Genomic DNA, 220,098 nt, shown 5'->3' with positions numbered 1-220,098 from the left:
CCTATGAAGACATCGCCAAATTCTTCAGTGAAGACATCAAGGAAATTGACGGCAAGCGCGTCTACGGTCACATGGACTACGGCAAGAAAGATCCGTCCCTGGGCTGGCGCTTCACCGATGCCTGGTTCTCGATGGCCGGCGCTGGCGACAAAGGCATTCCCAATGGCTTGCCGGTGGACGAGTGGGGCATCCGCGTCGAGGACTGCCATCCGGTGGGCTCCAGCGTGACCCGTGGCGGCGACACCAACGGCCCGGCGGCGGTCTATGCCACCACCAAATACGTCGACTGGCTGAAGAAATACGCGCCACCGGAAGCGGCGGGCATGACCTTCTCGGAATCCGGTCCGGTGCCGTCCCAGGGCAACATCGCGCAGCAGATCTTCTGGTACACCGCGTTTACCGCCGACATGACCAAACCGGGCTTGCCGGTGATGAACGCCGACGGCACGCCGAAATGGCGGATGGCACCGTCGCCGAAAGGTCCGTATTGGGAAGAGGGCATGAAACTCGGTTATCAGGACGCCGGTTCCTGGACCTTCCTCAAGTCCACGCCTGAGAAACAAAAACTCGCAGCCTGGCTGTACGCGCAGTTCGTGACCTCGAAAACTGTCTCCCTGAAGAAAACCATCGTCGGCCTGACACCAATCCGCGAGTCGGACATCAACTCGCAAGCCATGACCGACCTGGCGCCGAAACTCGGTGGTCTGGTCGAGTTCTATCGCAGCCCGGCCCGTGTGCAATGGACCCCGACCGGGACCAACGTGCCGGACTATCCGCGTTTGGCACAACTGTGGTGGAGCCACATCGCCGAAGCGGCCAGCGGCGAGAAAACCCCGCAACAGGCGCTGGATGGTCTGGCCAAGGATCAGGACGCGATCTTGACCCGTCTGGAACGCTCGAAGGCGCAAGCCACCTGCGCACCGAAAATGAACCCCGAACGTGACGCGCAGTACTGGTTGGACCAACCGGGTGCACCGAAGCCGAAACTGGCGAACGAGAAGCCTAAAGGTGAAACCGTGAGCTATGCCGAACTGCTGAAATCGTGGGAGGCGGCGCGTAAGTAAGCGTCTGTAATGTGAAACGCAAACGGCACCGTGAGGTGCCGTTTTCTTTGGCGCCTGATCCATTGCAATCGCGAGCAGGCTCACTCCTACAATGATCTGCGGTGTTCACAGCATTTGTGACCGGCACAACGCCTGTAGGAGTGAGCCTGCTCGCGATAGCAGTGTGTCAGGCAACAAAGGTGTTGACTGACCGGGCGCCTTCGCAGGCAAGCCCGTTCCCGCAGGTTTCAGTGATGTCTACAGATTCTGTGGCCACCCCCGATCACTGTGGGAGCCGGGCTTGCCCGCGAAGTGGCCGGCCCGGATATTGGAAGTCGGGAGCCGGACACCTCAGCGCGCCACCCGCTCAACCGCAGGAAATCCCAACCGAAACACCGTCATCGCCCCCGGCAAGCTCTTCACCTCGGCCACACCCTGATGCAGGCTCATGATCGACCGCACAATCGCCAACCCCAACCCGGTGCTGCCCTGTGAACGCGAGCGGCTGCTGTCGACCCGGTAGAACCGATCAAACAGGTGCGGCAGATGCTGCGCCTCAATCCCAGCGCCCGGGTTGCTGACCAGCAACGAAACCTGGGTCGCGCCGCGCTCAATCAGCAGCGTTACGGTTTTCCCGGGCGGGCAGTGGCGTAGTGCGTTGGACAGCAAATTCGAGATCGCCCGTTGAATCATCAACCGGTCACCCATCACCTGCGCACTGCCGACCACGTTCAGATGGACCTGCTTGTCCTGCGCCGACAGGGAAAACATTTCGGCGACTTTCCAGGCTTCTTCTTCCAGGGCAACCGACTCGAACGGCGCGAGCGCCGACGGGTGACTGACCTGTGCCAGAAACAGCATGTCCGAGACAATCCGCGCCACGCGCTCCAGCTCTTCAGTGCAGCAAACAAGCACATCCTTGTACTCATTCACGCTGCGTTCGCGGGACAACGTCACCTGCGCCTTGCCCATCAAATTGTTGATCGGCGTACGCAGCTCATGCGCCAAATCATCAGAGAACTGCGACAGCTGCTGCACACCGGCGTCGAGACGATGCAGCATGAAGTTGATGCCCTGCGCCAGTTCGCTCAGCTCCTGGGGCATGTTCACCACCGACAGCCGATGATCCAGATCCTGGGTCGAGACCATCGCCGCCACTTTGCGAAATTCACGCATCGGCGCCAGACCGCGCTGCACCGCGCCCCAGGCACTCAGTCCGATAAAGATCAGCAGCAACGGCAAGGCAATCAGGGTCGAGCGCAGGTAGGCGCTGAGCAAGGCCTCATCGTGGGCGTTGTCCATCGATAACAGCACCGGGACGCGGGTGCCGTCCTTGAGGCTGATCAGCCTGGACGCTGTGAGGAATTTCGCCCCCTTGGCGTCGGTGTTGGTGGTGTAGGCCAACTCGTCGCTGACGGCCCGCACCGCCTTCAATTCAAGTCGCGGATCGGCCATGCCGGTGCCGGATTTGAGCAGTTGCGTGCGCAGGTTGTTGCGGTCGTAAATGGTTAGCGTGAGGTTGTCATGGCCCATGACCTGATCAAGCAGGATGTGCGGTTTCGCCCTGATTTCGCCGGGGTCGGTGTACAGCGACAGGCTGTGTTCAACCTGCTCCATCTTCTTCTCCAGACTGTCCCTGGATAACCCGTTCAGCTCATGGGTCAGGGCGAAATACGCCAGGATCGCCAGGAACACCACGAGCAGCGCGCCGAGAATACTGACCGTCAGCCCCAGCCGCATCGACAGGCTGGCCGGCTTCATTCCCGCGACTCCAGCACGTAGCCGACACCGCGCAGGGTGTGGATCAACTTGTTGTCGAACGGGTCATCGATCTTCGCCCGCAACCGCCTGATCGACACTTCGACCACGTTGGTGTCGCAGTCGAAGTTCATGTCCCACACCAGCGAAATGATCTGGGTGCGGGTCAGCACTTCGCCGGACTGGCGCATCAACAGATGCAGCAGGGCGAACTCCTTGGTGGTCAGGTCGATACGCTGTTCGCCACGAAACGCACGATGACGGCCAGGGTCGAGTTCCAGGTCGGCGACTTTCAGTACCTGCGGCACCGGGATGTTCTCGCTGCGACGCATCAGAGAGCGCACCCGTGCCAGCAATTCCGGAAACTCGAACGGCTTGAGCAGATAATCGTCGGCGCCCAGATCGAGGCCACGAATCTTGTCAGCCAGGCGACCGCGCGCGGTGAGCATCATCACCCGCGTGGAGTGAGTGCGACGCAGTTGTTCCAGCACGCCCCAGCCGTCCAGTTCCGGCAGATTCACATCCAGAATGATCAGGTCATAAACCTGTTGTTGCGCCAGATGCAATCCATCGGCGCCATTGGCGGCGTGGTCAACGATATAACCACTTTCCGTCAGTCCCTGATGTAAGTATTCGGCAGCTTTAAGCTCGTCCTCGACGACAAGGATTCGCATGATCAATCACCACTTTCATTGAATGGATATTTAATTAAGGTGGCCGGGAAAGTTGTTGTTTTTGTAAGGGCTTCCGGACGGGTTTGAATAACGACTCACTATTTTCCTACAGCACTTTCTCCGTTTGCAGGCGTGCAAGGTAAAGGCTGTAGTGACTACAGAGTCAACCGATTACTCGGTGTTGAGGCTTTAAAACCACAGTCTGCGACAGCCTGTCGCAGCAGGCGGGAACAAAAATCCATCTGCCTCATGAGAGCTGAATTGAGACAAGTACTGTTCGACGGATGACGGCACATCATTTGTTTCTATGTATTGCTAGTTAAGTATTTGCGCTTTGCATGCTAGAGCAAAACAACTTGGCGCAACCGTGGATAACGGATTTGTAATGTTTCAGTCACCTTGTCGATAAGTTCAAAACCCTACCGTGGCGGCATCGAAGATTCTTGATTAAAGGAAGTATTCCATTGCCCGGTTTAAGAGAACTGACGGCGCGGTCACGCCTGAAAAAAACGGCGTGGGTGGTCATGGTCAGCGGCGGTTTGTTGCTGGCCGGCGCGCCTTTTGCCAATGCATCGACCCTGACCCTCGATCAGGCCCTGCAAACCGCATTCGCCGGCAACCCGGATCTGGCAGCGGCGCAATGGGAAATCGGCATCGCCGAGGGTGACCGCCAGCAGGCCGGTCTGATCCCCAACCCCGAAGTGTCGTGGGAAGCCGAGGACACCCGCCGCGATTCGCGCACCACCACAGTGATGCTCAGCCAGCCGATTGAACTGGGCGGCAAGCGCGGCGCGCGGATCGATGTCGCCAGCCGCGCCCAGGACGCCGCCGGGATCGAACTGCAGCGCAAGCGCAATGTCTTGCGCGCCGATGTGGTTCAGGCGTTCACCAGCGCCCAGACTGCGCAGCAACGCGTGCAGTTGTCTCGCCAGTCGCTGCAACTGGCCGAGCACGGATTGCGCGTGGCGCTGGGGCGGATCGAGGCGGGCAAGTCGTCGCCAGTCGAAGGCACACGGGCGCAAGTGCAACGCTCCGAAGTGCGACTGGAACTGAGCCGCGCCGAACGGGATCAGGCCAACGCCTATCAGCAACTGGCGCAGGTCATGGGCGCACCGTTGCCGACTTCGACCACCGTGCAGACGGCCACGCAAAGCATGCCCGCCGTGCCGCCGCCGACCCGCTTGCTGGAGCGCCTGAACGAGACCGCCGAGCTGCAGCTGGCCACGTTGCAGATCGATCAGCGCGAGGCATCGTTGGGACTGGAGAAGGCGCAACGGATTCCCGACCTGACCGTGAGCATCGGCAGTCAGTACAGCGAACAGGAGCGCGAGCGGGTCAACGTGGTCGGGCTGTCGATGCCGATTCCGCTGTTCAACCGCAATCAGGGCAACGTGCTGGCGGCAGCGCGCCGTACCGATCAGGCGCGGGATCTGCGCAACGCCACCGAGCTGCGCTTGCGCACCGAAATCCAGACCACCCTTGAGCAATGGCAGACCGCCAACGGCGAAGTCCAGGCGTTCAACCAGACCATCCTGCCCGCCGCACAACGTGCAGTGGACAGCGCCACGCGCGGCTTCGAAATGGGCAAGTTCGGTTTCCTCGACGTGCTCGACGCCCAGCGCACCCTGATCAGCGCCCGCACCCAATACATCCAGGCCGTTGCCGAGGCGACGGACGCGCGGGTGCGCATCGAACGCATTTTCGGCGACCTCGGCGCACTCGCCGTCAGCCCTTGAATTTCACCTTTCAGATCACTGCGCGATGGCATGGCGCAGAGGAGTTTCCATGGATAAAAAACTGATCGTTGTCGCGGTGGCAACGTTGGCGCTGGGCATTGGTATTGGCTCGATGTGGGCGGGCAACGGGTCCATCGAGGCCCACGCCGATGAAGCGGCGGAGCATGCGGACCACGACGAAAAAGGCGTTGCAGCCGAAGGTGAAGAGGGGCATCTGACGTTGAGTGCCGAGCAGATCGCGGCGGCGGGCATTCAACTGACCGAAGCGCGGGCGCAAAGCATCAGCCTCGGTTTGTCGTTCCCCGGCGAAGTGCGCCTGGACGAAGACCGCACCGCCCACGTCGTACCGCGGGTGCCAGGGGTAGTCGAGTCGGTGTCGGTCAATCTCGGGCAGTGGGTGAAGAAGGGCCAGCTGCTGGCGGTGATCGCCAGTCAGCAGATCTCCGATCAGCGTAGCGAACAGGCTGCGGCGCAACGGCGCTTGGCCTTGGCGCGCACCACCTACGAGCGCGAGAAGCAGTTGTGGCAGGACAAGATTTCCGCCGAGCAGGATTTGCTGCAGGCGCGCCAGGCGCTGGAAGAAGCCGAAATCGCCGTGAACAACGCCCGGCAAAAGATCAGCGTACTCAGTGGCAGCGTGGTTGCCACCGGCGGCAATCGTTATGAACTGCGCGCGCCGTTCGACGGGGTGGTAGTGGAAAAGCATCTGACGTCAGGGGAGGTGGTCGACGAAACCACGGCGGCGTTCACGCTCTCGGACCTGTCGCGAGTGTGGGTGACCTTCGGCGTTTCGTCCAAGGATCTGAACAAGGTGCAGGTGGGCAAAGCGGTCACTGTCAGCGCCCCGGAACTCAATGCGCAAGTCGCCGGCACGGTGGCTTACGTCGGCAGTTTACTCGGCGAACAGACCCGTACCGCCACCGTTCGCGTCACCTTGGAAAACCCTCAAGGTTCGTGGCGTCCCGGATTGTTTGTCACCGCACTGGTCGCTACCGACAGCCGTCAGGCCAACGTGGCGGTGCCGGAAGCTGCGATCCAGACCGTCGAGGACAAACCCACGGTGTTCGTGCGCACCGACGACGGCTTCGAGGCGCGGGCCGTGGAGCTGGGCAGTCGTGCAGCGGGGCAGGTGGAAGTTACGCAGGGGCTGGAGGCCGGTGCGCAAGTCGCTGCGGCCGGCAGCTTCGTTCTCAAATCGGAACTGGGCAAGGCCTCGGCCGAGCACTCTCATTGAAGAAGCTCATTGAAGACTCCCCCTAAAGACGCCCATCGATTCGCCCCCTCGACGAGAAGGTTCTCATGTTCGAACGCCTGATCCAGTTTGCCATCGAGCAGCGCATCATCGTGCTGCTTGCCGTTCTGCTCATGGCCGGCCTCGGGATCGCCAGTTATCAAAAACTGCCGATCGACGCCGTGCCCGACATCACCAACGTCCAGGTGCAAATCAACACCGGCGCCGCCGGGTTCTCGCCGCTGGAAACCGAGCAGCGCATCACCTTCCCGATTGAAACCGCCATGGCCGGTCTGCCGGCGCTGGAGCAGACCCGTTCGCTGTCGCGTTCGGGGCTGTCGCAGGTCACGGTGATTTTCAAGGACGGCACCGACCTGTTCTTCGCCCGGCAATTGGTCAACGAGCGGTTACAGATCGCCAAGGAGCAATTGCCCGAGGGCACCAACGCGGTGATGGGGCCGATTTCCACTGGCCTCGGCGAGATATTCCTGTGGACCGTGGAAGCCAGGGAAGGTGCGCTCAAGGACGATGCAAGTGCCTACACGCCGACGGATTTGCGGGTGATTCAGGACTGGATCATCAAGCCGCAACTGCGCAACGTCCCTGGTGTGGCCGAGATCAACACCATCGGTGGCTTTGCCAAGGAATACCAGATCGCCCCCGATCCGAAACGGCTGGCAGCCTACAAGTTGACCCTCACCGACCTGATCACGGCGCTTGAGCGCAACAACGCCAACGTCGGCGCCGGGTACATCGAGCGCAGTGGCGAGCAGTTGCTGATTCGGGCGCCGGGACAAGTGGCGAGCATCGAGGACATCGCCAATATCGTCATGGCCAACGTCGATGGCACGCCGATCCGGGTGAAGAACGTCGCCACCGTGGACATCGGCCGCGAACTGCGCAGCGGTGCGGCCACGGAAAACGGCCGTGAAGTGGTGCTCGGCACCGTGTTCATGCTGATCGGCGAAAACAGCCGAACCGTGTCCCAGGCCGTCGCCAGCAAGCTGGAGCAGATCAACCGTTCGCTGCCCAAAGGCGTGATCGCGGTGCCGGTGTACGACCGCACGCACCTGGTGGACAAGGCCATTGCCACGGTGAAAAAGAACCTGATCGAAGGCGCGATTCTGGTGATCGCGATTCTGTTCCTGTTCCTCGGCAACATCCGCGCGGCACTGATTACCGCGATGGTGATTCCGCTGTCGATGCTGTTCACCTTCACCGGCATGTACAGCAACAGGGTCAGCGCCAACCTGATGAGCCTGGGCGCCCTCGACTTCGGCATCATCGTCGACGGCGCGGTGGTGATCGTCGAAAACACCCTGCGACGGCTGGCCCATGCACAGCAGCATCACGGGCGTTTGCTGAGCCGCTCCGAGCGTTTGCGTGAAGTGTTTGCGGCGGCCAAAGAGGCTCGGCGACCGCTGATTTTCGGCCAGTTGATCATCATGGTCGTGTACCTGCCGATCTTTGCCCTGAGCGGCGTCGAAGGGAAAATGTTCCACCCGATGGCGTTCACCGTGGTCATCGCCTTGCTCGGCGCCATGCTGCTGTCGGTGACCTTTGTGCCGGCCGCGATTGCGCTGTTCGTCACCGGCAAGGTCAAGGAAGAAGAGGGCATGGTGATGCGCGGTGCGCGCCGGGTGTATGCGCCGGCGCTGGCGTGGGTGATGAACCATCGCGCCGTGGCGGTGGGCGCGGCGTTGGGCGTGATTGTGCTCAGCGGCGTGCTGACCAGCCGCATGGGCAGCGAGTTCGTGCCGAGCCTCAGCGAGGGCGATTTTGCCCTGCAAGCCTTGCGCGTGCCGGGCACCAGCCTCACGCAATCGGTGGACATGCAGCAGCGTCTGGAAACCCTGATCCTGGGCAAAGTACCGGAAGTCGAGCGCGTGTTCGCCCGCACAGGCACTGCGGAAATCGCCTCCGACCCGATGCCGCCGAACATCTCCGACAGCTACGTGATGCTCAAGCCAAAAGAGCAATGGCCGGACCCGGACAAGTCTCGCGAAACCCTGATGGCGGAACTGCAACAGGCCGCCGCGACGTTGCCGGGCAGTAACTACGAACTGTCGCAGCCGATTCAGTTGCGCTTCAACGAACTGATCTCCGGCGTGCGCAGCGACGTCGCGGTCAAGGTGTTCGGCGATGACATGGACGTGCTCAACGCCACCGCGGCGAAGATTGCCGCCGCCATGCAGAAGGTCAATGGCGCCTCTGAAGTCAAAGTCGAACAAACCACCGGCCTTCCGGTGCTGACCATCAACATCGACCGCGACAAGGCGGCGCGTTACGGGCTCAACGTCGGCGATGTGCAGGACACCATTGCCGTCGCGGTGGGTGGGCGTCAGGCCGGCACGTTGTATGAAGGCGACCGACGTTTCGACATGGTGGTGCGGTTGTCCGATGCCATGCGCAAGGACATCGAAGGTCTGTCGGCGCTGTTGATTCCGGTGCCGGCACCGCTCAATGGCGCGGCTGATCAGATTGGTTTTATTGCCTTGAAAGAAGTCGCCAGCCTTGATGTGGTGCTGGGGCCGAATCAGGTCAGCCGCGAAAATGGCAAGCGCCTGGTGATCGTCAGCGCCAACGTGCGCGGGCGCGATATCGGTTCGTTCGTCGAAGAGGCGGGCGAGGTGATCGAGCGAGATGTGCAGGTGCCTGCGGGTTACTGGACCCATTGGGGCGGGCAGTTCGAGCAACTGCAATCGGCGGCCAAGCGCCTGCAGATCGTGGTGCCGGTGGCGTTGCTGCTGGTGTTCGGGTTGTTGTTCATGATGTTCAACAACCTCAAGGATGGCTTGCTGGTGTTCACCGGGATTCCGTTTGCGTTGACCGGCGGGGTCATGGCGCTGTGGTTGCGGGACATTCCGCTGTCAATCTCGGCAGGCGTGGGCTTCATCGCGCTGTCGGGGGTAGCGGTGCTCAACGGGCTGGTGATGATTGCGTTCATCCGCAACCTGCGGGAGGAGGGGCGTTCGCTGTCTGATGCGATCAACGTAGGCGCGCTGACACGTCTGCGCCCGGTGTTGATGACGGCGCTGGTGGCGTCACTGGGCTTTATTCCGATGGCGCTGGCGACCGGTACTGGCGCGGAAGTGCAGCGACCATTGGCGACGGTGGTGATTGGCGGGATCCTGTCCTCGACCCTCCTGACGCTGCTGATCTTGCCGGCGCTGTATCAGCTCGCCCATCGCCGAGAAGAAGACACAGCTCCAACAGAGTAGGTGATCTACCTGTGGGAGCTAGCCTGCTAGCGATAGCAAATCTGTCAGTCGACACTGATGTTGATTGATCCATCGCTTTCGCGAGCAGGCTCGCTCCCACAGTTTTTTTGGCACATGACGGATATGTAATTTGTGCGCCACCGTTATGAAAGGTTCGGATTGTTACCTTGATCCCGTCAGCTACTAAACGAGGAATCAAACATGAAATTCGCACAAATCAGTGCCTTTACAGCAGCGTTGGCGATGTCTTCTCTGGTCTTGGCCGAAGGCGGCGGTGATCGGACCTTCGCAAAAATGATGACCGCCAATGACCGCTCTGTAGAGCTGTTCGTCGCCAAGGAACAAGCTCGCGACCCCGTCGTCGTCAATGAAAAGAAAGACGGCAACACCAAAGACTTGTAAGCGCATCGCACTTGAACAAGCCCGTCATCGAGTCTCGATGCCGGGTTTTTTTATGAGCCAGGATTGGAAGGAAATGGATATGAAAGTGCTTAAGTCAATGACGTTCGCCAGCGTGCTGACGATGTCCCTGAATGTGTTCGCCGAGGGTGGTGGTGACCGGACGTTCGAGCGGGCGCTGAGTGCCAATACCAAAGCCATGCAGCAGTACGCGGCCAACCAGGGCAAACCGGCGCCGGTGGTCAAGGACTACGAATACGGAATGAAGCTGGACGTGGTGAAAGTGGTGAGCGTTGTGCGCCCGCCAGCTGCCTGCGCCGTAGTCCCCACCGCCATGACCTACGAAGACTCCAAGGGCCAACTCAACACCATCAAATACACCGTGGCGGGGGATTGCCGCAATCGCGGCGGCTGACACCGCCTTGATGGCCAGGACCGGATTCTCCGAAGGCGCTGCCGAATCTTCGGCAGCTCCTTCGGGTTTTATTCAGGCGCACATAAAAAAGGCGCCCCGAAGGACGCCAAAGATTCACCTCTTACCAAAGGAGCAAGGAGCTTCTAAAGGTGAATGTGTATCAACCGCTCAATCAGAGAATCGCCAACGGGTACTCGACAATCACCCGCACTTCATCCAGATCCGATTCAAACGCCGTGGCGCGAGTCGTGGCCTGGCGCAAACGCAGCGACAGGTCTTTCATCGAACCGCTCTGCACCACGTATTTGACTTCGACATCGCGCTCCCAGCGCTTCTGGTCGGTCAGTGGATTGCCGTCAGCATCGCGGCGCATGTACACGGCGTTGGCGTTGGAGTAATCGGCGTCGGTGCCTCGGGCGTAACGAGTCATGAACGATAGCCCCGGCACACCGTAAGTGGTCATGTCGAGGTCGTAGCGCACCATCCACGAACGTTCCTTGGGCGAGTTGAAGTCGCTGTACTGGATGGAGTTGTCGAGGAAGATCGAGTCGGATTGACGCAGGTAATCGAAGTCGTCATTGCCGTTGTTGCGCTGGTGCGAAAGCGCAACGGAGTGCGCGCCGAGTTTCACGCCGACCCGGCCGCTCCAGATGTTGTTATCGAACTTGCCGAGCAATTGTTTGCCTTCGTCGACAGCCTTGTAATAGTTCAGGCCGCCAAACAGCGACAGGTCATCCGATAGCGGATAGGTCCAGGCAGTGCCGGCGTAGTACTGATTCCAGGCATCCTTGAGGCGGCTGGAGTACAGGCTGAAACTGAGGTTCTTGTTCAGTACATAGTCGCCGCCGCCGTAAGCGATCCACGGCGAATTGACCGGGCCGGCATAAAACGTGGCGAAGTTCTCGCGCATGTCGCTGGACACGGGTTGGCTCATCGCATGCAACCGACCGCCCTGAATCGACAGGCCTTCGATGCTGGTGTTGGTCGCCGTCACGCCGCGAAAGCTTTCCGGCAGCAAGCGCGAGTCACCGGCCGCCACCACCGGGTTGCCCGGGAACACGTCACCGACCTTGACCACCGTATCGAAGGCTCGCACTTTGGCGGCGCCACCCATCTTCGTGTACTCATTGCGCGCCTCGCCATCATTGTTGACTGGCAGCACATCAAACGAACTACGGCCACCGTTGCGCCCGTCACCGGTGTCGAGCCTCAAACCGATCATTGCAAACGCATCGACACCGACGCCGACGGTGCCTTGGGTAAACCCGGATTCGAACTTGCTGATCACCGCTTGGGCCCAGGCTTCGGAATAACCATTGCCGGTGGGGCTGGACTGGCCGTTGCGGTGATCACGGTTGAAGTAGAAGTTACGGTTGAGCACCGTCAGGCTGCTGCCCTCGATAAACCCTTCGGCTTTATCATCCGCCATCACCATGGACGGTCCGGAGCCGACCACCACCGCTAAAGCGGCCATCGACATTTTTGTATTGTTAACCATCAATCACTCCTTGGGTTCGGCAGAACGGGAACGTGCTTCGGCGTGGGTTTTTATTGTTCGGCGGAGAAGGCCCGCCGGCATGGTCGCCGGGTGACATCGTTGCAAGCTGCGGATAACGCCAAGGTGATGCGGGAATTACAATTTCGTTATGTGGGTGGAGTAAAAGCCCTAAGCATTCAGGTCAGGGTTGCGAGCTGATCGATCTCTGCGGAAGCAGTGATCAGCATCAGCTTTTGGTAGTTGAACCTTGCAATCAGTTAAGGAACAACACAATCCGAAGGCCCCGTTTTTTATTGCGTTGCCTAGGGACCAGCAGCCTCAAATCAAAATGGCCAACGATGTGTACTTGGCTACCATTGGATCCGCAGTAAGAAGTTTCATCGGTTCTGTCATTGCAGTGGCCACGATGAGGCGGTCGAACGGATCACGATGGTGAGGTTCCAGATCTTTCACCGCAATGGCGTGTTCGGATGAAACAGGTAGTTCAATAAATCCGCTTTGGATGCAGTATTGGCGGATTTCCTCCAGATCAACGCTTAGCTTTCCTAGACCGACCTTGATAGCCATTTCCCAGAAGGTCGCGGCGCTGACATAAACTTCAGTGGCGTTATTAATGAGTTGTCGGGCTTTGCCAGATAATTTCTGATCGTCGGCGAGTGTCCAGAGCAGTACATGGGTATCGAGCAACACCCTCATGGTTGCTGCCCTTCAAATGCATCCAGCAGGTCGTCTGGCAAAGCGGCGTCGAAGCCGTCGGTAAGGATGAGTTTGCCTTTCATCGCTCCAATTCGCTGTCCGCGCGGTCTTTCCACTGGAACCAGGCGGGCAAGGGGACGGCCGTGTTTGGCGATCGTGATGACTTGTCCGGCGGCTGCGTCATCGACGAGTTTGGATAAATTGTTTTTTGCTTCTGCTAACGGAACAATGATCATGATTCGCCCCTCCCTATATTCTGGACAAATATAGCCAGAATTTTGTGGAGCTGCAAAATTGCGCAAGACCTCAGCACAGACGAATGGCAAAAGGGTCGGTTTGATGTCGTAGCGCTCAGGTGAAGCTTCGTTCCGACGTCCAGTGGCCAAAGCGTCAGATCCGTCTACCAGTTCATAAAAGATGTCGCGTTTCATTGCTCGTCCTCGCTTCGGTTTGTCTGTCCGGCAGGCACTCAAGATAGAGGCACTACCCCAATTCTGGCTGTAGGACGAACCTGACGATTCCGCGAGAGCTTTCTGGGATTAGAGAAGGAGGGCAGGGCAGCAGTAACAAATCCCACAAACGCAAAAACGGCACCCGAAGGTGCCGTTTCTGTTTTCTACCAAGTGTCGCTTAAGCGATCAACCCGCCAGCCCCGCCTGCTGAACCAGCACCAGCAACGGTTGCGGATACAGACCGAGGAAGAACGCCAGTGCGGCGATCGCCAGCAGCATCACGCCGCCTGCACGTTGTTCCCAGTGCAGTTGTGCATCGTGGCGACGCAGGTTCGGTTCGATCAGGTACAGGGTGACCATCACGCGCAGGTAGTAGAAGACGCCGATGGCGCTGCCCAGAACCAGGGAACCGACCAGCCACCATTGGTGCGACTCGACACCGGTAGCGATGATGTAGAACTTGCCGATGAAGCCCGCGGTCAGCGGGATACCGGCCAGGGACAGCATCATCACGGTCAGTACGGCGGTCAGGTACGGACGGCGCCAGAACAGGCCGCGGTATTCGTACAGCGCATCCGCGTCACGGCCGTTGTACGGCGAGGACATCAGGGTGATCACGCCGAACGCGCCGAGGCTGGTGATCACGTAGGTGACCAGGTACACGCCGATGGCTTCCACGGCCAGGCCTTTGCTCGCCACCAGGGCGATCAGCAGGTAACCGAAGTGAGCGATGGACGAGTAACCCAGAAGACGCTTGAGGTTGCTCTGGGTCAGTGCCAGCAGGTTACCGAACAGGATCGACGCGATGGCGATGATGGTCAGCACGTCGCTCAGGACACCGCTGCTTGCAGCCGGCGAGATCTGGAACAGACGCACCATCACTGCGAACACAGCGACTTTGGACGCGGTGGCCAGGAACGCGGCCACCGGTGCCGGAGCACCTTCGTAAACGTCCGGGGTCCAGAGGTGGAACGGTACCAGCGACAGCTTGAACGCCAGACCGATCAGCATCATGCCCAGGCCCAGTTGCGCCAGCGAGCTTGGCAGGCCGGTGGCTGCGAGGGCCTGGCCGATGCCGACGAAGCTCAGGCTGCCGGAGTCGGCATACAGCAGGGCCATGCCGAACAACAGGAACGCGGAACCGGCGGCCGACAGCACCATGTACTTGATACCGGCTTCCAGCGAACGCTTGTTGAAGAAGGCATACGCCACCAGACCGTAGACCGGTACCGAGAGCAGTTCCAGACCGATGAACAACCCGGCCAGGTGCTGCGCGCTGACCAGCACCAGGCCACCGGCGGCGGCCATCAGGATCAGCAGGTAAAGTTCTTCACGGTTGCCCGGGTAACCCGAACCGCCATCGCCGAGGTAGGCGTGGGCGAGGGTCACACAAGCGAGGGTGGCGACCAGGATCAGCGCCATGTACAGACAAGCGAAGGTGTCGATCTGCAGCAATGGCGTCACGGCCAGGGGCGCGACTTTCAGGGCTGGCAGGATCGACAGCAATGCCAGGTTCAGGCCCGCCACGGAAATCAGGAAGGTCTGCGAGTGGTTGCGGCGCCAGGCGATCGCCAGCATCACCACGATGATCGTGGCGCTGGTGATCAACAACGGCGCAAGCGCGATAAAGTGTTGAGTCGTGAATTCCATAGCGCTCTTACCGGGCCGAAGCGAGTTGAGTGAAGGCGGTACCGAGCCATTGCTGCACGCCATGCATCGTCGCAGCAGAGGTATCGAGGAACGGTTGCGGGTACACGCCGATGTAAATCAGCAGCGCCGCAAGCCCAACCACCATGATCAGTTCGCGAGCATCCATGCCATGCAGCACCGCATCCGACTTGGACGGGCCGAAGTAGGCACGGTGGATCATGATCAGCGAGTAGACCGAACCGAACACCAGGCCGGACGTCGCGATGATCGTGATCCATGGGGCGGCCGGGAACGTGCCGATCAGGATCAGGAACTCACCCACAAAGTTACCGGTACCCGGCAAGCCCAGCGACGCGGCTGCGAAGAACAGGCTGATGGCTGGCAGGTAAGCGATCTTCGACCACAGGCCGCCCATCTCACGCATGTCGCGGGTATGAGTGCGCTCGTACAGTTGACCACTGAGGATAAAGAGTGCCGCCGCCGACAGACCGTGCGCCAGCATCTGCATCACCGCGCCCTGCAGGGCCAGTTGGCTGCCGGAGTAGATGCCGATCAACACGAAACCCATGTGGGAAACGGAGGAGTAGGCGATCAGGCGCTTGATGTCGGTTTGGGCGAAGGCCAGGAACGCACCGTAGAAGATCCCGATCAGACCCAGGGTCATGGCGATCGGCGCAAACTCGGCCGAGGCATTCGGGAACAGCGGCAGGGCGAAACGCAGCAGACCGTAAGCAGCGGTTTTCAGCAAGATACCGGCCAGGTCGACCGAACCCGCTGTTGGCGCCTGGGCGTGAGCGTCAGGCAACCAGGAGTGGAGCGGCACCACTGGCAGCTTCACCGCGAAGGCGATGAAGAAGCCGAGCATCAGGATGTACTCGGTGGTCAACGACATCTTGGTTTTCAACAGGTCGGCGTAGTTGAAGGTAATCACGCCGGTTTCGTCGAAGTTGACCAGGACCAGGCCCAGGATCGCCACCAACATGATCAGGCCGGAAGCCTGGGTGAAGATGAAGAACTTGGTCGCCGCGTAGATCCGGGTTTTCTTGCCGTCCGAAGAACTGTGACCCCAGAGCGCGATGAGGAAGTACATCGGCACCAGCATCATTTCCCAGAAGAAGAAGAACATGAACAGGTCGAGGGCGAGGAACACGCCGACGACACCGCCCAGGATCCACATCAGGTTCAAGTGGAAGAAACCAACGTGACGCTGGATCTCTTTCCACGAGCAAAGTACCGAGAGGATACCCAGCAGGCCGGTCAGCAGGATCATCAACAGCGACAGGCCGTCGAGGGCCAGGTGCACGCTGATGCCGAAGCGCTCGATCCAGATGTGCTTGAACTCGAGCACCCAGGTCGGATCGGCGCCAGGCGCCGGAGCAAATGAATAATCACCGTGGGCCCACAGCCAGAGGCCGAGTGCGAGTTCCAGGGTCATGGTCAACAGCGCAATCCAGCGGGGGAGGGTAGCGCCGAAGCGCTCACCCATCCAGCACAGCAGGCCGCCGATGAAGGGGATCAGGATTAGCCAAGGCAGAATCATGACGGGCTCAATTCCTTTCGCAAGTTCGCAAGGTTCATATTCAGACCGCTACCAGCACGATGGCGCCGATGACCAGCACGGAGCCGGCTGCCATCGATGCCGCGTACCAACGCAGTTGACCGGTTTCGGTACGACTCAGGGCGGTGTGACCGCCTTTGGCCATACGCGGGATCAGACCGATGGTCTGGTCGAGCGGGTCTCTGCGCAGTGCGTGGCTGAGCGCAAGGTATGGCTTGACGAACAGTTTGTCGTAGATCCAGTCGAAGCCCCAGGCAGCGAACCACCAGGCCGAAAGGAAGCGGCCGATGCCGCTGTTGGCGATTGCAGTGACGAAACGACGCTTGCCGAGGAACAGCAAGGCGGCCAGCAGGATCCCGGCCAGGGCGATAGCGCCCGAGGCGATTTCCAGGCTGTGCTTGGCGTCGCCGCCGGCATGGCCGACGCTTTCTGGCAGCACACCGTGCAGCGGCGGAACGATCATCGCGCCAATGGCGGTCGACAATACGATCAGCACCGACAGCGGCAGCCAGTGAGCGATGCCGTGACCGGCGTGCGCTTCGGTCTTCAATTCACCGTGGAACGCGATGAAGATCAGGCGGAAGGTGTACAGCGAGGTCATGAACGCGCCGACCAGACCTGCGTAGAGCAGACCGTTGTTGCCGCTGGCAAACGCTTCCCAGAGGATTTCGTCCTTGGAGTAGAAGCCCGCGGTCACCAGTGGCAACGCCGCCAGAGCCGCGCCGCCGACGATGAAGCTGGCGTAGGCCAGTGGCAGTTTCTTCCACAGGCCGCCCATCTTGAAGATGTTCTGCTCGTGGTGGCAGGCAACGATCACCGCACCGGACGCAAGGAACAGCAGCGCCTTGAAGAAGGCGTGGGTCATCAGGTGGAAGATCGCGCCATCCCAGGCACCAACGCCCAATGCCAGGAACATGTAGCCGATCTGGCTCATGGTCGAGTAGGCGAGGATACGTTTGATGTCGGTCTGGACCAGTGCGGCAAAACCGGCGAGTACCAGGGTCACACCGCCGACAACGCCGACCAGGTGCAGGATCTCCGGCGCTAGGGTGAACAGGCCGTGAGTACGAGCGATCAGGTAGACACCGGCAGTTACCATGGTCGCGGCGTGGATCAGTGCCGAAACCGGAGTAGGACCGGCCATCGCATCCGCCAGCCAGGTTTGCAGCGGCAGTTGCGCCGATTTACCGACAGCGCCGCCCAGCAGCATCAGGGTCGCCATGACCATCCAGAAGTCGCCGGCCTGGAATTTCTGCGGTGCCAGCACCAGCAGTTCCTGGATGTTCAGTGTGCCCAGTTGCGCGAACAGGATGAACAGGCCGATGGCCATGAACACGTCGCCGATCCGGGTCACGATGAAGGCTTTGAGCGCCGCGTTACCGTTGTTGCGGTTGCTGTAGTAGAAACCGATCAACAGGTACGAGCACAGGCCCACACCTTCCCAGCCGAAGTACAGGAACAACAGGTTATCGCCCAGGACCAGGAACAGCATGCTGGCGATAAACAGGTTGGTGTAGGCGAAGAAGCGCGAGTAACCGGCTTCACCGCGCATGTACCAGGACGCGAACAGGTGGATCAGGAAGCCGACGCCGACCACCACACCCAGCATGGTCAGGGACAGACCATCCAGGTACAGCGCGAAGTTAGGCGTAAAGCCTTCCACCGCCATCCACTGCCACAACACCATGGTGTAGTGACCGCCTTCAGGTGGCGCGACGTTGAATTGCCAGATCACATAAGCCGTGACGATGGCCGACAAGCCGATGGAACCGACGCCGATCAGCGCCGACAGGTTTTCCGAAAAACGGCCGCGTGAGAACGCCAGCAGCAGGAAACCTATGAGAGGGAATACGAAAGTCAGATAGAGAAGATTCATCCGCGCATCTCGCTGGCAGCGTCGATATCGAGAGTGTGGAAGCGGCGATACAGCTGCAACAGAATCGCCAGGCCAATACTGGCCTCGGCGGCTGCCAGGCTGATCACCAGGATGAACATGATCTGTCCATCCGGCTGCGCCCAGCGGCTACCGGCAACGATGAAGGCCAGTGCGGAGGCATTCATCATGACCTCCAGGCTCATCAGCACGAAAAGAATGTTGCGCCGGACCATCAGGCCGACCAGACCGAGGCAGAACAGGATGCCGGCGACCGCCAGACCATGCTCCATAGGGATAGCAGGCATCGTCATTGCTCCTTGGCTTCGTTGCGGCCCAAGTGGAACGCCGTGACGGCTGCGGCGAGCAGCAGCATCGAGGCGAGTTCGACCACCAGCAGATAAGGACCGAACAGGCTGATGCCCACGGCCTTGGCGTCTACGGTGGTGTGGCCGATGGCCTGGCCGCTGGCGTCGCTGAACAGCACGTACAGCAGTTCAACCAGCAGCAGGGTGCCGAGCGCGACCGGGCCGAGCCAGATGCCGGGCTTGAGCCAGACGCGCTCTTGCTGAACCGAGGCCGGGCCCAGGTTCAGCATCATCACCACGAACACGAACAGCACCATGATGGCGCCAGCGTAGGCGATCACTTCGAGCACACCGGCAAACGGTGCGCCGAGGGCGAAAAACGTCATCGCCACGGCAATCAGCGAAATGATCAGGTAGAGCAGGGCGTGCACGGGGTTGGTGTTGGTGATCACGCGAAGCGTGGACACAACAGCGATACCCGATGCGAAATAGAAAGCGAATTCCATCTTTCTTCCTTAAGGCAGCAAGCTCTTCACGTTGATCGGTTCGGCTTCATTTTGCGCGGAGCCTTTTGGCTTACCGGCAATCGCCATACCTGCAACACGATAGAAGTTGTAATCAGGGTTTTTGCCGGGGCCGGAGATCAGCAGATCTTCTTTCTCGTACACCAGGTCCTGACGTTTGAACTCGGCCATCTCGAAATCCGGTGTCAGCTGGATCGCGGTGGTCGGGCAGGCTTCCTCGCAGAGGCCGCAGAAAATGCAGCGCGAGAAGTTGATACGGAAAAATTCCGGGTACCAGCGACCGTCATCGGTTTCAGCTTTCTGCAGCGAGATGCAGCCGACCGGGCACGCCACGGCGCACAGGTTGCAGGCTACACAGCGCTCTTCGCCGTCGGGGTCGCGGGTCAGCACGATGCGGCCACGGAAGCGCGGCGGCAGGTAAACCGCCTCTTCCGGGTATTGCAGCGTGTCGCGCTTGCGGAAGGCGTGGCCGAAGATCATCACCAGGCTGCGAAGCTGGGTGAAGAAGCCATGCACGATGTCAAATATGTACTTCATGATTCTCTATCCTCACTGAGCCGCGACAGCGGGCGTGTTGAGCAACACGATCGCAGCGGTCACCAGCATGTTGACGAGGGTCAGCGGCAGGCAGAACTTCCAGCTGAAATCCATCACTTGGTCATACCGTGGGCGCGGAATCGAAGCGCGCAGCAGGATGAAGAACATGATGAAGAACGCGGTTTTCAGTGCGAACCAGATGAACGGGATCTGCGGCAGAATGCCGAACGGACCGTGCCAGCCACCGAAGAACAGGGTCACCAGCAGCGCCGAAATCAACACGATGCCGATGTACTCACCGACGAAGAACATGCCCCATTTCATGCCGGCGTATTCAATGTGGTAACCGTCGGCCAGTTCCTGCTCCGCTTCCGGCTGGTCGAACGGGTGACGGTGAGTCACGGCGACGCCGGCAATGAAGAAGGTCAGGAAACCGAAGATCTGCGGAATGATGAACCACATGTTCTGCGCCTGGTATTCAACGATGTCGCGCATGTTGAACGAGCCGACCTGAATCACGATGCCCATCAGCGACAGGCCCATGAACACTTCGTACGACACGGTTTGTGCCGAGGCCCGCAAGCTGCCCAACAGGGCGAACTTGTTGTTGCTCGACCAGCCGGCGAACAGCACCGCGTAGACCGACAGACCAGCCATGGCGAAGAAGAACAGGATGCCGATGTTGATGTCCGCCACACCCCAGGTCGGGGTGATCGGGATGATCGCGAAGGCAATCAGCAAGGCGCTCATGGCCACGACCGGCGCCAAGGTGAAGATCACCTTGTCGGCGAACGGCGGGGTCCAGTCTTCCTTGAAGAACATCTTGATCATGTCGGCCGCAATCTGGAACGCGCCGAACGGGCCGACGCGGTTCGGACCGTAACGGTCCTGCCAGAGGGCGAGCAGACGACGCTCGACCCAGCTCAGCAGCGCGCCGCACACCACCACGGCGAGCAGAATCACGATGGCCTTGAGGACCGCGATGATCACGTCAATCACTTCAGGCGTGAACCAGGTCATTGAGCTGCCTCCTGCAGACCGTCAACGGATTTGCCAAAGATCGCTGGCGGAATGCCGGCGATACCGGCCGGCAATGCGACCAGGCCGGCACCCAGCTCTTCGTTGATGCGCAGTGGCAGACGCAGGGTCTGGCCAGCAACGCTCAAGCTCAGCAAGGCACCGTCATTGACACCCAGGCGGTCGGCTTCGGATTTGGCCAGCGACACGTAAGCGGCCGGGATGCGTTCCTGAACCGGCGCGGCTTTGGAAGAGTTCTCTTCGCTGCCGAACAGGTGGAAGAACGGCACGACCTGCCAGGTGCCCGGCGCCGGGTTGAACGCGCGAGGAACACTGGCGAACCAGTTCAGCGAATCACCGGTGCTTTCGATCAGGCGGGTGCCCGGGTCGCCAGCGCGGATATGACCACCGACTTCGTCCTGGAACTTGTTCCAGGCTTGCGGCGAGTTCCAGCCCGGAGACCAGGCGAATGGCACTTGCTGACGCGGTTCGGCCGAGCCCGAGTAACCTTCCATGGAGAACGAGAACGCGGTGTCGTTATCTTGGGAAGTGCGCGGTTCGTGCACGCTGATGTCGGCGCGCATGGCAGTACGACCGGAGTAACGCAGCGGTTCGCGAGCCAGTTTCAGGCCTTTGATACGGAACGCGGCGGACGGTGCGGCGCTGACGATGCCGGCCAGTTGCGGAGTGCTTGCGGCACAGGCAGCGGTGACGTGGTCCAGTTGGGTCCAGTCGATCGGCTGGCTCAACAGGGTAGCGCGCAGGGCATGCAGCCAGCGCCAGCCTTCGTGAACCATGATGCTTGCGTCGAGGTAAGTCGGGTCGAAGACCTGGAAGAAGCGCTGGGCGCGGCCTTCCTGGCTGACCAGCGTACCGTCGCCTTCAGCGAAGCTGGCAGCTGGCAGAACCAGGTGCGCACGATCGCTGGTAGCGGTCTTCTGATGGTCCGCCACGATTACCACTTTCGCGGCGTTCAGGGCAGCATCGACACGGGCTTTGTCGGTACGGGTGTACAGATCGTTTTCCAGCACGACGATGGCGTCGGCCTTGCCGTCGATCACCGCTTGCAGCGCGGCATCGACCGAGTCGCCACCGAGCATGGCCAGGCCGAGGCTGTTGGCCTCCGGCACGATCAGGCTGATGGAACCGTTCTTCTCGCGCAGCTTCAGGGCCTTGGCGATGTTCGCCGCGGCTTCGATCAGCGCCTTGGAACCCAACGAGGTGCCGGCAATGATCAGCGGACGCTTGGCGGCGAGCAGGGCGTCGGCAATGCGCTTGGCCAACTCGAGAGCTTCAGCGTCCAGGCCTTCTACGGCAGGCGCGCTGGCATCGAGGGCGTGAGCCACGGCGAAACCGATGCGGGCCAGGTCGTCTGGCGCAGCGTGAACGCATTCTTCAGCGATGTCGTCGAGCTTGGTTTCAGCCAGGCTGGCGATGAACAGCGGGTTCAGCGCGTTCTGACCGATGTTCTTCACGGCAGCGTCGAGCCAAGGCTGAACGCGCATGGCGTCGGCCATGTCTTCGGCTTTGCCTTTGACCGATTGACGCAGGGACAGGGCCATGCGCGCAGCGGTCTGGGTCAGGTCTTCGCCGAGGACGAAGATCGCGTCGTGGTCTTCGATGTCGCGCATGTTCGGGATCGGCAGCGGGCTGTCTTTGAGCACCTGCATGACCAGACGAATGCGTTCCAGCTCGCCGGCTTCGATACCGGAGTAGAAGTGCTCGGCGCCGACCAGTTCGCGCAACGCGTAGTTGCTTTCGAGGCTGGCACGCGGCGAACCGATACCGACGATGTTGCGACCGCGCAGCAGATCGGCGGCTTTATCCAGCGCTTCATCGAGGGTCAGTTTGGCGCCGTTGGCCAGCTTTGGCTGACGCGGGCGGTCTTCGCGGTTGACGTAGCCGTAGCCGAAACGGCCACGGTCGCACAGGAAGTACTGGTTTACCGAACCGTTGAAACGGTTTTCGATACGACGCAGTTCACCGTAGCGCTCGCCCGGGGAAATGTTGCAACCGCTGGAGCAGCCATGACAGATGCTCGGCGAGAACTGCATGTCCCACTTGCGGTTGTAGCGTTCGGAGTGAGTCTTGTCGGTGAACACACCGGTCGGGCAGACCTCGGTGAGGTTGCCGGAGAACTCGCTTTCGAGGGTGCCGTCTTCAACGCGACCGAAGTACACGTTGTCGTGGGCGCCGAATACGCCGAGGTCGGTGCCGCCAGCGTAGTCTTTATAGAAGCGCACGCAGCGGTAGCAAGCGATGCAGCGGTTCATTTCGTGGGAAATGAACGGGCCCAGTTGCTGGTTCTGGTGAGTACGCTTGGTGAAGCGATAACGGCGCTCGTTGTGGCCGGTCATCACTGTCATGTCTTGCAGATGGCAGTGACCGCCTTCCTCACAGACCGGGCAGTCGTGAGGGTGGTTGGTCATCAGCCATTCAACGACGCTGGCGCGAAACACTTTCGCTTCTTCGTCATCGATGGAGATCCAGCTGCCGTCGGTGGCGGGGGTCATGCACGACATGACGATCCGACCACGCTTGTCGTTTTCGTCGGTGTACTGCTTGACCGCGCACTGGCGGCAAGCGCCAACGCTGCCAAGGGCTGGGTGCCAGCAGAAATAAGGGATATCGAGGCCTAGCGACAGACATGCCTGTAACAGGTTGTCTGCCCCATCGACTTCGAGCTCTTTGCCGTCTACGTGGATAGTGGCCATGGTTCAAAGTTCTTCGTTGGCCCGGTGTCAGCGGGCGTGGCTAATGGAATCTTGTTGTTCGCGTGAATCAACACAGCCGTTCAAGGCGTCATCACACGACAAAGCGAAGGGCACGGACCCTTCGCTTCTTTAAGCGTTTACGCGCCGACTACGATCGGCCTTGCCAGAGGCGGGACGACGGCGCTGGTAGGCGCGATGCCGGCTTCGAACTCATGGCGGAAGTATTTGATTGCGCTGCCCAACGGCTCCACGGCGCCCGGTGCGTGAGCACAGAAGGTCTTGCCTGGGCCGAGGAAACCGACCAGACCCAGCAGGGTCTCGATATCGCCGGCTTGCCCTTCACCGTTCTCGATCGCGCGCAGCAGCTTGACGCTCCACGGCAAACCGTCACGGCACGGGGTGCAGAAACCGCAGGATTCGCGGGAGAAGAACTCTTCCATGTTGCGCAGCAGGGAAACCATGTTGACGCTGTCGTCCACCGCCATGGCCAGGCCGGTACCCATACGGGTGCCCACTTTGGCGATGCCGCCGGCGTACATTTGCGCGTCCAGGTGTTCCGGCAACAGGAAACCGGTACCGGCGCCACCAGGCTGCCAGCACTTGAGCTTGTAACCGTCGCGCATGCCGCCGGCGTAGTCTTCGAACAACTCGCGACCGGTGACGCCGAACGGCAATTCCCACAGGCCCGGGTTCTTGACCTTGCCGGAGAAGCCCATGAGCTTGGTGCCCATGTCTTCGCTGCCTTCGCGGGCCAACGATTTGTACCAGTCCACGCCGTCGGCAATGATCGCCGGCACGTTGCACAGGGTTTCAACGTTGTTCACGCAAGTCGGCTTGCCCCACACGCCCACGGCGGCAGGGAAGGGCGGCTTGGAGCGCGGGTTGGCGCGGCGGCCTTCGAGGGAGTTGATCAGTGCGGTTTCTTCACCGCAGATATAACGCCCGGCGCCGGTGTGGACGAACAGCTCGAAATCGAAGCCGCTGCCCAGGATGTTCTTGCCCAGCAGGCCCGCAGCCTTGGCTTCTTCCACGGCACGGTTCAGGTGCTTGGCGGCGGTGGTGTATTCGCCACGCAGGAAGATGTAGCCACGGTAGGTTTTCAGCGCGCGAGCACTGATCAGCATGCCTTCGATCAGCAGATGGGGCAGTTGCTCCATCAGCATGCGGTCTTTCCAGGTGTTCGGTTCCATCTCGTCCGCGTTGCACAGCAGGTAGCGGATGTTGATGGATTCGTCCTTGGGCATCAGGCCCCACTTCACGCCTGTGGGGAAGCCTGCACCGCCGCGACCTTTAAGACCGGAGTCCTTCACGGTCTGGACGATGTCGTCCTGAGCCATGTCGGCGAAGGCCTTGCGCGCAGCCGCGTAACCGTTCTTGGCCTGGTACTCGTCGAGCCAAACGGCTTCGCCGTCGTCACGCAGACGCCAGGTGAGCGGGTGAGTCTCGGCCGACCGCTTGATGCGGTTGGCTGGACCGAAGGAAGTCAGGGTCATACGTAGCCCTCGAGCAATTTGGCAACGCCGGCAGGCTGCACATCACCGAATGTGTCGTCGTCGATCATCAACGCCGGCGCCTTGTCGCAGTTGCCGAGGCAGCAGACCGGCAGCAGGGTGAAACGACCGTCGGCGGTGGTCTGACCCAAGCCGATGCCCAGATTGCTCTGGATTTCGCTGACTACCGATTCATGGCCGCCGATGTAGCAGACCATGCTGTCGCAGACGCGAATGATGTGACGGCCGACCGGCTGACGGAAGATCTGGCTATAGAACGTCGCCACGCCTTCAACGTCGCTGGCCGGGATGCCGAGGATTTCGCCGATGGCGTAGAGCGCGCCATCAGGCACCCAGCCACGTTCCTTCTGGACGATCTTCAGGGCTTCGATAGACGCCGCGCGCGGGTCTTCGTAATGATGCAGCTCGTGCTCGATGGCCGAGCGCTCGGTTTCGCTCAGGGCGAAACGGTCTGTCTGGATAAGCGTGCTGTTCATGCTTAGCGGTCCACGTCGGCCATAACGAAATCGATACTACCCAGGTACGCGATCAAGTCCGCGACCATGCTGCCTTTGATCACCGAAGGGATCTGCTGCAGGTGCGGGAAGCTTGGGGTGCGAATCCGGGTGCGGTAGCTCATGGTGCCGCCATCGCTCGTCAGGTAATAACTGTTGATGCCCTTGGTCGCTTCAATCATCTGGAAGGATTCGTTGGCCGGCATGACCGGGCCCCACGAAACTTGCAGGAAGTGCGTGATCAGGGTCTCGATGTGCTGCAGGGTGCGCTCTTTCGGTGGCGGCGTGGTCAGCGGGTGATCCGCCTTGTACGGGCCTTCCGGCATGTTGCGCATGCACTGCTCGATGATCTTCAGGCTCTGGCGCATTTCTTCGACACGCACGATGCAACGGTCGTAGGCATCGCCATTGGCCGCCAGCGGTACTTCGAATTCGAAGTTCTCGTAACCGGAGTACGGGCGAGCCTTACGCAGGTCGAAATCGCAACCGGTCGAACGCAGGCCGGAACCGGTGACGCCCCATTCCAGGGCTTCTTTGGTGTTGTAGGCGGCGACGCCGATGGTCCGGCCACGCAGGATGCTGTTGTCCAGTGCGGCTTTCTGGTATTCGTCCAGACGCTTTGGCATCCAGTCGATGAAGTCTTTCACCAGTTTTTCCCAGCCACGCGGCAGGTCGTGAGCGACGCCACCGATGCGGTACCAGGCCGGGTGCAGACGGAAACCGGTAATGGCTTCGATCACCGTGTACGCCTTCTGACGGTCGGTGAACGTGAAGAACACCGGGGTCATGGCGCCGACGTCCTGGATGTAAGTCCCCAGGAACAGCAGGTGGCTGGTGATCCGGAAGAACTCGGCCATCATGATGCGGATGACGTCGACCTTCTCAGGCACCTTGATGCCGGCCAGCTTCTCGACCGAGAGCACGTACGGCAGGTTGTTCATCACGCCGCCGAGGTAGTCGATACGGTCGGTGTACGGAATGAAGCTGTGCCAGGACTGACGCTCGGCCATCTTCTCGGCACCACGGTGGTGGTAACCGACGTCCGGCACGCAGTCGACGATCTCTTCACCGTCCAGCTGCAGAATGATGCGGAACGCACCGTGCGCGGAAGGGTGGTTAGGACCGAGGTTGAGGAACATGTAGTCCTCGTTCGCACCGGAACGCTTCATGCCCCAGTCTTCAGGCTTGAAGCGCGCGGCCTCTTCCTCAAGCTGTTGCTTGGCCAGGGTCAGGCTGAACGGGTCGAACTCGGTGGCACGGGCCGGGAAGTCCTTGCGCAACGGGTGACCTTCCCAGGTCGGCGGCATCATGATGCGGGTCAGGTGCGGGTGACCGGCAAAGTTGATGCCGTACATGTCCCACACTTCACGCTCGTACCAGTTTGCGTTCGGCCAGATGCCGGTCACAGTCGGCACGCTGAGGTCGCTCTCGGACAAGGCGACCTTGATCATTACGTCACTATTACGTTCGATCGACATCAAGTGATAGAACACAGTGAAGTCGGCGCCGCTTGGCAGCCCTTGACGCTTGGTGCGCAGACGCTCGTCCACGCCGTGCAGGTCATAAAGCATGACGTACGGCTTGGGCAGGTTGCGCAGGAAGGTCAGGACTTCGACGAGTTTGGCGCGGGCAACCCAAAGCACCGGCATGCCGGTGCGAGTAGGCTGGGCGGTGAACGCCTCGGGGCCAAAACGGTTGTTCAGTTCGACGACCACATCCTGGTCGTCTGCCTTATAAGGCGGGATGTACAGAGCACTGCCTGTAGTCATGGTTATTTATCGCTTTCGGTCAACGTAAAGAATGAAGCCAGGTTCTCGTTCTATAAAAGAAGCAGGTCTGGATCAGACTTCGTCGGGGCTGCGCAGGTTGGTGACTGCGATTCGCTGTTCGCGGCGCTGTTCCTTTTGCGAAGGCATCTCGGCGCGGTACACGCCTTGATCGCCGACGACCCAGGAAAGCGGACGACGCTCCTGTCCAATCGACTCCTGCAAGAGCATCAAGCCTTGCAAAAAAGCTTCTGGGCGGGGCGGGCAGCCAGGCACGTAGACGTCCACGGGCAGGAACTTGTCCACCCCTTGAACGACGGAGTAGATGTCGTACATGCCACCGGAGTTGGCGCACGAACCCATGGAGATAACCCATTTAGGTTCGAGCATTTGCTCGTAGAGACGCTGGATGATCGGCGCCATCTTGATGAAGCAGGTACCGGCGATAACCATGAAATCCGCCTGACGCGGCGATGCCCGGATAACCTCGGCGCCAAAGCGCGCGATGTCGTGGGGCGCCGTGAAGGCGGTGGTCATTTCCACGTAGCAGCACGAAAGACCGAAGTTGTACGGCCACAGGGAGTTCTTGCGCCCCCAGTTGATCGTGCCGTTAAGCACGTCTTCGAGCTTGCCCATGAAAATGTTTTTGTGGACTTGATCTTCTAACGGATCGGAAACGGTTTCCCGTTCGCCAATCGGATACTGCTCGTTAGGAGCATCGGGGTCGATCCTGGTGAGATTGTATTGCATTGCCAAAGCCTCATTGTTTCAGCTTCGCTTGCCGCTTAAGACGAGCTGCCGGAGCCCAGTCAAGGGCGCCCACTCGAAATAGGTAGACAAGACCTGCCAACAGAATTGCTATGAAAACGAGAGCTTCGACGAATCCGGTCCAGCCGCTTTCGCGGACGGACACAGACCAGGCAAAGAGAAAAAGGGCTTCGATATCGAAGATCACGAAGAGCATCGCGACCAGATAGAATTTTGCAGAGAGCCGCAGACGGGCGCCACCTGTAGGCAGCATGCCGGATTCGAACGGTTCGTTTTTGCTGCGGCCCCAGGCTTTTGACCCGAGGAGGCTGGAAACGCCGAGCATGAAGGCACAAAGGCCGACAACGCCCAGAAGGAAAATGGCAAAGCCCCAGTTGTGGGCCATGAGTCCTGTCGCTTCGGGCATGCTGGTAATCCTTAACAGAGAGCAAAGGTCTCTGAGCTTGAAAAGAAATAAAGCAGTGACGATATGTCGCAGCAATCAATCCCGCTGATTTTATGGCACAACACCGTGCAAGTAAAATTCAGATAGCGAAATTATTTACAGGAATAAGGACATAGCGTACCTCCAAAGCTCCGCAGCCCATGCGGTTCGGGCATTAGCCGGAATTTCATCAATATTGTTTTGTTGGGAATGTAACGAATATAGCGACAGCTAAATGATAATCAATACTGTTTGTGCCGGTTTTCAAACTGTCTAATGGGGTGAGGGTCGGAAAGTTGTCTTATATGCGCGTTACTACAAGTAGTGGCCGGGGTCGTTTTACCTTCTTTTCCTGATCGAGAAAATGCTCCGGATCAAGGTTTTCCGCACCGTTTGCGGCTTCTCGCATTCCCTGTGGCAGCCAGCGGTGCGGCGATCAGCGTGCCCCGCGACTTTCCGGGTTCTTTATGTGCAGCTGTGTCCCCCATCGATTACCAGATCCGCACCGGTCATCCAAGATGACTCATCAGATGCCAGCAGGATGGCAGCGCCTGCCATATCTGCAGGCATTCCAGCACGCTGCATGGGAATCTCCTTTTTCCTGTTTTGCCAAATCTCTGGGGAGTCCCGCCACTGATTGGCGTTACCACTGGTCGCGGTCAGCCCCGGTGAAATCGTGTTGACTCTGATGCCATAGGGTGCCAGTTCTACCGCGCAGCTTCGAGTAAGCATCGACAGTGCTGCTTTGCTTGCCTGATAAGCTGACATTCGACTGACCGCCTTGAAGGCACTGACCGATGAAATGTTAATGATGCTGCCGCCCTGTTTGCGAGCGATGCAGTCTTTTGCAAAGCGTTGAGCCATAAAAAATGGAAAGCGGAGGTTGACCGCAAGGGTGCGTTCGTACTCGTCTTCGCTCAGCTCAAGAAACGGAGTACGGGTTATGAATGCCGGATTGTTGACGAGTATATCCAAGGGACCAACGGCTGCTTGCGCTTCTTCAAAGAGTGCATCAATGCTGGTGCTTGCGGCATCCATAAGGGTGAAGCCGGCCTGCTGGCCAACTTGTTCAGCTAATGCAATTACTGCACGAGCCCCAGCCTCGTCAGTGCGGGCGGTAATGAAAACATCGGCGCCCTGGGCAATGTAGGTTTCGGCTATAGCTCTTCCAATGCCTGCCGATGCACCTGTTATAAGCGCTCGCTTGCCTCTTAGTCTTCCATTCATGATGAGTTAATACTCCGCAGAGAGTTTGCTGGTCGTGTGCATAACATATGAATATGGCGTGATACTTGAATGTAGACGGTGCGTCGCTTTTTGCTAGCGTGAATTCTAATAGTAGTGCCTTCGTTTGTTGCCTCGTGTTGCGGTTCTGGGTTGGGGTTTTTATTCCAAGTTTGTGGGGCTCGGACGCGGTTATCTGTTGTGTTTTGAATATGAGCGGAAATTCTCAGAAAATTCCTACGGATCATTCACTTTTCAATGAGCGAACTTTCCTAAGTATTGGTGGAATTTGATTTTATGAGGTTGATAGTGCGCTGCCATTAGGTAAATTAGATGGCTAGATAGATGGCATTGAAATCAGTATTGGTCTGACTCTTAAGTCCATAGAGAGAGGTCATGTATGTCTGAGCAAATAAATAAGTTTATAAACACCGCCAGGTCGGTAGAGATCGGTAATCCCTCTTGGGCGCTTGCGCAAAATTCGGGGCTGACCGATTTGAGTATCAAGCATGCTCAGCAGGGACGTATGCAGGACCAGAATGGTCATTTATTCATGAATATGTGCTCGTGTTCATATTTGGGTCTTGAAGTCGATGAGCGTCTGGCTCGACGTGCCGCAGATTATGTGTTGAGTTGCGGTACTGTGAATTTGCCCACCTCACGTATCAGAATAAGGCTGAAAGAACTCGATGAACTTGAAGAAGCCTTATCGGCACATTTTGCTTGTCGAGCGTTCACCGCGACTTCCTGCAGCGCGGGCATTGTCGCGTCTTTACCCTTACTGGCAGCCGGGATGTTTACTGATGGCCAGCGCCCTGTTTTGATTTTTGATAAGCATGCCCACTTTGCTCTGAATCAGGTCAAGGCCATCTGTGGTGATGAAACGCAAGTTTTCACTTGCAATCATAATGATGTCGACTTTATTGAGGATATGTGTAAGCGCCATCCTTTGGTCGCGTATGTTGCTGACGGTGCTTACAGTATGGGGGGAAGTGCGCCTGTTGAGCGACTGTTGGCTTTGCAGGACAAATATGGGCTATTTCTATACTTCGATGATTCTCATTCATTAAGTGCCTATGGCGAGAAGGGAGAGGGCTATATTCGTACTTTCATGCCTGAGCTTAATCCGCGAACCATACTGGTTTATTCATTGGCCAAGGCGTTTGGTGCCAATGGTGGCGGTATATATATGTCGGAAAAGTCCAATTATCACGAGGTTTTCCGCCGTTTTGGCGGGCCGATGTCCTATTCGCAATATGTAAACCCCGCCACTGTTGGCGCGGCCATGGCTTCCCTGGATATTCACAAGACCAGTGAACTGGCCGTTTTGCAGGAGAAACTCAATTCCAATATCCGCCTGTTCGACAGCTTGTTTGTGACGGAACACGCGGGATCGGGTTTGCCTATTCGGGTTATTCCCTTGGACAGTCCGGATATGGCGATCGGCGTTTCCGAGGGGGTATTCAAACGCGGGTATTACACCTCCGCAGTCTTCTTCCCGATTGTGGCCAGGAATAAATCCGGTTTGCGCGTGATGATGCGTGCAGACATGTCCCAAGGCGATGTTCTGGGATTCTGCTCCGCAGTTAAGGCGGAGATCGAAAGGGTTCGTCTGAGCTTGAAACCAGCCCAGTATTGAGAGGACATGATGATCAATCCCACACCAAGAAGCTTACTGTACTGCTCTGCTTTGTACCCCGGGCAATACGCTAAGAATAATCTGACTGATGTAATGGTGATTGACCTGGAGGATGGCGTGCCACTCCCACAGAAGGTTCAAGCACGGTTGTGTGTCGAGCAGTTCTACCGTGGCCATGTCTCGCAGCGCACGGCGCTGCGAATTAACCCTCTGCGCGATAATCATGGATTGCTTGATCTGCTGCTGGTGCAATCGCTTGATCAGCGACCCGAGTTCATCGTCATGGCGATGACCGAGGCGGCTGCTGAAATAGATATTGTACGAGCCAATTTGAGCCGCGACGGAGAGAGCCCAAAGATTCTGGTTACGGTTGAGACGCCAGCCTGTCTACGTGATATTCACACCATCGCGTCCAGTGCTGATGGACTGATCTTCGGCTCCGCCGACTATGCGGCCAGCCTGGGTGTCACTATCGGAGGTTGGGCCAATATGCTGCATGCTCGCGCGAGCATCGTCTCGGCTGGCAGTGCGGCGAGGATCCCTGTGTTCGACACCGCCTACTTCAAACTCGATGATGAGATGGGACTTCTGCAAGAGTGCCGTGACGTCCGGGAGTTGGGTTTCAGTGGCAAGACGGCCATTCATCCAAAGCAAATATCCACTATCAATGAAGTCTTCACTCCGTCCGTTGCTGAATATGAGCATGCATTGGCAATTGTGCAGGCTTCGGAAAACAGCGGCGAAAAAATTACGAAATTGAAGAACCTGATGGTGGGCCCTCCGTTTGTAAAACAAGCAAGAAAATTGATCCAGCGCGCTCAAGAGTTGGGTCGGTGAGGAAAAGGCAATGGAACCGATGATTCTGGCCCACGAGCGGATCGGTGAAAATCGATATCGCGAGTCCTATGGCCTGCATTACGAACAGTTTGTGGTGGGTGATATTTTCGAGCACCGGCCCGGCCGTACCGTAACGGAGTTGGATAATATCTGGCAGTCATTAATCAATATGAATAACCATCCTGCGCATATCGATCTTGCGTATGCACAGCAAACCGAATTCAAGAAGTTGTTGGTCAACAGTTCGGTGACACTGTCCATTGTCAGCGGAATGACAGTGGCAACCATGAGTGCGCGTGCGATCGCAAATCTGGGCTGGGACGAGATTCGATTGCCGAACCCGGTCTATGTTGGTGACACCTTGTACGCTGAGAGTGAGGTGGTTTCCAAGCGCGAATCCCGGTCGCGTCCAGGGCAAGGCATCGTCACCATCAAGGTCATTGGACGCAAGCAGGGTGGAACACCGGTGATCACTTACTTGCGTACATTTCTAGTTCCCCGGAACGGTATGTCGCAGGACTACCCCGTCGGATAAGGCAGCGCCATTCCGAGATTCTGGTCGCAGACCTGGCTGGCGGTGATCAACCGCAGCTCCAGGAATGACAGGCCCTTTCGAACAGCATCAATGGAACAAGGAATTGCCATGCTGCTTCTGAACAGTGAAGACATTGAGCGCTGTATCAATTTTCCAAGGCTTGTCCAGGCACTGGAGGAGGCTCATAGAGGGTTTGCGTTGGCGTCCCCGGTGGTCCCACAACGTTTGATCATTACACATGAGCGACAAAGAGCTTTCTCACTGTTCATGCCGGCATTTATACCCCAGAGCCAGACACTGGGGATTAAGGTGTCGTCATTTCATCCTGGCAACTCAGAGCGGGGGTTGTCGCCAGTCAATGGCGCGGTTTTGTTGATGGATATCGAAACCGGGCAGTTACTGGCGATACTCGACGGGGCGACCCTTACTGCCCTCCGTACCAGTGCCATGAGTGCCTTGGCGACGGACAAGCTTTGCCCGCATGAGCGGCTTAATTTGGCCGTCATCGGTGCCGGTACCCAAGCTGCGGCGCATATAAGAGCGATGACCACCATCCGGGAGTTGGGGTGGATCAAGGTGTTTTCGCGTCGATTTAATCAAAGTGTCGCTTTGGCCGAACGTCTTTCCAATGAACTGTCGCTGCCGATCACTGCGGTGCGAAGTATGGATGAGGCGCTGGCCGATGCTGACATCGTCTGCACGACAACGTCCCATGATCGTGCGCAACCGCTGATTATGGCGCACCAACTGAAACCATCCGCCCATGTAAACGCCATTGGCGGCAGTTCGCTGCTGGCGTGTGAGATCGACCCTGCAATGTTGGCTGATGCTCAGGTTCATGTTGACCATCTGGGTTGCGCTCGATGTGAGTCGGGAGAAATTTCTCAGGCTTTAGCGTTATCGATAATCGGCGAAAAGGACATCCGTGAGATGAGTGCATTGGTTGCCGATCATTCTCCGCCGGCAATGCTGAAGCGTGGTCTGAGTTACTTCCGCAGCGTCGGGCATGCCAGTCAAGATATGGTGACTGCTACCTGCATCTATGCCTTGGCCAAGGAAAAGCACATCGGCATGAACTGCAACTATCTAAGTACTTGAGGGTAGTTAACCGGGACGTTTGAAACAGCAATCAATGTTGCCGACAGGGAAAGAGGAGCATTCATGAATATTCTGATGATCGATTCGTTGCGAGTGAATTATGTCGAGCCGGGGGAGTACTGCTGTGGGCCAGAGCAGCAGCCGTATGCAGTTGAGGTGACGTCCAATCCATCGGATGAGCAACTCGCCCGGGCCGACGGCATTATTGCCTTTCATTCGGTCGTCATCGATGAGCCGTTAGTTGCCAAAATGCATCGTTGCCGGGCGTTGGTGAAGGCGACCATCGGTCTTGATGATGTCGATGTCGAGGCCTTGAGCACGAAGGGCATTCTGCTCTCCAATATTGGTTCGGTGGGGGTAGAGGAAGTCGCGGAGCACGCCATGGCGCTCATATTGTCCGCCCAGCGAAAGCTCCTCGATTACGCCGCGCATACCAGGCGAGGCGGTTGGAGTTGGAGAGCGCATTCCGGTGAAGTTAAAGCGTGCCGCGACACGGTTCTAGGTCTGATCGGCTATGGGGCAACGGGGCAGGCATTGGCGCGCAGGGCGGCTGCCATGGGTTATCAGATCTGCTATTACGATCCTTGCGTTGAGAAATGTGTTGAAGGCATTGCAGAGGGAGGGTCACTGGAGTCTTTGCTCGCCAGGGCAGATGTCATATCGCTGCATCTGCCCCTCACCCCCGATACGCGACACCTGCTGAATGACCGGTGTTTTTCACGCATGAAGCGGGGTGCAACTCTGGTCAATACTGCGCGGGGCGCAATTGTCGATACCGACGCGTTGCAGCGGGCCTTGCAGTCCGGGCTTGTGTCCATGGCATTCCTGGACGTGCTGCAGGAAGAGCCGACCCCCCCACAGGCATTAATCGATCATGAACGTGTATTGCTGACACCCCATGCCGCGTTTTACAGCGAGCGATCGCTGGGTCAGTTGAAGGCCCGTGCTTTGGGAGCGATGCTGAGTTTGCTGCGAGGGGAAAGGGTGGATACCGTCGTCAATCCTGATTGCGCACGGATGGAGGCGAAGGGATATGCCTGAGTTGAAACTTGCAGGTCCTGAGACTTCGAAGCCTGGATTGCCGGCCTGGTTCGACCTGGCGATCGGCAACAGTATTCTTCAATACGGTCAGCGGTTGGCGGCGCGGCAATTACTGGTCAATACCTTGGGTAATATTGCGATACGCAACCATTGCCCGTACTGGCGGCGAGAAGTGATCTACACCAAGCACCGAGGCGTGTCGCTGGAAGAGTGCGGTCTTGAGCATCTGGCGGTGCTGGATATGCAATCCAATGAGCTGCTGCATGGTCGTTTTCGCCCTAGTGCAGGACATCAAATGCACCGGGAAATCATGCGGTGTCGCTCTGACGTTAATGCCACCGTGCATCTTCATCCCAATGAAGTCATTTCTTTTTTTGCTGTCATGCAGTGGCGTGAGATGGCGTATGTGTCCAATGACACCGCGCTGGTGATGGGCAAGCCACCGTGCATTCTTCGCGAAGGTGTGAACATCGAACTGGACGTCAGCGCCATTGGACAATGCGCGCATGACACCAACTGTATTGTCATGCCCGGTCATGGCATCACCAGTTTCGGCCGTGACCTGTCTGAGGCGTTTCATCGTGCTGTGGCATTCACTGCGGAAATCAGTCGGCTGATCACCAGCCAGTGTTTGTCGGCAGCCACTGGCAAGTCGGTCGTGTACGCGAGCGATGAACAGGTGCAGCACATGTACGAATCGGGTGAGCAGGTGATCTACGGGGGTATGCACAGATGAAGGTTCATGAGCATATCAAGCGTTCCGGGTTATGGAAGGTACCTGAACGCGACCTCTCGTCGGTGTTGCTGGATTTGAACGAAAATCAGTTTTTAAACGATTTTCTGCTGAGATTCATTGCCACCGAGTTACAGGCCCGGGATCTGTTTACCTACCCTAACTATCAGCCGCTGCTGGCCGAGCTGGCAAACTACTGCAAGGTTTCGACCGACAGCCTGCTGCTGACCAATGGTGCGGATCAGGCAATCGACTTGGTAGTGCGCTTGCTGTTTTCACCAGGGGATCGGGTGGTCATTCCGTCTCCGGTATTTTCCTTCTATTACCAGATGCTCAGTGTGAATGGTGTAGAACCGGTGATTGTGGGATTCGAGAAGCAAACACAGCATTTCACTCTCCCGACCAAAGCCATACTCGAAGCCTTGCAGGCGAGCCACGGGCTGATTCTGTGCAATCCCAATAATCCGTTGGGCGCGCGAATCGACGCTGAACAATTGAAGGTTCTGGTCGAGGCTTGTGTGAGACTGAACAAGCCAGTAATTGTTGATGAGAGCTACTTTGAATATTTGCAGCAGACCTGCCTGGACGCGTTCAGCTCAGTCAGGCAATTGTTCGTCATTCGCTCATTCTCCAAGTATTTCGGCCTTGCCGGGTTGCGTTTGGGGTATGTCGTCACGCATCCGGAATCAATTCGCGAGTTGTTGAAGGTGCGAGGGCCTTGGGATGTCAACCACGTAGCGGTGAAAGCTGCCCTGTTCTGTTTGAATAACCGTAAAGCACTAGAGCAAGCCCACCATGAACTGGCGCAGGTCAAAAACGAGATAATCGAGTTTTGCCGGGTTTACGGAATCGTCGTTTTCGATAGCGAAACGAACTTTCTACTATTGGAAGACCATAGCGACGGCCGTTTGGCCAAGGCGTTCGCACGGGCAAACATTCGCGTAAGCGACTGTTCCCAATATCCTCACAGTTTCGGGTTACTTGAAAACATTCTGCGTGTAGTCGTGCCGGCGTCTTCGGATCTGAAAACATTCCTGATGGCGGTAATGCAGGGAAGCGGCAATGAGGGCAGCAAGAGCGATGTGAAGGAAGCAGTTCAGTAGTGAAGCCATTGCTGATAATGAGCGGTTTGGGCACTGGGATGCGCAATATCGTGCTGCTCCGATTGCTGTTCGTCATGACGAATGCCTTGGGTCCCTTCGCCGCTTTGTTTTTCCAGCGTCATTACCGGCTCGATAGTGCCGGGGTGGCATTGGTGATTACGCTGATGTCGGCGTTTTTTCTCGTGGGTAACGTGTTGGGAGGAGCGTTGGTCGGACGCTATACGTTCAGGACACTGTTGGTCTGCTCTTCTGTATGTTCATTTGTATGCTTGTTGTGCGGGATTTTGTTCAGTGCGCCGGTCGCATCCATTGCCATGGTTTTGCTGTTCATGTTCTGCGCGGGGCTGGTCACACCTGTGTTCAGTATCTTGACGTCCTTGACGGCTAACGATAGTAACCGCGTCGCCTTTTTTGGCTATTTGCATCTGGCCAGCAATCTGGGAGCGGCTCTGTTGTTTGTCATTGGCGGATATTTACTGGCCCTCGATAGCGTCTACCTAATGTTTTTTGCGCTAGTCACCAGTGTGTTGTGCCTGTTCTCAAGTGCCTGTCTGTCTCTGCCGGAAAGCCACGGCAGCAAACCTGCAACAAGGGAAACTTCAATTGGCATGATGGCTGGCATACCGCATGTCGTGATTGCTGCGGGCGTCATGTTCTTTGCGTTGGCGGTGCTGGATGCACAGCGTGAGTACCATCTGCCGTTGTGGCTTGATGTGGTAACGGCAGGGAAGGCTGCCAGCCTGTTCGGTGCAGTAGGAATCGTCAATGCGCTGCTGGTGATACTGTTGACGCAGTCGCTGATTGCATTGACGTCGCGTTTCGAGCCGCTCACCAATTTGGCTTTTGCCGCGATTTTCTACAGTGTTGGATTCGGCGCCTATGCCTTTTTCGAACATACGGCGCTGATTCTGTTTTTTGTTTTTTTCTGGACGCTAGGTGAGATTCTCAGCGTTACCTACGTCACCGCGCTCATCTCGCAAAAAGCTCCATTGCAAACGCAACCTACGCTCTTTTCTCTTGTTCCTGTCGTACTGGCGGGGGCGAGGATGGTGTCCGTGGGGCTGGGAGCCTGGCTGATCGCTGGCGTTGGTTTCCCGTTGAGTTGGAGCCTCTATGGGGTTCTGGGCATCGCATTTGGAGGCATCTGTTTTTTTGTCGGACACAGGGCAGTTGTATTACCCCGCACCACATCGCTCGACTAAGGGCTGCATCCGAAACACCGATCGAGAACTAACAAAGGAATTGTGGGTTGATCGAGTCTTGTCGCTCAGCTCCAGCACAGGTGAGGAACACTCTATGCGAGCACAGTACGACGCGGCCTCTGTTGAAAGTACGGCTCAGGCCCAATGGCTTGAAAATGATGTATTCAGGGCGATTGAAGATACTTGCCGGCCTAAATTCTATGCCTGCTCGATGCTTCCTTATCCATCGGGAAAGTTGCACATGGGGCATGTACGCAACTATACGATCAACGACATGTTGGCTCGCCACATGCGCATGAAAGGATTCAATGTCCTGATGCCTATGGGATGGGATGCCTTTGGCTTGCCTGCAGAAAACGCAGCTATGAAATCGGGTGTTTCGCCAGCGCAGTGGACGCTATTGAATATCGCGGACATGAAATCGCAAATGCAGCCTTTGGGGCTTGCCTTCGATTGGTCCCGGGAGATTGCCACTTGCGACCCTGAATACTACAAGTGGAGTCAGTGGTTTTTCCTCAAATTGCTGGAAAAGGGCGTGGTCTACAAGAAAACCCAGGTAGTCAATTGGGACCCTGTCGATCAAACGGTGCTGGCCAATGAGCAAGTGATCGACGGTCGAGGTTGGCGTTCGGGGGCTCTCGTCGAAAGGCGGCAGATACCGGGTTACTACCTGCGTATAACCCAGTATGCCGAGGAATTGCTCTCGGCAATCGACACTCTGGATGGTTGGCCGGATAGGGTCCGCACCATGCAGCGCAACTGGATAGGGAAGGTCGCAGGAGTGCGTTTGGCATTTGCCCACCGAATTCAGGACGCTGCTGGACAAGTGATCGACGAAGGCAAACTCTGGGTATTTACCACCCGTATCGATACGCTCATGGGCGTCACCTTCTGTGCCATATCCCCTGAACATACACTGGCCAAGTATGCCCTGGAGCTCAACCCTGGGTTGGAGCCACAGGTGCAAACCTGTCGACAAACGGCGGATTCCGGCCCGTCCGGCAGTCAGAGCAAGTTTGGCGTCCACTGTGGCTTGCATGTGGAGCATCCGTTGACCGGTGAGCCTGTTGAACTGTGGATAACCAATTATGTGCTCGGCGAGTATGGTGACGGAGCCCTGATGGGGGTGCCTGCGCACGATGAGCGCGACTTTGAATTTGCCAATCAATATGGCTTGGCCGTCCGCCCAGTCATTGCCTGGGACGATCACGTATTCGACCCGAAGTTCTGGTCCGACAACTGCACTCGTCGAGAGGGGCACCTCATCAACTCAGGTGTCTACGATGGCCTCTCTGTTGCAGAGGCGGCCCAAGCGATAACCGCTGCGCTGATTGATCGCCGAATGGGAGAGAAGACTACGACTTGGCGCCTGCGCGACTGGGGGATCTCACGGCAACGTTACTGGGGGACGCCGATTCCTGTCATCCAGTGTGAGCAATGTGGTGACGTGCCGGTGCCTTATTCGGACTTGCCGGTCGTATTGCCTACTGATTGCGTGCCGGATGGAAGCGGCAACCCGTTGCTGGCGCATAAGTCGTTTCTTCATGTAGATTGCCCACGCTGCGGAGCGGCAGCGCAGAGAGAAACAGACACCATGGATACCTTCGTCGATTCGAGCTGGTATTTCATGCGTTATTGCGATCCTGATAGCGATACCTCGATGGTTGGCTCCGGCAGTCGTTACTGGATGCCAATCGATCAATACATCGGTGGTATCGAGCATGCGGTGTTGCATTTGCTCTATGCGAGGTTCTGGGCACGAGCCATGCGTGACGAAGGGCTGGTGGATTTCAGCGAGCCGTTCAAGAACCTGTTTACCCAAGGCATGCTCTTGCGTGAAAGCTATTTCCGAAAAGCCGACGACGGTAGCCTGCAGTGGTTTTACCCCGCGCAGGTGGTGGTCGAATATGACGAAAAAAACCGTCCTTTGAGGGCTACGGCGCTTGAGGACGGTTTGCCCGTCATCATCGGTGGCGTGGAAAAAATGTCCAAATCGAAGAATAACGTCGTCGAGCCGAAAGACATCATTAACAAGTTCGGCGCTGACACCGCCCGACTTTTCACGATCTTTGCAGGGCCTCCTGATCAGGACACGATCTGGAGCGATAGCGGCGTTGAAGGAGCCTATCGCTTTCTGCGCCGGCTCTGGAGTTTCTTCCACGACGAGCAGTCTCGGTGCTGGGCAGATGATCGGGTTGAAGACACGGCTGAATCGAAACGCGTGCGCTTTGAGACGCATCGTTTGCTGCAGCAGATCAACAACGATTACGAACGATTGCAATACAACACCGTCGTTTCGGGCGCAATGAAAATGCTCAAGGTGCTGGAGGGGGACAGGGGGGCCAGTCAGCCGATTCGCCGCGAGGCCATGGTCTTCCTGTTACAGGTTTTGCACCCAGTGACGCCGCACATCACTCAGGTCCTTTGGACGGAGGTTGGGTTCGAGGGGGATATTTACGACAGTCCGTGGCCCATGCCGGACAGCGAAGCCTTGAAACAGGACGAAGTAAAAATGATGGTGCAGATAAATGGCAAGTTGCGCGGGCACATTATGATCGAGGCTGATGCCGAGCATGACGCCATTCGGTGCAGGGCGTCATCCGACGCAGGGTTGCGCAACCACCTGAAAGGGGCTGGCAGGATGATTGTGGTGCCCAACCGGCTGGTGAACTTCATCGTCTGAACTATTGAACTGGCGAACCGGAAACAAAGCGCGGTTACCGAGGAGGTGACGGTCGACAGCTTTCACGAGCGAGTCCGCTCGCTAGATCCGAGGCAAAAAAACGCCCCGAACCAGTCGGGGCGTCAGATGTGCGACGTTGCAGTTAGCTTTCTATTCGGTCTGCAACGGCCGTTTGCTCAGGTGAAGCAGATCAGTGGAACTGTTCTTCTTCAGTCGAACCGGTCAGCGCGGTTACCGAAGACGAGCCACCTTGAATCACAGTGGTCATGTCGTCGAAGTAGCCGGTGCCCACTTCCTGCTGGTGAGCCACGAAGGTGTAACCCTTGGCAGCGTCAGCGAACTCTTGCTCTTGCAGCTTCACGTAGGCAGTCATGTCGTTACGGGCGTAGTCGTGCGCCAGGTTGAACATGCTGTGCCACATGTTGTGAATGCCGGCCAGGGTGATGAACTGATGCTTGTAACCCATGGCAGACAGTTCGCGCTGGAACTTGGCGATGGTCGCGTCGTCCAGGTTTTTCTTCCAGTTGAAGGAAGGCGAGCAGTTGTACGACAGCAGTTGGTCCGGGTATTCCTTTTTGATCGCTTCGGCAAAGCGACGAGCTTCGTCCAGATCCGGCTTGGCGGTTTCGCACCAGATCAGGTCGGCGTACGGAGCGTAAGCCAGGCCGCGAGCGATGGCCTGGTCGAGACCGGCGCGCACTTTGTAGAAGCCTTCCTGGGTACGTTCGCCAGTTACGAACGGCTGGTCGTACGGATCGCAGTCGGAAGTCAGCAGGTCAGCCGCGTTAGCGTCGGTACGAGCCAGGATGATGGTCGGAGTACCAGCAACGTCAGCCGCCAGACGGGCAGCGGTCAGCTTCTGTACAGCTTCCTGGGTAGGAACCAGTACCTTGCCGCCCATGTGGCCGCATTTTTTCACGGAAGCCAGTTGGTCTTCGAAGTGAACGCCAGCGGCGCCTGCTTCGATCATGCTCTTCATCAGCTCGTAAGCGTTCAGAACGCCGCCGAAACCGGCTTCAGCGTCCGCCACGATTGGAGCGAAGTAGTCGATGTAGCCTTCGTCGCCCGGGCCTTTGCCGGCTTTCCACTGGATCTGGTCAGCACGACGGAACGAGTTGTTGATGCGCTTGACCACGGTTGGAACCGAATCCACCGGGTACAGCGACTGATCCGGGTACATCGATTCGGCGGAGTTGTTGTCCGCAGCGACTTGCCAGCCCGACAGGTAGATCGCCTGGATACCGGCTTTAACTTGTTGTACAGCCTGGCCGCCGGTCAGGGCGCCCATGCAGTTGACGAAATCTTTCTCAGGGCGGAAGGACGGCTTGGCGCCCTGGGTTACCAGGTTCCAAAGCTTCTCGGCGCCCAATTTTGCAAAGGTGTGCTCAGGTTGAACCGAGCCACGCAGGCGGACGACGTCAGCAGCGGAGTAAGCGCGTGTCACGCCTTTCCAGCGTGGGTTTTCAGCCCAATCTTTTTCGAGGGCTGCAATTTGCTGTTCGCGTGTCAGTGCCATGGAGATAAACCTCGTCGCATAGGTCTGGGTGGAAAATTCCTGCTCCTGCCAAGTACGCAATTAGAGGGGCGTAAAAGGCTGCTCGCTGACCAGAAGCTTAGGTATTCAAGTCGGATTCGGCGGGGATGGCGACGGGATGAACGATGGGCTCGAGGGGAAGTGAGCAGGTAAGGGCGAACTGGCGAGCGCATTCGGGCGTCGTGGGCCTTGGTGCGAACTTCAGTGTGGAGCCGGGTTACCTAATTACGCTTCCGTCCCTCGGGACAACTTCGTTCCAGTCGGCAACCTCGTCAAACACACCTTGTGGGCGGTACAGACACGAAGCGGCTCGCGGGGTAGGTGCGAACGGCGCCTCGAAGGCCCTTGCCAGGGCCCCTGATTAGCGGGAGCGAGGCCATCATGCCTTTGCTTTTTTGTATCGTCAAACGTTTTGTAGTGCTTTTTTTATGGCACTACATCTTTGGTCTAATACGACTAATCAGTCAGTTTTCGGTGAATTAGTCCAAAGTATCGACTTTCACCCGCAGGGTCATGTCATCCCGGCCCTGAGTCGAGTAGCTGCGGGTCTGACCCTGTTTGTCGGCCTGAGTCTGGCGATTCACACCGGCCAGGGTGATCCATTCACCTAGTCGTCCCGTGACAGTGGTGTCGGTACTTTGCACATTCACTACATCGGGACGTTCCTGGCTCATTCGGTCACGATTGGTGCTGATCGCCAGGTGAACGATGTCGCCGGTGACGCTGGCAGTGACATAGAAACCTTGAGTGACGTTGCGGTATTCGGTCTGGCTTCGCAGATCGCCGTAGGAATCGGTCTGTGTGCTGGTGAGCGGAACGCTCTGGCCGACCTGGATCAGTGCCGGCGCCCCTTCGCTGGCCTGGATCTGCTGGATCCCGCCGTCACGGCTGTCGGTACTGTGATTGATGATGCGAGTCTGGCTCGGTTTGGCGCCATTGATCGAGTAACCCTGATCGCCCTGGAAGTTGTTTTCGTTGGTGTCGACGGTGATCAGCAGGCGCTTGGGTTGGGTGTCGAGTTGCGCGATAAGGGCCTTAAGTTCGTCGATCTTGCGCTGATCGGCATTGACGATCAGTTGGTTGCCGTAGGCGCTGACCTGGCCATCCTTGCCAATGAAATCCTGGGCCATCGGCAGCATGTCGGCACTGGTGCGGTAGTTCAGTGGCACGATCTCGGTGGCCGCCATGGCCGAAAAACTGCAGGCCATCAGCAGCGTGGTGAGCAGGGTGCGTAGGGACATATCCGTTATCTCCGACATCTTGAAGTGGTGATATTGCCAGTTTGTCGGCCTGGAGTGGGGCAAGTTGAATCGTAGACAGCAAAACGCCCCGGCATCGGTTGATGGCGGGGCGTTTTGAGGTGTCCTTGTGGCGAGGGAGCTTGCTTCCGCTGGGGCGCGAAGCGGCCCCAAAATCGTGGGTCTGTTGCGCAGCCCAACGGGAGCAAGCTCCCTCACCACAGGGTCTCAGACCGAGTGACGCACCATGTCCACATGCGGAATCCCGGCTTCCAGGAATTCCTCACTGACTAGGCTGAAGCCCAGGCGCTCATAGAACGCCGTGGCCTGTACCTGTGCGCTCAGCATTTGCCGCTTCAGTCCGCGCTTGTCGGCTTCACCGATCACCGCTTGCATCAGCGCATCGCCGACTTTCAAGCCGCGCCAGTCCTTCAGCACTGACACCCGACCGATGTGACCATCGGGCAGCAGTCGAGCGGTGCCAATCGGGAAATCGCCTTCAAATGCCAGAAAATGCACCGCTGTTGCGTCATCAGCATCCCATTCCAGCTCGGGTGGAACGGATTGCTCGGCGATGAACACCGTCTCACGAATGCGCCGGATCTCGGCGTTGTCCTTTTGCCAGTCTGCGACACGTACGTGAATTTTATTCATCAGCAAACCCCAGGCTGCCTTGCTTGACCAGTTCGCACAGCAGGCCGCGGCCGTCTTCGTCGCTCAGCCAGTCACCGAGGTTATCGGTGTGCAGGGCGTCGGCAGCGCAGATCAACTTCAGCAGCTCGCGCAGTTTGCCCGGCAGGTAACGGCTCTGGCCGCTGGCGAACAGCAGCAGGTCGTCATCGACTTCGGACCAGGCCATGCGCGCGCTCGGGTTGCGGATCAGCACAGCGCCTTGTTCCAGGCTGGCGAGAAAGTCTTCTTCTTCGACTTCTTCCGGGCCGACGATCAGTTCCGGGTAACGCGGCTCGGTCATGTACTGGCCGAACCAGGTCAGCAGCAGGCGCTCGTCGCTCATGTGCTCGGCCAGCAAAGCTTTCAGGCGATCAAGGGCGTCGTGCTGAATCTGGTGTGGATCGACCGCCGGCAGGGCGTCGGCATCGGTGTAGCGCTCTTCATCGGTCAGGAACTGGCTGAGGAAGTCGGTGAAGTGAGTCAGGACTTCAGAGGCGCTCGGGGCGCGGAAGCCGACCGAGTAAGTCATGCAGTCATCCACCGCAACGCCGCAATGGGCCAGGCGCGGCGGCAGGTAGAGCATGTCGCCCGGTTCCAGAACCCACTCATCGGTGGCTTCGAAGTCGGCGAGGATGCGTAGGTCTGCGTGTGGCAGCAGCTTGCTCTCGGAGTCGCACATCTGGCCGATCTTCCAGTTGCGCTTGCCGTGACCTTGCAGCAGGAACACATCGTAGTTATCGAAATGCGGACCGACGCTGCCACCCGGGGCGGCGAAGCTGATCATCACGTCGTCGACGCGCCAGCTCGGCAGGAAGCGAAAGTTTTCCAGCAGCTCGCTGACTTCTGGTACGAATTGGTCGACCGCTTGCACCAGCAGGGTCCATTCGGTTTCCGGCAACTTGCTGAATTCGTCTTCGGCAAACGGGCCACGACGCATTTCCCAAGGGCGCTCGCCGTGCTCGATCACCAGGCGCGATTCAACTTCTTCTTCCAGCGCCAGGCCGGCCAGTTCGTCTGGGTCGATCGGGCTTTCGAAGTCAGGAATCGCCTGGCGGATCAGCAGGGGTTTTTTCTGCCAGTAGTCACGCAGGAATTCACGCGCCGTGATGCCGCCCAGAAGTTGAAGAGGAATATCAGGATTCATGTGTAACCTATTGAAAAAAAGCACTTTTCAGACGGGAATAAAAACGCCCGGCGCTGCCGGGCGTCTCAAAAGGGTCAAGCGGTCGATCAGATGCGTTTGGCTTGCTCTACAGCGTTACCGATGTAGTTCGCCGGGGTGAGCAATTTCAGCTCAGCCTTGGCGGCGGCTGGCATGTCCAGGCCGTCGATGAAAGTTTGCAGTGCTTCAGGGCTGATGCCCTTGCCACGGGTCAACTCTTTCAGTTTTTCGTACGGGTTTTCGATGTTGTAGCGACGCATCACGGTCTGGATCGGCTCGGCCAATACTTCCCAGCACGCGTCCAGGTCGGCAGCAATCTTCTGAGCGTTGAGCTCGAGCTTGCTGATGCCCTTGAGGCTGGCTTCGTACGCGATCACGCTGTGGGCGAAGCCGACACCGAGGTTGCGCAGTACGGTGGAGTCGGTCAGGTCGCGCTGCCAGCGGGAGATCGGCAGCTTGCTCGCCAGGTGCTGGAACAGTGCGTTGGCGATGCCCAGGTTGCCTTCGGAGTTTTCGAAGTCGATCGGGTTGACCTTGTGCGGCATGGTCGACGAACCGATTTCGCCAGCGATGGTGCGCTGCTTGAAATACCCCAGGGAGATGTAGCCCCAGATGTCGCGGTCGAAGTCGATCAGGATGGTGTTGAAGCGCGCGATCGCGTCGAACAGCTCGGCAATGTAGTCGTGCGGTTCGATCTGCGTGGTGTACGGGTTGAAGTCCAGGCCCAGCTCGTCTTCGATGAAGGCGCGGGCGTTCTCTTCCCAGTCGATCTCAGGGTAGGCCGACAGGTGAGCGTTGTAGTTGCCGACAGCACCGTTGATCTTGCCCAGCAGCGGAACGGCCGCGACTTGAGCGATTTGACGCTCCAGGCGGTAAACCACGTTCGCCAGCTCTTTGCCCAGGGTGGTCGGCGAGGCCGGTTGACCGTGGGTGCGCGACAGCATTGGCACGTCAGCAAAACGGATCGCCAGTTCGCGGATGGCTTCGGCAGTCTGGCGCATCAGCGGCAGCATCACGTCATCACGGCCTTCGCGCAGCATCAGGGCGTGGGACAGGTTGTTGATGTCCTCGCTGGTGCAGGCGAAGTGGATGAATTCGCTGACAGCAGCCAGTTCCGGCAGCTTGGCCGCTTGCTCTTTGAGCAGGTACTCAATGGCTTTGACGTCGTGGTTGGTGGTGCGCTCGATCTCTTTGACACGCTCGGCGTGCTCCAGAGCGAAGTTTTCCGCCAAGGTGTTCAGCACAGCGTTGGCTTCGGCGGAGAACGCCGGCACTTCGCTGATGCCTGGGTGAGCGGCCAGGCGCTGGAGCCAGCGCACTTCAACCAGAACGCGAGCACGGATCAGGCCGTATTCGCTGAAAATTGGGCGCAGGGCCTGGGTTTTGCCGGCGTAGCGGCCGTCAACAGGGGAAACCGCAGTGAGCGAAGAAAGCTGCATGGGGTGTTCTCGGACAGTCGGGCAACGAAATGGGGCGCGTATCATACATGAAAAAATCCGCCGGTCCGTTGCCAACTGACCAGCGTCTTACGCGTTACAAATTACAAAAGGTCTTGCGGGCGCGGTTCAGCTGTTGCGCATCAGCGGGTAAAGCTCTTTCAGCAACTTGCGACGGCTGATCACCAACTGCCAGCGATGACCGCCCAACTGCCGCCACAGGCGCGCCGATCGAATCCCGGCCAGCAACAGGGCGCGGATTTTCGAAGCGTTGCTCGGTTGCTGCAGGTTACGCATGTCGCCGTGGACCTGAATGCGTTGGCGCAAGGTGCTCAGGGTGTCCTGATACAGGGCGCCGCACGCTGCGATGACGTTTTCGTGAGCCGGGCCGAAATGCTCGACCTGGGATTGAATCTGCGGCAGACGCTTGCCGATCTCGTCCAGCATGTCGTTGCGCTTGGCCAGCTGACGCTCCAGGCCGAGCATCGCCAGCGCATAGCGCAGCGGTTCGCGCTGAAGGGTGCTCGGGTCGCGTTCCAGGGCACCAATCAATGCGCGGTAACCTTCACGCAGATTGAGGTCGTCGCCGCCATAGACTTCCAGGGTGTCCTTGGGGTCGCGAATCAGCAGGCTGCCGAGCATGCACGTCAGGCCGGCTTCGCTGGTCTGGCCGCTCTTGGCGATTTTATCGACCAACACGGCAGCGAGAAACACGCCGCCGAGCGCAGTCAGTTGCTCCTGAGTCGGGCTCATTGTTGCTCGCCTTGAGGAGTGTCTTTGCTGGTCCACGGCTCCGCGATTTCGATCACGCCGCCGCCGAGGCAGATTTCACCGTCGTAGAACACCACGGACTGGCCTGGGGTGACCGCGCGTTGCGGGTCATCGAAGGTCGCGCGGTAGCCGGTGGCGGTTTTTTCCAGCGTGCACGGCTGGTCGCTTTGGCGATAGCGGACTTTAGCGGTCAGCCGGCGCGGTTCGCTCAGGTCGATCGGGTTGACCCAATAGATGTCCGAGGCGAGCAGGGCGCGGGAGAACAAGTAGGGGTGATCATTGCCTTGGCCGACGATCAGCTCGTTGTGCTCCAGGTCTTTGATCAGCACGTACCACGGCTCGTCACTGGCGTCTTTCAGGCCGCCAATGCCCAGGCCCTGACGCTGGCCTATGGTGTGGTACATCAAGCCGTGGTGACGGCCGATGACTTCACCTTCGGTGGTCTTGATCTCGCCTGGCTGGGCCGGCAGGTATTGCTTGAGGAAATCGCTGAAGCGACGTTCGCCGATAAAGCAGATTCCGGTGGAATCCTTTTTCTTCGCGGTGGCGAGTTCATGCTTCTCGGCAATTGCGCGCACTTCGGGTTTTTCCAGCTCGCCGACCGGGAACAGGGTCTTGGCGATCTGTTCGCCGCCCACGGCGTGCAGGAAGTAGCTCTGGTCCTTGTTCGGGTCCAGGCCCTTGAGCAGCTCGGTACGGCCATCGATATCGCGGCGTCGCACGTAGTGGCCAGTGGCAATCAGGTCGGCACCAAGCATCATGGCGTAGTCGAGGAACGCCTTGAACTTGATCTCGCGGTTGCACAGGATGTCCGGGTTCGGCGTGCGGCCGGCCTTGTATTCGGCCAGGAAGTGCTCGAACACGTTGTCCCAGTACTCGGCGGCGAAGTTGGCGGTGTGCAGCTTGATGCCAATCTTGTCGCACACGGCCTGAGCGTCCGCCAGGTCATCCATGGCGGTGCAGTATTCCGTTCCATCGTCTTCTTCCCAGTTCTTCATGAACAGGCCTTCCACCTCATAACCCTGCTCGATCAGCAGGAGAGCGGAAACGGAAGAGTCCACGCCGCCGGACATGCCGACAATGACGCGCTTCTTTTGTGTGTCAGAAGGGGCTGGATCACGCATAGGGATTCAATGAGTGTCTTGAAAAAGGACGCGATTCTAACAGGCCGAAGCCCGCAAGGCTAAAGAGAAGGGCGGATCAGTTCGAGACCGAAGTGTTGGCCGTCCAGATAATCATCGATACAGCGGATGATCAGCTCACTGCGCCAGTTTGCGCGCTGTGCCAGCAGTTCGTCACGCGTCAGCCATTTTGCACCGACGATTCCGTCGTCCAGCTGATAGTCGGGGTGATGTTTGAGCGGTTTTGCGGTGAAGCAGACCCGCTGATAAGTCACGCCGTTGCTCGGAGCGGTGTAGAGGTAAATGCCCACTACGCCAGTCGGCTCGACGTCCCAGCCGGTTTCCTCGAGGGTTTCGCGCACGGCAGCTTCGATCAGGGTTTCGTCCGGGTCGAGGTGGCCGGCGGGCTGGTTGAGCACCGTTCGTCCGTGCTTGGATTCTTCGACCATCAGGAAGCGGCCGTTGTCTTCGACGATGGTCGCTACGGTGATGTGGGGTAGCCAGTCCATTAACCTTCCTCAATTTCCAAGGTGTAAATACGATCAAATGTAGGAGTGAGCTTGCTCGCGATGACGGTGGGTCAGTCGACATCAATGTTGAATGATATACCGACATCGCCGGCAGCCGGTCTCGCTCCCACAGGGCTTCGGGTTATGACCTGCGAGCGCCACAAACAGAAACCCCGGCACTGGGCCGGGGCTTCCTTGCATCCTTACAACCTTAAACCAGCGCAGCGATCGCGGCGTTGAAAGTGTTGCTCGGACGCATGGCCTTGCTGATCAGCTCGGCATTGGCGTGGTAGTAACCGCCGATGTCCACTGGCTTGCCCTGGACGGCGTTGAGCTCGGCAACGATGGTTGCTTCGTTCTCGGCCAGGGTCTTGGCCAGTTCGCCAAACTGCGCTTGCAGGGCAGTGTCTTCGGTTTGGGCGGCCAGGGCTTGTGCCCAGTACAGCGCCAGGTAGAAGTGGCTGCCGCGGTTGTCGATGTTGCCGACTTTGCGCGATGGCGACTTGTTGTTGTCCAGGAACTGGCCGGTGGCCTGGTCCAGGGTCTTGGCCAGCACCAGCGCTTTAGGGTTGTTGTAGGTAACACCCAGGTGCTCAAGGGAAGCGGCCAGGGCCAGGAACTCACCCAGGGAATCCCAGCGCAGGAAGTTCTCTTCCAGCAGCTGCTGAACGTGCTTCGGTGCCGAACCGCCGGCGCCGGTTTCGAACAGGCCACCGCCGTTCATCAGCGGAACGATCGACAGCATCTTGGCGCTGGTGCCCAGTTCCATGATCGGGAACAGGTCGGTCAGGTAGTCGCGCAATACGTTGCCGGTCACCGAGATGGTGTCCTTGCCTTCGCGAGTGCGGTCCAGGGTGAACTTCATCGCGTCGACTGGCGACATGATGCGGATGTCCAGGCCCGAGGTGTCGTGATCCTTCAGGTAGGCCTGAACTTTCTCGATCACTACACCGTCGTGGGCGCGCATCGGGTCCAGCCAGAAGATCGCTGGAGTGGCGCTTGCGCGAGCACGGTTGACGGCCAGTTTGACCCAGTCCTGGATCGGCGCGTCTTTGGTCTGGCACATGCGGAAGATGTCGCCGGCTTCAACCGGTTGCTCCAGCAGCAGGCCACCTTTGCTGTCGGTCACGCGGACAACACCGTCGGCCTTGATCTGGAAAGTCTTGTCGTGCGAGCCGTACTCTTCGGCTTTTTTCGCCATCAGACCAACGTTTGGCACGCTGCCCATGGTGGTTGGATCGAAAGCGCCGTGCAGCTTGCAGTCTTCGATTACCGCCTGGTAGATGGTGGCGTAGCAGCGATCCGGGATCACAGCCTTGGTGTCGTGCAGCTGGCCGTCGGTGCCCCACATTTTGCCGGAGTCACGGATCATCGCTGGCATCGAGGCGTCGACGATCACGTCGCTCGGCACGTGCAAGTTGGTGATGCCTTTGTCGGAGTTGACCATGGCCAACGACGGACGAACGGCGTAGACCGCCTGGATGTCCGCTTCGATCTGCGCTTGTTGCTCGGCCGGCAGGGCTTTGATGCGAGCGTACAGGTCGCCGATGCCGTTGTTCAGGTTGAAGCCGATCTGCGCCAGCACGTCAGCGTGCTTGGCCAGTGCGTCTTTATAGAACTCGGCAACGATCTGGCCGAACATGATTGGGTCGGAGACCTTCATCATGGTGGCTTTCAGGTGAACCGACAGCAGCACGCCTTTGGCTTTGGCGTCTTCGATCTCGGCTGCGATGAAGCTGCGCAGCGCGTTTTTGCTCAGAACGGCGCAATCGAGGATCTCACCGGCTTGCACGGTGGTTTTTTCTTTCAGGACGGTGGTGGTGCCGTCTTGAGCGATCAGTTCGATTTTGACGGCATCAGCGGCGTCGATCAGGGCAGCTTTTTCGCTACCGTAGAAATCGCCGGTGCTCATGTGCGCGACGTGGGACTTGGAGTCTTTGGCCCATGCGCCCATTTTGTGCGGGTGCTTGCGCGCGTAGTTCTTGACCGACAGCGGTGCACGACGATCGGAGTTGCCTTCGCGCAGAACCGGGTTCACGGCGCTGCCCTTGATCTTGTCGTAACGCGACTTGGCGAGCTTGTCGGCGTCGCTGGTCACGGTTTCCGGGTAGTCAGGCAGTGCGAAGCCCTGGGCTTGCAGTTCCTTGATCGCGGCTTGCAGTTGCGGAACCGAGGCGCTGATGTTCGGCAGCTTGATGATGTTGGCTTCAGGCGTAACGGCCAGGTCGCCCAGTTCGGCGAGGTGGTCGGCTACGGCTTTGTCACCCAGTTGCTCGGGGAAGCTGGCCAGGATGCGCCCTGCAAGAGAGATATCGCGGGTTTCCACGGCGATATCAGCGGAGGCGGTGAAGGCCTCTACGATAGGCAACAGTGAATAGGTGGCGAGGGCGGGAGCTTCGTCGGTGAAGGTATAGATGATCTTCGAGCGGGTGGGCATATTCGGATTAACTCTCTCTTCTTTGCTAAAGCGTGCGCAGAAAAACTCGAGGGGCGCCGGGTAAGCGCGTTCGTTCAAAGTCATCCATGAGCCGAATGTCGAGATTTCTTCGCGGTGATGTTGGGTGCATCAGTCGAGCGTCAAGCGGGTGGACTGCGGTAACAGTCCTGCTTTTTCGGGCCGTGGGTCTCGTCGTAGAGCAGTCGGCCGTCGTGACTCTGTGGTCAGCGGGCGGCATTATACATAGGTAGCTGGCAATCTGCCGATGGTTCATAGGTAACGATTATCGTCCATTGGTCTAAAGGTCGCAGGGGCGAGGGGGGCGTAGAGTCTCGCACCGTGCTTGAGTTTGGCGCTTTTCCCTTTGCTTTCAGACTTGTACGTCGCGAACTGTGCAGCTTTGCGGCAGATGGTTGGAACATAGGGTTTGCGTGCCGATTTAACTGGGGTACGCTCGAACGAAGCCAGATGTTCAATCCAAACAATGGAGTTCAGCATGGGATACAAGAAGATTCAGGTTCCAGCAGTCGGCGACAAAATCACCGTCAACGCAGACCATTCTCTCAATGTTCCTAACAACCCGATCATCCCCTTCATCGAAGGCGATGGTATTGGCGTTGATATCAGCCCGGTAATGATCAAGGTTGTCGATGCTGCTGTTAAGAAGGCTTACGGCGGCGAGCGCAAAATTTCCTGGATGGAAGTCTACGCCGGGGAGAAAGCGACTCAGGTTTACGATCAGGACACCTGGCTGCCCCAGGAAACCCTGGACGCAGTCAAAGATTACGTGGTTTCCATCAAGGGCCCTCTGACCACCCCGGTCGGTGGCGGCATCCGTTCCCTGAACGTGGCCCTGCGTCAGCAACTCGACCTTTATGTCTGCCTGCGCCCAGTGCGCTGGTTCGAAGGCGTGCCTAGCCCGGTCAAGAAGCCAGGCGACGTCGACATGACGATCTTCCGTGAGAACTCGGAAGACATCTACGCCGGTATCGAGTGGAAAGCCGGTTCGCCGGAAGCGACCAAAGTCATCAAGTTCCTTAAAGATGAAATGGGCGTCACCAAGATCCGTTTCGACGAAAACTGCGGTATCGGCATCAAGCCGGTTTCGCTGCAAGGCACCAAGCGTCTTGCACGCAAAGCCCTGCAGTATGTGGTCGACAATGACCGCGACTCGCTGACCATCGTGCACAAAGGCAACATCATGAAGTTCACCGAAGGTGCCTTCAAGGAATGGGCCTACGAAGTGGCGGCTGAAGAGTTCGGCGCGACCCTGCTCGATGGCGGTCCGTGGATGCAGTTCAAAAACCCGAAAACCGGCAAGAACGTCATCGTCAAGGATGCCATCGCCGACGCCATGCTCCAGCAGATCCTGCTGCGTCCGGCCGAATACGATGTGATCGCGACCCTGAACCTGAACGGCGACTACCTCTCCGACGCCCTGGCGGCGGAAGTGGGCGGTATCGGTATCGCACCGGGCGCCAACCTGTCTGACACTATTGCGATGTTCGAAGCGACCCACGGTACTGCGCCGAAGTACGCTGGCAAGGACCAGGTCAACCCGGGTTCCCTGATCCTGTCCGCAGAGATGATGCTGCGTCACATGGGCTGGACCGAAGCCGCTGATCTGATCATCAAGGGCACCAACGGCGCGATCTCTGCCAAGACCGTGACCTATGACTTCGAACGACTGATGGAAGGCGCGAAACTGCTGTCTTCGTCCGCGTTTGGTGATGCGCTGATTTCGCACATGTAAGCGAATAGGTATAAAAAAACCGCCTTCGGGCGGTTTTTTTTATGACTGGATGACGGTTTGTATTAACTCGATACAGTTTCTTGCTGGAGGGCAGGGGCGGCCTGCTCGTTCTCGGTCGTGACGGACATAATCTTCACGGCATGCAACCCTTTGGGGCCCTGGACAATCTCGAAACTTACAGCTTGCCCAGCCTTGAGCGTCTTGTACCCGTTCATCTCAATGGCCGAGTAGTGGGCAAAGAAATCAATAAGATGACCGTCTTCGTCACGACCTTCTCTGGCATCGGTGTTAATGAAACCGAACCCCTTGGCATTGTTGAACCATTTCACCTTGCCGACTGACATACCCATATCCCTCTGCAACAGACTCCATCACTGGAGTATCATCCAGTTCATCCGCAGTCATTTCCTGGAAATAAGATTGACTCCGCGGACCTTTTTTACCCACTGTGGGCTCTATTGGTTGTAACACCGTTTTGCCGATAGTCAAGGTGACCGGGCAGTCGGAGTTGAAATCGTCCATAGCCGCCCCCACCACTGTATTTGAACAACAGACGAACCTTTCTTTCCATGCATGCAATCAGCCAGATTCGACTAACATTCAATCAGGATCGCCCGGCTCTCCAAAAAGATCACCCGGGGACTCACGACGACGATTCCGCAGGCATTGCTGTTCAGGAGGCAAAGCCTGCTTTACAGGCGCCGCCGATGTACAAGGTGGTTTTGTTCAATGATGACTACACACCGATGGATTTCGTCGTCGAAGTGCTCGAGGTGTTTTTTAACCTGAATCGGGAGCTGGCGACCAAGGTCATGCTGGCCGTCCACACAGAAGGACGGGCAGTATGTGGAGTGTTTACCCGCGACATCGCCGAGACTAAGGCCATGCAGGTCAACCAGTACGCCAGGGAAAGCCAGCATCCGCTACTCTGTGAAATCGAGAAGGACGGTTAATCGCCGACCACTTGGGTATGAGGTGAAGCTATGTTAAACCGCGAGCTCGAAGTCACCCTCAATCTTGCCTTCAAGGAGGCACGTTCGAAGCGTCATGAATTCATGACCGTCGAACACCTCCTGCTGGCCCTATTGGACAATGAGGCTGCCGCCACCGTTTTGCGTGCCTGCGGCGCAAACCTCGACAAACTCAAGCACGATCTGCAGGAGTTCATCGACTCCACCACGCCATTGATCCCCGTTCATGACGAGGATCGTGAGACCCAGCCAACCCTGGGCTTCCAGCGTGTTCTGCAACGTGCTGTCTTTCACGTACAGAGCTCGGGCAAACGCGAAGTGACTGGCGCAAACGTACTGGTCGCGATCTTCAGTGAGCAAGAGAGTCAGGCAGTGTTCCTGCTGAAACAGCAGAGCGTTGCGCGCATCGATGTCGTCAACTACATCGCACACGGCATTTCCAAAGTGCCGGGGCATGGCGATCACTCTGAAGGTGAGCAAGATATGCAGGACGACGAGGGCGGTGAGTCTTCTTCTTCAGGCAATCCTCTGGATGCTTATGCCAGCAACCTCAACGAACTCGCGCGCCAGGGTCGAATCGATCCATTGGTAGGCCGCGAGCTGGAAGTCGAGCGCGTCGCGCAGATCCTGGCGCGTCGTCGCAAAAACAATCCGCTGCTGGTGGGCGAGGCGGGCGTGGGTAAAACCGCGATTGCCGAAGGCCTGGCCAAACGCATTGTCGACAACCAGGTGCCAGACCTGCTGGCCAACAGCGTGGTGTATTCCCTCGATCTGGGGGCCTTGCTGGCCGGCACCAAATACCGCGGCGATTTCGAGAAGCGCTTCAAGGCGTTGCTCAATGAGCTGAAAAAACGTCCTCAGGCGATCCTGTTCATCGACGAAATCCACACCATCATTGGTGCGGGTGCCGCGTCCGGTGGGGTCATGGATGCCTCGAACCTGCTCAAGCCGCTGCTGTCGTCGGGTGATATCCGTTGCATCGGCTCGACCACGTTCCAGGAATTCCGCGGGATCTTCGAGAAGGACCGTGCGTTGGCCCGGCGCTTCCAGAAGGTCGACGTGTCGGAACCTTCGGTGGAAGACACCATTGGTATCCTGCGCGGCCTGAAAGGTCGTTTCGAAGCGCATCACAACATCGAATACAGCGATGAAGCGTTGCGTGCGGCGGCGGAACTGGCCTCACGCTATATCAATGACCGGCACATGCCGGACAAGGCCATCGACGTCATCGACGAGGCGGGCGCCTACCAGCGTCTGCAGCCAATCGAGAAACGAGTGAAGCGCATCGAAGTGCCTCAGGTCGAGGACATCGTCGCGAAAATCGCGCGGATTCCGCCTAAGCACGTCACCAGCTCCGACAAAGAGCTGCTGCGTAACCTTGAGCGTGACCTGAAGCTGACCGTATTTGGCCAGGATGCCGCAATCGACTCACTGTCGACCGCGATCAAACTGTCCCGTGCCGGCCTCAAGTCGCCTGACAAGCCTGTCGGTTCGTTCCTGTTCGCAGGGCCTACCGGTGTCGGTAAAACCGAAGCGGCGCGTCAGTTGGCCAAGGCATTGGGCATCGAGTTGGTTCGCTTCGACATGTCCGAGTACATGGAACGCCACACCGTATCGCGTCTGATCGGTGCGCCTCCAGGCTATGTCGGGTTCGATCAGGGCGGTCTGTTGACTGAAGCCATCACCAAGCAGCCTCACTGTGTGCTGTTGCTCGATGAGATCGAGAAGGCGCATCCGGAAGTCTTCAACCTGCTGCTGCAGGTCATGGATCACGGTACGCTGACCGATAACAACGGGCGCAAGGCGGACTTCCGTAACGTGATCGTCATCATGACGACCAACGCCGGTGCCGAAACCGCGGCTCGCGCTTCGATCGGTTTCACCCATCAGGACCACTCGTCCGATGCGATGGAAGTGATCAAGAAGAGCTTCACGCCAGAGTTCCGTAACCGTCTGGACACCATTATCCAGTTTGGTCGCCTCAGCCATGAGGTCATCAAAAGCGTGGTGGACAAGTTCCTTACCGAGCTTCAGGCGCAGCTGGAAGACAAGCGCGTACAGCTGGAAGTGACGGACGCGGCGCGCAGCTGGCTGGCAGCGGGTGGCTACGACTCGGCGATGGGGGCTCGACCAATGGCGCGTTTGATTCAGGACAAGATCAAGCGTCCACTGGCGGAAGAGATCCTCTTTGGCGAACTGGCCGACCATGGTGGTGTGGTTCACATCGATCTCAAGGACGGCGAGCTGACCTTCGACTTCGAGACTACGGCTGAAATGGCCTGACGTTAAACCGCAACAAAGCAAAAGGCGCCGAAAAGGCGCCTTTTTGCTGTCTGCTGATACTGCGCCGCTCCCACATTGACTATGTGTGGGGCGTTAAATCGCAGGCACACAAAAACGCCCGGCATAAACCGAGCGTTTTGTATTGACTTGATTAGCGAGCGCGGTAAGTGATGCGCCCTTTGCTCAAGTCATAGGGCGTCAGCTCGACGCGCACTTTGTCGCCGGTAAGAATACGAATGTAATTCTTGCGCATCTTGCCGGAGATATGCGCGGTTACGACGTGCCCATTTTCCAACTCCACACGAAACATGGTGTTGGGCAGGGTGTCGACGACAGTGCCTTCCATTTCGAAGCTGTCTTCTTTCGACATGCAGTAAAGCCCTCGGTGTCCAATGAATGGCCCGGTGCAACTGCGCCAGGCAAAAGCGGCGTGCATTGTGCCCGAAAAATGGGGTTTACGCCAAGGGGTTTACGGCTTGCTCTAGTTCAGGATGACCCAGCGCTGATTAATCAGCAGTTCGATAGGGCGATATTGAGTCTTGTAGCTCATCTTTTTGCAGTTTTTGATCCAATAACCCAGATAGACCGCTTCCAGCCCCAGTCGTCGGGCCTCGGCGATTTGCCAGAGAATCGCATAACGCCCCAGGCTGCGGCGTTCTTCGGCGGGTTCGTAGAAGGTGTAGACCGCCGAGAGACCATTCGGCAGCAAGTCGGTGACGGCCACCGCTACCAGTCGTCCTTCGAGGCGGAATTCGTAAAATCGCGAAAACGGCAGGTCTCGTACCAGGAACGTTGCAAACTGATCGCGACTCGGCGGGTACATATCGCCATCGGCGTGACGCTGCTCGATATACCGCTGATACAGGTCGAAATACTCTTCGCTGAACTGCGGCCTGGCAGGGCGCACCTGCAGGTCGACGTTGCGTTTGAAGATGCGTTTTTGCTGGCGGTTGGGCGAAAACTGCGCCACAGGGATGCGCGCCGGTACGCATGCATTGCAATTCTGGCAATGAGGCCGGTAAAGATGATCGCCGCTACGACGGAAACCCATTTCAGACAGGTCTGCATAGACATGCACATCCATGGGCTGACTAGGGTCGAGGAACAGAGTCGTGGCCTGCTCCTCGGGCAGATAACTGCAAGAGTGGGGCTGAGTGGCATAGAACTTCAAACGCGCCAACTCGGTCATGATCAACCCTCGGAATAAGGTTTTGAATTAAGTGTAAGCCACACGCGCAAAAGTCGCTCAGCAAACCCAGGTTGCGCGGCTGGGTTGGTCCAGATGCTGCGCAAGGTAGTCGGCAAACTCGCGGCGGGGAATCGCTCGGGCGCCGAGGCTGTGCAGATGGTCGGTCGGCATCTGGCAGTCGATCAGCACAAAGCCTGAGTCTTTCAGATGTCGGACCAGCGTGGCAAAGCCATATTTTGAGGCGTTGTCGGCACGACTGAACATGGACTCGCCGAAAAACAGCTGACCCATCGCCAGGCCGTAGAGCCCGCCAACCAGTTCACCCTGGTCCCAGACTTCCACCGAATGGGCGTAGCCGCGCCTGTGCAGCTCGAGGTAGGCGTTCTGCATGGCTTCTGTGATCCAGGTGCCGTCGGCGTAATCCCGAGGCGCGGCGCAAGCGCGGATCACCGCGGCAAAATCCTGATCAAAGGTCACTTGATAGCGTTGCTGGCGCAGCAATTTGTTCAGGCTGCGCGAGACATGCAGTTCGTCGGGAAACAGGACGGTGCGCGGATCCGGCGACCACCAGAGAATCGGCTGGCCTTCCGAGAACCACGGAAAACAGCCGTGGCGATAGGCCTGAATCAGACGATCGGCGGACAGATCCCCGCCCGCAGCCAATAGCCCGTTGGGATCGCGCATGGCTTTTTCCAGGGGCGGGAAGGTCAGGGTGTTGCGTTGTAACCAAGTCAGCATGGCATCCGGGCTTGCAGAAGGGGAGGGCAGTGGTGGGCGGGTGGGCCCACCGTCAAGTGTGCCGTCAAACGACTGGAATGTCGTCGAGATACTTCTCGGCGTCCAGCGCGGCCATGCAACCGGCCCCGGCAGACGTCACGGCCTGGCGGTAAACGTGATCGGCCACGTCACCGGCGGCAAATACCCCCGGAATTTCGGTGCTGGTAGCATCGCCTTCGCTGCCGCCCTTGACCAGCAGGTAGCCGTTACGCATTTTCAGCTGGCCTTCGAACAGGTCGGTGTTGGGTTTGTGGCCAATAGCGATGAACACGCCGGTCAGCGGTAATTCACTGGTTTCGTTAGTGTGGCTGTCCCGCAGGCGCGCGCCGGTCACCCCGCTGGCATCGCCCAGCACTTCATCCAGGTTCTGGTTCCAGTGCAAACGGATATTGCCTTTAGCGGCTTTTTCGAAGAGTTTGTCCTGAAGAATCTTCTCCGAACGCAACTTGTCGCGGCGGTGAATCAGGTGAACTTCCTTGGCGATGTTCGACAGGTACAGCGCTTCTTCAACTGCCGTGTTGCCGCCGCCAACGACTGCGACCACCTGATTGCGGTAGAAGAAACCGTCGCACGTCGCACAGGCCGAGACCCCTTTGCCGGCAAATGTCTCTTCAGATGGCAACCCCAGGTATTGCGCCGAGGCGCCGGTGGCGATAATCAGCGCGTCACAGGTGTAAGTGCCGCTGTCGCCGATGAGTTCGAAGGGGCGCTGCTGCAACTTGGCCGTGTGGATGTGGTCGTAGACGATCTCTGTGTGAAAACGCTCGGCGTGTTTTTGCATGCGTTCCATCAGTACCGGGCCGGTGAGGCCTTCGACATCACCGGGCCAGTTGTCGACTTCGACGGTGGTGGTGAGCTGGCCACCTGCCTGTATGCCGGTAATGACAACGGGATTGAGGTTGGCGCGGGCGGCATAAACGGCAGCGCTGTAACCGGCGGGGCCCGAACCCAGAATGATCAGGCGGGAATGCTTCGCTTCGCTCATAAAACACCTCATAAGCCTTTGTCACAAAAGAGAATGCATGCTCAAATTGAACCGCGCGATCTGTGCTGTTGGCTATGCTACACCTTGGGTTTCAAGCATGGCATCGGACGAACAAACCCGTACAATGCCGGCCTGTAACAGCGTTTGTAATAAAATATGCGTTGCGCGCCGTGTTTATAAAAACCGGAGCGTAGTGTTAAAAGTAGTCCCAGTTACGCCTGTTAACTTTTTTACCTGCCTGGATTGGGCAGTTTTTTATAGTCATTCAACAGATGGACGCGCCATAGGCGCAGGAAAAGAAGCGTTTTGAAGAAATCCACCGCAGCACCAAAAACAGTCGTTCCGCTCTGGCGCCAGCAATTGCACTACCGGCTCAAGGAAGGTGCATTGATTGCCATCGGCGGCTTGTGCCTGTTCCTGATGATGGCCTTGTTGACCTACGGCAAGGACGATCCGGGCTGGAGCCATAACAGCAAGATCGACGATGTGCAGAACTTCGGCGGGCCGGTTGGCTCCTACAGCGCCGATATCCTGTTCATGGTGTTGGGTTATTTCGCCTACATCTTCCCGCTGTTGCTGGCGATCAAGGCCTATCAAATCTTCCGTCAACGCCACGAGCAGTGGGAGTGGAGCGGCTGGCTGTTCTCCTGGCGCCTGATCGGCCTGGTGTTTCTGGTGCTCTCGGGCGCGGCCCTGGCCCATATCCATTTTCACGCCGCGACCGGTCTGCCGGCCGGCGCTGGCGGTGCTTTGGGCGAAAGCCTCGGTGATCTGGCCAGGAACGCCCTGAACATCCAGGGCAGCACGCTGTTGTTCATCGCGTTGTTCCTGTTTGGCCTGACAGTGTTTACCGACCTGTCGTGGTTCAAAGTGATGGACCTCACCGGCAAGATTACCCTCGACCTGTTCGAACTGTTTCAGGGCGCGGCCAACCGCTGGTGGGCGGCCCGTGTCGAGCGCAAACAATTGGTTGCGCAGCTGCGTGAAGTCGATGATCGCGTGCATGACGTGGTCGCGCCGACCGTCACCGACAAACGCGAGCAAGCCAAGGTCAAGGAGCGCCTGATCGAACGTGAGCAGGCCCTGAGCAAACACATGTCCGACCGTGAGAAGCAGGTGCCGCCGGTGATTGCCCCTGCGCCGCCCAAGCCAGCGGCGCCGAGCAAACGCGTGGAAAAAGAGAAACAGGCGCATTTGTTCGTCGACAGTGCCGTCGAAGGCACCTTGCCGCCGATCTCGATTCTCGACCCGGCAGAAAAGAAACAACTCAATTATTCGCCTGAATCCCTGGCTGCGGTTGGCCACTTGCTGGAAATCAAGCTCAAGGAGTTCGGCGTCGAAGTGTCGGTGGATTCGATTCACCCTGGCCCGGTGATTACCCGTTACGAAATCCAGCCGGCGGCCGGCGTCAAGGTCAGCCGCATCTCCAACCTGGCAAAAGACCTCGCGCGTTCTCTGGCCGTGACCAGCGTGCGCGTGGTGGAAGTGATTCCGGGCAAGACCACCGTCGGTATCGAGATTCCTAACGAAGACCGTCAGATCGTGCGTTTCTCCGAAGTGCTGTCGACCCCCGAGTACGACAACTTCAAGTCGCCGGTCACTTTGGCCCTGGGGCACGACATCGGTGGCAAACCGGTCATCACCGACCTGGCGAAAATGCCCCACTTGCTGGTAGCCGGTACTACCGGTTCCGGTAAATCGGTGGGCGTGAACGCGATGATCCTGTCGATCCTGTTCAAGTCTGGCCCGGAAGACGCCAAGCTGATCATGATCGACCCGAAAATGCTTGAACTGTCGATCTACGAAGGCATTCCGCACCTGTTGTGCCCGGTCGTGACCGACATGAAGGACGCCGCCAACGCCCTGCGCTGGAGCGTTGCGGAGATGGAACGCCGCTACAAACTGATGGCGAAGATGGGCGTGCGTAACCTGTCGGGCTTCAATGCCAAGGTCAAGGAAGCCCAGGACGCCGGTGAGCCGTTGACCGATCCGTTGTACAAGCGCGAAAGCATTCACGACGAAGCGCCGCTGTTGACCAAGCTGCCGACCATCGTCGTGGTGGTGGACGAATTCGCCGACATGATGATGATCGTCGGCAAGAAGGTTGAAGAACTGATCGCCCGTATCGCCCAGAAGGCCCGTGCCGCCGGTATCCACTTGATCCTCGCGACCCAGCGTCCGTCGGTTGACGTGATCACCGGTCTGATCAAGGCCAACATTCCGACCCGTATGGCGTTCCAGGTGTCGAGCAAGATCGATTCGCGCACCATCATCGACCAGGGCGGCGCCGAGCAACTGTTGGGCCACGGTGACATGCTCTACATGCCACCGGGCACCAGTCTGCCGATCCGTGTTCACGGTGCTTTCGTCTCCGATGACGAGGTTCACCGGGTGGTCGAAGCCTGGAAACTGCGCGGTGCGCCGGAATACAACGACGAGATTCTCGCCGGTGTCGAAGAGCCGGGTAGTGGCTTTGAAGGCAGCAGCGGTGGCGACGACGACAGTGAATCCGACGCGCTCTACGACGAAGCGGTGCAGTTCGTTCTGGAAAGCCGTCGTGCGTCCATCTCTGCGGTTCAGCGCAAGCTGAAAATCGGCTACAACCGCGCCGCGCGCATGATCGAGGCCATGGAAATGGCTGGGGTCGTGACGTCCATGAATACCAACGGTTCGCGTGAAGTGCTGGCCCCGGGCCCGGTACGCGACTGAATTGATTGAAACGCGGTGGCGTAATGACGCGCCATCGCACCCCCACGAATGTTATGAGGACTCCCATGCGTCTTATCCGCATGCTGTTGCTGCCGGTTTTGGCTTTGACCACGCTCTCGGCCCACGCCGATGACAAGGACGTGGCGCGTCTGACCCAATTGCTGGAAAAATCCCAGACCCTGACCGCGCGTTTCTCCCAGCTGACCCTCGATGGCAGCGGTACCCAATTGCAGGAAACCGCGGGTGAAATGTCCTTGCAGCGTCCGGGCTTGTTTTACTGGCACACCAACGCGCCGGCCGAACAGACCATGGTCTCCGACGGCAAGAAGGTGACGTTGTGGGATCCGGACCTGGAACAGGCCACCATCAAGAACCTCGATCAGCGCCTGACCCAGACCCCGGCGTTGCTGCTGTCCGGTGACGTGTCCAAGATCAGCCAGAGCTTCGACATCAGCGCCAAGGAAGCCGGTGGCGTGATCGACTTCACCTTGAAGCCGAAAACCAAGGACACCCTGTTCGACAGCCTGCGCCTGTCGTTCCGCAACGGCCTGGTCAATGACATGCAGATGATCGACAGCGTCGGTCAGCGCACCAACATCCTGTTCACCGGGGTGAAAGCCAACGAGCCGATCCCGGCGTCCAAATTCAAGTTCGACATCCCTAAAGGGGCGGACGTGATTCAAGAGTAAGACGCAAAACCTGTGGGAGCGAGCCTGCTCGCGATAGCGTCGGGTCAGTCAACTTTGATGTTGAATGTAATGCCGCCATCGCGAGCAGGCTCGCTCCCACAGGGGCCGGCGGCGTTCAAGTGATTGGCTGATAGTTAGTGAGGTTTCATAAGTAGTGATGGACCTGTTTCGCAGTGCCCCGATAGCTCAACCTTTGGCAGCACGCCTGCGTGCGGCCAATCTGGACGAGTACGTCGGTCAGGAACACCTGCTCGCTCGCGGCAAGCCTTTGCGCGAGGCGCTGGAGCAGGGTGCCTTGCACTCGATGATTTTCTGGGGCCCGCCGGGTGTGGGCAAGACCACCCTGGCGCGTCTGCTGGCGGAAGTCTCGGATGCGCACTTCGAAACGGTTTCGGCGGTACTGGCCGGCGTGAAGGAAATCCGTCAGGCGGTGGAAGTCGCCAAGCAGCAGGCTGGGCAGTACGGCAAGCGAACCATCCTGTTCGTCGATGAAGTGCACCGCTTCAACAAGTCCCAGCAGGACGCTTTCCTGCCGTACGTTGAAGACGGCACGCTGATTTTTATCGGCGCCACCACGGAAAACCCCTCATTCGAACTCAACAACGCGTTGCTCTCCCGGGCGCGCGTCTACGTGCTCAAAAGTCTCGACGAAGCGGCCCTGCGCAAGCTGGTGCATCGCGCGCTGACGGAAGAGCGTGGCCTGGGCAAGCGGCAACTGACCCTCAGCGATGAAGGCTTCCAGATGCTGCTGTCGGCCGCCGATGGCGATGGCCGGCGTCTGCTCAACCTGCTGGAAAACGCCTCCGATCTGGCTGAAGACAACAGCGAGATCGGCGTCGATCTCCTGCAAAGCTTGCTCGGTGATACCCGCCGGCGTTTCGACAAGGGCGGCGAAGCGTTTTACGACCAGATTTCCGCGCTGCATAAATCCGTGCGCGGTTCCAACCCCGACGGCGCACTGTACTGGTTCGCTCGAATGATCGACGGCGGTTGCGATCCGCTGTACCTGGCCCGGCGCGTGGTGCGCATGGCCAGCGAAGACATCGGCAACGCCGACCCGCGCGCCCTGAGCCTGTGTCTGGCGGCGTGGGAAGTGCAGGAGCGCCTCGGCAGTCCCGAAGGCGAGTTGGCGGTGGCCCAGGCCATTACTTATCTGGCCTGTGCGCCGAAAAGCAACGCGGTGTACATGGGCTTCAAAGCCGCAATGCGCAGCGCCACCGAACACGGTTCGCTGGAAGTACCGCTGCACCTGCGCAACGCACCGACCAAGCTGATGAAACAACTGGGTTATGGCGACGAATACCGTTACGCCCACGATGAGCCGGACGCTTACGCCGCTGGCGAAGACTATTTCCCGGAAGAGCTCGAGCCGCAACCGTTCTATCAGCCAGTGCCGCGTGGCCTGGAGCTGAAGATCGGCGAGAAGCTCAATCACCTTGCGCAACTTGACCGTCTCAGCCCCCGGCAGCGGAGAAAATAGTGATCCCTTTGATCGTTGCTGTTTCTGTGGGCGGTATCGCCGGAACGCTTTTGCGCTTTGCCACGGGTAACTGGATCAACGCTAATTGGCCGCGGCACTTCTATACCGCGACGCTGGCCGTTAATATCGTCGGCTGTTTGCTGATCGGCGTTCTATACGGTCTGTTTTTAATACGCCCGGAGGTGCCGATTGAGGTGCGCGCCGGGTTGATGGTCGGCTTCCTCGGGGGGCTGACGACTTTTTCATCTTTTTCACTGGACACGGTGCGCCTGCTGGAAACCGGGCAAATGCCGCTCGCTATTGTCTATGCTGCCATCAGCGTATTCGGTGGGCTGCTCGCTACCTGGGCTGGCCTGTCCTTGACCAAACTTTGATAACGAGAGACCGACATGCTCGATTCCAAACTGTTACGTAGCAACCTTCAGGACGTAGCGGACCGCCTGGCATCCCGTGGTTACACGCTGGATGTTGCGCGCATCGAAGCGCTGGAAGAACAGCGCAAGACCGTCCAGACCCGCACCGAAGCACTGCAGGCTGACCGTAATGCGCGCTCCAAATCCATCGGCCAGGCCAAGCAGCGCGGCGAAGACATCGCGCCGCTGATGGCGGACGTCGAGCGCATGGCGAATGAATTGAGCGCCGGTAAAGTCGAGCTGGACGCGATCCAGACCGATCTGGATTCGATCCTGCTCGGCATCCCGAACCTGCCGCACGAATCCGTACCGATCGGTGATGACGAAGACGGCAACGTCGAAGTGCGCCGTTGGGGCACCCCGACCGCGTTCGATTTCCCGGTTCAGGACCACGTCGCCCTGGGCGAGAAATTCGGCTGGCTGGACTTCGAAACCGCCGCCAAGCTGTCCGGCGCCCGTTTCGCCCTGTTACGCGGCCCGATTGCGCGTATGCACCGCGCCCTGGCGCAGTTCATGATCAACCTGCACACCAGCGAACACGGTTACGAAGAGGCCTACACGCCTTATCTGGTTCAAGCGCCGGCGTTGCAAGGCACGGGTCAGTTGCCGAAGTTCGAAGAAGACCTGTTCAAGATCACTCGCGAAGGCGAAGCCGATCTGTACCTGATTCCGACCGCCGAAGTGTCGCTGACCAACATCGTCGCTGGCGAAATCGTCGATTCGAAACGGCTGCCGATCAAGTTCGTCGCCCACACGCCATGCTTTCGCAGTGAAGCCGGTGCGTCGGGTCGCGATACGCGCGGCATGATCCGTCAGCACCAGTTCGACAAGGTTGAAATGGTCCAGATCGTTGAGCCGTCGACCTCGATGGAAGCGCTGGAAGGCCTGACCGCCAACGCCGAAAAAGTCCTGCAATTGCTCGAACTGCCTTATCGCACTATTGCGCTGTGCACCGGCGACATGGGCTTCAGCGCGGTCAAGACCTACGACCTGGAAGTGTGGATCCCGAGCCAGGACAAATACCGCGAGATTTCGTCGTGCTCCAACTGCGGTGATTTCCAGGCCCGTCGCATGCAAGCGCGTTTCCGCAACCCGGAAACCGGCAAGCCTGAACTGGTTCACACCCTGAACGGTTCCGGCCTGGCGGTCGGTCGTACCCTGGTGGCGGTGCTGGAAAACTATCAGCAAGCCGACGGTTCGATCCGTGTGCCGGACGTGCTGAAACCGTACATGGGTGGCCTCGAGGTCATCGGCTAAATGGACTATCTGCCGCTGTTCCATAACCTTCGCGGCAGTCGTGTCTTGGTCGTCGGCGGGGGGGAGATTGCCTTGCGCAAGTCCCGTCTGCTGGCCGAAGCCGGTGCGCTGCTGCGGGTGGTCGCACCTGAAATCGAACCGCAACTGCGCGAACTGGTTGCCGGTAGCGGTGGCGAATGTCTGGTGCGAGGCTACGTTGAATCGGACCTGGACGGTTGCGGGATGATCATCGCCGCCACCGACGACGAACCGCTGAACGCGCAAGTCTCCGCCGATGCCCATCGGCGTTGCGTGCCGGTCAACGTGGTGGACGCGCCAGCCTTGTGCAGCGTGATCTTCCCGGCGATCGTCGACCGGTCTCCTTTGATCGTAGCGGTCTCCAGCGGCGGCGATGCGCCGGTGCTGGCGCGGTTGATCCGCGCCAAACTGGAAACCTGGATTCCTTCCACCTACGGTCAACTGGCCGGCCTGGCCGCGCGTTTTCGCAGCCAGGTCAAACACCTGTTCCCGGATGTGCAGCAGCGTCGGGCGTTCTGGGAAGATGTGTTCCAGGGCCCGATTGCCGACCGGCAACTGGCCGGGCAGGGCGCCGAAGCCGAGCGCTTGATGCTGGCGAAAATTGCCGGTGAAGCACCGGATGCCACGGGCGAAGTCTATTTGGTGGGCGCCGGCCCGGGTGATCCCGACCTGCTGACCTTCCGTGCCTTGCGTCTGATGCAGCAAGCCGATGTGGTGCTGTATGACCGCTTGGTGGCGCCGGCGATTCTGGATTTGTGCCGTCGCGATGCCGAGCGGGTTTACGTCGGCAAGCGTCGCGCCGATCACGCCGTACCTCAGGATCAGATCAATCAGCAATTGGTGGATTTGGCCAAGCAAGGCAAGCGGGTGGTGAGGCTGAAGGGCGGTGATCCGTTCATCTTCGGTCGCGGCGGTGAAGAAATCGAAGAACTGGCGGCCCATGGCATCCCGTTCCAGGTGGTGCCGGGTATCACCGCGGCCAGCGGTTGCGCGGCGTATGCCGGAATTCCGCTGACGCACCGTGATTACGCGCAGTCTGTGCGTTTCGTCACCGGGCACCTGAAGGACGGTTCCACCGATTTGCCGTGGGCCGACCTGGTCGCGCCGGCGCAAACCCTGGTGTTTTACATGGGGTTGGTGGGGTTGCCGATCATTTGCGAACAGTTGATCAAGCATGGTCGCGCGGCGGATACGCCAGCGGCGTTGATCCAGCAGGGCACCACCGTTAATCAGCGGGTGTTTACCGGCACCTTGGCCGATTTGCCAAGTCTGGTGGCGGAGCATGAAGTGCATGCGCCGACGCTGGTGATCGTTGGGGAAGTGGTGCAGTTGCGCGAAAAACTGGCGTGGTTCGAGGGCGCTCAGGCGCAGGTCTGAACATCCGGTAACTGATCGTTCCCACGCTCTGCGTGGGAATGCATCCCGTGACGCTCTGCGTCACATCCGAAGCGGAACGCGGAGCGTCCCTGGCGGCATTCCCACGCGGAGCGTGGGAACGATCGTCTGTCAGGCTCTGCGCCAAACCCCTTTCCCGCTCAACCGCTCGCGATCATGCGTTGCTGTGAAATCCTGCGCCGGCCCTTTCGGCACGATCCCCGTCGGATTGATGGTCTTGTGGCTGCCGTAGTAGTGATTCTTGATGTGCTCGAAGTTCACCGTCTCGGCAATCCCCGGCCACTGATAAATCTCCCGCAGCCAGTTCGACAGATTCGGATAATCGGCAATCCGCCGCAGGTTGCACTTGAAGTGCCCGTAATACACCGCGTCAAAGCGAATCAACGTGGTGAACAGCCGAATATCCGCTTCGGTCAGGTACTCACCCGCCAGATAACGATTGGCATCCAATAGCTGTTCCAGCCGATCAAGCTCCTCGAACAACCCGTCGAACGCTTCTTCATAAGCCTTCTGCGCTGTGGCAAATCCTGCGCGATACACGCCATTGTTCACCGTCGGATAAATCCGTTCGTTCAGCGCATCGATTTCGCCCCGCAGCGGCGCCGGGTAGAAATCCAGGTCATTACCCGTCAAATCATCGAAGGCGCCATTGAACATGCGGATGATCTCCGCCGATTCATTGTTGACGATGCGATTCTGCTGTTTGTCCCAGAGCACCGGCACGGTGACGCGGCCGGTGTAGTCGGCGGTATCGGCGGTGTAGCGCTGGTGCATGAAATTGAAATGATCGAGCTTGTCCCCGGTCGATCCGAGGTTCTGGTCGAAGGTCCAGCCGTTTTCCAGCATCAACCAACTGACCACCGAGACGTCGATAAGGCTTTCGAGGCCTTTGAGTTTGCGCAGGATCAGCGTGCGGTGAGCCCATGGACAGGCGAGGGACACGTAGAGGTGATAACGACCGGCCTCGGCCGCAAAGCCACCGACACCTGTCGGGCCAGGTTTGCCGTCGGTGGTCAGCCAGTTACGACGCTGCGCTTGTTCACGCTGGAACGCGCCATCCTTGCTGCTTTCGTACCACTGGTCCTGCCAGCGACCTTCAACTAACAACCCCATGTTCAAGACTCCTCAACCAATAAGCGTTGGAGAGGAGTCTATTCGCATAGGTTCGATTAAAAAGCGCAAAGGTTGGGCGCTTATGATCGGTTATATCGATTTGTCCCGCGCATCCCAATACTGCTGGGCGGTTTCGAAGGCCTGCTCACGGGGTTGGCCGAGGCCGCGCAAGGCCAGAGCCATGGTCGAGATCAATGCCATTTGCGGATAGCTGTCGACTACGTCGCCACGCCACACGGCTTTCAAGTGCTCGGGATCGAGGGTGGCCGGTTTGACGTGGCGTTGTGCCGACAACTGCGGCCATTCCTCGTCCCAGCTTTCGCCACCCGTGGTGCCGTACAAGTGACTATCGGCGTCCGGGTTGATCTCGATTTCGCCGCCGTCGCCTTTCACCACGATCGCGGTGTCGCCGAGCAAACCGCTGGCATCGCGATGCACCGCCTGGTAGCCGGGGTGGAAAATGCTTTGCAGGCCACAGCGGGCACTCAACGGGTTGAGAATCCGCGTCAGGGAATGGATCGGCGAACGCAGGCCCAAGGTATTGCGCAGGTCGATCATTCGTTGCAGCTGCGGCGCCCAATCCACCAGCGGCATGAAGGCCAGGCCGCCGTTATCCAGTGCGTCGCCGACCTGCTGCCAGTCGCGGCACAACGGAATTTTCAACTCATCCAGCAGTTGCTCGCTGTAGAGCCGACCCGCGGTGTGCGCGCCGCCGCCATGCATGAAGATGCGCACGCCGTTCTGCGCCAGACACTTGGCGGCTAGCAGGTACCAAGGCAGATGGCGTTTCTTGCCGGCATATGTCGGCCAGTCCAGATCGACGGCCAGTGCCGGCGGATTCAACCGTTCACGCAACGCTTCGGTAAACCCCGCCATTTCCTCGGCGCTTTCTTCCTTGTGCCGCAACAGCATCAGGAACGCGCCGAGTTGGGTGTCTTCGACCTTATGGTCGAGCACCATGCCCATGGCTTCGCGGGCTTCTTCGCGGGTCAAGTCGCGGGCGCCGCGTTTGCCCTTGCCGAGAATGCGCACGAACTGGGCGAACGGGTGTTCGGCGGGTGTTTCGAGGATCAGCGCAGTGTAGTCGGTCATAAGCAATTCGTCGGTTTGGGCAGGCCCGCCAGTTTCGCGGCGAGTTTGGCAGGGGTGCCTTTGAACAGTCGGTTCAGGTGCAGGCTGTTGCCCTTTTCCGGGCCCAGCTTCGTTGCTGTGTACTTGATCAGCGGACGGGTGGCCGGCGACAGCTGGAATTCGGCGTAGAAGCTGCGCAGCAGTTCGAGGATCTCCCAGTGTTCGGGGCTCAACTCGATGTCTTCGGCGGCGGCCAGGGCGCTGGCCACTTCGCAGGACCAGTCGCTCAGTTCGACCAGGAAACCGTCCTTGTCCAGCTCGATGGCGCGTGCGCCGACCGTCAGGGATTTCATAGCCAACTGTTGACCTTGTCGTAGTGAATCGACAGCTCGACGAAGGCCGGGTAATCGATGGCCTTGGCCGTGTCAGGAATCTCCAGCGCGCGAGCCTGGGCGTCTTCGGCCAGTACGAACAGTTTCGGGTGGCGGGCGTTCAGCGCTTTGAACGGCGCGGTGCCTGGCTGCAGCGCATAAACCGCGTCGCCAGTCAGCAGCAACGCATCGTCAGCGCCCATCAAGCGCAGGCAACTGGTCAGGCGATCGTCGCCGAACGGGGAATGAGACAACATATGCAAAGTCGACATCAGAGGGTGATCACCTGGTCGTAACGGTCAATAAGTGCGGTGATTTCGTGGGCGGCCAGCACCTGCGCTTCTTCCAGCGCCAAGCCGGCCGGGTTCAGACCCCGTTGCGCAACGCTGTCGGCACAGACAAACAGTTCGTCGACACCGAACATTGGCAAGGCTTGCAGATTGGCACTGAGGTCCTTCTGCTGGAGGGCCTTGGCCTCCTGTTTCGCGGCGAGCTGGAACACTCCGTCATCGAGAAACAGCAGGCCGATCGGCAGATCGAAGGCGCCGCCGGCCAGCACGATGTCCAGCGCTTCGCGCGCACTCGGCCCGGACCATGGCGCCTGACGGCTGATAATCAGCAAGGACTTAGCCATCTCACGCGCCTCCGAAACAGATCAGGCGGTCAGCATCCTGCACCGCGTCATGCAACTGGCCCAGGCCAGACAGTTCCCACGGCGCGCCCACCGCAACGGCTTCACGCTGATAGCGCCCGGCCTCTTCTTCATTCAGCACGCCACGACGCAGGGCCGCCGCGATACACACGACGCCGTCCAGTTGATGCTCGGTGACGAAGTTGCGCCATTGCTTGGGCAAGTCCTGCTCATCCTGCGGCGTGACCACGCTGCCGGAGGCGTTGTAGACGCCGTCCTGGTAGAAAAACAGCCGGACAATCTCATGCCCACCGGCCAGCGCAGCCTGAGCAAACAGCAGGGCGCGGCGCGAGGAGGGCGCATGGGCGGCGGAAAACAGCGCGATGGCGAATTTCATGACGGACTCGATCAGCAAAACTGCGGCCATGATAAAGCTTTATCGCCGGGGCGGCGAAGGGCTTTGCCGCGAGATGGTGTGTCAGGTGCACCCAATTCGATCGTTCCCACGCTCTGCGTGGGAACGATCAACCGCCGATCAGCGCGGCATGTAACCCAACTGCCAGCGCTGCGGGATTTTCAGCGACAGCAACCCGACCGCGCCGGCCAGCAGACCACTGACAAACAAAGCCTTGAGCCCCAGGTGATGTTCCAGCACGGCGCCGATTACCGCGCCAGCAAACATCCCGGTCCAGGGGATCAGTTGCACGCGCCAGCCGTTGCGTCGTTCGCCGAGCATCCAGCGTCCCAGCCCGCGGCCGAAGCGTGACAGGGCGCCGGTGACGTAGGTCAGGCCGACCGGCAGTCCATTCACTTCTTCCACGGCGGCATTGAGCATGCCCATGGCGATGATCGTCGCCAGAAGCGCCGGCAATTGTTCGTCGTAAGGCCAGGCAGCGGCGCCGCAGAGCAGCGTGGCGATGCACAGCAGCAAGGGCAGCGCCCGACGGCCGCCGAGGCGACTGACGACAATGCCCAACGCGTTGCCGACGACGAAGGTGCCGACGAGGATCATCAGGCGCAACATGAGGCCCAGGTCGCCATCGCTGATGGCGACGGCGAGGCGGGTGGTGTTGCCGCTCATGAACGAGACGAAATCACCGCTGGCCATGAAGCCGATGGCGTCGGTCATGCCCGCGAGTACCGAGAGGCTGGCCACCAGCGACATGCCGATGCGCCCGCGCCATTTGCGGGTATGCAGGTGGCCTGGGCTGGCGCGGTCAGTTGAGAGGGATGGCAACATCAGCGAAGGTCGTCCTCAGGCAGCGACTGGAATAGTCACTTACTCAATCCATATAACTCGCAATACTCCCGCCAGTCCATGCCGGCCATCTCGGCCACTTCCTTGTGCACTTCCAGGCGCTGTGCCTGATAGTCCTCGGGCGTCGCGGCGGTCAGTTGCAGCGTCAGCTCCCAGGCAAACAATCCCAGGCGCTCGGCCTCGGCTTCGAAGGCTTCATGCAAGCGTTCGTCGCGGTACTGCGCCGCGGTCTCGCCCTTGGCCTGAGCCAACAGCGGGTTGAGGTTGTCGAGTTCGACGCGCAATTCAGGGCGCTCATCGAGAAACTTCTTCAGTGCTTGCTCGTGTTGCTGTTCGGTTGCCGCCATGGTCGCTCCTTGAGGCTGGATTACGAAGACTGCTTCTTGCTGGCCTTGGCCGCTGCTGCCAGGCACTCAAGGGCAAACTGCTCGGGGTAGGTCATCTGGATTGGCGTGGTTTCACCCTTGACGGTTCTTTCGCCGTCGAGGATGTAACGAATGCGCTTGTCGGTGACGCCAATCCGCTTGGCAATCCAGGACGGCGTCTGACCGATCTGGCTGATCAGTTTGTCGGCATATTCAGCGGTCGGTTTGTAATATTCGGCGTTGGGTGTCATGACCTTTCCAGAAAATAAGCCCGGAAAAACGGGCGATGCGGTGTTTATGGCGCGACAGGGTGCGCGAATCGTCACTCGGTGTCGCGGTATAAATGAAGTAAAGCAGAACGATACGCAGTGCCGCGGTGATACAGTCCGCTTTTTCTTGATGAGCGAACGCAATGCGAATTCTGATGGTGGCGCTGGCCGTAACGTTGCTGGCCGGATGCGCGGGCTCGGCGATGAACGACGCCCGCACTGGAACCCCGTACAAAACCCTGACGTCGGACAAACCGGAAAAAGTGGTCGCCCAGTGTGTGCAGTTTTCCTGGCAGGACGAGGCGGTGTTCGGTGTCGATGCCAGCGCGTATTTGCAGCCTGGCGAGAACGGCGGCACCACCGTTTACACGCGTTCGGCGGAGTCCTTTGTAGACGTGAAGACTGACGCTTCCGCCACCGTGCTGAATTATTACGCTCAGCATGACGACTTTGTGGCTAAGCGCCGACTGGCGGCGTTGGCGACCTGCCTCTGATTCTTTGGATTGACGCATACCCCTGTGGGAGCGGGCTTGCTCGCGAAGAGGCCGGTACATTCAACATCTCTGTTGACTGACACACCGCCTTCGCGAGCAAGCCCGCTCCCACAGTTGTTCTGTGTTGATTATGAAAATGGGGTTTGCTCCCGCCGGGTCAGGTTTCGTTTTTCAGGCGCTTCTGGAAAAAGAAGCGCTTGTGGCCCGGCGGGTAGTCGGCGATCTGGCCGAGTTCGCTGTAGCCGAGCTTGCGGTAGAACTCCGGCGCCTGGAAGTCGAAGGTGTCGAGCCAGATTCCGATGCATTCCTTTTCCCGTGCCAGGTGTTCAGCCATCTGCATCAGCTGCGTGCCCATGCCCTGTCCGCGAGCCTGTTCAGGCACCGACAACAGGTCGATGTACAACCATTGGTAAAACACCCGACCGTGAAGCCCGCCGAGAATCTCGCCGCTTTCGTCACGCACCAGCAAGGCAACGGGCTCCTGAGTCGAGACACCGGCTTTTTCGGCGTTATAGGCGCGCAACGGCAGCAGGATTGCCTGGCGTTCTTCATCCGTGGGGTTTTGCGATCGTTCGATTCGCAGGGTCATCAGCTATTTCCTTATGGCCAGAGTGGTAAACATTTCCAAGACTATCGCGGCTCCTGGTCGTTGTTCCAGTCTTCAGGTGGAACCGTCGTTCGGGCGCAGGTGTCTAGGCTAAACAGCGTCATTCCTGAACGCGGCCCATGAGGACACTCCGTGAATATTTTCGAAGCCTTGCGCGAAAGCCACGACCGCCAACGTATCTACGCCGATGCGCTGATCCAGACCAGCGGCGACACCCCCGAACGGGTCGAGGCTTACAAGCAGCTCAAGTCCGAACTTCAGGCCCACGAAACCGCTGAAGAGCGGCATTTCTACATCCCGCTGATGGAGTTCGATAACGGCGTCGACCTCAGCCGTCATGCGATTGCCGAACATCATGAGATGGATGAAATGATGGAAGCACTCGACGAAACCGAGATGTCCAGCCCGGCCTGGCTGGTCGCCGCGAAGAAGCTCGCCGAGAAGGTCAATCACCACTTGGAAGAGGAAGAGCAGAAGTTCTTCCAGATGGCCGGCAAGCTACTCGACGACAAACAGAAAGAGACGCTGGCGGGTCAGTATGAGAAGGAATACAAGGCTCAGCTGTCTTAGCGTCGGGCTTTCGTTTTCGCCTAAGATGTGCGTCTTCTGACGAAAAAAGGGATGCATTGTCATGTCGAACACAGCCGAGCGGGTCAACCTCATCGAGTCCCAGGTGTTGTCCCACGACTGGTACCTGCTCAAGAAAATTACCTTCGATTACCAGCGCAACAACGGCGAATGGCAACGCCAGACCCGCGAGGTCTACGACCGCGGCAATGGCGCGGCGATCCTGCTGTTCAACCGTGAAAAGAAAACCGTGGTGCTGACCCGGCAATTCCGCTTGCCGGTGTTCGTCAACGGCCACGATGGGTTGCTGATCGAAGTGGCGGCGGGGCTGCTAGAAGGTGCGGCGCCTGAAGAGCGCATCCGCGAAGAAGCCGAGGAAGAAACCGGTTATCGCGTGCATCATGTGCACAAGGTGTTCGAGGCCTACATGAGCCCCGGGTCGGTGACTGAGAAACTGCACTTCTTCATCGCCGAGTACGACGCTGCTGCCAAGGTCAGCGAGGGCGGCGGGCTGGAGGAGGAGACCGAGGAACTGGAAGTGCTGGAGTGGAAATTCGACGACGCACTTGATGCGTTTTATCGCGGGGAAATCTGCGATGCGAAGACCATCATGCTGTTGCAGTATGCGGCGATGAAAAACATCTTCACCACCGCCTGATCAACGTAGCGTTTGGGCTGATCAGAACAAATCGCCTGTCCTGCCGGCCCCAGACCATTGGCAACCTTCCAGCGTCAGCAACTGTTCCTTCGCTTCAAGCCCTCCGGCAAACCCCGTCAACTTTCCCGAAGCGCCAATCACCCGATGACACGGCGCAACAATCGAAATCGGGTTCTTGCCGTTCGCGGCGCCCACTGCCCGAACTGCACTGGGATTGCCGATCTGCCGGGCTATCTCGCTATAGCTGCGGGTCTCGCCAAACGGAATGGTCAGCAGCGCTGCCCAGACCTTCTTCTGAAATTCCGTCCCGGCAAAATCCAGTTCCAGGTCGAAACGATTGCGCGTGCCTGCAAAGTATTCCCGCAGCTGCTGAGCCGTGCGCATCAGGATCGGGTTATCCGGCGCCTCGCGCATCGGTCCAAGCCGCACCCGGTCGGGTTTGTCGTTTTCCCAGAGGATGGCTGCCAGTCGTGAGCCGTTCGCGACCAGCTTCAACTCGCCCACCGGTGTGGCGAGGGTGATGAAGGTGTAACTCATGCCGGTGGACTCCGTAAAAGTGCTGAACCGAGGCCAAGCATACTGCCTCGACGGGGAGGCGCAATACGCAATCCCAGCCATACTTGCCTCTGCTCTTGAAGCCTTCCCCTCTGTTTTTTTACAGAGCCTAAAAACAAAAAGAGACCGACTCATGAAGTTCGAACCTTTTGCCAAATCGCTGATTGCGACCTCATTGGTGCTCAGCTGCCTCAGTGCTTACGCGGCTTCCGTGGCGCCGGTCGCGGCCGAAAACGGCATGGTCGTCACCGCCCAGCATCTGGCCAGTCACGTGGGCGTCGATGTGCTCAAGAACGGCGGTAACGCCGTCGACGCTGCGGTAGCGGTCGGCTATGCGCTGGCGGTGGTTTATCCCGCGGCGGGTAACCTGGGCGGCGGCGGTTTCATGACCATTCAGTTGGCGGACGGGCGCAAGACCTTCCTCGACTTCCGTGAAAAAGCGCCGCTGGCCGCCACCGCCGACATGTACCTCGACAAGGAGGGCAACGTTGTCCCCGAGCTGAGCACCCGTGGCCATCTGGCCGTTGGCGTGCCGGGTACCGTGTCGGGCATGGAACTGGCGCTGAAGAAATACGGCACCAAACCGCGCAAGGAAGTGATCGCCCCGGCCATCAAGCTCGCCGAAGACGGTTTTGTGCTGGCGCAGGGCGATGTCGAGTTGCTGGAATACGCCACTGACGTGTTCAAGAAGGACATCAAGGATTCCGGTGCGATTTTCCTGAGCAACGGCGAGCCGATGCAAGTCGGTCAGAAACTGGTGCAAAAAGACCTCGGCAAAACCCTGCGGGAAATCTCCGAGAAGGGCGCCGACGGCTTCTATAAAGGCTGGGTGGCCGATGCCATCGTCACCTCCAGCCAGGCCAACAAAGGCATCATCACTCAGGCCGACCTCGACAAATACAAGACCCGCGAACTGGCCCCGATCGAATGCGATTACCGCGGCTACCATGTGGTCTCGGCACCGCCGCCCAGCTCTGGCGGCGTGGTGATTTGCGAGATCATGAACATTCTCGAAGGCTATCCGATGAAAGACCTGGGCTATCACTCGGCCCAGAGCATGCACTACCAGATCGAAGCGATGCGTCACGCTTATGTGGACCGCAATAGCTACCTGGGCGACCCGGACTTTGTGAAAAATCCGATCGCCCATCTGCTGGATAAAAACTACGCAACGAAAATCCGCGAAGCCATCAATCCGCAAAAGGCCGCGGTGTCCCGCGAGCTCAAACCCGGCGTAGCGCCACACGAAGGCAGCAACACCACCCATTACTCCATCGTCGATAAATGGGGCAATGCGGTCTCGGTGACCTACACCTTGAACGACTGGTTCGGCGCCGGCGTCATGGCCAGCAAAACCGGGGTGATCCTCAACGACGAAATGGACGATTTCACCTCGAAAATCGGCGTGCCGAACATGTACGGTCTGGTGCAAGGGGAGGCCAATGCCATCGCGCCCGGCAAGGCACCGCTGTCGTCCATGAGCCCGACCATCGTCACCAAGGACGGCAAAGTGGTGATGGTCGTCGGCACCCCCGGCGGCAGTCGCATCATCACTGCAACCTTGTTGACTATGCTCAACGTGATCGACTACGGCATGAACATCCAGGAGGCGGTGGATGCACCGCGTTTCCACCAGCAGTGGTTACCGGAAGAGACCAACCTTGAGACCTTCACCACCAGCCCTGATACGGTGAAGATGCTCGAAAGCTGGGGGCACAAGTTTGCCGGGCCGCAGGACGCCAACCATGTGGCGGCGATTCTGGTCGGCGCACCTTCGCTGGAAGGCAAGCCGGTGGGCAAAAACCACTTTTATGGGGCGAACGATCCACGTCGTAACACCGGGTTGTCGCTCGGTTATTGAGGGGTGTTTTTCAAAGGGGGACGGATCTATTTTTCGTCCCCTGATCCACTGATTCTTTTCAAGGACGGGACCATGGCTACCGCACTGCTGATCATCGATGTCCAGCGCGCCCTGTGCACTGGCGAGTACGAATGTTTTGAGATCAAGCGTGTTATCGAGAACATCAACGACCTCAGTGCCAAGGCTCGCGGAGCAGGCATCCCGGTCATCCTCATCCAGCACGAAGAAAGGGGCGACCAGTTGCAATACGGGTCCGAAGGCTGGCAACTGGCCGAAAGCCTGAAGATTTCGCCGCAAGACCTTCGCGTGCGAAAAACCAATCGAGACTCGTTCTACCGGACCCACTTGCAAGCGCAATTGCAGGATATGGACGCCGACCGCCTGATCGTCTGCGGACTGCAAACCGACTATTGCGTCAACGCCACTGTCCGCCAGGCACTGAACCTGGGCTATGACGTAGTGCTCGCCGCCGATGCGCATTCCACCGTCGACAACGGCAACCTCGCCGCCGAAGACATCATCACCGAACACAACGCAGACCTGGCGCATTTGACGGGGCCCGTGGCGCGGATCGACGTTATGCCGACCAGCGAAATCCGGATCTGAAAACGGGTGAGGGGCTTGCTCCTATTGACGTTTGCACGGCCCCGAAAATACCGATCAACTCAGTCAAAAAAGCACTGAGCACATCCCGCTGACGCGCCTGATGCCTTACCGCAGCATGAAGGCCGCCCTCATAGCACAACCACTCAGAATTCGGGTCGAACCATGGCTCTTGTCGCATAAATTTGAAATGCACGGCGTTGCTCGACAGAATCGCGTCCCGACCTGGCCCAAGGTGTCGGACATTCGTGGTGAAAAGGAACAGCAGTTGAACGAACAGACATTGTCCCAGCGCCTGGAGCGCGTGGCGGCGCATGTACCAGCAGACGCACGCCTGGCCGATATCGGCTCGGATCACGGCTACCTGCCGGTGGCGTTGATGCGCCGTGGCGCCATTGCGGCGGCGGTGGCCGGGGAGGTGGCGTTGACGCCGTTCCATTCGGCCGAACGCACCGTGCGCGAGAGCGGTCTGGACCAGCGGATCAGCGTGCGCCTGGCCAGTGGTCTGGCAGCGATCGAACCGGGTGACGGGATCACTGCGATCACCATCTGCGGCATGGGCGGCGAGACGATCCGCGACATCCTCGACAGCGGCAAGGCGCGTCTGAGTGGCCAGGAGCGCCTGATTCTGCAACCCAACGGCGGCGAGCAGCCACTGCGCCAGTGGCTGATGGAAAATGGCTACCGCATCCTCTGCGAGGAACTGCTGCGGGAAAATCGTTTCGACTACGAAATCATCGTCGCCGAGCGCGCCGGGCCGGTGATGTACACCGCCGAGGAGCTTTATTTTGGCCCACTGCAGATGCAGGCACGCAGCCCGGCGTTCCTGATCAAGTGGCAGCGCATCCTGCGCGAGAAGCAGAAGACCCTGACCCACTTCGCCCATGCGCGACAGGCCTTGCCCGAAGAAAAAGTGCAAGACATCGCCCGGCAGGCCCGGTGGATCACCGAGTTGCTGGCTTGAGGCCGGTCCAGGGTTTGTACGAAAAAGTCGATGCGCTCGGCTATCGGTTCAGCAGAGGCGCCAGCAGTGCATGCATGCTGCGCCAGTGCGAACCCTCCCAGTAAATCCGTTGGCAGGCATCGCAGCGCAAGAAGTGCGAATAGAGGGCGCCAACCCGTGGCGGCACCTGCAGCCGGGCCAGTTCCGGGCTGATCTCGTGCAGCGGCAGGTTGCAATGAAGGCACAGGCTGAATGGCCGCGCGCTACGCGCCAGGTCGAGGCGTTCGTACATTTCGCGCAGCTGTAGCGACGGTTTGAGGGCATGCACGTAACAGCCGTGGCTGATGATCCGCCGCTTGAGCAATTCGCGGTCACGGGTCAGCACGATGCGTCCTTGCTGAGCAGCGATCTCGGCGATCTCGCCATCCTCGAAGCCATTGTCGTAGAGGGTGTCGAAACCGCTCATGCGCAGCAGGTTGGCCAGCCCGCCAAGATGTGCATCAGCAATGAAGCGCAGCACCCGTAAAGGTTGCGCACGAACCTTGAGCAACGGGCTGATGTCCAGCGCTTCGAACTTGGGATACACCGCCAGCCGGTCACCGTCGAAGATCGTCCGCTCCAGGCCCACCGACTCGCCGTTGAGCAGCACCAACTCAACCTCCGTGTGCGGTATCCCGAGCGCCTCGATCATGTGCTTGACCGTCGCCCCTCGCGCGCACTCGCAGGTGAATGACTGCCGGCGCCGTTCGGCCGGCAGGAAATCGTTGAGCTCCTCGTAGAAGCGGAAAGTTGCACGAGTCATGTTGAACAGTATGGCAGGGCTGCGGGATGAGCGAGTCTGGTCCGCACGTCTGCTCTGGCAGGCCTAGCGACGATAGTAGCGGCGATCGTCCTCGTAGCGGTGCCGCATGGCCCGATCCTGGTGGCGCTCCCAATCACGACGATCAGCTTCTCGGCGGGCTTGCTCTCGACGCCACTTATCTCTACGCCAGTCGTCTCGGCGCCAATTGTCCCTGCGATCATGCCAACGGCCGTCATGCCAGTATCGGTCGTCATGGGCAAGCAACGCCCCCGGCTGCGTGGCGGCCATACTGGCCAGGGTCGGCCAAGGGTTGCCGGCGGCCTGGACAGGAGCCTGAACGGCGGTGACTTCAGTTGCGACAACAGGGGTTGGGGTCTTCATCGGTGTTGCGCAGGCCGAGCCCACTGCCGCGAACGCTAACAGGCCGAAGAGCACCATCCGTGGGTCATGGAATTTCATGAGAGAAGGCAACCTCTGATTGACAATCGGACGTATGGCCATCTTGCTGCGGGAAGCCTTGGGGGTTCGCGCTTACCGAGCGGATGTGCCTATCCACATAGACAGATTAATAGGGAAAAGTTCTAGGGGACCCCCTGCTTAAATAGCCAACGTTGTACGTCCAGAACTTTGCTACAGCAGCGCGCCCTTCGGTGATCGACGGGTGCGCTGTGCCGATGATCTATTTGAGTATTCAGGCGCCGTAACAAGCGGCTATCACAATGAGTGCGAGAAAACAGACCAACTGCACGCAAAAGAAGGTAAACCGAACCGCCACGAACGTATCGGTTTGCACATGGGAGACGTGAACCAGCGACTGGCACACACGAGCGGTCAGGACGAATATGGACAAGTAGTTCACTGCGGGGCCGTCGATACCAAGGGCTGAAATCACGAACACGATGGCGCCAAAGACAGGCAGATTTTCCACACAGTTCGCGTGTGCCCTTGTCCCACGCCGATACCAATCCTCGCCTTCGAGCTGATCGCTTCGGAAAGAAGCAATCGGAATATTCGAGAACAGGATTCTGACCCAGCGATACACTCCGACGGTTGCCATCAACAACAGTAAAGTCCAGGTCGCAAATCCAAGCAGCATCCACATCGGAATCGTCATGGCTGCCATCCTCAATCAATCATTTTCGGCATGTCATCCCACCGTCGTGCGACCGACGCGCGGTCGGTCGCCCCTGTCGATCAATGGCTCATGATGGGTGCCAGTGCGGTCTGAATCCTGGACATCTGTGCTGGCGTTGTCATGCGCGTAAGCAGCCGGCCAAAGTGTGGATGTTGCACGCCCGAGATAATGTATTGCCAGCGGTAGGCGCTCAGCACGCAGGCGTTGATTTGCGCTGTCTGATCGACACTGAACGATCGTGAAGCATTTCGAATGAAGTAGTCGGCATCGGATGCCGATTGTGCCTGCAGGATTGCGTCGACAGCCGCCACCAGCGCAATCAGATCGTTCACTGCCTGGTCGCGCTTGGCCGGGGAGAGTTTTGCGTGCTCAGCCTCCCACTCCAATTCATCGAGTACGACGTGCCGACTTTCATCCTTCCAATGAAACTTGAAGACATCCTTGAAGAGCGGGCATATCTCCTCGCGCGGGGCGATGCTTTGCACGTAGTGCGTCTGAACAAACAGTTCGATATGACAGGTCAGCGCCAGTACCGACCAGGTACTGGCCGCCAGTACCGCGCGCGCTACATCGTTTGGGTCGGCAACCTGACGATACCCCGCTGGCAATTGCTTACCCATCATCGTCTCAATGCGTCGGAACAGCTCCTGATGCTTGATCTCGTCGTTGGAAAAGCGCACCAGCGCTTCCAGTGCGAGCTGATCGTCAAATACATGGGCCCGACCTTGATCGAGCATTTTGGCACTGATAAAACGCTCGACGAGGCCAAAGATATACGCATAGGTCCGGCCCTGAATCTGACTGAGCAGACGCGCCTCGTCCGCGGCGAGAAAGGTCAGGCAGTCGATCCGCGATAGCCCGTCCGGCAAAAATTTGCGCGAGAAGTCGAAGCTACGGTCCTGTAGCAAATCGCGATCGATTTGCCATTCCGCTTTCTTCGATGATCTGACGATTTGAGCAAAACGGGCGGCGTTGCCTGAATCTGAGCGGGGTAGGGTAGCTGCGGTGTTCATATCGATCTCCGGCTTGCGTGGTCGAGTTGGAGTGGGCCAATTACGGTCAACGCGGGAGTCAATGACCATCGGTGAAGCGTCCGGGGGAGCGCCTCGATCATTGAGTCCACGTTGGTGCTAATCTAGGCCTCGCAGTTCAGGCAGCGAATGACCAGTGCGCCTGATTACATGCTCCGGACTCCGGAAAGGAGGGCTGGCAATTGTTGGATGCTCTATCTGATGTCTTGCGTGTGATTCGGCTGTCTGGTGGGGTCTTTCTCGAGGCGGAGCTCAGTGCGCCCTGGTGCATCAGCGGAAGAATCTCTGCAGACGACTGCAAACCGTTCCTGGCGGCACCTCGACATATCATTGCGTCGCATTTTGTCGCGGCGGGGCACATGCAATTACGTATCGACGATGGCGCCACCCTCGACGTGCGGGCAGGCGAACTCATTCTGCTTCCTCGCAATGACGTTCATACCTTTGGCAGTGATCTAAGCATTGCGCCCATGTCGGCGCGCGAAGTTATCCAGCCGCCGGAAATCGGTGGAATTTCACGAATCAAGTACGGCGGGGGCGGCGAGGCCACACAGTTATTGTGCGGATTCCTCGGCTCTGAAACACCGTTCAGCCCGTTGCTTTCGTCGCTGCCATCCTTATTGAAACTAGACGTCCGCGCGACGGCTTCGGGAGCCTGGATTGAAAGCTCATTCCGTTTCGCTGTCAGTGAGATCGCGACGGGGCGCGTCGGCTCGACAACAGTCATCGCCAAACTATCCGAATTGCTGTTCGTCGAAGCCGTCAGCCAGTATGTCGCCAACCTCCCCACTGAGCGGCGCGGGTGGCTGGCGGGTTTGCGAGATCCGCATATCGGGCGCGCACTGGCGCTGCTCCATGCTCGTCCAACCGAGGGCTGGACGGCAGAAGCCCTGGCGCTTGAGGTGGGCATGTCGCGCTCGGTATTCGCGGAGCGATTCACGGCATTGGTCGGACAGCCACCGATGCAATACCTGACGCTCTGGCGAATGCACGTGGCGGCTCAACACCTGCGCGAAGGGCGCGGGAATGTGGCGCAAATCGGCTTTGCAGTGGGCTACGAATCCGAAGCAGCGTTCAGTCGCGCATTCAAACGCCAGTTCGGCACATCACCCGGCACTTGGCGCAGACAATCCGCATGAGAAGGTCTGGTGCCGATGGCCTGTTGCAGCGGGAACTTCAGGGTACTGGCCAGGTCAACAGGGGCCCTGTATCGGCGATGCCGAGCAGCGCTGGTGGCCTGTTTTACGACAGTGCCGTCCTCGATCAGCCGAGTCCGCCCCCTGATGCCAACCAAGAGTTTTCTGCCGGGTCTCATCCTGGCGTTCTGCGCTGTCGCGTCGCTTTGTTCGGTTGCTGCCGAACGAAGACCGCTCTCGCAAAGTAACAGCGCATCAACCACGCTAATCGAAACCGCCTCGCGGCAATATGAAAATGGCCAGTTGGACCAAGCCGCTGCCACGCTGGAGCGTGCCCTGCATATCCAGCCGAACAATCCCGCGACGCTGCATTACCTTGGTGTGTTGCGTCTTCAGCAGGGGCAGTACCAGCAGGCAGAAACGTTGGCGGCGCGCTCGAACATGCGGGTTGGTCGCAACGTCGAGTTACGCAACCGCAACTTCCAATTGATCCAGGCGGCGCAGCAGGCCAAGGCTTCGAGTACCTCACCCAACGCCAAAGAGGACCAGGTCGCAGTACAGCAGGGGCTCAAAGAGGAGGTCCAAAAGCGTCGCGAAGCAGAAATGGCCGCTGTTGAACAAGCCAACGCTGGCAACTTCGCTAACGCACAGGCAGAGAGGGTATCGGATTCGCCGACGGCTGGCAGGCCTCGGCGCGAAGGAGAAGTGCCCGTGGCTTTCGTCGAGCCACAGCGGCCTGCGTACGATGAGGTTGAGATCCCCAGCGGCCATTGGCCGCCTCCGGGTAAGTGCCGAATCTGGTTTCCTGATCGCCCGCCCGGGCATCAGCCCAAACCCGGAAAATGCAAGAAGCTGCGAGATCGGGTTCCGTCAGGAGCCTACCTGGTGCGCGGTTGAGTTTCTGCGTGTCCTTTTGGCCGGTTAAGTCAAAGGCTCGGAGCGTGCTGTAGATAGCCAAGTGCGACTACGCAGTGCGGGTGGCATCTGTCTATGCCAAACAAATGCAGATGCGCTACAACTCATAGAACTCCGGGGTCCTCACAGAAGCGAGCGAAAGTGGATGAAACACAATCTCTGTGTCATCAGGCTGGTTCGTTTCGCATCCGCTTCGGTCATCATGCTCGCCACCGCCGCAGTGGCAGAAGATCTCGAACCCAGATCCTACGCCAATACACCGGTCGGTATCAATTTCCTGCTCATCGGCTACAGCGATCTCCATGGCAATGTGACGGCCAACCCCTCGATCCCACTCGAAGATGCCAGGCTCAATATCAAGACGGTCGTGTTTGCCTTTGCCAGATCCCTGGACGTCTGGGGCCGCTCGGGGAAGTTCGATATCGTCGTGCCCGAGGCAAAACTGACCGGCTCAGCCCTGCTTGCCGGCGAACCCAGGGAGCGTAATGTCTCTGGGCTGATCGACCCAAGATTTCGCTTCTCGGTCAACTTGTATGGCGCCCCGGCGATGTCCCTGGCCGAGTTCCCCAGCTACCAACAGGATGTGATTATCGGCGCCAGCCTGGCGATCACGGCGCCACTGGGCCAATACGACGACAGCAGGCTGATCAATCTGGGCAATAATCGCTGGTCATTCAAGCCTGAACTCGGGGTTTCCAAACGTGTGGGGCCAGTGACCCTGGAATTATCCGGCGCAGGAACCTTTTTCACCGACAATGACGAGTTACTCGGCGACCACGTGCTTTCCCAGGATCCGATTTACCAAATACAGGGGCATCTTATCTACGCCTTCAACTATGGGGTCTGGGGTTCGCTGGATGCGACCTACTTCGCTGGCGGCAGCAGCTCAGTGGATGGGGTCAGTAACCGTGATTTTCAGGAAAGCACCCGCTACGGCTGCACCCTTTCGCTGCCGTTGAACCGCAACCATTCGATAAAGCTGAATGCGAGCTATGGCGGACATTCCCGCACGGGCAGCGAATACGATGCTGTCGGCATGGTCTGGCAGTATCGTTTCAGTGCAGGACTTTGAAAGACAGGATTTACGCTACGTCCCATTCACGCGTTGGTGGGACATTTGTCCGACCCTGCTTGCTTACCCCCCGGAGGTGGCTCAGGCAAATCGACAGTTACCTGACCTGATTCGACGGATAAAGACCGGCAAGCCGCGCAATCACAACACCAACGTAAAAGACGCCGGAAAATTCTTCGACCATCACAAGTGAGCGGGCGTGGTTGGTCAGCGGGATAACGTCACCGTAGCCGGTGGTGGTGAGCGTCGTGAGGCTGAAATAGATCAGTTTGAAGAAAGTCCCCGGCTGTCCGAAGTCAAGTTGGCCAGGGCCGAATGAGCCTGCGGCGGATGTCTCCACCAGAGCAAAAATGAAGGACCAAACGAAGGCCAGCATGATGTAACCCGCCAGCGCACCATGCAGCTTGTCAGCTGTAATTGGCCCGCGCATGAGGATATAGCGAAGCACTCCGCTAAACGAAACCGCAAGAGACGCCGCATAGGAAATCCCGGCAAGCTTGAGAATCGCGATACTCCCAGCCCCCAAGGCCGCCCATTGAAGGCTAACCCCAAGCAGCGCCAGACACAGCTTGAGGATGAACCCTCGCCGAGTCTGCCTGGTGGCGAAAGCGCCCACGAGCAGCACCGTTGAAAACAGAATGCCGAGCGACAAGCGAGGCATTAAACCCTCCTCAAGGAAGGGAAACAGAAGGATCAATCCTAGTAAGAGCAGCAATAGATAGGTGCATGGCCCTCGTCCTATCACCATCTGAGCTAAATCCGCGTCGGACTCGGCTTTATCTTGCGGATTTGTCATACCGGTTTCCCTGAGGACGAAGTCACCTGACGTTGCACGCCTGAATTCTGATCTTGTTTCAGGATAGTTGGCAGTGAAACTCTAGACGCGAATACTTGTAAGAGGATTCAAACTGACAGGTAGCGATGGATCGACCATCACTCGTTGTGACCGGTCGTTGTGGCTGATTTCATTGAAAATGTCGGAGCGAAATCAGAGCCCGAAATCCTCTGCTCAAAGTAAATATTTCAATCTCAAGTGCCTATTTTCTGCCGTGGGCCCCATGGCCGACTCCAAATTTTTGAACCAAGGTTAATCTTCTCTCATTCGACTCTGACGCAAGGACAGCTGATGGCCCTCACCAGTAAGATCTCGCCCTCTGATCCTCAATGGCCGCAACTTTTTACTATCGAAAAACGACGAATAGCGAAGGGCTTTGGAGCTGAGCTGATCGAAACTCATCATGTCGGTAGTACCGCTGTTCCTGGGCTTTGCGCCAAACCAGAAATCGACATTTTGGTTGTGGTGTCGGAGCACGTAAATGAAGCGGCTCGTGGCGAGTTCATGCATACATTGGGCTATGTACGGGGAACAGATCTTTCGATCGACCATCACTTTTACCGTCGCGATGTCGATGGGGTGAGAACTCATAAAATACACGTGTGCATCGCTGGTCATGGACAGATTGAGCGAATGCTACGCTTCCGAGACCTTTTGAGAGAAAGCGCCAGCATCCGGCAGCAGTATCAGGATTTGAAGCTACGGCTCGAAGCCAACAACCGGGAAGGCATTGCCGAATATCTCGCGCACAAGGCACCCTACATTGATGCTTTGATGGATACGCAACTAGAGGAATAAATACGTCTCCCCCTGTTAATCGCTGCTAGCTGCCGGATTGCGTGCCATGACGATCCACGCCGCGCCGTCGATCATCACCGACCGCTCGCCGGGGAGGCCCGCCAAGGCGGCACGAACCGCGGCCCAGGCGTGGGCGCGGATGTCGTCGGGCTGATCCGCGAGCACAAGCGACAGCGGGCCGCCCTCGAACGCCATCTTCACCGCGTCGTCGATCGCCGCGTCCCGCGTCCCGCCCTCGCCGAACGGGATGGAAGCATCGAAGGGCGTGATAGTGACATCGGTGAAACCGGCTGCTGTCAGGATGCGCATCACCCGCCCCCGGTCGCCGAACGAGAAGGGGCCGGGCGCTTCGGGATCGGGCGGTGCGGTCGGCGGGACGATGCCCTTGATCGCGCCCATCGGCAGGCGCACCCAATCGTTCTCGGCCACGCCGCGCCAGCAGACGAAAGCGACCCTCCCGCCCGGCCGGAGCGCGCGTCGCATATGGGCGAACGCCCCTGTCGGATCGTCGAAGAACATCACTCCGAAACGCGAGAACAGGATGTCGAACGCGCGCTCGGGCAGCTCGGCGCTGCTGGCGTCGGCTACCCGGAACTGGGCCGGCGTATCCTGTGGCGCAAGCGCGCACGCTCGGCCGATCAGCGGTTCGGATATGTCCACGCCCAGCACATGGCCGCCCGCGCCGACGCGGGCGGCCAGAGCCAGACTCGACGCGCCCGCGCCGCAGCCGACGTCCAGCACGTGCTCACCCGTCGCGGGCGCGGCGGCTTCTATCGCGGCCTGGCCGAACACCGCAAACATGGCGTCGAGCCGGGCCTGGTTGGCGACCCAGTACTCTCCGCTTTGGCCATTCCAGTCGGCGACCTGATAGGCATTTTGCTCGGTCATGACATTTCCTCGTTTTGATTCGCTCTTAACTAGGCCGTGCAAAAGCCGGGGACGGCGACCTTCTGGAACAGGTGCGGGCTGCCTACGACGGATGAAGGATAGGCCGAAAGCTCCGCGACGAACTCGGGATGGGTGAGGCCGGCGTGTCGGGCTATCGCCGATCGCTCGATGCAGTTACATGGAAATGAAGCCCGGTTGCTTCGTTATGATCTCGGCAGCCGCCTTGAAAGCGTCCAGAAACCCCGCTTCGTCGGCGTAATCGAGCGTGAAGAGGTTGATGAGCACGACTGGCGTGGCCGCGATGCCGAGTTGGCGCTGAAGCGGGAATTTATCGTCTAGCGGTTTGAATTTATGGTCTAGCGGCTTTAGGTCGGTCATGGTGGCGCTCCCGTCTATTGTGAAATTGAAACTGGCGTGATCGATGCTGCTTCGAAGCAACCTTCAGAAGCCTGCGACAACCGAAGAAGGGAATCTGTGCTCTCAAACCAGCATCGACTGCTGGGCGGAGATACCCGCCGTCGCGCCTTGCCATGATGCCGTGGTGACCGAGGGCATGAGGAGATTGGCGAGGTCGCCGGCGGCGTAGACGCCGGGCATGCTGGTTTCGCGGCGCTCGTCGACCTTGAGGGCGATGCCCAGGGGCGTATCGACCGTGGCGAGGCCCAGCGATTCATGCAGGCTTGCGGACGGCTTGTTGCGCGGATGCGCGAACAGAATGTCGACCGCGACAGGGGGGCCGGCGTCTAGCTTGACGGTGGTGTTATGGCTCTCGTCATGGTCGATTTCGGTGATCCTGCCATCGACGACAGGGATGCCGCGGCGCGCCAGATCGGCCCGGATGTCGGGTGGAATGTCGTGACCATTGGCGAAGACCGTCAATGTGTCGGTCCAGTCGTGGTATAGCCTGACGTAGTTGTGCGACGGCGGGCCGGACCAGACGAGGCCCCAATGCCGGCCGGCAACTTCAAAGCCGTCGCAATAGGGGCAGGGAACGATGGAGGTGCCCCAGCCTTCGGCAAAGCCGGGAACTTCAGGCATCTGGTCGGCGACGCCATAGCTCAGGATCAGGCGGCGCGCCTTGAGGCTTTCGCCATCGCCAGTGAGGACGGAGAAATCGTCGATGGCGCCGGAGATACTCTCGGCCCGCGCAGTGACGAGCCTGACCGTGGGATAGCGCGCCAACTGCTGCCGCGCCTCGGCCAGGATCTCCAGCGGTGGCTTGTGGTCGTGGCCGAGCAGGCCATGCGAGTGGTCGGCGAAGCGATTGCGCGGCAGGCCGGTATCGAGAACGGTGACCTTTCGGCGGGCACGCCCGAGCTGCAGGGCTGCAGCAAGACCGGCAAAGCTGCCGCCGATGATGATGACGTCATTCATGGTGATGGGCTCCGTATTGGGGATGAAGGGAGATTGGCTTGCACGTTTAAGATACTTTGAAGTACCCTAATTCAGGAATTAGAATACTGTCAAGTACTGGAATTTTTATGACCGAAAACAACCAGGGCCGGCGCGGCCGGCCCGCCAACGAGGCGCTTGGCCAAACGATAGTCGACGCCGCGTGCGAACTTTTTGTGGAGTTGGGTTTTCAAGCGACGACCATGGACAAGGTCGCCCAGCGGGCGAAGATATCCAAGCTAAGCATCTATCGGCACTTCGAGAACAAGGAGGCGCTGTTCAGCGCGGCTATCGCGGCCCACTGCCAGCAGTTTGCACCACAGGCCCTTATTGAAGGCGTCGACGGTTCGGCGGCAGATCAGCTCATGGCGGTGGGAATATTCCTGCTTCGCACGTTGTTGAGCCCGGACGTGCGCAGTGTCGAAGCCATGATCATGGTCGACAAGACGAATCAAAAGTCGTTAGGCAAGCTCCATTACGAAGCCGGCCCCGCCTATGTCATCGCCCAAATCGAGGCCCTGTTGCGTCAGTTGCACGCGAAGGCGGTTCTGAACGTGCCCGATCCTCTCCAGTCCGCCCGCTTGTTTGCCGCGCTTTTCAAAGGGGCCGATCTCCTGATGATCGCCCGCTTCGATGAGGCGAAAGCAGAGGACGACAATGAAGTCGAATCCTATTGCCGGTCGGCCGTCGCCATGTTCATCGCCGCGCACGGTGGCAACGACCACGCGGGCGAATAAGCATTTGATTGCTCGGGTAGCTTGGCCGGGGCCGTCGTCCAGGCGACTCGTCATATTGGACTGGCGCGCGCCAATATGGCGACAGTATCGAAACGCTGCTTTGGTGGATCACCTTCAGCATTTCACGAACTAGCAACTCCGTGACTGTGGTTCACCTTTATGCCGCCTGAATCGCCCCAGTCTAGTAGATGATTTGAACGCCTCATTTTGGTCGATAGCTGGTCATTTCAAATGTCAGTATTTGGCCGATTTCTGACTGTAGATTGATCCATATGCGTGCGACCCAATCACCTACCCAGTCTCGTAAAGCCAAGAGCCGGACTTGTAGGGACGCATGACCTCCCGGTACTAAAGGAGGTACCAATGAACGCTAAAGGACCATTCCTGTCTGGCGTCATAGGTTTAGGCTCGATTCCAAGAGCAAAAGTTACTGGCTGCGATGGCCCATCCACCTCTGCGTTTTAAAAGCTGTTCGCCTGAACACTTGATGCAGCACGTCTCCCGGTGAACTCGTTGATGACGATATTCAGACCCGCCTCACAGCCTGCGATTTGAGTACAAGACCTCACCTGATTTCCGGGTTTCCAGAATAAAAGAGGAATTACCATGAGCAGCACCTTCTTCATTCCATCCGTGAACATGATGGGCATTGGCAGTCTCGACGAAGCGATGCTCGCCATCCGTAAATATGGTTTTCGCAAAGCCTTGATCGTCACTGATGCAGGCCTGGCCAAAGCCGGCGTGGCCGCCAAGGTAGCCAGCCTTCTGGCGCAGCAGGACATCGATTCCACTTTGTTTGATGGCGCCAAGCCGAATCCGACGGTCAGCAATGTCGAGAAAGGTCTTGAGCTGCTGGGTCGCAGCGACTGTGATTTCATTATTTCCCTGGGCGGCGGTTCTCCCCATGACTGCGCCAAGGGCATTGCCCTGTGCGCCACCAACGGCGGGCACATCAGTGATTACGAAGGCGTGGATCAATCCGCCAAGCCACAGATGCCGTTGATCGCGATCAATACCACCGCCGGCACGGCGAGTGAAATGACCCGTTTCTGCATCATTACCGACGAAGTCCGGCACGTGAAAATGGCCATCGTCGACCGTAACGTCACGCCACTGTTGTCGGTCAACGATCCTTCGCTGATGGCAGGCATGCCTAAAGGCCTGACCGCCGCCACCGGCATGGACGCGCTGACCCACGCTATCGAAGCCTACGTGTCGACTGCGGCAACGCCGATCACCGATGCCTGTGCGCTCAAGGCCGTGGAGTTGATCTCAGCCAACCTGCGCACTGCCGTTGCCCAGGGTGACGACATGACTGCCCGGGAAAATATGGCCTACGCGCAATTTCTCGCTGGCATGGCCTTCAACAATGCTTCGTTGGGTTATGTCCACGCCATGGCGCACCAATTGGGTGGTTTCTACGACCTGCCTCACGGCGTCTGTAATGCGATCCTGCTGCCCCATGTCGCCAGCTTCAACGCCAGCGTATGTCCGGCCCGGTTTAAAGACATCGCCCATGCAATGGGGGTCGACACCCAGCAGCTGAATGCGGAAAAAGGCGCCGCCGCGGCCATCACCGCCATCCGTAAACTGTCTTTGGATGTCGGTATTCCGAGCGGCCTCGCCGAACTGGGCGCCAAAGCCGACGACATCCCGATCCTGGCCACCAATGCCATGAAGGATGCCTGCGGCTTCACTAATCCGCGTCCTGCCAACCAGGACGAGATCGAGCAGATTTTCCTTACCGCGATGTAACCGATGTGAAGTGACGCCAGCCAGATCAAAAGCCCCGCCTTCGGTTGAAGTGCGGGGCTTTTTTGGGGTTCTTCGCAGGTGTTCGAGTCTGTATCTCATAAACGCGTGGCATCTGTGTCTATCGGAAGCAGGACTGGGTGAGTACGGTCCGCAGACACTCCTTCAATGACGAGGCAACGATGGATCTAACGGCTGTTCCCTTTGGTACGACCGATTGGTCGACCGTCGAACCTGTACAGCATGCTGGACAGACCGGTACCGCCTATTGGCGAACCTGTCAGTTTGGTTCAACCCGTGTGCGGATGGTTGAGTACAGCGCCGGGTATCTGGCCGATCACTGGTGCTGGAGAGGTCATATCCTGTTGTGCCTGGAAGGCGAGTTGCACACGGAGCTGGAGGATGGTCGTCAGTTCACGCTCACCGCCGGGATGAGCTATCAGGTGGGCAGCAATACTGAGGGGCATCGATCTTTCAGCACCACCGGTGCCAAGTTGTTCGTCGTGGATTAACGCTGGGGCGCCTGGTTCGGGGCTACGCTAAAGCCATGCGAATCGTCGATCAATCGGGGCCCACTGTTCGCGCTGCGTCCGTCCTTGGAGCGACCAATGCCGTCCATCATCACGCGCCTGGTGGCGCTGTTTGTTCTTTGCCTGACGCTTGAAGTACCAGCCCAGACCAGCGCCTGCCCGGCTGGCGAGACACAAGTGTGCCTGGACGGCTGCATCTGCCTGCCAGACGTGGGACCGCTGCTTGGTCCCCTGGCTGATGATATCCACCAGATCGCGGCGCCTGCTTTGGCGATGTGGCTGACCCAAGCCCGCGCGGACGCCGCCAGCGCCGGCATCCAATCCATTCCACCGCACATCCGCGAGCAACTGCTGCGCTGGTACGACCCCAGCGTCCTCGACGCTGCGCGCTACAAAGTGAGCGACAACGGCCAATTCAACGCCGCCACGGCCATGCTGCAAAACCCCGATGTCGGTGCCGTGACGCTGATCGACATCATCCTTTTCCGGGACGCTCAAACCGCCGAGCAGGACATTGCGCTCTGGGCGCACGAACTAAAGCATGTGCAGCAATATCAGGAATGGGGGGTAGAAGGATTTGCCCAGCGGTATACACAGGATTTCAATGCTGTGGAGGCGCCGGCTTATGCCATACAGGCTGAGGTCAGGCAGTTGTTGCGGGAAGGGAATGACTGAAAAGCCCGAGTTGATCGATTGCACTTACCTCTGCGGTTCGGCCACCAGCAGCAATGACTGCGGCGCAGGACTTTGCGGGTGCTGCGGCTCTTGCAGGGCGGCCAGCCGAAAACCGGCCATGTCCAGCGCATTGAACCAACTGGACAAGGTGCGCAAGTACCACGGCATGGGTTCCCATTGGCCCTTGAACCCGGCGAAGGTCTCTTCCCGCCAGCCATCCTGATAGTCGCCCGCTGCCGCGGTCCATGGATGCAACGTCTGGATCACCAGCGCGCCGCCAGGGGCGAGCAGGGCGTTCATGGCGGTGAGCAGCGGGATGATGTCCTGGTGCAGCAGGGCGAAGTTGGCGCAGATCAGGTCGTAGTCGCGGCCAATGTCCACCTTCGCCTCCACCAATTCTTCATAGCTCGCCAGATGCACCGACGAAGAGCCCGCCGCCCGCGCCGCCTCGACCAGCGTCGCATCGCCATCCACACCGACCGCCTCGATGCCCCGTTCAGCCAGCGCGCGCAACAACCAGCCCTCGCCGCAGCCCAGGTCAAGCACACGCTCGGGCTGGCGACTCAGCACCGCCAGCAGGATGGCCTGGTCGGTGACTTTGAGGCGGCTTTCGATGGCACCAGTGCGGATGGCGTCGATCCAGGATTGGGCGTTGTGGTGCCAGCTGTCGAGGAGGGTGGATTCGGGGGTGGGCATGTCGGTGACCAGCGTTGTGGGTTGGATAAAAGGCCAGGATAAGTTCGGGCTGATCGAAAAATCCTTACCAGCCTTTCACCCCGCTCATATCGGGCAGCTTGTGAGCGATGCCCTTGTGGCAGTCGATGCACGTGGCTTCACCGTTGGCCAGTGAAGTTGAGTGCATGGAGGAAGCGCGCTTGCTCTGGCGGGTAAAGTCCATGAACTCGAAGTTGTGGCAGTTGCGGCATTCACGCGAGTCATTGGCCTTGAGCCGTGCCCATTCATGTTCGGCCAGTTCGCGACGCAGCATGAGAAATTTGTCGCGCGTATCGATGGTGCCGAAAATCTTGCCCCACACCTCCTTTGAAGCCTGCATCTTGCGCGCGATCTTGTGGGTCCATTCGTGGGGCACGTGGCAATCCGGGCAACTGGCGCGCACGCCGGAGCGGTTCGTGTAATGAATGGTGTCCTTCAGTTCGACGAACACGTTGTCCCGCATTTCATGACAGGAGATGCAGAATTTCTCGGTATTGCTCAGCTCCAGAGCGGTGTTGAAGCCACCCCAAAAAATGATCCCGGCGATAAAGCCCCCCAACGTCAGAAAACCCAGGCTGTAGTAGAGGCTCGGACGACGCAGAATGCCCCAGTAATCCTTGAGCAGGGCGAACAGTTTTCTCATGTTGCCTCCTCAGGGTTTCTGCGTGGCGTTGGCTTCGTCTTGCAGTATTTTGTCGATCGTCTCGAAACTGTTGCCCACCAGGGGCAGTACTTCTGTTTGCGGCACGTGGCATTGGTTGCAGAAGTACCGGCGCGGTGACACCGCCGCCAGCGCCTGGCCGTCGCGGTCCATGTAGTGGGTGATGCTGATCATCGTTGCCTGGGTTCGCGCGCTGTTGGCCCGGCTGTGACAGGACAGGCACTTGTTGCCGTTCTTGTCGATCTGATAACCGAGGATGGTGTGGGGGATGGTGGGTGGCTGGTCCGGGTAATTGCGTTCGCGTTTCAGGTCCTTGTTTTCTTCATTGGCAATGGGCGGGGCCGGCATACTCTGGGTCAAGGTGCCACCGGGTCGGCGTCCATCTGGCCCCGAGGCATCGAGGGGGTAATTGACTTCTGCAGCCATCACCACGCCAATCGCAGCGAGCAGGAGCAACGGCAGGGTTCGCAAAGGCATGACGGTTCTCCTCAGGCCACGCTGATCAACTCGATTCGTATCGCGCATTTTTTGTAGTCGGTCTGCTTGGAGATCGGATCGGTGGCATCGAGCGTGACTTTGTTGATCAGCTTGTTGGCATCGAAAAACGGCACGAACACCAGTCCTTGAGGCGGTTTGTTGCGCCCACGGGTTTCTATGCGTGCACGGATTTCACCGCGTCGGCTGATCAACTTCACTTCACTGCCACGCCGCGCCTTCAAGGCCTTGGCATCTTCGGGGTGCATGTAGACCAATGCGTCCGGCACCGCTTTGTACAGTTCCTCGACGCGCTGGGTCATGGTGCCGGTGTGCCAGTGTTCGAGGACGCGTCCGGTGCTCAGCCAGAATGGATAATCGGCATCCGGGGCTTCGGCTGGCGGCTCGTAGGGGAGGGCGAAGATAATCGCCTTCTTGTCCGGGTAACCGTAGAACTGCACCTCGCTGCCTTTCTCCACATAGGGGTCGAGCCCTTCGCGGTAACGCCAGCGGGTTTCCTTGCCATCCACCACCGGCCAGCGCAGGCCTCGTTCGCTGTGATAGCGGTCGAACGTGGCAAGGTCATGCCCGTGGCCGCGACCGAACTGGGCGTACTCCTCGAACAATCCTTTTTGCAGGTAGAAGCCAAACGCTTTGGCCTCATCATTTTTGTATCCGGCTTCCATTTGCTCGACCGGAAACTGGTCAACCTGGCCATTCTTGTAAAGCACTTCAAACAGGGTTTTGCCCTTGAGATCAGGAGACTTGGCGAGTAACTCGGCGGGCCAGGTTTCATCGGTGGTGAAGCGCTTGGAAAACTCCAGCAACTGCCACAGGTCCGACTTGGCGTCCCCCGGTGCGGTCACCAATTGATGCCAGAACTGCGTACGCCGCTCGGCGTTGCCAAAGGCACCTTCCTTTTCTACCCACATGGCGCTGGGCAGGATCAGGTCGGCGGCTTGCGCGGACACGGTGGGGTAGACATCCGAGACAATCACGAAATTATCCGGGTTGCGCCAGCCCGGCAGGACTTCCTGCATGATGTTCGGCCCGGCGTGCATGTTGTTGCTGGCCTGGGTCCAGTAAACGTTGAGCACGCCGTCCTTGAGCATGCGGCTCTGTTCCACCGCGTGAAACCCAGGTTTCTCCTGAATGGTACCGGCGGGCAGCTTCCAGATTTTTTCGGCGATGGCGCGGTGCTTGGGGTTGGTCACCACCAGATCGGCGGGCAAACGGTGGGAGAAAGTCCCGACTTCGCGCGCCGTACCACAGGCCGACGGCTGGCCGGTCAACGAGAAGGGGCTGTTGCCCGGCTCGCTGATTTTGCCGGTGAGCAAATGGATGTTGTAGATCAGGTTGTTGGCCCAGACGCCGCGAGTGTGCTGGTTGAAACCCATGGTCCAGAACGACACGACCTTGCGCTTGGGATCGGCATACAACTCGGCCAGCGCCTTGAGCCTTTCAGTCGGAACGCCTGTCTCCTTGGCGGTTCGCTCCAGTGTGTAAGGTTTGACGAAGGCTGCGTATTGGTCGAAGGAAATATCCGTCCAGGTGTTGGCCTTGGCGGCATTTTTCGCCTTCATTTCCCGTGGATCATCAGGGCGCAGGCCGTACCCGATGTCGTCGGCACCTTGGGCAAATCGGGTGTGCTTGGTAATGAAGTCCTGGTTCACCGCGCCGTTTTCAATGATGTGGTTGGCGATGTAGTTCAGGATCATCAGGTCGGTTTGCGGCTTGAACACCATGGGGATGTCGGCCAGCTCGAAACTGCGATGTTCGAAGGTCGACAGCACGGCCACTTTCACGTGAGGCTGGCTCAAACGGCGGTCGGTGACCCGGCTCCAGAGCACCGGGTGCATCTCGGCCATGTTCGAGCCCCAGAGCACGAAGGCATCGGTGGCTTCGATGTCGTCGTAGCACCCCATCGGCTCATCCATGCCAAAGGTGCGCATAAAACCCATCACCGCCGAGGCCATGCAATGGCGAGCGTTGGGGTCGATGTTGTTGCTGCGAAAGCCAGCCTTCATCAGCTTGTTGGCGGCATAGCCTTCCCACACGGTCCATTGCCCGGAGCCGAACATGCCGACCGACCCGGGACCTTTGCTCTTCAAGGCTTCCTTGAATTTCAGCTCCATGATGTCGAAGGCCTTCTCCCAACTGATCGGCTGGAATTCGCCTTGCTTGTCGTACTGGCCGTTAGTCATGCGCAAAAGCGGTTGGGTCAGGCGATCGACGCCATACATGATCTTCGAAAGGAAATAGCCCTTTACGCAGTTCAGTCCGCGGTTGACCTCGGCCTTGACGTCTCCGTGGGTGGCGACCACCCGGTTGTCCTTGGTCGCGACCATCACGCTGCATCCGGTGCCGCAGAAACGGCAGGGCGCCTTGTTCCAGTCCAGGGTGACCATGTCTGCTTCTGTGACCAGATTACTGGCGTCGGTAATAATCGGCAGGCCAGCGGCAGCGGCTGCAATGGCGGCGGCCTGGGCCTTGACGAATGTTCGGCGCGACATGCTCATTCGATGTCTCCTTCGGGTTCGAGGAGTTCGTGATAGATCAACGCCGCGTTGAGTACGCCCGGCAAGTTGTTGATCTGTTCGATGCGTTGAAGGATCTGGCTTTCGTGTACGGCCTCAAGGACCACCACCAGTTTTCCCGCCGCACTTTCCTGATGCAGTTCCAGGCCGTCCAACAGGCGCAGGTTGGCTTTGACGGCATCGAACAATTCAGGCCTGGCAAGTACTACAAGACTGGCAATATGCAAAGCTTCGTCCATGCGCTGGCTCCAATAGGCTTTCAGAAAAGGCTATTAGTTAGTTGGGTGGTCCTGGGGGGCCGTACAGCATCTGGAAAAACCAGACGATAAAACCGTAGCCGCCGACGATAGCGACTGACAGCAGCGGGAAGAGGCAGATGACAAGAAAGAGAAACAGCCGGGTTTCTTTGCGGCGCTGAGGTTTTCGTTCTTCAGCCAATGACATGCGTAATCTCCTGCCGAACGTGCAGTCAGACTAGATCACGAAGTTTTCGCAGGTTTTCTACCAGGGGGTTTACAGACGAACGGTTGATAACCCGTGCTCTTGGGTCGCAACGGGTTATAACGTTTTCAATCATTACTTCGTTTAGTTCGCAAAATTTCAACTTTTAGTCGCAGGCTTTCAAATCGAGCGTCGAGCGTCGAGCGCTCGCGCGCACCGGGCCTTTTGCTGCCTGTCGCGACAGTTGTCTCGCGGTCGGTATCAGCCTGTGACGGATTGCTCATCTTGAAAATGCAATTGCAAATTTGTATCATTCGTTTTCAATTCAGCGAAGCAGGGAACGCAGCGCCAAAACAATAATAAGGTCCAGGCAATGCTCAAAATGCTTCTCGTATACGGTCATCTGCTCGCTACGTGTATTGCCCTGGGGAGGGTGTTGCAGGCGGATCACAAGCTTTGGAGTTGGCGCAAGGAAATACTTGACCAGGCCAGGCTTGAGTACCTTGATGAAACTCAGAGGATTGTCAGCCTCGCACTGCTTGCCCTTTGGGCAAGCGGATTGTTGCTGGTGCTTGAGGGTTATCTCAATGAAGGCGACGCGTATCTGCTCAATCAGAAACTCTGGGCCAAGGTAACTGTCGTCGCGCTGCTCAGCCTCAACGGTGCATTACTGCATCGAGTCGGCTTCCCGTTGCTGCAAAAGGCTCCATTCGTCGCACTGCGCAGTGCAGGCCGCACGCGGCTCGCCTTGTTGGGTGCGCTTTCCATGAGCGGTTGGCTATTCGCCGCTTTCCTGGGGGTGGCTCGGGCCTGGAATCACGTGTTGCCTTATCTACATGTGATGGGCGCATTCGCCGCCTTCTCGTTATTGGCGTGTTGCGTGGCACTTGCAGTCGCCGGTAAGGCGGGCAGTGTCGGTGTGCCAAAATCCTCGGTACCGGGGTAGTTCAAATGACCGACTGGCGTTCGGTCACGCGGTTGACCGCGAACCGAACGGCCCGCGTCACCGCCGCTCTCTTAATTTTTGCACTCGGCCAATACCACTTTGCAGGTGTCGGGCGTGCCACCGGATCGTCCGGCATAGCGTATGCAATTATTCAGGGATTTTTTGCGAGCCATGTTCAAGGTGGAGCCCCACGCCAGGCCGCCCTCGCCGACAGTGGGAAGCGCTTTTGCATAGCAGCTGTCGCCCAGGCTTGAGGCCGCATAGCGAGTTGTCGCCGTTTTGCCTGAACATCCTGCTGTCAGCGTGAGGCTGATGGCGAGCAGGGAGAGCAGGCCCCATGACGAGCATCGGCGCGCTGTTGTTCCGGTCATCCGGTCTCCCCCTTTATCAAGAGGCTAGAGGCTTGTTTGGGGTCGTGCTCTATTCAGGTTAGATGGTGTTGTGCCGGCTCTTGGGCCGGTTTAATGGAATTAGCGCATTTGAGTCATTCTTGCTGACAGCCGGCGTCGCGAGCGCTCGCTGGACGCCATGACCGCGGCTATGGCATCGTCGAAAAATACGCCATGTAGTAAACAGGATAAAAACAATGGAGGAGGGTGATGAGGTCGGCGCCAACACGTCGCTGGCCACGCTAAAGGCGTTCAATCGTTGCGTGTTGCACCTGGGTCGGCTTGCTCGAGATCGCGGCGCCTCCCAATTTATCGCCGACGGCTTGCAGGCCTTCGGTCAACTGGTGCCCTTCGCTTCGGCATGGTGGGGCGAGATGTCGACATCAGACGCCAGTACGCCTCAAAGCTGGATGCACGGGCGGATCAATCTGCCTGAATCGTTTGCCGTCGAATGGCACAAAGTAGCGATCAACGACCGATTTTCCCAGGAGACCTTAAGTCAGCCCGGGGAAGTGTTACGCGACAGTGGGTTCAACGATCCCTGCGAGCAGGTGAATGACTTCGCACGCCGTCACGATCTCTATTACCTGATGAGCATCACGTTCGAGCTCCCGGAAAGCGGCTTGATGTTCTTCGTTTGTCTCTACCGTGGCCTTCATGCGCAGGCTTTCAACGCCAGCGAGGACGGATTGTTTTCGGCGTTCTGCGACCATCTGTTGCAGCTGTGGCGCTTTCAGGTGCAGGACATGATTCGCTGTGACACGGGCAACGGGGCGAGTGACTTCGGGGTCGCCCGGATGGATGGCAGTCTGCTGTATGTGGGCGCAAGCCTGTGCGCCGCCATTCAGCGCGAATTGCCTGGGTGGAGTGGTTCAATGCTTCCCGTTGATGTCATCGCACACCTGGAAAAAGCGCCCTGCGTGATTCGCCTGGGGCGTACTGCAATGACGCTTAGCCCCAACGCCGAGCACGTCATCCTGTCTCTCGAAACACAGTCGCGCGGTGCGGTGCTGGCACCTCGCGAGCGCACGGCGGCGATGCTGTTCGCCGCCGGCCATTCCTATAAGGAAATTGCCAAAATGCTTGCACTGAGTCCGGCCACAGTGCGCACCTATCTGCGCAACTGCTACGTGCAGCTCGGCGTGAAGAGCAAAGTGGAGCTGGGTTCTGTCCTGCGCTCATCGACTTCGCCTACGGAAACTGCACGTCGTAATTAAGCGCAGCGCCTTCAGCCATAACGCAGACCTTGTAGCAGCTGCCGAAGGCTGCGTCCGGCTGCGCAGCAGTCGTGAAGTCAGACTATGCGGTGCACCAGACTCACCGCGCACTCAGGGTTTACGACTGCTGCGCAGCCGGACGCAGCCTTCGGCAGCTGCTACAAGGACTGTGTTGCTGCTTAGCTGACGGTATTTGCCTTACCCCTCCTCATTTGTGGAGGTCCATCCGACCGCCGCGCTCTATAGGGTATGCCCTGCATATCAGGGGCTTGCGACCGTCCGTTCGGGCCACTTCCAAAACATCCGCCTCCCCAATCCAATAAAAACAAGAGAGTGTTCCGATGCAGCGATTTATTCCAAACCTGTTGGCTGCAGCCCTGGCTTTTTCTTCGGTGCAAGCCATGGCCGCCGCTGACCTTGTGTTGTTCAACGGCAAGGTCTTCACCGCCGAGCCCGGTCAGGGACTGGTCCAGGCAGTGGCCGTGCAAGACGGCAAGATTCTCAAAGTGGGCAGTAATGCCGAAATCAACGCCCTGGCCGATACCCGCACGCAACGGATCGATCTGGCGGGCAAGGTGCTCATGCCGGGAATGATTGATACCCACAGTCACCCGGTGGTCGGGGCCTTCGACAGCATGGGCGCCAACCTGCTGGATGAAGTCAAACCGCTGCCCGAGCTTGAACAGTGGATCATTGAACAGGATCAGGCAGGCATCGCGCGGGCCGGTGACGTGATCAGCATCGCCGGGGCCAGTTCGGCGTATTGGGACAAGAGCCGGGAGCTGGGCCAGCGCTTCAATCAGGGGCGCTGGGCCGATCAACCGGTGGTCCTCAGCGGGATCGACGGGCACACCGGCTGGGCCAACAACGCCATGCTCAAGCGCTTGAAGATCGACGCGGCGCTGGTTAAAGGCCTGTCGGAACAGGATCGCGCCTATGTGGGCCACGAAGCGGATTTCACCCCCAATGGTTATTTTGCCGAGTCGCGCTGGGACCAGGTACGCAGCCAGATCCCCGCGCCCAGCGGCGAGATCATGTTGAAAGCCGCCCGCGAGGCGGTGAAGGTCAACAATCAATACGGCATCACCGCCTGGATGGACGCGGCGGCGAATGCCGGCAGTGGCGATTCGTTGTTCGATTTCAAGGCAACCGAGCAGAGTTACGGCGTGCTGCCGCTTTATCGCGAACTGGCGGAGAAGGGCGAACTCAATGCCCACGTCGCCGCGCTGCTGTTGGCCAACCCGAAAAGCCGACCGGCCGATCTGGAAGTGCTGGCCAAGGTGATGAAGAAATTCGAGGGTGTGCCTAACCTGAGTTTTCCCGGGATCAAGGTATTCGCCGATGGCGTTCTGGAGTTTCCGGGGCAAACCGCCGCGGTCATCGTGCCCTTCAACAACAGTCATAAAAACGGTCAACTGCTGATCGACCCCGCGCACTTCGGTGAGTTGGTGGTGGCAGCGGAGAAGCGTGACTGGATTGTGCACATGCATGCGGTCGGCGACCGTGCGGTGCGTGAGTCACTCGATGGTTTTGCCTATGCGCGCAAACTCAATCCGACACCGGTGGCCCATAGCATCAGCCACCTGCAACTGGTCAACCCGAAAGAGTTTCCGCGCTTCAAGCAACTTGGCGTGATCGCTTCCATGCAATTGCTGTGGGCCACGGGCGAGACGTACACCGTCGAGCTCGTCAAACCCTATATCAGTGCATTTGCTTACGGTTATCAGTATCCCGCCAAGTCCCTGCATAACGCCGGTGCGGTCATCGCCGGTGGCAGCGACTGGCCGGTGTCCAGCCCCAATCCATGGAACGCCATCGCTCAGGCCAGCACGCGCAAAGGGCCGCTGGGCGTGTTGAATGCCAAGGAAAGCATCGATCGCCAGACCATGTTCTATGCCTACACGCTCAATGCCGCCAAAGCCCTGCGTCTTGAGCAGCAGATTGGTTCGCTGACGCCCGGCAAACAGGCCGACTTGATCATCCTCGACCGCGATGTCTTCAAGGTCAGCGATGACGAACTGTTCGACACCAAAGTCCTGAAGACCTTCTTCGCCGGCAAAGAGGTGTACGCGCCCGCGTCCTGACCCTTCGTTCACCCGCACCCCGCAAAAGACGCCTGGCTCCTCGCATGACGAGGGGCTCGGCATCGCCATGCCTGAAATTACCCGCACCTCCATAACAATAAGAGACTTGTATGAACGCACGCTCAGTATTGACCCTTGCCATTCTTGCATTGGCACCCCTGACCACCCACGCACTGACACTTAACGATAACTTCAACCTGGACATGACCCTGGGAGTCTTCAGCGACTACCGCACCCGTGGCATCTCGCAAACCCTGGGTGATCCGGCGGTTCAGGCCGGCGCCACGCTGGTCCATAGCAGCGGCCTGTACGTGGGCGCCTGGACCTCGAACGTCGATTTCGGCGGCCAGTTCAAGACGCGCCAGGAGCTCGAGTATTACGCGGGCTACTACTGGCAGGCGACCGAGGCCATCAGCCTCGACCTGGGGTACATCAAGTACGACTATCCAAAGGAAGGCCAATTCAACATGAGCGAGGTCTACGCCATCCTTGACGTTTATGGCGTGAAGCTCGGCGCCAACTACTCAAACGATACGCCTAACTTTTTTGGCGAAGACCAGGACACCCTTTACACCTACCTCAGCTACAAAATCGAGTTGCCGGCCGACATCGGCCTGGACCTGCGCGTGGGACGCAACGATTTCAAAGACCCGGCGTTCTGGTCTGCCAGCGGCGACAGCCGTGATGCCTACACCGAGTGGGAAGCCAAGTTGACCCGTGACTTCGTGGGCGTGACCTGGGGCCTTAGCTACATTGATACCGACCTGTCGAAAAGCGAGTGCACGAGCTGGTATGGCTATGGTGATTTGTGCTCCGCCACTGTGGTTGCCAGCGCCAGCAAGGCGTTCTAAGCGTTAAAAGCCCTGCCAGTGAGTTAACAGAAACCCAGGGTTGTCAGCCTCCTGGCAGATCGCTTTTGGCCCCTTATGTGGCGCGTTACCTGCCGAGCAAGACCTCGTCGCCCTTGTAGGCGCTGGCGCAGGCTGCGATTTTTTAATCTACCTTTCCCTTTTCCCGCTCATCAATTCAATCCGCAAGGAAACGATCAACATGGACATCCAGGCCCTGCGCGCCGACGCAACCCACCTCGATAAAATCGCCAGCCTGTTCGACGCCTATCGGGGCTTCTATGGCCAGCCGTCGAACCTGCCGCAGTCTCGCGACTTCATTGCCGAGCGCATTGCCCGGGACGAATCGGCGATTTTCTTCGCCCAGGCCCCCGGCGGTGACGCGTTGGGTTTCGTCCAGTTGTTCCCGACGTTCTCCTCCATCGACGCGCACCGCACCTGGCTGCTTGGCGACCTGTTCACAACACCTGCCGCCCGAGGGCAGGGCGTAGGCACGTTGCTGATGAACACAGCGCGAGCCTTCGCATTGTTGACCGGTGCAAAAGGCATGGTGCTGGAAACCGCCACGGACAATGTCGGCGCGCAACGGTTGTATGAATCCCTGGGCTATGTGCGCGATACGGGTTACTACACCTACTGCCTCGATTTGAAACAAGGTTGAGCCCACCGCTGCCGGTTACATCAACTCGTGCAGGAATGCAGCTTGGGCCTTGGGGCACGTGAGGATGCGGTAACGGGTGCTGCGGGAAACATCACGGTCGCGAAAACGTTCATACACCGCCTGGAAAACGTCGCGGTTCAATGCTGGGTGCTGATGCGTGAGGTAGCGTTCGCAGCACGCGTTGTAGTCTTCAACCGATATGAACCTGTTGAACCAGAAGCGATAGAAGTAACCCAGCAGAAAACCCAGGCTGAAGTCGTGTTCCAGCACCGAATGCGCGCAGCATTCGAAATCGATCAAGCGCAGCCTGCCCTCGGGGCCAATCAGGATGTTCTTGGGGTGCGGGTCCATGTGCACAAACCCTTCGACCAGCGTCTGCCCGAACAGGTGGAAAATGTCCGACAGCAGCGCTTGCGCCTGTTCGGGGTGGCTGATCAGTCGATCATCGACGCTGCAATGATTGTCAAAAAAACTGACCAGCAAATACTCTTCCTTGAGAAAAGGAAAACGCCCGACGTAGCCGAATGCAGCCACTCGGGGCGATGACTCCGACTTGGCGGACACAACGGACAGGTTGATGAATTCGTTGGTCAGGTCATGCAGCCCGAACACACGCTTGAGGCCCAGGAAATTCTGCAGCTGCTTTTTCCAGTGAATCAGGCGATTGTGTTTCAACACCCATTTACGCTCGCCTTCGAGCAGGAACACACTGCGGGTTTCCTCGGGAATATCCAGCAATGCATGTTGATCCGGCTCGGCAAAAAAACGCTGCAGCACGGTCACCAGTTCGTTCTGATCAGACGGATCGAAATGGAAGGTGACGCCGGCAATCTTTTGCTGATTCAGAGGGGCAGTAAGGTGTTTGAGGTGGCGCATGCAAAGTCCCTGCTAATGCTTTGGGTCCATAAAACGCCGGCAATCGAGCGCGACGCTTTGTCGTTATCGGCAGGACGCTGCGGACCCTTACTCACCAGGTTGGTTTTTTATCGCCGGGACTGACTTCAAGCGTGTGTCAGATTTTTAAACATCGCCACAGGATGCGTGTTTAAACGCGTTCAAGGTTACTTCCTGAAAGCCACAAGACCTTGCGCCGTTGCCTGCGGCTGCGCCAGAATCCGCCGGCTTGTGTGCCTTGGGGCCGCTCGGTAACTTGATTCGTGTCACTGCCCATCAGTGACCGGGTTTCGCAGCCCGGGCAAACTCTAGACGCACAACGTCTACCGTCCGTGAGCAGACGCTTCATTAGGTCTGTCATTAGTGTCATGGCGGCTGTGCGTGGGAGACCTTAGGGTCTGCCGGGTTCCTAGAGTCCTGGTCTGCGAACCCGCGTACAGTTGCCACCTTTTTTTCGTTTCGCAGCGAATGGTGGCAGCTCCATTTCTCTAGGAGTTTCACTATGTTCAAGGTCACACCCAACCCGCCGGACACCGATCCGGTCTCCCCGTACGAATCCGATTCAAAAAAACTCAACGAGGCCGCCGAGCGCGCCCTCAACTTCCACTTCCCGTCGATTGCCGACATCAAAGCCACCCCGCGAACCTGCAGCACCCTGTTTTCCGTGGACCCAGAGGCCACGACCGAAACCCTGGCGGTTTTTCTGGTCGAAACCCTGGCCTCGATCGATGTGATGGTCCACGAGTTGGTGGACCTCCTGGAGGGTTGTTCGCGCTATTCCCTGTTGGGCATTTCCAACAGCGTCATGGTGGCTGAAATCACGGCAAACCGATTGCTGGATAAAATTGAGCCGCCTGCGTAACGGCGGCCTGCTGTGGTGAGGTAGCAAGCTCCCTCGCCACAGCTTTCGTGGTTGTCATTGCTGACCGGTGATTGGGTTTGGTGTCAGGCCTGGGCTACCGCGTCATCGTTTATCGCGAGCAAGCTTTGCTCCTACAGGGGTGTGTTTTAGGCAGTGTGTTGGATTAGGTCTTTCTGCCATTTGGCAAGCGAAAGAAGGCCAGGCGCGACCAAGCTGTGCCTCGCGATGCGGGGCACAGCCTTGCCAATGCGAGTCGGTCTTCGGTTCTATGCAAACCCGAGAAACGACAGGATAACCACGACTACCACAACTAGCCCGACGATGTAGATGATGTTGTTCATGAGTTTCCACCTCTCAACCTGAATGGATTGCGAAATGTGGCGTTACAACCACACGGTACTGCACCTTTACTGGCAATTCCATTGCGCAACACACAGAGCTCCGTTGCTCATTCGCCACCGCGCGACTCGACTTACAGCCAGTATTCCCAGAGCCGTCCCATCTGCTCCTTGGCTCTCAAGGCGAGCGAGCGGCGCTGCCACTTTTCCAGCGTGATTTCGTTGGACTTGGCCAGGTCAGCCATGAAGGCCGCCTGCATCTTTTTTCCAAATTCGGTGCCCAGCACAACGACGTTGACTTCATCGTTGTGCACGAAGCTGCGCCAGTCGAGGTTGGTGGAGCCGACAGTCGACCACACGCCATCGATGACGGCTGTCTTGACGTGGAGTAGCGCGTCACGGCGTTCGTAAAGCTTGATATTGGCCTCCAGCAGCTCGGTGTAGTTCGCGCGTCCGGCATGGAACACCAGCCAGGAATCAGTGCTGCCGGGCAGCACCAGCTTGACGTCGACGCCACGTGCTGCCGCCTCCTTGAGTGTCGCCAACAACTGCGGATCGGGCACAAAGTAGGCGTTGGTCAGCCATATCTCGGTCTGCGCGCTACGCAGCGCCGAAATCAACGTCGCATAGATCTGGCTGAACGGCTCATCGGGCGAACTGCCGATGGCGCGAATCACTTCGCTGCCTTTGCGCTCCAGTGGTGGAAAGTAGTCGCGAGCCGCGAGTGGTTCACCTTTCTGCGCAGTCCAGGTTGCGATGAACAGTTTCTGCAGTTCTGCAACCACCGGCCCCTCGACGCGCAAGTCGGTATCGCGCCAGGGCAAATCACCACTGGGACGCGTCTTCGAGCTCGCGCTGAGTGAGCCCCCCGAATAAACGCTGCTGATATTGATCCCGCCGAGAAAGGCAATACGACCGTCCACGATCAGCAGCTTTCGGTGGTCGCGCTGGTTCACGTCCCAGCCTGCTTTGGCCGTCAACGGATTGATTGGGTTGTATTCCAGAACCTTGATGCCCGCTTCGGTCAATCGAGTGAAAAACGCTGCGGGTGTCCTAAGGGTTCCGACGCTGTCACGGATCAGATTGACCTGTACGCCTTTGTTTTGTTGAGCGATCAGTGCGGCGGCGAAACGCTGACCGACTTCATCATCTTCGAGGATGTAGGTCTCCATGTTGATGTGGTCACGCGCCGCTTCAATGGCTTTGATCATCGACTGGTAGGTGCTGGGACCGTCCTGCAGCAAGTCGACTTTGTTGCCTTCCGTCAGCGGGCTACCGGAGATGGATTCTTCGATGGCGAGGTGCACATCGAAGATGTTGGTCTCGGCGCCGGTGGACTTGAGTCGGTCGATGATGGCTTTGCTGCGTTCCGCTGACAGAGGTCCGTTTATCCCGTCGAGTTGCACGGGCGCAGAGGGCGCGAGGGCCATGTCCGGCACTATCCTCGGCAAAACACTGGAGCCGATCACAAAGGTCAGGAGCACAACCAGGCCTAGCACTAGAGCAATGCATGCACCTTTGCATCGGGTTAGAAGATTCATCAGGGCCCCTCTTGGCGAGGACGGTGATAGCGCGCTGAATAGCAAAGCTTCGCTTTTGAACGAACCAGGCCCCAAGGCCTGTGATCAGTTGCGATGCCATCAGTTGGTTGGACCACTTCGCAAGAGCCGGGTTCGTTGTCAGAAACTGCTTTTGGCCGAGAGCTGCCCGTGCTTCGGGAGCGGAGGTCGACTGTTCACTCACGCAGTTTGGTCGAAAGCCACTGCGGAATAGCGGCGGTAGAAGATACCAATTGGCCATCGCGTCCGTTAAAGTGTGCGCCGCCCGAGAGATGGATCCCGGGCAAACATCTCATGGAGTTTTTCAGTGAAGTACCTCAGTAAAGTTGTCGCTGTTGCCCTGTTCGGTCTGGTTCTGGCGGGTTGCACCGGCACGCCGATGAACACCCAGCATTATGAAAGCAGCCAATACACCGTCCTGGGCCACAGCGAAGCGAGCGCCACTGGCCTGCTGCTGTTCGGCATGATCCCGATCCAGCAGAACAACCGTTTTGTTCGCGCTCAGAACGCGGCGATCAAAGCCAAGGGCGGTGACGCGATGATCAACACTCAGGTGCAGGAAAACTGGTTCTGGGCGTGGGTCCTGACCGGTTACACCACTAAAATCTCTGGTGATGTGGTCAAGCTGAAGAACGTTCAGTAAGCGCAGAGCTCTGCCTGTTGACGCGAAAAAGCCCGGTTTAGCCGGGCTTTTTCGTTGCTGGAGTTTGGATGATCGCGACGCTCATCAAGAAGTTTGGAATTCTGTTATGGGAGCTGGTGAGCACGAAATAGTCCAATGAGGCAGCAGTGACCATCGTCTCCGCTGCCTAAACTCAACACCTCAGTTTTCGATATTCTCTTGCATCAAGCGCAAAAACCTCGACCTCATTTACCTCGCTTCGGAACCCGATTTTTTCGCGCTTAGCATCACCTCCTACCGGACAAACTCAAACACCCCAGCCCTCGCGCACAGCCCTTCGAATGCCCTCCAGCAACATCGCAAATGCGGGGTTGTCATTGTTCTCGCGCCAGATCAAATGCAGCTCGCTCTGCACACCTTCGCCCAAATCGATGTCGCGAAACACCACGTTCTTGAACACCACGCTGGTGGCGCAGCGAGGCACCAGGGCCAGGCCCATGCCGGCATTGACCAAGGCCAGGATGGTCAAGGATGAACCGAGCCATTGCACGTATTCCGGGGCGACGCGGGCAGAGCGGAGCATGCCGGTCAGCAGTTCGTTGAACGGCGGGTAGGCGGCGTGGGAGTACATCAGGAACGGTTGCGCATCGAGGTCTTTGACCGACACGGTTGCTGCACTCGCCAGCCGATGACTGCTCGGCACCGCCAGTACAAACGGTTCACGCACCAGGCATTCGGTGGCGTAACCCGGCTCCAGTAACGGCGCTCGAACGATGCCCAGATCGATCCGCCGCGCACGCAGGGCTTCATGCTGCTGGTAGGTGTTCATCTCCGTCAGGTCGATTTTCACCTGCGGCTGTTTGAGCCGCGCTTCGGCGATGACCTTGGGCAGGAATTCATACACCGCGCTGCCGACGAAGCTGATGTTGACCGAGCCGATGTCGCCCTCGGCAAAACGGCGGGCGGTGACGGCGGCTTGCTGGGCGCGCTCCAGCAGGTTCTGCGCTTCGATGAAGAAGGCGCGGCCGGCAGCGGTCAGGGCGACGCTGCGGGTGGTGCGGGTGAACAGCTCGACACCCAGGTGATGTTCCAGCAGTTGAATCTGTCGACTGAGGGGCGGTTGAGTCATGTTCAACCGTTCGGCGGCCCGGCGGAAATTCAGTTCGGTCGCCACCGTGGTGAAACAGCGCAGTTGAGTCAGTTCGAACATTGATCTAATCCAGGTATCAATCGAATGCCAAGTTAGATTAGACGGGATCAATGTGCGCGTCCATGATCGGCTCGTCCCTAAAAAAACAATGATTGGGAGTCGCCCCTTGAATACCCTCCAGAGTCCTCCGGACCCGAATGTGCTCGCCCGCGCCGCAGCCAAGGTCAAGCGCCATGTGCTGCCGCTGTTCGTGGTGATGTTCATCGTCAACTACATCGACCGGGTCAACATCGGCTTCGTGCGCAGCCACTTGGAAACCGACCTCGGCATTGGCGCGGCAGCCTACGGCCTGGGCGCCGGGTTGTTCTTTATCGGTTACGCGATCTTCGAAGTCCCCTCCAACTTGTTGTTGCAGCGTTACGGCGCTCGCGCCTGGCTGACGCGCATCATGTTCACCTGGGGCGCGGCGGCGATGGCGATGGCTTTTGTGCGCGGCGAAACCAGCTTCTATGTCCTGCGTTTTGTCCTCGGTGCCGCCGAGGCGGGCTTCTTTCCCGGCATCATTTATTACTTCACCCAATGGCTGCCGTCGACCGAACGTGGCAAGGCCATGGCGATTTTCCTCAGCGGTTCGGCCATTGCCTCGGTGATCTCCGGCCCCGTCTCCGGCGCGCTGTTGAACGTCAGCGGTTTTAGCCTGCATGGCTGGCAGTGGATGTTCCTGATTGAAGGCTTTGCCTCGATCGTACTATGCGGATTTGTCTGGTTCTGGCTGCAATCCCATCCGCGCGAGGCGAAATGGCTGAGCGCCGAAGAAAAGGACGCACTCGTTGACGCCATCGCCTTGGAACAACAGGCCCGCGAAGCCACACAAACCGTCAAGCCATCGATGTTCAAGCTGCTGGCCGACAAGCAAATCGCGCTGTTCTGCTTCATCTACTTTTCCATCGCCCTGACCATCTACGGCGCCACGTTCTGGCTGCCGAGCATGATCAAGAAAATGGGCAACCTCGGTGACTTCCAGGTGGGCCTGTTCAACTCGATTCCGTGGATCATTTCGATCATCGCGATGTATGGCTTCGCCGCCATGGCCAGCAAATGGAAACACCAGCAAGCCTGGGTAGCCTTGACCTTGGTGATCGCCGCGTTCGGCATGTTCATGTCCACCACCGGCGGGCCGATCTTCGCCTTCGTCGCCATCTGTTTTGCCGCCATTGGTTTCAAGGCCGCCTCGGCATTGTTCTGGCCGATTCCGCAAGGCTATCTGGACGCTCGCATCGCCGCGGCGGTAATCGCCTTGATCAACTCCATCGGCAACCTCGGCGGTTTCGTCGCCCCGACGGCGTTCGGTTTCCTGGAGCAGAAAACCGGCTCCATCGAAGGTGGCCTCTACGGTTTGGCGGCCACGTCACTGGTCGCGGCCGTGGTGATCTTTTTCGCTCGCACCGCACCGCGTGGCGACGTCGCAACGCCTGAAAAATCCATCCGTCATCAAGCCTTGAGTTCAGGTTCAAAGGGAGCAGCCTCTTGAAAATCAAACGAGTCACCGTCACCCCAATCGCCTTCCGTGATCCGCCGCTGCTCAACGCCAGTGGCATCCACGAACCTTTTGCGCTGCGCTCGATCATCGAGATTGAAAGTGACAACGGCTACATTGGCCTCGGTGAAAGCTACGGCGACGCCCCGGCGCTGTTGATCCAGCAGCAACTGCAAGACCAGTTGATCGGCCTCGATCCGTTCAACCTCAATCACCTGCGCCGCATCGTGCAGGCCACCGTGGCGGCGAACAAACCGGCGAGCATTGCCGGTGCGGAACTGGCGCCGGGCTCCCATGCCAGCAAAGCGGTGAGCAACGCCTATTCAGCGTTCGAAGTGGCGTTCCTGGATTTGCAGGCGCACTCGTTGAACGTGCCGTTGGTGGATTTGCTGGGCGGTGCGATTCGCGACGAGATTCCGTTCAGCGCCTACCTGTTCTTCAAGTACGCCCAGCACGTCGACTCACCCTACAAACCCGACAGTTGGGGCGAGGCGCTGAACGAAGAACAGATCGTCGCCCAGGCGCGGCGCATGATCGAGGCCAACGGTTTCAAGAGCATCAAGCTCAAGGCCGGCACGTTGCCGCCGGAACACGAAGTGTCGTGCATCAAGGCGCTGAAAAAGGCGTTCCCCGGTTACCCGTTGCGCATCGATCCGAACGGCAACTGGTCGCTGGAAACTTCGATTCGCATGGCCGAACTGCTGGGCGATGACCTGCAATATTACGAAGACCCAACGCCGGGCCTCGACGGCATGTCCGAACTGCACAAGCGCACCGGCCTGCCGCTGGCGACCAACATGGTGGTCACCGACTTCGATGAGTTCCGCCGCAGTGTCGCGTTGAACAGCGTGCAGATCGTCCTCGCCGACCACCACTACTGGGGCGGTCTGCGCGACACCCAGGCGCTGGCGAAAATGTGCGAGACCTTTGGCTTGGGCGTATCGATGCATTCCAACTCGCACTTGGGCATCAGCCTGATGGCGATGGCGCATGTCGCCGCCGCGGTGCCCAATCTGGATTACGCCTGCGACACGCATTACCCGTGGCAGGAACCGGATGAAGAAGTGATCAAGGGCGGCAAAATCCCCATCGTCGATGGTTGCGTGAAGATCACCCGCGCGCCGGGGTTGGGCCTGGAGCTGGATCACGATCAATTGGGCAAGCTGCACGACCAGTACCTGACGTGCGGCATTCGCCAGCGTGATGACGTGAAACAGATGCAGCGTTACAAGCCGGAGTGGAAGGCGCTCAAACCGCGTTTTTGAGTTCGCTCAGCAAACGCTCGATCTGCGCCAGCTCCCAGGTACTGAGCAAACTGACCGGGCCAGTGCCGTAACGTTGCCAACGGTCGAGCGCGCCCTCGCGACGGTCCGTAATACTGTTCACTTAAGACATTCTTCAGTCGAGCTAGACCTGTGGACGCCGCGCTTAAGTGAACAGCATTACGCGACGGTCTGCGGGCACCGGGCAGGCTGACCTTCTTCCTCTCGAAGCTCACGGCTCATGTCGTTGCAGCTTTGCGACCAGTCTGTCAGCCATGTCGGCATCGGCGGCGATTGTTCAGACAAGCCCAGTTCCCGGGCGTACTCGCCAGGGGGCACCGTGCCTTTGGCAGAGCGGAACAGCCCCCGCATCACCACCACGCCGACCACGCGTCCCTTGCTCACGAAGCGGTGCTCCATAAAGCTCCACTTGTTGTCCCAGCCAAGCATCCTGGTGTGAATCTCGAACGCTTCGAACAGTTTCAGCTCACGCCGAAACTTGCCCCAGGTGTCCCCGACGATGGGTACAGCCTTATTGCGCAGCGCCACCCGGAATGCGCCGCTGCGCAACACGTAATCCATGCGTCCAATATCGGCCAAGGTGAAATACCGGCCATTGGTAACGTGTCGATTGAGGTCCAGATCAAGCGGCCAGACGCGCATGTGGACGACAGTGGTGGCCAAAGCGTCAACGGGCTTGCGCCACGGACGACGGAACAGCATGAGGAAAAGTCGGAACCAGAGATTCATAAATACGCCGAGGATTGAATGACCGGTGCACTTTAGGGAGGAAAGATCGGCTAAGGTAGGTGCGCAAATGACATTTTTCATGCGAAAAGCGCATTAGGATCATTTATGCACGTCACGCTTTTACTGGCGGATCAATGTTCCGCCGCCAGCGCCACCATGGCCCTGGAAATACTCAGCGCCGCCAACCTGTTTGCAGATACTGCCGGCGCGCCTTTTGACGTAGTCATCGCCTCGCTTGACGGGGGTGATGTCGCCGCGTGGGGAGGGCAGGCATTGCGCGTGGACCGGTCCACCGCCGAGATCCCGCGAACCGATCTGGTGCTGATCCCCGGATTCCTCTTCACCCTGAAAGACGCCTTGCCGGCCTTTTCAGCTTATGGGCCGTGGCTGCGTCAACAACATGCGCAGGGTGCCGTGGTGGCGTCGATGTGCACGGCGGCGTTCATGCTGGCCGAAACGGGCCTTCTGGACGGCGTTCGTGCCACCACGCACTGGGCCTTTGCGGACCTGTTTCGTCGTCGGTATGCCGAGGTCTGTCTGGAGGAAACGCAAATCCTCTGCGAGGACAATCGCGTGATCACGTGCGGGGGCGCGAGTGCCTCCATGGATCTTTTGCTGCACCTTGTGCGCCGGTTCGCTTCACTGGAACTGGCACAAAAGTGCAGCAAATACTTGCTGGTCGATGCTGTGCGCAGCGAGCAATCGGTGTACGTCATGTGGTCATTGCCGAAGAACCATGGGGATGGCGACATCCTGCGGGTTCAACACTGGCTGGAGGAGCACTTCGAACAGCCGCTGCTGATTGATGACGTCGCCCAGCAGTTCGGGTTCGGCGTCAGGAATTTCAAAAGACGTTTCAAGGAAGCCACCGGTTACACGCCCATTACCTACCTGCAAACCCTGCGTCTGGAGAAGGCCAAGCAGCTGCTTGAATCCACCCGCATGACACTCGACAGCATCACTTACGCCGTGGGCTACGAAGACGGCAATTCGTTCCGTAGACTGTTCCGCCAGCGAGTGGGGCTGCTACCGGCGGCCTACAGGAAAAAATTTCAAGCGGGTGCGAGTTGATTCACTGGCGCCAAGCCAAAGATGATTGGGAGCAGAACATGCAGAACACCGCCGTACTCACCTTCGCGCTGATGCTCAACGCAGGGGGGCTCAGCGTGCAGGCACAAGCGGCCGGCGATGCTGAGGCGGGTGCAACATTGTTCAAGCGGATATGCGGTGGCTGCCATCAGGTTGGGGAGTCGGCGCGGGGTTCATTCGGGCCGCAGCTCAATGGCGTTTTTGGACGCCCTTCGGGCAGCACCACGGATTACCAATATTCCGATGCGATGAAATCAGCCGGTATTGTCTGGACCCGCGAAACGCTGACCGCGTACCTTGAAGCGCCAAAAAAAGTGGTGCCCGGCACCCGCATGATTTTCTGGGGCCTCAGCGACCCGGAAAAGATCGACGACCTGTTGGCGTATCTTCAGACGTTTCAGCCGCAATAGGGCTTTCGCCAGGCGCGGAACACCCGCTGATTGCGATCTGATTTACAATTTTTCTCTTTTGGCGCTGGGGCAGCCGTTCATGGATTTACTCGCGTTTCTGTATGACAGCCTGTTGAAATGGGTGATCGAGCCAGTCACGAATCAGTTTCTTGGCATTTTCGATCTGAACGGCCGCTTCAGCATCGTGTTTCTTTGCGTGTCCTACGGCATCGCCTACAACCTGTACCGCTTCAGAAAATATCGCGGGCTGACCGACTCACGTTCTTTCTGGCAGTTCATCGGCGGGCACCGGGTTCATTTTCATCCCTCGGCGTTGCTGGATTACCGGTACTACTTCGTGCGGGGCATCCTGAAGATCGCGCTGGTGCTGCCCATTGTTGGGCTGGTCGATTCATACGTCCTGCGCTCCGGCGACTACATCTCGTTTTTCAACAATCTTTGGGGCGCGCGCGCGCAGGTGGGGGAGAACCTCTCACTTTCCTTGCTCTACGGGCTCGGCGTGTTTCTGGTGCAAGACTTCATCCATTACTGGTGCCATCGCGCCTTTCATTCCCGGTATCTGTGGGCGTTCCACAAAGTCCATCATTCCGCGTCCGTCCTGGTGCCGGCGACGGCAAGCCGGATTCACTTCGTGGAAAAAATGGTCGAAAAACTGGCTGACATCGTCTGCCTCGGCGCTTTTGCCGGTGTCTTCTGGTACGCCTGCGGCGGGGAGATCAGCCGGTACACCTTGTTCGGCGTGACCTACATGGTCCTGATCTTCAATGCCTTGGCGGCCAATTTGCGTCACAGCCATGTCTGGCTGTCTTTCGGGCCCGTGGTCGAGCATGTGCTGAACAGCCCGGCGCAGCACCAGATTCACCACAGTGACGCGCCCCGACACTTCAACAAGAACTTCGGTATCAACCTGTCACTCTGGGACTGGATGTTCGGTACGCTCTACGTCACGCACTCGACGCCCGAGCCTATCCAGTTCGGCACCGGTAAACAGGACCAAGACCGTTACCTGACGCTCTATAGCCTGATCGTCACGCCCTTTGTCGACATCGCCAGCAAGATTCCCGTCAGACGTTCAACCATTGGACGGGATTGGGGCGTGTAACACTCCAATCCCGCCCTTTCTATTGTTGGCCAACCGGCAAGGGAGGGGTGCGAGGCGGAATCATTCGTTTTGAACCGATCGACTCGAACGCCGAAGCCAAGCGCAGCAGCGTCGAATCGTCATAGGCGCGACCGGCAAACGTGAGCCCGACGGGCATGCCGATGTCCGGCATGACGCCCATCGGCACGGTGACCGTGGGGACGCCCAAATGCCGGATGGCGAGGTTGCCGTTGGCGACCCAGACGCCGTTGCTCCACGCGATATCCGCAGATTTCGGATCGACATCGGCATTCGCCGGCCCCACGTCGGCCACCGTCGGGAACAGCACCGCATCGAGCCCCAACCGATCCATCCAGTCCTCAAGATCGATTCGACGCGTCTGTTCAAGTCCGCGCAGTCCGTCCGGCAGCGTGGTGATCTGGTCCCACGGGGTGATGCCGCGTTCGGCCATCTTCACGTACTCGTCCATGCCTGCGGCAAGGTCGTCCTCTCGGTTGGGGAGCGTGCCCGGATCGTGGGGAAAAATCAGCGGTCCGTCGACATCGGCCAGGCGGTTCAACTTGGGATCGCCATTGGCCCGAAGAAAATCATCAAACGCCCAGGCCGACAGGTCCCACAGTTCATGATGCAGAAACTCTTTGGACACCAGGCCCCGCGTAAACACGGTCGGCGCACCCGGGCGATCACCTTCGCAATTGGAGACCAGCGGGAAATCGACTTCGATGACTTCGGCGCCAGCGGCTTCGAGTGCCTTGCGGGCCTCTTCCCAGAGCCCGATCACGGAAGGGCGGGTGATGATTCGCTGCCCCGTCGGACCACCGATGCCAGGCGCATCGCTCGTGCCCGCTTCGGGATCCGCGTTGATGTACATGCGCGGCACGCCGAAGCGCTTTCCTGCCAGAGCATCGGGCTTCACCGCCAATTCGGCATAGGACGCGGGGCGCACCGAGGCGACACTCGGAATCGGCACCCAGGGTTGCATCCGCCACAGATCGCCACGGGTGTCGGGATCATCGGCCACCACCACGTCGAGCACTTCGAGCAGGTCGGCCATGGTTCTGGCAAACGGCACGACAACGTCCATCGTCGGCGTCAACGGCCAGTTGCCGCGCACCGAAATCACCCCGCGCGAAGGCGTGTAGGCGCACAGACCATTGTTCGAGGCAGGGCCGCGTCCACTCGACCAGGTTTCTTCCGCGAGACCGAATGCCGCGAAGCTGGCGGCCGTTGCCGTACCGGCGCCGTTCGATGAGCCCGAGGCGAAGGGGGCGGTGAGATAGTCAGCGTTGTACGGGCTTTCCGCACGGCCGTAGACCCCGCGCTGCATGCCGCCGTTTGCCATCGGCGGCATGTTGGTCTTGCCCAGGCAGATTGCGCCAGCAGCGCGAAGCCGTTCGATGGTGAATGCATCGCGATAGGCAATCAGGCTCGCGAAGGCGGGACTGCCAGAGGCAGCGGTGAGCCCCTTCACCAGATAACTGTCCTTGGCCGTATAAGGAATGCCATCGAGCGGACCCAGCGTCTCGCCCTTGGCCCGACGAGCATCGGAGGCCTGCGCCTCGTTCAGCGCCTCGGGGTTTCGAACCACCACCGCGTTGAGGGCGGTGGGCGTGTCGGGGCCGTCGTAGGCATCGATCCTGGCGAGATAGGCCTGGACCAACTCAACCGCAGTGGTTCGACCCGATTCGAGCGCAGCCCGCAGTTCGGCAATGGAAACTTCGGTGACCTCGATCATGCTGTTACCACCGTCTGCTGATGGGCGACACGATGAATGTTGGGCTCAGGGACATCATTAATCTCAAAATGGGTAATCATCGGTGTTCTCGTTGCGCTGCTTTTCGCGCTCTATTTAACACCAAGCCGGGAACAGAGGCATCGTCCACGGCGATGCAACGTCTTCAGGCTTTGCTGGCCGCCAGGTAAGCGCCAAGGCGTTGCCCCATTTGCTCGCCCAAGGCTTGCAGGCCACTCAAGGGGCGGACCATCACCTCAAACTCAACGATTTTTCCTTGTTCGTTGAACCGGATCATGTCGATGCCCTTTAACGCTTTTCCGCTGACGTTGGCGCTGAACTCCAGGACGACGCTCAACCCGTCTGCGGTCGCCAGTTCCCGGTGGTAGACAAAATCCTCGAATACCTCGAGCACCGTGTTGAGAATCATCGAGACTACGGCTGCACCCGGGTAAGGCGTGTGAGCCATCGGGGAACGGAAAATCGCCTGTGGGTCCAGCAAACCTGGCAAGGCACTCAAGTCTCTCTTGGTGATCATGTCGTGCCATTGGTTCAGGGATTCTGCGGCTTTGGGATGCAGGTTCAGTTCAGACATTTCAACTCCGATGGTTGGCCATGTGAGATTCAATAGTGCCGCCAAGGCCGACTTGCGACCCTGCGGATGCACTAAAAGTAGCTCACAAAAAAGAAGAAGCCCGGCTGATCAGGCCGGGCTTCTTTTTAAAGACCATATTTAAAGTCACTGTGCAGCGACACACAGTTCACCGGTGGCGCGTATCAGTGCCTGACCATGCAGACCGTCCTTCACCAGTCGGGATCGTTCTTTGGCTAGCCAATTCGCGCACTGCGGGTCTTTGCGATAGGGCGCGAAGGCAGCGTATTGCTGCAACAGGCGGTTTTGCAGTTCATCGAGCTGTGGCCGGATTTGATTGGCGAGGTCTGGCCGCGGTGTGTCTGGCGCCTTGCCGGCCGCTCGCCATTGAGCCACCAGCCCGTACTGCACCAGCTTGTTGGCTTCAATTTGTGCGGCGATCAACTCGGCTACTTCGTCCGGGTCCAGTTTGCGCTCGACGGCCAGCTTCCTGGCGTTGGCGATGACCTGCGCTTCCCGGGCACTGTCCTGGATCGGTTTGCCACTGTCCCACTTGGTCAGCGCCACAAGATCAGCAATGCTCAGGCGCTCGTTCAACGTCACCAGCAGCGGTTGCAAGCTATCGGGCGCCGGGGAGTGCGCACTGGCCTGTGCGCTGTTGGCAAGTAAACCGAGGACAGCGCAGATCAGCAGTTGCGGTAAATGTGGGGAACGGGACATCGGCAAACCTCATTGGGTACAGGACTCACAATCAGGTGTTATGTATCACAGGTGCGGCGGAGGCATTAAGCAGGGATCGATTTATTTTGTGCACGAAAAAGCCCGGCTTGTCAGGCCGGGCTTTTCGTTGAGTGCTTCGGTAAAACTATTCATTTATGCCGCGCGGTTTTCGATCAGACGGTCGGAGCCACCTTCAGCGACGCGGTTCTCGATCAAGCGATCCGAACCACCTTCAGCAACGCGGTTTTCGATCAGGCGATCCGAGCCACCTTCAGCGACGCGACTTTCAATCAGACGATCCGAACCACCTTCAGCAACGCGGTTTTCGATCAGACGATCCGAACCACCTTCAGCAACGCGGTTTTCGATCAGACGATCCGAACCACCTTCAGCAACGCGATTCTCGATCAGACGATCCGAACCACCTTCAGCGACGCGACTTTCAATCAGACGATCCGAACCACCCTCGGCCACACGACTTTCAATCAGACGATCCGAGCCGCCTTCAGCGACAACCGGGTGAGCAGAGGTAGCGGCGAAAGCGTTAACTGCAAAAACCGAGAAAACAATGCTGAGAAGGATTTGGCGTTTCATGATGGTGTGCTCCGGGGTGTAGTTGTTTGGTGTGGGGCCGATGTTACGCCGCGGATTTTTTATGAGAACTTCATTGAATTGATGGTGACTATCGACGCCGGCAATGATCCTCCTGTCGTCGGCTCTGCCGCTCAGCCAGAACCGCGGGGGTATGCTGGACCTCTTGAACTGTCGAGGCTCGTCAGGTCCGCAAGGATTGCCTGCGAGGTTCCCTGCTCTGGTCGAGAGGATAAAGCGATGCACGACTATTACGATTTGGGCACCTACAGCCGCCCGGTGACGACCCACTCGCCGCAGGCCCAGCGCTGGTTCGATCGTGGCTTGGTTTGGTGCTACGGCTACAACCACGACGAATCCATACGCTGTTTCCACAAGGCGCTCGAACATGACCGCGATTGTGCGATGGCCTACTGGGGCATCGCTTACGCTTCGGGCCCCAACTACAACAAGCGTTGGGATGCCTTCATCGAACAGGAATTGAATGAGGCCGTGGCTCAGGCGCGACGGGCGACGCAAACCGCGCTGGCGCATATCGACGGCGCAACCCCGGTGGAACAGGCGCTGATCCGCACGCTGGAACAACGCTACCAGGCCGATCAGGCCAGCAGCCTCGACCAACTCTTCGCCTGGAACGATGCCTACGCCGCGTCCATGCGTGAGGTCTACAAAGCCTTTCCCGAAGATCCCGATGTGGTTGCGCTGTTTGCCGAGGCGATGATCGACCGCACACCCTGGCAATTGTGGGACCTGAAAACCGGTAAACCGGCACCGGGCGCCGACACGCTTGAAACGGTAGACGTGCTGGAACGGGCGCTACGGCGGATGGAACAGCAGGGCGATGCGCCGCACCCCGGCGTGCTGCACATGTACGTCCACACCCTGGAAATGTCGCCCTACCCGGAACGGGCATTGCGCGCCGGCGATGTCCTGCGTGACCTGGTGCCGGATGCGGGGCATTTGCGCCATATGCCGTCGCACATCGACGTACTCTGCGGTGATTACCGTGGGGCCATGGTCACCAACAGCCGGGCGATTCTGGCCGACAGCAAATATCTCGAACAGGAAGGGCCACTGAACTTCTACACCTTGTATCGATGCCACAACTACCACTTCAAACTCTATTCGGCGATGTTCCTCGGGCAATACCAACCGGCCCTGGAAGCCGCCGATCAGTTGATGTCGACCATCAGGGAAGAACTGCTGCGCGTGGAGCAGCCGCCCATGGCCGATTGGCTGGAAGGCTTCGTGTCGATGAAGGTCCACGTGCAGATCCGCTTCGGCAAATGGCAGGACATCCTCGCCACGCCGCTGCCGAACGATCAGGCGCTGTACTGCGTGACCACGGCGATGCTGCATTACGCCAGAGGCGTGGCGCATGCGGCCACCGGGTATATCGCCGCCGCAGAAGCCGAACAGCGTCTATTCCTCGAAGCCTGGACCCGAGTGCCGGACACACGCTACGTCTTCAACAATAAATGCACCGACATTCTGGCGGTTGCCGCAGGCATGCTGCGGGGGGAAATCGAGTACCGTAAGGGCAATTACGACGACGCCTTCGCCCACTTGCGCCAGGCACTGTCTCTGGATGACAACCTGCCTTACGACGAACCATGGGGCTGGATGCAACCGGTCAGGCATGCGTTGGGCGCGTTGCTTCTGGAGCAGGGCCGGGTAGAAGAAGCGTTGCAGGCCTATCGAGCCGATCTGGGCCTGGACAACACACTTAGCCGTGCGTCCTGGCATCTGGACAATGTGTGGAGCCTGCACGGGTATGTGGAATGCCTGAAACGGCTGGGCCAGGATGCCGAAGCGGCTGCCGCCCAGACGCGCCTTGCTCTGGCCATGGCCCGGGCGGATGTGGAGATCAAGGCCTCGTGTTTTTGTCGGGTTGGGGCGGGGTGTTGTCAGTGATGCTCGAAAGCGCCGGAGGTTGCCTATGGATCGTTTGTCTACGTTGTTGTCGCAGTTCGGCGTGCGCGCGAACCTGTTTTACAACGGCAATCTTTGCGGCATGGCGTCATACGATGGCGCTGACCAGCGCGGTCATATTCACCTGCTGCAGGCAGGTAGCGTCACGTTGCAGGGGGCTGATCGCAAGGATCTGCTGCTCACCCAACCCAGTCTGATTTTTCTGCCACGCCCAAGTCGGCATCAACTGTTCGCCGGTGAGCCCGAGGGGGCTCAGCTCTTGTGTGCGTCGATGAAGTTTGAGGGCGGGGTCGATAACCCGTTGTCCGCTTCGTTACCCGATTGTCTGGTGCTGTCCCTGGATGAGCTCCCGCTGCTGGCCGATACACTGAAATGGATGTTCAGTGAGGCGGCAGGCGCACATTGTGGCAGGGAAGCAGCGCTTGATCGTTTGTTCGAACTACTGATCATCTTGTTGTTTCGGCATCTGCTCGACCATCACCAGTTGCGGACCGGAATGATGGCTGGACTGGCCGATATGCGGCTGGCGCGCTCGCTGGTGCAGATGCACAACGCACCGGATCGGGCCTGGTCGGTTGCAGACCTTGCGAGCGAGTCGAACATGTCGCGTGCTGCCTACGCCGTGCATTTCCGGGCCGTTATAGGGCAGACCCCGGCAGATTATCTGTTGAGTTGGCGTATCAGTCTGGCGCAGAAGCGCCTGCGTGAAGGGCGCCCGATTACGCTCATCGCGGCCGAGGTCGGTTATGAAAGCCCTTCGGCACTTGCCCGCGCGTTTCGTCGCAAAACGGGCTACAGCCCTCGGGACTGGATGAAAGATTTGGCAGGAGAGGGTGATGGGGCAATGGCCTGAAAGCATCGAACTGCTTCAGGCCATTCCAGGAGGGGAGTCATCGGTTTAACGGTTTTCCAGCTCAGTCAGAGAGTGGCCGGCCACGAATACAGACGCGGCAAGCAACCCGATGTCTTTAAGGAGAAACTGACCCGGCGCAACCGTAATAGCTGGAAAACCCAGGCCGGGTTCAATCACGCCAGGCGTCGAAAACATAAAGCTCAAGGTGGTGAAAAACAATCCGGCAGACAACGCGCCACCGATCAATGAAAACTTGGGTGAGAGCAGGCGACCTGCAATCAGCACACCGATCGAGACCTCCAGAACGCCGAGCAAACTGGAGAAAGTATCGACAATGAAAATGTCATAAACCCACCCCAGGAAAGGGCTGTTGCTCACCAGCGGGACCAAACCCTGTGCTTCGTAGTGCGTGAACTTCATGCCGCCGAACCAGAAGTAAATGACGGCGAGCGCAAAGTAAGCACCGTAGGTTCCCAACGCCATGGTTTTAATCCCGAGCGTTGAATTGTTAGGTGCGTTGTTGGTTCTGTAGTTCTCAATGCTTAAGGTTTTCATGATCAAGGCTTCCAGGAGTGTGGGGACGAACGCTATTCAGCAGCCCAACGCGGTTTACGTTGGGAGTGAGGACAGTGTTGCCTTTGATTCCACGCTCGTGGCTTCTGAACGTATTGCGTTCAGTGCAGATCGTCTTGACTCACTGCAGGTCTGGAAAGAGAAGGGCGGCTTCCCGGCCTCGAGGGTGCGCCAGGGTTTTTTGTGAGGAACGGTGTTCATTCAAGCAGGCTGTCGTGAGGCGATCGCGGAACCGAAGCGAGGCATGCCGATTTCGAATTCATGTGTTTCTGGTATCAGTGCTATGTGATTGGCATGGTTTATCGATTAATGATTGACGGGTAATTTGCTGCTCTGCGATATCAAATCGAGAGCAAGCCATGACTCAGTGCTTTATCCGCCAATGCATACCTGCCGTTTGTTTCGCTTTATGCACCGCTGCATTCGCCGATGGCTCTGATCGCCCACCACTGGTCATCAAGGATCAGGGAAGCGTGATTGCCGGCGGCAGGCAGATCACTCAGCCAGGAACTTTTGATCCCTACAATCCGACCAGGACTGATGGCCAAACCATTCACGGCGATCATGTTTATGCGTTTTATCAGGTTCCGGTCGAACCTCGTCCGCTGCCAATTCTCATGCTGCATGGCGCTGGGCAATCGGCGAAGTCCTGGGAGACAACGGCTGACGGCCGTGAAGGGTTTCAAAACATTTTCCTGCGTCGCGGTTTTTCTACGTACTTGATTGATCAGCCGCGCCGTGGCGACGCGGGACGCAGCCTCGTTGAAACGACGATCAAACCGGTGGCGGACGAGCAACTATGGTTCAACCAGTTCCGCATCGGCCTATGGCCCGAGATCTTCGAGGGCAGTCAGTTTCCGCGCGGCGAGGCGGCACAAGAGCAATTCTTCCGTTCGATGACACCCAACACTGGGCCCTACGACATTGATGTCGTATCCAATGGCATTGGCGCTCTGCTGGAAAAGACGGGGCCGGCCATTTTGTTCACCCATTCCCAGGGCGGTGGCCCCGGTTGGATGGCGGCGATCAAAAGCCCTAACGTGCGGGCCATTGTGGCATTCGAACCGGGCAGCAGCTTCGTGTTCCCGGAGGGGGAGGTGCCCGCGCCAATTCCCAGTGCGTTCGACACCCTCTCGGGCCAGGCCGTATCCAGCGAACAGTTCAAAGCGCTGACTCGAATCCCCATCGTGATCTTCTATGGCGACAACATCCCCGACCAACCGGTTCGATTACCTGCCCAGGACAGTTGGCGCGCGCGGCTTGAGATGGCGCGCCTGTGGCGGGATACGGTGAACCGTCATGGTGGTGACGTCAGGCTCGTTCACTTGCCGCAGATCGGGATCAAGGGCAATAGCCACTTCCCGTTTTCGGACATGAATAACGTTGAGATCGCGGATCTGGTTTCGAAATTTCTCGCTGAAAAGAAACTGGATTGATTCAGTGCGCGGCGAAGTCAGCCGCGCCTCTCACACGCATGAAGGGTCAGGAGTATTCCTAGGATGAGAACCACGCTAAAAGCTACTTTGATGGCCGCCATGATCGGGATTTCGGGTGCCGAAGTCGGGGCTGCGGATTACAAGCAGAACCCATTTACATTGACCTACAGTGACGCGTTGATGAAGAACGAGCCGGGCAAGGTCAACATCCACCCGGTGAGCTATAAGCTCAATGGCCTCGACATTTCCGCCAACGTTTACACCCCGGCAAACTATGACGCGGCGAAAAAATACCCGGTCATCGTCGTAGCGCACCCCAATGGCGGGGTGAAGGAGCAGGTCGCGGGTCTGTATGCCCAGCGATTGGCCAATCAGGGCTACATCACGATCACGGCGGATGCGGCGTATCAAGGCGCCAGTGGCGGTGAACCGCGCAACGTCGACAAGCCGGCGCATCGGATCGAGGACATCCATGGCATGGCAGACTTCATCGCCCGTTATCCCGGGGTCGACAGCGCACGTCTGGGCCTGCTCGGTATTTGCGGTGGTGGCGGCTATTCATTGGCGGCGGCGCAAACCGACAAGCGCTTCCAGTCGATTGCGACGTTGAGCATGTTCAACTCAGGATTGGTTCGGCGCAATGGCTATCAGGATTCGCAAGTGGCCACGATCCAGGACCGCTTGCAACAGGCCTCGGCCGCCCGGGCACAGGAAGCGGCAGGGGGTGAAATACGTTATACCGGCGATGCCAAACTGAGCGATGAGCAGATCGCCAAACTGCCGTTTGATCTGTATCGGCAAGGTTTTGAGTATTACGGCAAGACCCACGCCCATCCGAACTCGACGTTCAGATACACCTTGAGCAGCCTGTTGGATCTGATGAGCTTCGACGCCACCGACCAGATCGAACTGATCGACAAGCCGTTGCTGATGATCGCGGGCAGCAAGGCCGACAGCCTTTATATGTCGGAACAAGCCTTTGCCAAGGCTACTGGTACGAACGACAAGCACTTGTTCAAGATTGAAGGGGCGACCCATATCGACACTTATTGGGTGCCTGCTTATGTGGACATCGCCATGGATCAGCTGACCGCGTTTTACGCCAGAACGCTGTGAATCGAGGGGCAATCATCATGAACAAAACCCTTTTAGGCATTGCGATGTGCGCCGCGACGCCCTTCGCCAGTGGCGCCGGCCAGGCTGACACTATCAGTGAGTCACTGACCACTCAGCAGATCCGCCGTTCAGGCACACAGGCGTCGTCCGTTGGGTCGGCGGATTATTTCTCGGGACGGGTGCGCGTCGACCCTCTATTTCCCGCATCCAGTGAAGTCAATGCCTCAGGCGCTTACGTTACTTTTGAGCCGGGTGCGCGTTCGGCGTGGCACACCCACCCGGCGGGTCAGCGCTTGATCGTCGTTGCCGGCATCGGATTGACCCAGGAGTGGGGCAAACCAGTGCAGGAAATCCGTTCGGGGGACGTCATCATCTGCCCACCGGGCGTCAAGCATTGGCACGGTGCGGCGCCCTCCAGCGCTATGACGCACCTGGCTGTAACCGGAGCGGTGGACGGCAAGAGCGTGCAGTGGCTGGAAAAAGTCACCGATGTTTACTACCGCGCGCAAAGCATGGAACAGCCGACAGCGGTGGACGTCGAGTCTTCTGCTGCGCAGAGTTTGTCCGCCAAACAGCAGGCGATTCCGTTGATTGCAGCCGCCATGGCCACGAGCAACATGTCCGGGCTCAATACAGCCTTGAATCAGGGACTGGATGCAGGCCTGAGCGTCAGCGAGGCGAAGGAGATTCTGGTTCAGCTTTACGCCTATAGCGGTTTTCCACGCAGTCTCAACGCGCTTGGCGAACTGATGAAAGTGGTGGAGGCGCGCAAGCAACGCGGCGTGCAGGATGATCCGGGGCGCGAGCCCGGTCGCGTCATTCCCACCGGGGACGAGCTGCTGGCGGTCGGTAAGGCCAATCAGACGCGCATTGCCGGTGCACCCGTCCAGGGCCCATTGTTTGACTTCGTCCCGGTCATCAATCAGTACTTGCAGGCGCATCTGTTCGGCGACATCTTCGAGCGTGACAACCTGGACTGGCAAAGCCGTGAACTGGCGACGGTTGCAGCGCTGGCAGCTACACCCGGTGTGGAATCACAACTGCGCTCGCACATGGCTGCCAGCCTGCGGGTCGGCTTGAGCGCTTCGCAGTTGCGTCAACTGATTCAGCTGCTGGCCGACCAAGGCGATGCCGCTGCGGCCAAGCGTGCCGGCGAAGCGTTGGACAGTGTGCAGGCCAATCAACCCACGTAGCGCAACGCTTCGCGCAGCAAGGTGAAGGCCGGTGAACTCTGGCGCCGGCTCGGATAGTAGAGGTGGTAGCCAGAGAACGGTTCGCACCAATCTTCGAGTACGCGAATCAACCGACCTTGCGCCACCTGTTCCTTCACCAGATCCTCCGGCATATAGGCCAACCCCAACCCTTGGAGGGCGGCCTCCAGGCGCATGGCGATGTTGTTGAACACCAGTTGGCCTTCGACCCGGACTTTCAGTTCTTGTCCGTCCTTCTCGAATTCCCAGAGGAAGAGACCGCCATGCGTCGGCATGCGCAGGGTGATGCAGTTGTGCGCCATGAGATCACCCGGGATAACCGGCTTCGGGTATCGGAGGAAATACGCCGGGGATCCAACCACCGCCATGCGCATGTCCGGGCCGATGCGCATCGCAATCATGTCCTTGGCCACCTGTTGGCCCAGTCGTACACCGGCGTCGAAACCTTCCGCCACGATATCGGTAAAGCCGTAGTCGACGATGATTTCGATATTGAGATCGGGATTGTCAGGCAACAACCTGGAGAGAGCGGATTGCAGGATCGTGATTGCGCAATGCTCGCCAGCGGTGATGCGCAATTTACCTGCCGGCTTGTCCCGAAACTCACTGAGCAATGCCAGTTCGTTATCGATCTCTTCGAATCTCGGGGCAATCACCCTGAGTAAATGCTCACCTGCTTGCGTCGCAGATACGCTGCGAGTAGTGCGAGAAAGTAGCCTGACGCCCAGGCGATCTTCCAGCTGACGCATCGCCCGGCTCAAGGCCGGTTGTGACATACCGAGTTTGGCAGCGGCGCGGGTGAAACTGCGCTCCTGCGCCACCGCCGAGAAGATCGCGAGTTGGTCATAACGCTCAGTGGTCATTGATCCGCACCTGTTATAAACAGTTTGCGATTATGCCATCTGCGTAACTAATCGTCCGATCCACAGCGCTTGGGTGAAGGCAACCTACCGACTATGAGCAACCGCTGCCAATTGCTCGGTATCCACACGAACAAAAACGGAGTCACCAACAGCCGTCAGCACATCCCCGGCGTAGACCTCACAGATGACGCGAGTTTTGCGGCCGACTTCACCTTCGACTTTCGCACGCAGGGTCAGCGGTACACCCATCGGTGTCGGTTTGATGAACTTGATGCCAAGGTTGCCAGTGACGCAATTGATGCGGGGGAGGCTCCCGACTTCGCGGTGTTCCGTGCGGTAGTGGTAAGCCATCGCGGTCCAGTTTGAATGGCAGTCAACCAGCATCGCTATCAGCCCGCCGTAAACCAGGTCCGGCCAGCCGCAATACTTGGCATCAGGCAAGTGCTCGGCGATGACATGCACGCCGTCCTCATGCCAGACGCTCTTGATGTGAAGCCCGTGCGGATTACTGCTGCCGCAGCCGTAACAAACGCCTTCCGGTGCGGCGGTGTCTTGCAGGGAGATGTCGAGCCTGGACATACCGAGGTCATCCTTAAAAATGTGAATCAAACGTGTCGGATTTTAACGCTGCAATCGGCCGCGGTCACTCGGGCAAACCGGCCAGTCGCAGTCCGTCCGCGAAGCGCGATAGGTCCTCGGGCCGTTGGATGGGCAGCCAGTCCTTCAGGTTGGAGACGCGCAACGAGGGTTCCAGCTCGTGCAGGCGCTGTATCGCCTGCTTCGCTTTGTCCATTCGCCCGCTGAGCGCATGACTGGCCGCCATCAGGGCAACGGAGGGCAGGAGGGTGGGCAGGTTCCCCAGCGCTTTCTCCGCCCAGGCCGAGGCGGCATCGAAGTGCCCTGCGAAGAAATTAGCGAGGGCCATTCCCACCTGCATCCGGAACATTTCCGGATCCAGCGGACTCAAGCGAACGGCGTGGGTCAAATTCTCAATCGCTTCGTCTGTTTCACCGCGCAGTGCGCGCAGGATACCGCCCAGGTACCAGGCGGGGGCGAGGTTGGGATTGAGCAGGCGTGCCCTGTCGAGCAGGGCAATGCCGCCATCGACATCGCCAGCGAGATGGGCAAGCGCATGTCCGCCTCGCGTCAGCGCCACTGCATCATCCCGGCCGAGTGTCACCGCCAGGCGCGCAAGCCGTATGCCTTCGGCGATCTCTCTAGTCCGATCGCTCATCCAGCCATTCAACTTGCGCCAGAAATGGCACCAGGCTGCCATGCCATAGGCCGACGCAAATTCCGGGTCGAGCTCGATGGCCTTGTAGAACATCGGCAGCGCTACCTCGACGGCTTCCCGGGTGCCGCTGTGCAGTTTTGCCATGCCGCGCAGGTAATAATCGTAGGCGTCCAGGCTATCCGTCGGTTTACGCTTGGCGCGTTCGATTTCCGCCCGTTCCAGCTGCGGCGAGATGGCGCCGACGACGCTTTCGGCGATTTGATCCTGCAGCTCGAAGATGTCGTCGAGCAGGCCTTCGAAGCGCTCCGCCCAGATATGCGTCCCGTTTGTCGCGTCGATAAGCTGCCCGGTGATGCGTACCTTGTTTCCGGATTTGCGCACGCTGCCTTCCAGCACGTAGCGCACGCCGAGTTCCTGGCCGACGCCTTTGACGTCCACCGCGCGGCCCTTGTAGGTGAAGCTCGAATTGCGGGCGATGACGAACAGCCAGCGGATACGCGACAGGGCGGCGATGATGTCCTCGACCATGCCGTCGGCGAAATACTCCTGCTCCGGGTCGCCGCTCAGGTTGTGGAAGGGCAGGACGGTAATGGAGGGTTTGTCCGGGAGGACGAGCGAGGAGGGCGGTGCTTGCTTCGGCTCCACGGACGCGATTTCGCCAGCGCCAGGCCCGTCAGGCTGTCGTGCTCCGTCGATCTCGTCGACCGTGATCTCGCCGACGAAGCGGTAGCCTTTGCGGGCGACCGTGCGCACCAATCGCTGTTCCTCGCCGCTATCGCCGATGGCCTTGCGCACCGCATTGATGTGGCTGGTGATCGTCGATTCCGAGACGATCCGGCCGTTCCACACCGCCTTGAGCAGGTCGTCCTTGCTGACGACGCGATCGCGGTTGTTGACGAGCTGCAGCAATAGATCGAAGGCCTGTGGACCGACGGCCACGACGTGACCGCGCAAGGTCAGTTCCCGGCGCTCCTGATCGAGCACGTAGTCTTCAAACACGAATGGCAAGGCGTGTATCCCCTGGTCGAGCGCCCTCGACTCCGTGTCAGAGCTAGCGATAAGTACGAGGTGTCGATAATACGGCAGCGTTTGATCCGCTGCACCGTCCGCAGGCGATGCCCGTCCATTGGACAAAAAACCAAGCTTGCCTGAAGGCAAACTCAAGGCCGGCACAAGGACTTCCCGCACGCGCGCGCGCACTCTCTTTCTACGTCGACAGCAATGGTTGCCGTCGAGAAGCGAAGGAAGAGAACCCATGAAGATCGTCGTCATCGGAGGCACCGGCCTCATTGGATCGAAACTTGTGCAGAACCTGCGCGAGCGCGGTCATGACGTGCTCGCCGCCGCGCCCAGTACGGGCGTGAACAGCATCACTCGCGAAGGCCTGGCCCAAGCAATGGATGGCGCTGAGGTTGTCGTCGACGTGGCGAACGCGCCGTCGTGGGAAGACCAGGCGGTCCTCGATTTCTTCGAAACGTCGAGCCGTAACTTGCTGGCTGCGGAAGTTGCCGCCGGTGTTCGTCATCACGTTGCCCTGTCGATCGTCGGTAGCGAACGGCTTCCCGAGAACGGCTATTTCCGGGCCAAGGTCGCGCAGGAAAACCTGATCAAGGCGTCCGGCATTCCTTACACCCTCCTGCGTGCCACGCAGTTCTTCGAGTTTGTCGGCGGTATCGCGCAGTCGGCGACTGTCGGCGAGGAGATTTGCCTGTCGCCGGCGCTAATCCAGCCGATGGCGTCCGACGACGTGGTGGCGGCGTTAACCGATGTCGCGCTGGCAGCGCCAATCAATGGCACGGTCGAAGTCGCCGGGCCCGAGGCCATGCCGCTCGACGAACTGGTCAGGCGCTTTCTGCGGGCCACTCAAGACACCCGCAAGGTCGTACCGGACGTGCATGCGCGCTACTACGGCGCTGTGCTCGATGATCAATCGCTGACCGCCGGCAAGAACGCGCGCCTGGGCACAATCCGCTTCGAAGACTGGCTCGCTCAGTCGACGGCCGGGTAACGGGCCGCGACGTCACAACTCACACCACAAGGAGAATTGTCATGTTTACCCGATACCTCTTGGCCGCTACGTTTGCAGCTCTCTCGATCAGCGCAGTGTCGGCCGCTGAACCGCCCGCCGGCAAGGTGACGGTCGTGTTTGACCGTCCCATTCCCAACATCCCTGGCAAGAGCATGAAGGGCGTCGTCGTCGAGTATGGGCCGGGCGCCGCGTCGCCGTCCCACACCCACCCGAAAACGGCCTTCATTTATGCAACGGTCCTGGAAGGCTCATTTCGCATCAAAATCAAAGGCGAGCCGGAAAAGATCTACAAGGTCGGCGAAAACTTCGTAGAGGAGCCGGGCTCCGTGCACGAAGTCAGCGCCAACGCCAGCGACACCGAACCCGCACGCCTGTTGGCCGTGTTTGTCCTCGACACCGATAAAACGCCGCTGGTTACGCCTATTAAAAAGTGAGCCAATCACGCGCTCATAAATGCTCGACAGCCGGGCGGCAGGTCACAGCCGCCCGTGGCTGCTGCAGTCCCAGGCATTGAACAGGAAAAGACAACATGAACGCGCTTCAGGACAAGGCCGCCATTGCCACCGGCGCAAGCGCCGAGATCCCTGATGGGGTGGCACGGCAAAGCAAGAAAAAGAAGATCGGCATCCTGCTGTGCATCAGTGCCGTGGTGGTCCTGGCTGGCGGATGGGCCATGGCGCTTTCGAGCGGTGCGACCTCCACCGATAACGCTTATGTGCGCGGCGACGTGACCTCGCTCGCCGCCAAGGTTGCCGGCTATGTCACTGCGGTTGAGGTCGAGGACAACCAAACCGTCCGGGCCGGTGACGTCCTGTTCCGTATCGATGATCGGGACTATCGCGCACGGCTGGCGCAAGCCGTGGCCAATGTCAGCGCTGCCCAGGCTCGCCTGACCCATGTCGATGCAGAAACCCAGCTTCAGCGTGCCCTGATTCGACAGGCCGAAGCCCAGAGACGCTCGGGCGTGGCCGAGATGAATCTGGCGAACAAAACCCATGATCGCAGCCGCAAACTGATCCTCAGCAACGCAGTCAGCCAAGCCCTCGTCGATGAAAGCGACGCGGCACGATTGAGAGCCGAGGCGACGGTCTCCGGCGCTTCCGCAACGGTCGAGGCGCAACAGCAACGCATCGCCGTCCTCGTGGCGGAGCGCGAATCTGCCGTCGCTGCGGTGACGCAGGCGCAAGCCGCACGCGATCTCGCCCAGATTGATCTCGACAGCACCGTGGTACGCGCACCGGTTGATGGCGTGGTCGGTAACCGTCAGGTTCGCATCGGCCGCTTCGTTACGACGGGCGTTGCCTTGCTCGATATCGTGCCGGTCAACGACGTATGGGTTGTGGCGAATTTCAAGGAAACCCAGCTCGAACAAATCCGCCCCGGTCAGCGCGTGCGTATCACGGTTGACGGCTACCCCAGCGGGGCACTTGAAGGCGTGGTCGACAGCTTCGCGCCGGGTAGCGGGTCGGCGTTCAGCCTGCTCCCCACCGACAACGCGACCGGCAACTTTGTGCGTGTCGTGCAGCGCGTTCCGGTGAAGATCCGGCTTGTCCACAACCCGTTGCCGGGCCGCATCGTGCCGGGCCTGTCCGCCCGTGTCGAGGTTGCGCACGGGGAGGGATCATGAGCGCGGATTCCTGCGCGACGCGGAGCAACACCAGCGTTACGGCCGGTGTCTTGCTCATGATGGGCATCGTGCTTGCCACGCTGACGGAGGCGATCGCCAGCACCATTCTGTCGCTCGGACGCGGCGACATTATCGGCGACACCTATGCAACGCCTGATGAGTTCGCCTGGCTGGATATTGGCTACACTGCGCTCAAGCTGATTGGGTTCATGACCGCGCCTTGGCTGCTGACGCGATTTAATCCACGACAGGTGATCATCGGCGCAACCCTGGTCATGGGCTTGGCATGTGGCATTGCCGCTATCACGGCTCGACTGGACCTGCTGGTCGCGCTTCGGGTTGTTCAGGGCTTCGCTGGCGGCACCCTGCTGGTCGGGGGGCAGGCAATCATATTTCGCGCCTTTGCGCGATCCCATCAACCCATCCTTCAAGCCCTGTTTGCCATGGGGGCCGTTGTTGCGTCAGCGACGCTCGCCCCGGCCCTTCAAGGGTGGTTGATCGATAGCCAGTCCTGGACATGGATTTTCTTCAGTGTTGTTCCGCTGGCCCTGGCGGCGAGCGGATTTCTGCTGATCGCAGACGGCCCGATGCCAGCCAAGGTCCGGCACCGTCCGTTTGATTGGGTCGGCTTCGCGCTGATCGCTGCCACGCTGTTCTGCTTCACGTACGTTCTCAGCCAGGGCAGCCGATGGGATTGGTTCGAAGAGCCACGCATTCTCTGGCTGAGCGTTATCGGCACAGCCGCGCTGCTGGCATTTCTCGGCCAACAAGTGTTGGCCAAAGGCCAAGGTCTGTTCGACTTCACCCTATTCAAATCGAGCGATTTTTCCTTCGCCTTTATCGTCAGTTTTGTCGCCGGCGCCGCCTTGTTCGGCAGCGCGTTTTTGATCCCGGCATTCGCCCTGTCGGTCCTCGCATTCAGGCCTACCGATGCCGGCCTGCTGCTGTTGCCCAGTGGCGGGTTTTTTATCGGTGGACTGCTCATATCGGCTTATCTCATGCAGGTTCGCCGCGTTCCGCCGGTCGCCACGGTGCCCTTTGGAATCCTGATGATCATGGTCGCGATGTGGATGCTGTCCGGTTCGACCAGCGAAAGCGGCACGGCCGACATGATGGCCGCCATCCTGCTGCGCGGTCTGGGCCTTGGCTTCCTGTTTCTATCGATCACGCTAATCGCATTCAGCGACCTCAACCGCCGAAACCTCGCCTGCGGAATAGGCCTGTTCAATACGGGGCGCCAGTTGGGTGGTCTGATGGGCGTCGCAGGACTCCAGACACTGATCGATCATAACGTGTTCGCCAATGCCGTGGTCCTCGGCGCCAACGTTACCCCGGGAGGGGCCGCGCTCATCGAAAGGCTGACGACCACGACAGCCATGCTGACGGGGAAAGGGATGGATGCAGCGGCCGCCGGCCGTGCAGCGGTGAGCCTCCTGGGCCGGGTCGTGTCAGGTCAGGCCACTGTGATTGCCTTCGACACAGCATTTATCGCTGTTGCCCTGCTTTTTGTAGTCGCCGCGCCCATCCTGGTTGGCATCAAGATCGGACTTTCGAAATACGCGAAAGCACGCGCTGCGCGAACCTTGGCGTGAGGCTTCACCACTGAAGCTTCGTGCCAGCGCATTGTTCTCGCTGTCACGATGGTCAGCATGGCCCAGTTCGGGCCGCGAATGGTTGGCTTAGTTTGGAACAACGTTGCCATCCAGTTCTGCTTAGCCGTCAGGCCTTCACCCAGCGTTGCCGGCTCCAGCTGCTCAATGTGTCGACGGCCAATACCAGCAACAGCATCGCCACAATCACCGTGCTGGCTTGAGCTTCCTGGAACAGGCTGAGGCTGACATAGAGCATTTGCCCCAAACCACCGGCGCCGACGAAGCCGAGCACGCTGGCCATGCGGATATTGTTTTCCCAGCGGTACAGGGTGTAGGCCAGTAGCTGGGGCAACAGGTTGGGCAATGACCCGTAGCAGAACGCCGATAGGGCATTGCCGCCCTGCAAGCGGATGGCTTCGGCCGGTTCGGGTGGGGTGTTTTCCAGTGCTTCGGCGAACAGCCGGCCGAGTACGCCGGTGGTATGCAGGGCCAGGGCTAGGGTGCCGGCATTGGGGCCGAGCCCTGCGGCCAGGACCATCAGCGCAGCCCACACCAGTTCCGGAACCGCGCGCAAGGCGTTGAGCACCAGACGCGATGCGCTCTGCAAAGGCCAGCCAAAGCGCCCGGCCGCAGGCAATGCCAACAGCAGGCCAAATACCGCCGCGAGCAGGGTGCCCAGGGCGGACATGGCGATGGTTTCCAGGGCGCCGTGGCCGATGGCTTGCAGATGGCTCGCGCTCAGGTCCGGGCTGAGAAAGCGCTGCGCATAAGCGCCCATCTGCTTCAGATTACCGCTGCCACCGAGCTCGCCGAGGTCGATGCCCAAGTAGATGAACGAGGCGACCACCGCTGCGCCGATACACAGGAGCAGCACCAGGTTGATCAGGCGATTCATGCCAGCCTCCAGCGCAGCAGACGGCTGAGTTGATCGGCGAGCAGTACCAGCACGAGAAACGTCAGTAACAAACTGGCCACTTCACCGCCGGCGAACATGCGTAATGACAAATCCATTTGCTGGCCCAGACCGCCGGCACCGACGAAGCCCATCACCACCGAGGCGCGGATGGCGCACTCCCAGCGATACACGGTGTACGACAGCAGCTCGGCTGCGACATTGGGCAGGATCCCGTAGAAAAAGGCCGCGAGCCGACCGCTGCCAGCCTGCAATAGCGCGTGGGCCGGACGCTGGTCGACCGACTCGAAAATTTCCGCGTAGACCTTGCCCAACATGCCGCTGTAGGTAATGGCAATGGCCAGCACCCCGGCCGTCGGGCCGAGGCCGACGGCGCGCACGAACAAAAGCGCCCAGACGATCTCCGGCACGCTGCGCAGGAAGATCAGTAAACCGCGGACCGGCCATCGCAGCAGTTGGCCCCAATAACTCGGGTGGCCGGCTCGGGAGGCAGCAGACAGCGACAACGCCCGACTGGCCAGCAGGCTGGCGGGGACGGCCAACAGCAACGCCAGGGCCATGCCGGCGGTGGCGATGGCCAGGGTCTGCAAGGTAGCTTGCACTAACAGTTCAATGAATTCCTCGCCATGGGCCGGTGGCCAGAAGGCTGAGACAAACCGGCCCATCTCGCTCTGACTGTCGCTCGCCACCAGCACACTGAGGTCCAGCTCGCTGAAGTGGATGCCCGGCCACAGCAAAACAAGGGCCAGCAAGGTGAGCAGCAGGCGGGGCCGGGTGGCCGGATCTCGGGTATCACGGGTCAGCATCGGGGAATCTGCACACTCAAGGGCGCCGGAGTAATCGGTGGAGATTGCAGTTGTTCGTTGGCGTAAAGCTTGTCGAGCAACTCGCGGTCGACTTCGCTGGCTGCAAGGTCGAACAGTATCTGTCCATCACGCAAGCCGATGATCCGCGAAAAGTGCGCCAGGGCCAGCTCCACTGCATGCAGGCTGGCGACCAGGGTGACGTTGTGTTGCCGGGCATGGCGACAGAGCACTGAAAGCGTGTGCTGGGCCAACACGGGGTCCATGGCCGATACCGGCTCATCGGCCAGCAACACCTCAGGTGCTTGATACAACACCCGGGCAATGCCCACGCGCTGGAGCTGTCCGCCGGACAGTTGCTGACAATGGGCGAACAACTTGTCGCTGAGGTCCAGCCTGTCCAACGCCGCACGTGCGCCCGGAATATCCACTGGACGCAACAGGTTCAGCAGACTTTTGCCCAGGCTCCACTGACCCAGTTTTCCAGCCAGAACCGCAGTGACCACGCGCTGGCGCGGGGGCAGCGGGGGCGCTTGATGGATCAGGCCGATGCGCGCACGCAGACGCTGACGCTGACCGGCAGACAGCTGCCAGGCGCGCTCGCCGAGCACTTGCAGCTCACCGTTATCCGGTCGCAGGGCGGTGGCCAGCAGGTTGAGCAGGCTCGACTTGCCCGCGCCGGACGGACCGATAATGGCGACCTGTTCGCTGGCACCGATGTGCAAGTCCACGCCACGCAACGCCTTGACGCCGTTGGCGTGGGTAAGGTTGACCTGGGTCAGATGCAACGTCATTTGAGCAGGTCGGCAGCGCGTGCGGCTTCCTCGATGCCCTTGTAGTTCTCGGGTTTGGTTTCGATGAAGCGGCTGGCAGCCTGCAGATCCAGAATCTCCTTGTCCTTAGGGGTCGCCGGATCGAGGGCCAGGAACGCTGCCTTAATCTTGGCCGCCAGTGCCGGGTCAAGGGTCCCGCGCACCGTCCAGTTGTAGTCGAAGTAGGCTGGCGTGGTCGCAAACACCTTGACCTTGGTGGTGTCGACCTTGCCGGCGGCGACCAGTTTTTCCCACACGCTGGCGTTTAGAACCCCGGCGTCCACCTTGCCGGCCTGGACCCAGGCGACGGTAGCGTCATGGGCGCCGGAATAGCCCACGCGGCTGAAGTAGGTTTCCGGCTTGATGCCGTCCTTCAGCATGAAATAGCGCGGCATGAGACTGCCCGACGTGGATGACACCGAACCGAAGGCGAAGGTCTTGCCCTTGAGATCGGCGAGGGACTTGACGGCCGGGTCGGCGGTGATGAATTTGCTGGTGAACTGGGCGTCCTGTTCACGCTGCACCAGCGGAATGGCATTGCCGGTTTTCAGGCGCGCCTGCACGAACGTGAAGCCGCCCAGCCAGGCCATATCGATTCGGTCGGTCGCCAGCGCCTCGACCACGGCCGGATAGTCGCTCACGGGAACGAACTCGACCTTCATGCCCAATTGCTGTTCCAGGTAGGCGCCCAATGGCTTGAACTTGCGCAGCAGTTCGGTCGGGGCCTCATCGGGAATCGCACTGACTTTCAGGGTGTCGGCGGCCTGCGCCAACAGGGTGCAAAAAGACAGCGTCACGCCGACAGCCAATGCCAGGGTACGGTTGAGCATGAAAGATTCTCCGGTGCATTAAAGCAAAAATGTCGATACGCCAAGTGCAAGCCAATTGCTGCGTGGCGCCGTGTGAGGGTATACGAAATGGAGCGGAATTGACCGTTTCTGGCTGGCGCCAGCTGCTTTCGCAGCCTAGTTTTTCTTCTTGATCAGTTTGCCCAGGTAGTATTTCAGGCTTAAACGATCTTTGGGCCTTGGCTTGTAGTGGGTTTTATTTCTTTGTGCGGGATCGATCACCAGGGTGCCTGCGGTGTAGTAATACAGCGCGATGGACCGGCGCGTGATGTGCTCTGGAGTGGTTAAAGGCTCTGGGTGCCCATGGTTGCTGTCTTTGTCTGTATTGAAAATGACACACCGGTTGTAAATGGGCAGGACTTTTTTAAGGCAGGTCTTCATGTCGACATCCCAAAGTTCCAGGTTGCCGCCGTATTCCTCTCGCCAGTCTTCATTTAGATAAATGATGATGTTCAGTCTTCGCTCAACTTTAAGCTTTTTGTTAAGCCTGAAGTCCGAGTGTACCCCCAGGAAGCCGCCGCTTTTCGTTTCATGCAGGCCGCCACCCGTAAAGTAAGGGTCGGGTATCAAGCCTTCGATGCCTGTGAGCTTTTCGAGAAACTGCAACATGGGGGCCGAGTTGAAGGCGTTGAAAACCGTCTTCAAAAAGGGGGCGCATTCGTTGGGGCTGATTTGACGTTTTCGTTGACCTTTATAGCCGCGCTCATAAAGCATTTCGTTGTTGGTTGGCTCAACCGGGAAGTGCGAGCAGATACGCGCAATCAGCTCTTCATCCAGGAAATTATCGATGACGATGTGCGGGAATGGCGCAGCCTGAATATAGTGACTGGCCAACGAAGAACCCAAGGCACTGGCGGCGTTCTGATCGAAATCAAGCTCCGGGGAGAGGGTCATGGGTAGTGCTTGAGGGATGGGTGCCATTACCGCTCCAATACTTGATTTAAAGACCTGTGGGTGACTTTAGGCAGCGTCCGGTGCACTGCTCGTTGTGCCTCTTCGCGGCTTAACTTTTGCTGGCCTCTTTTTTCACGCGTGCAAGGATATCGTTGTACATTTTGGTTCGTCTATGGGTCTTTCCATAGCCGCCAGCCGCTGCGACAGTGCCAGACTGCATGTGGTCCAGATAACTGAAGATTTTACGCGGTGATAACATTTCAACGACATAGCCAAGCTCGGTCATGCGGTCCTGGAGGGTATAGCCCGGCACCCGATCATCCATCAAAAAATGCATGTTGTGCTGTTTGATGAGCTTGCAGTTCCACAGTGTGCAAAAACTCTTCAGGTAGACTTCTTTGTACGGTCTGGGGTCTCTGGAACGTAATCCCATGGAGATTTTCAAACGTCTGAAATGGTGTTGGAATAATCGTGAGCTAAAGCGCCAAAGTGTCCTGGTCGTGCCACGATTTATTTGCTCGACACAACCGACGGCTACAGTTTTCGGGTTTTTTAGACATTTGTTCAGCATCATCGAAAAAACATTTTTATCGAAAATAAAAGTGTCAGTGTGCAGAAGAAATAAATAATCAGTTTCAACTCGCTGTAAAACCAGGTCGAGCGCTTTGCCGTGCGCGATGTGCCCAGGTTCTGGTTCGGGACTGGAACGCTCGATTAAGTTTATCCAGTCAAGGGTTCGTAAGTACTCAGTGCTTTCGTCGGCAGAGTAGTTATCAACTACCCATATCGGGATATTGTGGCTGCCCACATGCTGGTGCAATAGTTCCAGGCATATCTTGGTTATTTCTGGTGTTTTGTAATTGACTATAACTATGCTGAAAGTTTTAGAGTTATCGGCCAGAAAGCTCGTGGTGTTCATCGTTCAGGGCCCAATGATGTTGCATGTTGTTGTAGAAATATCCGGGCTTCATCGTATTAGGATCTGTTCTGAGGGTAAACCTCCGGGACTTAATTCGTTACATGTTCCCCGCTAGTTATCCCCCGTACGCACAGCCCGGTCAAGTACAGCCGTTGCTGTAGATGGGCGGCAATCGTTGCTTGCTACACGCCTTCACGGCTGTCATGCAAGGCCTCGATGATTGTCCTGATTTCCTGTGGCTTGGATGTCGATGTGAGGAAATAGAAGCTCACATCACCGATAGCGTCTAAATTACAGAGATGTCCCGCCACCCTGAAGGAACGACCATGCTCAAATCTCGCTCATTGATTGCAGCTATTACCTGCCTTGCGCTGGTTTCCGGTTCAGTGACTGCATTGGCTGATCCTGGTAATGGAAAAGGCCAGGGAAACGGCAAGGGAAACCCGCAAAACAGCCAGGATCATGGCAACCAGGGAGGTCAGGGCGGCAAAGGCAAAAACTCCGGGGGCGGCGATTGGGATAATGGCCCAAGCATTAATCACGGCAGTATTCTTGGCGTAATAGGCGGATATCGGGACTACTGGAGCCCCGGACCTGCATTGCCACCTGGCATTCAAAAGAACCTCGCGCGAGGCAAGCCGCTTCCCCCAGGGATTGCCAAAAAACTGGACGGTCGGTTGCTTGGCAGGCTGCCTCACTATGATGGGTATGAATGGCAGCAAGTCGGCACCGACTTGATATTGGTCGCGCTGGCGACCGGGCTCATCTATGAAGTGCTCAACGGTGCTTTTGATTAATGGGCATGATCCCTATGCCCATGAAATTGCCGAGTTGCTGCCTGAGAGGTGGCAACCGGGGCTATTCGTCCACGCTGATGCCCGAGCCCCCAAGTTCGTTGGGGACGTCCTTCAGCTTGGGCAGTCCATCCTTGATGCGCAGCACGGTCTCCTGATAGTGGACGTGAACCCCCGGCGAATACGCCAGATCCGGGATGACCGCGGCATACACATCGATCAGCCCCATCTCCGGGTGGTCAGTGAAGAGGTGCCCGCCGCAGGTCTTGCACCACTTGCGATAGCTGCGCGGGGTCTTGTTGTAGGTGCCGATGTTGTCAGCACCCCGAGTCACTTGCACCGCCTCGGGTTTCCATAGCGTGAAGGCATTGACCGGCCCCGCTGACCAATGCCGACACGACTCGCAATGGCAATAACCCATCCCAACCGGTTCGCCACTAACGGTGAACTCGACTGCGCCGCAAAAACAACTGCCCTGGTAAGACCGTTCAATGCTCATGGCATGACTCCTTGATCAATGGTCAGGCGATACCGCCTGCTTTCACTCATCGATGTAGCGCACCGCTGTCGTCGGCGTGCGCCGCACCTGCAGTTCGAAAATGTCAGGACGCGCGTAATGCCCGGTGACGTCGAGTGCCCGCCGCGCGGGTGCCACGAGTGAGACGTCGATGTCCGCATACAGAATGCCCGCCTCTTTGTGTAATGGACCGGCCACGACCCGGCCTTGAGGACTGACCACCACCGAGTCGCCGTCGTTGATCCATTCCTCCAAATCGGGAAACAGTTGCGCACGAGCCGGGAAGTCGTCGGGGATGTCACTGCCACGCAGCACGCTGCCGCTGCCGAGCACCCAACAGCGGCCTTCGAGCGCGATATGACGCATCGTGCTGATCCAACCCTCGCCTGTGTCGTACGTGGGAGCGACGTAGATTTCCACCCCTTGTGCATACAGAGAATAGCGTGCCAGTGGCATGTAGTTTTCCCAGCAGATGAGCGCACCCACGCGGCCGACTGGAGTGTCGACCGTACGCAAACCCGAGGCATCACCGAAACCATGCACCATGCGCTCGGGGTTGGTAGGCATCAGCTTGCGGTGGCGGTTGAGTACTTCGCCGTTGGTGCCGATAACGACTACGCTGTTGTAGAGCGTGCCGCCGCCATTGCGCCGGTCGCATTCATTGATGCCGCACACGATCGTCACGGCATGAACTCTGGCGGCCTCGCACAATTCGCTCAGGTCGCCGTTGCTGATATCGACGGCGTTGGCCAGCAGCCGTGTGTGCAGCTGGCCCATGACAGCCCCGTCTTTTCCCGCCGCCAGTCGCCAGATCCAGGACGGGTAACCGGGAATGTACGATTCGGGCAAAACGATCAGCGAGGCACCCGCTGCCGCCGCCTCGGCGACCGATTGCACGGCCCGGGCGATGGTCGCGCTGCGATCTAGCAGCACGGGCGGGCGCTGAATGATGGCTACCTTGGTCATGGCGTGCTCCTTTGGTATTTGGCTTTCGAGGTTTCAGCGTGCGCGTGGCGAAGTGGCAGCGCTAGTTCAGAATCTGAAGCGTTTTTAATTGCGGAGCGCAGGCATGGACGATAGCTACGGTCAGTTCTGTACGGTCGCACGCGGCGCTGAAGCACTGTGCGAGCGCTGGACACCTTTGGTCGTGCGCGAGTTGTTGTGCGGCAGCAAGCGCTTCAATGAACTGCACCGCGGCGTGCCACGAATGTCCACCAACCTGTTGGCACAACGCCTGCGGCATTTGGAAGAGATCGGCGTCGTGCGCCGCACGGCCACCGGCAAAGTCTGGGAATACAGCCTGACGGAGGCGGGCGAGGAATTGCGCCCCATCATCATGGCGCTGGGGCATTGGGGCGCGCGCTGGATTGGCAGTCGCCTTCGCGATGACGAACTCGACGCGGGCCTGCTCATGTGGGACGTGCGCCGGTTCGTGCGCATCGAGACGTTCCCGTCCTGGCCGGTGGTCATCCAGTTCAAGTTCCGCGACGCGAGGCCCGGCGAGCAAGCGTGGTGGCTCGTGGTTGAGCAGGGCGTGGCAGACTTGTGCCGCGACGACCCCGGCCGCGAACTGACGCTCGTCGTCGACTCCAGCGTGCGCGCGTTGACCGAGGTGTGGACGGGCGACCGCACACCGCGCGAGGCTCTGCAGTCGCAAGAGCTGCGTGTGGATGGCGCGGTGAAGGATGCGCAAAGCTTGTGGCGCTGGCTTGGCACGAGCGCATTCGCGGGAACCCGAAGTGCTGCACGCTAGCGCCGCTTATATCCGTCGGTCGCAGGACTTGAACTGTCTGGGGCTTAAAGCGTCATAACCATTGCGATATCAACCCTATGGAAGCCATCATGCTTTTGAAGAATAAGAGTCTCATTGCTGTTATGTCCTGCGCCTTGATGCTGGCAGCCGCTCCATTACTCCCTGTTGACCTGTCCATCATGAGCTCCGCCTCTGCGAAAGACGGTGGTGGTGGTGGTGGTGGTGGTGGTGGTGGTGGTGGTGGTGGTGGTGGTGGTGGTGGCGGCGGCGGTAATGGCGGTGGTAACGGGGGAGGCAACGGCGGTGGTAATGGCGGTGGCCACGGCGGCGGTACAGGCGGCGGCCATAGCGGTTCAGGTCACTCCGGCGGCGCTAACAGTAACGGCCAGGGCAAAGGACTGAGCAGCGATCATGCCGGCAAGGCTGTTCGCGACCATGGTGAAAGCGGAAACCACTATGGCAATGATCGCGGTGATCAGGGCCATGGCCAAACGACTTCAGGTATCGCTCAATCCAAAGATACTCGCGGCGTGACCAAGGCCCGTGCAATCTCGACCTCGACTCCAGGCGATCACAACACCAAAGGGTTGAGCAAAGCCGGAACGTCGGTATCGAAAAAATCCCATGATTAGCCATAACGGCTAACAAGAAAGTACACCCAAAACGGGCGCCCACAAGGCGCCCGTTTTTTCGTTTGTTCCGTTGCTTGAACCGGCAATCGACTCGGGATTCAACTGACCGAGGTAACAGACTGGTTAGCGACTTTCTTGGCAAATCGCTTACCAAAAGCAATCCACCATTTTTCATAATAAAAGGTCGAGATATGCGCGGTGATAAAAATGGCGGCGAACAACAAAGGGCGCTTCAAATATTTTATGACGGTGTCTCCGCTACCCAGCCAGGTATGTATTAGCAGCGGATGAACAACGTAGAGCGCATACGAGATAGTGGCGATATAAAATAGAGCGCGATTATTCAGAAGTTGGGCAATCAGTGTCCGGCTATTGAGTAACGTGCTCCCCACCATTGCTGCGGCAAGGTAGGGGCGCAAGTAGTTCATGAAGCCCGCATCGGGATGACAGGACAAAACAAATAGAAGGCCTAAAGATACTTGGGTGATCCAAGTTTGTGCCGGAAGTTTGACAAGGATATTGCCCAGTCTGTTGTTATATATCAGTGCCAGTATGCACCCGGAAAGTATTTCGTCGATGCGGTAATAAGTGTTGATTGCGACATGGACTTCATTCATGACTCGATACATCGTGACGGCAATGCAGAGAACCGGGATCAGCAGTATCCACTTGTTTCTCATCAAAACCACCAGCAAAGCGATGGCGAAATAAAACTGGACCTCCATGCACAAACTCCATAGGTGGCCGTTGACACTGCCAAGCCACATGGGCGGCCAGTTGGCGACGAACAGAAAGTTTGCGATGTAGGCATCCGGAGTGCTGTTCATGACGGGTAAGGCAATGAGCATGTACAACCAGGCGAGCGGCACAACCCGAAAGATTCTGCGGATTAAAAAATCAACGACGCTGCTGTTATTGAGCAGGAAATTTGTAATCAGAAAACCCGACAGGGTAAAAAATATAGCCATTCCCATAACGCCTGCGGCGGCATTGAATTGCCAAGCCTTTGGGCTGAGTGGTAGCAGGTGACACGCCAGGACAAGCAGGATGCTTATGCCGCGCCATCCATCAAGTACGCTGAATCGAGAGCCTGCTACGGAACTATTATTCATATTGGCATCCCGCTCTTGGGTCGATAGAGGGCATCCGATAAAGGCAGTGCTGCGACTGAAAACTGTCTGAATTCATATAAAAACCCAGTAGTTGCAGCAGTGAAGAACACATGAAAGCAGACCATTTAAGCCTGTAGTCTAGGACACCTTTTGCACTTCACCCTTTACGCCATGAAAAAATTCCAGCCGCAAGGAGTTGGTTAAATGACCGGGTTTTTGACGTTGCTTGTTTGACGTTGTTTAACAGCATGGCGATAAGTGAAGGCCCGCCTTTTTGGTAGGCGGCTTTTGGCCGATTTTTGCCTGTCATGACTGACTGAACTCGACCCATAGCTGCCGATCAGCAGAGGCAGAAACCGGCCAAGTGCGGACATACACTCACAACACGGATCCCGTCCATAAACGCGAATTTACGGGCTACTTCGTAACAACCGCGTTGCCTAACGACTTTCGTAGATAGGTTGCCGATGCAGGACACAAATGCTTGAACTGGACGGTTTGCCTGATAACGACCGGCGCATTACCCCTATCGAAAACTTCATACCCATTGGCTGTAAAAAATCCCGTAGCGCTTTGAGTTAACAAGTGCAACCGAAGCGCACCCTGGGAGGCAGCATTTCGTTCCAGTTCAGACAGCACAGCTTTGCCCAGTCCTTTCCCACGATGTAAATCACAAACGACCAGTGAGCGAAGCAGCATGTCCTGATTAGAACCCTCCAGCCCGCCGTACGCGATCCATTTTCCGTCTATCTCAAAACGGAAAAACTGCCGCCCCGGATCCCTTACATCATCAAAGGGCAATGCTGCTTGACTCAGAGCCTCACGGAGCTGACTCAATCCGTTCGCCTCGATTTTAAACATCTGCATTATCGGCCCTTCTATAGCTCCCAAAGCCCTCAAGGCTAGCAGACTTAGCCGCTGTAGCCTTGTCGCCTGTCCACGACGCGGTATTGGTCGCTTGGGATCTGTTGTTGACGTCTATTCGGCGAATTGACGTGTGCATAGATATGCACATATAGTCATCCGCATGACGAACCGAACCTCTATACGTTCCCGGGCAATTGATGCAGCAATCGACTCTCTCGATGGAGCCTTCTTCAAAGCTCTTTGCGAGCCGTCGCGGGTAGCTGTGCTCAAGCGAGTCATGCTACTGGGGCGTGCGGATATCGCCGAGATTGCCGAAGGGGTACCTCAAGAGCGATCTGTGGTATCTCGTCATCTGCAAGTGCTATCAGAGGCGGGCATCGTCCGTGCTACCAAGGTCAGCCGGCAGATGTTCTATGAGGTGGATGGGGCGGCGGTGGTGACACGGCTCGAAGCTATTCTCCAGCATATGAAGAGTCTGGCCCCGTTTTGCTGCCCTAGTGGGTCAGAGTAGTTTTTTATTATCATAATATATGCATGAGTGCGCATACATGAATGTAATTAATGAGCCCATGGATGCCATCGTTATTGGTGCGGGCCAAGCTGGGCTCGCGTGCGGTTGGCATCTGCAGCAGCAGAGCCTCAGGTTTCTCATCCTGGATGCCGAGAGCCAGCCAGGTGGAAACTGGCGCAATTACTACGACAGTCTGAGACTTTTTTCCCCTGCTGCTTACTCATCGTTACCTGGGATGCCTTTCCCAGCTGAAGCCAAGCATTATCCGCTACGCGATGAAGTCGTACGTTACTTGGAGCAGTACGCGGACGCTTTCCAGCTACCCATTCGGCAGAACATACGAGTCCAGAAAGTGCGTAGGGAGGATGGACTATTTTTGCTTCAGGCATCTGATGGTCAGTGTTTCTGCTCAAAAGCATTGATCGTTTGCACTGGCGGATTCAATCAGCCGTTCATCCCTGATATTCAGGGGCTGGAGAGCTTTCGCGGGCAACGTTTACACAGTGCTGATTACCGAAATGTCGACGGCTTCAGTGATCAACGAGTTGTGGTCATAGGTGCGGCCAACTCAGCTGTACAAATTGCCCATGAGTTGGCTCAAGTCAGCAGCGTCGTATTGGCGACAAAGGAATCGATTCGATTTTTTCCGCAAAAGATCCTCGGTGTGGATTTTCATGCTTGGCTCAAGTGGACAGGGATGGAGAAGACTCGTTGGCTGAATGATCAAAGTACCCCCGTACTGGATGATGGCACCTATCGTCGAGCCATGAAGCAGGGACTTTTTGAGCGTAAGCTGATGTTCACGGAGGTAACGTCAACGGGTGTGATCTGGGCCGATGGGCAGCACACCGAAGTGGACAGTTTGGTTTTCGCGACCGGATATCGTCCGAACCTTGGTTTTTTGTCAGGCTTACACACGGGGGCCAATGGGAGCCTGGCTCAGCGCAATGGGCAGGCGGAGCACGTACCGGGTTTGTATTTTTTGGGATTGCCGAAACAGCGTAACTTTGCTTCGGCCACCCTCAGGGGCGTTGGGCCAGATGCTTCTCACATCATCTCCAGCTTGATGCGCTTCGTTCACAATACATCGCACCCAGTGTTCGCTTAATACCGGGTATCGACGTTTTTCAAATTGACGCTGCGTCTACGGGAACATCGTCATTGTTTGCCTTTTTGCGTAATCGGCAGACGCCAAGTGGCGATGAAGCACAGCAACAGAAGCCCACACAACACGCCAAGTAGTACCGATCCTCCGAAACTTTCCAAAACGAAAGCTGCGGGCCTAAACAGCGCCAATGGAGAGTACCGCAAGCGATTGTGAGGATGCCGTTACCTGCCGGAATTGCCGATCATGAAATGTCCGCTCCTGGCCGATGACAGCCTGTCGCGCAGCAATGCAATCGACCCTTTGTCGCCTCCCGCCTGATCACGCCTTTTGGGGTCTCTACTTCTAGCTAGGCCCTGTACGTACAGAGGAGCGCGCGCGATGAGCAATAAACAGGCTGTACCTGAAACGAAAGGCGTTACGGTGCAGTTACTCGCAACGATTGACCTGGGGCCTGAGATCGAGGGGATGGCAGGGCGCCAACTCAGGATGCGTAAGGTGACCATCGAGCCCGGAGGTGTCTTCGGGCCGATTCACAACCATATCGACAGACCAGGCACCGTCTACATTCTGCAAGGCACGATCACGGACCATCGCAATGGCGTCGCCACGGACTATGGACCGGGAGTGGGCTGGCCCGAGGACAGGAACACCACCCACTGGCTTGAAAATAGAGGCACGATTGCGGCGGTGGAGATCTCGGTCGATATCGTCAGGCAAGCGTAAGTACGCCTCACTTGAACTGCGCAACCCGTCAGTACTGACTCGGGCGGGGAGTGGCGGCTATTCAAGCTTTTCGGTTTGTAATGAATCGATGTGCAACCGTGAGGCCTGAAGCGTCGGCGACAAAGTGTCTGCCAGGCGCCTGGCCTGCTGAGTCGCGTCCTCACGCGCGCGCAGGTCAACGTCTTCCCCCAGGATGGTTTTCTCCACAATCACCGAATGCACATCCGTGACGCCGATAAAGTTCAGCCAGGCTTCCACATAGGGCTTCTGGAAGTCGAAGCGCTCCGCCGGGGTGCTCGACTGCGCCGAAAAATCCAGGCCGCGGGCGTACATCACCACGGCGAGTTTGTTGTGCAGCATGCCTTCCAGACCGCGTTCCGGGTCAACGCTGAACAGGATGTCTTTCTGCGATACCAGGTCGATGAAGTGCTTGAGTTTGTAGGGGATGCTGAAATTCCACAGCGGCACGGACATCACCAGCACATCCGAGCGGTGCAGGTGACTGGCCAACGCTTTCAACGTGTTCCAGGCGTCTTGTTGTGCAGAGGTCAACGGCGTGCCATTGAGCCCGGCGTACTTGGCCTCCATGGCCAGATCATCGAACTCCGGCAGCGTCATGTTCCAGAGGTCGAGGGTGATGATTTCGGTGTCCGGGGTGTTGGCTTGATAACGCGCAATGAAACTGCGGGCGACTTCAAAGGACGCCGAACGCTGTTTGCGTGGAGAACACTGAATATGCAGAAGAGTCGTCATGACACACCTTGAATGATGAGGAGGGCTGGGCAGGTGTGAGCATTGCAACATAGTTGAATTTGAAATATAAATCGTAAATTCAGACTCAATTGATCACGTATAAAACTATGTTCGACCCTCTGCTGCTCAAAACCTTTGTCACCGTCGTCGATGAAGACGGCTTCAGCCGTGCCGCCCAGAAGCTGCACCTGACTCAGTCGGCGGTCAGTGGCCACGTGCGGCGATTGGAAGAACAGATTGGCAAACCCCTGTTGACGCGCACCACCCGTTCCCAGCAACTGACGGCCGATGGCGAACGCCTGGTCTCTTATGCGCGCACGATCCTCGCGCTGAACCGCGACGCCTGGACCGACCTCACACGCACACCGTTTCACGGGCGATTGCGGATCGGCGTGTCCGAAGATTTTGTCGAGCCTCGATTACTGCGCACGGTCCAGGATTTCGCAGCGCAATACCCCGGGATGAAGATCGAAGTACAGGTGAATATTCCGGGTACGTTACTGGCGCTGATGAAGCAGGGGCATCTGGACGTGGTCATCGGTTCGCTGTGCGAAACCAGCGAAACGGGGCTGTTGCTATGGCAAGAACCGTTGGTGTGGGCCTGGTCGGCGCAACCCGTCGCTGGGTTACCCACGCCGTTGCCGCTGGCCCTGTTCCCCGAGCCGTGCCCTTATCGCGAGGCCGCGCTGACCAGGCTGGCACAGGCGGGAATCGCCCAGCGCACGGCAATGTTGTGCAGCAGCACCGCCGGATTACGGGCGGCGGCCCTGGCAGGCTTCGCGGTAGCGCCCATGCCACTGAGTCAGTTGGGGCAAGGACTGGCGGTGATTGGGGCAGAACAAGGGTTGCCGGATTTACCGGATGCGCAATGTCGGCTGTTCACCTCGCCTGACGCGGATCAGGCGATTGTGGCGGCGGTTACTCAGATGATTGTGGAGTACTGCTCGAAGCGGAGGGTTTAATTGTGATTGTTTAAGTAGGTGTCACCTTTTATCCGACTGGAGATTCACATGTCCGAAATTACCCAACTGGTCATTGCCCTGGTGCTGTTCTTTCTGTTCGATCGGTTTCTCAAGCCGTATCTGCTGCGCAAGTGGCTAGGGGTGGTGCTGGTGGCGGCTGGTGCGGTCGGCTGCGTTGCTGCAAGCCAGATCCGCGTGTTGGGCTTTGATCTGGGGTTGCTGTCAATCTTTGCCGTGGCGCTGGGCGTGGGGTTGTTCCTGAAGCGGCGGCGGTTCGAGCAGTTCGGCTGAAGAGAAGGAGGGGTTTATCTCGCAGTTGGCAGACAAGGGCATGACCCAAACAAGTCAGTCCCCGTTGATCATGGTTTTTTCTCTGGAACGATAAAACTCACTTCCGTACTGGTCAGGACCTTATGACTCGGATCAGCCACTTCAAGAAGAACCTTGTGCGGGCCGGGCGTCAGCCCGACCAAAATAATCGGGTCTTCACTGGTGTGCGCCCAAGTCCCTTTCCAATCGTCGACGGTCACGTGAAGGTGACTCAGACGTGGTGACACCTCAACCGCCTCTTTGCCAAATACCGGCATGATCCTCGCGTGCTCTGCCCGATACTGGATGATGACAACGCCCCGGGCGAGCGGCGCGGCGAGCGGCGGATAGGCCATGAGTGTTGGCCCCGCCTCGGATTCCAGCGGGAGTATTGCCGGTGGGTGATCGGTGTCGGCTACCTGTTGGCCCCATGCGGCAATGCAAACAAACAGGCCCAGAGCAAGGGCGGATAGATTTCTGAGGGCCAGGGGCATGGTGTTTATCTCCCGCGTGATCTTATTCAAGGCTAGATCAAATCGGGCAGTTGTCCTGGCTTCCGGAGAAACAATGACTTCCTATGCGGTCTTTGCCTTTCTGAGGCAGGTCAGTCGTCTGTTGGGGGCTAGGGACCACTTTGATCATGGATACAAAAAACGGGCGCCATTGAGGCGCCCGTTTTTACTTACTCCTTCGCCTGCGCTCGCAAGCGTCGACCGATCACGTCCATCAAGTCACAGCCGTCGCGTAACGGAATGGCCAGCAGTTTGGAGAAGTCCGACAGCACTACCGTGTCGCAACCGAGTTCGGCGCGGAAGGCGATGTTTTCCAGCACCTGCGTGACCGTGCGAATGCGGTAATCGGCCATGGCTTGCAGGACGTCGAGTGGGGCTTGGGTGTCGATGAGGATGGAAGCCGGGATCAGGTCGATTCCGGTGAGGGGCATGTATCTTTCCATAGGTGAAGCTCCGAATCAGATTTGTGGGGACCGATTCGATCAGCAGGTCGCCAAACCTGGTCGCGTTGTGGGCGACGGGGTGACTATAGTTTTTATCGCTGCATGGGGAATAGGGGCGATTTCCGAGGTTGCTGTAGGACCGGTATGGAAAGCAGGCGTGATACTGGAGAGCACTTAGGCTCACAGCATCGCAGTCGTTCAAGGCAGGCAGCGTTCGCCGAAAGTAGTCTTTGGTGAACGGCCGGTATCGGCCAAAAGCGGACGGTCATCGCGCGGCGGTAACAGATCTAGTGGCTTGCCAGTCTTGCTCTGATGGGAGCTCCAAGCTGGGACTGCCAGCTTCGAAACGAGCATGACTGCTGGGACAGATGGCGAGTTAATAGGTGCCAAAAGACCCGGAATTGCTTGCCATATGGCATAGTGTCGCTTTGATATCTAGGCCGCTCGAATGGAACTTAAAGAAAGCCGCGAAGCGTATTCCTACCCTTTTGTCGGGCTAGCCGGCACCGTCTCCCAACACATGCATATTGAGTTCAACACGTCGTCGGAATTGGATGAGTATCACCATCAGTTGCTGCGTTCGACGCAGGATGAGCAGTTATTGCTGGGCTATCTAAGCGTGCTGTATTGGGGGCACTACGCGACGTCCAAGGGAAATACGAACCGCGCTCGTGCCTTGTCTAAAGTGCAGACAGCCATCAATGGGTCGAGCTTTCTGCGCCTGGGGGAAAATCGTAGGCGGCGTGGTCTTGTCGACTTCGTTCCCGGTGAGGCCGTCCGCTTGTTGCGCGAGGCAGCGAGTCTCGTGGATTCGGGGCGGTACGGCGAGGCAGTACGTGTTCTGTGTTCTTTGCCACAATTGCAGTTCGCGTTTGCGTCGAAAATAGTTGCATTTCTTGCTCCAATCACATGCGGCGTGATCGACTCAGTAATTGCCCATAAGCACCCCATATTTGGATTCAAACTAAATGGAAAATACGTAAGAACCGAAACCGAAAATTTTCAGCACTACCAAACGTATTGCAGCATGCTGTTAGCGAGAGCTGAGACACTTAATGAATTGGGACCAAAGGCGCACTGGACTGACCGGGACGGACAGACCTATCCCTGGCGCGCTTTGGACGTTGAGCGTGCGTTTTATGGTCGGTAGTAAGTTGGGTACGCAATGGCGTTGGGGCAGTTGCAGATCGGTGCAAGGCATCCCATCTTGTTTTTCTTTTACGTATAGTCCGTCGACAGCGAGAATTCTATGACAGAACCGTGGCATTGGAGCGAGACAGGTGATACTGCCTACTTCTCCACGAGACGAGGTACCGGCTATAGGGTCTGTTTCTTCCCAGTACCTGCAAACGCAACACCGGCGGGAGTTCCGACATGGAGCGTTTCGTTTGCGCTTCAGAAGGATAACTCCGTAAAAGTTACGGGTGCCGGATCAGCGCACGAAGTTTTCAAGACCGTCCGCATGATCATCGTCGAGTTCTCTAAAAGCCAGCCGGGCCGTGGTCTTTGCTTCTCTGCAGATCAAAGCAGCGATGCACGAGTTAGTCTTTACGCCCGATGTGCAAAGCTTCTCGCCTGCCAGCTACAAATGACAGTTCAAGAGCGGACCCGCTTTGATACCAACCAAATCGTCCACTGGCTAGCGCCCCGCCAGACGCTTTAGCCTTTCGATAAACGCGGTGACTGAATTGCTCAGCCAGATGAGTTGAGACAACTGACTCGCAGAGGCTTATCGGTATGCAACTCAGAATGGATAAAGTTTTGCGAAAATTCAGTCCAGCAGAAAAAGTAAGTAAGGGCTTGAGATGATTGGTGCAGAAGTCGAACTTTCAGAAATTATCCCAGAAACCCTTCTCGAAAAGGTTGATATTCATCTTGCGACAAAAGTAGGCGAATTCACCTCTCTGGATGTGTTTCGGAAGGACATGGCTGCTTGGCCGACAGTCTTTAAAAAAATCGCTACTCCCCAAAGCATCAGCCGCGATACGATAATTTCATTAGTGGAGTTTCCTTCACAACGCAATATCTGGTTATTTGCAGGCTTCATTGATATTTGGGGGAGCGCAAAAAAGGGTATTGATGCTCGTCATCGGCACGAACTAAAAGGCTTGATCGGCAGATTAAAATTAAAATTTAAGCGAGGAGGTGCCTCCAAACCCTTCCTGAAGGGTGAGAGGCACTTAGAAAACATTAGTGTGTTTGAAATTTTGCGTGAACCCTTCACTGGAGAACCGTTCCCAGGGTACGAGAATATCAACATAAGCTTTCGCCAACTCCGAGCGCTGACATACGATAACCCCTCAGACTGGGTGGCTGCACTATCTAGTATCAAAGGGATATACCTAATCGCTGACAATGCGACAGGAAAAAAATATGTTGGATCGGCGTATGGCGAGCACGGTTTGTGGTCAAGATGGACGTCTTACGCTAAGGCTGGACATGGCAACAATATTGAGCTGCTCCGGTTGACTAAAGAAATGGGGCCAGATTACGCTCTTGATAACTTCTCAATCAGCTTGCTGGAATACCATCAAAAGAGAGTTGATGATAAAACAATAATCTTAAGAGAAGGTTTCTGGAAAGCCGCTCTCTTGACCCGAACTCATGGCTACAATAAAAATTAAAGATCATCACCCCGCCAATTTTTCATAGCAGGCATACGAAATGGATTTGAGCACTCTTTATGAAAAAACCACAGAAGACCTGATCGATAAAAAAGAGGCAGGCTCTTTAGAAATACTCTACGACTACTTAGAGAGCCATGGATACACCGTTTCATTTCGGTACAGTCGGTGCCCGAAAACTTCTGAAATCGAGCGAAGATTTTATCTTTTTAATTATCACTGCGGAGAAAGCGCATCGCTTGGATTTTTATCCGAAACAACCGAAGAAAAACTTAAAGACGACGTCATTGCCAGCTTGAAGGCTGAATATTGCAACATGAGTCGACAATACTTCGAGGTTGTTGATCAGCTTGACACAATGTATGAGCTGTCATCAAATCTGCCGCTTGTAATGTCTTATTGCAAGCTGGCTGACGACGACTCATTCATGGAGTTTTACGAAAGAGCCATCTTGCCGTCCATAAAATTCTTAGAGAGAGAACTCAAGAAAACAAAAAGCGGAAGGAAGGAATGCTACAAATACGAAAAGCTAGTCGGCATATTCTTAAACATTTATTTCTTGGCTGCCGGCTTTAAAGTTTCTTACCAACAAGCAAACGCATCTAACCAGCACCGAAGAGACTTTTTCGTCAGAGCCAAAATCTCTGATGATCAAAATTTCAATAACCTCCTAAACGAAACCAAATCAAAATCAATAGTTGTGGAATGCAAAAACTCATCTGTAAGAAAGCAGTTTATTGACGCGGTAAATCAAGTCGAGAGATATTCTCGCGCTTCCGGCTTTGGCAAACTGGCGATAGTTTTAATAAGGAAAAAGTGTGAAATATTCAAAATAACAGACTACCTTAACAGCACTTGCATCATCATGGTCATGGATGATTCTGATATCAGTAAGTGGCTAATTAATATCGAGCTATCCTTTAATTTTTACAAAAGCCACAAAAATAGAGTAAGGCTGCTACAAGACATCAACGGCTGCGGAGATTTCTACGAGAGATACCAAGAAATTTGTGAGCGATAATTTTTATTAAATCCTTGCTTCTTTCAAACAATGACATTGCAATAGTTGACCTCAAATTATCGATGGCACAACCCGTCAAGATGCCGAGCCAGCCAGCATCTAGTCAGCGAGCTGGCCGCTTGGTTATTTAACATCCTTAGCTTCAATTGCCGAAGCTTGGTGTAGTTTGTTGATGGGCTGTCTGAAGCGATTCAATTTAAGACTAGGTTAGGTCACGAGTGTCCTTGGATCGTTGCCACTGGCCAATAGGATTTGTTCGGACGAGTGACCGCTTTTGACCGTTATCTGACCATCTTGAAGGGCAGATAACGGTCGATTGCTGTCCTTCGTGATAGGCAAAATTTTGCCCAAAGCAGACTGTCTATTGAGTAGAAATTTCTATAAATTAGTCTGGAAAATCTGAAGATACTCACCCTTGCCCTATGCGATGCTACTCGATATATCAGAAAAAACCAGGCCATGCCCCTGGCATTTAAATTGACAAGCGATGGAGTAATCATGGAAGTTAAGAAATGGGCTTGCTTAAGGGTGGACTTAAGTATTGCTGTGGAGGTTGTGGATGCAGTTGCTGCACATGTCAATAATCTTGATCGCGCACGCACCCAAGCGCTTTATTCTACCATAACAGAACTGGTAGCCAATATTACACAGCATGCTTACCCGGATAACTTTAAGCCAGTGCAAGATCTCGCTTGTGAGATTGCCATATGTGAAACCGCAAGCGGATCTCTGGTCATTACTGTATTGGACTACGGTGTAACCATTCCACAGTCAATTCTAAATGAGATATCGAAAGAGCATGACCTGACGATAAGTTCGCATACTAAAACTGACGTCCAGATAATTGCCGATGCGGTTTTTTCAACTAAATCGTCGACCAATCAGCCAGGGCGAGGGCGTGGGCTTAACTCAATTTTCGACTTTATTTCAAAGGGTTTCTTGCAATCTATAAAAATATCCAGTCGTCGCGGAACTCTATATTGCACAAACGAAAAAAATGAACTCTCTGCTGATACAACTCTGAGAGCTGGTACCTCGGTCGAGATTGTGATTTTTCCAAAAACCGTTCCAGCTGAGCTCTTACAACATGGAGAAATAGATATTGCCAACGAGTTCAGTAAATATCCTGCCGGAAGATATTTAGCCGATGGCGCACACTCTGCAGAAGCATTTCTTAATGATTTCTTGTCGCCAGCTTTAGAAAAATACCAAACAGTTACTGTGAGTCTAGATGGTACATATGGATATGGAGCCTCTTTTCTGGAAGAAGCATTCGCGGGATTAATAAGGCACGGACACTCCGCATCAAGCTTGAAAGGGAGATTGAATCTGATCTCAAATGAGGATTTTCACCTACCACATCAAGTTTGGACGTACATTGACGAGGCAAATAAATAATGAGTGCATACGCCATAAGTGTTAGTTCAGCGATTATTGGCGCGGTGGTAGCAGTGATAACTAACTACTGGCGCACTAGGTACACAGTTAGATCTCAGGATTTCTCAAAAAGGATAGAAGAGCTTTGCAAATTGATTGGCGAGCTTGAGGTCGCCGCATGTAAATTTTGGGCCCAAAAAAAGGAGGCCGAACCTCATGATAAACAATATATTCTTGGTTTGCAGGCAAAACTTTCGCTGTTAACCAATTATTTAGATGGGCAGTATAGAGGCTTTAGCACTCAGATTATATCAAAGCCGCTATCTGAATTTTTCGACGGCTGCTCAGGAGGTGATTTTGATGATTGTAATTTCTCGGACCCTCAGCGTATCAGACGAATTATGGTCGACGGCGAGAAACTTAAAATAAAGCTTATGGAAACTAGAGGCGGTCTTTATTGAAAGATAAGCAAATCCCTTTATATACAAAACCGTATGTAATTAACCGCCTGCAAACTTGTTCCCAAGCAACCGACTTCTTTAGAATGGGGGGGCGCCGGTCACCACAAGCCTGGGCCCAAGGCAGCTATTGACTAGCAATAGCGATGAGGCGTGGCCATGGTTACTGATGGCAACAGTTAACTATGGCTAAGCCGAAGAGCACGATCATCCGTATCACATGCTCGGCTTGCTAGTTTATGTAGATAAACTATCTGGCTGCATTATAAGTCTGATGCATAATGCAGCCAGATGTTTGCATGCAGCCTAATCAAACAATTCAAGCTGGGATTTTATTGTCAACTTAACGGCTATCAGAGAACAGTCGTCGGTGGGTTCCAATCGAATAATACGTCTGCGCAGGTTTGCCGCAAACCGGTTTGGATCTTCCAAAGTACTTTCCAAAAAACGAGGTCTTAATTCCCAAGAATGATAAGCTCCATCTGACATTATGAACAAGCTCACACTTCCATCCTGTGCGCAAATTTCATCGTAACTCAAGAAAGCTTCTTGGAAATGGAGGTTGATTTTTTTTGATATAGCTGAAATCAGGGTGTTTTTGCCGCTGGCTTCTTTGAGCTCGGAAGGTTTATATAACCCTTCGTCTATAAGCTTTTGGTGTTGGGTATGATCTTTAGTAACCTGCAGAAGCTTGCGGTCATCTTTTAGATAAACTCGGCAGTCTCCGATATGACCAATCTTTATTCCTTTCTCTCCCGCATAGCAGAACGTCAAAGTCGTAGCTGCATCAAAGTAGCTAGGATTTTCGATGGTCAGGTTTGAAACACGAACTTTTATCTGTTCGAAAATTTTCTCGACAGCATCAGAACTTTCGAACGCTGCGGATTGCAAACTTGTCAAATATTCGATAGCAGACTCGGACGCGCTGCTTGCCCCGGCATACGACCCTACGCCATCTGCTATAGCCATCAAAAAACCACTACCTACCTTGCGTGGTGGCAAAATAGAATCTTCGTTTTTTCGCGCAGGTTCTTTGGGGAATGAGAACGCACTTGAGCTTAATAGCTTAATCATTTGCTTTCTCCGATGGCGGCAACAAATTCATTTCGCATTTCTTGCACTTCTGAATAGCGATCAGGAGGCCGCCGAGCAGTGCTCTTCTTAAATACTTCATGGATGCCTGGATTGTCTAACATATCCAAATCCTCTAAGAGAACACCTAGTGCAAAAATATCTGTTCTTTTGCTATATTCCCCTGCGATCCCTATCTCTGGCGCCATGTATTTAGCTGTGCCCATTGCTGTCGCAATTTTTGTGATAACTTCGGACTCGGAACTTTTATCTAAGTTCTTAACTAACCCAAAATCAGACACCTTATAGACGTCGTCCTTAAATCTAAGAATGTTAGATGGTTTTATATCGCGATGGAGATAATCCAAAGAATGCAAATATATAAGGCCATCCGCGACCATTAGAAGCACATCGATTTTTTGAGCGGCAGTTAAAATGCCTTTGTCAATATCTTTCTGTAGATCTCCGGCCGCTAGATCCATAATGAACCATGGCTGATCGGACTTGAGGTCGCACAGATAAATGTGGGCTACATTGGTGTGCACACAAGAGGCTTGGTATGATACCTCTCGTGCAAAACGTCTTCGGAACTCATCCCGAAGATCAGGTTCCAGATCGTTGAGGGACTTGCGGGCGTACTCACCGCATCTATTATCGGCAATGTTGAATAGCTCAATTTTTTCAACAAATCCAAAGCCTCCTTCTCCAATTTTCTCGATTATTCTGTATTTGTAGTTTCCGTGATAGCCATCCATTCCCTGATCCACGCTTTATAAAAAATTCAACCGATTAAATTGAAACGAGATGCTGAAGATATTGTGTAGCGTCAGCTATATATGCTCATTGTGATGTCATCATGCCATAATTTGCTGTGCAGCGTGTCTACCTGAGAAGCCCACTGACAGCTCTTTTTTCAGGAGCATGGCTAGCCTGGCTGGATCCACCATTCGCTACAAGCCTGCGGCAGTAGCCAAACGATCTGAATTGCCCCGGTTTCCTGCGTGTTTGAATGACCGCTTCTGGGCCGATTGAAGACCATTAGTCATCCTACCCAAATTTGTGAATGGGATCGGGTGGTGCCTAGCCCCCTAGCGTAGAATTTCCAAAACACGAGCCCACCCCCGAGACGGACCCTCAATGCAAACCCCCGCCACCCAACACTCCCTCTGGAAAACCTACCTCCTTTTCCTCGCCCCCATGGTCCTCTCCAATTTCCTCCAATCCATGTCGGGCACCATCAACAGCATCTACATCGGCCAAATGCTCGGCACCCAAGCCCTGGCCGCCGTCTCCGGCATGTTCCCAATCGTCTTCTTCTTCATCGCCCTGGTCATCGGCCTCGGCGCTGGCGCGGGTGTACTCATCGGCCAAGCCTGGGGCGCCCGTGAGCCGCATCTGGTGAAAACCATCGCCGGCACAACTTTGCTGTTAGGCGCAATGATCGGCCTGACAGCAGCCGTACTCGGCAGCGTATTCGCAAGGCCAGCCCTGGAAGGTTTGGGGACTCCGGCCGACGTTATCGACGACGCCGTGTCCTACGCCCACGTGATGATGTGGATCATGCCGTCGCTGCTGGTGTATGTGCTGTTCACTCAACTCCTGCGCGGGGTGAGCGATACGATGTCGCCGCTGATTGCGTTGCTGGTGTCGACGTGTATCGGGTTGGCGCTGACGCCGGCGTTGATTCGCGGTTGGTTCGGGTTGCCGATGATGGGGATTCAGAGTGCGGCGTATGCGGGGTTGGCGGGTAATTTGTCGGCGATGGGGTGGCTGGCGTGGCGGTTGATTCGCAAGGGGCATCCGTTGGCGCCGGATCGGGAGATGTTTGCGGCGATGCGCCTGGACCTGGTGATTCTCGGCAAGGTGTTGCGCATCGGGTTGCCGACCGGGTTGCAGATGGTGGTGTTGTCGGTGTCGGAGCTGGTGATTCTGGCGTTGGTGAATCAGCACGGTTCGCAGGCGACGGCGGCGTATGGCGCGGTGACGCAGATCGTCAATTACGTGCAGTTTCCGGCGTTGTCGATTGCGATCACGGCGTCGATTCTCGGGGCTCAGGCGATTGGGGCAGGGCGGCTTGAACGCATGGGGCCGATTCTGCGCACGGGGCTGTTGATCAATGTGTGCCTGACCGGTGGTTTGGTGGTGTTGGGTTATCTGTTGTCGCACTGGTTGATGGGGTTGTTCCTCACGGATGATTCCACCCGGGCGAAGGCGGAGCATTTGTTGCACATCATGCTGTGGAGCCTGTTGGTGTTCGGCTTCCAGGCGATTGTCGGCGGCATCATGCGCGCCAGCGGCTCGGTGCTGGTGCCGATGGCGATTTCGATTTTTTGTGTGGTCGGGGTGCAGTTGCCGGTGGCGTATGTGCTGGACGGGCACTTCGGGTTGCAAGGGGTGTGGATGGCGTTTCCGGTGGCGTATCTGGGGATGCTGGTGTTGCAGACGGCGTATTACAAAATGGTCTGGCAGCATCAGAAGATCGAGCGGTTGGTCTAGGGGCACGGGCGCCCCTTTGTTTTTGCAGGGCGCCCCCTCTAGACCACTGCGCCAAACAAGTGCCCCACCAGTGCCGTAATCCCCATGGCCAGAGCCCCCCAGAATGTCACCCGCCAGGCGCCGGTCAGAACCTTGGCCCCGCCTGCCTTGGCGGCAATGGCGCCCAATGTCCCAAGAAACACCAATGACATGACCGATATCCAGGGCCCGACGCTGTGCTGCGGCGCGAAAAAAGTCACGGCCAGAGGCAACGCGGCACCCACCACGAAACTGGCGGCGGAGGCCAGGGCGGCCTGCAAGGGTTTGGCGGTGAGGGTGGCGCTGATGCCCAGCTCGTCCCGGGCGTGAGAGCCCAATGCGTCATGGGCCATCAATTGATCGGCCACTTGATGCGCCAGTTCGGGTGATACGCCGCGATGCATGTAGATGTTGGCGAGTTCGATGTGTTCGGCTTTCGGGTCGCTCGCCAGTTCTGCCCGTTCGCGGGACAGATCGGCGCGCTCGGTATCGGCCTGGGAGTGCACGGAAATGTACTCGCCAGCGGCCATGGACATGGCGCCGGCCATCAGCCCCGCCATACCGGTGACCAGCAACGTGGCGTGGCTGGCGTTGGCGGCCGCGACGCCGATCAGCAGACTGGCGGTGGAGACGATCCCGTCGTTGGCGCCCAGGACAGCGGCGCGGAGCCAGCCGATACGATCGCTTCGGTGTGCCTCGGTGTGCCTGTGCATGAATTTCATTGTTTAACGGGACTCCCTGTCATTGGGCGGTTCAAGTAGGACGGGTTCCAAGCGGTCCGGCAATCGGCGTCAGCGGGTTTCAATCTGCGCCTGCAACTGGCCGCCGACAATGGATATTTCTTTGAATTGTTCACCCTCGCGCAGCACGAACAACGCGTCCATCCCGCGCTCCTGAGCCAGGCGCGGGCCCTCGGTTTCGCCCAGGACCATCAGCGCCGTGGCCCAGGCATCGGCGAGCATGCACGAGGCCGCCACCACGGTGACGGCGGCAAGCGGGTTGCACAGCGGCGCGCCGGTCGCCGGGTTCATGGTATGAGCATAGGACTGACCGGCCACGTCCACCCAATGTCGATAGTCCCCGGAGGTCGCGATAGCGGCATCGCCAAGTTCCATCACGCCCATGACTTCCCGCACGCCCCGGTTGGGCTTTTCCAGGGCCACGACCCAGCACTGGCCGTCAGGTTTGACGCCCCGGGCGCGCATCTCGCCATCGATGCCGACCAAGTAGCGGGTGATGCCCAAACCCTCCAGGCAACGCGCCAGTTCATCCACGCCAAAACCTTTGGCGATGCCACTCAAATCAAGGTTCAGCGGCATGCGCTTGCGCACCTGATTGCGTTGCGCGTCAACCACCAACGCGGCGCTGGCTAACAGCCGGGCGTGGGACGCAATCGTGCCGACCGCCTGCTCTGTGACCGTCTGCTCCCCGGGGCCGAACCCCCAGGCGTTAACCAGATCACCGACAGCGATGTCGAAGGCGCCGCCGGATTGCTGACTGACACGCAACGCAGCAGACAGCACCGTGGCCAGTTCCTTGGGCACGGCCACCCATTCCTGCTCGGGGGCGGCGTTGAGGCGGTTGAGGTCCGAGTCGGGTTTCCAGGTGGACATTTGCTGGTCCACCCGGGCCACGGCGTGCGCCAGGCGATGGCCAACGTCGTCGGTATCGATCCCGGCCCCGGCATAAAACAGGGCGGTGTAGCGGGTGCCCATGGTTTCGCCGTTCAGGCTATAGCGCAGCAACTCAGTAGACGTCTTCACGGTAGCGTCCTTGTGCCTTGAGCGTCAGCACACTCAGGTTCAGAGGTGCCAACACTTCATCGAGGGCCTGCATCACGCCTTTGGCCATTTCGCGGCTGCCGCACACCAGCACCTGGGCACCTTTTTCAATCAGTCGGCGCAAGGCCAGGGCATCGCCGATCAACCGGTCTTGTACGTAGCTGCGGTCCTGAACCTGAGAGAAGGCGGCGCGCAGTGCCGTGAGGCGTCGGTCCGACAGGTATTGGTTGAGCTCCGGTTCATAGAGGAAGTCCGAGTCAGGGTTGCGCCCGCCCCAATACAGGTGCATCGGGTGTCGGGCCTTGTTGTTGCGGATAAAACCGGCCAGGGGACCGATGCCGGTACCGGCGCCGATCAAGATCACCGGGTGCGTGCCCGATGCCGGCCGAAATTGCGGGTTGGGCTGGATAAAGGCTTCGATCTGCGCGCCGATGTCCAGGCCATGAAGGAATTCCGAGCACATGCCGCCGTTGTGTTTACGCACACAGATCTCCAGCACGCCATCCTGCGAACCGCTGGCCAGCGAGTAGAAGCGAGGGATCGGGCTGCCCGGAGGCAGAATCCCGACCAGGTCGCCGGCCAGAAACTCCGGCAGCTCGCCGCAGGCTTTGAAGCGCAGTATGTGGGTCGGCGCATTCACCTGTTCGCCATAGGCAATCCGCTCTGTCAGCTGCAATTGATGGGTACGCGGCTGCTGCGGGGTGTGAACCAGCGTCAGGTCCTGCCCCAACACTTCGCCCAACGCGTGGCCCCAGCGCGCAAACTCCTGAGAGGATTGGCGGTTGATGGTTTCCAGCTCCAGCAATGGCGAGCCACCGGCCTGCAACATTGCGTCCTGCACCTGATGGGCGTACTGACAGAACTGCGCAAACTGGCGGTCGCCAAAGCCCAGCACGGCAAAGGGCAGGCCAGGCTTGAGGCCGGTTTTGCCCAGCCGGGCCAGGAACTGCGAAGCCGAGGCCGGCGCATCGCCGTCACCATGGGTCGCGGTGAGGATGAACACCCGTTGGGCATTGCGGTAATCGCCAACCCATTCATTCATCGCCGCGCTATGCACCTGATGGCCGCTTTGGTGCAAGGCTTCATGCAAGGTGTTGGCAAAGCCCCAGGTGCTGTTGTTTTCACTGCCCACCAGAATCACGCTGTCGGCGCAGTGGGCAGGGCTGTTGTGGCGGATGTTCGGGCCAGCCTTGCGGCGGCGCCACCACAACAGGATGCCGGTCACGCTCATCAATGGCACGCAGAGGGCGCAGAGCCCCAGCGGCAGACCCAGCCACCAGAGGCCTTCGCCGGTGTGCAACTGATAGATCAATTCGTAGAGGTTGTGCATCGAGTCATGGGCTTGATAGGACAACAAGGCGCCGCTGGCCTGATCCACGTAGCCGTCGCCCTGGGCCGTGCGCAGGGAAAACACATCGTGCGGGTTGCCAGGGCTTGGGTAGACCAGCTCGCGCAGGTCGTTCAGGTCGGTGGCCTGCAAGGCTTGCAGCTTCGCCACCGGCAAGGCCGGGCCGGCGCTGACGTGGGCGGGGAAGGCGGGCTCACTCTGACTGCCGTCGGCGATAAAACCAAAGGTGGTGGCGGACATGTAGAGCCCGCTCAATGCCGACAGCAGCAGCCCGAGCAAGGCCAGTCGCCCGACTTCAGCATGCCAGCGCTGGCTGAAGGTGCCGCGCAGTGGCCGCAGCAGGTTGCGCCAGCCACCCAGGCGTCGGGCCAGCAATAGCGCACCGGACACCGACAGCATCAGCATGAACAGCGCGCCGACACCCGACACACCATGGCCCGGCGTACCAAGGAACATCGAGCGGTGCAGCTCTTTCACCCAACGTGAGAACGCGGAGGGCTCGTAAGGGGCGAGGCCTTGGCCGGTCAGTGGGTCGACCTTTTGCGCCCCAGCCTGGCCGTTCTGGTTGTAGTAGACGATGACCGTCCCGGACGCTGTGCGCTGGATCTGCTCCACGCCGGGAAAGTGGCTGGCAACGCGCCCGGCCAGTTGGCCGACGTTGAGTTGTCCGGCAGGAGTGGACGTGCTGTGCAGGCGTTCCAGCGCCGGGTCGACAGACAGGATCGCGCCGCTGATGGCCAACAACATGACCAACAGGGCGGCGATCAGGCCAGGTAGGGAATGGAACTGGCGAAGCATGTTCAGCCTCCAGTAATGGCGGGTGCTACAGATCGTAAGTAAAGGAGTCGACGTAGGTACTGCCGGTCGCTGGCTTGCCTGCACCCTTGGACGTCAGGGGTACGCTGACATCGGCGCGGGCGTCACGTTTGTCCTCGACGGCGCTGTCGATGCGGATCTGATACCCCGCATCAATCAGGGTGTCTGCCAGTTCGACGCTGACTTTGAGCGTGCGCCCACTGCCGACACTGGCGCCGCTGACCCCGTCAAACTCGCTTGGGTTCATCCCGCTGCCACGGGCCCAGTCGCCCAGGTGCTTGTAATATTTGGCCTTCTTGCCGGCCACCCAGAGGGTTTTCTGGTATTGGCCATTGGCGTCGGTGACGTAGATCGCCAGGTAGGCATCGTTGCCGCTGTAGTCCTTGAGCTGTGTGGTCAAGGTCACTTCACGGGCCTGGGCCAGCCCCGGCAGGGCAATGGCGCCGACGAGGCAAGTTGCTGCGATGATCTTTTTCATGGCGGTGTCCTTTTGATCGTTAGGTCGAGAGCCTGGACCTGCTTGCTGACAGCAACCTGAAACGCAGGAAAAACTCATCGACAGGTGAGGCGTCATTCGCTGAGCGGAGTGCCGAGGTAGTCCCTGGCATCGCCGTCGTCCCGGAAATGGATCTCGAGGGTGTGCAGGCGCAGCGATGCCGGTGAATAGCTGGCTTCGATGGCATTACCCTTGCGGTCCAAGCCCTTGAGCTCGTAACAACCGTCGTCGACCTTGATGCGCTGCACGCTCCAGCCGTATTGCCGCTCAACCTGCTGGCGCAAGGTTTCGCGCGGTTGCCAGTCGCTCACCGGGTCGCTGCAGTCGTCATCGGCCAGGGTGTAACCGCTGAGCAGCAGGCTCAACAGCGCGGCGTTGGCAATAAAACCTGATTTCATGATCTGTCTCCTGCCGAGGTCGGCGTCTGTGACATACCCTAAGGTGCATTCCTGACAACCAGCTGAATCTTCAGATTCACGTCAGGTAAGGCGTTTAAGGTGCTGCACGACAACCATCACAGGAGGTGCCAGATGCGGGTTTTATTGGTCGAGGACGCACCCGGGTTGGGGGAGGCGGTGCGCGAGCAGATCGCCGATGACGGCCACGCAGTCGATTGGGTGCAGCGCCTGGACCATGCGCGCAACAGCGTGCGCACCACGCCTTACGACCTGATCCTGCTGGACCTGATGCTCCCGGACGGTCGTGGGCTGGATTTTTTGCGTCAGCAACGCTCGGCAGGGGACGTGACCCCGGTGATTATCCTGACTGCCCAGGATCAGATTTCCGAACGCATCGCGGGCCTCAACGCGGGCGCCGACGACTACTTGGTCAAACCGTTCGACCTGTTTGAACTTTCGGCCCGTGTGGCGGCGGTGGCCCGGCGTTATAGCGGCAACCCCAATCCGCAGATCAAGCTCGGTGATTTGCAGGTCGACATGAGTGCCCGTACGGTGCAGCGGGCCGGTGCGACGGTGGACCTCACGGCGCGGGAATGGGCGCTGTTCGAGGCGTTTGTGCAGCGCCCCAGCGCGCTGCTGTCCAAGTCGCAGCTAGAAGAACGGCTGTATGCCTTCGGCGCCGAAATCGAGAGCAATACCATCGAGGTCTATATCAGCCGTCTGCGTAAAAAACTCGGGCGCGACCTGATTGAAACCGTGCGGGGCATGGGCTATCGGTTGATGTCCGCATGAAGCCGTCGTCAAGCCTGCAAAAACGTCTCGGCCTGGGATTGACGCTGGGCACGACCTTACTTTGGCTGGCGGCGACCGTCGGCGCCTGGCTGGTGGTGCGACATGAATTGAACGAGGCGTTCGACAGTGCGCTGGAAGAGACCGCGCAGCGCATCCTGCCCCTGGCCGTGCTGGAAATCAGCAACCGGGAAAACCCCCGTGAAACGCAGCATGTCGCCACCCTGAAAATGCACAATGAATACCTGACGTATCTGGTGCGCGATGCCAAGGGTGAGATCCTGATGCAGTCCCACGACGCCAACCCGAAGATCTTCAACAAACAACCGGCCGAAGGCTTTTCAACCACTAAAAAATACCGTCTGTACGGCGCCAGTGCGCTGCGTGAGACGGTGTTCATCGAAATCGCCGAACCTCTGAAACATCGCCGTGAAGCCGCGCGGGAAGCGTTGCTTGCCTTGTTGTTGCCGTTATTGGCGCTGATTCCCATCAGCCTGTTTGGCACCTGGATGTTTGTGCGCATCAGCTTGCGCAGTGTATTGGCCTATCGTCGTGCCGTGGAGGCTCGCGGCGTGGGTGATCTGTCGCCGATCCACGTGGCGCGACTGCCGGCGGAAATCGCGCCGTTGGCCGAGGCGGTCAATCATCTGCTGGAGCGCTTGCGCAAGGCTTTGGAGGCCGAGCGCAGCTTTACGGCCAACAGCGCCCATGAACTGCGCACGCCACTGGCCGCGACCCTGGCGCAGATCCAGCGTTTGCGTCACGAAGCGCCTGAAGGCCCGTTGCGGTTACGCGCGGCTAAAATCGAAACCTCGTTGCGCGAACTGGCGCGGCTCTCGGAAAAACTCATGCAGCTGGCCAAGGCCGAGGGAGGAGGGCTGTTGTCCGAAACGCCCCAGGACCTCATTCCGTTGTTGGCCCATGTGGTCGATGAGTGGAACCACAACAGTGGGCACCGGATCGAGTTGCACCTGCCAACCCAGCCGAGCGTGTATTCGACGATTGATCCGGACGCCTTCGCCATCCTGTTGCGCAACCTGATCGAGAATGCGCTCAAGTATGGCGCCGCGGATCAACCGGTCGAAGTCAGCCTCACCGACCAGGCGCTGCTGCGTGTGGTCAATGGTGGCCCGCCGGTGCCCGAGCCGGTGTTGCAGCGCCTTACCGAGCGCTTTGTGCGGGGCAACAGTGAAACCAGCGGTTCAGGGTTGGGGTTGGCGATTGCCAAAACCATTGTGCAGGGCGTCAACGCGAAAATACGGCTGGTATCGCCGGCGACAGGTCGAACGGATGGATTCGAAGTCTGCGTCGGGTTTGCGCTCGCGTCGACGGTCGAAGGCTGAGGGCGGTGCCGGACAGTGACATTAACGTGCTGAAATTTATGACACTCCCCAATCAGCCAGTTCTTCCGGCGCCACCACCCAGACGCTGCAGGGCATTTTGTACAGCAGGTGTTCCACCGTGCTGCCAATCAGCCGCTCCAGGCCGTTATGGCCGACGCGCCCCATGACAATCACGTCGACGTTATAGGCATCGGCGTAACTGGCCAGAACCTTGGCCGGGTTGCCCATGACCATGTGGCGTCGCTCCGGTGGGATGCCGTTGCGCTCGGCCAAGTCATTGAAGACCTCGCCCTGTGCATCGAACAGGGTCTTGGCGTTGCTCGAGGAAAAGAACGCGGAAGCGTTGTCGAAGCCGAATTCATCGGCGCCGATTGACGACAGGTCATAGGCGTAGAGGACGTCGACTTGTGCGTTGCACGCCGTCGCCAGTTTCACCGCTTCATGCAGGATGCGGTCATTAAGGCCTTTGTATTGACCGTCGCGATGGAAGGGGTCGACTGCCGCGACAATCCTGCGCGGCAAGGCATGCTGTACATGGCTGACAAAATGCAGCGGTACCGGGCATTCGCGCAGCAAGTGGATGTCCAGGGGCGTAAACATCATCCGCGACAGCCGCGACGAGGGTTCCAGCGCTTTGATCAGCACGGCCATCGGCTGCTCTTTGAGGTGGATCAGGATTTCCTGCAAGGGGCGTTCAACCCAAACCACTTCCGTGGTGACGGTCACGCCGATTTTGCGCAACGGGCGAGCCTGTTCTTCCAGCCACTGACGATGGCGCTCGACATACCCCAGGCGCATCTGCTCCAGGGCCTGTTCATTGACCATGCCGGCGGTCGCCAGGCCTTCCAGGTAATCGAAGGCCACGATGTGCAGCGCTGCATCTTCAGCCTTGGCCAGCGCGGCGGCGCGGTCGAAAGCAGGGCTGTTTTCCATCAGGGGCGAAGCGACCAGCATGAAACGTGATTGCTCGGACATGACACTCTCCTTTAAATCAAACGCTGGCCCGAATGGCCTTGGATGTGGGTACTTGATGCCGATGCTGCCGCTGGCCGGGATTTGCGGTTTGATCTGCATCAAACCGGCGTGTGACGGCGCGGGCTGCCCGACGTGTGGTCACCCGGTTTGGCTGGCGCTGAGGTTGGGCGCGCATTAGTGGGCACCCCGCGATGAACCGTTGGCCGGATCATCACGGGGTGCTTTTTTACAGGGACAGACGATGGATGACCTGACAGCTGTCATCGGGATCGTTGTGTGTCTCGAAACCCAGGGCTTTGGCCAGGTCGCGCATCGGCACGTTGCTGGAGGCATCCACCGAATACATCTGGCGAAAACCGTTCTTGCGGGCGGCCTTGATCAGATGCTCCATCAGTAACGTGCCCAGCCCCAGGTGCTTCCATTCATCGGCGACCGTTACGGCGCATTCACATTCGTGTTCGCCGGTGGCGGCGTAGCGGCTGACGCCGATCTCGATCAGTTGGCCGTTTTCATGAACCAGCGCGATGTAGGCCAGGCGCTGTTTGTTGTCGGTGTCCATCAACTGGTTGAGCATGGCGGCGCCGGGTTCGTTGATCTGCGCGAGAAAGCGCATATGCCGGGACTGGGGGGACAAGCGCTTGATAAAGGCGTATTCACGTTCGCGGTCTTTTTCCGCCAGCGGCCGGATCAGCACATGACGGCCATCCTTGAGCGCTTCAATCCAGTATTGTCCGGTCACTGCCGCGTAGGCAGCCGCCGCCCGATCATTGTGGTCTTTGACAGTGAGCATCGGTGATCCTCCATCCGGTTTGAAAGGCTGGCGCGCGGTATTCAACCACGCGGTTCATTCCTTTTTACCCCGCCAGCGGCGCTTGAATCTGATCTGGATCAGAAAGTCGCGATACCAGGCACTCATTGGCTCATGTTTGATGTAAATCAACCCGGGGCAAGGGGCAACGGGAGCAGTCTTGGATTTGCCGGCGCTTGAGGGCCGGTGTCGAGCCGAGGTGTGTGATGGGTCAATATCAACGTTTGTTGCTGATCGCCGATCAAACCCTGCACCAGTCTCCAGCCATGCTCCGTGCCGTCGCGCTGGCCAAGGCGAGCGGGGCTGCGCTGGACGTGCGGGCCTTTGTCGAACCGGTGCCGATCGTGCATTTGTGGGAAGAGAAAACCGACGACGCAGGCTATCAACGCTATTTGCGCCGCTATCGCCGCTGGGTGGCCGACGAGATCGAGCAGCTCAGCGGTCAGGGGCTGGAGGTGACGGTCGAAGTGGTCTTCACGACCCATCCACTGCCCGACATCTTGAAAACTGTCGAAGAGCTCAAGCCGGACCTGTTGATCAAGGATGTCATGTTGGAACCGGTACTCAGGCGAGTGTTCATCACCCCGCTCGATTGCCACTTGCTGCGCGAATGCCCGGTCCCCGTGCACCTGGTCAATCAGACCCGTTACAGCTTGCCGCACCGGGTTGTCGCCGCGGTGGACCCGCTCGACCCCTCGACCCAGATCAGTGGCCTGAACGACACCATCATCCAGACCGCCAACGCATTGGCGCTGCAATGCGATGCGCCGCTGCACCTGCTTTATGCCTATGACTTGTCGCCGGCTTTCAATGGTGATGCACCGTTGATCAGCGGTGGCTGGGGGGCGGATTTCGTTGAGGAGCTGCGCCAATCCTTGCACCTGGCGTTTGTCACCCTGGCGGATCGATACGGTGTGCCGCCGGAGCGACGGCATTTCGTCATGGGCCTGCCGGTGCCGGTGATCAGTGAGTTTGTCGAGCAATACCTGGCCGATGTGGTGGTGATGGGCACCGTGCATCGGGTGGGTGTCGACCGGTTGATCGGCAGCAACACCGAGCGGGCGTTGTACTCGGTGCCGGGCAGCATTCTGGCGGTCAGGTCGAACGTCAAGGGGTGAGCGCGATCACGCCGTTTCGACGGGTGTCTATGCTTTATACAGGTGTTTGATGTAGATCAACGGCAGGGAAATGCTGGAGGAGGAATCTGGATTCGGCCTCGGCAACGGTCGATGGACAGCGAGCGCCGAAGACCCACCCCACTGGAGGCAGATCATGAGCCAGTATCAACGGTTGTTACTGATCATCAACCCGGCCCTGCGCCATTCCCAGGCAATAAACCATGCCGCCGCGCTGGCCATGACCTGCGGTGCAAGTTTGCATATCGCCGCCTTGATTCCATCGTTGGATATGTTGTCGCTGCTCGAATCTGGCGATCGGGAAAGTGCTCGAGAGCGCTATCGGCAGGATCATGAGGATTGGCTCAAGGCTCAGGCAAAAACTCTGCGTAGCGGGGGCATCAACACCACCACTGAGGTGGCTTGGGCTGATGGTATGCGCGAAGCCATTCTTGATCACGTCATGGAAATGCAGCCTGACCTGTTGATCAAGGAGGTTCAGCACGAATCAGCGCTTAAACGCGCTTTTTTCACGCCTCTGGATTGGCATTTGCTGCGTCATTGTCCGATACCGCTTTATCTGTTGGGCGGCGGCGGTTACGTGTTGCCACGCAAGGTCATCGCAGCGGTGGAAGTGTCGGATGCTGCGTCTTGCGACGATGAACTGAATGACCGGATCATCCAGCAAGCGTGCGGTCTCGCCCTGCAGTGTGATGCCGAGTTGCATTTGCTGTACGCCTGCAATATTTCGGCCGCGTTCCTGGCGGACATGGGCGGTTTGACCCTGGCTGAGCTCACGAAAGCGCTGCGCAAAGACCTGGAAAAATCATTCCTCAAGTTGGCCGGTCGATTCGGTGTGCCCTCTGATCGTCGGCATTTCATCGAGGGACATCCCGTTAAGGTCCTGAGCGAGTTCGCCAACGCGCATCAAGTGGATGTGATTGTGATGGGCAGAGTCCAGTCCCATGGGGTGGGCAAGCTTCTGGGCAGCACGACCGAACATATTCTGTATCAGGTGCCTTGCAGCATTTTGGCGGTCTAGAGGGCCTTCAGACTGAACTTGATGTCAGCTCCGTCAGACCGACACTTCGCTAGTGACCCTGTGATGCGAACCGACAGGTGTGATCGCCTGAGGAGGTTTTCAAATGAGTCCCTCATCGCCCACCATCCTGCAAGACCGGGCCGCTGCCGGTCGACGGCTGATAGAACCGTTGCGCCAATACGCCCATCGCCCCGATGTCATCGTTCTCGCCTTGCCCCGTGGCGGTGTGCCGGTGGCCTATGAAGTGGCCGCGGCACTGGACGTTCGTCTGGACCTGATGCTGGTGCGCAAACTGGGTGTTCCGTCTCATCAAGAGTTTGCCATGGGCGCCATCGCCAGCGGCGGCATACAAATCCTCAATGAACAGGCGCTGCGGGTTCACCCGATTGATCCGGCCACGTTCGATGAAGTGGTCGCACGGGAAACCCGCGAGCTGTTACGCCGCGAGCAGGTTTACCGGGGAACGCGCGCGCCTTTGCAACTCAAGGATCAGGTGGTGATCCTGATCGACGACGGCCTGGCAACAGGCGCCTCGATGATGGCGGCGATCCAGGCGGTACGTGCGCAGGCGCCGTCGCGTATCGTCGTCGCCGTGCCGGTGGCGCCGATCGAGACGGCGGAGGCGTTGCGCAGTGAGGTGGATGAGCTGATATGCCCGATCATTCCCGACTGGCTGATGTCGATCGGCCATTGGTACATGGACTTTACCCAGACCTCGGATGCCGAGGTCATCAAGCTGTTGCAGCGGGCCTGGCAGCGAGAATCCGCCAGCGACGCCACAGCTCAGGGGCGTTCGGATACGTGAGCCCAGGTCGCGAAAGCGAAAACGCACTGCCTGACAGGTGATACTCCCGGTGTTACACACCAAACGGGAAGGTGTCGTCTTCGGGCTCCAGTTCCTGGCTTTTCGGCAGCGCCAGTGCCGTCACCGCACGGGTCTGTTCAATCCAGACCATTGCATCAAACTGTTCGGCCAGCACCGCTTCGAAGTAATGACTGCTGCGCTCGCTGTCGGGGCGGTAAATCACCCCGATGGCCCGCTCCAGCAAAGGTTTGGACAGGGCTCGAAGCAGGTCTTTTCGCTGCGGATCTCGCCAATCGGTCAATGAAGCCGGGACACCAGCCTTGAGGAACTGATGCTCCCAGCTGTCTGGACGAGAGGGGCGGATGTCCTTGATGTGCATCTCGCCATCCCAGTCATCGGCGGCTGCTACCTGGCCGCGGTCGGTGCTCATGCCGATCAGCACGACATGGCGGCCATACGCGTTGCGGCACAGCTGACCGATATTGAACTGACCTTTCCAGCCCATTTCCGTGGCCGCCGCATTGCCGATATGGGAGTTGTGGGCCCACACCAGCGCTTTGGCTTTTGGGCCGCGATGCTCCAGCAGGGCCTGTAAGGTGTCGAACATGTGGCGGTCACGCAGGTTCCAGGAGGCGGTCGAACCTCGATAAATCGCTCGATAGTATTGTTCCGCCGCCCGCACGACCCGGGCGTTTTGCGCCGCATTGAAGAACGCCTCGTCGGATTGGACAAGCCCGGCCAGTTGTTCGGCCAGCATGACATTGAGTTGGTCGACCACGGCCTGCTCGCAGGGCATCAGGCCATTGCGTTCGACAAAATGGCCGTACAACGCAGGATCATCCTGCCAAGGGGTCAAACAGCCATAACGACGCCTTGCTTCGTGTGCCAGGTGCGGGTCAGTCCTTTCCAGATAACTCAGCACCTCATGAATGGAGTTTCGCAAACTGTAAACGTCCAGACCGCGAAACTCGACGCGAGATTCAGGAGCTTGCTGGTGGTTGTACCGATGGAGCCAATGGGCGAACGCTCTCACATCGGTGTTGCGCCACATCCAGGTCGGAAACCGGCTGAAGATATGCCGTTTCCAGGCCGAGGGCACCAGCCCCCGCACATATCGGTCGACATGACCTGCGTCTGGCCAGTCGGCTTCAACCGCTACGATATTGAAGCCGTGCTGCTCGATCAGTCGTTGGGTGATCGCAGCCCGGGCTCGATAAAAGTCGCAAGTGCCATGGCTGGCTTCACCGATCATCACCACCCGCGCATCAGCGTAGCGGTCGAACATTTCACCAAAGGTTTTGGCCTCCAGATCCGGCAGGGGCTCGGCGTATTGACGCAGCAGCGGGGCGATGGCGGCCTCGTCAATGTGGCTGTGTGAGCCATAAAGGGTGTCCGGTATGTCTTGGGAAGTGGTGTTCATGGACGTCATCCCCATGAGGGTGGATTGCCCAATGCGCAGTGCGTCGGTTTTGATCGGCACGACTGAGCGGTCTGTGTCTTATTTGAGTCAGAAACAGGAGGAAAATTCTTCGTCGGTGACCCGTTGATTCGGCAATCCAATGGCCGCGTGATCGCGTACTGCTTGACTCTGTCCCACGGGACAGAGCCTAAGGTCGTCTTCGCCAAAACGGATGTTGTTCAAGCGAGAGGGAGGGTTGTATGAGTCAGTTATGTCTGGTCACAGGGGCCAATGGGCATTTAGGCAATACCTTGGTCAGAGCCTTGCTCGATCAGGGTTACCGAGTCCGCGCCGGGGTTCGTGATGTGAACGATTCGGCGGCGTTCGAGGGGCTGGATTGCGAAAGGGTGTATGCCGAACTGCTCGACGAAGCGGCCATGCTCGAGGCGTTGAACGGGGTGGACCTGTTGTTTCAGGTCGCGGCGGTGTTCAAGCACTGGGCGAGGCATCCGCACGCCGAGATTATCCAACCGAATGTGGAAGGAACACGTCGCGTTTTGCAGGCGGCGGCTAAGGCTGGGGTCAAGCGCGTGGTGTATGTCAGTTCCGTTGCGGCCATCGGTCAGAACGGGCAGAAGCTCGATGAAGAGCACTGGAACGACGAGGACCAGAATGCCTATTACGCGTCCAAGATCCTGTCGGAGAAAATGGCCTGGCATACGGCGCAGGCCCTGAACCTTTGGATGGTCTCGGTGTTGCCCTCGGCGATGATCGGCCCCAACGCGGCCAAGCTGACTGACACCCTGAAGTTTGTCGATTCGGTCAGGTTGCGACAAATGCCTCTGGACCCAGGCTTTCATTTCAATTTTGTCGACGTGCGAGATGTCGCCCTCGGGATGATCCTCGCGGCAGAAAAAGGCCGGTCAGGGCAGCGCTACATTCTGGCGAATGAACGGTCCTCTTCACTGGCCGAGATCATTGATGCCGCGAACGAGGTTTCACCGGGCTATCGCCTGCCACCGCTGGCGCCCAAATGGTTGTTGGTCGCGGTGGCGTGGATGCAGGAGCGTTGGGCCGGCTTGACCGGTCGGCCAGCGCAACTGTTGCTCAGTCAGGTCAGGATGTTCCACGGCGTCAAGCAGGAATACGCCATCACCAAGGCCAGGACCGAATTGGGCTTTTGTCCACGAGCGCCACAAGATGCCTTGCAATCGACGTTTATCTATCTAGGCCAGCGCTCGACGCATCGCTATGAGGCGTTATCACTGTGCCCGGTTCAAAAAGGCAATTGATCTCGCTTTTGAGTTCGCTGAGGTGATCAGCCAAGGCCTGCATGTCGGCTATTTTCGCGAAAATTTGTTGGCGTTTGAGGTCGATCGCCTCGTTGGCCAGTACCAAGGGAAAGGCTTGCAATGTGGTCTTCGCCGCGATGAGTGGCACCATTTCGGCGAGCTTGAAACCGGCGATCTGCGCCCGGCGGATCAGGCGCACGAGCGTGAGGTGATGTGAGGTGTAGATGCGATATCGACCCTGACGATCCGGTTCCGGGATCAACCCCATCTGTTCGTAAAGTCGAATGGCTTTCGGGGTACAACCGGTGAGCCCGGCGAGTCGTCCAATGAACATCAGCAATCCTTCTCGCCATGCGAGTCGCTATCGAAAATCCGCAAGCCATCCTATCGCAGCCCGATTTGCTTGCAAGCCGTTGCCTGTGAAGAACTGATACCTGAACGATGAGAGCGGGTTCAGTTCCTGGACCCGCTGGTCATCATCGCCACTGGCGACTCAAGAGGGATGTGCAGTCTCTAGCCAATCTTCAAACCGGGTCGCTCCGACGATAGGGTTATCGCCGGGCGTGAGGGACTTGTCATCGATCGGGGCGCCGAAGTAAGGAACCGTGTCATCCGGGACGGCTTCGCGCGGGTCCTTGGTGTGTTTCAGGTACGCATTCACGAACTCGACAATGGGCCGGCGATCCGGCCCGGCCACTTCTACGGTCTGATGGGTCGGCGCTTTTTGAGCGATAGCCGTCAGAGCAGCGGCGACATCCACCGAGGCCACAGGTTGCAACGCGGCGGACGTTAAATGGATGGTGTTGCCGTCCTCGCGACCCGAGTAAGCAATGGCACCAATGAACTCGAAGAACTGCGTGGCCCGCAGGATGGTGTAGGGAACGCCCGAGGCCTTGACGAGTTTTTCCTGGGCCATTTTGGCCCGGAAGTAACCACTGTCGAGCATCCGTTCGGTGCCCACGACGGACAGGGCGACATGGTGTTTGGTGCCGGCTACCTTCTCGGCAGCGAACAGGTTATGCCCGGCGGTTTCAAAGAAATGCAACGCCGCGTGATCCTCGAATGAAGGGGAGTTGGCCACATCGACCACCACATCGGCGCCCTTGAGCGCGTGCGCCAGGCCTTCGCCGGTGATGACGTTGATGCCGGTACTCGGTGACGCTGAGATGACTTCATGCCCCAGGTCCTGGAGGTTCTTGCAGACTTTGCTGCCGATCAGCCCGCTTCCTCCGATGACGACGAATTTCATGGCCGGTCTCCCGATGCGGTGAGTTGGGACAGTCATTAAACACCCTGGTAGCGGCCGTATCGGACAGCATTGGCGTGGGGCCGACAGGTGGTCGGAAGTGTGAGCGGCAGGTGGAATTAACGGTGTTTGTTTGCTTTAGTCCACCTATCGCTGGCTCACGTGTGCGGCGCCTCAGCTCAAGACGGGAGCCCAACCGGAGAGTCCCATGAAACACCGCTTCCCGATCTGCGCCGTGCTGGTGGCCGCCCTTGCATTCGGCGCGTTGCCTTGTGTCCAGGCGGTTGAATACACCCAGGTCAATGAAACTGCCAGCACGATTTCCTTCACCTATAAACAGTTCTCTTCGCGGGTATACGGCACCTTCCGCAAGTTCGAGGCCACGCTTGATTTCGACACGGCGAACCCGTCGGCAGGCCGGGCGGCGCTCACCATCCAGCTCGACAGCATCGACGCCGGAAGCAGCGACGCCAACAGCGAATTGCAAAAGCCAGCCTGGTTCAACACGGCAACGTATCCAGTGGCGACGTTTGAATCGACCGGCGTGAAAGTCCTGGGCGACAACCGTTACTCGATCACCGGCAAACTCACGCTCAGGGGGATCACCCGTGAAGTGGAGGTGCCGGTGCTTTTGAAGGCCGAGAACGCCATCGGGATTTTCGACGGCCAGTTAACGCTCAAGCGCAGCGACTTCAAAATCGGCGAGGGGGAATGGGCCGACGGTGTTGTCTCCGACAAGATCAATATCCGGTTTCGCATGGTTGCGCCGGAGCAGTAGCACGGTCGTCGCGAGTCATGAGGTTGGCGCATCAGTGGCGGGCGACGATCGTTCCCACGCTCCCGCGTGGGAATGCCGCAACGGACGCTCTGCGTTCGGCACCGGAAGGGACGCGGAGCGTCCCGGGCTGCATTCCCACGCGGAGCGTGGGAACGAGCGTCATACCACCTTCGGCCACGTCAGCACGTTATGATAGGCACGTCCGCGAACACACTCTTCACGTCCGCCCCAGAGTCAGAGCCACGAATGCCCCAGATCACCCATTTCAAAACCCCGTGCCCCGAGCACATCAATAGCCAGATCCTGCAGATGGTGGTCGATTACCTGACCGACATCAGCATGGTCGCTATCGCGCCGAGCAACCTGTTGTACAACGTTTACCAGTACGCGATTGGCTACGAGGTTCACCTTTATCTGGAGGCGTTGAACGGGGTGAAAGGGATGGCGGTGGAGTTGCTCGTCGCGACCGACGAAGACGACCCCGAGAAGGTCATCGGCTTTCTGTTGTACCTGCCGGTCAAGGACGATCCCGATGCATGCGGGGTTGCGTACATGGCGGTGAGTGCCAGCCATCGGCGCCAAGGCATTGCCCGGCGGATGTTGCAGGAAATGGTCGGCCGCTATCCGCATGCCGAGTTGACGTGCGCGGTGGCCAAGGTTCCGTATTTTGAGGCAATGGGGTTTCAGGTGGTGGGCGTGCGCGCGACTCAAGTGCTGATGAACACCCGCGACCACGGCACCGATGGCTTGATGGCCGTGCTGGACGTGGCGCCGATCTACAGCTCGCTGGAGGTGCGGCAGATTCATACCTACCTGCTGCAAAAACACGGCAAGCGGGCCATGCTCGATGCGGAGAAACAGCGTGACCGGCATCTGGACCAGATGACGCGCAAGGCCAATGAATTTGTTCGGGAGCGGCTGGGTGAAGGTGCAGCGCCAGCCCCGTCCCCTAGACTGCGATTGGTCTAGTCGCTTCGACTCAACGCAAAAAAAAGCCCTTGGTGCGAACAACGTGCCAAGGGCTTTCTTGTGTCTGGAAATCATGCAGATAAAAAAAGAGCCTCAAAGCTCTTTGATGGGGAGGAAGTAGAGCCCTCGAGGCTCAAGATGCGCGTGAAACAAGTGGCGAGCTTGGTAGGGGTTCATTTCACTCACCACTTACGCAACGGCTTGAGTCAACAAGCGGCTGCGTAGATTTATCGTAGAAAGTTGGCGGTTTGCGCTCAAGTACCGCTAGTCGTATGCAACATTTTCGGCGTCAGTTTCCGCAATGTTTCCGGGGTCGCCACGGGCACTTCTTGCGACCATGGCGGTGATGGTTTCGTACAGTTCGTCCTGCGCCTGCACAGCAGTGATCTCTCCATTTGCCGCAGCATGGGACAAGGCTTCCGCTGCACCGAGCATCGCCCGCAATCCCGCTACCTTGATCTCACCCGCGCCAGCGAAAGGGGCGAGGGCAGTCCGGCACTTATTCAGGAAAATCGCTTCGTACTCGCGCTTGATCTTCTCCAGTTCCGGGGAGCTGGCTAGTGCCGCGATGACGCCGGGGATCTCGTTGCCCTGAAGCAGCACGCAGTCGACGTATGACGAAGCGATCACCCTGGCGGTGCCCGGTAGAGTCGGTTCGCTACTTTGAAGTGCAGCATCCATCAGCGCTGTCTGCCGGGCATCGAAGTCTTGGTAGAGCGCCGCCAACAGCCCGGAGCGCGTGGTGAAGTGATCGTACACCACCGGTTTGGTAATCCCGGCTTGCTCGGCAAGTCGCCCCAATGTCAGCGCGTCTGTGCCTTCTTCGCGAACGAGTTGCCAGGCGACGTCCAGCAACTGGCGTTGGCGATCCTCCCGGGACATTCGTCGTCGTGGTTGCGGCGTGGAATTTTGCGCATCTGTTTCGGTAGTTGACATGTCTATGTACCAAAAGTAACTTACTGATCGTAACTTACCAAGAGTATATAAGGTCCGCCATGTGCTCTCAATCAGGAGTTTTCAGCATGCACGCGCTTATCGTTGTCGCTCATCACGATCCTCGTTCGCTTACCCATAGCCTGGTTGCGCAAGTCGCTCAGGGCATCGCCCAGGACGATCCGGGTCATACCTTTGAAATAGCCGACCTGTCGGCTGAAGGGTTCGATCCGAGGTTCAGCGGCGCTGATCTGGCGGTGCATCACCGGGAAGCGCCGCCCCCTGCTGATGTAATTGCCGAGCAAGCGCGGATAGACCGCGCCGATGCGGTGGTGCTGGTTTATCCGGTCTACTGGTGGTCGATGCCGGCGCTGCTCAAGGGCTGGATTGATCGGGTGTTCGCCAACGGTTGGGCGTTCGATTTCACTGCCGATGCCAAGCTGGAGAAGAAGCTCGGTCATCTGCGGGTTCACCTGATCGGTGTCGGCGGTGCTGACGCTGCCACCTACGCCCGGCACGGGTATGCCGAGGCCATGAAGACGCAGATCGACCATGGGATTTTTGATTATTGCGGTGCTCAGGTGGTGACGTCCGAGCTGCTGCTCGAATCGGAAATCCAGGACCCGACGGTGCATCTGGACGCTGCGAAAAACCTCGGTCGCGAGCTCTTTGCAGCCTCCAGATGCCTTAATCCTGTCAGGCCTGTTCACCCGGCCAGCCCGCACGACGCAAGGCGTTGAGCAGCGTCCCGGCGTCCAGACCCGGTACCGCATGGCCATTGCCTTCGGCGGTGTCCGAGGCCAGCAAGGCATTGATGATCGCTTCCTCCACGGCTTCGGTGGCGGCCAGGAACAACTCGCTGATGTGGTCGTTGTTGACCATGCTCAGGTTGTCGGTGGTCGGCGCACGCTTGTTCTCGTAAGCGGCCGGCGGCACGTGCTGGTTGCCAGTGGCGAAGGCGATGAAGATGTCGCCGCTGTGGTCTTCATTACCACCGCCCGTGCGGGCCAGGCCGAGGCTGGCGCGCTGCGCGAGGCGCGTGCACTGGTGCGGCAGCAACGGCGCGTCGGTGGCCAGGCAGACGACAATCGAGCCCATGCCCGGATGTGGCAAGGATGCCTTGAGGAACGGCGAGTCGGCCTGTTCCATGTAGCGCCCGACCGGGTAGCCGTCGACGCGCAGTTCGTTGCGGATGCCATGGTTGGCCTGGACGATGGCGCCGACGGTCCAGCCGCCCTGAGCACTGTTCAGACGTCGCGAAGCGGTGCCGATTCCGCCCTTGAATTCGTGGCAGATCATGCCGCTGCCACCGCCGACGGCGCCTTCGATCACCGGACCGCCCACCGCCGTGCGCAGCGCTTCGGCCACATGTTCAGGCTTCACGTGGAAACCGTTGATATCGTTGAGCAGGCCGTCGAAGGTCTCCAGCACCACGGGCATGTTCCAGTAGAGTCGCCCGTCATCTGGCTGCTGTTCACGGTCCAGCACAACCAGCGCATCGCGCACCACACCCAGGCTGTGGGTGTTGGTGAAGGCGATCGGGCTGGTCAAGAGGCCTGCTTCGCGAATCCATTCAAGACCGGTCGCATCACCGTTGCCATTGAGCACATGGACGCCGGCAAAGCACGGTTGCAGGCTGGTAGAACCGGCACGCGGTTCGATCACGGTGACGCCGGTCAGGATGTCGCGGCCGTTCGCGGTGCGTCCTCGCACATTGCTGTGACCGACCCGGACGCCGGGCACATCGGTGATGGCGTTGAGTGGGCCGGGTTGCAGTTGGCCGAACTGGATATTCAAGTCGCGGGCACGTGGTTTCATCGTTTCTCTCATCTTCAATTCATTAAAAAATTATTGCCTAACGCAATCCCCGTAGCAGCTGTCGAGCTTGCGAGGCTGCGTTTGGCTGCGAAGCAGTCGCAAACTCTGAGTACGCGGTGCTTCAGGAGGATCGCGTTAACCGGATTTACGACTGCTGCGCAGCCGAACGCAGCCTCGCAAGCTCGGCAGCTGCTACAGATTTCATCGCGGTTACTGACCGTTTTTGACTTTGCTCCAGATCCTTGTGCGCACGCGCTCGGTGGCGGGCGGCAGAGGCTGGAGGGTGAATAACGTGGCCATGGCTTCAGCGGATGGATACACGGCCGGATTGTTGCGGGTCGCTTCGGCCACCAGTGGCGTCGCGCTGCGGTTGCCATTGGGGTAGGAGAGGTGATCACTGACCGGCGCGATGACTTCAGGGCGCATCAGGTAGTCGATGAAAGCCAAACCCTGTACCGGGTGCGGTGCGTCCTTGAGCAACACCAACGTGTCGAACCACACCGGCGCGCCTTCTTTGGGCAGGCTGTAGGCGATCTTCACGCCATTCTTCGCCTGTTCGGCAGTGGTCTTGGCTTCCAGCATCGCGCCGGACCAACCCACCGCCACGCAGATGTTGCCGTTGGCCAGGTCGCTGATGAACTTGGATGAGTTGAAGTAAGCAATGTGCGGACGCAGCTTGAGCAGCAGTGCCTCGGCCTTTTTGTAGTCTTCGGGGTTGGTGCTGTTGGGTGGCAGGCCGAGGTAGTGCAGGGCGACCGGCAGCATCTCGGCCGGCGAGTCGAGCATGGCCACGCCGCACTCGCCGAGCTTGGCCAGGTTGGCTTCGTTGAACACCAGGTCCCAGGAATCCACCGGCGCCTTGTCGCCCAGCGCGGCGCGGACCTTGTCGATGTTGTAGCCGATGCCGTTGGTGCCCCACAGATACGGCACGGCGTACTGGTTGCCCGGGTCGTTCTTGGCCAGTTTCGCCAACAGGTCAGCGTCCATGTTTTTGAAATCGGGCATCTGCGCGTGGGGCAGAGGTGCCAGTGCACCGGCCTTGATCAGCGTCGGCAAGCTGAAGTTGCTGGCCACCACCACGTCGTATCCGCTGCGGCTGGTGAGCAATTTGCCCTCCAGTACTTCGGCGCTGTCGAAGGTGTCGTAGACCGGCACGATCCCGGTGTCACGCTTGAAATCCTGCAGGGTCGTGGGGCCAATGTAGTCATACCAGTTGTAGACGTGAACCGTCGGGCCGTCGGCGGCAACCGCCGATAGCGAGACCGACAGACAGGTGCCCAGTCCAAGATTGATATACGAGCGGTGACGACTCATGATGCGGCACTCCTGGCCTGCTGCAGGCCGGTGATGATCAGGTGCTTGCAGCGTATCGACCGGGAGTGGACTTACCCATTCCCATCATGGGTTACTCGAAAGGGGTAGGGCGTGGACGCGTTGTTGAAAGAGTTACCGGTGCACCAGGGGCTGGCGCGGGTATTTGGTGCCGTGGGGCAGGACGGGTTCTGGCGCGCGCTGGTCGATACGCTGCGGCTGCTGGTGCCGATGGACAACGCGTTGGTCGCGGTGATGCGGGCCGGGCGGGTGCCGCGCCTGCTGATCGATTTCGACTCGAAGGGCGGTGCTGCCGAGCATGAAGACCTGACGGACTACAGCGCCGGCATGTACCTGCTCGATCCGTTTTATCAGGCCGCTTGTGCCGGCATCGCCGACGGCTTGCACAGCCTCGATTCGGTGGCCCCCGACCAGTTCCAGCAGAGCGAGTACTACCTGAGCTACTTCCGCAGCGTGGTGGGCGGCGACGAGTTGCAGTTCATGGTCAACGTCGAGGGCGCCGTGCTCGGTTTGTCGTTGGGACGCTCGACCCGATTCACGCTTGAAGAGCAGGGCCGCCTGCTTTGCGTGCGCGATTGGGTGCTGGCGGCGATGCGCCGTCACCTGCAACTGATGCCCCCGGAAGGACCGGCAACCGAGGCGGTGGCCGGGGATCTGGCGACCCTGCTGGATCGTTTCGACGCGCGTCTGTCGGTGCGGGAAATCGAAACGGCGCGCCTGATTCTCCAGGGCTTCTCAAGCAAGGCGATCGCCCAGCAGATGGGCATTTCCCCGGAAACGGTGAAGGTGCACCGGCGCAATCTCTATCACAAGCTCAATGTGAATGGGCATGGTGAGTTGTTTGCCCTGGTGCTCAATACTCCAGCCTGAACACCAACGCCTTCAACCCGCATTCAACATCGGCATCGGGAAATTCCGGCGGATTGTCCAGTCTTTGCTCGAACCGCAGGCTCGGTGCTTCCCGGGTGACGCCGTCGATGAGGAAGTCCGCACCAAACGCCGGATCGTTCATGCACGCCAGTACCGTGCCCTGCGGGCTGAGCAGTTCCGGCAGTCGGCGCAGCACGCGCTGGTAGTCCTTGGTCAGCAGGAAACTGCCTTTCTGAAACGACGGCGGGTCGATGATCACCAGGTCGTAAGGGCCCTTGCCGATCACCTTGCCCCAGGACTTGAACAGGTCATGACCGAGGAACGTCACCTTGCTCAGGTCGTGGCCGTTGAGCCGGTGATTGTCGCGGCCACGGCTCAGGGCCGGGCTGGACATGTCCAGATTGACCACGTGCGTCGCCCCCCCTTCGATGGCCGCTACCGAAAAGCCGCAGGTGTAGGCGAACAGATTCAGCACGCGCTTGCCCTGGGCATTGGCCCGCACCCAGTCGCGGCCGTAACGCATGTCGAGGAACAGGCCGGTGTTCTGCTTGCGGCCCAGGTCCACCCGGTAATGCAGGCCGCCCTCGGTGATCGTCATCTCGTCGATCGCGTCCCCCAACAACCACTCGGTGGTGCTTTGCAGCAGGTAGCGATGTTGCAGCAAGAGGGTATGCGCGCCGGATTGCGTCCACGCAGGCGATTGCGTGAGGTCCATCAGTTTGTGTTTCAACGCTTGCAGCTGCGAGGCTTCGGGTTCCTTGAACAGCGACACCAGCATCACGCCCTGCAACCAGTCGACCGTCAATTGCTCCAGCCCCGGCCAGCACCGGCCCCGGCCGTGGAACAGCCGGCGGGTTTCGGCGGGGGCGGTGGCCAGGGCTGTCAGCAAGTGGTCGTGGAGGGTGGAAAGGGCGTCAGCGTTCATCGGGCAGGGCCAGCAATTTGTGGGGGCGGCATTTTAACCACAATTGAGCCAAGGGCGGACCATGCAAAAAAAACTGTGGGAGCAGGCTCACTCCCACAGGTTATAGGTGGGTAGTTATCACGTTTAATTTAACTTTACGTGAGGATTTGGCGATCTGTCGGCTCGCATAATCGGCTCCAACGATCAACCGCCGGGAGCCCATCATGTCGCAGTTACCTGCTACACCCACGGTCAGCAGCCATCCCCGCTGGCTACGGCTGACCCATTGGCTGAACGCACTGGCGGTGCTGGTCATGGTCACCAGCGGTTGGCGAATCTACAACGCTTCCCCGCTGTACGACTTCAGTTTTCCCAAAGAAATCACCCTGGGTGGATGGCTCGCTGGCGCGTTGCAATGGCATTTCGCGGCGATGTGGCTTCTGGCCGTCAACGGTCTTGTCTACCTGATCATCAACCTCGTCAGTGGTCGTCTGAAACGGCGCTTTTTCCCGGTTTCGCCCAAAGGGGTTTTGCATGACTTGTGGGCGGCATTGCGTGGTCGATTGGGGCATGCCGACCTGAGTCATTACAACCAGGTGCAACGGGTGGCGTACCTGTTCGTGATGGTCGACATCACGCTGCTGGTGATCTCCGGGCTGGTGTTGTGGAAATCCGTCCAGTTTCCGCTGTTGCGTGAGCTGATGGGTGGCTACGAAAGCGCGCGGCACGTGCACTTCATCGCGATGGCGCTGTTGGTGGCCTTTGTCGCGGTTCATCTGGTGATGGTCGCGCTGGTTCCCAAAACGTTGTGGGCCATGATTGTCGGTCGCAAGGAGGTGGTATGAAAAAGCGCATTCAAGGCTCAGGGCTGGACGAGTCGTCCATCCTGACGGATGCCAGAAAGATCCTCGCACCGCAGATCGAGGACCGCTCGCGACGCTCGTTCCTGATGCGCGGCCTGACCCTCGGCGGCGTGGCCATGTTGTCCGGCTGCAACCTCACCGACAACGAGAGCGTCGAAACCGCGTTGTCCTCCATGTCCCGGTTCAACGATCGGGTCCAGGGCTGGTTGTTCAACCCCAATACCCTGGCACCGACTTATCCCGAGTCAATGATTACCCGGCCGTTTCCGTTCAATGCCTTCTACGGAATCGACGAGGCGCCGACGGTGGAGGAAGAGGGTTATCGACTGGAAGTGACCGGCATGGTCGCCGACAAGCGCAGCTGGCGCCTGGAAGAACTGCGCGCCATGGCCCAGACCGAACAGATTACCCGACACATTTGCGTCGAAGGCTGGAGCGCGATCGGGCGCTGGGGCGGCGTACGGTTCAGTGACTTCCTGAGACGGATCGGTGCCGACACGGATGCCAAATATGTCGGCTTCAAATGCGCGGACGACTACTACACCAGCATCGACATGGCCACCGCACTGCATTCGCAAACCTTACTGGCGCTGACCTATGACGGCGCGGTGCTGCCGCGCGAATACGGCTTCCCGATGAAGCTGCGCATGCCCACCAAGCTGGGCTACAAGAACCCCAAACATATTCAGGCGCTTTTCGTCACCAACACTTATCCGGGTGGCTACTGGGAAGACCAGGGCTACAACTGGTTTGCTGGTAGTTGATGGCGCCTGGCCACTTCACTGCGCAGCACCCGCTGCGCTTCGCAACCTGTGCTTCAAGGAGTTTCATCATGAAAAAGTTAGCGACCACCGTACTGTCCATGTGCCTGGCGTTTAGCGCCGCCAGCGTGTTTGCCGCTGATGCAGCAACCAGTAACAGCATGAGCAACGACAGCATGAGCAAGGGCTCAATGTCCAAAGACGCGATGCACAAAGACACGATGAAAAAGGACGCCATGTCCAAGGATTCCATGAGCAAGGACGCGATGAAGAAAGACGCCATGTCCAAGGACGGAATGAAAAAGGATGCGATGTCCAAGGACAGCATGAAAAAAGACGCATCGTCGTACTGATCCGCACACCCCTGGTCGAGACCAGAACCTGGTTGGCAGGCGCCCTGCAGCGCTGTATGCGCCTGATTTCGCCTCCCGGTTGTATCAAAAATGAATTTCCGCGAAGTCCGCTGCTCATACCTGATAGGTAGCGGATTTGAACCCGCGAAATCATTGATGCGATCAGGGAGTGGCAAATCATGTGTCCAGAATCGATAGCAGGTGATCACCTTGCTGGCGGGTTGATTCTCGTGGTTGAGGACGACCCGCTGATCCTGGAATTTCTCTGCGAAATTCTTCAGGAAGAAGGCTTTGTGGTTGAACCGCATATCAGTGCAGACGCTGCATCGGAATATCTGGAATTGCATGCACGACAGGTTAGCTTGTTGCTCACGGACATCACCATGCCAGGCAAGCTCAACGGCGCCGATCTGGCCAATCTGTTTGGCGACCGTTGGCCCGAAAAACCGATCATGATCATGTCCGGTTTTGAAACCCCGGAAAGTTCCGGGGTCAGGCATTCGGTGTCGTTCATCAAGAAACCGTGGGCGCTCGGGCAGTTGCTGGACTGTGTGGAATTTGCCTTGAAGTCGAAAGACACCCTATAGAACCTGAACCACTCCCACCTGTGACGATGGGCCTTGTGGCCGGGCCTATACTTCAAGAGTCGGCACACTCGGTGCGACCTGCAATCGTGTTTGATGTCTGGGGTGGCGCGTCGAGTGACCATTCGCGCAGGCCGCGGCCTGCGTTCGTCGCAGGGAGGAGAAGATCATGGCGCGTAAATACATCGACTGCCGCGAGTTTCCAAGTGATGCCAAATGCTCGGTCGCTCTGTGCGCAGACTCTGAAAACGAACTGCTCGAGGCTGCTGCACAGCATGCGGTCAGTGTTCACAAGCACACCGATTCACCGGAACTGCGTGCTCAATTGAAAACAATGTTTCACGACGGCACCCCGCCTGTTGAAGCACCGCGCACCGCTTAGCTGGAAAGTCCTCTGCTGGAGTTGCCGAAGGCTCGGGTAGCGTTCGGCAGCTCCTCGCAAATGCTACATTGTTCGGCGAACCCGCCTGGCACTTGCGAGAGGTACCTCCCCTTTGTCTGCTCAAAAATCTGTCCTCAACACCTCATACCGCGCTTTTCTGTTTGATATGGACGGCACCGTCCTCAACTCCATCGCCGCTGCCGAGCGGATCTGGGCGGCCTGGGCCTTGCGTCACGGCGTCGATGTCGTCTCATTCCTGCCCACCATCCATGGCGTTCGCGCCATCGACACCATCAATCGCCTGGCGTTGCCGGGGGTGGATGGCGAGGCGGAAGCGGCGTTCATCACCGAGGCGGAAATCGAGGATGTCGAGGGGATCATCGAGGTGCCTGGCGCGGCGAATTTCCTGAAGTCGCTGCCCGCCAACCAATGGGCAATCGTCACCTCTGCGCCGAAGGCATTAGCGCTGCGGCGGATGGCCGCGGCGGGCATTCCAGAGCCTTTGGTGATGGTCACTGCGGAAGATGTGAGTGCCGGAAAGCCTGATCCCGCTGGCTATCGACTGGCAGCCAGGCGTTTGGGCGTTGAACCGGCCGATTGCCTGATTTTCGAAGACGCCACCGTGGGCATTCTCGCGGCTCAGGCAGCGGGAGCGGGCCTGATCGTGGTGACCGCGACCCACGACCATCCGCTCCAGACTCCGCATGCCACATTAGCCAGCTACGACTCGGTCGAGGCCCATGTGGATCGCGACGACCAAATCCGCCTACACACAATCTAATGTGGGAGCGAGCCTGCTCGCGATGGCGTCAGCACATTCAGCATTGATGTGACTGAAAGATCGCAATCGCGAGCAGGCTCGCTCCCACAGGGGATAGGTGAATTGGCTAATAAACCCCGGGAATCAACCGCCAACTGCGGGCGCAGTAAGCCTCGTATTCGCTGCCGAACTGCGCCCTTAACAGCGCTTCTTCGGCGTGAATGCGGGCGATCAGCGGGATCAGCGTCAGCGCGGCCAGCAACAGGCCAACGCCAGAGCGAAAGGCCAGTGCCCAGCCCACGGCAGTGATCATCAGCCCCAGATAACTGGGGTTGCGCAAGGTGCGATAAATCCCGTCGGTGACCAGCGTGTGCCCCGGCTGAATCGCCACCAATCCGCTGAAACGCTTGCCCAGCACAAACACCGGCCACATCCGCAGCGTGCCGCCGATGATGAACAGCAACGCCCCGAGCCAGCGCACCCCTTCGCCGCCAAAGGTCCAGAAATCGATCCGGTCGGTGTAGGCCGGCAGGTACCCGCTTAATAAACCGATCACCCCGAACGCCGGCAGTACCCAGCGATTGGCCCGGTCTTCACGTTCGCCGGAACTCAGGTTGACCTCGGTGAACCAGGACGCGATGACCATCACCAACGTGGCAAGCACGATGACCACCAGCGGTGCATGAGCGAAAAACGCCGAGAACCCGCCAAGCCCCCACACCGCAAGCCCAAGGTAGGCGAGGGTGGAAACAATGGCGAAAAACGCCAGTTTGGCCGAGATTTTCATCTGCACCTCCACAAACGGACCTGACACCGTTCAGTGTAGGAGCCTGCGGCAGCTCCTACGTGGCGCCGTCGGCCCTGGCATTTCGCCGAATCACTTGCGGCGGCTGTCCGAACGCCCGCAGGAAGGCTTCGCGCATACGACGGCAGTCGCTGAAACCGGATTCTTCGGCGATCTGGTCGAGGGTCAGGCGTCCGCGCTCGAGCATCTGCCGTGCCGTTTCCAGGCGCAGGTTCTCGATGGCTTTGGCTGGTGATTGACCGGTTTCCGCGCGAAAGGCCCGGCTGAACTGCCGAGGGCTGAGGCGCGCGACGTCCGCCAGTTGCTCCACCGACAAGGTTTCGGTGAGGTGTTCTCGCGCATAGCCGAGGACGGTTTGAATGCGGTCGGATTTCGCCTCCAGTTCCAACAGCGCCGAGTGCTGCGACTGGCCGCCCGCGCGGCGGTGGTACATCACCAGTTTCTGCGCCACGGAACGGGCCAGTGCGGCGCCGTGATCCTTTTCCACCATGGCCAGCGCCAGGTCGATGCCGGCGGTCATCCCGGCGGAGGTCCAGATCGAACCGTCGACGACGTAGATGCGGTCTTCTTCGACCTTGATCGACGGGAACCGCGCTTGCAGCTCCCGGGCATAAGCCCAGTGGGTGGTGGCCCGCCGTCCGTCGAGCAAACCCGCCTGGGCGAGGACGAACGCCCCGGAGCAGATCGACGCCGTGCGCCGTGCGGTTTTAACGCTGTGGCGCAGATACGTCAGCACGCCCTCGGGCGCCTGCTCGAGGATGGCATCGCCGCCGACTACGATCACCGTATCGAACACTCGTTCACCAAAGGCTTCGGTGCCGACGCTCAGGCCACCGGACGCACGCAATGTGCGGCCGTCTTCGGACACTACGCTGACATCATAAAGCGCTTCGCCGGCACTGAAGTTGGCGTACTCGAACACCGGCATGGCCGCCAGCGCCATGGACTGGAACCCTTCAAACACTACAAACGCTATGGATGTCATTGAGGTGTCCTCAAAAGGTCATGTCCGAAAAACGTACGTTAAACGTCATTTGAGACGAGCGTTAGACCCTTTATAACGGTTCGCACCCGGCGACGTTATCGCCTCACTGTGAAGGAAATCGACATGGCTCTCTCATCCAAAGGTACCGCTCTGATCACTGGCGCTTCTTCGGGCATCGGCGCGGTGTATGCCGACCGCCTCGCCCGGCAGGGTTACGACCTGATTCTGGTCGCCCGCAACCAGGCAAAACTGAACGCCCTGGCCAACCACCTGAGTAACGAAACCGGCCGCGCCGTGGAAGTGGTCGCCGCTGATCTGAAAGACAAGGCCGACGTGCGGCGGGTTGAAGAGATTCTACGCAACGACGCCAGTATCACCCTGTTGGTCAACAACGCCGGGGTCGGTGCTGTCATGCCGCTGCTCGGCAGCCCGGTGGATGACATGGAAGACATGATCACCCTCAACGTGACCGCGTTGATGCGCCTGGCTTACGCGGTGGTGCCAGGCTTCGTCGCTCGCGGCACCGGGACGGTGATCAATATCTCCTCGATCGTTGCCATCGCCCCGGAAATTCTTAACGGCGTGTATGGCGGGACCAAGGCGTTTGTCCTCGGCCTGAGCCAGTCGATGCACCGCGAGCTGGCGGACAAAGGCATTCGTATCCAGGCCGTATTGCCCGGTGCTACCGCTACTGACTTCTGGAGCGAGGCCGGCAACCCAGTGGAAAACCTGCCGCAAGAGATCGTGATGTCTGCCCAGGACATGGTCGATGCCGCGTTGACGGGCCTGGCGCAAGGCGAAGTGGTGACCATTCCCGGCCTGCACCAAGGCGACCAGTGGGACACTTACGAAGCCCAGCGCCAGACGCTTTCGGGGTTGTTCGGCAACTCCACGGCCGCACCGCGTTATAGCTGAAGCGGTAGCCGCCGGGCAGGGTGAACTAAGCTTGGATAAGGACCGTTCACCCTTAAGGAGCACCACCATGCTTCACATCAGAACGCCCTTGATTCTGCATCCGGATCTGTCGACCCCGTCCCGACGAATCTGGCTCAAGCTGGAAAACCTGCAACCGAGCGGCTCATTCAAACTTCGCGGCATAGGGCTCTTGTGCAGCCAGGCGGCGGAGCAAGGGAAACGCAAAGTGATCTGTCCTTCCGGCGGCAATGCCGGGTTTGCCACCGCCGTGGCTGCCGCCAGCCTGGGGTTGAAAGCCTGCATCGTGGTGCCGAACACCACGCCGGAAACCACCCGTGCACGGATCAGGAAAACCGGTGCCGAGGTGATCGTCCATGGCAAGGTCTGGGACGAAGCCAATCTACGGGCCAAGGAACTCGCCCAGGGCGCGGACACCGAATACGTGCCAGCCTTCGATCACCCGGTGCTGTGGGAAGGGCACAGCACGATGGTCGATGAAATCCTCGAGGACTGTCCTCAGGTCGATGCACTTGTGATGTCGGTTGGGGGCGGAGGCTTGCTGGCGGGGATTCTCACCGGATTGATCCGCCACAAGCGCATGGACTGCCGGATCATCGCGTGTGAAACCCAGGGTGCCGCGTCTTTTGCCGCCGCTGTCAGCGCCGGACATCCGGTGGTATTTCCCCGGATCGATACGGTCGCCAAGTCGCTCGGCGCTACGTTGGTGGCTGCCTGGCCGGTGCAGCACATCCTCGATTTCCCGCATGAATGTGTCGTGCTCAGCGATGACGAGGCGATCATGGGCGTGGTGCGTTACGCCAACGACCTGCGTCAGTTGGTCGAGCCGGCGTGCGGCGTTTCGTTGGCGATTGGATACCTGGACCATCCGGCGATTGCCGATGCCCATGATGTAGTGATTGTGGTGTGTGGCGGCGTGAGCATCAGCGCGCAATTGGTGGCAGGTTGGGCGCGTTTCTCAGGTGCGGAAGCGAGGTAGGGCTGCACACGCTATCCGGGTGCCGCGAGCCCCACCGCTACTTTTTCAGCCTTTATTGACCTGCAGCTACGCCTTCCTGGACGAGGATTGCTCTGGCCAGGTCTTCGTCGCTGGCGTTGAGGCCGGGATTTTCCAGGCGAACCTGCTTTAAGTACGACTCCAGATAAGCACCCCGAATCGCGCCACCACTGGCGACGAAGCTGGTGGCGTCATCTCGGGCTGGAATCACCCGTTTGTCATCCTTGAAGGTCGAGTACAGCGATGCGGAGACCCCAGCCGAGGTGGCGACATCTTTTGCATCTACATCGGCCATGGCCGAACCAACGGGCAAACAAAGCACTAGTGAAGAGATGATAATCAGACGACGCATGACGGTGTCCTCGGAAAGCGTGAAGCAAAAAAGGAAGTACCTCATAGTCTAGGATGCGTGGCGGACGTCAGGAGTTCCCTGGCGAAGCGATATCAGTTCAACACTGATCTGGCCTAATGAATCTGGACAAGCTCACTCCCACAGAGAATGAGGTCAATCACACATTCTGCGGCCACCCGCGATCCAATGTGGGAGCGAGCCTGCTCGCGATAGCGGTGGGTCAGTCACCTTGATGTTGAGTTTGCCGAGGCCATCGCGAGCAGGCTCACTCCCACAGGGAATGAGGTTGGTCATACATTTTGCGGCCACCCAAGATCCAATGTGGGAGTGAGCCTGCTCGCGATAGCGGTGTGTCAGTCACGTTGATGTTGAAGGTGCCGACGCCATCGTCGGATCGCCGCCCGGAGCAAGCTTTGCTCCTACAGCAGTGGGATGCTGTAGCTCACGATCAAGCGATTCTGATCCTGGTTGCGGGACGCCTCGCTGTTGGACTTGCCGTTACGCCATCCGAACCCGACACCTTTAAGCGAACCGGACTGAATCACGTAGTCCAGCGCAATATCCCGCTCCCATTCCTTCTGGGTATCGCCAGAGGTCGTCTTGATGTTGTCCCCGCTGAGGTACATGACAGACGCTTTCAGTCCGGGCACCCCCATGGCGGCAAAATCGTAGGCGTATTGACCGAAGGCTGTGCGTTCCCCAGCGCGGGTGAAGGTTTGAATCAGTCGGTCGGTGTACAGGTAGACGCTGGAGCCGCCGGCACCCTTGTTGGCCAGGCTGCCTTGATTGAGCTGCGTGAAGTTGCTGCCGCTCGAAACGCTTTGATAACCCGCTGTGAGGCCATGGCCACCCACCGTATAAATCAGCGCGGCGCTCCAGGTTCGATTGTCGATCTCGCCATCATTGCCCTGGGTGTATCCGCTGATTTTGTAGCCTGACGTCCCCGAGCTGTTTGCACCGGATGAATCGGTCTTGAAGTAGCGCAAGTCGGTTTTCAGCGATTGACCTTCCGCGATCGCCAGTGTGTGGATCAGGCCGAAAAACTGCTGGGTGTAGTAGTTGTCCAGGTTAGCGTAGTAATACTGGGCGGTCAGGTCCTTGGTGACTTTCCAGTCGCCGCCGGCGAAGTCGAACGCGTTGCTTTCACGAGTGCCGCCCGTGGCAGCCAACCCGGTCTGATCGCTTGAGCCCCGACCGGTGGCGTGTTCGATTCGGCCTGCGGTGAAGGTCAAATCCTTGAACTCGCCCGAGGTGATCTGGCCACCTTCGAAGGTCTGCGGCAGCAGGCGGCCGTCGTTGGAGACGAGGATGGGAAGCTTGGGCATCAGCGTGCCCAGGCGCAGTTCGGTTTTCGAGACCTTGACCTTGCCGGTCAACCCCAACCGGCTCCATTCGTCGACCGCGCTATTGTCGCTCTCTGAAGGAATCATCGAGCTGCCGACGTGCCGTCCTTTGCCACTGTCCAGCGTAATCCCCATCAGGCCCAGTGCGTCGACGCCAAAACCAACCGTGCCGTCGGTGTAGCCCGACTTGTAATCGAGCATGAAACCCTGCGCCCACTCTTCGGTTTTCGACGGCGCAGCCGTGCCGTCGCGGTTGTCGTTGTTGAAGTAGAAATTTCTCATTCCCAACGTGGCTTTGCTGTCACTCAGGAAGTCGGCGTGCGCCTGGGTGCTGAGTGCAATGGCACCCAATGCAAAGGTCACCGCCGTTTTCTTCTTGCTCATGTGAATCGCCCCTTTATTTTTGTAGTTTGAATTTGGGAGGGTGGCTCCCGCAGTAGCGGGTGCCGGCACGTTCGATGCCTGCGGGAGCGTTATTTGCCTGGCTTAAATACCCAACACATTGGCGCCGATGCACGGGTCAATCCCGCGTTCCAGACGACGTTGGTGCACGATCACGGTGATTTCCATCGAGCCGGTGGTGACTTCGAAGTCGAGGATGTGGCCGCCGTACGCTTGAAACGTGGCGTCACCGGCAACGCCGTGCATATGGATCGAAGGCTGGTCGTTCTTCCACGCCACCGAGCCGGTAACGCTGGCCATCTCGACACTGTTCAAGGTCTTGGCGTCGAAGTCTTTTTTGTCCTTGTTCCAGAAACCGAACTTCACATTGCCGAAGCCGATGCCGCTGATGGACGCGCTGGGGATTTTCTCGGCGATGGCCAGTTTGGTCAGTTCCTTGAAGGCGTTGTCGCCCATGCGCAGGACCATGAGGTAACCGGTGGGGGTTTTGGTGTAGCGCGGTGTGGCTTCAGTTACACATTGCATAGGGGCTGTCGTCGCGGCAGGAGCGGTTTCGGCAACGGCCAGTTGAGCGCCTGCGGTGTTGATCATCACGGCAGCGGTCACGGCCAGCATCAATTTGCAAAAGCGGTGTTTCCGGTGAAGTTGAACGTGCATGAGACTTCCTCTGTTTTTGTTGTTGTGTGGGTGAAGCGGTTTTTGGGACGAGCGAATCCGACGCCTGTTGTTCAACAGGCGCGGAAGTTGTGCTGACAGCGGGTGTTAGTTGAAGCCGGGTGACTTACAGCGCATCACGGCTGCTGACACCGTCCACCAGTCGGGCAATGCCCAGCGGGTTGGCGTTCTTCAGTGCGTCCGGCAGCAAGCTGTCGGGGCAGTTCTGATAACAAACGGGACGCAGGAAACGATCAATCGCCAACGTTCCGACCGATGTACCGCGAGCATCCGAAGTGGCCGGGTACGGACCGCCGTGAACCATGGCATCGCAGACTTCCACCCCGGTCGGATAACCGTTGAACAGCACGCGACCGACTTTCTGTTCCAGCAGGGCCAGCACGTCGTTCAGGGTATTGAGCTCCGAATCTTCGACGATCAACGTAGCGGTCAACTGACCGCGCAAACCGTGCAGTGCCTGGAGCAATTCGGCGTGATCGGCGACTTCCACCACGATGGTGGTCGGGCCGAAGACTTCTTCCTGAAGCAACTCATTACCATCAATCAGCAAACTGACATCGGCCTTGAACACTTGCGGTTGCGCCTGATTGCCCTGTTGTGCGGTACCGGCCAGGTGCGTCATGCCAGGGTGTGCGTGAAGATTGTCCAGACCGTGGCAATAGCTTTTCAGCGCGCCAACATTGAGCATCGTTTGCGCTGATTGCTCGGCCATCAACCCGGTGAAACGTTCGAGGAAGGCCGTGAACTCTGGCGACCGAATGCCCAAAACCAAGCCGGGATTGGTGCAGAACTGACCCGCGCCCAGGACCACGGATGCGGCCAATTCGGCAGCGATCTTGTCACCGCGCGCCTTGAGTGCTTCGGGCATCAACACCACCGGATTGATGCTGCTCATCTCGGCGAACACCGGAATCGGCTGAGGCCGTGCCGCCGCCATGTCACACAAGGCCCGGCCACCGCGCAATGAACCGGTGAAACCTACCGCCTGAATCGCCGGGTGCTTGACCAATGCTTCACCGATGCTGCCGTAGAGCATGCTGAACACGCCATCAGGCATTCCGGTTTTCCTGGCCGCGCGAGTGATCGCATCGGCGACGTAATCGGCGGTTGCCATGTGACCGCTGTGGGCCTTGAACACCACCGGGCAGCCCGCTGCGAGGGCGGAGGCGGTGTCGCCGCCGGCGGTCGAGAAGGCCAGCGGGAAGTTGCTGGCACCGAACACGGCGACCGGACCGAGCCCGGTGCGGTACTGGCGCAGGTCGGGGCGAGGCAACGGTTGACGGTCGGGCAGCGCACGATCGATGCGCGCGCCGTAGAAATCGCCGCGACGCAGCATCGTGGCGAACAGGCGCATCTGGCCGCTGGTGCGTGCCCGCTCACCTTGAATACGGCCGGCGGGCAGGGCAGTTTCCCGGCACACCAGGGCGATGAACGAGTCGTCCAGCGCCTCAAGCTCAGTGGCAATAGCCTCCAAAAACTGAGCGCGTCGAGCGGATGAAAGATTACGAAAGATCGGGTAAGCCGTGGCCGCCGCTTCTGCGGCCGCATTCACTTCATCCGTGGTCGCCTGATGGAAGCGATACGGCAGTGCTTCGCCGGTATTGGCGTCGTGGCTTTGCAAGGTACTCGAGCCTTTTGCCGAACGAGCGCCAGCGATGTAGTTGTGGCCTGAAACTTCAAACATGGGAACTCCTGAAAGGCTGTTCAAATGAGGGTCAAGTGAGCCGGTAAATGCGTCGGGCGTTGTCATGAAACAGGGCGAGCCGATCCGTGAGGGAGCGGTCGCTGACAATCGTTTTGAAGCCGTCGAAGATCTCGCTCATGCCGTTCACGACGCCGTCGACCGGGTAATTGCTGGCAAACGCACAGCGACTGACATCGACAATCGAAATCGCGTCGTTCACCACCACGCGGTTCGACTCGACGGGCCATGCCTCGCCGGGGACGCAAATGCCGGAAATCTTCAGGGCGACGTTCGGCTCCCGTGCCAGCAATGCGAGGTTTTCACGCCAGCCGGCCAACCCTGCTTCCGAACGATCTGCAGGCAGCGCCGTGTGATTGACCACGATGGTCACGTCGGGAAAGTCCCTGGCCAGCTCGGCCGCTTCCGGCAGATGCCACCACGGCGCCTGCAACTCGAAGTGCAGGCCGTTTTCAGCCAGTTGTGCGTAGCCCTCGCGCCAACGAGGGTCACGCATGGAGCCGGGCGCGACGAAATCTTCGTGCCAGGCTTCAAGGCGGGTGACCGCAGGTTTGTGGCGCACGCCGCGCACCAACGGATGATCGCCGTACAGCCGCAACAGGTCCGATGCGTCTTCACGATCCAGCCAAACCTGCGCCACCATCGCCGCCAGGGTCGGCTCGTTTTGTGCCAGCGACTCGACAAAACCCACCTCGTCGGCGGGCGTCGCAGGGTTCCATTCACCCTCGATAACGACGGTCTGCACGATGCGATGGTTGCCCGTCAGCCGGCGATAGTCTTCAGGCAGAAAGTTGCGGCAGATCGACGAGTAATCTCCATAACGAAACGGTCGCAACGGACGGTCGTTCAGCCACGGGTAATAATGCTTTTCGATATCGAAGTAATGCTGATGAGCGTCGACGATGGGTAAGTCCGCATCCTCGCCGCTGGCCAGAAAGCGCGCACGCCAGTCGATCACGGATGGGTTATCCATACTGTTCCTCCAGCCGATAAAAGCGTTGTGCATTGCCGGCGAACACCGCTTCCTGCACGGCACGCCCCAGTGGCGCGAGCATCGCGGCCACGCCATCGGCAATCGTGTCGTAGGACGCGCGCAATCCGGCGACCGGGAAATTGCTGGCGAACATGCAGCGCTCGGGGCCGAAGATCTCCAATGCGGTCAGCACCACGATCCGGTTGTCGTCGTAGTTCCAGAGCGAGTCTTTCAACCCGAACTCCGACAGCTTGATGTGCACGTTGGGCTGCAAGGCCAGTGCTTCCAGGCCCTTGCGCCAGCGGCTCATGCCGTGCGGGCTGCGATCCCAGGCGAAACCGGTGTGATTGAGGGCGATCTGGATGTGCGGAAACATCGCCGCCACTTCGGCGGCCTCGGCCAGGTGCCACGGCGGCACGCGCAGGTCCCACGACAGACCGTGGTCAGCCAGACGCGAAAAGCCTTCCAGCCATTTCGGGTCTTGCATGGTGCCCCTGGCGCCGGCAATTGATACGTCTGGCGATGCCGAGGTCACCGGTTTGGAACGGATGCCTTTGACCAGCGGCCTGGCAGCCTGGGCCGCGAGAATGTCCGCGCTGTCCTCTCGGTCGAACCAGGCGTGGGCAACGATGGCATTCGGGAAGCCGTAACGGGCGTTCACCTGTTCCAGCCAGCGTGTCTCGGCGACTTGCTCATCGCGAGCCCGTTCGGCCTCGACATGCACCGTTCCCACCAACCGTTGTCGTTCGGTCAGGGCGAGAAAGTTTTCCGGCAAGAAATCACGGCACAGGCTGTGATAGTCGCCGAGAAAAAAATCCTCGTGATAGTCGTCCTGCAGCCAGGGATATCGACCGTTGCCCAGGTCCCACAGGTGGTGGTGAGCATCGACAATCGGTAGCGCATCCTCGGGCGCAAGGTTCGGTAAGCCGTTGCGTTCGTGCAGCGTGATCATGACGTCGTCCTTGCTCAGCGCGACGCGGCGAATTGGGAAGGGCTGAGCACGCTGTCTTCGACTTCCCCTGCGGCGGCCGCCTCGGCCTTGGCCTGAACGCGGCTGCGCAGTTTGGCGACGTTCACCACCACCCGGGTATGCGCCGCCGTGGCCACCAGCTCGACGTCATCGCGAACTTCGACGTTGAAAGTGATGCTGCGACCCTCGATTCGGGTCACCGTGGCGACGATGCTGACCGACATGCCGAGCAACGTGGCGCCGACATGGCGGATGTCGACTGCTGCGCCGACGGTGTTTTCGCCCTCATCGAGGAAGGTGAGCAGGTAATCAAGGCAGGTCTGTTCGATGTCATCCACCAGCCGGGGCGTGGCGTAGATGCGTAAGTCCTCGCCCAGAAACGAGATGGTGCGTTCCCGGTCGACAATCAATCGACGCTCGGTGGCGATGCCGGCTTGCAGTGTGGAAAAGTTCATAAAAAACCTCGTGTTTGAGGGCCGACGGTCGGGCTTCTACCGTCGGCTGGAGTCAAAGGTGATTCAGGCAGTGGGCAGGAAACCGATGGAAATCCAGGGCACGGCGATCAGCACGCCCAAGGCGACAACGAGTGCGCCGAGATACGGCCAGACCCGGCGCATGGCGCCGCTGGGGTCGACCTTGGCGATGGCGCAGGCGGCGTAGAAACCCACCCCAAACGGCGGGGCGAACAAACCCAGGCCCATGGCGAAGATCGCGACCATGGCGTAATGCACGTCGTTGATGCCCATGTCTTTGGCAATCGGAAACAGCAGCGGCCCGAACAGCACGATGGCCGGGATGCCTTCCAGAAAACTGCCCAGAAGGATGAACGCCACGGCGGAGATGATCAGGAAGCCCATCGCGCCCCCCGGCACCGTCGACATCACCTGCGCCAACTGGTGCGAGAAGCCCGACTGGGTCAATGCCCAGGCCATGGCGGTGGCGCTGCCGATGATGATCAGGATCGCGCCGGACAGCGACGCGGTGCTGACCAGGATCGGATACAACCGGCGCCAGTCAAAGCAGCGGTAGCACAGCAACCCGACGATGAAGGTATAGGCCACGCCGATGGCGGCGACTTCGGTGGCGGTCGCGACCCCTTCGACCACCGCGGTGCGGATCACGAAGGGCAGGGCCAGTGCCGGTAACGCGACCAGCAGCGAGTGGCCGATTTCCTTGCCGGAGGCGCGTTTACCGGTGGTGGCGTTGCCTTTGCGGTTTTTCCACCAGATCACCGCCGCCATGGCGATTGCACCCACCACCGCCGGCATGAAACCACCGGTGAACAGGGCGGAAATCGACACGCCGGTCACCGAGCCGATGGTGATCAGCACCAGGCTTGGCGGAATGGTTTCCGACATCGCCCCGGAGGCATTGAGCATCGCCACCAGTTCGTTTTCATCCTCACCGCGCTTCTTCATTTCCGGAAACAGCGCCGGCGCGATGGCGGCCATGTCGGCAGCCTTGGAGCCGGAAATGCCGGAGATCAGGTAGATGGCGCCGATCAACACATAAGACAGACCGCCACGGACATGGCCGATCAACGAACAGAGGAAGCGGATCATCGCTCGGGCCATGCCCATGGCCTCGATCAGCGCCCCCAAAAACACAAACAACGGAATGGCCAGCAAGATCAGGCTCGCCATGCCTTCGTCCATCCGGCCGACCACCAGGGTCAAGGGTGTGCCGGTCATGGTCGACAGATAAGCTACCGTGGCCAGGCCGAACGCCACCATGATCGGCACGCCGATCATGATCATCGCCATCACACCGATCATGAAGAAAATGACCAGGTTCCAGTTACCCATCAGCAACATCCAGCCTTCTGCCACCCACAACAACGCAGCCAGGGAAGCCAACATCGCCACCGACACCGAGAAGTCGATCAACCGGGCGCTGGTCAGCAGACGCGCGACGCAGGTCATCAGCATCAGGCTCAGACCGACCGCGATGGCGGACACGCGAAAGGCGTTGGGGATTTCAAGGGCGGCGGTGGTGATGATCCACTCGTCGCTGACGTATTCCCAGGCCGGGGTGAACAGCAACCCGATGAACGCGATGACAATCACGGCGCCCAAGGTGTCGACAAAGGCGCGTTTTTCCAGCGGCAGCCTTCCGATGAACGACGTCAGGCGCATGTGCTCGCCTCGACGCATCGCCACCACTGAGCCGAGCATCGCCAGCCAGAGAAACAGCAGCGAGGCCAGTTCGTCGCCCCAGACAATGGGTTGATTGAGCACGTAGCGCGAGAACACATTGCAAAACAGCAGCGTGACTTCGACAACCACGAGCAACGCCGCGCTGCCTTCGGTCAGCCAGCGCAGCCCGGTGTCCAAGGCGCGACCGAGACGAAACGTGGTGGGGCGCGTGCTGAGTCCTTCAGCGGGAGAAACATCCGTCATTGGTATTTCGTTTTTCATGACCTTGTCTCCGGCTTAGGACAGTTGACCCGCGTACTGCTCCAGCAAGCTCCAGGCTTCAGTGCCGTACTTTTCTTTCCATTGGGTGTAAAAGCCTTTGGACTGCAAGTCAGTGCGGAACAATGAACGGTCGACTTTGTTGAAGGTGATGCCATGGGCGGTCAGGGACGGCTCCAGGCTGGCGTTGAGATCGATCACCTGTTGACGCTGGACCAGCGCCGCAGCGTTGATTTGCCGGGAAACGATTTCCTGCACGTCCGCCGGCAGTTTTGGAAAGGTCTTGCCCGAAGCGACGATCCAGAAACCGCCCCAGATGTGGTCGGTCATGGAGCAGTATTTCTGCACTTCATAGAAGCGCGCGGCTTCGAGGACCACCAGCGGGTTTTCCTGGCCGTCGACCACTTTGGTCTGCAACGCCGAGTAGGTTTCGTTGATGCTGATGCCGGTAGGGGAGGCGCCCAGGGCGCTGAACATGGAGGTCCACAGCGGGCTGACCAGCACTCGCAGTTTGAAGCCGGCCAGGTCTTGCGGCGTGTAGATCGGCCGCGTCGAACTGGTGATCTGGCGGAAGCCGTTGTTCCAGACTTTCTCCATCGGGATCAGGCCGACCTTGGCGGTCTTGGCCCGTACGTATTCGCCCAGCTTGCCGTCCAGCGCGGCCCAGACACTGTCGTAGTCCTTGAACGCGAACGGCATGCTTTCAATCGACATGGCCGGCACCAGTGTGGAGAGAATCGCGCCTGGCAACGGAATGAAATCGACTGCCCCGGCGCGCACCTGGGAGAGCATGTCGGTGTCGCCGCCCATGGCGCCGTTGGCGTACACCTGCAGATCCACGGCGCCGTTGGTTTCGGTCTTGATGGCTAGCGAAGCCGCCTTCATCTGGATGTTCAGTGGATGGGTATCGGGCAGGCTGCTGGTGTAGCGCAACACGATGGGTTTGGTCGCGGCGAAGACGCTGGAGGGCAGCAGGTTGGCGGCGAAGGCACCGCCGACGGTGACGCCGGCAGATACCAGGAATGATCGGCGGCTGACGGCCTCGGTCAAGATACGGCTCATGATGTTCACCTTATTGTTTTTGTAGTTGTTCTAAAAAACAGCGGATCGTTAAAGCAAACGCTGCTCTTTGTGGGAGTGAGCCTGCTCGCGATGGCGGCGTATCAGTCGATACTTATGTCGCCTGACACGGCCTCATCGCGAGCAGGCTCACTCCCACAGTTTTTTTGCGTTACGCCAGTGCCACCACGGCCTGGCTTCGAATCAACTCGTCGATTTCATCTTCCGCGTAGCCGCTTTCTTTCAGCACTTCGCGGGTGTGTTCACCGAGCAGCGGCGCATGCCGACTGCTCGGCGGCGCGGCGTTGTCCATGTCGGAGAAGTGAATCGGCAAGCCCATGCCGCGTACCCGGCCTTCGGTCGGGTGTTGGGTCTCGACGACCATGCCGCGTGCTTCGGTTTGCGGATGGGCCAGCGCCGCGGCGATATCGAGGACCGGCCCGGCAGGCAGGCCGAGGCTGTCGAACAGCACCATCCATTCATCCGTGGTGCGCGCGACCAGGACTTCGTTGAGGATTTCCACCAAGGCCAGACGGTGCTCCATGCGCAACGCGTTGCTGGCAAAGCGTGGGTCGGCTTCGAGTTGTGGCACGGCGAGCGCCTCGACCAGCCGTTCGTAGTTAGCCTGGTTGGCGGCACCGATGTTGATCCAGCCGTCTGCGGTGCGGAACACCTGATACGGCGCGCTGGTGGAGTTGGCCGAACCCATCTTCGGCAGGATGGTGCCGTCGGCGAAATATGCCGCAGCCGGCCAGTACATCTGTTGCAGGCCGGCTTCGAACAGCGAGGTATCGACCATCTGGCCGAGGCCGGTTTTCTGTTTGGCGGCGTACGCCGCGCAGATGCCGAGAGCGGCGAGAATGCCGGAGTTGATGTCGGCCACTGGCGAGCCGGCCTTGACCGGTTCGCGTCCGGCTTCACCGGTCATGCTCATCATGCCGCTCATGCCCTGGGCGATCAGGTCGAAGCCGCCTTTTTCGCCAAACGGGCCACTGCGGCCGTAGCCGGAGATCGCGCAGTAGATCAGCCCTGGATTGAGGGTTTTCAGCGTTTCGTAGCCCAGGCCGAATTTCTCCATGGTGCCGGCACGGAAGTTTTCCGTGACCACATCGGCGTCCATCAACAGGCGGCGCAATACGTCGCGCCCGCCCTCGGTTTTCAGGTTCAGGCCGATACCGCGCTTGTTGCGGTTCACCACCATGAACGAAGCCGATTCACCGCTGGCCATGATCGGCGAGAAGCGGCGCGAATCATCACCGCCCGGGACTTTCTCGACCTTCACCACGTCGGCGCCCATGTCGGCCAGCATCATTCCGCACACCGGGCCGGACATGATGTGAGCCAGTTCTACCACGCGCATTCCTGTCAGCGGTCCCATGTTATTTCCCCTTGAATTGTGGTTTGGCTTTCTCGATGAAAGCGCTCAGACCGATCTGAAAATCTTCGGTGTCGTAGCAGAAGTAACTCGCGTCAATCTGCTCGACGTTGGGTGCTACGCCGGCCTCAAGCTGACGTGCAGCCTGGCGATGCCAGCGGGCGACGAGGGGCGCTCCATTGGCGATGCGCCTGGCGGTGGCGAGGGTTTCGGACTCGACCTCGGCATCGGGTACGACGCGGGTCACGAGGTTTTTCACGTAGGCGTCGTTGGCGTCGAGAATGCGACCCTCAAGCAGAATTTCCAGGGTGGTCGAGCGCCCGGCCAGCGCCACCAGACCGGCCATTTCGTCATACGACATGACCAGCCCCAACTTGCCGACCGGCGCGCCGAAGCGACTGGAGGTGCCGCAGATACGCAGGTCGCAGAGTGCGGCGATTTCCAGGCCGCCGCCGACACACACGCCATGGATCATCGCGATCACCGGGTGCGGGCAGTCGACAACCGCGCGCATGGCCGCCGAGGTGACTTCGGCATACTCCCGGGCTTGAGCCAGGTTGGCGCGTACGCTCGGGAACTCGCTGACATCGGCGCCGGCGGCGAAGGCTTGCTCGCCGGCACCGCGCAACACCACGCAGCGCACGCTTGAGTCGGCGGACAACACGGTCATGGCATCACCCAGGTCCTGCCACATGGACAAGGTCAGGGCGTTCATTTTCCCTGGGTGGCTGAGGGTGACGGTGGCAAGGCTGTCTTGCCGGTCGATAAGGACGGTGGGCTTCATGATTGTTGCGCTGGCGTCGGTTCAACCGACGACGCGGCTGCCTCCTCATTTTTTATTGTTGGATAGCGACGGTTACAACGACTGCTCAAGCATCGACAGGTAGTCCGCGGACGATGCTTCGCGGGGGTTGGTCTTGTGGCTGTGATCGTGCAAGGCGCCTTCGACGATGCCGGCAAACAGGCTTTCATCGACGCCGATTTCGCTGAGGCGGGTCGGCAGGCCCAGGCGGCGGGTCATGTCCTCAATGGCTGTGCCGATATTGGCGCCGGCCTCGAGGCCCATGGCATGGCGCAGGCGTTCGAGCTTGCGTTCGTCGCGAACGGTCGGGGCGTTGGCGTTGAAATCCACGACCGCTGGCAGAAAGATGGCGTTCAAAGTGCCGTGGTGCAGCTTCGGATTGATGCCACCCAAGGCGTGGGACAGGCTGTGCACGCAGCCCAATCCCTTCTGAAAAGCGAGTGCGCCCTGCATCGACGCGCTCATCATGTTCATTCGCGCTTCGCGATCACCAGGTTCGGCGGTGGCGCGCTCGATGTGTTCCCAGGCACGCCACAGGCCGTCGAGGGCGATGCCATCCGCCGCGGGGTTGAAGGCCGGTGCCATGAACGTCTCGATGCAATGAGCGATCGCGTCCATGCCGGTGGCGGCGGTCAGCATCGGTGGCAGGCCCAGGGTCAGTTCCGGGTCGCAGATGGCCACGCGAGGCACTACGTAAGGTGAGATTACGCCCACTTTACGACCATCGTCGAGGATCAGGATGGCGCCTCGGCCGACTTCGCTGCCAGTGCCCGCCGTGGTGGGAATGGCGATCAACGGTGCGGTAGCAGACGTGATGCGATCCAGCCCGCCTTCGATCACCGCAAAGCTGTGCAGGGGACCGTCGTGCGTGGCGCAGACAGCGACGCCTTTGGCCAGATCGATGGAAGAACCGCCGCCGACCGCGATGATGCCGTTGCACTCGCCGAGGTGATAGTGCGCCACGGCTTCACGTACCGCGTGTTCGTTGGGGTTAGATGGGGTGGCGTCGAAAATCGAAGGAGGCAGGCTGGCGCCGAGGGCCGCGATGACCTTGTCGACGATGCCGGCATTGCGCACGCCGATGTCGGTAACAATCAGCGGCCGGGTAATGCCCGCGCGCCCGGCTTCGGCGGCCAGATGCTGCAGGCTGTCGTAGCCGAACTGGATCTTGGTGACGTAATTGATGAGGGACATGATTCACCACAAGTTATACAGGATTGTTATTGTTGCAATCGGTCTGCGGCAGGAAGGCTTTCGCTCTCTGGTCAAACCCATTGCATTGCCTGGTTGTGGGGTGGACTATAGGGCCGTCGTGGCGAGCCTCGATACTGACAACTTTCGATACCTCTATAACTTTTAGTTAACCCTGATGACGCCCTCACTCAATTCGATCATGTCCCGCCTGCACATCAAGCAGCTGCGCTTGTTGATAGCCCTTGATGAACACGGCTCCTTGCTGGGCGCGGCCAAACAGGTTGCGCTGACCCAGCCCGGCGCCAGTAAAGCCCTGCAAGAAATTGAAACGACGTTCGGTACCTCGTTGTTCACCCGCACTAACCGCGGGCTTGAGCCGAACGATGCCGGACGCTCGGTCATTCGTTACGCCCGCTTGATCCAGACCGACCTCGCACACCTGCGCGAAGAGATCATCGGCATCATGAGCGGCGAGGGCGGACGGGTGTCCGTCGGCACCATCATGGGCGCCGTCCCGCTGCTGACCACCGCGATCAGCCGGGTAATTGCCGACCACCCGAAGCTGTCCATCGAGATCGTCGAAGACACCAGCGCCGCACTGCTCAGCCAACTTGACGCCGGGCGCCTGGATCTTGCGATCTGCCGCACGACCATCAGCACCACGCCCTACTTGTATGAGAGCGCCACCTTCGTCGAAGAAACCCTGGCGGTGATCGCCAGCACTCAGCATCCATTCGCCTATGCCCGGCAGCTATCGCTGAAGGACCTCGTGGATTACCGCTGGGTCGTCTATCGCGCCAACATGCCGATGCGTTTGCTGCTGGAGCGCGAGTTTCACGAAGCCGACCTGCGTTTCCCAGTGCATCTGCTGGAAACCACATCGGCGTTTGCCACTTTGTCGCTGCTTCAGGAAAACCCGACCCTCGTCGCGTTGGTGTCGACCGACGTGGCGAAGTTCTGCTCCGGCTACGGTTTCACCACCACGCTGCCGCTGCCCATCACCTCGCGCAGCGAACCGTATGAGCTGGTTTCGCGCAAAGGCGTGCCGGACTCGCCGGCAGCCAGGCTGCTGCGAGAAGCCTTGTTGAGTCCCGGATGAACTTGGGGCTGGTTGAAACAGGCGCTTGCGATAGTGCACGGCTTTGGATGCGCGTATTCGTGCGTTTCAGGCAAATTTGATTTGCGGCAGGCGCGGTGTTTGAAATGTATCCGCGCCGCGATACTTCGCGGTGTCCGCCGCACAGCCCCTGTCTGGTGCCGTTCGCAGGATTTATGGTCGATACCGGGTCCTGTGGGAGCGAGCCTGCTCGCGATGGCGTCGGGCTCGACACGCCGCGTCATCGTTCATCGCGAGCAAGCTTTGCTCCTACGGCACTCGCATCACTCGTGAATATCCAGAACAAATGTATTGCCGATGCCGGTCTGTTTCCCCGCAGACGGGCTGCGTACCTTGGGTCCACTGCAACTCACAAGGACCCCCTCATGCTGAATCGATTGGCACTGCCGTTTGCCCTGTTGTTCACCCTCAATGCCGCCCACGCTGCGGATGCCGAGAAATGGTACCCCTCCAAATACGGCGCCAACGATGAAATCGGCGCGCTGAACCTGCTCAACGCCGAGTCGGTGATCAATGCCTCGAAACTGATCAAAACCGGCAAAACCTACCCCTTGGCCGTGCCCATCGACAAAACGTTGCCAGCGTTCCGTCATCGCAGCTTCAACCTGACCAACATCCAGCCGGGCGAAGCCGGTGGCACGACCATGGGCCCGAACAAATTCACCTTCAACGATGAACTGGTCGTGGGCTGGACCGGCGTCGGCACCCAGCTCAACGGCATCGGCCATATCGGTATCGATTACGTCTATTACAACGGCAACCGCGCCGCCGATTTCGTCACCGTGGAAGGCGTGAAAAAACTCGGCCTGGAGAAGGTCCCGCCCATCGTCACCCGCGGTGTGGTGCTGGACATGACCGCCGTGTACGGCACGCCGATCGTGCCGGAGAAAACCGAGTTCAGCGTCGCTGATATCCAGAAGGCCCTGGATCTGCAAGGCATCGCCATCCAAAAAGGCGATGTGGTGCTGTTCAACACCGGTTGGCTGGAGCTGCTGGGCAAGGACAACAAGAAATTCCTCGCCGTGGAGCCGGGCATCGGCATGGAAGCGGCCAAATGGCTGGTGGACAAGCAGATCGTCGCCTTCGGCGGTGATACCTGGGCGTCGGAGATCTACCCGGCCAAAGACGGCCAGGAATTCCCGGTCAACCAATACATGCTGGCCAAAAACGGCATCTACAACCTTGAGTTGATCGACAGCCGGGCACTGGTGAAAGACAAGGCGTGGGAGTTCATGTTTGTCCTCGGCCAGCCGCTGTACACGGGCTCGACCCAGGTCAACATCAACCCGGTCGCCATTCGCTGACAGCCACCGTTCGAAGCCGTAACGCACACTTTGTAGCAGCTGGCGAAGCCTGCGTCCGGCTGCGCAGCAGTCGTGAGATCAGGCAATGCGGTGTGTCAGAAAAAACCGCGTACTCAGGTTTTACGACTGCTTCGCAGCCGAACGCAGGCTTCGCCAGCTGCTACGGTTTTGCGTTACGGATTCGAAGTGTGCGTTGCCGCAGTCATTGTTTACCTCTTGAATCGAGAACACACGGACATGGTTCCTTCCCTTTGCAGCATCGCTGCACGTTTGCGCCTCAAACAACTGCGTCTGCTGATCGCGCTGGATGATCGCGGCTCGTTGCACAAGGCCGCCGAGAAGATTTCGATTTCCCAGTCCGGCGCCACCAAGGCGTTGGGTGAAGTCGAATCGTTGCTCGGCATGCCGCTGTTCGAACGCCAGCCCAAAGGCCTGGTGGCCAACGAAATGGGTCGTTGCATGATTCGTTATGCGCGGCTGATCTACAGCGATGTCGAGCACCTTCGCGAAGAAATGCTCAGCATCATGCAGGGCCAGGGCGGGCGGCTCTCGGTGGGGGTGATCATGGGGGCGGTGCCGTTGCTGACCCGGGCCCTGACCGAGTTGCGCCTGAAGCAGCCGGAGCTGTCGGTGGAACTGGTGGAAAACACCAGCGCCACGTTGCTCGGGTTGCTGGATCAGGGACGACTGGACCTGGCGATTTGTCGCACCAGCGTCGGCCAGCGTTCGGATGCCTATGACTGCATCGAACTGAGCGAAGAACCCTTGGCTGTGGTCGCCAGCAAGGACCATCCGCTGGCCAGCGCCGAGTCTTTGCAGCTATCGCAGTTGAGCGACTACCGCTGGGTGGTCTATCCCAAGGACATGCCGATGCGTCAGACCCTGGAGCGTGAGCTGAATGAGGCAGGGCTGGGGACTCCCCGGTATCCGCTGGAAACCTCATCGATTTTTGCCACCATTTTATTGGTGCAACAGGATCCGACCTTGTTGGCAGTGATCCCGGTGGAAGTGGCCAGGTTCTGCGAACAACACGATTTGCTGGTGAAACTGCCGGTGTCGATGCGTGCATTGATCGAGCCCTACGGCGTGATCAGCCGGGCCGGCGCCGATCTTTCCCCGGCGGCGACCCTGCTGATCAACGAATTGCAGCAGGACCTGATTACTTGATCACGATCGGATTGACCGGTGCACCCGTGCCGCCAACGACCTTCAACGGCGCGGCGGTATAGAGGAACTGCCACTGGCCGTCTTCAGCGCAATCACTTGCCAGAGCATCAAGCATCGCCACTTCGGTGAAGGTCACGCCGAGGTTGCGCATCAAGGCATTGTGCAGCGGGATCAGCACGCCCGAGGTGGGGTCGACCGCCACTTCGTTGGCCATGGTGTCGGTCACCAGATTGGGGATTTCCATCTGGTGAAACCATTCCACCAGCTCGCGGCTGAAGGTCAGGCCCGGCTCGGCGAAATCCTTGTAGAACTCCTCCGGCTCGCGCTCATAGAACGAGCCGATCCAACCCGTGCGGATGATCAGGATGTCGCGCTTCTGGATCTCGACGCCCTGGGCTGTCGCCGCAGCCAACAGGTCCAGGTGATTGAAGGTTTCGCCCTTGTCCAGCACCGCTTTGCCGCGATGGCGAGCCATGTCGATCAGCACCGCACGCCCGACAATCCCGCGTTCGGCAATGGGCAGGATGCTGGCCTTGTCCATGCTGCCGATGGTGCTCATGGCGTCGTAGCCATTCCACAGTTTGTTGTCGTGCCAGACGTGGCCCAGTGCGTCGTATTGGGTCGAGCCTTGCAGGTGCATGAAGATCACGTCGTCGGCGTATTCCACATGGCCGTCGAAGTGGCTCTTGCCGGCCAGGAAATGGCCCTTGTCCAACACGTTGACGCGCATTGACGGACGTCGGCCGGGCCACAAGGGTTCGCCTTTGGGGTGGCCGATCTGCACTTGCAGGGTGAAGGTCTTGCCCTGGCGAACCGAGGCGATACCCCGGAGTATTTCTGCGCTTTGCAGGTAATTCAGGGCGCCGACTTCATCGTAGGGTCCCCATTTTCCCCAGTTGGTCGGCAGGCCTTCGAGCAAGGCTTTGATGTCGGGAGAACGGTCGGCGGCGGTGTTATTGGGATAGTGGTCGCACATGAGGGTTTCCTTGGTTTGAGCGGATGCCGACGGACTTGAATCCATGCGCTGTACCTGTGGGAGCGAGCTTGCTCGCGATGGCGGCGGAACAGTCAATATCGATGTTGAATGAACAACCGCTATCGCGAGCAAGCTCGCTCCCACAGGTTTCGCGTTGCCCATCGGAGCTGTGTTGGGATTATTTGATGGGGGAGAAATCCGCAGCGATCAGCAGTTTCGATTCCATCTTTTCCAGCATCGGGAACGCTTTCGGCACGAAGCCTTCGAGCCAGTCCGGGTCTTGATACAGCGCCGCGCGCTTCTTGATCCGGTCATCCAGGCTCTGGTAGGCCCAGATGTGGATGACCTGATTCAGCTCGCCGATTTCGGTGTACCACCAACCTACCAGCGTGGTGTAGCGGGAGATCACCGGCAGGCCGGTTTCCTCGAAGTGCTTGAGGTAGGTCTGCATTTTTCCGATTTGAATCGTGTAGGTGCGCATTTCGTAAAACATGGGCGTCGTCTCTTCAGGAGTGAGTGCCGTGCCAGGCGTTGCTGATGATTCGTTCGATGTCGGCGGCGGTGGTCAGGCGTGGATTGACCAGCACGTTGCCGCTGCGCATCGAGTCGCTGACCATTTGCGGCATGTAGTCCAGGTCCACGCCCAGGTCCTTGATGTTGTCGGGAATGCCGATGGCCTTGTTCAGCGCCACCACGTGTTCCACCACTTTGTGCCCGGCGCGGGCAACGCTCAGGCCATCAACGTTCTCGCCCATGGCCACGGCGATTTCACGAAACAGCTCCGGGCAGGCCGCGAGGTTGTATTCGATGACGTAGGGCAGCAGCGTCGCGTTGGCGATGCCATGGGGAATGTTGAATACGCCGCCGAAGGTGTGGGAGATCGCATGCACGTTGCCCAGTTTCGATTGAGCGAACGCGACGCCGGCGAGGAACGAACCGAGCAGCATCTGTTCCCGGGCGTGCAGGTCGGAGCCGCTGAAAAACGCTTTCGGCAGGTGGGTGCAGATCATCTTGATCGCTTGCAGCGCCAGGGCCTGGCTGACCGGGTTGGCCTGCTTTGACACGTAGGATTCGATGGCGTGAGTCAACGCGTCCATGCCCGTGGCCGCGGTGATCGACGGCGGCAGTTTGAGGGTCAGTTCGGCGTCGAGAATCGCCAGTTTCGGAAACAGCGCCGGGCTGATGATCACAGTCTTGAACAGGGTTTTGGTGTTGGTGAACACGGTGGAGGCGGTGCATTCGCTGCCGGTGCCGGAGGTGGTCGGAATGGCAAAGATCGGCAGAGGCGGGTGCAGCAGTTTGTCGTAGCCCTCGTAGTCGAGGATGTTGCCGGGGTTGGTTGCCATGGCCGCCACACCTTTGGCGGTGTCGATGCTGCTACCGCCCCCGACGCCGATGACCGAATCGCAGTCGTGGTTCTTCAGGAATGCCACGGCGCGTTCCAGCACGTCGGTGGTGGGGTTGGGTTCGACACCGGAAAACACTTCGTAGTGAATGTCACTCTCGACCAGCGAAGTGAAAAAGCCTTCCATCACACCCGACGCCATCAGCCCTGCGTCGGTGACCACCAGCAGTTTTTTTCGAACGTGCGGCTTGAGCAACGCACCGGCCTGACGCACCAGGCCGTTGCCGCTTTTCAGGGTCGTGGGGAAATAAAACTGGAACGGGTTCATGGGTGTCTCCGGTTCTTATTGGTCTGGAGACAGTAATAAGCGTGGGAGGCGGCTGATAATGAAAAGGTCTGATCCGGCGATCACCCTTTGTCATCCCCTGATGTGTCCTATCGCAGTGGTAACGTAAGGTTTTCGAACCGACTGGAGCATCGTCATGGAATTGGGAATATCGGGCCGCTGGGCCATCGTCTGCGCCGCCAGCAAGGGCCTGGGGCTGGCCTGCGCGCGAGCCTTGGCGAAGGAGGGCGTCAACCTGGTGATCAACGCCCGTGGCAACGAAACCTTGGAGGCTGCAGCCCAAGAGTTGCGCAACCTGGCACCGAGCATCGAAGTGCGCACGGTGGCCGGGGATATCAGCACGCCTGCGGTGCGCGAGCAGGTGTTGGCGGCGTGTCCGCAGGTGGACATCCTGATCAATAACGCTGGCGGTCCGCCGCCAGGTGACTTCCGTGACTGGCAGCGCGAAGACTGGTTGAAAGCGCTGGACGCCAACATGCTCACGCCCATCGAGCTGATCAAGGCCTGCGTCGATGGCATGGCCGAGCGAGGGTTCGGGCGCATCGTCAACGTCACCTCTGGCGCGGTGAAAGCGCCGATCGATGTGCTGGGCCTGTCCAACGGCGCTCGCAGCGGGCTGACCGGTTTCATCGCCGGGCTCGCGCGTCAGTCGCGGCTGGCCGGGCACAACGTCACCATCAACAACCTGCTGCCAGGCCCGTTCGAGACTGAGCGCCTGCACAAAACCCTCAGTGCCGCCGCCGAAGCTAACAGCACCACGCTTGAGAGCATCAGCGAGCAGCGGCGCCAGCACGTGCCGGCCCAGCGTTTCGGCCAGCCCGACGAGTTCGGCGCGTACTGCGCGTTCATTTGCAGCGCCCACGCTGGTTTCCTTACCGGGCAAAACCTGTTGCTGGACGGCGGCAGCTACCCCGGTACGTTCTGATTGATTGGGGGATGACGTTCAGTGATCCCCCAATCAGATCCCCTCATTATTCAGCTGTCGGGTGCGTGATTAGAGTGGAGCCGCTTACCCAATGCCAGGCAGACAAGACGCAATACCTGTGGGAGCGAGCTTGCTCGCGATAGCGGTCTTACATTCAACAGATGAGTTGTCTGCCAGTCAGCTATCGCGAGCAAGCTCGCTCCCACAAGGATTGCGGTGGCTGACAGGCATTGGGCCGCTTGCATCCACAACAATAAAGAGCGCCCCTCATGAACAATCCGAGTGCCGAAACGCTGTCCCTGACCGCCACCGAGCGCCCGACCAGCGTGCGCTGGCGGATCTTCCTCATCATGTTGCTGCTGACCGCGATCAACTACATCGACCGCGCTTCGTTGTCGGTGGCCTTGCCGTTGATTTCCAGTGAGTTCCAGATCCCGCCGGCGCTGGAAGGCTTGATGCTCAGCGCGTTTTTCTGGTCCTACGCATTGATGCAGATTCCTGGCGGCATGCTGCTGGATCGTTTCCAGACCCGTCGTGTCATCGTCATTGCGACCGTCGCCTGGGGCGCCTTTCAGGCCCTGGCCGCCGGCGCGCACAACTGGATCACGCTGCTGATCACCCGCATGGGCCTGGGCATTGCCGAGTCGCCGATCATGCCGGCCGGGGCCAAGCTCAATGGCGCCTGGCTGACCCCAAACGAACGCGGACGCGGCGCGGTGCTGGTCGATGGCGGTGCACCGCTGGGCAGTGCCTTCGGCGCGATCATCATTGCCGGCCTGATCGGCTGGTTCGACTCCTGGCGCATCGCCTTCGTGATTGCTGGCGTCGGCACCATGCTCGCGGGTGTGCTGGCCTGGAAATACATCCGCAACCATCCCAGCGAACACCCTGGGGTGAATGCTGCGGAACTGGCGCACATCACCGAGGGCAATACCAAAGTCAGCCAACCCGGCGCGGTCACCAGCATTCCTCTCAAGGAGCTGCTCAAGGATCGTTCGGTGCTGGCGATGTTCGCCGGTTATTGCTGCATTCTCAGTGTGTTCTACGGTTTGCTGACCTGGATGCCGAGCTACCTGCACCAGACCCACGGCCTGAACATTTCAAGCATGGGCGGGGCGACCTTCCTGATCTTCATGTGCGGTTTCGTCGGCGAGCTGGTTGGCGGTTATCTGGGGGACAAATGGAAATCCAGCGGCGCCTCGCCAAACCTGGTGATGCGCAGCATGTTCAGCGGCTCGGCGCTGGTGGCGGCCTTGTGCATGCTGGCGGTGGCGTATGCGAGCGAGGCCAGCAAAGCGATCGGTTTGCTCTGCGTGGCGATGTTTTTCATTCGCTGGTGCGGCATGTACTGGTGCATTCCGTCGATCCTTGGCGGCACCTCGAAAACCGGCGTGCTGGCCGGCACCATGAACTTCTGCGGGAACATGGCCGGGGTGATCGTGCCGATCCTGATCGGGCTGATCGTGCAGTTCACCGGGTCGTACTTCCTGGTGCTGATCTTCTTCGTGGTCATGGCCATGCTGCTGGCGATATTCTCCAGCCTGATCGATTATCGGGAACGAGGGCTGGCGTGAAAGGAGCGCAGGACAGGTGAGCGTCGATATCGAATGCGTGGTGGTCGGGGCCGGAGTGGTCGGGCTGGCGGTCGCCAGAGCCCTGGCCCGCAGCGGGCGGGACGTGATCCTGGTCGAGGCGGGTGAGGGCATTGGCGTGGGCATCAGCTCGCGCAATTCGGAAGTGATCCACGCCGGCATTTACTACCCGAGCGGCAGCCTCAAGGCGCAAGTGTGCGTGGAGGGCAAGCAACGCCTTTACGCCTATTGCGATGAGCGCGGCGTCGATTATCGGCGCCTGGGCAAGCTGATTGTGGCCACCGATGACGGTCAGTGCGCGGGCTTGCGGAAGTTGTTGGCGCAGGGCCACAGCAATGGCGTCGATGACCTGCAATGGCTGGACGCCGAACAGGCGCGGCAACTTGAATCGGAAGTGTCCTGCGTCGCTGCGCTCTGGTCGCCGTCCACCGGGATCGTCGATTCCCATGCCTTGATGCTGGCGCTTCAGGGGGATGCCGAAGCCAGCGGCACGTCGCTGGTTTTTCATACGCCATTGATGTCAGCCCGTTGCACCGAGCAAGGTTTCGAACTGCAAATGGGCGGCGCGCAACCGATGGCCTTGAGCTGCCGCGAGTTGATCAATTGCGCCGGGCTGTCCGCGCCGGAGGTGGCGAGCCGGATTGACGGCTTGCCGTCGCAGCACGTTCCCGAGGCTCGATTGTGCAAGGGCAGCTATTTCAGTTTCAGCGGCCGGGCGCCATTCCGGCATCTGGTGTATCCGGCCCCGGAAAGTGCGGGGCTGGGCGTGCACATGACGCTGGACCTGGGCGGCCAGGCGCGCTTCGGGCCGGACGTCGAATGGGTCGATCAGGTCGACTATCGTGTGGATCCGCGCCGTGCCGATGGTTTCTATGAAGCGATCCGACGTTACTGGCCGGGATTGCCCGATAACAGCCTGCAACCGGCCTACAGCGGTATCCGCCCAAAAATCACCGGGCCTGCCGAACCGGCGGCCGACTTTGCCATCAGTGGGCCGGCCGAGCATGGTGTGCCGGGGCTGGTGAACCTGTTCGGTATCGAGTCACCGGGCTTGACCAGTTGCCTGGCGCTGGCCGATCGGGTAACGACGATATTAGCCACACCACGACCTATGTAGCAGCTGTCGAGCAACGCGAGGCTGCGTTCGGTGCGGGCCGCGTTCGGACGAAGGCGTCGCTAAACCATACGCTGCGGTGTCTCAGATAAATCGCGTGCACAGGATTCACGACTGCTGCGCAGCCGAACGCAGCCTCGCGTTGCTCGACAGCTGCTACATAGGTCGTGTTACGGCGGAGCTACCGGTAATCAGCGTTTGCGATGCCGCTCGCCGTGAGGTCTATGCTTTGCAGTGCGCCCATCACAATGGGAGACCTGCGATGATTAACGTACGCACTGCCCGCATGCTGGCCGATTACAAGCGCTGGGCCAATCAACGCCTCTTTGACAGCTTGGCTGCACTGCCTCCGGGTGAGGTCAATAAAGAGCGCGTCTCGGTGTTCAAGAACATGATCGGCACCCTGAACCACCTCTACGTAGTGGACTGCATCTGGCAGGCCCACCTCGAAGGCCGAGGGCACGGCTTCAAGACGTCACACGATTTGCTGCACCCCGAACTCGCCGAGTTGCGCCAGGCGCAAAAAGACATCGATCACTGGTACTGCGATTGGAGCGAACGGCAGACCGATGCCTCGCTGAATAAGCCCGTCGAGTTCAGCTTTGTCTCGGGTGAAAGCGGCGTCATGAGCGCCGGGGCGATATTGATGCATGTGGTCAACCACGCCAGTTATCACCGCGGCTGGGTGATCCAGATGTATTTCGAGATCCCGGTCATGCCGCCGGTCACTGACCTGCCGGTCTACCTGCGTGAGACTGACCCCGCGTCCTTCCAACCGATTAGAGCCCCGGCAGCGGCGCCGACATATGTTGCGCAATTCTCGAGCGCAACCAACGTTCTGCCGGATCGTTATCGTTGACGCCGTTCCAGACCATGGACAGTTCCGACAGCACGATGTCAAACGGCGGGTCGTCGGCGCGCAACTGGCTGCTGCCTTCGATCAGCGCGCACGCCGCGTAGTCCGGCACCGTGGCCAGCATATCGGTGCCGGCCAGCAAGGCGCGCAGGCCGGCGAATTGCGGCACCGCCAGCACCACCCGGCGTGAGCGGCCGATACGTGCGAGGTCGTTGTCGATGGCCCCGGTCAAATCCCCGGAAAACGACACCAGCGCATGGGGACGTTCGCAGTAATCATCCAGGGTCAGGGGGCCGGGACGATTGTCGCCGCGCAGGATCTTCACGCTCAGGTCCCGCAGTTTTTTGCGCTTGGCGTTGGCTGGCAGTTCCGTGGTGTAGCTGATGCCGACAGAAATCTCCCCGGTGGAGAGCATCGACGACATCAGCAGGAAATTCACCCGACGCACCACCACCACAACGTTTTGCGCTTCTTCGCGTATTTGCTTGAGCAGCGGCGGAAACAAGCCGAACTCGGCGTCGTCGGACAGGCCGATGCGAAACACATCGCGGCTGGTGGACGGGTCGAAATCCTTGGCCCGGCTGACTGCACCGGAGATGGTGTCCATTGCCGGCTGCAATTCCTTGAGAATCGCCAATGCGCGCTGGGTCGGCTCCAGCACCCGACCGTTACGCACCAGCAGCGGGTCGTCGAACAGGTCGCGCAACTTGGCCAACGAGGCACTGACGGCAGGCTGGCCGAGAAACAGCTTCTCTCCGGCCCGGGTCAGGTTCTTTTCGAACATCAGCGTTTCGAAAATCACCAGCAGGTTCATATCGACGCGGCGCAGGTCGTTGCGGTTCATGCGGGGTTCTCGCTGGGTTTTGGGATCTTTTCAGTAAAGCACCAAACCCTGTGGCGAGGGAGCTTGCTCCCTCGCCACAGGGTTTTGTGTGCTTCCCACGCGGAGTGGACGATTATGTGGCCGGGCCTGGTTCGGTCAGCACTTTCCTGAACGTTTCCACCAGCGGTCGCAAATTGACCCGGTGCCACGCGGCCCACAGCGGCGTGGTGAATGAAATCCATGGCACTTCGCGCAGCACCACGCCGGGTGGTGCGTTGCGGCTCAGGCCTTTCTGGATCATGGCGATGCCCAGCCCCGAGGCCACCAACCCCAATGCGGTAAACGGTTCAGTGGCTTCCATGCGAATGTCCGGGGTGAAACCGGCGCGGATGCAGGCGCTGACGAAGTCGTCGCGGCTGGCGGCGTCCTGGCGGGGTTGCACGCCGATCCATTCCTGATCGGCCAGATCTGCCGGGGTCAGTGTGGTGTGGTTAGCCAACGGATGATGCTCGGGCAGGGCCAGCAGCATCGGATCGTCCAGCACCTGAAAACCCAGCAGGTCCGGGTCGTCGGCGACGGGCGGTTCGCTGACCAGGGCGATATCCAGACTACGCTGACGCAGGCCTTCGAGTTGTTCGGCGGAATTGAGGTTGTACAGCGCGACGTGCACGTTCGGCCGGTCGACCCTCAGCACCCGCAGGGCATTAGGCAGAACGCCTGCGTGCATGGCATTTTCGATGTAGCCGATGCACAAGCCGCCTTCTTCGCCGCGACCGAGACGCTTGCCCAGGGATTCCAGGCGATTGGCGTGGGTCAGCAGGGCACGGGTTTCAGCCAGGAAAGTCTGGCCATCGCGGGTCAGGCGAATGCGTTGCTGGCTGCGTTCGAACAGGGTCAGCCCCAGGCGTTCTTCGAGCTGGGCGATCTGCCGGCTCAGGGGCGACTGGGAAATGTGCAGGCGTTCGGCGGCGCGACCGACGTGTTCTTCTTCGGCGACGGCGACGAAGTAGCGCAATTGGCGGATGTCGATCATGTCAGACCTCTGGGGACTCAAGTGCTGCGTATTATGTCTTGGACGGTCCGATCATCGCAATCTAGGATCTGCTTAACGGTCACCTCTGCTGACCCCTGACACTCAAGAGGAAAAACCCATGAGCTTGAAAGACAAACTACCTGGCGCCCTCGGTTTCGGCACCGCCCCATTGGGCAACATGTTCCGCGCCATCCCTGAAGACGAGGCGCTGGCCACCGTCCACGCCGCCTGGGATGCCGGTGTGCGTTACTTCGACACCGCTCCGTTTTATGGCTCGGGCCTGTCGGAAATACGCCTGGGCACCGCGCTGGCCCAGTACAACCGCGACGACTACGTACTCAGCAGCAAAGTCGGCCGAGTGATTCTCGATGAAGTCGAAGACGCCGCAGCCCGTGATTTGGGCGAAAAAAGCGGAGTGTTCGAACACGGCCGCCCGAACAAGATCGTCAACGACTACAGCGCCGACGCCACGCTGCGCTCCATCGAAGACAGCCTCAAGCGCCTGCAAACCGATCGGCTGGACATCGTTTGGGTGCATGACATCGCCCAGGACTTCTACGGCGATCAATGGCTGGAATACTTCAACCAGGCCCGCACCGGCGCCTTCAAGGTACTGACCCGCTTGCGCGAAGAAGGCGTGATCAAGGGCTGGGGGCTGGGCGTGAACAAGGTTGAGCCGTGCGAGCTGACCCTGGATTTGACCGAAGCCCAGCCGGACGGTTTTCTGCTGGCCGGTCGCTACACGCTGCTCGATCACGATCGTGCCTTGCAACGTTTGATGGACGCCGCGCTGGCGCAGAACGTCGAGATTGTGGTCGGTGGTCCTTATAGCTCGGGCATTCTGGCCGGTGGCACACACTTCGAGTACCAGAAAGCCAGCCCGGCGATCATCAATAAAGTCGAGCAGATCAAGCGAATTGCGGCCGCCCATGGTGTCGACATCAAGGCAGCGGCGTTACAGTTTTCGTTGGCTAACCCGGCCGTGGCGGCGGTGATTCCAGGCTCCAGCCGTCCCGATCGGATTGCTGAAGACGTTGCCGCGATGTCGGCGGTCATTCCCGCTGCGTTCTGGCAGGCGATGCGCGAGGCGAAACTGGTGTCCGAACGCGCGCCATTGCCGATCATTGGAGGTTGAGCATGAACATCGATCTGAGTGGAAAACTCGCCATTGTCAGCGGCAGCACCGCCGGCATTGGCCTGGGCATCAGCAAGGCGCTGGCCGAATCCGGCGCCACGGTGGTGGTGATCGGCCGCGAGACGGCCAAGGTCGAACAGGCGCTGGCGAGCATTCGTCAGAGCGTGCCGGATGCGCGGTTGCGTGGCCTGACCGCCGATTTGGGTACTGCCGAAGGCGCCGAGTTGTTGTTCGCCGCCGAACCGCGGGCGGACATCCTGGTGAACAACCTCGGGATCTTCAACGATGTGGATTTCTTCGACGCACCGGACAGCGAGTGGACGCGTTTTTATGAGGTCAACGTGATCTCCGGCGTGCGCCTGTCACGGCATTACGTGCCGGACATGGTCAAGCAGGGCTGGGGCCGGGTGATCTTCCTGTCCTCGGAATCCGGGGTCGCAACACCGGCCGACATGATCAACTACGGCGTGACCAAAAGCGCGAACCTGGCGGTGTCTCATGGTCTGGCCAAGCGGCTGGCAGGCACCGGGGTGACGGTCAACGCTATCCTGCCTGGCCCGACGTTGACCGATGGCCTGGAGCAGATGCTCAAAGACGCCACTGACAAATCGGGGCGCAGCGTTCGGGAAGAAGCCGACGCCTTCGTGCGCAAGGCCCGGCCGAGTTCGATTATCCAACGCGTGGCGGATGTCGAGGAAGTCGCGAATCTGGTGGCTTATATCGCCTCGCCGCTGTCTTCGGCCACTACTGGCGCGGCTTTGCGGGTCGACGGTGGTGTTGTCGACAGCATGGCGATTTGAACCTTTTTGATTGAGAGAGAATATTTCATGGCTACAGCATCAGCATTCATCGACATTCCGGCGACCGCCGAGCAGGTTTGGCAATTGATTGGCGGCTTTGACTCGCTGCCGGACTGGCTGCCGTTTATTCCCCAAAGCGAGCTGAGTGAAGGCGGCCGGGTGCGCAGCCTGCAAACGGCGGACGGCGCAGTGGTGGTTGAACGGTTGGAGACGTTTGATAACGCCGGGAAGACTTACAGTTATTCGATTTTGCAGGCACCGTTTCCGGCTACTGACTACCTGGCGACTATCCGTGTTGACGCGCAGGGGCAGGGCGCGCGAGTGACGTGGTCCGGGCGGTTTACGCCTGTGGGCGTGAGTGACGAGGACGTGGTGGCGCTGTTTACCGGTATCTATCAGGGTGGCCTCGAGGCCCTGCGCGCCAACTACCCGGCCTGACCCTGAACTGATCGTTCCCACGCTCTGCGTGGGAATGCAGCCCGGGACGCTCCGCGTCCCTTTCGCGAGTTGGAACGCGGAGCGTCCCTTGAGGCATTCCCACGCGGAGCGTGGGAACGATCAGCTACTGAGCCTGAGCCGGTAATTTCAGCTCCGCGCACAACCCACCCCCCTCACGATTACTCAACGTCAACGATCCCCCGATCGCCAACGCCAACTGTTGCGCAATCGCCAACCCCAACCCGGTCCCGCCAGTACTGCGGTTACGCGAGTTCTCCACGCGATAAAACGGTTCCATCACCTGAGCCAATTCCTCCTCGGCAATCCCCGGCCCGCGGTCCATCACCTTCACCGACACACTGCCGTCAGCCTTCGCTTCCACCCACAATTCGGCGGCGCCAGCGAACTTCAGCGCGTTGTCTGTCAGGTTCACCAGCACCCGCCGCAAGGCGTGCGGCCGGGTGTTGATCACCGCGTCGCTTTTGCCTCCGAGCTGCACGTCTTTGCCCATGTCCTGATAGTCGAACACCAGGCTGTCGAGGAACGAGTCCAGATTGGTGCGGCGACTTTCCTCGGTGGCGCCATGCACGCTGCGGGCATAGGCCACGCCTTCGCGCACCAGGTGTTCTATCTCGCCAAGATCATTCCAGAGTTTGTCTTTCTCGACGCAGTCGTCCATGAATTCGGCGCGCAGTTTCATGCGGGTGATCGGGGTTTGCAGGTCGTGGGAAATCGCCGCCAGCAGTTGCATGCGCTCCTTGAGGTAAGCGGCGATGCGCGCCTGCATCGAGTTGAAGGCCTTGGCGGCATGGGCGACTTCGGTCGGGCCTTGTTCGTCCAGGTGCACCGCGTGGGTGTTGGGGTCCAGGGTCTCCACCGCCTGGGCGAGGCGGGTGAGGGGGCGGATGGCGATTCTCACCGCCAGCCAGGTGCAGATGAGCATCAGTGCCAATTGCCCCAGCAACACGATGGGCAGCCAAGGCGACAACGGCACCATCGAGGGTCGCACGTCGATGGTCACCGGGCTGCCGTCCGCCAGTTTCAGGTGGACCTGAAAATGTTTTTCTGGCCCGGGGATGTCGGTCACCGTCATCGGGTAATCCTTGCCGATGGCCTCTTTGATCGACGTCATCGCCATGGGTGAATCGCTCATCGGCATGCCCGGCGAGCCTTCGTTCAACAAATAGCGATAGTTACGTCGATTCAGTTGTTGCAGCCAGCTCATGCGTTCTTCGGCCGGCAAGCGGTCGAGGATGGCGATGGAGGTCGAGACGTCGGTTTCCAGATTGCCCAGCATGGTGTTTTTCGTGCTTTCGTACCGCTCGTAGTACTGCGCGCCGAAAGACAGCGCCTGCGCGAGAATCAAGCCGATCAGGAAGATCAGCGACAGCCGCGAGGCGAGGGTGCGAGGCCAGCGCATCGAGAGGTTCATGAGGGCGCCCCGAGGACTTCCACCGGCAGGGAAAACACATAGCCTTCGCTGCGCACGGTTTTGATGTAGGCCGGTTCGCGGGCATCGTCCAGCAAGCGCTGGCGCAAGCGGCTGACCAGCAAGTCGATGGAGCGGTCGAACAGGTCGGCATCGCGGCCTTGGGTCAGGTTCAGCAATTGATCGCGATTGAGCACCCGCTGAGGGTGATCGAGGAACACCCGCAGCAACCGATATTCCGCGCCACTGAGGGCGACCATCGTGCCGTCTTCATCGAGCAGGTGCCGGGCCGAGGTGTCCAGGCGCCAGCGCCCGAAGGCCAGCAAGCGACCGCTTTCGGTGACCACCAGGTTGGGTGGCAGCATCCTCGTGCGGCGCAGCACCGCGTTGATGCGGGCGAGCAGTTCACGGGCGGCGAAAGGCTTGACCAGGTAATCGTCGGCGCCCATTTCCAGGCCAATGATGCGGTCGGTTTCATCGTTGCGCGCGGTGAGCATCAGCACTGGCGTGGCCTTGTGTTTGCCGGCGCGCAACTCACGGCACAGCACCAGGCCATCGTCGCCCGGCATCATGATGTCGAGCACGATCAGGTCCACCGGCGTGGACTCCAGGAACGTGCGCATTTGCCGCCCATCGGCCACGACGGTGGTGCGCAGGCCGTTTTTCTTGAGGTAGTTGCCTACCAGTTCCCGGATCTCGCGGTCATCGTCCACGATGAGAATGTGATCGACGTGTTCCATTTGGCCAGGCCTCTGTAGATGGGGGATGTCGCGCAGTCTATCGAGCCTTGGCCCGCTCGCCCGCAGTCCTTTGTATTGCAGTGTATCTGGCCTGTCGACGGATACACGTGGAGGCAAAAACCCCCGTTTTCAGGGCATTTGTATCGCTGTGTATCCCGGCCCGGTTCTGATACGTAACGATTTACCCGCGCCTGTTCCCGACACAGACGAGATACCTCGCGAGCTTCTAATAGGTTCCATCGAGGCAAATCAAACCGCCTCGGCCCAATCAACGATTGCCCTGTTGAAGCCTTGAGGAAACCACCATGAACACCAAAGCCGTCTGTGCCGCTTGCTTGTTTGCCGCCCTGAACATCTGCACCTTGTCGGCCCGCGCCGAAGCCGATGTCGCCGCTAAAACCTACACCTACGGCACGCACCTGGACATCAAGAAAGTGGTGTCGCTGAAACAGGACGACTCGACTTCCTGCGCAGTTGTGGATGCCCAGCTGACTTACCTGGATTCCCATAACAAAACCCAGGTCCTGGACTATCGCAAATTTGCGGATAGCTGCAACTCAGACAACTGAGTCCTGCGCTGACCCATTTCAAACAGGAGGAACATCATGAACAACGTAAGCCGCTTTTTGACGGCCATTGCCTTCTCCGTGGCGGGCGCCGCCGCCCATGCCAATGCTGCTGTTGAACAGAAAAGCTGTGGCAGCGCGACTTGCTTTCAGCTGACGCCGGTGGCGCAGAAGGGCGGGAACGCCTTTTTGGCAGACGACGGGTCGAGCCGCACCCCGCAGGGCCAGAAGCTGGAAAACCAGGCGGTCTGACGCTCTAGCTAAATTTTGTAAACGCCACTGTCTCCCTGTGGGAGCGGGGACGGGCTAGGGCGGGGGAAGAGAAACC

At 58.7% G+C, this 220,098-nt stretch carries 224 protein-coding genes and 1 pseudogene (1 of these 225 only partly in view); 104 read left to right on the top strand and 121 right to left on the bottom strand.

Features of this window, described 5'->3' with window-relative positions; genetic code table 11:
- Positions 1–1,064 carry the 3' portion of an extracellular solute-binding protein gene (locus tag ACQ4OB_RS10005; protein ID WP_076027932.1) on the top strand. It extends 679 nt beyond the left edge of the window, so the window shows 1,064 of its 1,743 coding nt (coding positions 680–1,743); its start codon lies beyond the left edge, outside the window; the stop codon is at positions 1,062–1,064.
- A 330-nt stretch (positions 1,065–1,394) separates the two neighbouring features.
- On the opposite strand, the gene ACQ4OB_RS10000 is transcribed toward ACQ4OB_RS10005, so the two are convergent.
- Both ACQ4OB_RS10000 and ACQ4OB_RS09995 read right to left on the bottom strand, forming a co-directional pair.
- Positions 1,395–2,804, bottom strand: a complete 1,410-nt coding sequence (locus tag ACQ4OB_RS10000) for a heavy metal sensor histidine kinase (protein WP_074878242.1) — start codon at positions 2,802–2,804, stop codon at positions 1,395–1,397.
- Entirely contained in the window at positions 2,801–3,475 is a 675-nt protein-coding gene (locus ACQ4OB_RS09995; protein WP_074880806.1) for a heavy metal response regulator transcription factor, read from the bottom strand. The genes ACQ4OB_RS10000 and ACQ4OB_RS09995 overlap by 4 nt, the downstream gene beginning before the upstream one ends.
- 464 nt (positions 3,476–3,939) lie before the next feature.
- Between ACQ4OB_RS09995 and ACQ4OB_RS09990 the strand changes: the two genes are divergently transcribed.
- The 5 genes from ACQ4OB_RS09990 (at position 3,940) to ACQ4OB_RS09970 (ending at position 10,477) form a co-directional block, all read left to right on the top strand.
- Positions 3,940–5,211: a TolC family protein gene (locus ACQ4OB_RS09990; protein ID WP_430955620.1), complete on the top strand. Its 1,272-nt coding sequence runs from the start codon at positions 3,940–3,942 to the stop codon at positions 5,209–5,211.
- A 49-nt stretch (positions 5,212–5,260) separates the two neighbouring features.
- Positions 5,261–6,445 carry an efflux RND transporter periplasmic adaptor subunit gene (locus ACQ4OB_RS09985; RefSeq protein ID WP_074878238.1) on the top strand — a complete coding sequence of 395 codons (1,185 nt, stop codon included), beginning with the start codon at positions 5,261–5,263 and terminating at the stop codon, positions 6,443–6,445.
- 65 nt (positions 6,446–6,510) lie between these two features.
- Positions 6,511–9,663 (top strand): CusA/CzcA family heavy metal efflux RND transporter, encoded by a 3,153-nt coding sequence (locus ACQ4OB_RS09980; RefSeq protein ID WP_430955619.1) that lies wholly within the window; start codon positions 6,511–6,513, stop codon positions 9,661–9,663.
- A gap of 201 nt (positions 9,664–9,864) precedes the next feature.
- Positions 9,865–10,065: a co-regulatory protein PtrA N-terminal domain-containing protein gene (locus ACQ4OB_RS09975; RefSeq protein ID WP_430955618.1), complete on the top strand. Its 201-nt coding sequence runs from the start codon at positions 9,865–9,867 to the stop codon at positions 10,063–10,065.
- A 79-nt stretch (positions 10,066–10,144) separates the two neighbouring features.
- Complete coding sequence (locus ACQ4OB_RS09970) at positions 10,145–10,477, top strand: DUF2790 domain-containing protein (protein ID WP_074878232.1); 333 nt, start codon at positions 10,145–10,147, stop codon at positions 10,475–10,477.
- Positions 10,478–10,649: 172 nt separating this feature from the next.
- Here ACQ4OB_RS09970 and ACQ4OB_RS09965 read toward each other — a convergent pair whose 3' ends face one another.
- From ACQ4OB_RS09965 to ACQ4OB_RS09885, 17 genes are all read right to left on the bottom strand, one after another.
- Positions 10,650–11,975 carry an OprD family porin gene (locus tag ACQ4OB_RS09965; protein WP_430955617.1) on the bottom strand — a complete coding sequence of 442 codons (1,326 nt, stop codon included), beginning with the start codon at positions 11,973–11,975 and terminating at the stop codon, positions 10,650–10,652.
- Between the two features lie 318 nt (positions 11,976–12,293).
- Positions 12,294–12,671, bottom strand: a complete 378-nt coding sequence (locus tag ACQ4OB_RS09960) for a type II toxin-antitoxin system VapC family toxin (RefSeq protein WP_074878228.1) — start codon at positions 12,669–12,671, stop codon at positions 12,294–12,296.
- The gene (locus ACQ4OB_RS09955; protein WP_235865023.1) at positions 12,668–13,102 is read right to left on the bottom strand and encodes a type II toxin-antitoxin system Phd/YefM family antitoxin; all 435 of its coding nucleotides are present in this window, start codon (positions 13,100–13,102) and stop codon (positions 12,668–12,670) included. Before ACQ4OB_RS09955 ends, ACQ4OB_RS09960 begins: the two co-directional genes overlap by 4 nt.
- A gap of 207 nt (positions 13,103–13,309) precedes the next feature.
- A complete protein-coding gene (gene nuoN / locus ACQ4OB_RS09950; protein ID WP_033057078.1) occupies positions 13,310–14,773 on the bottom strand; it encodes an NADH-quinone oxidoreductase subunit NuoN in 1,464 nt (487 codons plus the stop codon).
- 7 nt (positions 14,774–14,780) lie between these two features.
- Entirely contained in the window at positions 14,781–16,313 is a 1,533-nt protein-coding gene (gene nuoM, locus ACQ4OB_RS09945; protein WP_430955616.1) for an NADH-quinone oxidoreductase subunit M, read from the bottom strand.
- A 40-nt stretch (positions 16,314–16,353) separates the two neighbouring features.
- Positions 16,354–18,207, bottom strand: coding sequence for an NADH-quinone oxidoreductase subunit L (gene nuoL / locus ACQ4OB_RS09940; RefSeq protein ID WP_074878221.1), 1,854 nt, complete (start codon positions 18,205–18,207; stop codon positions 16,354–16,356).
- On the bottom strand, positions 18,204–18,512 hold the full coding sequence (gene nuoK, locus ACQ4OB_RS09935) for an NADH-quinone oxidoreductase subunit NuoK (RefSeq protein WP_007946416.1): 309 nt from the start codon (positions 18,510–18,512) through the stop codon (positions 18,204–18,206). Before nuoK ends, nuoL begins: the two co-directional genes overlap by 4 nt.
- Before the next feature lie 2 nt (positions 18,513–18,514).
- On the bottom strand, positions 18,515–19,018 hold the full coding sequence (gene nuoJ, locus ACQ4OB_RS09930) for an NADH-quinone oxidoreductase subunit J (RefSeq protein ID WP_007905076.1): 504 nt from the start codon (positions 19,016–19,018) through the stop codon (positions 18,515–18,517).
- A 9-nt stretch (positions 19,019–19,027) separates the two neighbouring features.
- Positions 19,028–19,573: an NADH-quinone oxidoreductase subunit NuoI gene (gene nuoI / locus ACQ4OB_RS09925; protein WP_200889382.1), complete on the bottom strand. Its 546-nt coding sequence runs from the start codon at positions 19,571–19,573 to the stop codon at positions 19,028–19,030.
- 12 nt (positions 19,574–19,585) lie between these two features.
- The gene (nuoH, locus tag ACQ4OB_RS09920) at positions 19,586–20,593 is read right to left on the bottom strand and encodes an NADH-quinone oxidoreductase subunit NuoH (protein ID WP_074878218.1); all 1,008 of its coding nucleotides are present in this window, start codon (positions 20,591–20,593) and stop codon (positions 19,586–19,588) included.
- Positions 20,590–23,304, bottom strand: a complete 2,715-nt coding sequence (gene nuoG / locus ACQ4OB_RS09915) for an NADH-quinone oxidoreductase subunit NuoG (protein WP_074878216.1) — start codon at positions 23,302–23,304, stop codon at positions 20,590–20,592. Before nuoG ends, nuoH begins: the two co-directional genes overlap by 4 nt.
- A gap of 137 nt (positions 23,305–23,441) precedes the next feature.
- Positions 23,442–24,797, bottom strand: coding sequence for an NADH-quinone oxidoreductase subunit NuoF (nuoF, locus tag ACQ4OB_RS09910; protein WP_008146041.1), 1,356 nt, complete (start codon positions 24,795–24,797; stop codon positions 23,442–23,444).
- On the bottom strand, positions 24,794–25,291 hold the full coding sequence (nuoE, locus tag ACQ4OB_RS09905) for an NADH-quinone oxidoreductase subunit NuoE (RefSeq protein WP_008146039.1): 498 nt from the start codon (positions 25,289–25,291) through the stop codon (positions 24,794–24,796). The genes nuoF and nuoE overlap by 4 nt, the downstream gene beginning before the upstream one ends.
- A 2-nt stretch (positions 25,292–25,293) precedes the next feature.
- On the bottom strand, positions 25,294–27,078 hold the full coding sequence (nuoC, locus tag ACQ4OB_RS09900) for an NADH-quinone oxidoreductase subunit C/D (protein ID WP_074878214.1): 1,785 nt from the start codon (positions 27,076–27,078) through the stop codon (positions 25,294–25,296).
- Between the two features lie 72 nt (positions 27,079–27,150).
- Complete coding sequence (locus ACQ4OB_RS09895) at positions 27,151–27,825, bottom strand: NuoB/complex I 20 kDa subunit family protein (protein ID WP_008146035.1); 675 nt, start codon at positions 27,823–27,825, stop codon at positions 27,151–27,153.
- A gap of 10 nt (positions 27,826–27,835) precedes the next feature.
- Positions 27,836–28,249 carry an NADH-quinone oxidoreductase subunit A gene (locus tag ACQ4OB_RS09890; RefSeq protein ID WP_008146033.1) on the bottom strand — a complete coding sequence of 138 codons (414 nt, stop codon included), beginning with the start codon at positions 28,247–28,249 and terminating at the stop codon, positions 27,836–27,838.
- Between the two features lie 483 nt (positions 28,250–28,732).
- Positions 28,733–29,494, bottom strand: coding sequence for an SDR family NAD(P)-dependent oxidoreductase (locus ACQ4OB_RS09885; protein WP_430955615.1), 762 nt, complete (start codon positions 29,492–29,494; stop codon positions 28,733–28,735).
- 397 nt (positions 29,495–29,891) lie between these two features.
- On the opposite strand from ACQ4OB_RS09885, the gene ACQ4OB_RS09880 reads away from it, so the two are divergent.
- The 9 genes from ACQ4OB_RS09880 (at position 29,892) to leuS (ending at position 40,362) form a co-directional block, all read left to right on the top strand.
- Positions 29,892–31,130 (top strand): aminotransferase class I/II-fold pyridoxal phosphate-dependent enzyme, encoded by a 1,239-nt coding sequence (locus ACQ4OB_RS09880; RefSeq protein ID WP_430955614.1) that lies wholly within the window; start codon positions 29,892–29,894, stop codon positions 31,128–31,130.
- Positions 31,131–31,136: 6 nt separating this feature from the next.
- Positions 31,137–31,967, top strand: coding sequence for an HpcH/HpaI aldolase/citrate lyase family protein (locus ACQ4OB_RS09875; RefSeq protein ID WP_430955613.1), 831 nt, complete (start codon positions 31,137–31,139; stop codon positions 31,965–31,967).
- Positions 31,968–31,977: 10 nt separating this feature from the next.
- Entirely contained in the window at positions 31,978–32,502 is a 525-nt protein-coding gene (locus ACQ4OB_RS09870) for a MaoC family dehydratase (protein ID WP_074878207.1), read from the top strand.
- Between the two features lie 108 nt (positions 32,503–32,610).
- Positions 32,611–33,600 (top strand): ornithine cyclodeaminase family protein, encoded by a 990-nt coding sequence (locus ACQ4OB_RS09865; protein WP_430955612.1) that lies wholly within the window; start codon positions 32,611–32,613, stop codon positions 33,598–33,600.
- 63 nt (positions 33,601–33,663) lie between these two features.
- Positions 33,664–34,641 carry a C-terminal binding protein gene (locus tag ACQ4OB_RS09860; protein ID WP_430955611.1) on the top strand — a complete coding sequence of 326 codons (978 nt, stop codon included), beginning with the start codon at positions 33,664–33,666 and terminating at the stop codon, positions 34,639–34,641.
- Complete coding sequence (locus ACQ4OB_RS09855) at positions 34,634–35,377, top strand: class II aldolase/adducin family protein (protein ID WP_102615572.1); 744 nt, start codon at positions 34,634–34,636, stop codon at positions 35,375–35,377. Before ACQ4OB_RS09860 ends, ACQ4OB_RS09855 begins: the two co-directional genes overlap by 8 nt.
- Positions 35,374–36,477 carry a pyridoxal phosphate-dependent aminotransferase gene (locus ACQ4OB_RS09850; RefSeq protein WP_102615573.1) on the top strand — a complete coding sequence of 368 codons (1,104 nt, stop codon included), beginning with the start codon at positions 35,374–35,376 and terminating at the stop codon, positions 36,475–36,477. The genes ACQ4OB_RS09855 and ACQ4OB_RS09850 overlap by 4 nt, the downstream gene beginning before the upstream one ends.
- Complete coding sequence (locus tag ACQ4OB_RS09845) at positions 36,477–37,679, top strand: MFS transporter (protein ID WP_430955610.1); 1,203 nt, start codon at positions 36,477–36,479, stop codon at positions 37,677–37,679. Before ACQ4OB_RS09850 ends, ACQ4OB_RS09845 begins: the two co-directional genes overlap by 1 nt.
- Before the next feature lie 94 nt (positions 37,680–37,773).
- On the top strand, positions 37,774–40,362 hold the full coding sequence (gene leuS / locus ACQ4OB_RS09840) for a leucine--tRNA ligase (RefSeq protein WP_430955609.1): 2,589 nt from the start codon (positions 37,774–37,776) through the stop codon (positions 40,360–40,362).
- A 190-nt stretch (positions 40,363–40,552) separates the two neighbouring features.
- Here the strand turns inward: leuS and aceA are convergent, their stop codons facing one another.
- From aceA to ACQ4OB_RS09795, 9 genes are all read right to left on the bottom strand, one after another.
- Positions 40,553–41,878: an isocitrate lyase gene (gene aceA / locus ACQ4OB_RS09835; RefSeq protein WP_008032724.1), complete on the bottom strand. Its 1,326-nt coding sequence runs from the start codon at positions 41,876–41,878 to the stop codon at positions 40,553–40,555.
- Between the two features lie 497 nt (positions 41,879–42,375).
- Entirely contained in the window at positions 42,376–43,137 is a 762-nt protein-coding gene (locus tag ACQ4OB_RS09830) for a secretin N-terminal domain-containing protein (protein WP_430955608.1), read from the bottom strand.
- 225 nt (positions 43,138–43,362) lie between these two features.
- Positions 43,363–43,788 carry a GNAT family N-acetyltransferase gene (locus ACQ4OB_RS09825; protein ID WP_430955607.1) on the bottom strand — a complete coding sequence of 142 codons (426 nt, stop codon included), beginning with the start codon at positions 43,786–43,788 and terminating at the stop codon, positions 43,363–43,365.
- Positions 43,781–44,950 (bottom strand): cupin domain-containing protein, encoded by a 1,170-nt coding sequence (locus tag ACQ4OB_RS09820; protein WP_218535894.1) that lies wholly within the window; start codon positions 44,948–44,950, stop codon positions 43,781–43,783. Before ACQ4OB_RS09820 ends, ACQ4OB_RS09825 begins: the two co-directional genes overlap by 8 nt.
- 86 nt (positions 44,951–45,036) lie before the next feature.
- Positions 45,037–46,407 carry an adenylosuccinate lyase gene (gene purB, locus ACQ4OB_RS09815; RefSeq protein ID WP_102615577.1) on the bottom strand — a complete coding sequence of 457 codons (1,371 nt, stop codon included), beginning with the start codon at positions 46,405–46,407 and terminating at the stop codon, positions 45,037–45,039.
- A gap of 126 nt (positions 46,408–46,533) precedes the next feature.
- The gene (hflD, locus tag ACQ4OB_RS09810; RefSeq protein WP_430955606.1) at positions 46,534–47,157 is read right to left on the bottom strand and encodes a high frequency lysogenization protein HflD; all 624 of its coding nucleotides are present in this window, start codon (positions 47,155–47,157) and stop codon (positions 46,534–46,536) included.
- Positions 47,154–48,299, bottom strand: coding sequence for a tRNA 2-thiouridine(34) synthase MnmA (gene mnmA / locus ACQ4OB_RS09805; protein ID WP_074878186.1), 1,146 nt, complete (start codon positions 48,297–48,299; stop codon positions 47,154–47,156). The genes hflD and mnmA overlap by 4 nt, the downstream gene beginning before the upstream one ends.
- Positions 48,300–48,358: 59 nt before the next feature.
- A complete protein-coding gene (locus ACQ4OB_RS09800; RefSeq protein WP_074878184.1) occupies positions 48,359–48,805 on the bottom strand; it encodes an NUDIX hydrolase in 447 nt (148 codons plus the stop codon).
- A 211-nt stretch (positions 48,806–49,016) separates the two neighbouring features.
- Positions 49,017–51,242 (bottom strand): NADP-dependent isocitrate dehydrogenase, encoded by a 2,226-nt coding sequence (locus ACQ4OB_RS09795; RefSeq protein WP_430955605.1) that lies wholly within the window; start codon positions 51,240–51,242, stop codon positions 49,017–49,019.
- 496 nt (positions 51,243–51,738) lie between these two features.
- On the opposite strand from ACQ4OB_RS09795, the gene icd reads away from it, so the two are divergent.
- Complete coding sequence (gene icd, locus ACQ4OB_RS09790; RefSeq protein ID WP_008146904.1) at positions 51,739–52,995, top strand: NADP-dependent isocitrate dehydrogenase; 1,257 nt, start codon at positions 51,739–51,741, stop codon at positions 52,993–52,995.
- Between the two features lie 62 nt (positions 52,996–53,057).
- Here the strand turns inward: icd and ACQ4OB_RS09785 are convergent, their stop codons facing one another.
- A complete protein-coding gene (locus ACQ4OB_RS09785; protein ID WP_074880797.1) occupies positions 53,058–53,339 on the bottom strand; it encodes a cold shock domain-containing protein in 282 nt (93 codons plus the stop codon).
- A gap of 225 nt (positions 53,340–53,564) precedes the next feature.
- Here ACQ4OB_RS09785 and clpS point away from each other — a divergent pair, with 225 nt between their 5' ends.
- Together clpS and clpA are read left to right on the top strand one after the other, a co-directional pair.
- The gene (gene clpS, locus ACQ4OB_RS09780) at positions 53,565–53,948 is read left to right on the top strand and encodes an ATP-dependent Clp protease adapter ClpS (protein WP_074878178.1); all 384 of its coding nucleotides are present in this window, start codon (positions 53,565–53,567) and stop codon (positions 53,946–53,948) included.
- 30 nt (positions 53,949–53,978) lie between these two features.
- A complete protein-coding gene (gene clpA / locus ACQ4OB_RS09775) occupies positions 53,979–56,249 on the top strand; it encodes an ATP-dependent Clp protease ATP-binding subunit ClpA (RefSeq protein ID WP_008146900.1) in 2,271 nt (756 codons plus the stop codon).
- Positions 56,250–56,400: 151 nt separating this feature from the next.
- Here clpA and infA read toward each other — a convergent pair whose 3' ends face one another.
- The 4 genes from infA to trxB all read right to left on the bottom strand — a co-directional run bounded on the left by infA (position 56,401) and on the right by trxB (position 59,200).
- On the bottom strand, positions 56,401–56,619 hold the full coding sequence (gene infA, locus ACQ4OB_RS09770; RefSeq protein WP_002553999.1) for a translation initiation factor IF-1: 219 nt from the start codon (positions 56,617–56,619) through the stop codon (positions 56,401–56,403).
- A 111-nt stretch (positions 56,620–56,730) separates the two neighbouring features.
- Positions 56,731–57,438, bottom strand: coding sequence for an arginyltransferase (locus ACQ4OB_RS09765; RefSeq protein ID WP_074878177.1), 708 nt, complete (start codon positions 57,436–57,438; stop codon positions 56,731–56,733).
- Between the two features lie 57 nt (positions 57,439–57,495).
- The gene (gene aat, locus ACQ4OB_RS09760; protein ID WP_076027908.1) at positions 57,496–58,176 is read right to left on the bottom strand and encodes a leucyl/phenylalanyl-tRNA--protein transferase; all 681 of its coding nucleotides are present in this window, start codon (positions 58,174–58,176) and stop codon (positions 57,496–57,498) included.
- Between the two features lie 64 nt (positions 58,177–58,240).
- Positions 58,241–59,200: a thioredoxin-disulfide reductase gene (trxB, locus tag ACQ4OB_RS09755; RefSeq protein WP_074878173.1), complete on the bottom strand. Its 960-nt coding sequence runs from the start codon at positions 59,198–59,200 to the stop codon at positions 58,241–58,243.
- Between the two features lie 37 nt (positions 59,201–59,237).
- Here trxB and ACQ4OB_RS09750 point away from each other — a divergent pair, with 37 nt between their 5' ends.
- The 7 genes from ACQ4OB_RS09750 to cysG all read left to right on the top strand — a co-directional run bounded on the left by ACQ4OB_RS09750 (position 59,238) and on the right by cysG (position 67,143).
- On the top strand, positions 59,238–59,510 hold the full coding sequence (locus ACQ4OB_RS09750; protein ID WP_139273420.1) for a hypothetical protein: 273 nt from the start codon (positions 59,238–59,240) through the stop codon (positions 59,508–59,510).
- Positions 59,507–61,909, top strand: a complete 2,403-nt coding sequence (locus ACQ4OB_RS09745; protein WP_076027906.1) for a DNA translocase FtsK — start codon at positions 59,507–59,509, stop codon at positions 61,907–61,909. Before ACQ4OB_RS09750 ends, ACQ4OB_RS09745 begins: the two co-directional genes overlap by 4 nt.
- A gap of 65 nt (positions 61,910–61,974) precedes the next feature.
- On the top strand, positions 61,975–62,598 hold the full coding sequence (gene lolA / locus ACQ4OB_RS09740) for an outer membrane lipoprotein chaperone LolA (protein WP_008154853.1): 624 nt from the start codon (positions 61,975–61,977) through the stop codon (positions 62,596–62,598).
- 157 nt (positions 62,599–62,755) lie between these two features.
- The gene (locus ACQ4OB_RS09735) at positions 62,756–64,078 is read left to right on the top strand and encodes a replication-associated recombination protein A (protein WP_074878169.1); all 1,323 of its coding nucleotides are present in this window, start codon (positions 62,756–62,758) and stop codon (positions 64,076–64,078) included.
- The gene (crcB, locus tag ACQ4OB_RS09730) at positions 64,078–64,452 is read left to right on the top strand and encodes a fluoride efflux transporter CrcB (protein WP_074878168.1); all 375 of its coding nucleotides are present in this window, start codon (positions 64,078–64,080) and stop codon (positions 64,450–64,452) included. Before ACQ4OB_RS09735 ends, crcB begins: the two co-directional genes overlap by 1 nt.
- A gap of 15 nt (positions 64,453–64,467) precedes the next feature.
- Positions 64,468–65,748: a serine--tRNA ligase gene (gene serS, locus ACQ4OB_RS09725; RefSeq protein ID WP_074878166.1), complete on the top strand. Its 1,281-nt coding sequence runs from the start codon at positions 64,468–64,470 to the stop codon at positions 65,746–65,748.
- On the top strand, positions 65,749–67,143 hold the full coding sequence (cysG, locus tag ACQ4OB_RS09720; RefSeq protein ID WP_430955604.1) for a siroheme synthase CysG: 1,395 nt from the start codon (positions 65,749–65,751) through the stop codon (positions 67,141–67,143). It abuts the gene before it with no gap.
- Positions 67,144–67,272: 129 nt separating this feature from the next.
- Here the strand turns inward: cysG and ACQ4OB_RS09715 are convergent, their stop codons facing one another.
- The 9 genes from ACQ4OB_RS09715 to ACQ4OB_RS09675 form a co-directional block, all read right to left on the bottom strand.
- Positions 67,273–68,274: a glutathione S-transferase family protein gene (locus ACQ4OB_RS09715; protein WP_430955603.1), complete on the bottom strand. Its 1,002-nt coding sequence runs from the start codon at positions 68,272–68,274 to the stop codon at positions 67,273–67,275.
- Between the two features lie 90 nt (positions 68,275–68,364).
- The gene (locus ACQ4OB_RS09710; RefSeq protein ID WP_430955602.1) at positions 68,365–69,366 is read right to left on the bottom strand and encodes a glycosyl transferase family protein; all 1,002 of its coding nucleotides are present in this window, start codon (positions 69,364–69,366) and stop codon (positions 68,365–68,367) included.
- On the bottom strand, positions 69,363–69,698 hold the full coding sequence (locus tag ACQ4OB_RS09705; RefSeq protein ID WP_074878158.1) for a TusE/DsrC/DsvC family sulfur relay protein: 336 nt from the start codon (positions 69,696–69,698) through the stop codon (positions 69,363–69,365). The genes ACQ4OB_RS09710 and ACQ4OB_RS09705 overlap by 4 nt, the downstream gene beginning before the upstream one ends.
- The gene (gene tusB / locus ACQ4OB_RS09700) at positions 69,695–69,988 is read right to left on the bottom strand and encodes a sulfurtransferase complex subunit TusB (protein ID WP_430955601.1); all 294 of its coding nucleotides are present in this window, start codon (positions 69,986–69,988) and stop codon (positions 69,695–69,697) included. Before tusB ends, ACQ4OB_RS09705 begins: the two co-directional genes overlap by 4 nt.
- Entirely contained in the window at positions 69,988–70,350 is a 363-nt protein-coding gene (gene tusC / locus ACQ4OB_RS09695; RefSeq protein ID WP_430955600.1) for a sulfurtransferase complex subunit TusC, read from the bottom strand. Before tusC ends, tusB begins: the two co-directional genes overlap by 1 nt.
- Position 70,351: 1 nt before the next feature.
- Positions 70,352–70,744 carry a sulfurtransferase complex subunit TusD gene (gene tusD / locus ACQ4OB_RS09690; RefSeq protein ID WP_008154829.1) on the bottom strand — a complete coding sequence of 131 codons (393 nt, stop codon included), beginning with the start codon at positions 70,742–70,744 and terminating at the stop codon, positions 70,352–70,354.
- Between the two features lie 138 nt (positions 70,745–70,882).
- A complete protein-coding gene (locus tag ACQ4OB_RS09685) occupies positions 70,883–71,587 on the bottom strand; it encodes a YoaK family protein (RefSeq protein WP_074878154.1) in 705 nt (234 codons plus the stop codon).
- A gap of 35 nt (positions 71,588–71,622) precedes the next feature.
- Complete coding sequence (locus ACQ4OB_RS09680) at positions 71,623–71,952, bottom strand: DUF6388 family protein (protein WP_076027898.1); 330 nt, start codon at positions 71,950–71,952, stop codon at positions 71,623–71,625.
- 20 nt (positions 71,953–71,972) lie between these two features.
- Positions 71,973–72,221, bottom strand: coding sequence for a hypothetical protein (locus ACQ4OB_RS09675; RefSeq protein WP_008154823.1), 249 nt, complete (start codon positions 72,219–72,221; stop codon positions 71,973–71,975).
- Between the two features lie 161 nt (positions 72,222–72,382).
- Between ACQ4OB_RS09675 and ACQ4OB_RS09670 the strand changes: the two genes are divergently transcribed.
- Positions 72,383–72,733, top strand: coding sequence for a hypothetical protein (locus ACQ4OB_RS09670; RefSeq protein WP_430955599.1), 351 nt, complete (start codon positions 72,383–72,385; stop codon positions 72,731–72,733).
- Between the two features lie 157 nt (positions 72,734–72,890).
- Here the strand turns inward: ACQ4OB_RS09670 and ACQ4OB_RS09665 are convergent, their stop codons facing one another.
- Positions 72,891–73,322 carry a GNAT family N-acetyltransferase gene (locus tag ACQ4OB_RS09665; protein WP_430955598.1) on the bottom strand — a complete coding sequence of 144 codons (432 nt, stop codon included), beginning with the start codon at positions 73,320–73,322 and terminating at the stop codon, positions 72,891–72,893.
- Positions 73,323–73,472: 150 nt separating this feature from the next.
- Here ACQ4OB_RS09665 and ACQ4OB_RS09660 point away from each other — a divergent pair, with 150 nt between their 5' ends.
- Both ACQ4OB_RS09660 and ACQ4OB_RS09655 read left to right on the top strand, forming a co-directional pair.
- A complete protein-coding gene (locus tag ACQ4OB_RS09660) occupies positions 73,473–73,910 on the top strand; it encodes a hemerythrin domain-containing protein (RefSeq protein WP_102615973.1) in 438 nt (145 codons plus the stop codon).
- 61 nt (positions 73,911–73,971) lie between these two features.
- On the top strand, positions 73,972–74,565 hold the full coding sequence (locus ACQ4OB_RS09655; RefSeq protein ID WP_102615974.1) for an NUDIX domain-containing protein: 594 nt from the start codon (positions 73,972–73,974) through the stop codon (positions 74,563–74,565).
- Between the two features lie 21 nt (positions 74,566–74,586).
- On the opposite strand, the gene ACQ4OB_RS09650 is transcribed toward ACQ4OB_RS09655, so the two are convergent.
- Positions 74,587–75,102: a methylated-DNA--[protein]-cysteine S-methyltransferase gene (locus ACQ4OB_RS09650; protein WP_076027894.1), complete on the bottom strand. Its 516-nt coding sequence runs from the start codon at positions 75,100–75,102 to the stop codon at positions 74,587–74,589.
- Between the two features lie 151 nt (positions 75,103–75,253).
- Between ACQ4OB_RS09650 and ggt the strand changes: the two genes are divergently transcribed.
- The 3 genes from ggt to ACQ4OB_RS09635 all read left to right on the top strand — a co-directional run bounded on the left by ggt (position 75,254) and on the right by ACQ4OB_RS09635 (position 78,548).
- Positions 75,254–76,981, top strand: a complete 1,728-nt coding sequence (ggt, locus tag ACQ4OB_RS09645) for a gamma-glutamyltransferase (RefSeq protein WP_430955597.1) — start codon at positions 75,254–75,256, stop codon at positions 76,979–76,981.
- A gap of 72 nt (positions 76,982–77,053) precedes the next feature.
- Positions 77,054–77,587 (top strand): cysteine hydrolase family protein, encoded by a 534-nt coding sequence (locus tag ACQ4OB_RS09640; RefSeq protein WP_430955596.1) that lies wholly within the window; start codon positions 77,054–77,056, stop codon positions 77,585–77,587.
- A gap of 265 nt (positions 77,588–77,852) precedes the next feature.
- Positions 77,853–78,548 carry a tRNA (adenine(22)-N(1))-methyltransferase gene (locus ACQ4OB_RS09635; RefSeq protein WP_305885253.1) on the top strand — a complete coding sequence of 232 codons (696 nt, stop codon included), beginning with the start codon at positions 77,853–77,855 and terminating at the stop codon, positions 78,546–78,548.
- Positions 78,549–78,588: 40 nt separating this feature from the next.
- Here the strand turns inward: ACQ4OB_RS09635 and ACQ4OB_RS09630 are convergent, their stop codons facing one another.
- The 3 genes from ACQ4OB_RS09630 to ACQ4OB_RS09620 form a co-directional block, all read right to left on the bottom strand.
- Positions 78,589–79,329 (bottom strand): Mut7-C RNAse domain-containing protein, encoded by a 741-nt coding sequence (locus ACQ4OB_RS09630; protein WP_430955595.1) that lies wholly within the window; start codon positions 79,327–79,329, stop codon positions 78,589–78,591.
- Positions 79,330–80,020: 691 nt separating this feature from the next.
- Positions 80,021–80,443 carry an MAPEG family protein gene (locus ACQ4OB_RS09625; protein ID WP_074880789.1) on the bottom strand — a complete coding sequence of 141 codons (423 nt, stop codon included), beginning with the start codon at positions 80,441–80,443 and terminating at the stop codon, positions 80,021–80,023.
- 80 nt (positions 80,444–80,523) lie between these two features.
- Complete coding sequence (locus ACQ4OB_RS09620) at positions 80,524–81,477, bottom strand: diiron oxygenase (protein WP_430955594.1); 954 nt, start codon at positions 81,475–81,477, stop codon at positions 80,524–80,526.
- A gap of 200 nt (positions 81,478–81,677) precedes the next feature.
- Here ACQ4OB_RS09620 and ACQ4OB_RS09615 point away from each other — a divergent pair, with 200 nt between their 5' ends.
- The 3 genes from ACQ4OB_RS09615 (at position 81,678) to ACQ4OB_RS09605 (ending at position 84,618) form a co-directional block, all read left to right on the top strand.
- Positions 81,678–82,634: an AraC family transcriptional regulator gene (locus ACQ4OB_RS09615; RefSeq protein WP_074878126.1), complete on the top strand. Its 957-nt coding sequence runs from the start codon at positions 81,678–81,680 to the stop codon at positions 82,632–82,634.
- Positions 82,635–82,778: 144 nt separating this feature from the next.
- Entirely contained in the window at positions 82,779–83,528 is a 750-nt protein-coding gene (locus ACQ4OB_RS09610) for a tetratricopeptide repeat protein (RefSeq protein WP_074878123.1), read from the top strand.
- Positions 83,529–83,691: 163 nt separating this feature from the next.
- Positions 83,692–84,618, top strand: coding sequence for a transporter (locus tag ACQ4OB_RS09605; RefSeq protein ID WP_430955593.1), 927 nt, complete (start codon positions 83,692–83,694; stop codon positions 84,616–84,618).
- Positions 84,619–84,715: 97 nt separating this feature from the next.
- On the opposite strand, the gene ACQ4OB_RS09600 is transcribed toward ACQ4OB_RS09605, so the two are convergent.
- Positions 84,716–85,414, bottom strand: coding sequence for an ion channel (locus tag ACQ4OB_RS09600; protein WP_430955592.1), 699 nt, complete (start codon positions 85,412–85,414; stop codon positions 84,716–84,718).
- 330 nt (positions 85,415–85,744) lie between these two features.
- On the opposite strand from ACQ4OB_RS09600, the gene ACQ4OB_RS09595 reads away from it, so the two are divergent.
- Positions 85,745–86,251 carry a GrpB family protein gene (locus ACQ4OB_RS09595; RefSeq protein ID WP_430955591.1) on the top strand — a complete coding sequence of 169 codons (507 nt, stop codon included), beginning with the start codon at positions 85,745–85,747 and terminating at the stop codon, positions 86,249–86,251.
- A gap of 15 nt (positions 86,252–86,266) precedes the next feature.
- On the opposite strand, the gene ACQ4OB_RS09590 is transcribed toward ACQ4OB_RS09595, so the two are convergent.
- From ACQ4OB_RS09590 to ACQ4OB_RS09580, 3 genes are all read right to left on the bottom strand, one after another.
- Positions 86,267–87,139 carry a class I SAM-dependent methyltransferase gene (locus tag ACQ4OB_RS09590; RefSeq protein ID WP_074878116.1) on the bottom strand — a complete coding sequence of 291 codons (873 nt, stop codon included), beginning with the start codon at positions 87,137–87,139 and terminating at the stop codon, positions 86,267–86,269.
- A 174-nt stretch (positions 87,140–87,313) separates the two neighbouring features.
- Positions 87,314–87,517 carry an antibiotic biosynthesis monooxygenase family protein gene (locus ACQ4OB_RS09585; protein ID WP_430955590.1) on the bottom strand — a complete coding sequence of 68 codons (204 nt, stop codon included), beginning with the start codon at positions 87,515–87,517 and terminating at the stop codon, positions 87,314–87,316.
- Positions 87,518–87,619: 102 nt separating this feature from the next.
- On the bottom strand, positions 87,620–88,513 hold the full coding sequence (locus ACQ4OB_RS09580; protein ID WP_074878114.1) for an NAD(P)/FAD-dependent oxidoreductase: 894 nt from the start codon (positions 88,511–88,513) through the stop codon (positions 87,620–87,622).
- A gap of 107 nt (positions 88,514–88,620) precedes the next feature.
- Between ACQ4OB_RS09580 and ACQ4OB_RS09575 the strand changes: the two genes are divergently transcribed.
- The 4 genes from ACQ4OB_RS09575 (at position 88,621) to ACQ4OB_RS09560 (ending at position 92,225) form a co-directional block, all read left to right on the top strand.
- The gene (locus ACQ4OB_RS09575) at positions 88,621–89,268 is read left to right on the top strand and encodes a TetR/AcrR family transcriptional regulator (protein ID WP_430955589.1); all 648 of its coding nucleotides are present in this window, start codon (positions 88,621–88,623) and stop codon (positions 89,266–89,268) included.
- 606 nt (positions 89,269–89,874) lie between these two features.
- On the top strand, positions 89,875–91,023 hold the full coding sequence (yiaY, locus tag ACQ4OB_RS09570) for an L-threonine dehydrogenase (RefSeq protein WP_074878110.1): 1,149 nt from the start codon (positions 89,875–89,877) through the stop codon (positions 91,021–91,023).
- Between the two features lie 179 nt (positions 91,024–91,202).
- Entirely contained in the window at positions 91,203–91,532 is a 330-nt protein-coding gene (locus ACQ4OB_RS09565) for a DHCW motif cupin fold protein (protein ID WP_102615982.1), read from the top strand.
- A 96-nt stretch (positions 91,533–91,628) separates the two neighbouring features.
- Positions 91,629–92,225 carry an eCIS core domain-containing protein gene (locus ACQ4OB_RS09560; RefSeq protein ID WP_430955588.1) on the top strand — a complete coding sequence of 199 codons (597 nt, stop codon included), beginning with the start codon at positions 91,629–91,631 and terminating at the stop codon, positions 92,223–92,225.
- A 24-nt stretch (positions 92,226–92,249) separates the two neighbouring features.
- Here the strand turns inward: ACQ4OB_RS09560 and ACQ4OB_RS09555 are convergent, their stop codons facing one another.
- The 6 genes from ACQ4OB_RS09555 to napE all read right to left on the bottom strand — a co-directional run bounded on the left by ACQ4OB_RS09555 (position 92,250) and on the right by napE (position 97,055).
- Entirely contained in the window at positions 92,250–92,921 is a 672-nt protein-coding gene (locus ACQ4OB_RS09555) for a class I SAM-dependent methyltransferase (protein ID WP_430955587.1), read from the bottom strand.
- Between the two features lie 64 nt (positions 92,922–92,985).
- Positions 92,986–93,582 carry a cytochrome c3 family protein gene (locus tag ACQ4OB_RS09550; protein WP_102615985.1) on the bottom strand — a complete coding sequence of 199 codons (597 nt, stop codon included), beginning with the start codon at positions 93,580–93,582 and terminating at the stop codon, positions 92,986–92,988.
- A 9-nt stretch (positions 93,583–93,591) separates the two neighbouring features.
- Entirely contained in the window at positions 93,592–94,077 is a 486-nt protein-coding gene (locus tag ACQ4OB_RS09545) for a nitrate reductase cytochrome c-type subunit (protein WP_074878098.1), read from the bottom strand.
- A gap of 11 nt (positions 94,078–94,088) precedes the next feature.
- The gene (napA, locus tag ACQ4OB_RS09540; protein ID WP_074878096.1) at positions 94,089–96,593 is read right to left on the bottom strand and encodes a nitrate reductase catalytic subunit NapA; all 2,505 of its coding nucleotides are present in this window, start codon (positions 96,591–96,593) and stop codon (positions 94,089–94,091) included.
- Positions 96,590–96,850 (bottom strand): chaperone NapD, encoded by a 261-nt coding sequence (locus tag ACQ4OB_RS09535; RefSeq protein WP_033059994.1) that lies wholly within the window; start codon positions 96,848–96,850, stop codon positions 96,590–96,592. Before ACQ4OB_RS09535 ends, napA begins: the two co-directional genes overlap by 4 nt.
- Positions 96,851–96,887: 37 nt before the next feature.
- A complete protein-coding gene (gene napE / locus ACQ4OB_RS09530) occupies positions 96,888–97,055 on the bottom strand; it encodes a periplasmic nitrate reductase, NapE protein (RefSeq protein ID WP_008154754.1) in 168 nt (55 codons plus the stop codon).
- A gap of 370 nt (positions 97,056–97,425) precedes the next feature.
- Between napE and ACQ4OB_RS09525 the strand changes: the two genes are divergently transcribed.
- Entirely contained in the window at positions 97,426–97,998 is a 573-nt protein-coding gene (locus ACQ4OB_RS09525) for a DUF2214 family protein (protein ID WP_102615988.1), read from the top strand.
- 71 nt (positions 97,999–98,069) lie between these two features.
- Here ACQ4OB_RS09525 and ACQ4OB_RS09520 read toward each other — a convergent pair whose 3' ends face one another.
- Positions 98,070–98,369, bottom strand: coding sequence for a hypothetical protein (locus ACQ4OB_RS09520; RefSeq protein WP_430955586.1), 300 nt, complete (start codon positions 98,367–98,369; stop codon positions 98,070–98,072).
- A gap of 215 nt (positions 98,370–98,584) precedes the next feature.
- On the opposite strand from ACQ4OB_RS09520, the gene ACQ4OB_RS09515 reads away from it, so the two are divergent.
- From ACQ4OB_RS09515 to ACQ4OB_RS09500, 4 genes are all read left to right on the top strand, one after another.
- Positions 98,585–99,604 carry a helix-turn-helix transcriptional regulator gene (locus ACQ4OB_RS09515; RefSeq protein WP_074878091.1) on the top strand — a complete coding sequence of 340 codons (1,020 nt, stop codon included), beginning with the start codon at positions 98,585–98,587 and terminating at the stop codon, positions 99,602–99,604.
- A 341-nt stretch (positions 99,605–99,945) separates the two neighbouring features.
- The gene (locus ACQ4OB_RS09510) at positions 99,946–101,688 is read left to right on the top strand and encodes an amidohydrolase (RefSeq protein ID WP_102615990.1); all 1,743 of its coding nucleotides are present in this window, start codon (positions 99,946–99,948) and stop codon (positions 101,686–101,688) included.
- A gap of 110 nt (positions 101,689–101,798) precedes the next feature.
- On the top strand, positions 101,799–102,539 hold the full coding sequence (locus ACQ4OB_RS09505) for a TorF family putative porin (RefSeq protein WP_430955585.1): 741 nt from the start codon (positions 101,799–101,801) through the stop codon (positions 102,537–102,539).
- 199 nt (positions 102,540–102,738) lie between these two features.
- Positions 102,739–103,197 (top strand): GNAT family N-acetyltransferase, encoded by a 459-nt coding sequence (locus ACQ4OB_RS09500; RefSeq protein ID WP_074878085.1) that lies wholly within the window; start codon positions 102,739–102,741, stop codon positions 103,195–103,197.
- A gap of 15 nt (positions 103,198–103,212) precedes the next feature.
- Here the strand turns inward: ACQ4OB_RS09500 and ACQ4OB_RS09495 are convergent, their stop codons facing one another.
- Entirely contained in the window at positions 103,213–104,073 is an 861-nt protein-coding gene (locus ACQ4OB_RS09495) for a phosphotransferase (protein WP_430955584.1), read from the bottom strand.
- A 520-nt stretch (positions 104,074–104,593) separates the two neighbouring features.
- Between ACQ4OB_RS09495 and ACQ4OB_RS09490 the strand changes: the two genes are divergently transcribed.
- Complete coding sequence (locus tag ACQ4OB_RS09490; protein WP_074878081.1) at positions 104,594–104,953, top strand: DUF6124 family protein; 360 nt, start codon at positions 104,594–104,596, stop codon at positions 104,951–104,953.
- A 472-nt stretch (positions 104,954–105,425) separates the two neighbouring features.
- Here ACQ4OB_RS09490 and cls read toward each other — a convergent pair whose 3' ends face one another.
- Positions 105,426–106,721, bottom strand: coding sequence for a cardiolipin synthase (gene cls, locus ACQ4OB_RS09485; protein WP_430955583.1), 1,296 nt, complete (start codon positions 106,719–106,721; stop codon positions 105,426–105,428).
- 436 nt (positions 106,722–107,157) lie between these two features.
- On the opposite strand from cls, the gene ACQ4OB_RS09480 reads away from it, so the two are divergent.
- Entirely contained in the window at positions 107,158–107,493 is a 336-nt protein-coding gene (locus ACQ4OB_RS09480; protein WP_102615994.1) for a hypothetical protein, read from the top strand.
- Positions 107,494–107,779: 286 nt separating this feature from the next.
- Here the strand turns inward: ACQ4OB_RS09480 and ACQ4OB_RS09475 are convergent, their stop codons facing one another.
- Positions 107,780–108,682 carry a LysR substrate-binding domain-containing protein gene (locus tag ACQ4OB_RS09475; RefSeq protein WP_074878075.1) on the bottom strand — a complete coding sequence of 301 codons (903 nt, stop codon included), beginning with the start codon at positions 108,680–108,682 and terminating at the stop codon, positions 107,780–107,782.
- Between the two features lie 106 nt (positions 108,683–108,788).
- On the opposite strand from ACQ4OB_RS09475, the gene ACQ4OB_RS09470 reads away from it, so the two are divergent.
- Together ACQ4OB_RS09470 and ACQ4OB_RS09465 are read left to right on the top strand one after the other, a co-directional pair.
- Entirely contained in the window at positions 108,789–110,153 is a 1,365-nt protein-coding gene (locus ACQ4OB_RS09470) for an MFS transporter (protein WP_074878073.1), read from the top strand.
- Complete coding sequence (locus ACQ4OB_RS09465) at positions 110,150–111,424, top strand: glucarate dehydratase family protein (protein ID WP_074878071.1); 1,275 nt, start codon at positions 110,150–110,152, stop codon at positions 111,422–111,424. Before ACQ4OB_RS09470 ends, ACQ4OB_RS09465 begins: the two co-directional genes overlap by 4 nt.
- Here the strand turns inward: ACQ4OB_RS09465 and ACQ4OB_RS09460 are convergent.
- Positions 111,408–111,530, bottom strand: a pseudogene (locus tag ACQ4OB_RS09460) (DUF7693 family protein); the annotation flags it as partial. The gene ACQ4OB_RS09465 and the pseudogene ACQ4OB_RS09460 sit on opposite strands and share 17 nt — an antisense overlap.
- Positions 111,531–111,601: 71 nt before the next feature.
- Entirely contained in the window at positions 111,602–112,171 is a 570-nt protein-coding gene (locus tag ACQ4OB_RS09455; RefSeq protein ID WP_430955582.1) for an acyl-CoA thioesterase, read from the bottom strand.
- A gap of 105 nt (positions 112,172–112,276) precedes the next feature.
- Between ACQ4OB_RS09455 and ACQ4OB_RS09450 the strand changes: the two genes are divergently transcribed.
- The 3 genes from ACQ4OB_RS09450 (at position 112,277) to ACQ4OB_RS09440 (ending at position 114,772) form a co-directional block, all read left to right on the top strand.
- A complete protein-coding gene (locus ACQ4OB_RS09450; RefSeq protein WP_430955581.1) occupies positions 112,277–113,242 on the top strand; it encodes a GlxA family transcriptional regulator in 966 nt (321 codons plus the stop codon).
- Positions 113,243–113,280: 38 nt separating this feature from the next.
- Entirely contained in the window at positions 113,281–113,670 is a 390-nt protein-coding gene (locus ACQ4OB_RS09445) for a c-type cytochrome (RefSeq protein ID WP_430955580.1), read from the top strand.
- 79 nt (positions 113,671–113,749) lie between these two features.
- Positions 113,750–114,772, top strand: a complete 1,023-nt coding sequence (locus ACQ4OB_RS09440; RefSeq protein ID WP_430955579.1) for a sterol desaturase family protein — start codon at positions 113,750–113,752, stop codon at positions 114,770–114,772.
- A 19-nt stretch (positions 114,773–114,791) separates the two neighbouring features.
- On the opposite strand, the gene ACQ4OB_RS09435 is transcribed toward ACQ4OB_RS09440, so the two are convergent.
- The 4 genes from ACQ4OB_RS09435 to ACQ4OB_RS09420 all read right to left on the bottom strand — a co-directional run bounded on the left by ACQ4OB_RS09435 (position 114,792) and on the right by ACQ4OB_RS09420 (position 118,410).
- Positions 114,792–116,507, bottom strand: coding sequence for an amidase (locus ACQ4OB_RS09435; RefSeq protein ID WP_430955578.1), 1,716 nt, complete (start codon positions 116,505–116,507; stop codon positions 114,792–114,794).
- Positions 116,508–116,670: 163 nt separating this feature from the next.
- Positions 116,671–117,099 (bottom strand): nuclear transport factor 2 family protein, encoded by a 429-nt coding sequence (locus tag ACQ4OB_RS09430; RefSeq protein WP_430955577.1) that lies wholly within the window; start codon positions 117,097–117,099, stop codon positions 116,671–116,673.
- A 144-nt stretch (positions 117,100–117,243) separates the two neighbouring features.
- A complete protein-coding gene (locus ACQ4OB_RS09425) occupies positions 117,244–117,816 on the bottom strand; it encodes a chorismate mutase (RefSeq protein ID WP_430955576.1) in 573 nt (190 codons plus the stop codon).
- 153 nt (positions 117,817–117,969) lie between these two features.
- Positions 117,970–118,410, bottom strand: coding sequence for a phage infection protein (locus tag ACQ4OB_RS09420; RefSeq protein WP_430955575.1), 441 nt, complete (start codon positions 118,408–118,410; stop codon positions 117,970–117,972).
- A 237-nt stretch (positions 118,411–118,647) separates the two neighbouring features.
- On the opposite strand from ACQ4OB_RS09420, the gene ACQ4OB_RS09415 reads away from it, so the two are divergent.
- Together ACQ4OB_RS09415 and ACQ4OB_RS09410 are read left to right on the top strand one after the other, a co-directional pair.
- Complete coding sequence (locus ACQ4OB_RS09415) at positions 118,648–120,321, top strand: hypothetical protein (protein ID WP_430955574.1); 1,674 nt, start codon at positions 118,648–118,650, stop codon at positions 120,319–120,321.
- Between the two features lie 25 nt (positions 120,322–120,346).
- Positions 120,347–121,192 (top strand): AraC family transcriptional regulator, encoded by an 846-nt coding sequence (locus ACQ4OB_RS09410; protein ID WP_430955573.1) that lies wholly within the window; start codon positions 120,347–120,349, stop codon positions 121,190–121,192.
- A 45-nt stretch (positions 121,193–121,237) separates the two neighbouring features.
- Here ACQ4OB_RS09410 and ACQ4OB_RS09405 read toward each other — a convergent pair whose 3' ends face one another.
- Positions 121,238–121,747 (bottom strand): YkgB family protein, encoded by a 510-nt coding sequence (locus ACQ4OB_RS09405; RefSeq protein ID WP_430955572.1) that lies wholly within the window; start codon positions 121,745–121,747, stop codon positions 121,238–121,240.
- 377 nt (positions 121,748–122,124) lie between these two features.
- Here ACQ4OB_RS09405 and ACQ4OB_RS09400 point away from each other — a divergent pair, with 377 nt between their 5' ends.
- The 3 genes from ACQ4OB_RS09400 to ACQ4OB_RS09390 all read left to right on the top strand — a co-directional run bounded on the left by ACQ4OB_RS09400 (position 122,125) and on the right by ACQ4OB_RS09390 (position 125,510).
- The gene (locus ACQ4OB_RS09400; protein ID WP_102616006.1) at positions 122,125–123,201 is read left to right on the top strand and encodes an alpha/beta hydrolase; all 1,077 of its coding nucleotides are present in this window, start codon (positions 122,125–122,127) and stop codon (positions 123,199–123,201) included.
- A 63-nt stretch (positions 123,202–123,264) separates the two neighbouring features.
- The gene (locus ACQ4OB_RS09395) at positions 123,265–124,317 is read left to right on the top strand and encodes an alpha/beta hydrolase (protein ID WP_430955571.1); all 1,053 of its coding nucleotides are present in this window, start codon (positions 123,265–123,267) and stop codon (positions 124,315–124,317) included.
- A 17-nt stretch (positions 124,318–124,334) separates the two neighbouring features.
- Complete coding sequence (locus tag ACQ4OB_RS09390) at positions 124,335–125,510, top strand: (R)-mandelonitrile lyase (RefSeq protein ID WP_430955570.1); 1,176 nt, start codon at positions 124,335–124,337, stop codon at positions 125,508–125,510.
- Here the strand turns inward: ACQ4OB_RS09390 and ACQ4OB_RS09385 are convergent.
- The 3 genes from ACQ4OB_RS09385 to ACQ4OB_RS09375 form a co-directional block, all read right to left on the bottom strand.
- The gene (locus tag ACQ4OB_RS09385; RefSeq protein WP_430955569.1) at positions 125,498–126,391 is read right to left on the bottom strand and encodes a LysR family transcriptional regulator; all 894 of its coding nucleotides are present in this window, start codon (positions 126,389–126,391) and stop codon (positions 125,498–125,500) included. The two genes, ACQ4OB_RS09390 and ACQ4OB_RS09385, sit on opposite strands and share 13 nt — an antisense overlap.
- An 84-nt stretch (positions 126,392–126,475) precedes the next feature.
- The gene (locus tag ACQ4OB_RS09380; protein WP_430955568.1) at positions 126,476–126,970 is read right to left on the bottom strand and encodes a PaaI family thioesterase; all 495 of its coding nucleotides are present in this window, start codon (positions 126,968–126,970) and stop codon (positions 126,476–126,478) included.
- Positions 126,971–127,034: 64 nt separating this feature from the next.
- The gene (locus ACQ4OB_RS09375) at positions 127,035–128,633 is read right to left on the bottom strand and encodes a winged helix-turn-helix domain-containing protein (protein WP_102616011.1); all 1,599 of its coding nucleotides are present in this window, start codon (positions 128,631–128,633) and stop codon (positions 127,035–127,037) included.
- Between the two features lie 247 nt (positions 128,634–128,880).
- On the opposite strand from ACQ4OB_RS09375, the gene ACQ4OB_RS09370 reads away from it, so the two are divergent.
- The 4 genes from ACQ4OB_RS09370 (at position 128,881) to ACQ4OB_RS09355 (ending at position 132,873) form a co-directional block, all read left to right on the top strand.
- Entirely contained in the window at positions 128,881–129,633 is a 753-nt protein-coding gene (locus ACQ4OB_RS09370) for an SDR family oxidoreductase (RefSeq protein WP_430955567.1), read from the top strand.
- A gap of 41 nt (positions 129,634–129,674) precedes the next feature.
- Positions 129,675–130,088: a cupin domain-containing protein gene (locus tag ACQ4OB_RS09365; RefSeq protein WP_430955566.1), complete on the top strand. Its 414-nt coding sequence runs from the start codon at positions 129,675–129,677 to the stop codon at positions 130,086–130,088.
- Positions 130,089–130,183: 95 nt separating this feature from the next.
- On the top strand, positions 130,184–131,281 hold the full coding sequence (locus ACQ4OB_RS09360) for an HlyD family secretion protein (RefSeq protein ID WP_102616013.1): 1,098 nt from the start codon (positions 130,184–130,186) through the stop codon (positions 131,279–131,281).
- Complete coding sequence (locus tag ACQ4OB_RS09355) at positions 131,278–132,873, top strand: MFS transporter (protein ID WP_430955565.1); 1,596 nt, start codon at positions 131,278–131,280, stop codon at positions 132,871–132,873. The genes ACQ4OB_RS09360 and ACQ4OB_RS09355 overlap by 4 nt, the downstream gene beginning before the upstream one ends.
- 127 nt (positions 132,874–133,000) lie before the next feature.
- Here the strand turns inward: ACQ4OB_RS09355 and phnE are convergent, their stop codons facing one another.
- From phnE to ACQ4OB_RS09325, 6 genes are all read right to left on the bottom strand, one after another.
- Positions 133,001–133,768, bottom strand: a complete 768-nt coding sequence (gene phnE / locus ACQ4OB_RS09350) for a phosphonate ABC transporter, permease protein PhnE (RefSeq protein WP_074878033.1) — start codon at positions 133,766–133,768, stop codon at positions 133,001–133,003.
- Positions 133,765–134,592 (bottom strand): PhnE/PtxC family ABC transporter permease, encoded by an 828-nt coding sequence (locus ACQ4OB_RS09345; RefSeq protein ID WP_076027845.1) that lies wholly within the window; start codon positions 134,590–134,592, stop codon positions 133,765–133,767. Before ACQ4OB_RS09345 ends, phnE begins: the two co-directional genes overlap by 4 nt.
- On the bottom strand, positions 134,586–135,383 hold the full coding sequence (locus ACQ4OB_RS09340) for a phosphonate ABC transporter ATP-binding protein (protein WP_430955564.1): 798 nt from the start codon (positions 135,381–135,383) through the stop codon (positions 134,586–134,588). The genes ACQ4OB_RS09345 and ACQ4OB_RS09340 overlap by 7 nt, the downstream gene beginning before the upstream one ends.
- Positions 135,380–136,231 (bottom strand): putative selenate ABC transporter substrate-binding protein, encoded by an 852-nt coding sequence (locus tag ACQ4OB_RS09335; RefSeq protein ID WP_430955563.1) that lies wholly within the window; start codon positions 136,229–136,231, stop codon positions 135,380–135,382. The genes ACQ4OB_RS09340 and ACQ4OB_RS09335 overlap by 4 nt, the downstream gene beginning before the upstream one ends.
- 135 nt (positions 136,232–136,366) lie before the next feature.
- Positions 136,367–137,170, bottom strand: a complete 804-nt coding sequence (locus ACQ4OB_RS09330; RefSeq protein ID WP_074878024.1) for a 2OG-Fe(II) oxygenase — start codon at positions 137,168–137,170, stop codon at positions 136,367–136,369.
- A gap of 82 nt (positions 137,171–137,252) precedes the next feature.
- On the bottom strand, positions 137,253–138,062 hold the full coding sequence (locus tag ACQ4OB_RS09325) for a glycosyltransferase (RefSeq protein WP_074878021.1): 810 nt from the start codon (positions 138,060–138,062) through the stop codon (positions 137,253–137,255).
- Positions 138,063–138,388: 326 nt separating this feature from the next.
- On the opposite strand from ACQ4OB_RS09325, the gene ACQ4OB_RS09320 reads away from it, so the two are divergent.
- A complete protein-coding gene (locus ACQ4OB_RS09320; protein ID WP_074878018.1) occupies positions 138,389–138,859 on the top strand; it encodes an anti-virulence regulator CigR family protein in 471 nt (156 codons plus the stop codon).
- 61 nt (positions 138,860–138,920) lie between these two features.
- Here ACQ4OB_RS09320 and ACQ4OB_RS09315 read toward each other — a convergent pair whose 3' ends face one another.
- Positions 138,921–139,355 (bottom strand): GFA family protein, encoded by a 435-nt coding sequence (locus ACQ4OB_RS09315; protein WP_074878015.1) that lies wholly within the window; start codon positions 139,353–139,355, stop codon positions 138,921–138,923.
- 42 nt (positions 139,356–139,397) lie between these two features.
- Positions 139,398–140,339: a carbon-nitrogen hydrolase family protein gene (locus ACQ4OB_RS09310; protein ID WP_076027841.1), complete on the bottom strand. Its 942-nt coding sequence runs from the start codon at positions 140,337–140,339 to the stop codon at positions 139,398–139,400.
- A gap of 103 nt (positions 140,340–140,442) precedes the next feature.
- On the opposite strand from ACQ4OB_RS09310, the gene ACQ4OB_RS09305 reads away from it, so the two are divergent.
- Both ACQ4OB_RS09305 and ACQ4OB_RS09300 read left to right on the top strand, forming a co-directional pair.
- Positions 140,443–141,126 carry a winged helix-turn-helix transcriptional regulator gene (locus ACQ4OB_RS09305; RefSeq protein ID WP_074878011.1) on the top strand — a complete coding sequence of 228 codons (684 nt, stop codon included), beginning with the start codon at positions 140,443–140,445 and terminating at the stop codon, positions 141,124–141,126.
- Between the two features lie 89 nt (positions 141,127–141,215).
- A complete protein-coding gene (locus ACQ4OB_RS09300; protein ID WP_430955562.1) occupies positions 141,216–141,758 on the top strand; it encodes a hypothetical protein in 543 nt (180 codons plus the stop codon).
- Between the two features lie 98 nt (positions 141,759–141,856).
- Here the strand turns inward: ACQ4OB_RS09300 and ACQ4OB_RS09295 are convergent, their stop codons facing one another.
- The gene (locus ACQ4OB_RS09295) at positions 141,857–142,870 is read right to left on the bottom strand and encodes an acyltransferase family protein (RefSeq protein WP_430955561.1); all 1,014 of its coding nucleotides are present in this window, start codon (positions 142,868–142,870) and stop codon (positions 141,857–141,859) included.
- A 417-nt stretch (positions 142,871–143,287) separates the two neighbouring features.
- Positions 143,288–143,737: an arsenic resistance N-acetyltransferase ArsN2 gene (gene arsN2, locus ACQ4OB_RS09290; protein ID WP_074878007.1), complete on the bottom strand. Its 450-nt coding sequence runs from the start codon at positions 143,735–143,737 to the stop codon at positions 143,288–143,290.
- Between the two features lie 160 nt (positions 143,738–143,897).
- Here arsN2 and ACQ4OB_RS09285 point away from each other — a divergent pair, with 160 nt between their 5' ends.
- From ACQ4OB_RS09285 to ACQ4OB_RS09275, 3 genes are all read left to right on the top strand, one after another.
- Positions 143,898–144,248 carry an ArsR/SmtB family transcription factor gene (locus tag ACQ4OB_RS09285; RefSeq protein ID WP_074878005.1) on the top strand — a complete coding sequence of 117 codons (351 nt, stop codon included), beginning with the start codon at positions 143,898–143,900 and terminating at the stop codon, positions 144,246–144,248.
- A 37-nt stretch (positions 144,249–144,285) separates the two neighbouring features.
- A complete protein-coding gene (locus ACQ4OB_RS09280) occupies positions 144,286–145,356 on the top strand; it encodes a flavin-containing monooxygenase (protein WP_074878003.1) in 1,071 nt (356 codons plus the stop codon).
- A gap of 378 nt (positions 145,357–145,734) precedes the next feature.
- Entirely contained in the window at positions 145,735–146,079 is a 345-nt protein-coding gene (locus tag ACQ4OB_RS09275; protein WP_430955560.1) for a cupin domain-containing protein, read from the top strand.
- Positions 146,080–146,136: 57 nt separating this feature from the next.
- Here the strand turns inward: ACQ4OB_RS09275 and ACQ4OB_RS09270 are convergent, their stop codons facing one another.
- Positions 146,137–146,832: an FMN-dependent NADH-azoreductase gene (locus tag ACQ4OB_RS09270; RefSeq protein WP_430955559.1), complete on the bottom strand. Its 696-nt coding sequence runs from the start codon at positions 146,830–146,832 to the stop codon at positions 146,137–146,139.
- 107 nt (positions 146,833–146,939) lie between these two features.
- On the opposite strand from ACQ4OB_RS09270, the gene ACQ4OB_RS09265 reads away from it, so the two are divergent.
- The gene (locus ACQ4OB_RS09265; RefSeq protein ID WP_430955558.1) at positions 146,940–147,794 is read left to right on the top strand and encodes a LysR substrate-binding domain-containing protein; all 855 of its coding nucleotides are present in this window, start codon (positions 146,940–146,942) and stop codon (positions 147,792–147,794) included.
- Positions 147,795–147,842: 48 nt separating this feature from the next.
- Positions 147,843–148,085 carry a hypothetical protein gene (locus ACQ4OB_RS09260; RefSeq protein ID WP_430955557.1) on the top strand — a complete coding sequence of 81 codons (243 nt, stop codon included), beginning with the start codon at positions 147,843–147,845 and terminating at the stop codon, positions 148,083–148,085.
- A 68-nt stretch (positions 148,086–148,153) separates the two neighbouring features.
- Here the strand turns inward: ACQ4OB_RS09260 and ACQ4OB_RS09255 are convergent, their stop codons facing one another.
- Both ACQ4OB_RS09255 and ACQ4OB_RS09250 read right to left on the bottom strand, forming a co-directional pair.
- Positions 148,154–148,597, bottom strand: a complete 444-nt coding sequence (locus ACQ4OB_RS09255; protein ID WP_074877990.1) for a DUF6130 family protein — start codon at positions 148,595–148,597, stop codon at positions 148,154–148,156.
- 188 nt (positions 148,598–148,785) lie between these two features.
- Positions 148,786–149,058 (bottom strand): hypothetical protein, encoded by a 273-nt coding sequence (locus ACQ4OB_RS09250; RefSeq protein WP_430955556.1) that lies wholly within the window; start codon positions 149,056–149,058, stop codon positions 148,786–148,788.
- Positions 149,059–149,506: 448 nt separating this feature from the next.
- Here ACQ4OB_RS09250 and ACQ4OB_RS09245 point away from each other — a divergent pair, with 448 nt between their 5' ends.
- From ACQ4OB_RS09245 to ACQ4OB_RS09225, 5 genes are all read left to right on the top strand, one after another.
- Positions 149,507–150,208 (top strand): hypothetical protein, encoded by a 702-nt coding sequence (locus tag ACQ4OB_RS09245; protein ID WP_430955555.1) that lies wholly within the window; start codon positions 149,507–149,509, stop codon positions 150,206–150,208.
- 655 nt (positions 150,209–150,863) lie between these two features.
- Positions 150,864–151,682 (top strand): GIY-YIG nuclease family protein, encoded by an 819-nt coding sequence (locus ACQ4OB_RS09240; protein ID WP_430955554.1) that lies wholly within the window; start codon positions 150,864–150,866, stop codon positions 151,680–151,682.
- 40 nt (positions 151,683–151,722) lie between these two features.
- A complete protein-coding gene (locus tag ACQ4OB_RS09235; RefSeq protein WP_430955553.1) occupies positions 151,723–152,703 on the top strand; it encodes a hypothetical protein in 981 nt (326 codons plus the stop codon).
- 498 nt (positions 152,704–153,201) lie between these two features.
- A complete protein-coding gene (locus ACQ4OB_RS09230) occupies positions 153,202–154,101 on the top strand; it encodes an STAS-like domain-containing protein (RefSeq protein ID WP_430955552.1) in 900 nt (299 codons plus the stop codon).
- Positions 154,101–154,541 carry a hypothetical protein gene (locus tag ACQ4OB_RS09225; protein ID WP_430955551.1) on the top strand — a complete coding sequence of 147 codons (441 nt, stop codon included), beginning with the start codon at positions 154,101–154,103 and terminating at the stop codon, positions 154,539–154,541. Before ACQ4OB_RS09230 ends, ACQ4OB_RS09225 begins: the two co-directional genes overlap by 1 nt.
- A gap of 303 nt (positions 154,542–154,844) precedes the next feature.
- Here ACQ4OB_RS09225 and ACQ4OB_RS09220 read toward each other — a convergent pair whose 3' ends face one another.
- Both ACQ4OB_RS09220 and ACQ4OB_RS09215 read right to left on the bottom strand, forming a co-directional pair.
- Complete coding sequence (locus ACQ4OB_RS09220; RefSeq protein ID WP_430955550.1) at positions 154,845–155,612, bottom strand: PP2C family protein-serine/threonine phosphatase; 768 nt, start codon at positions 155,610–155,612, stop codon at positions 154,845–154,847.
- Complete coding sequence (locus tag ACQ4OB_RS09215) at positions 155,609–156,364, bottom strand: serine/threonine-protein kinase (protein WP_430955549.1); 756 nt, start codon at positions 156,362–156,364, stop codon at positions 155,609–155,611. The genes ACQ4OB_RS09220 and ACQ4OB_RS09215 overlap by 4 nt, the downstream gene beginning before the upstream one ends.
- A 382-nt stretch (positions 156,365–156,746) precedes the next feature.
- Between ACQ4OB_RS09215 and ACQ4OB_RS09210 the strand changes: the two genes are divergently transcribed.
- Positions 156,747–158,105, top strand: coding sequence for an MATE family efflux transporter (locus ACQ4OB_RS09210; RefSeq protein WP_430955548.1), 1,359 nt, complete (start codon positions 156,747–156,749; stop codon positions 158,103–158,105).
- A gap of 38 nt (positions 158,106–158,143) precedes the next feature.
- Here ACQ4OB_RS09210 and ACQ4OB_RS09205 read toward each other — a convergent pair whose 3' ends face one another.
- From ACQ4OB_RS09205 to ACQ4OB_RS09185, 5 genes are all read right to left on the bottom strand, one after another.
- Entirely contained in the window at positions 158,144–158,845 is a 702-nt protein-coding gene (locus tag ACQ4OB_RS09205) for a VIT1/CCC1 transporter family protein (RefSeq protein ID WP_074877979.1), read from the bottom strand.
- Positions 158,846–158,914: 69 nt separating this feature from the next.
- Positions 158,915–159,886 carry an FAD:protein FMN transferase gene (locus ACQ4OB_RS09200; protein WP_430955547.1) on the bottom strand — a complete coding sequence of 324 codons (972 nt, stop codon included), beginning with the start codon at positions 159,884–159,886 and terminating at the stop codon, positions 158,915–158,917.
- Positions 159,870–162,050: a PepSY domain-containing protein gene (locus ACQ4OB_RS09195; RefSeq protein WP_430955546.1), complete on the bottom strand. Its 2,181-nt coding sequence runs from the start codon at positions 162,048–162,050 to the stop codon at positions 159,870–159,872. The genes ACQ4OB_RS09200 and ACQ4OB_RS09195 overlap by 17 nt, the downstream gene beginning before the upstream one ends.
- Positions 162,051–162,075: 25 nt before the next feature.
- The gene (locus tag ACQ4OB_RS09190) at positions 162,076–162,546 is read right to left on the bottom strand and encodes a DUF2271 domain-containing protein (protein ID WP_111448816.1); all 471 of its coding nucleotides are present in this window, start codon (positions 162,544–162,546) and stop codon (positions 162,076–162,078) included.
- Between the two features lie 92 nt (positions 162,547–162,638).
- A complete protein-coding gene (locus tag ACQ4OB_RS09185) occupies positions 162,639–162,962 on the bottom strand; it encodes a PepSY domain-containing protein (RefSeq protein WP_430955545.1) in 324 nt (107 codons plus the stop codon).
- A 132-nt stretch (positions 162,963–163,094) separates the two neighbouring features.
- Here ACQ4OB_RS09185 and ACQ4OB_RS09180 point away from each other — a divergent pair, with 132 nt between their 5' ends.
- Entirely contained in the window at positions 163,095–163,754 is a 660-nt protein-coding gene (locus ACQ4OB_RS09180) for a response regulator transcription factor (protein ID WP_074877971.1), read from the top strand.
- Positions 163,751–165,094, top strand: coding sequence for a sensor histidine kinase (locus ACQ4OB_RS09175; protein ID WP_430955544.1), 1,344 nt, complete (start codon positions 163,751–163,753; stop codon positions 165,092–165,094). The genes ACQ4OB_RS09180 and ACQ4OB_RS09175 overlap by 4 nt, the downstream gene beginning before the upstream one ends.
- A 36-nt stretch (positions 165,095–165,130) precedes the next feature.
- Here ACQ4OB_RS09175 and ACQ4OB_RS09170 read toward each other — a convergent pair whose 3' ends face one another.
- Entirely contained in the window at positions 165,131–166,069 is a 939-nt protein-coding gene (locus tag ACQ4OB_RS09170) for a universal stress protein (protein WP_076027823.1), read from the bottom strand.
- A gap of 226 nt (positions 166,070–166,295) precedes the next feature.
- Complete coding sequence (locus ACQ4OB_RS09165; RefSeq protein WP_102614180.1) at positions 166,296–166,859, bottom strand: GNAT family N-acetyltransferase; 564 nt, start codon at positions 166,857–166,859, stop codon at positions 166,296–166,298.
- A 224-nt stretch (positions 166,860–167,083) separates the two neighbouring features.
- On the opposite strand from ACQ4OB_RS09165, the gene ACQ4OB_RS09160 reads away from it, so the two are divergent.
- From ACQ4OB_RS09160 to ACQ4OB_RS09150, 3 genes are all read left to right on the top strand, one after another.
- Positions 167,084–167,995, top strand: coding sequence for a universal stress protein (locus ACQ4OB_RS09160; protein ID WP_430955543.1), 912 nt, complete (start codon positions 167,084–167,086; stop codon positions 167,993–167,995).
- Between the two features lie 154 nt (positions 167,996–168,149).
- Complete coding sequence (locus ACQ4OB_RS09155; protein WP_074877962.1) at positions 168,150–169,034, top strand: universal stress protein; 885 nt, start codon at positions 168,150–168,152, stop codon at positions 169,032–169,034.
- A 103-nt stretch (positions 169,035–169,137) separates the two neighbouring features.
- Complete coding sequence (locus tag ACQ4OB_RS09150) at positions 169,138–169,839, top strand: phosphoribosyltransferase (protein ID WP_430955542.1); 702 nt, start codon at positions 169,138–169,140, stop codon at positions 169,837–169,839.
- A gap of 52 nt (positions 169,840–169,891) precedes the next feature.
- Here ACQ4OB_RS09150 and ACQ4OB_RS09145 read toward each other — a convergent pair whose 3' ends face one another.
- Positions 169,892–171,259, bottom strand: coding sequence for an erythromycin esterase family protein (locus ACQ4OB_RS09145; protein WP_430955541.1), 1,368 nt, complete (start codon positions 171,257–171,259; stop codon positions 169,892–169,894).
- Positions 171,260–171,498: 239 nt separating this feature from the next.
- Here ACQ4OB_RS09145 and ACQ4OB_RS09140 point away from each other — a divergent pair, with 239 nt between their 5' ends.
- Positions 171,499–172,530: an NAD-dependent epimerase/dehydratase family protein gene (locus ACQ4OB_RS09140; RefSeq protein ID WP_430955540.1), complete on the top strand. Its 1,032-nt coding sequence runs from the start codon at positions 171,499–171,501 to the stop codon at positions 172,528–172,530.
- Here ACQ4OB_RS09140 and ACQ4OB_RS09135 read toward each other — a convergent pair.
- Entirely contained in the window at positions 172,457–172,864 is a 408-nt protein-coding gene (locus ACQ4OB_RS09135) for a MerR family transcriptional regulator (protein WP_074877957.1), read from the bottom strand. The two genes, ACQ4OB_RS09140 and ACQ4OB_RS09135, sit on opposite strands and share 74 nt — an antisense overlap.
- 159 nt (positions 172,865–173,023) lie before the next feature.
- Positions 173,024–173,779, bottom strand: a complete 756-nt coding sequence (locus ACQ4OB_RS09130) for an SDR family oxidoreductase (RefSeq protein WP_430955539.1) — start codon at positions 173,777–173,779, stop codon at positions 173,024–173,026.
- A 205-nt stretch (positions 173,780–173,984) separates the two neighbouring features.
- On the opposite strand from ACQ4OB_RS09130, the gene ACQ4OB_RS09125 reads away from it, so the two are divergent.
- Both ACQ4OB_RS09125 and ACQ4OB_RS09120 read left to right on the top strand, forming a co-directional pair.
- A complete protein-coding gene (locus ACQ4OB_RS09125) occupies positions 173,985–174,554 on the top strand; it encodes a YceI family protein (RefSeq protein WP_430955538.1) in 570 nt (189 codons plus the stop codon).
- Between the two features lie 246 nt (positions 174,555–174,800).
- Complete coding sequence (locus tag ACQ4OB_RS09120; protein ID WP_074877950.1) at positions 174,801–175,523, top strand: GNAT family N-acetyltransferase; 723 nt, start codon at positions 174,801–174,803, stop codon at positions 175,521–175,523.
- A gap of 264 nt (positions 175,524–175,787) precedes the next feature.
- Here ACQ4OB_RS09120 and ACQ4OB_RS09115 read toward each other — a convergent pair whose 3' ends face one another.
- Complete coding sequence (locus ACQ4OB_RS09115) at positions 175,788–176,459, bottom strand: TetR/AcrR family transcriptional regulator (RefSeq protein ID WP_430955537.1); 672 nt, start codon at positions 176,457–176,459, stop codon at positions 175,788–175,790.
- A gap of 86 nt (positions 176,460–176,545) precedes the next feature.
- On the opposite strand from ACQ4OB_RS09115, the gene ACQ4OB_RS09110 reads away from it, so the two are divergent.
- Positions 176,546–177,196, top strand: coding sequence for an NAD(P)H-dependent oxidoreductase (locus tag ACQ4OB_RS09110; protein WP_430955536.1), 651 nt, complete (start codon positions 176,546–176,548; stop codon positions 177,194–177,196).
- On the opposite strand, the gene ACQ4OB_RS09105 is transcribed toward ACQ4OB_RS09110, so the two are convergent.
- Both ACQ4OB_RS09105 and ACQ4OB_RS09100 read right to left on the bottom strand, forming a co-directional pair.
- Positions 177,153–178,274 (bottom strand): P1 family peptidase, encoded by a 1,122-nt coding sequence (locus tag ACQ4OB_RS09105; protein WP_430955535.1) that lies wholly within the window; start codon positions 178,272–178,274, stop codon positions 177,153–177,155. The two genes, ACQ4OB_RS09110 and ACQ4OB_RS09105, sit on opposite strands and share 44 nt — an antisense overlap.
- 210 nt (positions 178,275–178,484) lie before the next feature.
- On the bottom strand, positions 178,485–179,588 hold the full coding sequence (locus ACQ4OB_RS09100) for a polyamine ABC transporter substrate-binding protein (RefSeq protein WP_430955534.1): 1,104 nt from the start codon (positions 179,586–179,588) through the stop codon (positions 178,485–178,487).
- A gap of 111 nt (positions 179,589–179,699) precedes the next feature.
- On the opposite strand from ACQ4OB_RS09100, the gene ACQ4OB_RS09095 reads away from it, so the two are divergent.
- Positions 179,700–180,476, top strand: a complete 777-nt coding sequence (locus tag ACQ4OB_RS09095) for a helix-turn-helix transcriptional regulator (RefSeq protein ID WP_076027811.1) — start codon at positions 179,700–179,702, stop codon at positions 180,474–180,476.
- On the opposite strand, the gene ACQ4OB_RS09090 is transcribed toward ACQ4OB_RS09095, so the two are convergent.
- Positions 180,460–181,401 (bottom strand): class I SAM-dependent methyltransferase, encoded by a 942-nt coding sequence (locus ACQ4OB_RS09090; RefSeq protein WP_430955533.1) that lies wholly within the window; start codon positions 181,399–181,401, stop codon positions 180,460–180,462. The two genes, ACQ4OB_RS09095 and ACQ4OB_RS09090, sit on opposite strands and share 17 nt — an antisense overlap.
- A 203-nt stretch (positions 181,402–181,604) precedes the next feature.
- On the opposite strand from ACQ4OB_RS09090, the gene ACQ4OB_RS09085 reads away from it, so the two are divergent.
- The 6 genes from ACQ4OB_RS09085 (at position 181,605) to ACQ4OB_RS09060 (ending at position 185,104) form a co-directional block, all read left to right on the top strand.
- A complete protein-coding gene (locus tag ACQ4OB_RS09085) occupies positions 181,605–182,225 on the top strand; it encodes a cytochrome b/b6 domain-containing protein (RefSeq protein ID WP_074877941.1) in 621 nt (206 codons plus the stop codon).
- Positions 182,222–183,007, top strand: a complete 786-nt coding sequence (locus ACQ4OB_RS09080) for a molybdopterin-dependent oxidoreductase (protein WP_430955532.1) — start codon at positions 182,222–182,224, stop codon at positions 183,005–183,007. Before ACQ4OB_RS09085 ends, ACQ4OB_RS09080 begins: the two co-directional genes overlap by 4 nt.
- 68 nt (positions 183,008–183,075) lie before the next feature.
- Positions 183,076–183,357, top strand: a complete 282-nt coding sequence (locus ACQ4OB_RS09075; RefSeq protein WP_074877936.1) for a pentapeptide MXKDX repeat protein — start codon at positions 183,076–183,078, stop codon at positions 183,355–183,357.
- 179 nt (positions 183,358–183,536) lie between these two features.
- Positions 183,537–183,944: a response regulator gene (locus ACQ4OB_RS09070; protein ID WP_074877935.1), complete on the top strand. Its 408-nt coding sequence runs from the start codon at positions 183,537–183,539 to the stop codon at positions 183,942–183,944.
- Between the two features lie 166 nt (positions 183,945–184,110).
- On the top strand, positions 184,111–184,323 hold the full coding sequence (locus ACQ4OB_RS09065) for a DUF1059 domain-containing protein (protein ID WP_074877933.1): 213 nt from the start codon (positions 184,111–184,113) through the stop codon (positions 184,321–184,323).
- 112 nt (positions 184,324–184,435) lie between these two features.
- Positions 184,436–185,104 (top strand): HAD-IA family hydrolase, encoded by a 669-nt coding sequence (locus ACQ4OB_RS09060; protein WP_430955531.1) that lies wholly within the window; start codon positions 184,436–184,438, stop codon positions 185,102–185,104.
- Between the two features lie 106 nt (positions 185,105–185,210).
- On the opposite strand, the gene ACQ4OB_RS09055 is transcribed toward ACQ4OB_RS09060, so the two are convergent.
- The gene (locus tag ACQ4OB_RS09055; RefSeq protein ID WP_430955530.1) at positions 185,211–185,870 is read right to left on the bottom strand and encodes a methyltransferase family protein; all 660 of its coding nucleotides are present in this window, start codon (positions 185,868–185,870) and stop codon (positions 185,211–185,213) included.
- Positions 185,871–185,925: 55 nt separating this feature from the next.
- Positions 185,926–186,873, bottom strand: coding sequence for a GlxA family transcriptional regulator (locus tag ACQ4OB_RS09050; RefSeq protein ID WP_102614192.1), 948 nt, complete (start codon positions 186,871–186,873; stop codon positions 185,926–185,928).
- A gap of 123 nt (positions 186,874–186,996) precedes the next feature.
- Here ACQ4OB_RS09050 and ACQ4OB_RS09045 point away from each other — a divergent pair, with 123 nt between their 5' ends.
- Together ACQ4OB_RS09045 and ACQ4OB_RS09040 are read left to right on the top strand one after the other, a co-directional pair.
- Positions 186,997–187,788 (top strand): SDR family NAD(P)-dependent oxidoreductase, encoded by a 792-nt coding sequence (locus ACQ4OB_RS09045; RefSeq protein WP_074877926.1) that lies wholly within the window; start codon positions 186,997–186,999, stop codon positions 187,786–187,788.
- Between the two features lie 67 nt (positions 187,789–187,855).
- Complete coding sequence (locus ACQ4OB_RS09040) at positions 187,856–188,785, top strand: pyridoxal-phosphate dependent enzyme (RefSeq protein ID WP_430955529.1); 930 nt, start codon at positions 187,856–187,858, stop codon at positions 188,783–188,785.
- A 52-nt stretch (positions 188,786–188,837) separates the two neighbouring features.
- On the opposite strand, the gene ACQ4OB_RS09035 is transcribed toward ACQ4OB_RS09040, so the two are convergent.
- The 12 genes from ACQ4OB_RS09035 to ACQ4OB_RS08980 form a co-directional block, all read right to left on the bottom strand.
- Positions 188,838–189,155, bottom strand: a complete 318-nt coding sequence (locus ACQ4OB_RS09035; protein ID WP_074880773.1) for a DUF2388 domain-containing protein — start codon at positions 189,153–189,155, stop codon at positions 188,838–188,840.
- A gap of 419 nt (positions 189,156–189,574) precedes the next feature.
- Positions 189,575–190,882 carry an OprD family porin gene (locus tag ACQ4OB_RS09030; RefSeq protein ID WP_430955528.1) on the bottom strand — a complete coding sequence of 436 codons (1,308 nt, stop codon included), beginning with the start codon at positions 190,880–190,882 and terminating at the stop codon, positions 189,575–189,577.
- 102 nt (positions 190,883–190,984) lie between these two features.
- On the bottom strand, positions 190,985–191,557 hold the full coding sequence (locus ACQ4OB_RS09025; RefSeq protein ID WP_074877920.1) for a PPC domain-containing DNA-binding protein: 573 nt from the start codon (positions 191,555–191,557) through the stop codon (positions 190,985–190,987).
- Positions 191,558–191,681: 124 nt separating this feature from the next.
- A complete protein-coding gene (locus ACQ4OB_RS09020; RefSeq protein WP_430955527.1) occupies positions 191,682–193,259 on the bottom strand; it encodes an aldehyde dehydrogenase (NADP(+)) in 1,578 nt (525 codons plus the stop codon).
- Positions 193,260–193,290: 31 nt separating this feature from the next.
- Positions 193,291–194,250 carry an amidohydrolase family protein gene (locus ACQ4OB_RS09015; RefSeq protein WP_430955526.1) on the bottom strand — a complete coding sequence of 320 codons (960 nt, stop codon included), beginning with the start codon at positions 194,248–194,250 and terminating at the stop codon, positions 193,291–193,293.
- Positions 194,243–195,202 carry an amidohydrolase family protein gene (locus ACQ4OB_RS09010; protein WP_430955525.1) on the bottom strand — a complete coding sequence of 320 codons (960 nt, stop codon included), beginning with the start codon at positions 195,200–195,202 and terminating at the stop codon, positions 194,243–194,245. Before ACQ4OB_RS09010 ends, ACQ4OB_RS09015 begins: the two co-directional genes overlap by 8 nt.
- Positions 195,203–195,216: 14 nt before the next feature.
- Positions 195,217–195,675 (bottom strand): thioesterase family protein, encoded by a 459-nt coding sequence (locus ACQ4OB_RS09005; RefSeq protein ID WP_074877912.1) that lies wholly within the window; start codon positions 195,673–195,675, stop codon positions 195,217–195,219.
- 63 nt (positions 195,676–195,738) lie between these two features.
- Positions 195,739–197,637 carry a TRAP transporter large permease subunit gene (locus ACQ4OB_RS09000; RefSeq protein ID WP_074877910.1) on the bottom strand — a complete coding sequence of 633 codons (1,899 nt, stop codon included), beginning with the start codon at positions 197,635–197,637 and terminating at the stop codon, positions 195,739–195,741.
- Positions 197,638–197,652: 15 nt separating this feature from the next.
- Complete coding sequence (locus ACQ4OB_RS08995; RefSeq protein WP_430955524.1) at positions 197,653–198,696, bottom strand: TRAP transporter substrate-binding protein; 1,044 nt, start codon at positions 198,694–198,696, stop codon at positions 197,653–197,655.
- Positions 198,697–198,865: 169 nt separating this feature from the next.
- Positions 198,866–200,071: a CaiB/BaiF CoA transferase family protein gene (locus ACQ4OB_RS08990; protein ID WP_074877906.1), complete on the bottom strand. Its 1,206-nt coding sequence runs from the start codon at positions 200,069–200,071 to the stop codon at positions 198,866–198,868.
- A gap of 1 nt (position 200,072) precedes the next feature.
- On the bottom strand, positions 200,073–200,852 hold the full coding sequence (locus ACQ4OB_RS08985) for an enoyl-CoA hydratase-related protein (protein WP_430955523.1): 780 nt from the start codon (positions 200,850–200,852) through the stop codon (positions 200,073–200,075).
- A gap of 72 nt (positions 200,853–200,924) precedes the next feature.
- Positions 200,925–202,064 carry an iron-containing alcohol dehydrogenase gene (locus ACQ4OB_RS08980; RefSeq protein ID WP_102614197.1) on the bottom strand — a complete coding sequence of 380 codons (1,140 nt, stop codon included), beginning with the start codon at positions 202,062–202,064 and terminating at the stop codon, positions 200,925–200,927.
- 175 nt (positions 202,065–202,239) lie between these two features.
- Here ACQ4OB_RS08980 and ACQ4OB_RS08975 point away from each other — a divergent pair, with 175 nt between their 5' ends.
- The 3 genes from ACQ4OB_RS08975 to ACQ4OB_RS08965 all read left to right on the top strand — a co-directional run bounded on the left by ACQ4OB_RS08975 (position 202,240) and on the right by ACQ4OB_RS08965 (position 205,652).
- Positions 202,240–203,163: a LysR family transcriptional regulator gene (locus ACQ4OB_RS08975; protein WP_074877900.1), complete on the top strand. Its 924-nt coding sequence runs from the start codon at positions 202,240–202,242 to the stop codon at positions 203,161–203,163.
- 383 nt (positions 203,164–203,546) lie between these two features.
- On the top strand, positions 203,547–204,485 hold the full coding sequence (locus ACQ4OB_RS08970) for a cyclase family protein (RefSeq protein WP_102614199.1): 939 nt from the start codon (positions 203,547–203,549) through the stop codon (positions 204,483–204,485).
- A 237-nt stretch (positions 204,486–204,722) separates the two neighbouring features.
- The gene (locus ACQ4OB_RS08965; RefSeq protein WP_074877896.1) at positions 204,723–205,652 is read left to right on the top strand and encodes a LysR family transcriptional regulator; all 930 of its coding nucleotides are present in this window, start codon (positions 204,723–204,725) and stop codon (positions 205,650–205,652) included.
- Here ACQ4OB_RS08965 and ACQ4OB_RS08960 read toward each other — a convergent pair.
- From ACQ4OB_RS08960 to ACQ4OB_RS08950, 3 genes are all read right to left on the bottom strand, one after another.
- Positions 205,645–206,628: a cyclase family protein gene (locus tag ACQ4OB_RS08960; RefSeq protein ID WP_430955522.1), complete on the bottom strand. Its 984-nt coding sequence runs from the start codon at positions 206,626–206,628 to the stop codon at positions 205,645–205,647. The two genes, ACQ4OB_RS08965 and ACQ4OB_RS08960, sit on opposite strands and share 8 nt — an antisense overlap.
- 178 nt (positions 206,629–206,806) lie before the next feature.
- Positions 206,807–207,121, bottom strand: coding sequence for an NIPSNAP family protein (locus ACQ4OB_RS08955; RefSeq protein ID WP_074877890.1), 315 nt, complete (start codon positions 207,119–207,121; stop codon positions 206,807–206,809).
- Positions 207,122–207,134: 13 nt separating this feature from the next.
- A complete protein-coding gene (locus ACQ4OB_RS08950) occupies positions 207,135–208,301 on the bottom strand; it encodes an iron-containing alcohol dehydrogenase (RefSeq protein ID WP_074877888.1) in 1,167 nt (388 codons plus the stop codon).
- 154 nt (positions 208,302–208,455) lie between these two features.
- Between ACQ4OB_RS08950 and ACQ4OB_RS08945 the strand changes: the two genes are divergently transcribed.
- The 4 genes from ACQ4OB_RS08945 to ACQ4OB_RS08930 all read left to right on the top strand — a co-directional run bounded on the left by ACQ4OB_RS08945 (position 208,456) and on the right by ACQ4OB_RS08930 (position 212,809).
- Positions 208,456–209,244 carry an SDR family oxidoreductase gene (locus ACQ4OB_RS08945; protein ID WP_102614204.1) on the top strand — a complete coding sequence of 263 codons (789 nt, stop codon included), beginning with the start codon at positions 208,456–208,458 and terminating at the stop codon, positions 209,242–209,244.
- A gap of 269 nt (positions 209,245–209,513) precedes the next feature.
- Complete coding sequence (locus ACQ4OB_RS08940; RefSeq protein WP_102614206.1) at positions 209,514–210,818, top strand: MFS transporter; 1,305 nt, start codon at positions 209,514–209,516, stop codon at positions 210,816–210,818.
- Positions 210,819–210,834: 16 nt separating this feature from the next.
- Positions 210,835–211,953, top strand: a complete 1,119-nt coding sequence (locus tag ACQ4OB_RS08935; protein WP_430955521.1) for an NAD(P)/FAD-dependent oxidoreductase — start codon at positions 210,835–210,837, stop codon at positions 211,951–211,953.
- Between the two features lie 259 nt (positions 211,954–212,212).
- On the top strand, positions 212,213–212,809 hold the full coding sequence (locus ACQ4OB_RS08930; protein ID WP_430955520.1) for a DinB family protein: 597 nt from the start codon (positions 212,213–212,215) through the stop codon (positions 212,807–212,809).
- Here ACQ4OB_RS08930 and ACQ4OB_RS08925 read toward each other — a convergent pair.
- Together ACQ4OB_RS08925 and ACQ4OB_RS08920 are read right to left on the bottom strand one after the other, a co-directional pair.
- Positions 212,730–213,650: a LysR substrate-binding domain-containing protein gene (locus ACQ4OB_RS08925; protein ID WP_074877877.1), complete on the bottom strand. Its 921-nt coding sequence runs from the start codon at positions 213,648–213,650 to the stop codon at positions 212,730–212,732. The two genes, ACQ4OB_RS08930 and ACQ4OB_RS08925, sit on opposite strands and share 80 nt — an antisense overlap.
- A gap of 112 nt (positions 213,651–213,762) precedes the next feature.
- Positions 213,763–214,662, bottom strand: coding sequence for a LysR substrate-binding domain-containing protein (locus ACQ4OB_RS08920; RefSeq protein WP_102614208.1), 900 nt, complete (start codon positions 214,660–214,662; stop codon positions 213,763–213,765).
- 118 nt (positions 214,663–214,780) lie between these two features.
- Here ACQ4OB_RS08920 and ACQ4OB_RS08915 point away from each other — a divergent pair, with 118 nt between their 5' ends.
- The 3 genes from ACQ4OB_RS08915 to ACQ4OB_RS08905 are packed head-to-tail and all read left to right on the top strand — an operon-like array spanning position 214,781 to position 217,035.
- Positions 214,781–215,797 carry an aldo/keto reductase gene (locus ACQ4OB_RS08915; protein ID WP_074877873.1) on the top strand — a complete coding sequence of 339 codons (1,017 nt, stop codon included), beginning with the start codon at positions 214,781–214,783 and terminating at the stop codon, positions 215,795–215,797.
- Between the two features lie 2 nt (positions 215,798–215,799).
- Positions 215,800–216,597, top strand: a complete 798-nt coding sequence (locus ACQ4OB_RS08910; RefSeq protein ID WP_102614209.1) for an SDR family NAD(P)-dependent oxidoreductase — start codon at positions 215,800–215,802, stop codon at positions 216,595–216,597.
- 27 nt (positions 216,598–216,624) lie between these two features.
- Complete coding sequence (locus tag ACQ4OB_RS08905; protein WP_430955519.1) at positions 216,625–217,035, top strand: SRPBCC family protein; 411 nt, start codon at positions 216,625–216,627, stop codon at positions 217,033–217,035.
- Positions 217,036–217,159: 124 nt separating this feature from the next.
- Here the strand turns inward: ACQ4OB_RS08905 and ACQ4OB_RS08900 are convergent, their stop codons facing one another.
- Complete coding sequence (locus ACQ4OB_RS08900) at positions 217,160–218,467, bottom strand: sensor histidine kinase (RefSeq protein ID WP_430955518.1); 1,308 nt, start codon at positions 218,465–218,467, stop codon at positions 217,160–217,162.
- Positions 218,464–219,204 (bottom strand): response regulator, encoded by a 741-nt coding sequence (locus ACQ4OB_RS08895; RefSeq protein WP_074877865.1) that lies wholly within the window; start codon positions 219,202–219,204, stop codon positions 218,464–218,466. Before ACQ4OB_RS08895 ends, ACQ4OB_RS08900 begins: the two co-directional genes overlap by 4 nt.
- A gap of 305 nt (positions 219,205–219,509) precedes the next feature.
- Here ACQ4OB_RS08895 and ACQ4OB_RS08890 point away from each other — a divergent pair, with 305 nt between their 5' ends.
- Positions 219,510–219,773 carry a DUF2790 domain-containing protein gene (locus ACQ4OB_RS08890; RefSeq protein ID WP_430955517.1) on the top strand — a complete coding sequence of 88 codons (264 nt, stop codon included), beginning with the start codon at positions 219,510–219,512 and terminating at the stop codon, positions 219,771–219,773.
- A gap of 36 nt (positions 219,774–219,809) precedes the next feature.
- A complete protein-coding gene (locus ACQ4OB_RS08885) occupies positions 219,810–220,022 on the top strand; it encodes a hypothetical protein (RefSeq protein WP_102614212.1) in 213 nt (70 codons plus the stop codon).
- Positions 220,023–220,098 lie beyond the last annotated feature (76 nt).

The organism is Pseudomonas sp. ES4 (genome assembly GCF_050586665.1).
Taxonomy (GTDB): Bacteria; Pseudomonadota; Gammaproteobacteria; order Pseudomonadales; family Pseudomonadaceae; genus Aquipseudomonas; species Aquipseudomonas frederiksbergensis.
Note: the sequence above shows the minus strand (reverse complement) of the source record. Positions and strands in the feature narration are given on the sequence as shown.

Excerpts from the sequence above, each read along its gene's own strand:
- ACQ4OB_RS10000 (WP_074878242.1), bottom strand. The coding sequence starts at position 2,804 with ATGAAGCCGGCCAGCCTGTCGATGCGGCTGGGGCTGACGGTCAGTATT.
- ACQ4OB_RS09995 (WP_074880806.1), bottom strand. The coding sequence starts at position 3,475 with ATGCGAATCCTTGTCGTCGAGGACGAGCTTAAAGCTGCCGAATACTTA.
- ACQ4OB_RS09985 (WP_074878238.1), top strand. The coding sequence starts at position 5,261 with ATGGATAAAAAACTGATCGTTGTCGCGGTGGCAACGTTGGCGCTGGGC.
- ACQ4OB_RS09980 (WP_430955619.1), top strand. The coding sequence starts at position 6,511 with ATGTTCGAACGCCTGATCCAGTTTGCCATCGAGCAGCGCATCATCGTG.
- ACQ4OB_RS09975 (WP_430955618.1), top strand. The coding sequence starts at position 9,865 with ATGAAATTCGCACAAATCAGTGCCTTTACAGCAGCGTTGGCGATGTCT.
- ACQ4OB_RS09970 (WP_074878232.1), top strand. The coding sequence starts at position 10,145 with ATGAAAGTGCTTAAGTCAATGACGTTCGCCAGCGTGCTGACGATGTCC.
- ACQ4OB_RS09965 (WP_430955617.1), bottom strand. The coding sequence starts at position 11,975 with ATGGTTAACAATACAAAAATGTCGATGGCCGCTTTAGCGGTGGTGGTC.
- ACQ4OB_RS09960 (WP_074878228.1), bottom strand. The coding sequence starts at position 12,671 with ATGAGGGTGTTGCTCGATACCCATGTACTGCTCTGGACACTCGCCGAC.
- ACQ4OB_RS09955 (WP_235865023.1), bottom strand. The coding sequence starts at position 13,102 with ATGAAACGCGACATCTTTTATGAACTGGTAGACGGATCTGACGCTTTG.
- nuoN (WP_033057078.1), bottom strand. The coding sequence starts at position 14,773 with ATGGAATTCACGACTCAACACTTTATCGCGCTTGCGCCGTTGTTGATC.
- nuoM (WP_430955616.1), bottom strand. The coding sequence starts at position 16,313 with ATGATTCTGCCTTGGCTAATCCTGATCCCCTTCATCGGCGGCCTGCTG.
- nuoL (WP_074878221.1), bottom strand. The coding sequence starts at position 18,207 with ATGAATCTTCTCTATCTGACTTTCGTATTCCCTCTCATAGGTTTCCTG.
- nuoK (WP_007946416.1), bottom strand. The coding sequence starts at position 18,512 with ATGCCTGCTATCCCTATGGAGCATGGTCTGGCGGTCGCCGGCATCCTG.
- nuoJ (WP_007905076.1), bottom strand. The coding sequence starts at position 19,018 with ATGGAATTCGCTTTCTATTTCGCATCGGGTATCGCTGTTGTGTCCACG.
- nuoI (WP_200889382.1), bottom strand. The coding sequence starts at position 19,573 with ATGAAGTACATATTTGACATCGTGCATGGCTTCTTCACCCAGCTTCGC.
- nuoH (WP_074878218.1), bottom strand. The coding sequence starts at position 20,593 with ATGACCTGGTTCACGCCTGAAGTGATTGACGTGATCATCGCGGTCCTC.
- nuoG (WP_074878216.1), bottom strand. The coding sequence starts at position 23,304 with ATGGCCACTATCCACGTAGACGGCAAAGAGCTCGAAGTCGATGGGGCA.
- nuoF (WP_008146041.1), bottom strand. The coding sequence starts at position 24,797 with ATGACCCTGACTTCCTTCGGTCCAGCCAACCGCATCAAGCGGTCGGCC.
- nuoE (WP_008146039.1), bottom strand. The coding sequence starts at position 25,291 with ATGAACAGCACGCTTATCCAGACAGACCGTTTCGCCCTGAGCGAAACC.
- nuoC (WP_074878214.1), bottom strand. The coding sequence starts at position 27,078 with ATGACTACAGGCAGTGCTCTGTACATCCCGCCTTATAAGGCAGACGAC.
- ACQ4OB_RS09895 (WP_008146035.1), bottom strand. The coding sequence starts at position 27,825 with ATGCAATACAATCTCACCAGGATCGACCCCGATGCTCCTAACGAGCAG.
- ACQ4OB_RS09890 (WP_008146033.1), bottom strand. The coding sequence starts at position 28,249 with ATGCCCGAAGCGACAGGACTCATGGCCCACAACTGGGGCTTTGCCATT.
- ACQ4OB_RS09885 (WP_430955615.1), bottom strand. The coding sequence starts at position 29,494 with ATGAATGGAAGACTAAGAGGCAAGCGAGCGCTTATAACAGGTGCATCG.
- ACQ4OB_RS09880 (WP_430955614.1), top strand. The coding sequence starts at position 29,892 with ATGTCTGAGCAAATAAATAAGTTTATAAACACCGCCAGGTCGGTAGAG.
- ACQ4OB_RS09875 (WP_430955613.1), top strand. The coding sequence starts at position 31,137 with ATGATGATCAATCCCACACCAAGAAGCTTACTGTACTGCTCTGCTTTG.
- ACQ4OB_RS09870 (WP_074878207.1), top strand. The coding sequence starts at position 31,978 with ATGGAACCGATGATTCTGGCCCACGAGCGGATCGGTGAAAATCGATAT.
- ACQ4OB_RS09865 (WP_430955612.1), top strand. The coding sequence starts at position 32,611 with ATGCTGCTTCTGAACAGTGAAGACATTGAGCGCTGTATCAATTTTCCA.
- ACQ4OB_RS09860 (WP_430955611.1), top strand. The coding sequence starts at position 33,664 with ATGAATATTCTGATGATCGATTCGTTGCGAGTGAATTATGTCGAGCCG.
- ACQ4OB_RS09855 (WP_102615572.1), top strand. The coding sequence starts at position 34,634 with ATGCCTGAGTTGAAACTTGCAGGTCCTGAGACTTCGAAGCCTGGATTG.
- ACQ4OB_RS09850 (WP_102615573.1), top strand. The coding sequence starts at position 35,374 with ATGAAGGTTCATGAGCATATCAAGCGTTCCGGGTTATGGAAGGTACCT.
- leuS (WP_430955609.1), top strand. The coding sequence starts at position 37,774 with ATGCGAGCACAGTACGACGCGGCCTCTGTTGAAAGTACGGCTCAGGCC.
- aceA (WP_008032724.1), bottom strand. The coding sequence starts at position 41,878 with ATGGCACTGACACGCGAACAGCAAATTGCAGCCCTCGAAAAAGATTGG.
- ACQ4OB_RS09830 (WP_430955608.1), bottom strand. The coding sequence starts at position 43,137 with ATGTCCCTACGCACCCTGCTCACCACGCTGCTGATGGCCTGCAGTTTT.
- ACQ4OB_RS09825 (WP_430955607.1), bottom strand. The coding sequence starts at position 43,788 with ATGAATAAAATTCACGTACGTGTCGCAGACTGGCAAAAGGACAACGCC.
- ACQ4OB_RS09820 (WP_218535894.1), bottom strand. The coding sequence starts at position 44,950 with ATGAATCCTGATATTCCTCTTCAACTTCTGGGCGGCATCACGGCGCGT.
- purB (WP_102615577.1), bottom strand. The coding sequence starts at position 46,407 with ATGCAGCTTTCTTCGCTCACTGCGGTTTCCCCTGTTGACGGCCGCTAC.
- hflD (WP_430955606.1), bottom strand. The coding sequence starts at position 47,157 with ATGAGCCCGACTCAGGAGCAACTGACTGCGCTCGGCGGCGTGTTTCTC.
- mnmA (WP_074878186.1), bottom strand. The coding sequence starts at position 48,299 with ATGCGTGATCCAGCCCCTTCTGACACACAAAAGAAGCGCGTCATTGTC.
- ACQ4OB_RS09800 (WP_074878184.1), bottom strand. The coding sequence starts at position 48,805 with ATGGACTGGCTACCCCACATCACCGTAGCGACCATCGTCGAAGACAAC.
- ACQ4OB_RS09795 (WP_430955605.1), bottom strand. The coding sequence starts at position 51,242 with ATGCCCACCCGCTCGAAGATCATCTATACCTTCACCGACGAAGCTCCC.
- icd (WP_008146904.1), top strand. The coding sequence starts at position 51,739 with ATGGGATACAAGAAGATTCAGGTTCCAGCAGTCGGCGACAAAATCACC.
- ACQ4OB_RS09785 (WP_074880797.1), bottom strand. The coding sequence starts at position 53,339 with ATGTCAGTCGGCAAGGTGAAATGGTTCAACAATGCCAAGGGGTTCGGT.
- clpS (WP_074878178.1), top strand. The coding sequence starts at position 53,565 with ATGCATGCAATCAGCCAGATTCGACTAACATTCAATCAGGATCGCCCG.
- clpA (WP_008146900.1), top strand. The coding sequence starts at position 53,979 with ATGTTAAACCGCGAGCTCGAAGTCACCCTCAATCTTGCCTTCAAGGAG.
- infA (WP_002553999.1), bottom strand. The coding sequence starts at position 56,619 with ATGTCGAAAGAAGACAGCTTCGAAATGGAAGGCACTGTCGTCGACACC.
- ACQ4OB_RS09765 (WP_074878177.1), bottom strand. The coding sequence starts at position 57,438 with ATGACCGAGTTGGCGCGTTTGAAGTTCTATGCCACTCAGCCCCACTCT.
- aat (WP_076027908.1), bottom strand. The coding sequence starts at position 58,176 with ATGCTGACTTGGTTACAACGCAACACCCTGACCTTCCCGCCCCTGGAA.
- trxB (WP_074878173.1), bottom strand. The coding sequence starts at position 59,200 with ATGAGCGAAGCGAAGCATTCCCGCCTGATCATTCTGGGTTCGGGCCCC.
- ACQ4OB_RS09750 (WP_139273420.1), top strand. The coding sequence starts at position 59,238 with ATGCTCAAATTGAACCGCGCGATCTGTGCTGTTGGCTATGCTACACCT.
- lolA (WP_008154853.1), top strand. The coding sequence starts at position 61,975 with ATGCGTCTTATCCGCATGCTGTTGCTGCCGGTTTTGGCTTTGACCACG.
- ACQ4OB_RS09735 (WP_074878169.1), top strand. The coding sequence starts at position 62,756 with ATGGACCTGTTTCGCAGTGCCCCGATAGCTCAACCTTTGGCAGCACGC.
- serS (WP_074878166.1), top strand. The coding sequence starts at position 64,468 with ATGCTCGATTCCAAACTGTTACGTAGCAACCTTCAGGACGTAGCGGAC.
- cysG (WP_430955604.1), top strand. The coding sequence starts at position 65,749 with ATGGACTATCTGCCGCTGTTCCATAACCTTCGCGGCAGTCGTGTCTTG.
- ACQ4OB_RS09715 (WP_430955603.1), bottom strand. The coding sequence starts at position 68,274 with ATGGGGTTGTTAGTTGAAGGTCGCTGGCAGGACCAGTGGTACGAAAGC.
- ACQ4OB_RS09710 (WP_430955602.1), bottom strand. The coding sequence starts at position 69,366 with ATGACCGACTACACTGCGCTGATCCTCGAAACACCCGCCGAACACCCG.
- ACQ4OB_RS09705 (WP_074878158.1), bottom strand. The coding sequence starts at position 69,698 with ATGAAATCCCTGACGGTCGGCGCACGCGCCATCGAGCTGGACAAGGAC.
- tusB (WP_430955601.1), bottom strand. The coding sequence starts at position 69,988 with ATGTCGACTTTGCATATGTTGTCTCATTCCCCGTTCGGCGACGATCGC.
- tusC (WP_430955600.1), bottom strand. The coding sequence starts at position 70,350 with ATGGCTAAGTCCTTGCTGATTATCAGCCGTCAGGCGCCATGGTCCGGG.
- tusD (WP_008154829.1), bottom strand. The coding sequence starts at position 70,744 with ATGAAATTCGCCATCGCGCTGTTTTCCGCCGCCCATGCGCCCTCCTCG.
- ACQ4OB_RS09685 (WP_074878154.1), bottom strand. The coding sequence starts at position 71,587 with ATGTTGCCATCCCTCTCAACTGACCGCGCCAGCCCAGGCCACCTGCAT.
- ACQ4OB_RS09680 (WP_076027898.1), bottom strand. The coding sequence starts at position 71,952 with ATGGCGGCAACCGAACAGCAACACGAGCAAGCACTGAAGAAGTTTCTC.
- ACQ4OB_RS09675 (WP_008154823.1), bottom strand. The coding sequence starts at position 72,221 with ATGACACCCAACGCCGAATATTACAAACCGACCGCTGAATATGCCGAC.
- ACQ4OB_RS09670 (WP_430955599.1), top strand. The coding sequence starts at position 72,383 with ATGCGAATTCTGATGGTGGCGCTGGCCGTAACGTTGCTGGCCGGATGC.
- ACQ4OB_RS09665 (WP_430955598.1), bottom strand. The coding sequence starts at position 73,322 with ATGACCCTGCGAATCGAACGATCGCAAAACCCCACGGATGAAGAACGC.
- ACQ4OB_RS09655 (WP_102615974.1), top strand. The coding sequence starts at position 73,972 with ATGTCGAACACAGCCGAGCGGGTCAACCTCATCGAGTCCCAGGTGTTG.
- ACQ4OB_RS09650 (WP_076027894.1), bottom strand. The coding sequence starts at position 75,102 with ATGAGTTACACCTTCATCACCCTCGCCACACCGGTGGGCGAGTTGAAG.
- ggt (WP_430955597.1), top strand. The coding sequence starts at position 75,254 with ATGAAGTTCGAACCTTTTGCCAAATCGCTGATTGCGACCTCATTGGTG.
- ACQ4OB_RS09640 (WP_430955596.1), top strand. The coding sequence starts at position 77,054 with ATGGCTACCGCACTGCTGATCATCGATGTCCAGCGCGCCCTGTGCACT.
- ACQ4OB_RS09630 (WP_430955595.1), bottom strand. The coding sequence starts at position 79,329 with ATGACTCGTGCAACTTTCCGCTTCTACGAGGAGCTCAACGATTTCCTG.
- ACQ4OB_RS09625 (WP_074880789.1), bottom strand. The coding sequence starts at position 80,443 with ATGACGATTCCGATGTGGATGCTGCTTGGATTTGCGACCTGGACTTTA.
- ACQ4OB_RS09620 (WP_430955594.1), bottom strand. The coding sequence starts at position 81,477 with ATGAACACCGCAGCTACCCTACCCCGCTCAGATTCAGGCAACGCCGCC.
- ACQ4OB_RS09610 (WP_074878123.1), top strand. The coding sequence starts at position 82,779 with ATGCCAACCAAGAGTTTTCTGCCGGGTCTCATCCTGGCGTTCTGCGCT.
- ACQ4OB_RS09605 (WP_430955593.1), top strand. The coding sequence starts at position 83,692 with ATGAAACACAATCTCTGTGTCATCAGGCTGGTTCGTTTCGCATCCGCT.
- ACQ4OB_RS09600 (WP_430955592.1), bottom strand. The coding sequence starts at position 85,414 with ATGACAAATCCGCAAGATAAAGCCGAGTCCGACGCGGATTTAGCTCAG.
- ACQ4OB_RS09595 (WP_430955591.1), top strand. The coding sequence starts at position 85,745 with ATGGCCCTCACCAGTAAGATCTCGCCCTCTGATCCTCAATGGCCGCAA.
- ACQ4OB_RS09590 (WP_074878116.1), bottom strand. The coding sequence starts at position 87,139 with ATGACCGAGCAAAATGCCTATCAGGTCGCCGACTGGAATGGCCAAAGC.
- ACQ4OB_RS09585 (WP_430955590.1), bottom strand. The coding sequence starts at position 87,517 with ATGACCGACCTAAAGCCGCTAGACCATAAATTCAAACCGCTAGACGAT.
- ACQ4OB_RS09580 (WP_074878114.1), bottom strand. The coding sequence starts at position 88,513 with ATGAATGACGTCATCATCATCGGCGGCAGCTTTGCCGGTCTTGCTGCA.
- ACQ4OB_RS09575 (WP_430955589.1), top strand. The coding sequence starts at position 88,621 with ATGACCGAAAACAACCAGGGCCGGCGCGGCCGGCCCGCCAACGAGGCG.
- yiaY (WP_074878110.1), top strand. The coding sequence starts at position 89,875 with ATGAGCAGCACCTTCTTCATTCCATCCGTGAACATGATGGGCATTGGC.
- ACQ4OB_RS09565 (WP_102615982.1), top strand. The coding sequence starts at position 91,203 with ATGGATCTAACGGCTGTTCCCTTTGGTACGACCGATTGGTCGACCGTC.
- ACQ4OB_RS09560 (WP_430955588.1), top strand. The coding sequence starts at position 91,629 with ATGCCGTCCATCATCACGCGCCTGGTGGCGCTGTTTGTTCTTTGCCTG.
- ACQ4OB_RS09555 (WP_430955587.1), bottom strand. The coding sequence starts at position 92,921 with ATGCCCACCCCCGAATCCACCCTCCTCGACAGCTGGCACCACAACGCC.
- ACQ4OB_RS09550 (WP_102615985.1), bottom strand. The coding sequence starts at position 93,582 with ATGAGAAAACTGTTCGCCCTGCTCAAGGATTACTGGGGCATTCTGCGT.
- ACQ4OB_RS09545 (WP_074878098.1), bottom strand. The coding sequence starts at position 94,077 with ATGCCTTTGCGAACCCTGCCGTTGCTCCTGCTCGCTGCGATTGGCGTG.
- napA (WP_074878096.1), bottom strand. The coding sequence starts at position 96,593 with ATGAGCATGTCGCGCCGAACATTCGTCAAGGCCCAGGCCGCCGCCATT.
- ACQ4OB_RS09535 (WP_033059994.1), bottom strand. The coding sequence starts at position 96,850 with ATGGACGAAGCTTTGCATATTGCCAGTCTTGTAGTACTTGCCAGGCCT.
- napE (WP_008154754.1), bottom strand. The coding sequence starts at position 97,055 with ATGTCATTGGCTGAAGAACGAAAACCTCAGCGCCGCAAAGAAACCCGG.
- ACQ4OB_RS09525 (WP_102615988.1), top strand. The coding sequence starts at position 97,426 with ATGCTCAAAATGCTTCTCGTATACGGTCATCTGCTCGCTACGTGTATT.
- ACQ4OB_RS09520 (WP_430955586.1), bottom strand. The coding sequence starts at position 98,369 with ATGACCGGAACAACAGCGCGCCGATGCTCGTCATGGGGCCTGCTCTCC.
- ACQ4OB_RS09515 (WP_074878091.1), top strand. The coding sequence starts at position 98,585 with ATGGAGGAGGGTGATGAGGTCGGCGCCAACACGTCGCTGGCCACGCTA.
- ACQ4OB_RS09510 (WP_102615990.1), top strand. The coding sequence starts at position 99,946 with ATGCAGCGATTTATTCCAAACCTGTTGGCTGCAGCCCTGGCTTTTTCT.
- ACQ4OB_RS09505 (WP_430955585.1), top strand. The coding sequence starts at position 101,799 with ATGAACGCACGCTCAGTATTGACCCTTGCCATTCTTGCATTGGCACCC.
- ACQ4OB_RS09500 (WP_074878085.1), top strand. The coding sequence starts at position 102,739 with ATGGACATCCAGGCCCTGCGCGCCGACGCAACCCACCTCGATAAAATC.
- ACQ4OB_RS09495 (WP_430955584.1), bottom strand. The coding sequence starts at position 104,073 with ATGCGCCACCTCAAACACCTTACTGCCCCTCTGAATCAGCAAAAGATT.
- ACQ4OB_RS09490 (WP_074878081.1), top strand. The coding sequence starts at position 104,594 with ATGTTCAAGGTCACACCCAACCCGCCGGACACCGATCCGGTCTCCCCG.
- cls (WP_430955583.1), bottom strand. The coding sequence starts at position 106,721 with ATGGCCCTCGCGCCCTCTGCGCCCGTGCAACTCGACGGGATAAACGGA.
- ACQ4OB_RS09475 (WP_074878075.1), bottom strand. The coding sequence starts at position 108,682 with ATGTTCGAACTGACTCAACTGCGCTGTTTCACCACGGTGGCGACCGAA.
- ACQ4OB_RS09455 (WP_430955582.1), bottom strand. The coding sequence starts at position 112,171 with ATGAATCTCTGGTTCCGACTTTTCCTCATGCTGTTCCGTCGTCCGTGG.
- ACQ4OB_RS09450 (WP_430955581.1), top strand. The coding sequence starts at position 112,277 with ATGCACGTCACGCTTTTACTGGCGGATCAATGTTCCGCCGCCAGCGCC.
- ACQ4OB_RS09445 (WP_430955580.1), top strand. The coding sequence starts at position 113,281 with ATGCAGAACACCGCCGTACTCACCTTCGCGCTGATGCTCAACGCAGGG.
- ACQ4OB_RS09440 (WP_430955579.1), top strand. The coding sequence starts at position 113,750 with ATGGATTTACTCGCGTTTCTGTATGACAGCCTGTTGAAATGGGTGATC.
- ACQ4OB_RS09435 (WP_430955578.1), bottom strand. The coding sequence starts at position 116,507 with ATGATCGAGGTCACCGAAGTTTCCATTGCCGAACTGCGGGCTGCGCTC.
- ACQ4OB_RS09430 (WP_430955577.1), bottom strand. The coding sequence starts at position 117,099 with ATGTCTGAACTGAACCTGCATCCCAAAGCCGCAGAATCCCTGAACCAA.
- ACQ4OB_RS09425 (WP_430955576.1), bottom strand. The coding sequence starts at position 117,816 with ATGTCCCGTTCCCCACATTTACCGCAACTGCTGATCTGCGCTGTCCTC.
- ACQ4OB_RS09420 (WP_430955575.1), bottom strand. The coding sequence starts at position 118,410 with ATGAAACGCCAAATCCTTCTCAGCATTGTTTTCTCGGTTTTTGCAGTT.
- ACQ4OB_RS09415 (WP_430955574.1), top strand. The coding sequence starts at position 118,648 with ATGCACGACTATTACGATTTGGGCACCTACAGCCGCCCGGTGACGACC.
- ACQ4OB_RS09410 (WP_430955573.1), top strand. The coding sequence starts at position 120,347 with ATGGATCGTTTGTCTACGTTGTTGTCGCAGTTCGGCGTGCGCGCGAAC.
- ACQ4OB_RS09405 (WP_430955572.1), bottom strand. The coding sequence starts at position 121,747 with ATGAAAACCTTAAGCATTGAGAACTACAGAACCAACAACGCACCTAAC.
- ACQ4OB_RS09400 (WP_102616006.1), top strand. The coding sequence starts at position 122,125 with ATGACTCAGTGCTTTATCCGCCAATGCATACCTGCCGTTTGTTTCGCT.
- ACQ4OB_RS09395 (WP_430955571.1), top strand. The coding sequence starts at position 123,265 with ATGAGAACCACGCTAAAAGCTACTTTGATGGCCGCCATGATCGGGATT.
- ACQ4OB_RS09390 (WP_430955570.1), top strand. The coding sequence starts at position 124,335 with ATGAACAAAACCCTTTTAGGCATTGCGATGTGCGCCGCGACGCCCTTC.
- ACQ4OB_RS09385 (WP_430955569.1), bottom strand. The coding sequence starts at position 126,391 with ATGACCACTGAGCGTTATGACCAACTCGCGATCTTCTCGGCGGTGGCG.
- ACQ4OB_RS09380 (WP_430955568.1), bottom strand. The coding sequence starts at position 126,970 with ATGTCCAGGCTCGACATCTCCCTGCAAGACACCGCCGCACCGGAAGGC.
- ACQ4OB_RS09370 (WP_430955567.1), top strand. The coding sequence starts at position 128,881 with ATGAAGATCGTCGTCATCGGAGGCACCGGCCTCATTGGATCGAAACTT.
- ACQ4OB_RS09365 (WP_430955566.1), top strand. The coding sequence starts at position 129,675 with ATGTTTACCCGATACCTCTTGGCCGCTACGTTTGCAGCTCTCTCGATC.
- ACQ4OB_RS09360 (WP_102616013.1), top strand. The coding sequence starts at position 130,184 with ATGAACGCGCTTCAGGACAAGGCCGCCATTGCCACCGGCGCAAGCGCC.
- ACQ4OB_RS09355 (WP_430955565.1), top strand. The coding sequence starts at position 131,278 with ATGAGCGCGGATTCCTGCGCGACGCGGAGCAACACCAGCGTTACGGCC.
- phnE (WP_074878033.1), bottom strand. The coding sequence starts at position 133,768 with ATGAATCGCCTGATCAACCTGGTGCTGCTCCTGTGTATCGGCGCAGCG.
- ACQ4OB_RS09345 (WP_076027845.1), bottom strand. The coding sequence starts at position 134,592 with ATGCTGACCCGTGATACCCGAGATCCGGCCACCCGGCCCCGCCTGCTG.
- ACQ4OB_RS09340 (WP_430955564.1), bottom strand. The coding sequence starts at position 135,383 with ATGACGTTGCATCTGACCCAGGTCAACCTTACCCACGCCAACGGCGTC.
- ACQ4OB_RS09335 (WP_430955563.1), bottom strand. The coding sequence starts at position 136,231 with ATGCTCAACCGTACCCTGGCATTGGCTGTCGGCGTGACGCTGTCTTTT.
- ACQ4OB_RS09330 (WP_074878024.1), bottom strand. The coding sequence starts at position 137,170 with ATGGCACCCATCCCTCAAGCACTACCCATGACCCTCTCCCCGGAGCTT.
- ACQ4OB_RS09325 (WP_074878021.1), bottom strand. The coding sequence starts at position 138,062 with ATGAACACCACGAGCTTTCTGGCCGATAACTCTAAAACTTTCAGCATA.
- ACQ4OB_RS09320 (WP_074878018.1), top strand. The coding sequence starts at position 138,389 with ATGCTCAAATCTCGCTCATTGATTGCAGCTATTACCTGCCTTGCGCTG.
- ACQ4OB_RS09315 (WP_074878015.1), bottom strand. The coding sequence starts at position 139,355 with ATGAGCATTGAACGGTCTTACCAGGGCAGTTGTTTTTGCGGCGCAGTC.
- ACQ4OB_RS09310 (WP_076027841.1), bottom strand. The coding sequence starts at position 140,339 with ATGACCAAGGTAGCCATCATTCAGCGCCCGCCCGTGCTGCTAGATCGC.
- ACQ4OB_RS09305 (WP_074878011.1), top strand. The coding sequence starts at position 140,443 with ATGGACGATAGCTACGGTCAGTTCTGTACGGTCGCACGCGGCGCTGAA.
- ACQ4OB_RS09300 (WP_430955562.1), top strand. The coding sequence starts at position 141,216 with ATGCTTTTGAAGAATAAGAGTCTCATTGCTGTTATGTCCTGCGCCTTG.
- ACQ4OB_RS09295 (WP_430955561.1), bottom strand. The coding sequence starts at position 142,870 with ATGAATAATAGTTCCGTAGCAGGCTCTCGATTCAGCGTACTTGATGGA.
- arsN2 (WP_074878007.1), bottom strand. The coding sequence starts at position 143,737 with ATGCAGATGTTTAAAATCGAGGCGAACGGATTGAGTCAGCTCCGTGAG.
- ACQ4OB_RS09285 (WP_074878005.1), top strand. The coding sequence starts at position 143,898 with ATGACGAACCGAACCTCTATACGTTCCCGGGCAATTGATGCAGCAATC.
- ACQ4OB_RS09280 (WP_074878003.1), top strand. The coding sequence starts at position 144,286 with ATGAATGTAATTAATGAGCCCATGGATGCCATCGTTATTGGTGCGGGC.
- ACQ4OB_RS09275 (WP_430955560.1), top strand. The coding sequence starts at position 145,735 with ATGAGCAATAAACAGGCTGTACCTGAAACGAAAGGCGTTACGGTGCAG.
- ACQ4OB_RS09270 (WP_430955559.1), bottom strand. The coding sequence starts at position 146,832 with ATGACGACTCTTCTGCATATTCAGTGTTCTCCACGCAAACAGCGTTCG.
- ACQ4OB_RS09265 (WP_430955558.1), top strand. The coding sequence starts at position 146,940 with ATGTTCGACCCTCTGCTGCTCAAAACCTTTGTCACCGTCGTCGATGAA.
- ACQ4OB_RS09260 (WP_430955557.1), top strand. The coding sequence starts at position 147,843 with ATGTCCGAAATTACCCAACTGGTCATTGCCCTGGTGCTGTTCTTTCTG.
- ACQ4OB_RS09255 (WP_074877990.1), bottom strand. The coding sequence starts at position 148,597 with ATGCCCCTGGCCCTCAGAAATCTATCCGCCCTTGCTCTGGGCCTGTTT.
- ACQ4OB_RS09250 (WP_430955556.1), bottom strand. The coding sequence starts at position 149,058 with ATGGAAAGATACATGCCCCTCACCGGAATCGACCTGATCCCGGCTTCC.
- ACQ4OB_RS09245 (WP_430955555.1), top strand. The coding sequence starts at position 149,507 with ATGGAACTTAAAGAAAGCCGCGAAGCGTATTCCTACCCTTTTGTCGGG.
- ACQ4OB_RS09240 (WP_430955554.1), top strand. The coding sequence starts at position 150,864 with ATGATTGGTGCAGAAGTCGAACTTTCAGAAATTATCCCAGAAACCCTT.
- ACQ4OB_RS09235 (WP_430955553.1), top strand. The coding sequence starts at position 151,723 with ATGGATTTGAGCACTCTTTATGAAAAAACCACAGAAGACCTGATCGAT.
- ACQ4OB_RS09230 (WP_430955552.1), top strand. The coding sequence starts at position 153,202 with ATGGAAGTTAAGAAATGGGCTTGCTTAAGGGTGGACTTAAGTATTGCT.
- ACQ4OB_RS09225 (WP_430955551.1), top strand. The coding sequence starts at position 154,101 with ATGAGTGCATACGCCATAAGTGTTAGTTCAGCGATTATTGGCGCGGTG.
- ACQ4OB_RS09220 (WP_430955550.1), bottom strand. The coding sequence starts at position 155,612 with ATGATTAAGCTATTAAGCTCAAGTGCGTTCTCATTCCCCAAAGAACCT.
- ACQ4OB_RS09215 (WP_430955549.1), bottom strand. The coding sequence starts at position 156,364 with ATGGATGGCTATCACGGAAACTACAAATACAGAATAATCGAGAAAATT.
- ACQ4OB_RS09210 (WP_430955548.1), top strand. The coding sequence starts at position 156,747 with ATGCAAACCCCCGCCACCCAACACTCCCTCTGGAAAACCTACCTCCTT.
- ACQ4OB_RS09205 (WP_074877979.1), bottom strand. The coding sequence starts at position 158,845 with ATGAAATTCATGCACAGGCACACCGAGGCACACCGAAGCGATCGTATC.
- ACQ4OB_RS09195 (WP_430955546.1), bottom strand. The coding sequence starts at position 162,050 with ATGCTTCGCCAGTTCCATTCCCTACCTGGCCTGATCGCCGCCCTGTTG.
- ACQ4OB_RS09190 (WP_111448816.1), bottom strand. The coding sequence starts at position 162,546 with ATGAAAAAGATCATCGCAGCAACTTGCCTCGTCGGCGCCATTGCCCTG.
- ACQ4OB_RS09185 (WP_430955545.1), bottom strand. The coding sequence starts at position 162,962 with ATGAAATCAGGTTTTATTGCCAACGCCGCGCTGTTGAGCCTGCTGCTC.
- ACQ4OB_RS09180 (WP_074877971.1), top strand. The coding sequence starts at position 163,095 with ATGCGGGTTTTATTGGTCGAGGACGCACCCGGGTTGGGGGAGGCGGTG.
- ACQ4OB_RS09175 (WP_430955544.1), top strand. The coding sequence starts at position 163,751 with ATGAAGCCGTCGTCAAGCCTGCAAAAACGTCTCGGCCTGGGATTGACG.
- ACQ4OB_RS09170 (WP_076027823.1), bottom strand. The coding sequence starts at position 166,069 with ATGTCCGAGCAATCACGTTTCATGCTGGTCGCTTCGCCCCTGATGGAA.
- ACQ4OB_RS09165 (WP_102614180.1), bottom strand. The coding sequence starts at position 166,859 with ATGCTCACTGTCAAAGACCACAATGATCGGGCGGCGGCTGCCTACGCG.
- ACQ4OB_RS09160 (WP_430955543.1), top strand. The coding sequence starts at position 167,084 with ATGGGTCAATATCAACGTTTGTTGCTGATCGCCGATCAAACCCTGCAC.
- ACQ4OB_RS09155 (WP_074877962.1), top strand. The coding sequence starts at position 168,150 with ATGAGCCAGTATCAACGGTTGTTACTGATCATCAACCCGGCCCTGCGC.
- ACQ4OB_RS09150 (WP_430955542.1), top strand. The coding sequence starts at position 169,138 with ATGAGTCCCTCATCGCCCACCATCCTGCAAGACCGGGCCGCTGCCGGT.
- ACQ4OB_RS09145 (WP_430955541.1), bottom strand. The coding sequence starts at position 171,259 with ATGAACACCACTTCCCAAGACATACCGGACACCCTTTATGGCTCACAC.
- ACQ4OB_RS09140 (WP_430955540.1), top strand. The coding sequence starts at position 171,499 with ATGAGTCAGTTATGTCTGGTCACAGGGGCCAATGGGCATTTAGGCAAT.
- ACQ4OB_RS09135 (WP_074877957.1), bottom strand. The coding sequence starts at position 172,864 with ATGTTCATTGGACGACTCGCCGGGCTCACCGGTTGTACCCCGAAAGCC.
- ACQ4OB_RS09130 (WP_430955539.1), bottom strand. The coding sequence starts at position 173,779 with ATGAAATTCGTCGTCATCGGAGGAAGCGGGCTGATCGGCAGCAAAGTC.
- ACQ4OB_RS09125 (WP_430955538.1), top strand. The coding sequence starts at position 173,985 with ATGAAACACCGCTTCCCGATCTGCGCCGTGCTGGTGGCCGCCCTTGCA.
- ACQ4OB_RS09120 (WP_074877950.1), top strand. The coding sequence starts at position 174,801 with ATGCCCCAGATCACCCATTTCAAAACCCCGTGCCCCGAGCACATCAAT.
- ACQ4OB_RS09115 (WP_430955537.1), bottom strand. The coding sequence starts at position 176,459 with ATGTCAACTACCGAAACAGATGCGCAAAATTCCACGCCGCAACCACGA.
- ACQ4OB_RS09110 (WP_430955536.1), top strand. The coding sequence starts at position 176,546 with ATGCACGCGCTTATCGTTGTCGCTCATCACGATCCTCGTTCGCTTACC.
- ACQ4OB_RS09105 (WP_430955535.1), bottom strand. The coding sequence starts at position 178,274 with ATGAAACCACGTGCCCGCGACTTGAATATCCAGTTCGGCCAACTGCAA.
- ACQ4OB_RS09100 (WP_430955534.1), bottom strand. The coding sequence starts at position 179,588 with ATGAGTCGTCACCGCTCGTATATCAATCTTGGACTGGGCACCTGTCTG.
- ACQ4OB_RS09090 (WP_430955533.1), bottom strand. The coding sequence starts at position 181,401 with ATGAACGCTGACGCCCTTTCCACCCTCCACGACCACTTGCTGACAGCC.
- ACQ4OB_RS09085 (WP_074877941.1), top strand. The coding sequence starts at position 181,605 with ATGTCGCAGTTACCTGCTACACCCACGGTCAGCAGCCATCCCCGCTGG.
- ACQ4OB_RS09080 (WP_430955532.1), top strand. The coding sequence starts at position 182,222 with ATGAAAAAGCGCATTCAAGGCTCAGGGCTGGACGAGTCGTCCATCCTG.
- ACQ4OB_RS09075 (WP_074877936.1), top strand. The coding sequence starts at position 183,076 with ATGAAAAAGTTAGCGACCACCGTACTGTCCATGTGCCTGGCGTTTAGC.
- ACQ4OB_RS09070 (WP_074877935.1), top strand. The coding sequence starts at position 183,537 with ATGTGTCCAGAATCGATAGCAGGTGATCACCTTGCTGGCGGGTTGATT.
- ACQ4OB_RS09065 (WP_074877933.1), top strand. The coding sequence starts at position 184,111 with ATGGCGCGTAAATACATCGACTGCCGCGAGTTTCCAAGTGATGCCAAA.
- ACQ4OB_RS09055 (WP_430955530.1), bottom strand. The coding sequence starts at position 185,870 with ATGAAAATCTCGGCCAAACTGGCGTTTTTCGCCATTGTTTCCACCCTC.
- ACQ4OB_RS09050 (WP_102614192.1), bottom strand. The coding sequence starts at position 186,873 with ATGACATCCATAGCGTTTGTAGTGTTTGAAGGGTTCCAGTCCATGGCG.
- ACQ4OB_RS09045 (WP_074877926.1), top strand. The coding sequence starts at position 186,997 with ATGGCTCTCTCATCCAAAGGTACCGCTCTGATCACTGGCGCTTCTTCG.
- ACQ4OB_RS09040 (WP_430955529.1), top strand. The coding sequence starts at position 187,856 with ATGCTTCACATCAGAACGCCCTTGATTCTGCATCCGGATCTGTCGACC.
- ACQ4OB_RS09035 (WP_074880773.1), bottom strand. The coding sequence starts at position 189,155 with ATGCGTCGTCTGATTATCATCTCTTCACTAGTGCTTTGTTTGCCCGTT.
- ACQ4OB_RS09030 (WP_430955528.1), bottom strand. The coding sequence starts at position 190,882 with ATGAGCAAGAAGAAAACGGCGGTGACCTTTGCATTGGGTGCCATTGCA.
- ACQ4OB_RS09025 (WP_074877920.1), bottom strand. The coding sequence starts at position 191,557 with ATGCACGTTCAACTTCACCGGAAACACCGCTTTTGCAAATTGATGCTG.
- ACQ4OB_RS09020 (WP_430955527.1), bottom strand. The coding sequence starts at position 193,259 with ATGTTTGAAGTTTCAGGCCACAACTACATCGCTGGCGCTCGTTCGGCA.
- ACQ4OB_RS09015 (WP_430955526.1), bottom strand. The coding sequence starts at position 194,250 with ATGGATAACCCATCCGTGATCGACTGGCGTGCGCGCTTTCTGGCCAGC.
- ACQ4OB_RS09010 (WP_430955525.1), bottom strand. The coding sequence starts at position 195,202 with ATGATCACGCTGCACGAACGCAACGGCTTACCGAACCTTGCGCCCGAG.
- ACQ4OB_RS09005 (WP_074877912.1), bottom strand. The coding sequence starts at position 195,675 with ATGAACTTTTCCACACTGCAAGCCGGCATCGCCACCGAGCGTCGATTG.
- ACQ4OB_RS09000 (WP_074877910.1), bottom strand. The coding sequence starts at position 197,637 with ATGAAAAACGAAATACCAATGACGGATGTTTCTCCCGCTGAAGGACTC.
- ACQ4OB_RS08995 (WP_430955524.1), bottom strand. The coding sequence starts at position 198,696 with ATGAGCCGTATCTTGACCGAGGCCGTCAGCCGCCGATCATTCCTGGTA.
- ACQ4OB_RS08990 (WP_074877906.1), bottom strand. The coding sequence starts at position 200,071 with ATGGGACCGCTGACAGGAATGCGCGTGGTAGAACTGGCTCACATCATG.
- ACQ4OB_RS08985 (WP_430955523.1), bottom strand. The coding sequence starts at position 200,852 with ATGAAGCCCACCGTCCTTATCGACCGGCAAGACAGCCTTGCCACCGTC.
- ACQ4OB_RS08980 (WP_102614197.1), bottom strand. The coding sequence starts at position 202,064 with ATGTCCCTCATCAATTACGTCACCAAGATCCAGTTCGGCTACGACAGC.
- ACQ4OB_RS08975 (WP_074877900.1), top strand. The coding sequence starts at position 202,240 with ATGACGCCCTCACTCAATTCGATCATGTCCCGCCTGCACATCAAGCAG.
- ACQ4OB_RS08970 (WP_102614199.1), top strand. The coding sequence starts at position 203,547 with ATGCTGAATCGATTGGCACTGCCGTTTGCCCTGTTGTTCACCCTCAAT.
- ACQ4OB_RS08965 (WP_074877896.1), top strand. The coding sequence starts at position 204,723 with ATGGTTCCTTCCCTTTGCAGCATCGCTGCACGTTTGCGCCTCAAACAA.
- ACQ4OB_RS08960 (WP_430955522.1), bottom strand. The coding sequence starts at position 206,628 with ATGTGCGACCACTATCCCAATAACACCGCCGCCGACCGTTCTCCCGAC.
- ACQ4OB_RS08955 (WP_074877890.1), bottom strand. The coding sequence starts at position 207,121 with ATGTTTTACGAAATGCGCACCTACACGATTCAAATCGGAAAAATGCAG.
- ACQ4OB_RS08950 (WP_074877888.1), bottom strand. The coding sequence starts at position 208,301 with ATGAACCCGTTCCAGTTTTATTTCCCCACGACCCTGAAAAGCGGCAAC.
- ACQ4OB_RS08945 (WP_102614204.1), top strand. The coding sequence starts at position 208,456 with ATGGAATTGGGAATATCGGGCCGCTGGGCCATCGTCTGCGCCGCCAGC.
- ACQ4OB_RS08940 (WP_102614206.1), top strand. The coding sequence starts at position 209,514 with ATGAACAATCCGAGTGCCGAAACGCTGTCCCTGACCGCCACCGAGCGC.
- ACQ4OB_RS08930 (WP_430955520.1), top strand. The coding sequence starts at position 212,213 with ATGATTAACGTACGCACTGCCCGCATGCTGGCCGATTACAAGCGCTGG.
- ACQ4OB_RS08925 (WP_074877877.1), bottom strand. The coding sequence starts at position 213,650 with ATGAACCGCAACGACCTGCGCCGCGTCGATATGAACCTGCTGGTGATT.
- ACQ4OB_RS08920 (WP_102614208.1), bottom strand. The coding sequence starts at position 214,662 with ATGATCGACATCCGCCAATTGCGCTACTTCGTCGCCGTCGCCGAAGAA.
- ACQ4OB_RS08915 (WP_074877873.1), top strand. The coding sequence starts at position 214,781 with ATGAGCTTGAAAGACAAACTACCTGGCGCCCTCGGTTTCGGCACCGCC.
- ACQ4OB_RS08910 (WP_102614209.1), top strand. The coding sequence starts at position 215,800 with ATGAACATCGATCTGAGTGGAAAACTCGCCATTGTCAGCGGCAGCACC.
- ACQ4OB_RS08905 (WP_430955519.1), top strand. The coding sequence starts at position 216,625 with ATGGCTACAGCATCAGCATTCATCGACATTCCGGCGACCGCCGAGCAG.
- ACQ4OB_RS08900 (WP_430955518.1), bottom strand. The coding sequence starts at position 218,467 with ATGAACCTCTCGATGCGCTGGCCTCGCACCCTCGCCTCGCGGCTGTCG.
- ACQ4OB_RS08895 (WP_074877865.1), bottom strand. The coding sequence starts at position 219,204 with ATGGAACACGTCGATCACATTCTCATCGTGGACGATGACCGCGAGATC.
- ACQ4OB_RS08890 (WP_430955517.1), top strand. The coding sequence starts at position 219,510 with ATGAACACCAAAGCCGTCTGTGCCGCTTGCTTGTTTGCCGCCCTGAAC.
- ACQ4OB_RS08885 (WP_102614212.1), top strand. The coding sequence starts at position 219,810 with ATGAACAACGTAAGCCGCTTTTTGACGGCCATTGCCTTCTCCGTGGCG.